Raw genomic sequence first — 226834 nt, 5'->3', positions numbered from 1 at the left:
TGACTGGCGTAAATTACAGACTTCTGACCACGTTTACTATATGTGCACCAAATGGTTTACCGACGGCGATGTTCACGCTTACTTTAGTCCTTACGACTCGCCGTACGATGCGTTTTTGTATTTCATGAACGCGCTTCGCGATGTTCGTTACCGGTTGTTTGAATATCGTAAACACGGAGGTTTTCATGGCTAGACCTATCGTACTTAGTAATGGTGAACTTCATGTCGGTATAAATAAATACGGGCTTGTTCACGATTTTTACTATCCGTATGTAGGCCTCGAAAACCATGCGGCTGGCAAATCGCTGCGGCATCATATTGGTGTTTGGGTAGATGGCCAGTTAAGCTGGCTCGACGACGATGAATGGACGTTCCAGTTCCGTTATCCGCACAATGCCCTTATCGGCCACACGATCGCCCGAAACGACCGCTTAGGCATACTGTTAGAGCTTGATGACGTGGTTGATTCGACAATCAGCGCCTTTTTACGTAATATCCATGTGGTTAACCTTCGAGCAAACGAGCGTGAGGTGCGGCTATTTATGCACCAGGCGTTTGTTATTGGTGATGCCAGAAGTAATACCGATACGGCGCAGTACTTGCCAGACAGCGATGCAATATTGCATTATCGTGGGCGCCGCGCATTTATTGTATCGGGAACCGTTGCCGGAAAACCCTTCGATCAATATACGGTCGGACTTTTTGGTATCGAAGGCCGCGAGGGTACGTACCGCGATGCCGACGACGGCGAGTTGAGTATGTGTGCTGTCGAACACGGCCGAGTTGATTCAACGCTGCGATTTAGAATGCTTATTGGAGCACATAGCTCGGAACGAGTTAATTACTGGATTGCCGCGGGAACGTCAACTCGTGAGGCATTGTTTATTCACAAGCAAATTCGTGAACAAGGGTTTGCAAAACACATTGAAGACACTGCAAATTGGTGGCATAAATGGCTCGAGCCGGCGCAGCATGTTGCAAACAAGATTGCCCCAGAATACCGTGAGAGTTTTCTAAAAAGCGTCATGATTATAAAGTCGCAGATCGATAAGCGCGGGGCTGTGATTGCAAGCACCGACACTACCATGCTCAATTACTCGCGCGATGCCTACGCCTACTGTTGGCCGCGCGACGGTGCATATGTACTGTGGCCGCTTATTCGCATGGGGTATTTCGATGAGCCATATCGCTTTTTCGAATTTTGTCGGCGCGGAATGCATCCAGGCGGGTTTCTTATGCATAAATATAGGGCTGATGGGGCGCTTGGTAGTAGTTGGCACCCCTATGTGCACGATGACGGCCATACTTCGCCGCCGATCCAGCAAGACGAAACAGCGCTCGTACTGTTTGTGTTTGCACAGTTCTATCACATGCATCCAGAGCCACGTTTACTAAATGAGTTCTATCACACTATGGTGGCTCCTATGGCAGATTTCTTGACAAATTATATCGAAAGCACCACTGGCTTGCCACGTGCCAGCTACGACTTATGGGAAGAGCGCTACCTTACAACAACCTACACGACTTCTGTTGTGTATGCCGCCCTTCTCGCGGCAGCTGACCTGGCAGAAATTGCAGCAGATTCAGACAAGGCGGTTATGTGGCGCTCGCGTGCCGATGATATTTTGCAAGCTGCCCACAAGCACCTTTACAATAGCGAGCGCAAAGCGTTCTATAAAGGGCTGTTGGTAAAAAACGGCACTATCGAACACGACGAAACGCTCGATATGTCGAGCATATTCGGATCGTTCATGTTTGGTTTGTTCCCCGTAGGAAGCGATGAGCTAAACGCGAGCATCGACACGATGATGCGCACTTTCGGGGTGAACGACGGCGCAATAGGTTTGCCTCGTTACGAAAACGACAATTATCGCCGTGTCAGTAACGATGTTACGGGTAACTGGTGGTTAATTTCATCATTATGGCTTGCCCAGTATTACCTCGAGACCGATAAAACCGACAAAGCACACGAAATCACTGCCTGGGTGCGGGACCACGCTACAAGTACGGGTATTCTGTCTGAGCAACTAAGTCCTATCGATAATTCGGCAGTGTCTGTGGCGCCCCTTACATGGAGTCATGCAGAATATATTGCGACACTCCTTGATACAATAACCGAGAAAACGGCAAATGGATAAGAGAGCACTCCTTAAACATGGGCGCTATATGATGAAGGCCTTTGTTCCGGCGAAGGTACTGCAATCGCGGCTTCATATGCGCGCGTTCATGCAATTTGCCGACAAATTTGGTCTGGTGTACTTTGGCTATGTCGACCAACGAAGTGACGATCACCGGCTTATCCGTGGCTTAACGCTTTCGGCAAATCATCGCGATAATCACTACTGTATCGGCGACTACGACGGCTACGATATTATGCTGGTTGAGCGTGTTGATACTCTAAAATTTCCAGGCAAGCCCGCAAAACAGCATGACTGGATAATTATGACGTTCGACCTCCATACCTCGCGCGATATTCCTCATACATTTCTTGGACTTCATACCTACAGTGAAACATTCTATGCACATCTGTTTACGAAGTTTTCTCACCTATCAAGAGCTCCTTTGGGAACATTCGGTGCGTACTCCTCGGCGTTTGTAAACAGATATGCAATTTATACCGAACCCGCGCATGCTCTTGAGATAGAGCGCCTACTGAGTCCGGAGATTACTTCTACGATTGCCAATGATTTCGGGAGCCTTACGGTAGAAATTACCGACGGCTGCCTGTATCTCTACGCAGAGCACCAGCGTCCTACGACGGCTTTTCTTGAGCGCATGCTCAAGCATGGTCTCTGGCTTTCTAAGGCTCTCGACGAACGAATCAAACAGATATAAAATTGACATTTAAACTATTTAGTGCTAAAATAGTACTATTAAGTCAATGAGGATTTGTGATGTTTGAATCTATTAAAGAAACCCTTGTCACCTGGAACAGTAAAAACGACGAGCGTGCCAAGTTGCAACAGGCATACTTGGCGATTGCTTTCGTTATGCTAATCATCGCTGGCATTATTGGTCTACTAAATCGTGACCTTGGCCAGAATCTACTGCTTGTCGCTATTATTAGCGCTGGCATGTTCCTTGTGAACGCTGTGGTATGGTCGCTTTTGCAATCTGCACTGTTTGCTCGTCTTTCGGTTCGCCGCGCTACAAACACGCGCAAGAAGTAATCGTACTTGGCATAAATACCTCTTTTTGGTACAATTAACCGAGGTACGCCGCGATAGCTCAGTTGGTAGAGCGCATCCATGGTAAGGATGAGGTCCTGGGTTCAAATCCCAGTCGTGGCTCCATTTTTAGTGTCCACCTCTAGTAATTATGATATTTTCATGCTAGAATAAATATAAGAGCAATAATAAATCTAAGTGAGTAAGTAATGGCAAAGAAGAATACAAAGCGCAAACTAGTTGGTCTTGTAAGCGAACTTACGGGTCACCGTAGTTACTACACCACCAAGAACGTGCAAAACACCACCGAAAAAATCCGTATCCGCAAGTACGATCCAATCGCACGCGTTCACGCGTTTTACGTTGAAACCAAAAAGAGCCTCGGCCGCAACGAAATCAAGCCTCGTAAGAGCTAATTAATCCTGCCACTTACTCTTCTCCCTGTCGATCCGACGGGGAGTTTTTTGTTGGTTTGTTTTGAAGGCATATATATTGCTGATACATCCCCATAAAGTAAAAAGCCTTGCGTCGTAAGACGAAGGCTTTTTACTATGGTACTGGGGGTAGGATTCGAACCTACGAAGGCGAATGCCGACAGATTTACAGTCTGTTGTGTTTGACCGCTTCACTACCCCAGCGCACGTGGAGCCGCTTTTCGGACTCGAACCGAAGACCTGCTGTTTACAAAACAGCTGCTCTAACCAACTGAGCTAAAGCGGCGTAAAATTGCGCGTGGTACAGATACAAGTGTACTGTAATTGATAAGTATTTTCAAGTAGTTTTAGAGCTACATAACCTTGCGTTGCGGGCGGGACATTCGAGGTTTTGGTGGTGCTTGCGGAATAAGCATTTTCGTTGCCTTAGCGCGAAGCTCTGCCGCTAGTTCTTGCTGATCATTACGATCGTAGGCGTCGGCAAGAATATTAAGTGTTTGTGGCGATTCATCTATCTCGACGGCACGCTCAAGTGATTCAATCATCTTTTTATTGCGGCCAAGCTTCTCTTGTACTTTTGCGTAGGCAACGTGTCGTGCGGCCAGGTCGCTTTCCATGGCCAGGGCTTGCTCAAAGGCGAGCGCCGCTTTTTCGTATTGCTTTGTTTCGTAGTAGATAAGTCCAACGTTATGAAGACTACTTGCGCTTGGCTCTAGGCTTTGGGCGATCTCGAAACATTCGATAGCATCTTTGAACGCCTGTTGTTTGGCATATAAAATACCGAGGCGATTGTAGGCGGTGGCGTTGCGCTCATCGACGCGCAAAATAGTAAGCAGGGCTTTTTCGGCGCGCAAATATTTTTTATCACGCAAAGATTCCTGCGCAACATCCCACAGCTGCTCTAGCTTATCGGATATTTTGAGTGGTAAATCTGTAGCAACTTCGGTGATGGTTTGCTGTCGCAATACGGCCCATGCGCCAAAAGCTGCAATCAGTAAGATTCCTAACATATACAAGTATTATACCACGAACCGGGCGAGCTGAAGCGCTATATTGTGGTTTGCACTGATACGTTCACGGGTCTCCAGTAGCTTATCGAGCTGTGTAATAAGCTGTTGCTGAGGCTTGGCGCTAATACTGCGGCGAAGAATCTGCAAGGTGCTGTCGATAAATTGAAGAGCCTCGGCCCTATCGGTGCGGTATTTTTGTACGATAACAAGACGACCGTATTTATCGGCTTGTAAAAACGTGCGGGCGTCGCCGATAATTCGGGCACGCTCTTTAAAATACTCGTCGTCGGCCACAAGGCGCGATATTTCCGCCGGTAAACCCTCGGCAATAAATGACAGCTGGGCTTTTCGTGTCGGATCGCTAATTCCAAGGCTGGTGATATGCTCGGCCGTTTGTGCTGGTGTTGCTGGTTGAATATGAGAATGCTGAACGCGCGAGCGAATCGTTTGCAATAATTTCTGGGGCGCATGCGCCGTAAGAATAAAATGAATATGTGCATTTGGCTCCTCGAGAAGCTTTAAAAATGCATTTTGGGCGCCGTGGCTCATGCGATCGGCGTTATCAATAACGATAACTTTGTCGGTGGTGTGCTTTGCTCGTGTTTGTTCGTAAAGACTGCGCACCATTTCGACGCGGATTGTGCCGTTTTCATCGGCGTTTTCTTTTATGTCCTGAGGGTGAAGCTCTCCAGCAAAACGTTTGCCCGCTAAATGCTTGGCGATAGCATAAAGCCCTACCCCCTTTTCGCCGCTAAGTAGCACTGCCTGGGGTAATTCTTGCGCCAGTTGATCGAGCTTTTTTTGCGACGATGGATGAACAATTAGGGTCATAGCGAGGTGTTAGGAAATTTGGCTTTGAACTCGGCAGGAAGCGGCGCGTCAAAAACCTTGCGGTCGCCTGAAGGAATGGTTACTTCAAGTTTGTAAGCGTGCAAATAAAGCCTGTCGGCTGGTTTGCCGTATACGCGGTCGCCAACAATCGGGTTGCCAATGTACGACATATGAACGCGCAGCTGGTGCGTGCGGCCAGTGACGGGTCGAAGTTCTACAAGACTCTCCGTGTCATTTGCATCGAGCACGGTATAGTTTGTGGTGGCAACTTTTCCCTTGGCGTCGACACGAAACGTGCTTGGCGCAGACGGATTACGACCAATTGGGAGTTCGATTTTTGCGGCGTCTTGCTTTAAGACGCCTTCGACAACTGCAATATATGTCTTTTTAGTCTTGCGATCGGCGAACTGTTTTTGCAGCATTGTTGCAGTTTCGGGGTTGCGTGCGCCAATCATGATTCCACTCGTGTCGCGATCCAACCGGTGAACGATGCCTGGGCGGTTTGTGTCGCTATTGTAGGTAGAATAACGACGGAAAAAATCAGCCACACTGAACTCTTCGTTCATTGCACCTTTTGAGTGCGTTAATACGCCGATAGGTTTGTTAATAACAATAACGTTTTCGTCGATATAAACAATCGGTAGTTCATGCTCACTATAATCTGCTGCGTCAGGTGTGTGAACGGCAATGTTGTCGGCATCGGTAGCAGCAAACTTTGGTGATGTCTGTACTTCGCCGTTCACACTTACATGGCCAGCTTTGATACGCTTTTGCCATGTGCTGCGCGAGATATCTGGGTAAAGCGACGATAGAATATTATCGAGTCGTTTTTTGTCTGATTTTACGGCAAACAGGTAGATTTCCTTGCCTTTGAACGGCAGACCGAATGTTGCGGTAGAATCGTGTGGGTTCTCTAGAATATCACCGATAACATCTTGCTTGTCGGTGCGAATTTGCTGAAGAATATATGCTTCGTCGTCTTCGGCGGTGTCGTCGAACAAAACGTAGAATTGACGCTTGTTGTAGCGAAACGAAATTAGCGTGTTTTTTTCGTGTGGGTTCGAAAACTTTACATGTTCGATATGACGCGGGACGTTATCTTCGTTTGCTAGTTCAAAGCGACGTAAAATCGCCAGAATATCCGAGCTTGAAACTTTAACCATAGTGTTTAGACCTCTTTCGGGCGCAAGCCGACGGCTTGTTGGGCGCGAAGAAGGGTTGCATTTGCGGTTGTTGTAAGTGTACGTTCCGATGCTTCAAGCTTTTGCAAAAGCTCGGCGTCGTTTATTGCTGCTAGACGGGTTTGGAACTCCGCTAGGAACGCTTCCATTTCGTTTGCGACGACCTTTTTAAAGTCGCCGTAGCGAGTTTGACCCTCGAACTCTGCAATAGTTTCGGTAAGCGGCTGGCCGCGCAGTAGCGACAAAATCTCTAGCAGGTTGCTAATGCCTGGCTGCTTTTCGCGGTCAAAATGAATCTCGGCTAAGTCATCTGTCGTTGCCGACATGATTTTTTTAGCAGCTTCGCTTGGTTCGTCACCCAAAAAGATAACGCCCTTGCCTGAATCGTCGCTTTTGCTCATTTTTTTGGTTGGCGTTACCAAATCTTTAATGCGAAGTCCCTGGTCTTTGCCAAAAAATGCGTGCTGCTCTTTTACGGGTTTTGGCACCGTAAAGATATCGCCAAAACGAGCGTTCATGCGCTCGCCAATATCGCGGGTGAATTCGACATGCTGGCTTTGATCGTCCCCTACTGGAACGTACTCGGCGTTGTAAAGCAGTATGTCGGCCGCCATAAGCACTGGGTAGTTGAATAAGCCAACGCTCGTACGATCTGCGCCAATCGAAGCGGACTTGTCTTTAAATTGGATCATGCGTCCCATCTCGCCGAATCCTGTAAAGCAATCCAAAATCCACGTTAGCTCGCTGTGGGCTGAAATGTAGCTTTGGCGGTACAGGTAGATGCTGTCGTTGTTTAGTGGCAGGCCGGCGGCAACGAATAGTCGCGCGTTGTGTAGGATTTGGTCGTATAGCTGCGCATGGTCAATCGGTGTTGTAAAACTATGCAAATCAGGAATAAACATGTTGATTTGATAATCGGCCGATTTTTGCTTGGCCATGTCGATCATTGGCAACATTGCGCCAAAATAGTTACCTATCGTGAGGTCGTTGTTGGCGCGAAGGCCGGTAAGAATAGTTGGTTTTGTCATAGCTATCCTTATTATACCTTACAAACGCGTACCTTGTACGCTTTAAAGCCCAGATAGTCTGTCTGTTTTTTATATGAGTTTTCGCCTACTAGTACGGGGTAAAAGCCGAGTGGACTGTACTCGAAGTTTTTGAGCGTTTTTGCTTGTTCGCTAGTGATTGATTTTTTGCGTAAAAGGTCGTCAATTTTGTATACTTTTTTGGGTAAATCGTGCGCTTTATTTTGTATAAAACGCAGCAGATCATCGCAAAGTTGCTCGAGTAAATCGGTCGTAATTTCGTTTCTATTTACTTCTACCGAAATGCTTTTGCTATGGACGCCGATAAGCGATGTTTTTACGATATCGTGGCTCATTTCTACAACCGTTTCGATAGAACTGGCGCGCATAAATCGCTGCAAATCGGGCGTGATGCCAGGGGCAATAAGGCATGGCACTTGCTTGCAGGTAGTGGTATGTAAATCAAGTACAAGGTCGAAATCTTGCTGCTGTATATAGCGCAAAATTGCCGTCGCTCTGCGCTCTTCGTAGGTTGTGTTTTTACCGTTATAGCTGCGATTCAAATCCGATTCTGTATAGCGCACATTTTGCCTGCGCGCCCGTAGATTGGCGTTTTTGTGCGTTATGTACGGCAAAAGTTCCGTGCGTTTATTTTTAATATGTGCGTACAGTTTTTCGCCCAGCAGTTCGTTGCCGTGTTGCGAGCCTAAAAGTAGAATTTTCATCGTTCACCTCCTGTTAAATCAACGCTTACCGCAAGCGCCGAGTTTTTATTGTCTAGCATAACGCAGCGCTCTTGCAGTATCTCGCCGTTGTACTGGCGCGTAGCAGGATCGAATGTTCCATAAAGGCCATCGGGCGCGTAGCGGTCTATGTGATAAAGGACTCCGTCGTGCACGGTGGCGTGCTGTAGGGTGGCCGCAATGCGTTCTGGATCGCTATGCCGTAGAACGTCGTCTACCATGCCAACATTACCCAGCACACGCAGTACCGATGGGTTTCGCGTGTAGGCGGTTAGGCGGTCGGGCGTGTGCTCGCGCACAAACTCGCCCACCAAATGCGTGCCGATTCCATGCTGCTGCACATTCGGATCCACAATAATCCCGGCTAGCTCAGCTGCACGTCCGCCAAAGTAATCGCCGGTACGCGGCGAATCCAACAAGCTCCTTATCCATGCGAACGACTTGTAAATAGTCGGCGCTTTCTAGGTGCGCCTGGGTGTCGGCGTAATTATGCTCGTCGGCCTCGCGGCCAAACCCGGCGGCCGTAAGTCGCGCGGCAGCCTCTATGTCTTGCTGCGATAGTTTGCGTGGTTTTTCGAAATTAAATGACATCGTAGTTCTCCTTATACTCGCACTGCGAGTGATTGCTTAATTTTTGCGAGGGTAATTGCGCCCTCTACTGCTGTTTCAAATGGCATAACTGGGTCGGTCGGGCTGACTGCACTGCTTGCTTCGGCGAATATTCCGGCGGGTGCTTTGCCCGTGCGTTCGGCGATTTCTATCGTGTGTTCCATGCACTCGATTTGCCCCTCGACTGATTTTCCAAACTTTCCGTTCGGATCGTGCGCTTGTTCGCCACCGTGCGCCCAGTCTACCAGCAAGCGTCCGTTCGTTGCCTCGTGGGCAAGCAAGTATTGCTCTTCCCATGCTTCGGGATTTGTGGCGTTTAATCCGCCGCGGAACAGTAGTATAGCCCTTGCGCCGACACCTCTGCGTAGTGTCTCTATCATCTCAACATCCGCTAAGGCTGGTGCTATATCGCCGTCAAGACCGTTCTTTACCGCTACAGGTAGCGTAGGGTCGTATAGCGCCAACGCTTCGGTGAGAGCAGGTTCTTCGTGGTTGCGGCCACCTTTCCAGGCGAGTGTTGTGTGATCGCCGTAGCGGCTAAGATGTCGCGGATCGGTGCCTATCTCAACCGCCATGTTCGCCGTGTCGTGCGAGCGTTCTACCATGATTCGGTATGCTAGTTCGGGGTCGGTCGTCTCGAGGCCATGCCAATCTTCTTTGCGAGTGCGTGGCTTCCATACGGGCGCACGGTAGAGTGCTAGCAGGTCAGGATTCTCGGCGCTTACCTGCGTGAGGCGCCGGGATTCGTGGGCAATAATCGCCTCGGCATTTGTCATGGCGCACGGGCCAATCACGGCAAGTAAACCTGTGCTGTACTCGCCTATTAGTCCGGCGGCGCGCATACGTTGTTGCAGTAGTAGTTCGTGGTGGTCGGGCGTGCGCGGGTGCCTGCGCGCTAACTCGTGAGTGGTTGGTTGTATAGGGGCTCGTTCAGCCATCGTATTGTTCCTTGTCGTTAAAATATTAAAAAACCGCCTTCTGGCGGTCTCTTCTATATTTTCTAGATTGTGTTAAAAAACACGGAACAAACCGCCAGAATTACTGTCGGTAAACCAATAGTTGCTGTTGAAATTGGTTTGAATGTTCATAGTGTTGTCACTATAGCATATCTTTTATGGTGTGGCGAGGCTTTTTTACTTCCTCTTCTAGCGCGTGGGTGATAGCCGGAATAAACGCGCCACGTATTTCGTGCGAGGCAATAACGCTTGAGACCGTAATATTTGAGTTGGCTTTGGCAAGGTATTTTAGGTTGCGCGCCACAACAACCGGGTCGAGCTTGCCGTAAATAATTTTTGTCGGTACTGAAAGCCCGGTGGCGTCTTGTAGCGACGTTTGGTTAATAATACTCGATTCTAACGCGTTCATGTAGGTATCGGCGTTGTCTTTACTGAGGTTAAACGAGGCGTTTACGAGCCCAAGTTTTACTGCCAGCATCGAAATCTGCACAAATTGCTCCGGGTACCTGCGCGCAGTGCGGTAAATATCGCGCAGGATTTTGTCGCTGCTTGGTAGTAATATACGCTTTGTCTCGTCTACCTTATAAAACGGCGGGCTGCACAAAATAAGTGAGCGTACGAGCAGCGGATATTTTTTGGCGATCTCTACGGCGATCAGCGACCCCAGCGAATGCCCTACTATGATAACTGGCCCATGAACGCGTAACTTTAAGAACGTCGCAATTACTGACCTTGCTTGCAACCGAGCATTATACACCGCCCAGGGCGGCCTATGCGAACTGCCAAAACCCAAAAGATCTACGGTAATAACCCGTAGATCGCTTGGTAGCCGCGACACGACATCGTTCCATGCCTCGCCACTGTTGCCTATGCCGTGAATAAATAATATGGTTGCGCGCGGTTTTTTAACGCGCTGGTCGACGCGCACGTTCAATGTGTACGGTATTTTTAGCCACCGATGAACCAGCTCGTCCCACATTATTTATTACTTTTCGTTGTTTTCGCCGCCAAAGAACTGGCCGGCAATATCCGCAGGATCTTGCGGAAGCTGCTCGGTAGCGCCCTGCACTTGGTCTTCGACCTGCGCTTTAGCGTCTTCGGCTGCCTGAGTAGCAGAGTCAACTGCGTCCTGGCCGAATCCGGTTAGTTCTGATGCTTGTCCTAGTAAATCGTCAAATAATCCCATATATCTATTGTAGCATCATTATCTAGGATCAAAAAAATGGCGCAAGATGTATAATGAAGCTAATGAAGACCGAGGCTTATTTGCAGCTTGCGAGGCTAGTCGCTATGCCGACTATTAGCGATGATACTAAAGCAAATGAAGCAGCTCTTGATTATATAGAGTCGTATCTTTCTACGCGAGGTATGTATTGCAGGAGAGATCGTTTCAATGGCCACGGCACCCTACTTGCATCTACTCGTAGCGATAACTTACAAAATCCTACTGTGCTACTAACGGCTCATGTCGATGTCGTAACTGGGAGTGATAAAGTGTTCCTACTCCGACGAAGGGGCGATAAGCTCTATGGTCGCGGTACTTATGATATGAAATTTTCGATCGCGGGATATCTTCAGTTGGTGGATGAGCTTCAAGAGGATCTGAGTAGCTATGATTTCGGCATTCTTATCACGACCGACGAAGAAATTGGAAGCGAGAGTTGTCTGCGACTCGTTGAGGCCGGACTGCGCCCAGGTGTTTGTATTATGCCCGACTCCACAGCTCCGGGTTGGGATATCGAAACCGTAGCAAAAGGGTTCTGGCGCTTTGACCTAACGGCTAAGGGAAAGGCGGCGCACGGTGCTAGGCCTTGGGAGGGCGACAGTGCGTCGTTTAAGTTAATCCATGCCCTGCATGAGCTAAAGACGCGTTTCGAAAATCATCACGAGGGGACTGATTCGCTCAATATCGGCAAGATTAACGGAGGTCACGGATATAACGTCGTGCCGTCCGAAATGACAGCTGCAGTGGAAATACGCTATTTAAATAAAGAAAACCTGAAGGCTCAGCGCGATATGATTGACGAGCTCTGTCGTAAATATGACCTTCATTTTGAAGAACAGTCACTCGGCTCTTCTGTCCTAACCGATCTTAATCATCCACTTGTTAAAAAGTACGTCGAAAGTGTTGAGGGGGTAACCAGTAAAAAGCCATTGCCGTTTATATCTTGCGCCGCCAGTGACGCTCCTCCATTTTACGATGCAGGCATCACCTGTATTCTTTCGTGTTGCGTGGGTGGTGGGCATCATGGCGAAGACGAATGGATCAGTCTCTCTAGCTTTTTGCAGTTCGTGCCTATTTTGCGCTCGTTTTTGGACTCCGTGGCGCGCAAGTGAGTATACTATGTGAGCGTGAAAAAACAAAAAACTCCCCGATAAGAGGAGTTGTTTTGTATCTTGTAGCAGATTAACGCTTTGAGTACTGTTCGCGCTTGCGAGCAGAACGAAGACCGTATTTCTTGCGTTCTTTTTCGCGTGGGTCGCGGCGTAGGAACTCGGCTTTTTTAAGCGTAGAGCGGAGGTCGGCGTGACCAACGGTCAATGCTTTGGCGATTGCAAGTTTGATTGCATCTACCTGGCCGGCAAGTCCACCACCCTTTACTTTTACAGTAACATCGAACTCTTTTTGCTTGTTAACGAGCGCAAGTGGATCGGTAACTTCGGCAAGAAGGGCTTTGTTTTCTGAAAGGTATTGAGCAGCTGGCTTGTCGTTGATCGTGACCGTACCCTTACCTGCGTACAAACGTGCGCGGGCGGTAGCGGCTTTACGACGACCAAGTCCGTAGAAGTATTTACCTTCAGCCATGATTATTTAACCTCAACTTTCTCTGGAGTTTGTGCGGTGTGCGTGTGATCGCTACCGGCAAAAACGCGCAGGCGGTTCATGCGTTCTGGAGACAGCTTGTTTTTAGGAAGCATACCCTTTACTGCCGCTTCGATGATTCGCTCTGGGAACTTTTCGCGTACTTCTGCAAGTGTCGCGTCTTTGATACCACCAGGGAAACCACTGTGACGGTAGTAAACTTTTCCAGTTTCTTTGTCGCCGGTTACAACAGCATCTTTAGCGTTGATAACTACTACGTAGTCGCCGCCATCGATGTGTGGTGTGTAGCTTGGCTTGTACTTACCAGTTAGGTAGGTAGCAATTTGGGTTGCAATACGGCCAAGTGGAGCTTCTGATGCGTCGATAAGAATCCATCGGCGTGAAACTTCGCTTGGTTTTTGCGAGTAAGTTTTTGCGTTGATAGACATTACGCTTTTACCTCCTCTTTAGGTGCGGCTTTTAGCTCGTCAACAAAACCAATCGTTGCCATCTGAGCGCCGTCACCAACACGTAGGCGTGTACGCTGTACACGAACGTGTCCGCTGTTGCGAGCAGTAAGCTGAGGTGCGATCTCGTCGACAAGTTTGAATGCAGCTGCCTGTGTAGACAATGCGGCAATAACTTGGCGGCGGTTGTGAAGGTCACCCTTTTTAGCCTTTGTAATAACTTTTTCTATGTAACGCACTAGCTCTTTGGCTTTTGGAAGCGTGGTCTCAATCTTGCCGTGTTCGACAAGGCTGGTAGCTAAGCCTTTAAGCAATGCGCGGCGCTGGTCGCGTTCGCGACCAAACTTGCGCCCTTTGTATCCGTGTCGATGCATTAGAGTTCAAGCTCCGCTAGTTTATCTTTAACTTCATCAAGCGCTTTGCTTCCAAAGCCCTTTAGTTCGCGCAAATCTTGTTCGCTAAGGGTCACGAGGTCGTGAACGGTGCGAATTTCGTTGTTGATAAGCGCGTTTGCAGTACGAGCAGTAAGACCAAGTTCTTCGATTGAAGTGTTGAGCTCACTGGTTTCGTCTTCTTGTGTCTGACCAAGTGCAGGTGCAGCTTCTACGGTTGTAGAACCAGCAAGTGCAGTGTATTGGTTAACAAGGATAGCAGCAGCTTCTTCGAATGCTTCACGTGGGCTGATTGAGCCGTCGGTTTCAACACTGATATCTAGCTTGTCGAGGTTGGTTTCTTGGCCAACACGGGTGCTTGCTACTTTGTAACGTACGCGGAGAACTGGGCTAAACACGGCGTCAAGAGCGATCATATCGCTGTGAAGACGGCTTTCGCTTGATTCTTCGATAGTACGGTAACCGCGGCCAGCTTCAACGACAATGTCCATAACGACAGACTTTTTAGGATCGTCGATAGTAGCAATTACTTGCTCTGGGTCGATAATCTCTACGTCGCCGCTAGCTTTAATGTCGCCTGCTGTAATAACGCCAGCGCCTTTTTTCTCGAGGCGAAGCTCGATAGGCTGGTCGCTGTGCACTTTAACGCGAATATTTTTGAGGTTCAACATGATGTCAACGACGTCTTCTTTAACGCCATCAACCGTGGTGAACTCGTGTGTTGCACCTTCGATGCGGAAAGCGACGATAGCGGCACCTTCGATACTCGAAAGGAGAACACGACGCAAGCTGTTACCAAGGGTGTTACCGTAGCCAGCGTGAAGCGGCTCGATAGAGAATGTTGCGCTGGTAGTGCTTGTCTCGTCAATATTTGCGAGTGCGGGGTTGTGAATTACTTTGGACATTACTATTTCTCCTTACCCTTTAACGTGAGTAGTACTCAACGATTAGCTGCTCATTAATGTCTGCTTCTGCTTCTTCACGCTTTGGAAGACCCGTAATCTCAATCTTTAGCTTCTTTACATCGCTTTTGAGCCATGAAAGTGGGCTTTGAACTGAGTTCTTAACAATGTCATCAATTTGTGCGAAGTATCCTGACTTAGTGCTTTTTTCGCGAACAGTAAGTACGTCACCAGCTTTAAGGCGGATTGACGGAATGTCGACGCGGCGGCCGTTTAGCATAAAGTGACCGTGACCAACGAGCTGACGGGCAGCGCGGCGGCTGGTTGCAAAACCTGCGCGGTAAACGGCGTTATCAAGACGTAGTTCAAGAAGTTGTAGAAGGTTTTCACCTGCTAGGCCTTCTCGGCGACGACTTGCTTCGCTCATAAGTCGAGCGAACTGCTTTTCAAGCAGACCGTATGTGCGACGAACCTTCTGCTTCTCACGAAGTTGGGTTGCGTAGAGGCTTTGTTTGCCCTGGCGTCCATGTGCGTGCTGACCTGGAATACCGGCTTTTTTAGCCATGATTTTGTGTGCTTTAGGGTGAAGCGCGTAACCTTCTCGGCGGCTTTGCTTCACAATAGGCGAAGTATCTCGTGCCATAGGTTAAGCCCTCCTAGCCTTACGTGGGCGAACACCACCATGTGGTACGCCTGTCACGTCTTTAATACTATCAACGGTAATTTCGTAATTACCCATTGCGCGGATCGCAGCGTCACGTCCAAGACCAACACCCTTGACGAATACGTCAACGCTGTTAAGGCCGTGAAGTGTCTTTACTGCTTCTGCAGCTTTCTCGGCAGCAATTTGCGCAGCGTATGCTGTGCCTTTTTTGCTTCCGCGGAAACCACAAGCGCCTGCGCTACTTGCTGCTAATTTGTTTCCCTTTTTGTCTGTGAACGTCACAATAGTATTGTTAAACGTTGCCTGAATGTGCAGCTGACCAGAAGGGACTGATCGGCGCTGCTTTTTACGAGTTGTCGTTTTAGCTTCTGCCATAATCTATCCTTTCTACGTCTTAGACGCGGCCTTCTTTTGCGTTCCGCCTACTGCAATAGCTTTACCCTTACGCGTTCGTGCGTTCGTTCGGGTACGCTGTCCATTAACGGGGAGTCCTGCTTTGTGTCGTAAACCACGATACGCATTGACGTCCTTCAAACGCTTAATATTATTTGTTACCAAGCGCTGTAGGTCGCCTTCTACGGTGTAATCGGTGTCGATTACTTCACGTAGTCGTTGTTCTTCAGCCTCGGTGAGATCTTTCACCCGAGTGGTCGGCTCAATTTTTGCCGCCGCAAGGATGGTCGATGCGAAGTGTGGACCGATGCCGTAAATGTACGTCAAAGCGATCTGCACTTGCTTTTCTGATGGGATAACTACCCCAGCAATTCGAGCCATGCTTAACCCTGCCTTTGCTTATTCTTAGGTTTTTTCTTGTTGATAACACGCAAGCGGCCTTTTCGGCGCACTAGCTGGTCATCTGGACTGATTTTCTTGACACTCGCACGAACCTTCATGAGGTCTTAAACTCCAGCTTTCCGTTAATTTAATATTTAAGCAGCGCGACCGTACGACTTTTGATTGTCGTCAGGCCTCTTTTGCTCGTCTCTCAGGCGGAAACTGATTCTTCCCTTCGTTAGATCGTAAGGGGTCAACTCAACTTCCACTTTATCGCCCGGTACAAGTCGAATATAGTGCTTGCGCATTTTACCCGAAATGTGAGCAATAATCCTATGGCCATTCTCAAGTTCGACGACAAATTGAGTATTAGGCAGTGCTTCCACTACCTTACCTTGCAACTTGATTACTTCCTTTTGACTTACCATAAATTACAGTTGTAGATTATACAGTAAAATATCTTCGCCCGCAAGCGTTTTTGAGAATATTCGCAGTGCTACCAACACGCGAAATAGTTTTGGTACTTTTATTGTAGCGCATTTCAAAATTAGGTCAACCGCTTGTCGCTGCGCCGGCTGCGAGTGACGGTTTCGACCCGTGTTTTTATAAACAAAGCGCTTACAGCAGCCCCTATGCGCCGTATATGATGTTTAATTTCTATTTATTCGTACGCTTTGCATGAAAAACGACACTTTGCTCCGGAAGTGTCGTTTTAAGTGTGGTTATTTTTACAGAGGATTATTTGTAATCGTCGTAGGTAACCATGAGTGCGCGCGAGTTGATTTGGCGGAGCGACTCAAGCCCTACCGACACAACAATGAGGAGTCCGGTACCGCCAATAGCTAGGTTGGCTGCGTTGATACCAAGCTGCGCAAAAATGTATTCGGCGCCAAATGGCATAACGGCAATAAGACCTAGGGTAATTGATCCGAAAAGGATAAGACGGTTGACGGTGCGTGAAAGATACTTTTCGGTTTGCTTGCCTGGGCGAACGCCTTCGATAAAGCCACCCTGCTTCTGAAGGTTTTCGGCAATCTCGCTGGCGTTGAATACGATACCTGTATAGAAATATGTAAACAAGATAACGAGAACAAAGTAGGCTGCCGGGTAGATAAGCGCACCTAAGGTATCGCCAGCAAATGCGCCAGGCTGCGGTGCTTGGAACCAAGCAATAAGGTTTGCTGCAAGTTCGGTGTAGGCCGGGTTGTTTGTAGCCTTTAGCACCTGCCCTACGAATGCAGGAAGCGATAGGAACGCAACGGCGAAGATAACGGGAATAACACCGGCTGCGATCAGCTTGACCGGAAGCATGCTCTTAACGCCGCCGTAGCTACTATTACCCTGAACGCGTTTTGCGTAGTTGATAGTGATAACGCGCTGCGCTTCGTTGATCTTTACAAGTAAGTAAAGTACCAAAAGCGAGACAACGGCAATACCTAGCGTTACCCAGAACGCCAGCGGATTTACCGGAACCGTAAACCATCCAAAGACATTAAGCATTCCAGCTGATGTATCGAGAAGCGACGTTCCAATTGTCGCAAGTGTTTGAGGCAACTGGCTAATGATACCGGCAAAGATAATAAGGCTAATACCGTTACCGACACCTTGCTCGGTAATAAGCTCACCAAGCCACATCAGTAGCAGCGCGCCGGCGGTCATAGCTGTAACGGCCACTGTCCATTCGATCATTGTTGGGTCGGCCATACCAGTGGTGTTGCCCGCCAGAACGGTTTGGCGAAGGATGTAAATGAAAGCGATCGACTGCACGATTGCCAGTGGTACAGATAGCATACGTGTCCATTGGTTAATCTTACGGCGACCCGACTCACCATCTTTGTGAAGTTCTTCAAGGCTTGGAATAGCCTTGGTAAGAAGCTGCGTGATAATAGAGGCCGTAATAAACGGACTCATACCCACCAGCACGATCGAGAATTGCGCAAGCGCACCACCCGAAAGGAGGTTTAAGAACCCACCAAAGTCGGTGCCACCAACAACGCTGTTGATAACTTCTTTAAGTTGTGTCGGTTCAGCCAAAGGCACTGGTATGTGCGCCAAAAGGCGGTAAGCAACGATCAAGCCAAGAACGATCAACAGACGCTTCTGCATGTCTTTGTTCTTGAATGATCGGAAAATAGTTTTCCAGTTCATGAATGTGTTCTACCCTCTCTATAAATGGTCATCACTGTTACTACTCCACGGAGTATACTTTACATAGTATACTCCGAAAAATGCAGCAGCGGGCTTATTTGTCTGCTTTTTCTGCTTCTTTGGCGCTTTTTTGCAAAGGCGTTGCGGTCTTTTTGAAAGTACCACCAGCCTTCACAATAGCTTCCTGGACGCTCTTGCTTGCAGCTTGAACGTGAAGGTTTACCTTTTCTGTAATTTCACCGCGAGCGATAACTTTTACAGTATGGAAAGGTGTTGCAATCAACCCAGCCTCGTAAAGAGATGTGTTGGTGACTGTTTTACCAGCAAATGCGTTAAGGTGATCGAGGTAAACAACCTGCGCTGGGCTCTTAAGGCTCTTGAACCCTCGGGCTTTTGGCACCGCCTGAACAAGTGCGCGCTGTCCACCCTGGAACATAACGCCAAGTTTCTTACCAGTACGTGAACCCTGACCTTTAGTACCACGACCAGCGGTTTTACCCTGACCTGCTGCGATACCACGGCCTACGCGTTTGCGGTTTTGTGTTGGCATAGTTTGGAGTTCGTTGTATTTCATTACTTGTCCTCCTTCTTAGCAGCTTTCTTTGCGGGAGCGTTTAACCACTCGTCGCGAGGCACAAGGCTCTTCAATGCGTCAATCGTTGCATAAGCAATGTTAACTTTGTTGGTTGAACCAAGTGACTTAGAAAGCATGTTGCGGATACCGGTAACACCGATAATCGAGCGAACAACACCGCCGGCAATAATACCGGTACCTGGAGCTGCTGGCTTGATAAGTACCTGTGCACCAGAGACTTTTATTTCAGCGTCGTGAGGGATTGTGTCGTTAAGAACAGGGATCGTAATCATGTTCTTTTTAGCAACCTCGGTAGCCTTAGCAATAGCAGCCTGAACGTCGGCACCCTTAGATACACCAACGCCAACCTTGTTTTTGCGGTCGCCCACAACAACAAGTGCCTTAAAGCGGAAACGTCGTCCACCCTTTACAACACGCGCAACGCGGTCGATGTTGATAACCAGTTCTTCGAACTGTTTTGGCTCAGCAGGTGCAGCGTCGCGGCGGTTGTTGTCGCGGCGTGGAGCACGTGGTGAGCGAGTTGTAGCAGTAGCTTGTTCAGCCATATTAGAACTCCAAACCTTCCTTGCGTGCAGCATCAGCGAGCGCTGCGAGACGACCAGCGTACTGGCGGCCGTTGCGATCAAACACTACTGCATTAATCTTTGCTTTTTTTGCCTTCTTAGCGATATCAGCGCCAACAAATGCAGCAAGCTCTGATGTAGAACCAGTTTGCTTTGTGCCAACAGTGGTGCTGGCAGCAAGCGTGTGCTGCTTTGTGTCGTCGATGATCTGTGCGCTAACGTGCTTGTTGCTGATAGTGACCGTAAGGCGAGGACGCTCGGCAGTACCAGTTACTTTGCTGCGTACGCGGTTTTTGCGTAGGCTCTTGTTAAGGAGTTTCTTAGCTAAGTCACTCATGATTACTTACCAGCCTTTCCTGCTTTTCGAAGGATCACTTCGTCGGCATATTTAATACCCTTACCCTTGTAAGGTTCAGGCTTCTTAAGCGCGCGGATTTCGGCAGCAACCTGGCCAACCTGCTGTTTGTCGATACCGTTGACCGTAATGGTCATTTTTTCGACAGTCAGGGTAACGCCAGTTGGAGCTTCGTATTTAACAGGGTGAGAAAAGCCAAGGCTCATCTCGATCGCCTGTCCGCCGCCGTTTACGCGGAAACCGACACCGTTTACTTCTAGTTTCTTTTCAAAGCCCTTAGTAACACCGACAACGGCGTTGTTAAGGAGCGCGCGCTGCAGACCGTGCTGAGCTTTCGCGATGCGCTCGTCGTCCTTGCGGGTAACGATTGCTTGTGTACCTTCGAGGGTAACAGTTACGTCGCTCAGGTGTGGAACAGTCAGTTCGCCTTTAGGCCCTTTGACTGAAATAACATCTGAATCAACCGTGATTGTCACACCTGCAGGTACGTCAATTGGTAGTTTTCCGATTCGACTCATGTCGTTCCTTAATCTTTCTTGTTCTTATTGATAATGACTGCCGCGACAACCGCGATGATTACCACCATGAGGACACCAAGCACGATTGCTATGATGACTCCGGTGTTATCACCCGATGCCGCAGTAGTAGTTGTATTTACTGCGTCCGTTGTTGTATCAGAAGTAGTACCACCCATGACTTCTAGTATACCTTAAGGAGCAATTCGCCGCCAAGGCGTTGCTTAGTAGCTTCGTGTCCAGTGATAACACCTTTGCTAGTGCTAATAAGCACGAGGCCGCGACCGCTTTTAACGCGTGGAATGTCGTTTGCACTTACGTACACGCGGCGTCCAGGCTTAGAAAGACGGCTGATCTCGTTGATGTTGCTGTTTTCGCCAGGCTTGTTGATTGTAATAACCAACGTGTCGCGTGGCTTGCCAGCCTCAACCTTTACAGATGTAAGGTATTTGTTCTTTACAAGTTGTTCGGCGACAACCTTCTTTAGCTTGCTTGATGGGACACGAACTTCGTTCTTGCCAACCATAGCCGCGTTTCGTATGCGGGTAAGAAGGTCGGCGATTGGGTCAGTTGATTGTAGTGACATTTTCTATTCCTTTCCTTCTTACCAACTACTTTTAGTGATGCCTGGGATTTCTCCCTTAGATGCTTTTTCGCGGAAGTTGATACGGTTTAGGCCGAATCGGCGCATGTAACCGCGTGGACGACCGTGAAGGAAGTCGCGGTTCTTCCAGCGAGTTGGGCTGCTGTTCTTAGGAAGAAGCTGAAGACCCTCGAGGTCGCCAAGTTCTTTAAGCTCAGCACGCTTTGCTGCAAATTTGAGGATCATTTTCTTACGCTTTTCGTCGCGCGCGATCATAGATTTCTTAGCCATTAGCGTTTGCCTCCTTCTTTCTCAAATGGTACGCCAAACTTTTCAAGTAGCGCACGGCTGTGAGCTGCGTCTTCGTTCTTGATGACAAATGTAATCTGAAGACCGTGAAGTACTTGTGTCTCTTCGAACGTTAGTTCAGGGAAGATAGACTGTTCAGTGATACCGAGGTTGTAGTTTCCGCCCTTGTCGAACTTAACCGATACGCCATGAAAGTCACGAACGCGAGGAAGTGCGATGTTAACGAGGCGGTCGAGGAACTCGTACATACGAGCTTCGCGAAGCGTAACGCTGATACCAACACGGTTCATGCCTGCGCGGATTTTGAACCCTGCGATAGACTTTTTAGCCATGCGGTCAACTGGCGCTTGGCCAGTTACCTTTGTTAGCGTGTTACGAACAATTTCGTAGTGACGCTTGTCGTCTTTGTTCTTGCCGATACCTACGCTTACCACAATTTTCTCGAGTTTTGGTACTTGGTGTACGTTACCGAGGTTCAATTCGGCTTGTAGTTCTTTGACAAATTGATCTTTGTACAAAGCTTTCAAGCGAGGAGCAGCGGCAGCAGTTGTTGAAGCTTTTGCCATTACTTGATCTCCTTATTCTTTGCTTGGCGGGCTAGGCGAACCTTAGTGCCGTCAGCGTTTTTAGTGTAGCCAATACGGCTAGTCTTGCTGGTCTTTTCGTCAACCACTAGGGCAACCTTGTGAATAGGCGTTGCGACATGAATGTCTTTGCTGCCACCACGTGGGTTAAGCTGAGATGGTTTAACGTGACGGTGCTTTGTACCAACACCCTCAACAAGGACAGCGTTCTTTTTAGAAAGAACACGAACTACCTTGCCAGTTGTTCCCTTTTTGTCACCCGAGATAATCTTAACAAGATCGTCTTTTTGAATACGTCGTGCCATTTTAGAGTACCTCCGGTGCTAGGCTGATGATCTTTGAGTAGCCCATGTCACGAAGTTCACGTGGCACAGGACCAAAGACACGGGTTGCCTTAGGGTTTTTGTCGTCGCCGATAATAACTGCGGCGTTGTCGTCGAAGCAGATAGTGCTGCCGTCTTTACGCTGAATTTGGTCGCGGGTACGAACAATAACAGCCTTAACGACAGATTTACGCTTTACGTTACCAGTTGGGTTCGCTGTCTTTACAGAGGCGACGATAACGTCACCAACGCGGGCGTAGCGGCGGCCCGTACCACCGAGAACGCGAATACAAAGGATTTCCTTTGCGCCCGAGTTGTCGGTTACTTTAAGACGAGTTTCTTGCTGGATCATATTACTTAACCTCAGCCTCGTCTTTTAGTTCGATTGAACCACGTGATTTTTCAAGAATGCGGTCGAGCGTAAATGCTTTGCGCTTTGAAACAGGACGTGTTTCGCGAATAACGACTTCGTCGCCTTTTTTCGCTTCATTGTTTTCATCGTGTGCAGCGTACTTGCGGTTCACAGTGTACTGCTTGCCATAAATAGGATGCGTTTCACGACTAGTTACAGTGACGGTGATGGTCTTGTTCGCGACGTCCGAAGTCACGATACCGGTCAATGTCTTGGCCATATTATTTACTCTCCTTTTCGGTTGCCAGCTCGGCTGCTCGGATGGCAGTGTGAAGGCGCGCGATTTCTTTCTTGGTACTTGTCAGTACACGTGGGTTGGCAAGTTCGCCAGCCGCGTGACCACGTCGTGCTTCAAGAAGATCAGCTTGCTTTGCAGCAAGTTCGACGTTTAGCTGTTCGATAGTTTTCACTTCGGTTGCAGCCTTTGTCGTCTTCTTGACGGTTGATTTCTTGTCAGCCATTAGCTTTGCTCCCTTACGATGAATTTGGTCTTAACAGGAAGTTTGTGTGCAGCAAGACGCATAGCCTCGCGTGCAACTGCTTCGTCAACACCCTTCATTTCAAACAGGATAGTTCCAGCCTTTACTTTAGCGACGAAGAACTCAGGGTTACCCTTACCGCTACCCATTTTCACATCTTGTGGCTTGCGCGTACGAGGTGTGTGAGGGAAGATACGGATCCAGATTTTACCACCACGTTTGATGTGGCGGGTCATTGCCTGACGAGATGCCTCGATCTGGCGTGACGTAATGTCGTTGTTGTCCTGTGACTGCAGGCCGTAATCACCAAAGGCAACGTAATTACCGCGGGTAGCAATACCCTCGTTCTTACCTTTGCGGACTTTTCGATATTTAGTTTTCTTAGGAAGTAGCATTATCGATCAATCCTTTCACCCTTGTAGATCCATACCTTTACACCAATGATTCCGGCTGGGGTCTGAGCGCGTGCGCTATGGAAATCGATATCAGCACGAAGCGTGTGAAGTGGCACTGAGCCTTCGATTACTTTTTCGCGACGAGCCATTTCAGCGTTGTTCAAACGACCAGCAACCTCGATACGAATACCTTTGGCGCCAGCGTTCATTGTGCTTTGGGCGGTCATTTTAGTAGCGCGGCGGAAGTTGATGCGGCGTTCTAGTTGGCGAGCGATATTCTCGGCAACAAGCTTGGCAGCAAGTTCTGGGCGCTTTACTTCTTCAATGTTGATACGAACTGGAAGGCTGGCAATCTTTTCGATCTGGGCCTTAAGTTCTGTAACGCCTGCACCACCACGACCAATCACAACACCAGCTTTTGCCGTGTGAATAGTAATAGTAATGAGGTTTGCCGAACGTTCAATCTCGATACGATTGATTGTTGGGCGTGATGCGAACTTACTTTCGATCAGTTCGCGGATTCGAATGTCTTCCGAAAGCCACTTGGCAAAATCTCTTTTGCCTGCAAACCAGCGTGAATCCCAGTTCTTGTGAACTTGCAGACGGAAGCTAATAGGGTTAACTTTTTGTCCCATTAGTTGGTCTCCTTCGCAGGTGTGTCAGTAGCTTTGGCAGCTGCTGGCTTCTTAGGTTTTTCGCCACCTGTTACCTCAACCAAGATATGGCTGCTCTTCTTTTCAAAAGGAAGTGCGCGGCCACGGCTTGCTGGCTTAAACCTTTTAAGGCGTGGGCCGGCAGTAACGCTAAGAGTTGTAATCTCTAGTGTTTTACCGTCGAGGTTATGGTTGTTGGTTGCGTTTGCAGCAGCACTGGCAATAGCTTTTTTAACAGGCATTGCAGCGCGCTTTGGAACGTGCTCAAGGATAACAAGCGCATCAGCGACGCTGCGGCCTCGTACAAGACCAGCAACAAGTGCGACTTTGCGAGGTGTCTGATCGACGCCCTTAGCATATGAACGAACTGTATATTGCTGTGCCATTACTTCTTATCCTTTCCACCGTGCTTGCGGAACTTGCGTGTTGGGCTAAACTCACCGAGTTTGTGTCCAACCATGTTTTCCGAGACAAGTACAGGAACGTGTACACGACCGTTGTGAACAGCGATCGTTCGGCCTACCATATCTGGGGTGATCGTGCTTGCACGAGCCCAAGTCTTGATGATGGTTCGGTCATCGGGAGTCAAGGCCGCCACTTTCTTGGCGAGCTTGAAATCGATGAATGGGCCTTTTTTGAGTGAACGACTCATAGACTACTTCTTCCTCTTTCCTTCATGGCGACTCTTTACAATTAACTTGCTGACGTCTTTGCGGCGGCGAGTACGGTAACCGAGTGTCAACTGACCCCATGGAGTCTTTGGCGTACGGCCCACACCGTGAGCACCACCGTCACCACCACCGTGTGGGTGATCGACAGCGTTCATGGCGATACCACGAACAGATGGGCGAATACCCTTACGACGGTTGCGACCAGCAGAACCGATCTTAACGTTTTGGTGCTGAACGTTGCCGACAACACCGATAGCTGCCGTTACTTCCAAACGGAAGCGGCGAACTTCGCCAGATGGCATACGCACCTGGGCGTAGTCACCTTCTTTAGCCATAAGCTGTGCTTTTACGCCAGCTGAACGTACCATCTGCGCACCCTTACCTGGGTAGATTTCGATTGCGTAGATTTGTGTACCTACAGGGATCTTGCTTAGTGGCATACGGTTTGAGCTTTCGATAGGAGCGTCTTCGCCACTAACGATAACTTTACCCTTTGTCATTTGCGTATCAGCAAGAATGTAGTGGTACAGACCGTGCTGATCTTTTACGCGGGCAATACGTGCTGAACGGTTTGGATCGTATTCGATCTCTTCAACCGTAACAGTAAGGCCTGGAGCAAGCTTGTGGTTAACAAGACGGTAGTGACGTTTTACACCGCCACCACGGTGACGAACGGTGATACGACCAGTGTTGTTACGACCTGCATTTTGCTTTTTGCTCTTGATAAGGCTTTTTAGCGGCTTGCGGGTAGTAATTTCACTGTAGTCCTCGGTAGTCATACCGCGGCGTGCAGGAGTAGTAGGATTGTAAGCTTTAATTGGCATTACTTCTTCTCCTCTTCTGCTGGCTGATCAAATACTTTGATACTGTCGCCAGTGGCAAGCGTCACGTAAGCTTTTTTAGAGTCTTTACGAGTCGTTGTACCTGGGTGACGGTTCTTGCCTTTGCTAAAGCGTACGGCTTTACCGCTTTGTACCAGAGTCTTGATTCCAGTTACTTTTACTTCAAATTGGGTTTCCACTGCGGCAACAATTTGTTTCTTGTTTGCGGTAAGTGGAACATTAAATACGTAAACATTGTTTTGCGACTGTGCGTAGGCCTTTTCAGTCGCGCGTGGGATAACGCTAATCATAGTAGTCATGTTACGCCTCCTCCTTCGCTAGCCAGTTCTTGATCGTTTCAACTGATTTAGTCGAAAGAACAATCTTGTCTGCGTTAAGGATGTAGTAGACGCTCAGGTACATGCTGCTGACAAGCAGGACGTTCTGAAGGTTTGCGGTTGCACGGATCAGCTCTGGAGTCTTAACGTCGACAACCATCAAAACCTTGCGGTCAAGCTTGTTGTCTTCGAGGAACTTCACAGTCTCGACAGTTTTACCAGCAGGCTTGAAGTCTTTTACGACGATCTTGCCAGCTTGTTCTGCCAATGTAAGTGCTTGGCGAAGAGCCACGCGCTTGCTGGTTGTGCTGATCTTTTTCGTGTAGTTTTCGTTGCCGCGAGGCCCGAATACGACACCACCACCACGCCAGATTGGGTTTCGGCTCGAACCAAATCGTGCGCGACCAGTACCCTTCTGTTTCCATGGCTTTTTACCACCACCGCGAACTTCGCCGCGCTGTTTTGTGGTTGCGCTTGCAAGACGGTTGTTCGCAAGGAACGAGTCGTAAGCAAGCTTTAGCAGTTCGTGGTTTGGAACCTCTACTGCAAATACTTCCTTCGGCAAAGCAGTCTTAGCTGCTGCTGGTTTAGTAGTCTCAGCCATTATGCCTTCCCTCCGATAATAATCAGACCCTTCTTAGGACCAGGAACTGCACCCTTTAGGCCGATAAGGTTGTTGCTAGCGTCAACGTAAGCAACCTCAAGGTTTTTTACGGTTACGCGGTCGGCACCCATTCGGCCGGCCATTCGCTTACCCTTAAAGACTTTCTGAGGATACATTGATCCGATAGAACCCGGCTTACGAACGTTTCCGTTACCACCGTGAGTCTTTTTGCTGGTATTAAAGTTGTGGCGTTTTACCGTACCGGCAAAACCCTTACCTTTACTTGTACCGGTTGCATCTACGATGTCACCCAAGTTAAAGGTTGTTACGTCGATCGTGCTTCCTACCGAGAGGCCTTCTGGTAGTTCTTCAACACGAAATTCCCGAATGTGTTTCGGGGTCACTTTGGCTGGACTTGTGTGTCCAGCAACGGCCTTGCTCAAGTTCTTACCCTCACCATATGCCACCTGGACTGCGTTGTAGCCGTCGATATCGACGGACTTGACTTGAGTCACAGTCACGGGGCCAGCTTGAATAAGCGTGACTGGAATAGCCGCGCCGCTCTCGCTGATGATTTGGGTCATACCAATTTTGGTACCGAGAAGTGCTTTCATTGCCCTCTTGCTCCCACTTAAAATTCTTGGTGGCTGGGGGTTTCTACCGAGGTAGACCTACCAATTCACCAAGAATGAGTTGTTATTACGTAATAAGTTACCTAGCTAATATAGCACACTTACCCCTAGGAGTCAATAATTTACCAGTGGTAAAACTGATGTTGTTAAACAAGGACTCCGGCCGGCACAAAGTAGCAGATTATCGTCACGACAATAAGAATCGCATACCAGATTTTACGGTCAAGTTGGATTTTTTCGAAGCGATTTACCAGAATAAGCCCGACAAGAAAACCAGCAGGAATAGCACTCAGCGGCATGCCGAGCCAGGTAATTGGGTATTGGAACTTTATCCAAAACGTTCCCAGCAGAACAAACACGACAAGCTTAAGAAAATACGTGCCGTCAGACTCGAATACTTTCTCGTATCCTCGGCGACTAACTGCCGCTGCTCTGTTTCGGGCATATGTTCGTGGTCTTTTTTGTTTTTGCTGAGCCATTACGAAAAAGTATACCAGAACCATAACCACAATTCCAGCTTGCGCTAATTTGCCCAGTCCGCCATAATACATAGTAATGACAATCATCTAAGGAGCTAGAAAATGGCAACGACCAAAAGTAAAGCGACAGTAAAAACGGCGAAAGCCGCACCAAAGAAGCAATCTAAAAAGACCGCTGCCATTCAGCCTTCATTCTTTACCTTTAAGTTCACCTACCAAACAGCCTACTGGCTTATTCTCTGTGCGCTGGTACTTGCGCTTGGTATATGGGTTATCGATCTTAACGTTAAGGTTCAAAAAATCTACGACCAAATCGACATGAACAACACCATACAGTACATGCAGCCGTACAAAAAATAGACCATACGCACTTCATGCTTATGTTTTTTGTGGTACTATAAAACACGGTCCAAACCCACTGATGATTGGAGCGTTCGCGTGCGTAGGAAATATATTCCTCTCATGCCTATCGACATAGCGCTGCTTGTCGGCGCTGTTACCTGCTTGCTTTTCGCTTACCCTGGATTTGGCTCGGCGACGCTGACCGCGATCGCCCTTGCTATCTGCGGGGTACTTTCGTTTACCGGAGTGTGCCTCTATGCCCGACAGTACGCCGTTCCCCACGAGAAAATGCGCGTGGCGATCTTGGCTGTGCGCAGCCGGGTGCAAGAGATGCTCGACGACGACCTGACCATGTTTACTCCCTACTCGTCCCCTCTTACCTCCTTGGTTCTTCTAAGGATGGAGGATGACTGGGCGGTCGTGGAGTATCATGACTGGGCGCCGCGTACCTCAAGGCACGTCGCGAAAAGGCGGTACCGAATCAACTCCGAGGGTGTCATGAAGCGTGGCATCAGGGGCAAGAATCTTCCCAGGCGCTACAGCACCTGGTGTCATCGGCCGCCTACTCTTCGTGAGTTCGAAGCACTCCTGCACGAACTGCAGCAGTGCTCACCGCGACGAGAAGTGAGCCGACGAACATGAGAAGGTATGGACTACAGCTCATACCCAAGAGCTCGATGACTGAGAACAGTCGGCCGCGGCTCGCCACAAGCGATGTCCGCGGCCATGTCCCTGTGTGATGATTACGTAATAAAAATACACCCTCTCGATTTGTGAAAGGGTGTATTTTGTATTCTGCAAAAACTACATGCGGATTTCTGCGTCAACACCAGCTGGAAGGCTGAGGTTTTGCAGGCTGTCGATAGTCTTTGGAGTTGCGTTCGTAATGTCGATAAGACGTTTGTGGATACGCATTTCGAACGTTTCACCACCTGTTTTGTAAACATGAGGTGACTTAACGACTGTCCAGCTACTACGGCGAGTAGGAAGTGGAACAGGGCCGGCAATACTTGCACCGGTACGGATAGCAGTATCGATAATTTGTTTTGCTGATTGGTCGATAACCTTGTGATCGTATGCCTTTAGGCGAATACGAATGCGTAGGCCAGCGTCTTTGACGGCTTTGGTTTCTGTCATAATGACTCCTTGTATGTGCAACACCGTAACCTTGAGCCGGGGTGGCTACCGGACAAGTTCTCGATGTAATTTAGTATTTCAGTTGTTTACTATATACGAAGCTGACCTCTTTGTAAAGATAAAGTAGCGGCTGCGGAATGTGCGCGCCTCGGCTATGTACGAATAAGAATGTGTGGCTTGGCGATATATACGACAGACTTTGCCTTTTTATTGTCGGTTTTTATTAGGTGCGTATGCTGATGCGCAACCGACCTGGTGGCGCTTTTTGCGCCACGTGCGTAAACATTAAACCCCTTCATCTCAAACTCTCCAGCGAGTGACATAAAATCCATCTTTTCTTGGTTTGTGAAATCCTCTATATGCTCAACATGGCGTTTTGGCACGATCATGAGATGCTCGACAACCCGCATTCCTTCAAAGATATCGTAGGACACACGGTTCGGAAGCAATATCATTGTGGTGGTTTCTCTTATAATTCTTGGCTTATTATCTTCGTCGCAAAGTGTACAGACAGGCTTAGTAGTGTCGCTGGCGTTTAGTGCCCTATACGACTTACGTGTTTTACGGTAGTGGTACACAGGATCTCCTTATTGATTATTATTCCCAACGAAAGAGACCCCGATAATTCGGGGTCTCTAACAGTAAGACTAGGCGCTTACTATTTGGTGATGCTTGTTACAACACCAGCACCAACGGTACGGCCACCTTCGCGGATAGCGAAGTTTAGACCTTGTTCCATGGCGATAGGAGCAAGCAACTTAACCTTGAAGGTTAGTGTGTCACCTGGCATAACCATCTCTTTGTCAGCTGGAAGTTCAACTTCACCAGTTACGTCTGTAGTACGGAAGTAGAACTGTGGCTTGTAGCCCTTGCTGAATGGAGTGTGACGGCCGCCCTCTTCCTTCTTAAGGATGTAGACTTCGGCGTCGAACTCTGTGTGTGGAGTGATCGAACCTGGCTTAGCAACAACCTGACCACGCTCGATTTGTTCGCGCTCGATACCACGGAGGAGAAGACCAGCGTTGTCACCAGCTTGACCCTGGTTTAGGTTCTTTTTAAATGCCTCAATACCAGTAACAACTGATTGCTGTGAAGCTTTCACACCAACAATTTCAACTGGGTCGTTGATCTTAACAACACCTTGCTCAATACGGCCGGTAGCAACTGTACCACGACCCTTGATTGAGAACACGTCTTCGATAGGCATAAGGAATGGCTTGTCGAGGTCGCGTGGTGGTTCTGGAACGTAGGTGTCAAGAGCTTCAACAAGCTGCATGATCGCATCTTCGTTTGCCGTGTCACCCTCAAGAGCCTTAGTAGCAGAACCCTTGATGATAGGAGCGTCTTCGTCGAAGCCGTTCTTTGCAAGAAGTTCGCGGATGTCCATTTCAACTAGTTCAACTAGTTCAGGATCAGCAAGGTCCATCTTGTTAAGGAAGACAACGATCTTAGGCACACCAACCTGCTTAGCAAGAAGAACGTGCTCGCGAGTTTGTGGAAGTGGACCATCGTTTGCAGCAACAACGAGGATAGCTCCGTCGATCTGTGCAGCACCGGTGATCATGTTCTTAACGTAGTCGGCGTGTCCTGGCATGTCTACGTGAGCGTAGTGACGGGTTGCTGACTCGTATTCCTGGTGTGAAGATGCAATGGTAATACCACGTGCGCGCTCTTCAGGTGCGTTGTCGATTTGTGCGTAGTCAACTTTTTTGTTGACGTCGCTTGGAAGACGCTTTGCAAGTACGGCAGTAATTGCAGCTGTCAAAGTTGTTTTACCGTGGTCAACGTGGCCCATAGTACCAACGTTAACGTGAGGCTTGGTTCGATCGAAATCTGCCATTTGGTTCTCCTGTTAATTATATATTCGCGTACAGTCCTTAACAGACTCCACGACGTATGCGGTTAATTATACAGGGTTTCAGGCGCTTCGTAAAGAGCTTTCATCGAGGCGATATGCGGAGTCGGCAAGCCGAGCAAGCGCTCTACTACGACGTGCCATGAGCGTGCGTCGCGTCGCGGGGCGAAGCTCGAGCGGCACAAGACTGTCTTCGCGGTCTAGCCCGGCAGCGTGAATGCCATAAACATGCACCTGCTTTTTATCGAGGCGAAGCCTTTTTTGCGGATTCTCCTCTGGCGGGGTTTCGGTATTGTGAAAAAAATCAGCAAGCTTTATAACAGTTGCGCCAGGCGTTCCATAGCGTACCAGGCGTTCGCTATGGAACGTATACGATGGAATTCGCTCGGTGTCATCTGCGATAAGGGGATTCGATACTTCTAGCGTATACCCCGCGACATTGGGTGTGCCAAGAATCGTAAGTGCCTTGACGGCCATTTCACGTTGGATATGTTCGTCGTCGGGCACGTCTTCGAACACAAGCTGTGCGAGTTCTTTTGCATGATCCTCAACCGTATCATGAACAGGCGCCGCCGCTACAACCTCAGGGTCGCGAACCCTAAACCTATCCAAAAGTTCAAGCGTCACGCGCGCCAAATGATGATTATATGGCTCGAATGTCCGGCGATCATTCTCGTGTAATTGAAAACCCAGCGCAATCATACGCTGGATTAATTCGTTGCCGATAAGCCCGGCCGAGCCCAAAGATTGAGCAAGTTGCATAGTGAGCCGCTCTTCGACCCCATGCCGAGACCCTAGCTCGAGGATAGTTTCAAAGTGTTCATTAAAATCTCGCACTTCTGCGTTTGCCATAATGTAGTTTAACACATACTAGGCGTAGCTGGGAATCTACCAAAGATCCTTCAGCTTTATATGGAGTATGCCCGCTAGTCCGTATTGAATAGCGAACTGTAAAACGCTAAAGCAGGCCAGGCCTCCCCCCACAATAAGCGCTATTGTATAGCTGACCGACTGTTGCTCCAGCAATCCCGAACCGGCCGCAAGCGCAACTGGTATAACAATCAAAACGAGTTTAATTAGTAGCATTACCTCTGCTTCGATCTTTGCACGAAATTTCTTGGAATCTTTTTTATGCTGCGCCTTAATGATTACCGGTGTCATGGTTTTAGCCGCCTGGTGAACGGCCTTATTGCTTGCTTTTGCGATACCTATCGGCATTTTAATTAGCACATATATCGTCACTATCACCATTACGACAATCGTAATAGCAAGAATAATCATCGAGACAGTGCTCGGAATCTCAAGTGCTGGCGCGGTCGAATGCTCAACGGGACTATCGGCAGTTGGGGCGACAAACAAGATAACCGATTGAACAACGCTAAAATAAAGAGCGACAACCCAGAACCACTGCAAAAAACAGAATAGATAGCCAAGCCCACCAAAAAAATTGGCAACAGCCGTCTTCTTAGAGCGGGGTTCTGTTTTTTGATCCATGCGATAAGGATACTAGATTAGATCCGCGCAGGCAAATGACTCAAAATAAAAATACGCCACTTGGTAGCGGCGTATTTTACTCGATAACGATAAACTATTTGCTTGATCGCTTTTCGATGATTTCCTGAGCAACGTTTGGTGGTACTTCTTCGTACTGCGCTAGTTCCATTGTGCTTGCGGCACGGCCCTGGCTCATAGAACGAATATCACCCGTGTAGCCAAACATGCTTGCAAGCGGCACGAATGCACGAACGAGCTTAGCACCACCTAGAAGGTCTTCCATAGCCTCGATACGGCCACGGCGGGCGTTAAGGTCGCCAATAACATCACCCATGAATTCCTCTGGGGTAGTTACTTCAACGCGCATAACTGGTTCAAGAAGGATTGGTTTCGCCTGCTTGATACCTTCGCGGGTTGCAAGGTGTCCAGCAAGTTTAAAGGCAAGTTCGCTCGAGTCCACATCGTGGTAGCTACCGTCGTAAAGCGTCGCCTTAACATCGACAACTGGGTAGCCGGCGATAACACCGCCGTCGAGCGTTTCACGAATACCCTGCTCAACAGGCTTGCGGTATTCCTGAGGGACAACACCACCCTTGATAGCGTCAAAGAATTCAAAGCCCTTGCCTGGCTCGTTCGGTTCAAAGCGAACCCAAACGTCACCGTACTGACCACGACCACCAGATTGCTTGGCGTGCTTACCCTGAACTTCAGAGGTACCCTTGATAGATTCACGGAAGGCTACCTGTGGCTCACCAATGTTCGCCTCTACCTTAAATTCGCGCTTCATGCGGTCGATAAGGATATCAAGGTGAAGCTCACCCATTCCCGACATGATTGTCTGGCCGGTTTCTTCGTCGGTGTGAACACGGAACGTAGGATCTTCCTCGGCAAGACGCTGCAATGCAATACCCATTTTTTCTTGGTCGGCCTTGGTTTTAGGCTCAACCGCAATCGACACAGGTGGTTCTGGGAAGTCGATAGATTCAAGCTGAATTGGGTGCGCAGGATCACAAATGGTTGCTCCGGTAAAGGTGTCCTTTAGGCCCACAACAGCGGCAATATCACCAGCACTGATTGAATCGATGTCTTCACGCTTGTCGGCGTGCATACGAACAATACGTCCAATACGCTCTTTGTTGCCAGTTGTCGTGTTAAGAACGTAACTACCAGCGGTAATTTTACCACTGTAAACACGAACGAAGATTAGCTTACCAACAAATGGGTCGGTAGCAATTTTAAAGGCAAGACCAGCCATTGGCTGCGAGGCATCTGGCTTGCGCTCAATCTGTTCGCCAGTCTTAGGGTTCTGACCCCAGATACCTTCAACATCAAGAGGAGATGGGAGGTAATCAGCAACAAGGTCAAGTACCTTCTCTACGATCACGCCACGGCCATCACCACCGGTGATAAGGTAAAAGTCACCAGCAAGAACTCGCTTACGAAGCGCTCGCTTAAGCTCTTCTTCGGTGATAGATTCTTCACCCTTTTCAAGGAATCGTTCGAATAGTTCGTCCTCAGCCTCAACAGCAGCTTCAACAAGCAGGCTACGAGCGTTTTTAGCCTTCTCAAGCATGTCAGCAGGAATTTCACCCTGAACAAGCGCTTTATCGGCGTAGTCGTTGTAGGTGTACGCCTTCATGTCAACAAGGTCAACAAGACCGTTGATATCTTTTTCGAATCCGATAGGAAGGTGGATAGGAAGCGCGTTCTTTGAAAGACGTGCGTGAATAGTGTCAAGAGATTTGTAGAAATCACCACCAGTTTGGTTGATTTTGTTGATAAAACAGATACGAGGCACGCCGTATTTGTTAGCTTGACGCCATACAGTTTCAGTCTGAGCTTCGACACCCATCTTGCCGTCGAACACCGTCACGGCACCGTCGAGTACGCGAAGAGAACGCTCAACTTCGGCTGTAAAGTCGATGTGGCCTGGGGTGTCGATAATGTTGATCGTGTGACCTTTCCAGAAACATGTCACAGCAGCAGAGGTGATGGTAATTCCACGCTCTTTCTCTTGTGCCATCCAGTCGGTAGTTGCGCTGTCGCCATCGGCGCCACGAACCTCACCAATTTTGTGGTTGATTCCGGTACGATACAAAATACCTTCAGTTGTCGTGGTTTTACCCGCGTCGATGTGGGCAATGATACCGATGTTACGAAAGTCCTTTAGCGGGACGGTTTGTTGAGCCATGGGGCGTTTTCTCTTCCTTTATCTTAAATAAATTTTGCCATAAAAAATAGCGCTTCTTGTCTATTCTACCAGAAATACGCACAGCTGTCACCCCTAATTGAGCGGCACCGTTGCTGCCTTACTTGCATATCTATTTAAAACGCTCGCTCTATCAACTGTGCTGGCGATCATTGACATACTATAGACTCGATGGTATCATGCGATCGTTATCGTTTCCTAGTGACTGGAGTGACATGGCTCTCGTGATGTTTTATGGAGAAGATGGAAAGCAAACGCGATTCATCGGAGTAACGGCCAAGCAGTGCGATGATGCGCTACTAAGCCTACTCACGCAGCAGCTCGTGGACACCGGCATCTGCACGTACGACCGCAGAGCCAAGGCTATGAGCGTAAATCGCGGCAAGACCTCGGACTTTCGCCGGAAAGAGACCGAGCTGATGAACGTTACAGCAGACGCCGGAGGAAGACGAGCGCAGATACTCGTCGCACTCCTACGTTGGGTACAGGGCAGGCAGCGGTAACAGCTGGGCGACGCTTTTTTCGACAAAGCGTCGCCCGCCCGCCCACGTTTCGTCTACTAATCAATTATTTATAGCTAACAAAAAAGACCTCCGCAAAGAGGTCTTTTTTGTACCTTGGGCGTTTAGCCGCGGGCGAAGTGAGCAAATGCACGGTTGGCTTCTGCCATTTTGTGCGTGTCTTCCTTCTTTTTGTAAGCTGCGCCAGCTTCGTTGTAGGCGTCGACGATCTCAAGCGCTAGGCGCTGAGCGTATGGCATACCACTACGGCTGCGAGCAGACTGTACCATCCAGCTAAATGCGTAGTGCAATTGGCGGTGTCCCTGTACTGGGAACGGAATCTGGTAGTTTGCACCCCCAACACGACGAGATTTAACCTCGAAGTTTGGTGAAACGTTCTTGAGTGCTCGTTCGAACACTGCAAGTGGATCTTCGCTATCAAGTTTTTTAGCAGCAAGCTCGAGTGCGTCGTAAACGGCACGCTCGGCAATAGACTTTTTACCATCTAGGATAGATTTGTTGATTAGGCGCTGTACGAGTACGCTCTGGTACTTACGGTCTGGCTTTAGCTCGCGCTGAAGCTTTTTGGTTACTTTACGAGGCATGACTACTTGTCCTCCTTCTTAGCACCGTACTTTGAACGGCCCTGTTTGCGCTTCGCAACACCCTGAAGGTCGAGCGCACCACGAACGATGTGGTAACGAACACCTGGAAGGTCTGGCACACGCCCACCGCGAACAAGCACAACAGCGTGTTCCTGTAGGTTGTGACCTTCACCGCCAATGTATGCCCATACTTCTTGGTTGTTAGTAAGACGAACACGAGCAACCTTACGGAGTGCTGAGTTAGGCTTTTTAGGTGTTTTAGTGGTGACCTTGATACAAACACCACGTTTAAGTGGGCCGTTTTGGTCGGCGTAGCGGGTTTTAAGCGCGTTGTGGATACGGCCGAGCGCAGGTGACTTTGACTTTTTCAGCGCAGTCTTGCGTGGCTTGCGTACCAATTGGTTAATCGTTGGCATGAAAACTCCTGTTATTCAAATATATAGGGTAAAGCTACCCTTTTTGTACGATTTGGATTCAGCATATCCGCGTCGTGTCATACTTTTTGGCGTCTACGAGGTGTGTACACATTCAATCACCAGGTAATCCAAAAAGAGGAAACTCACCTGCTAGTGTAACAGATGAGTCTTATAAGTTCAAGTGACAGACCCCGGCGGGAGCGCTCGGAGCGGAACGTCGAGGTTCCGTAAGCGCTTCCCTGCCGGGAGTCCCGTCGATCAGGCGGCGTACTTGTACGGGAGCTTGAGGTTGATGGTGCTGAGGAAGTTCTGCTTCGTGCCGTAGCCGGCGGGAAGCGTCACCGTTGCGTCGTCGCGAAGCTGACGCAGTGCGCGAACGACCTTGCCATCGCTCCAGCTCTTGCGGGCCTTCTCGCACTTGGCGAGCATGTCCTGGAGGAGCTCACGCTCCTCAGGGCTCAGTTCGATGAAGTCGAACGGGTTTTCCGTTGTGGTTGTGGATGCAGACATAGTACTCATCTCCGGGTTGTCGGCGGAACGTTGTTCATGTGCAGAGTATGCGTATGAACGTATCTTTCACTCTATACCCACATCATCTTTTTGTCAATAATACAAGAAAAGAGAAAAGCCCACCAAGAGGAGGCCAGAGGGTAAGAATGAGGGGGTCATTCTACCGAACTTTTCTCTCCCGTGGCGGGCGATTGTGTCTTCAGCGGCTGGCGGCCAGGAACTTCATGGCATCGCGCCACTCGGCGAGGGTGCAGTGCGGGTCGAAGATCATCTGATCGGCCTGCGACGAGGTACCGAACGGAACGGGACGCAGGGCGCGGCGGATGAGCTGGATCATGGAAATGTGTCCAATCGCTAGTACTGAAGGGTGCGTCCGTTTCTATTACAGACGGACGTTAGCGCAATATTAACACATAGAATAAATAATGTCAAGAGTGGGTTGTTCGATATGGGGCAATCCTGGACAGCCCCGGTCGCGAGACCAGAGGCTGCCCATCGTCAACTCGTCAGTAGTCGTAATCGGTGCGCGTACGCACGCAGTGACCAGGAACCTTCCGTGCAGATAAGCGAGGCGCTGCCGTAACGGTGACGGCCGCGACTCCGTACGAGATAGAGAAGTCCGTCCCCAGCAGCGGACATCCGCTGTAGCATGCCCGCGCATATGGATAGCTGTCCGCCGATGAGGCGAACGTGTATCCATTCGTCTGCCCCAGCTTGCACTGAGGCCTCTCGTCTGCAGTCATTACTTCCCCCTTGGGTCGAGTTGGACGCCTTTACTATACCACCTCCTTCGTACAATATAAAACACCCCACATTTCTGCAGGGTGTTTTATCGTTTTTAGGCAGTTTACTCTGCGAGTTGGATATCTTCGGCGATTTCGCTTTCGATGTCCTCTTCGTATTCGTTCGTCTCGGCGCCGGTTCCAACTGGAATCTTGCGTCCGATAATAACGTTTTCCTTTAGACCGTTAAGGCGATCTGCGCGTCCGCTTGTTGCGGCGTTGATCAGAACGCGGGTCGTGTCTTGGAATGATGCGGCTGATAGCCAGCTGTCGCTCCAGATAGACACCTTGGTAATACCAAGAAGGAGTTGCGTGTACTGCGCAGGTTCACGGCCTTCAGCAGCGGCAATAGCGTTTGCTTCAACGACAGCAGCCTTTGAAACAATATCACCCATAACGAACGCTGTATCACCTGGATCTTCAACCTGAACGCGGCTGAACATCTGGCGCACGATGATCTCGAGGTGCTTGTCGGCAACGTCTTGACCCTGTGCGGCGTAAATACGCAGAACTTCGTTAATAATGTATCGCTGTGCAGCTTCGGTACCCTTTAGGCGCATGAGGTCGTGAAGGTTGAGTGAACCAATCGTAAGACGGTCACCTGCTTCAACAGTGTCACCCGCACGAACAACAAGCTGGGTTGAGCCAGGGATTTCGTAGCGTACAGGGGCGCTTGCGTTTGCGGCAAGTACGAGCGTATCTTCGGCAACTTCTACGACACCATCGAATGGCGCAACAAGAGGCTTCGATTCGCTTTCACCAGTTGCAAGAACATCACCTACCTTGACATTGCTGCCAGCTTTTACAGTAACCGTGCGGCCTTCAAGCGCGATACGCTCAACATGACCAGCCTCTGGCGTTACCTGTACGGTGTACTTCTTGCCATCTTCCCAGACGTCGACAAGACCAGTAACTTCGGTCATGTGTGCCTGACCCTTAGGGCTTCGTGCTTCGAAGAGCTCTTCAACACGAGGAAGACCCTGGGTGATGTCTCCACCAGCTACACCACCGGCGTGGAAGGTACGAAGCGTTAGCTGTGTACCAGGCTCACCGACAGACTGTGCGGCGATAACACCAACAGGTTGCGCCTTAGCAACGAGACGGCCGGTTGCCATATCGATACCATAGCTCTTTTGTGGGATACCACGGAGGTTCTTGGTCGAAAGAACGCTTTGGATTTTAACACTCGTTACGCTTGAATCTGCTTCGATAGCGTCGGCGATCTCACGGGTAATGAGCTCGTCTTTGCCAACAAATCCAGGAACTTCTTCGGCGGTGTAACGTCCGTAAAGACGGTTGCCGAAGTCGATCATAGTAAGTGCAGATTCTGAACGGTCGATTGCAAAGCCTTCGTCGTCGTTTTCTTCGTCGGATACGGTGAACACATCTTGTGATACATCGACCAAACGGCGAGTTAGGTAACCAGAGTCAGCAGTCTTAAGCGCGGTGTCAATCAGACCCTTACGCGCACCACGGGTAGCCACGAATGACTCAAGTGATGAAAGACCCTGCTTGTAGCTAGAACGGATAGGAAGCTCAATCTCACGGTTCGCTGCGTCCACCATGATACCAACCATGGCGCTTGCAAGCTTAACGTTGCTAATATCACCACGCGCACCAGAGTTAACCATAACGCTAATGCTGGTGTCCATGTCCTTTAGCTTACTCTGCAAGAACTCGGTAACCTGACGGTCGATTGAACGCCATGAGGCAACAGTAAGATTGTAACGCTCGTCTTCGGTGATAAGACCTTGGTCGAACTGCTCAGAGATGAGCGCAGTCTTTGCGTCGCCTTCTGCTACGAATTCACTGATCTCGTCGAAGTGGAGGTAGTCGTCTTTACCTGTTGATACAGCGGCGATTGTTGCAAAGCGGAATGCAAGACCCTTCATGCGGTCAGCGGTCTTTGCTGTTTCTTCGGCACCGTAGGTGTTGAAGATCTTTGCAAGAACGCGCTTTAGCTGCTTCTTGTTCTGTACCGAGTTGTCGAATGGATAATCAGCTGGCAGAATTTCGTTGAAGAAAACGCGACCAAGTGTTGTTTCGCGGATTTTACCCTTTGCAAGAACACGAATTGGCGTTTGAAGCTGAAGCTTTTTAGCGTCGTAGGCCATTTCGGCTTCGTAGACAGAGCTGTAGGCTTTTACGTTTTCGGTCTGTGCGGCTGGCTTTTCGTAGGTTAGGTAGTAGTTACCAAGAACAACGTCCTGACCGATGTTAAGTACTGGCGCACCATCGGCTGGCTTCAAGAGGTTGTTAGTTGCGCTCATGAGTTCACGAGCTTCACGCTGAGCCTCTTTAGAAAGCGGAAGGTGGACAGCCATCTGGTCACCGTCGTAGTCGGCGTTAAATCCGTTGGCGACAAGTGGGTGCAGCTGAATCGCCTTACCTTCTACAAGTACTGGCTGGAAGGCCTGAATTGAAAGACGGTGGAGTGATGGTGCACGGTTCAAGAGAACGTACTTACCTTCGATAACTGCGTCAAGCGCGTCCCATACAAGCGTATCGCCAGCTTCGATCAAGCGAGTGGCACTACGGATGTTGTGAGCGTGCTCGCCACGGATCAACCAGCTAATAACGAATGGCTTGAACAGTTCGAGGGCCATCTGCTTAGGAAGACCACACTGGTGAATCTTAAGCTTAGGACCAACCACGATAACTGAACGACCAGAGTAGTCGACACGCTTACCAAGAAGGTTCTGGCGGAAACGACCCTGCTTACCCTTAAGCATATCGCTGATTGATTTAAGACGGCGACGGCCACCTGTTGCGTTAACGGCACGACCACCACGGGCTGCGCTGTTGTCGATCAATGCGTCAACAGCCTCTTGAAGCATGCGCATTTCGTTGCGGCGAATTACTTCTGGCGCATTGAGGTCGATAAGCTTTTTAAGACGGTTATTACGGTTGATAACGCGACGGTAGAGGTCGTTTAGGTCGCTTGTTGCAAAACGGCCACCAGTTAGCTGCACCATAGGGCGAAGATCCGGTGGAATCACAGGAAGTACCGTCCAGGTAAGGCTGCTTGGCTTAATACCAGCGGCGTGCATACCTTCTAGCACCTTAAGGCGCTTAAGAAGCTTCTTCTCACGCTGACCTTTGGCGCCGGCGACTTCTTCGCTAAGCTGGCCAATAAGCGTTGGGAGGTCGATTTCGTCGAGGAGCGCTTTCATAGCGGTTCCACCCATACCAACTTCAACCAATTCTTCGTATTCTTCTGGAAGGTTACGGTAGTCGGTTTCGTTGATAAGTGCACCCTTTACAAGACTTTCAAGCTGCGCTTTCTTAACAGTGTACATGTCGTTGAGTTCTTCAACTTCACGTGATTGTTGCTCGGCAAGTGCTTTTACGTCTGCACCGTCGGCTGAAGCTTCGCGTTCGTAGCGGATTTTAATCGCTGCGCGCCCTGCTTCGGTTTCGGCTTCTAGGTCGGCAAGCATTTGGTCGCGCTTTTCAGCATCGACATTCAGAACAACGTAAGTTGCAAAGTATGCAATGCGTTCGAGGTTACGAACCGTAATGCCAAGGAGCAAGCTCATAGCGCTAGGAGTGCCACGCATAAACCAGATGTGCGCTACAGGCGCAGCAAGCTGGATGTGTCCCATACGCTCACGTCGAACGATTGATTTAGTAACCAATTCGCCGTTCTTGTCGACAGCAGCTTCGCGTGAACGAACACCTTTTAGCTTGTTGTCATGAATGTTGACGTCTTTGGTTGGGCCGAAAATTCGCTCACAGAATAGTCCGTCGCGCTCTGGCTTTTGGGTACGGTAGTTAATCGTTTCAGGCTTGGTAACTTCACCGTAGCTCCACTTGAGGATATCCTCAGGGCTGGCAACTGCCAGACGAACTGCGTCAAAATCAGCGATACCGTTGTTGGCGATAACTCGACTCATCTTACGCCTCCTTCCTTTCTTCTAATTCATCAATATCTTGGATACTTATTCCATCTTCAAGGTCGCCAAGTTCGTCGGCTTCATCAAGAACAGTTTCTACATCGTCGTCATCGTCACCAAGGACAGATGCTGGAACGGTCTTTGCAGGGCCAGCGCTAGCAATCACTTGCTCGGCGTCGACTGCTGCATCTTCTGATTCATCAAGAAGATCAACGCGAAGACCAAGTCCCTGAAGCTCTTTCACGAGCACGTTGAATGACTCTGGAAGCTTAGGGCCAACAATAGGCTCGTCTTTAATGATAGACTCGTAGGCTTTTGCGCGTCCGTACACGTCGTCGGACTTGATTGTCAGCATTTCCTGAAGAGTTGTTGCGGCACCATATGCTTCAAGTGCCCAAACCTCCATCTCACCAAATCGCTGACCACCGTTTTGCGCCTTACCACCAAGTGGCTGCTGGGTAACCATAGTGTATGGGCCAGTCGAGCGGGCGTGAATCTTGTCACTTACCATGTGGTGAAGCTTAATGATATGCATAACACCAACGGTGGTACGCTCTTCAAATGGTTCACCGGTGCGGCCGTCGAATAGCTGGCTTTTACCGTCGCGGGCGTAGCCGGCTTTTTCAAGCTCGTCGCTGATTACTTCGTTTGGAACACCGTTAAATGGAGGTGTTGCAACCTTGTAGCCAAGTGCTCGTGCTGCCATACCAAGGTGTGTTTCAAATAGCTGACCAATGTTCATACGAGATGGCACACCGAGTGGGTTTAGTACCACATCAACAGGAGTACCGTCTTCCATGAAAGGCATGTCTTCTGGTGCAAGAATCTTTGCAACAACACCCTTGTTACCGTGACGACCAGCAAGCTTGTCACCAACGCTAATTTTGCGAAGTTGTGCAACGAAAATCTGGATTTGCATAAGCACACCAGCCTTAAGTTCATGGCCGTTCTCACGGCTAAAGATCTTAACGCCAACAACCTTACCACCACCAGCGTTGTTCATGCGCTGTGAAGTATCACGGACATCCTTGGCTTTTTCACCAAAGATAGCGCGAAGAAGACGTTCTTCAGAGCTGAGCTCTTGCTCACCCTTTGGCGTAATCTTACCAACAAGCACGTCACCAGCCTTAACCTCTGAACCAACTTGAACGATACCGTTTTCGTCGAGGTGACGAAGCGATTCTTCACTCACGTTTGGAATGTCGCGAGTAACGATCTCTGGACCCAGCTTGGTTTCACGAACTTCAACAGTGTAGTCCTTGATGTTGATGCTCGTTAGAGCGTCGTCTTGAACGATACGGTTCGAAAGTACGATCGCGTCGTCCATGTTGTAGCCACCCCAAGGCATGAAGGCAACCGTAAGGTCGCGGCCAAGTGCGATTTCACCGTCGGCAATAGAAGCACCTTCGATAAGAACGTCGCCAGCTTTTACCTTGTCACCACGCATAACGCGTGTTTTTTGGTTGATTGAACGGTCGTCGTTTGATTTAGCGAAGTGAATCAATTCGTAAATCTTTACACCGTCTTTGTATTTAACATGGATTTCATCGGCGTCTGCACGCACAACTTCACCATCGCCTTCAGCAAGAACCAATTGGCTGGTGTTTTTGGCAACTTCTGCCTCGATACCCGTACCAACCGTAGGTGCTTGTGGTGTCAAAAGAGGAACTGCTTGCTTCTGCATGTTCGTACCGGTCAATGATCGGTCAACACGGTTCTTCTCGATAAATGGAATGAGGCTGTCTGGTGGCCCAAGGATCTGCTTGTTAGCGGCGTCCATGTAGGTAACCTCGGAAACGTCAACCTGCTCAGGGTTGAGGTTGTTACGAGCACTTACACGCTCGGCAACAAATGAACCATCGGCGTTTAGCTTAGCACCGGCGTCGGCAATAACTTCGGTAAGTTCGTGCGCGGCGTCGAGGTACACGATTTCATCGGTAACTTTACCGTTTACTACCTTGCGGTAAGGAGTTTCGATAAAGCCGTACTCGTTAACGCGTGCGTAGGTTGCAAGGTTAAGAACAAGACCGATGTTCGCGCCTTCCGGCGTCTCAACGGAGCTGAGGCGGCCGTAGTGCGTTGGGTGGGCATCACGAACGTCAAAGCCTGCGCGCTCGCGTGAAAGTCCACCAGGACCCATAGAGCTGAGGCGGCGCTTGTGTGAAAGCTCTGAAAGTGGGTTAACCTCGTCCATAAGCTGCGAAAGCTGAGAACTGGCAAAGAACTCGCGAACAGCAGCCACGACTGGGCGGGCGTTAATAAGTTGACCAGGGGTAACAGCTTCGATGTCAGACATAGACATGCGATCCATAGCGTTACGTTGCATGCGGAGCATACCAACGCGGAACTGGCGGGCAACAAGTTCACCAACAAGCTTGACTCGGCGGTTTGAAAGCGCGTCGATGTCATCGGCAGCTTCTTGGGTGTTGTTAAGACGTACGATTTCGCGGATGATAGCGATAAGATCGCTCATCTGGAAAACGCGGTTTTCAGTAGTGTTTGGCACTTCAAGGCCAAGGCGCTGGTTAAGCTTGTAGCGTCCAACACGAGAGTAGTCAAAGCGCTTGAAATCAAAGAACATGCGCTCGATCATGCTGCGCGCGTTATCAACCGTCGCAAGATCGCCTGGTCGGAGGCGGCGGTAAACTTCGATCAATGCTTCGTTTGAACCACGAGCTGGATCTTTTTCGAGAGTGGCGTCGATGTATTTTACTTCACCAGTGTCAACATCAGCAAAAAGCGACTTAATTTCACTGGTTTTGTTGTGGCCAAGGGCACGGAGAAGTGTCGTTACAGGCAATTTGCGGCGACGGTCGATCTTTACGTAAATAGTACCGTTGCTTGCGGTCTCGAATTCGAGCCATGCACCACGGCCTGGAATAAGCTTTGCGCCGTAGTAGTTACGGGCAGCAGCTTTGTCGGCAGTAAAGAACACACCAGCAGAACGGATAAGCTGTGAAACAACAACACGCTCGGTACCGTTGATAACAAATGTTCCGCGGTCGGTCATCCATGGGTAGTCACCAAGGTAGATTTCTTGCTCTTTAACTTCGCCAGTTACCTTGTTTGTTAGCTCTACGGTCGCGTGAAGCGGCGCGTCGAACGTTAGGTTGTTTTCTTTGGCGTCTTGTTCACTCGTTTTAGGATCTTGGAATTCGTATCCTTTAAAACGCAATTCGAGTTTTTGACCGGTGTAATCCTCGATTGGGTTAAGTTCTGCAAATATTTCGCTCAAACCAGTCTCGACGAATTCACGCCAAGAATCTTTTTGGTGAGCGATGAGATTAGGTATCGGTAAAGCAGTGTCATCTTGGGTAAAGAAAACACGCTTAGCCGCATCAGGCTTGGTTTTTGCCACGCTTTTTGCTCCTCGCATAATTAAATTGTTTAGTGGTTAGATCGGCGCCGAAGATCCTACTTGTGATTGCTCGTCTGATGTTGCCACCTTCCAGAGAGCATAAATAACCACAACTACACTACTTCTTGATACGTATTGTGAGGCATGTTGTGCAAATCGTCAAGTATAAGCAGACGTTATTTATTCTATTTTTTCAGCAGACTGCCAATAAAGCTCGAAAATACTACGCATCGTTCGCGCAAACCCTTCGTTTACAATCTCTACGCCAACACGCTTTTCCCCGGTAAACTGATAAATTGCCACGGTGTTATTGTAAATAACCATAGGCGTCGCGACGGGAAGGCTTTCTTCTGGCACACGACGCGCCTCATAAAGCGCAAGAAACTCCTGGTTAGACGTGAAGTCCGGCAGTCTATTCGGCTCATTATAGATTTCACGAGTCCTATAGCCACGTTCCGCCGTTCGACATCTCATTTTTTCCGCCCAGTAATGATCCGCTACCATATCTTCGATCGTCGAGTTACCAAATACTAACAGGTCGCCCTTTGTTTGCAGTTCATGCCACTGCATTTGCCGTAACCCCTCGGGGCCCTCGTACGTTTGAATAGTAAATGGATTCTTAGGATCTTTAAAGTGTGAGCGAAGCGAAGGAATTATATCACTAAGGATATTCCGCTGATATCTCAGCTTTTCTTCTTGGACAACCAAACTAATCTCTAGCGCGTTCGGATCGTTCGCCACTAAAAATGTTCCTCGGTCATCTGTTCGACGCGACACAAGACCTCGTTTTTCAAGTTGTTCGATGAGTCGATAGACTTTAGTACGATTAACGCCCGTGGCTCGTGCAAGCTGCAGATGTGTGTTCGGCTTCTCAAGCAACTCAATATATAGTTTCGCCTCATCGTTTGAGATGTTAAGTTTTGCTAGCTGCTCTTGTAGACGTTGCTTGTTGTTCATTATGTTGAACAGTTTACCCTTCTTTGTAATAAAAGGCTACATTGTCTATTCACAAGGGAGATAGAATGAGCGAAAGTTGCAAACAACCCATTACAACAGACCAGGTGGATTGGAAATGGCAAAAGACCGAACTCGACCGCTACCGGTCGGGGAATTATCTAAGGCTTGCGCCCGAGGATATTTATGTCGGCAGCATTGCTATTGCCGCTCTCGCCGCTCATGCACGACACCAAGACCTCTTCGGCGCTTTGCCGCACGGAACACTAATCGCCGCAGGGGGAGTCCCCCGCGGTGCCGCTGTTATAGCACCGCTCATAAAAACGCCAGAACGAGGTGGATTTATTGATGTAAGCGACCGCGAAATAAGCACAACAGACCTAACCCGCGACACCATGAGTCGTCTTGCGCTCGGTGATCTTGGTATCTGGACGCCACACCAAAAAGACTACACTGCCGCTCACCCAGATTGGGATGGGTCGTTTCAACTCGCCGGCAGACTTGCCTCAGGGCATGTCCATACCGAGGACATGCGCGAACTCGCCAAGAATAGCCGCTACGCCATAGCCGTAGAGCACGGACCCGAGTCAGCGACCGAATCAAAAGACGAATACGAAGAGTTCATGCGCTTTATTTGCCGTGCGCTGCTACCAGGGGGCATCTTTTATATGGCGTACATGCGAGGCTCTCGGGGGTACGAAGTAGGCGGCGTTCCAAAACCAGCTATCCCTGTCGACGTCGACGGCGTAACCGACATTTTACATAACAACAATATGCATGTCCTTTTTAATGGCGGCACCGATCCATCAAATTCTATTCGTGAAGATGGCGATGAGCATACCTACAGCGGCCTTGGAGTCGCGGTTGCCGTAAAAAAGTAGTCTTTTTATTTCTGTACTTTTTCGATAACTTCGTCGATCAGACCATACTCGACAGCCTCTTTGGCGCTCATCCAAAAGTCGCGGTCAGCGTCTTTTTCGATCTTGGAGAGCTTCTGGCCAGTGTTTTTGGCCATTATCTCGTTGAGGTGCTTCTTTATAAAAATACTCTCGCGCAGTGTAATCTCTTGATCAGTTACCTTACCCTGCGTACCGCTAGAAGGCTGGTGAATCATGATACGGCTGTTTGGTAGTGCAAAGCGCTTACCCTTCGTGCCACTACTAAGGAGGAACGCACCCATGCTCGCCTGCAATCCAATGCCAATCGTCTGGACATCGGGGCTAATAAATTGAATAGTGTCGTAAATCGCCATGCCGTCGTATACGCTGCCGCCAGGGCTGTTTATATATAGCTTGATATCCTTTTTAGGATCATCGTAGGCAAGATGAAGCAGCTGCGCAACAACAATATTTGCCGTCTGCTCGTTGACATCCTCACCGAGAAAAATAATACGTTCGTTGAGAAGGCGGCTGTAGATGTCGAACGCACGCTCTCCATCGTGTGTTTTTTCGATAACCGTTGGTACAAGATAATTGCTTGGCTTGTTCATATTTTTAGTATACACAAAAACTAGCACTCAATACAATAGAGTGCTAGAAATTAATAAACAATAGTGTTGACTTAAATCACTCTCGATATTATTACAAAAAATAACAGCCCCTTTACGAGGCTGTTATTTTTATTGCCGATTAAACCTACTTGGTGTTGAGCTCTACAAGGCGATCAACCGTCTTCTCGGTAAGAAGGCGATTCGCGATATCGCGACGCGCCTCTGGCGTAGAGAACTGCTCTACCATACGAGGGTTGTTTGCGTATTGCTTTTTGTACAGTTCAACATGCTCATCGAGCTCTTTCTCGGTAGCCTGAATCTTTTCAACCTTACTTAGCTCTGCAAGAACTAGGCCAGCTTGGACGCGCTTTTCAGCTGCTTCTTTCACTTCGGTTTCAAGCCACTTTTCTTTGCTTTCGAAGCCTTTGTTATCGAGGTACTGATCGAGCGTCAAACCTTGGTACATAAGGTTTTGGGTCATATCACGCTCGATAGATTCGGCCTGATCTTTAGCAAGAACCTCTGGCACAGGCACCTTACTTACTTCAACAAGCTGCTTTACAAGATCATCTTTTAGCTTTTCGCCAGCTTCACGCTCTTTTTGCGCAGCAAGCTCGCGCTTGATATCGGCAGTTAGCTCTGCCACAGTCTTAAATGGGCCAGCCTTGGCAGCAAACTCATCGTTCACCTCTGGCATAACAACTTCTTTGATGCCCTTTAGGGTAGTCGTAAAGACCACTTTAGCGCCCTTAAGATCCGCAACGTGGTAGTCTTTAGGAAACTCCAACGGAAGGTCGAAGGTCTCGCCAATCTTTTTGCCGACAATCCCCTCTTCGAAGCCAGGAATAAATGATTTGCTTCCTAGCGTAAGGCTGTAATCAGTGCCAGTGCCACCATCAAAAGCAATGTCGTCTTTCTTGCCAACAAAATCAATAACAACTTCGTCACCGTCGCGGGCTGGGCGTTCTACTTCGACTTTTTCGGCAAAGCCAGCGCGCATACGCTCGATCACTTCGTCGACTTCTTTTGCAGTAACGGTCGCTTTTTTAGTAGTAGCCTTTAGTTTTTTGTAGTCACCAAGGGTCACTTTTGGTAGAATCTCTGCTTCGGCAGTAAACTCTAGTTCGCTTCCTGGAACATATTTTTTAATTTCAACAGCCGGGCGATCAAGCGCCTGAATGTTTTCGTTCATGTAGCTTTCGGCAACGGCTTTTGATAGCGCGTCTTCGAGTGTTTGCTGGCCAAGCATTTCAGGGTCGATATGCTTTACGGCGACGCTCGCAGGCACTTTGCCCTTGCGGAAGCCGGGCGCTTTTACTGTTTTAGCAAGTTTAGTAATAGCAACTTGTTCCGCTGCCTTTAGGTCGTCTTTGTCGAGACTGATAGTCAGCTCGACCTTTGTCTCTGATAGGTTTTTTACAGTGGTCTTCATACTCTGTCAGATTATAACAGATGTGAATGGAACTAAAAAGTCCGCACCAAGAGATGCGGAGATATATAATACTTGGGGTTACCCCCGCTGCTGCCAGCGGGGGACCCGACTTTCAGGTGATTGCGAGCCGTCAGACGACCTCGTCGTTGCGGTCGAAGGTGGCCATCGTGTACTTGGCGTTCTTGATGATGACCAGCTTGCGCCGGCCGCGTGCGAACGCCACGTTCTCGATGATGATGCGGTCAGGCGTCTCCTGCGCAGTGCGCAGCATGTCCACCGTGATCACACCTTCGAGCGCCAGCAACAGCGCCTGGAACCCGCCGACGCCGACGTAGTCGATCTTGCTCCCGTTGCCGTCGGCGATGTCGGCAGCGATGACCTTGTCGATGTCGCCCTTGATCGGGGCAGGCTTCACAGGCGCGATGCCCGGACCGCTGGGGCCCAGCGGAACCATCCATCGAGAACCGTTGACCCAGCCCGATGCGCCGAAGATCGTGAAGGTTTCACCCTCCACCGACCAGTTGACACCTGATACGATGCCATGGCCCATGCGCTTACTCCGTCCGTGAGTCGAGTGTGGCAGTTGCCACTTAAGAAATACTATATCATCCTATTGACTTTTTTCAATAGTTAATCAAAAAATTCATCGAGGTCGTCGAGGTGTGCACGACGGCGATCTTTTACACTACTTACGATTCGCTCGAAACTAAGTTTTTGCTCATCGCTAGATGCAGTATCCTTGAATGGATAGATTTCACTCTGAAGTTCGTCGTCGCCAACGAAAATAATAAATGGAATATCTTTTTTAACTGCCGTTTTTAGCTGCTTGTCGAGCTTGCGACCAGTAATATCGAGCTCTGCGTTAACACCTTCTGCACGTAAGTCGGCAGCAAGTTTTGAAGCACCTTTTAGAGCGTCACCTAACACAACTATATACACCTCTGTTGTAGAGGTAATCTTAGGAACAAGGTCGTGTACCTGCAAAAATAGTTCGGTCATAGTAAGACCTGGAGCCATACCAACGGCAGAGATAGGCTCGGCACCGAATAAACCAACGAGGCCATCGTAGCGACCACCACCAAATAATGACCGGTTGTTATCTTCGTGCGTGTCGAAGAACTCAAACACGGTGCCCGTATAGTAGTCGAGGCCGCGCATGAGGGTAATGTCAAAGATAGCGTTCTTAACACCAGCGTGCTCTAGCTGCGTAAAGAGTTCTTGCACCTCTTTTACGGCGCTACTTTCGCGAATAGATTCGGGCAGTTCCGCCATATTTTTAGCCGCTAACAGTGCCGAAATCTTTTTAAGGCCTTCCGGCGCCATTGCATCGCCAAAGATTTCAACTGCCTGATCACGAAAATCACCGTGTGCAATTTTGCTCTTTCGATCGAACAGCTTGATCATCAGCTGCGCCTGAACGGCATCGAGCCCTAGGTACTGCGCCATCATGTAGTCGATAACCTTGCGGTTATTCACCTTGATTTTAAACATGTCGTCGGTTGCGCCAAATGACTTTAGGAACTGTGAACCCATAGCAATAATTTCGGCCTCGGCAAGAACCGTATCGACACCAAAAATATCAACGTTCAGCTGCCAAAACTCTCGCTCGCGGCCACGCTGCGGGCGTTCGTAGCGCATAAAGTTTGCGATCGAGAACAACCTGGCGGGGTACGCCATTTCTTGGCGACGCGCAGCCACCATACGGCTAATACTAGGGGTCATTTCGGGGCGAATCGCCACCTGACGGTTGCCGCGATCCATAAACGTATAGGTTTGTTCACCGGCTAATTCCTGGCCAGACTTCGCCGCATAAACCTCTAGCGGCTCAAGGAGTGGTGCGCCGTATTCCTCGTACCCAAAACTTCGGGCTGTGCGTTTCCAGTTTGAGAAAATATAATTCTGGACGCGCTTATCGCTCGGGTAGTAATCTCGAGTGCCTTTGTAGGGTTGGGATGATAACGTACTCATAGGGGTTATTGTTGCATTTTTATCTTCAGATTGCAAGCTTATGCTCTTTTTCATGGGTTTTCCTCGTTAGGTTATTTTAGGGGCATAAAAAGCGCCGAAACGAGGTTCGGCGTCGTACTCTTTTTGCAATAAGAAATCTATCCGGCTCGTTTCGGCAACAAATGAGGTAGATGGATAGATTGAAGAATCATACGTGTAGTATATCAGCCTAGCTGGCCTCTGGCAAATCCGGCACGCGCAAGGGATACCTATGAATGTCCTTGGTGACAACACTGGGTTTCGACGCCTGAAGATGAATCCTTTCGTTCGGATCTGCTGCAAGCCGCGCGAACTCCTGGCTAACTTCGCGAACCCTTTGGGCGCTACGCGAAAGCCCCGACCGTGCAACCTCGAGGTAAAGCTGGTATGGTCCGACCGACGGTTCGAGCGATGGAATTTCATGAAGCGCGTTGGCCATCTGATTTAAAAGTGGCCGGTCGTGCGTCGGCACGTACAGTCGCCCCGATCCATCTTTGCCGCGCTGATAACTTAAGGGCCCGGCAAGATACAGCGCCCTATTGGCCAGTGGCCGCAGCTTCGCCTCGGTGCGCCGCATAGCGATGTCGTGCTGATGCCTATGAAACTCCCCCATGTCAACAATCCGATGAGCAGTTACGTAAAGAGCCGGATCGCCCGGCTCTTCCACAAGTTCATCTAATAGCTCCTTCGCCCGAGGTGACGGCGTAAGCTTTTCTCTGATACGGGTAACTGGCTGGATATTTACTCGCTCTTTCATGCCCTCATTATGCCTATGTTTAGTATTCTAAGCAAGCACGTGTTGCTGCATCCAGGCATACAGCACAATTCCCGATGCAACACCGACATTTACCGAGCGAGTGCTACCAAATTGCTCAATCATTACCATTTGCTCGGCTGCGTTTTGCATTTCCTTGCTGAGGCCAGGCCCTTCCCCACCAAAGACTAATACAGAATGTTTTGGCAGTACTGCTTGTGCAAGCGGAGTCGCACCCGAAAGATTATCGACTGCAATAATATGACGGTCGCCCATAGCCTGCATGAAATCATCAACCGTTGGGTGGTGGACAATATCGAGGTAGCGATCGGTGACCATTGCGCCGCGCCTGTTCCAGTGACGTCGCCCAATAATATGAACGGCCGCCACATTAAACGCATTGGCATTGCGCACGATCGTGCCAATATTCATGTCGTGTTGCCAGTTTTCAATAGCAATATGAAGATCTGAACGATGAGCGGCCAAATCAGCTTTAATCGCCTCTACTGTCCAGTAGCGGTATTTATCTTCGACATTACGCCGATCGCCACTTGCAAGAAGCTCTTTGTCGTATCGCGGATCGCTTGGCCATGGCTGTTCGTGGGGCCCAACGCCTACCTGAGGTTCATTCATATATACATCTTACCTGAAGTCGGCCTGATGTTGCCAATGTCGCGTGGGAGGTTTTCAGCCTTCGGTTTAAATCAATTTTCATAAGCCAAACAAAAACCGGCCAAAAGGCCGGACTTTGTTTTGGTACGCGAGAGAGGACTTGAACCTCCACGTCCCGAAGGACACTAGCACCTGAAGCTAGCGCGTCTACCATTCCGCCACTCGCGCGTGCTTTTGTTATAATACCCGCGCCTAGGCTGTTTTTCAAGGTTAACTATGTGGAACGTAGTCGGCGATCGACGCAATGTCGAAGTCTGATCGAAGCTGTGGAACAAGCTGGCGCACTTCGGCTTCTTGCTTGACGCCAGGGTTTAAAATGCCGTATGGGTCGAAAATACCCTTGATAGATTCAAACAACTCAATGATCTTCGGATCGAGTGCTTTGTAAGCAAACTTCGCTTTAAGACGCCCCTCGCCATCTTCGCCAATCATATGACCACCATGGTGATCAACGAGCGAGCCGTATTCGTCGAGAAGCTTAAATATCTTTTGCTTATCGCCCACCTTGTTCAAATGAAGTACCGGGCGAGCACACACAATACCATCGAGGGCGCGGTACTGCAACGGCAACGCGACATCCATTTTTTCAGCAAGCGCATGAACAGCAGCGCTAAAATCTTCGAATCGTTCGTTCGGAACAAACGCACCATCAACAATAGCTGGCGCCGAGGCATCTTTGGCGGCTGGCACATGCGAGAACGCCGTAACGCCGCGAACCGCCATAAGCTCGCTTACATCCTCGCCATCGGCAACCGCTACCGTTGCGTAGGCATTTAAAACTTTCTCGATCTTTTTAAGCTTTTTGTGGCGCGCACGTTCGTTGAAATCGTCGAACCCTACAACAACCACCGCGCTAGGCTCGGCTTCTAGGTCTTTATTAAAGCTATACGTACGCCCCTCGGCAGCAGCCATTTTAAACAGGTCGCCTTCGTAATATTCGAGGAAAGCCGGCTCAAGACGTCGCAGCTGATCAAGCGCATCGCGGGCCGCGTGGTCGTCATTAAACGCCGCAACCGCAATACCCGTGTGAATACTCATGAATTCACCCTTCATGATCATCTCGGATATAATACCGAGCGTCCCCTGACTGCCTGCAAAAAGAGGTGTAAGATCAAACGAACCATCCTTTTGCTTTACCCGAGCAACAGCCGCATATCCAACATTGTCACGAATTTCAGAGCCTAGATGCTCGTCTATGAGCTGTTTATTGTCCTCTATAAGATTGTCGAGATTACGGTAGATTTCGCCCTCGAATGTCCCCATGCCTTTGCGCTTGTTTAGTTCTTTTTTACTAATACGACCAGTTTGAAGAACATCACCTGTCGCAAGCACTACTTCTAGCTGATGTGTCCAATCGCCAACCGAACCGTACTTGCCCGACAAAGGTCCACTAGCATTGTTAGCGACAGCGCCACCGATAGTGCTATAGAGCGCCGAACTTGGAAGAGCGGGGATTCCGATACCTTGAAGCATAAGAGCTTCGTGAAGCGCACTTGCATTGACACCCGGCTGAACACGAACAAGTTTTTGTTTTGGATCGAGTTCAAAGATACGGTTCATGTGAGCAGGAAGAGAGATAATGATGCCTTTACCAATAGCACCACCGGTTTCATCGGCGCCATTACCACGAGCGGTAAGCGGAAGTGTGTGCCCTTTTTCGGCCAACTGCCACGCAAAACGAGCGACTTTACGAATATCATTTGTCGTGCGTGGGTAAATTACCATTTCAGGCATAACCTGAAGAACGCTACCGTCGCGGCTCATGGCTTTTAATATCGCAGGATTTGTTGTTACCTCACCCAGGATATGCTCTTGCAAATACGATGCAACCTTACTCATATTTTTTCCCTCTCACCCCTCGAAACTCATTTTCCTTTATGATACCACAAGCGGTATAATTTTACATGATTTTACGGCTTTATCTTATGACATTTATTTGGTATAGTGGGTAGGCACCAATATTTCGCGCGAGTGGTGGAATTGGTAGACACGCTAGCCTTAGGAGCTAGTGCCTTCGGGCGTGGAGGTTCAAGTCCTCTCTCGCGTACCATATAGAAAAGACAGATCGGCTGGTCTGTCTTTTCTATATGGTAGACCTCTATCTATTTACTCATCATAACCACTTTGCTACGCTAGTATACATAGGTAGGAGAGCTAGGTGGCACGGTTACCAGAGCCAGGAGCAGACGAAGGAACATGGGGGTCGGTTTTAAACGACTTTCTTCAGGTGTCCCTTGCCACCGACGGTACTGTCAAACCTGGCGCAGTCACACCCACGAGTATTGGCCTGGGCGATGTCGATAACACGAGCGACGTCGCCAAGCCGGTCTCGACCGCACAACAAACTGCACTCGATGCGCGTTTAGTTTGGATAGATGTCGTTGATCAAAACACCGCGCGCCCGGCTGGCGCCCAGCGTGCTTTGTGGATTGGTGGAACCGTTCAGCCTGTTAATATGGCCACGGGTGATATCTGGCTGAAAGAAGTGTAATGGCGATCATTCTTAACGGCACAAACCAAGGGGTAAACTGCGGACTCTCTAGCGCAATCCTTAGCGCCGCAGGGTCTGTGTTTATTTACTACGAGATCACCACCTCGCGCCTGACCGACGAAACCCACATTGGATTAGGCATGCGCCCCGACTCAACGCGAGCAGTCGAGACTGTAGGTATAGCGAGTGGCGAAGTATACCAGGTTTTAGTCCAAGGCGGCGGCACGCTTTCGTCGCAAGCTATCAGTAGTAATATAAAAAATTCGGTAATGCACAGAATATTCATAGCATGGTCACAAGAATCAGGGCGCCGATTCTGTTATATGGATGGAACGTTGCGGTCTGAGGCAGCTTTCGCCGTTCCCTCGCCCGACAACCCGCCAAGCGGCACAACAACCCTTGGCTATCGCTCGTGGACGGGCAGCGAACGCTGGCTTTTGGGTCAGTTGGCCAATGTTGCTGTATGGACAGGTAGTCATTTTGGAGATGCTACAGCCGAAAATACAGCCGCCACGTTACTAACAGCAGGCACGGCAGCTGTCGGCGATTACTCAGACTACGCCGCCTACTGGCCCCTTGACTACAATGCGCGAGACCTTGGGCCGAACAACCTTGACGGCACGCTGGTTGGTGCGCCAACTTTTACCGAGACCGAGCCACGCTGGTATAAAAGTGACGGAACACCCTTACGGCCTTTTCTAAAAACTAGCGGGGGACTAGCTGCTCTCGAGTAGTGACGGCCAATGCATTGCTATCCTGGAAGTATCGTGCTATAATCACAACATAACATGTCCTACGTTATGACTGCACCCCAAGAGAAATCTTGGGGCTGCTTTTTATATAGGACAAAAGGATAATAAAAAAGACCCTGACAGGTCTAACTTTCTCGGCGGTAGAGGGTGAGAAATGCGTTTCCATAACTACGATTGTCCACCACAACAACTCCTGGTTTGGTCGGTTCCTCACCCCTACCTGGGTGTGATAATACCATAAGACCCCCTACTTTTAATAGACCAAAAAGTTTCGAAACTGTGGAAAACTGCGGGTCGTGGTATGGCGGATCGGCAAAAATTATATCAAACTCATCTGCACCCGACGTATCAACCCAATTGCTTACCGTTGTCCGCACAATAGACGTCTGATTTTCGGCTCCAAGCGAGGTAATATTTTTTGCCAAGATTTTTTGAGCGATGCGATCTTTCTCAATAAAAACCGCCGCGCTAGCACCACGGCTTATTGCCTCTAGGCCGATTGCGCCAGTACCGGCGAATGCATCGAGCACCCGAGCGTTCTTGATCTCGCTTCCGATACTGTTAAAGATTGCATTACGAATGCGCTCACTCATAGGGTGAGTGCGCGAGTTATCTGGTGCTTCAATTTTGCGGCCGCCGTATGTTCCACTAATAATCCGGACATTCATTATTTTTTTGTCGCCTCGTACACCGCGCTAAACCAAGCAAGTGTTACCGCCTTTACTATCGTAGGCACCAAAACATCTTTGGTTTCACGCGCCAGTTGTCGTGTCCAGCCGGCCTTTGTAAACTCCTTGTACATACCCATCTCGGCAACCTGGTGGAGCATATCAAAGAATACAGGCTCGAACCCTTCGGTTTTTACGCGTTTGTAATCGGCATCGGTCGGTGCAGAGTCCTCTAAGCGTAGCGGTGCAATTGCGGTAGCTATCCCCAGTTCGAATGAAAGATGTGTCGTCATAACACCTTTTGCGCCCCAGAATTCCCAGTTATTACGTAGCTGGTGACGACGGTTTTTACCTGGCAAAAGTAGTTTGTCTTTTGTTGTAATGCGCGTCTCTAGGCCCTCACCGCCACGAAGCTCTTCTAGTTTTTCTTCCAGCGGGTAGTGATGAGCCGGCGTGAGGCCATCGACAATCGCATGCGCAAGCCAAGCAGCCTCAAACGCCGCACGCTCAACATTTTTATCTTTTAATGCAGTGCCCATGTTGTGAATATGGTCGTTGATCATGTCTACGATCGCACGGTCACTAGCGTCTTGCGGGTCTATATAATGCCACGGTTCGTCGCGGGCCGGACTTTTACGTTTTATGCCGTCAGGGCCGTTTAAGCCTTCGAAGTGAAGAATTTGATGTCTCGTAGGAAATGCCATGCGTTTTGGAAGACGTGACTGAATATGTCGGAATGCGACCCGGTCAATCTTTTGGTGCACGCCCATCATGCGCCCCGATTTTGTTCGAAATGTGGTTCCAGAATACATAAACGGCTTCGCCTTGAGACAAACCTATCGGTTTTTCTCATCTCGCGGTGCCACGGAATAAATCCGAAGGCTCCGGTTGCTCTTTTCCCTTAATTTAATGTGGTTAACCGCTGATATTGTTCTACTTGCGCGGCCAGTTGCTTATATTGTAGCAGATCATCGCCACTTTGCACGAACGCTTTAGCGGCTCGCTGCGCACGGGCAATAAGCTTCGTATCCGACAGCGTCGCAATCTGAAGATTAAGCGCCCCATGCTGCGCCCTTCCGTAGATCTCCCCTGGCCCCCTAAGCTTTAGATCGACCTCCGCTAGATAAAATCCATCGTTCGACTTTTCTACCTCTTTTAAGCGTTGGCTTGGCTTGCTACTATCCGATGTCACCAGATAACAATAGCTTTGATGCGACGATCTTCCTACGCGCCCGCGAAGCTGATGAAGCTGACTTAACCCAAAACGATCAGCATCTTCTATAATCATTGCCGTGGCATTTGGAACATCGACACCCACTTCTACAACCGTAGTGCTTACCAGGATATCGAGTTCACCGCTAGCAAATTTCGTCATGACAGCATCTTTTTCGTCTGGCTTCATTTTGCCATGAAGCAAACCAATCTTGCGATGTTTAAAAACAGAGTTTTGTAGCCGCACATATTCGGCATTCACGCTTTTTACCTCGTTATCTGGGTTTTCGTCAATCAAATTACAAATAACGTATGCCTGACGCCCCGAGGCGATTTCTTTATCGACAAGCTCATACAGCTGCGGGCGGCTGTTTGGCGACCAAATCTTTGTTTTAATAGGCTTTCGCCCTTTCGGCAGTTCATTTAGAATACTTACCTCCAACTCGCCGTAAACGGTGAGCGCAAGACTGCGCGGAATCGGGGTTGCTGTCATGGCAAGCAGATGCGGCATGTGCTTTGATTTACCAAGAAGCTCTTGACGCTGCTTTACGCCAAAACGGTGCTGTTCATCGATAACGACAAACCCAAGCTTATGAAAATGAACCGTACTTTGAATAAGTGCATGCGTACCCACAACCACATGAACACTTCCATTTGCAATTTGCTCGTATAACGTTTTACGTGCCGCGCCCTTTACGCTTCCTGTTAACAACCCGACCGTGACACCAAATGGCTCTAAAAGCTTACTAAGCGTTTCGGCATGCTGACTTGCCAGAATTTCAGTAGGCGCCATAAGAGCCGTCTGAAATCCAGCATGCGCGCTTGCACGGGCGGCCAGACCAGCAACGACTGTTTTGCCCGATCCAACGTCTCCTTGTAGTAACCTGTTCATCGGCGTTTTTCGTTCAAAATCTTGAATAATATCCCAGGCAGCTCTGCGCTGCGCCGCGGTAAGCTCGAATGGAAGTTGCTTTACAAAATCACCAACCACCGCCTGATCGAACGGAATGTGCCAACCTACCAATTTTGCATTCTCTTGCTTGTTGAGCTGACTTGCCAGCAACAGCTGAAACAGCTCCTCAAACGCTAAGCGCTCGCGGCCAGCAGCTACGTCGTCTGCCGACTTTGGAAAATGCATGCCTAGCACAGCGTCCGCGCGCGAAATGAGCTTTTCACCAGATAGTATCTGCTTTGGTAATGTCTCGGGCAGCATTGTAATTAATGGCCGTAACTCGGCAAGGATTTTTCGAACAAGCTGGCTTTTCAATCCCTTAATTGCGCGATAAACGGGTAGGAAACGGTCCGTTTGCACCGGCATTTCAGAAACTTTTTCAACGCTCGGATTAGTAAGCTGGTATTTATTGTAGTTAAACTCGAACTCACCCGAAAAAAAGAACTCGTCACCCGACTTTGCAAGTTGCGTTGCTCGGTACGGCTGATTAAACCACACAGCCTGCAACTTGCCACTGTCATCTAGCAGTGTCGCCTTGGTGATACGAAGCCCGCGCCGAACTGGGCGCGTTTCAATCTTTTCGCAGCGCGCTTTTATCGTGGCCTTGCCTGGGTGAACATCGGCAATCGCCACAACTTCCGAAAAGTCCTCGTGTTTTCGCGGAAGAAAATCGATAAGATCCCCAACCGTGCGTATCCCCGCCAGCGCAAACTGTTCGCCGGTTTTAGCACCGACGCCTTTTACTTTTTCTAGCGGGGACAAAAGATTCATTTTTAACCTAAAAGACGTCCTTCAAGTAGCTGCGCGAGCGTTTTAAGATGGGACTCAATCTGCTGCTTCTGCTCAAGAATAGCGTTCCTCTCGCCAGCAACCGCAGGCTCAAACCATTGGATATAGAACTTTAGCTTTGGCTCAGTGCCACTTGGTCGAATCGTTATGCGACGGCGGTAATCGTTATCGAACTCCAACACAATCACATTGCCTTTTTTGCAATCGATAGGAGTGACTTTGCCCGTTGCGATATCGCGCCGTTCAAGCGATTGATAATCGTGAAGCGCCGTTACGACATGATCACCAAGCTCCGAAAATGGATTTGCCCGCAACTCGCGCATAACCGTTTGCATTCTTTCAAAGCCGCTTGCACCATCGAAGTAAGAGTTCTCGAGACGCTCCACAAACAGCCCGTGCTGACCGTACAATTCGATCAAACGATCATAAAGTGTTTTACCTTGCGTTTTTAGTTCGGCAGCATACTCGGCCATAGGTAGTGCACCCGTGGCGCCGTCTTTATCTCTTGCGTACGTTCCCTTTAATAACCCGAAGCTCTCTTCACTACCCGTCACAAACACCTCGCCAGTACCTTCTTTTTGCAGGATAAGTTCACCGATATACTTGAAGCCAATGAGCATGTTCGTGTACATGTTCACTCCATAGTAGTCGCTGAGAGCCGTCAGCATATCCGTCGTGACTATTGTTTTCGCAAGGTAGTGCTTTGATGTCAGCTCTCCCTTTTCTTTTAGTTTTCGGAGCGCAAAGTCCGCCGCCAACACAGCCGACTGGTTGCCGCTAAGATATACAACTCCGTCGCCTTCACGAACCATAACGCCAATACGGTCAGCATCTGGATCGTTCGTAATCGCAATATCAGCCTTTTCAGCCAAGAGCTGCGCTACCGCCCGATCGTTTGCCGACTCATCCTCTGGATTTGGCTTACCGTTATCGATTGTAGGAAAATTGCCATCGGGAATCATTTGGTCTTCGACAACCGAAATCGAGGCAAAGCCAGCAGCACGTAATACCGGCAATACATTTGTTTGACCAGCTCCGTGAAGCGGCGAGTAAACAATGTCCACATTACGCTCTTTACCTTCAGCCTCGGCAGCAGCTGCAGCAATATATGCATCATCCACATCTTTGCCAATAATAACTATGCGTCCCTCAGCAACCGCTTGGTTAAAGTCGGCTGCATGGATCTCGGTAATTTCTTCGGCGACTTTTAGTACACCCACATCGTGTGGCGCTACTAACTGTCCGCCGTCAGACCAACAAACCTTAAAGCCATTGTCTTGTGGAGGATTATGGCTGGCGCTAATAACTATTCCGGCTGCGGCACCGAGGTGGCGCACTGCAAAGCTCAGTTCGGGGGTTGCCCTGAAGTTGTCAAACAGATATGTCTTGAAGCCGTTTGCCGCGCATACTTGTGCCGTAAAACGACTTAATTCGGGCGAGCTAAGACGGGTATCGCAGGCAATAACAATTCCTTTTTCAGGAGCTTTAGGGTCGTGCGAGCTCGCATATAAACAAAGCGCTTGGGCAGATTCGCCGATCGTCACGCGGTTGATTCTATTCGAGCCTATTCCCGTATGGCCGCGACGGCCGGCCGTACCAAATTCGATTACTTTGAAGAATGCGTCTTCTAGATCCTGCCACTTTTCGGCTTCGATCATCTCGACAAGTTCGTCGCGATATTCTGCATATTTTGATTCGTTAAGCCACGCGGTGATGTTTGATACAGCATCTGGTGAAAGATGCTCCTGTAAAGCATTGTGATAAGACATATGCCCTCCTTGTTAGGTTGGTGCGAGTCTTCATTATAGCAAATTTGCTATCGAACGAGAATAAAGGTGTTCTTGCCTTTTTTTACAAGTGCAGCACTACGAAGCGTGGCATCGTCTGATATTTTATCGCCATTTACAGATATAGCACCGCCCAAAATAAGACGCCTCGCTTCGCCATTGCTATTTGCGACACCGGCAAGAACAAGGCTTTCGACTATTGTTTTTCCTGCATCAATCGTTGGAATTTCCTCTGAAAGTGCATCAAGGTCGTCGCTCGTTAGATCGCTAAACTGTCGATCACCAAATAGCGCCTCTGTAACGCGCGCAACCGACTCGCAGCGGTCTTTACCATGCACGAGCGTGGTTACTTCGCGAGCCAGTACCTTTTGTGCAATGCGAGAGCCTGGATTTGCCTTATGGTCGGCCTCTAACGCTTCAACTTGCTCTTTTGTAAACAACGTGTAAATCTTGGCGTAGTCAATTGCACCCTCATCGTCGACATTCAACCAGAACTGGTAAAACTTGTAGACGCTTGTCTTTTTAGGATCGAGCCAAATTGCCCCGCCTTCGCTTTTACCGAACTTTACACCGGTTGCTTTATTGATAACAAGAGGAGTTGAGTAGACATGCGCTTCGACACCTTCCATGCGGCGGAGAAGGTCGACGCCTGTAATAGAGTTGCCCCATTGGTCGGCGCCACATACCTGTAGCGTAACGCCGTGTTCGCGGTACAAGTGAACAAAGTCGTAGCCCTGAATCAGTGAGTAGCTAAATTCGGCGTAACTGATGCCTGCGCCACTATCGCCAAGGCGTGACTGCACGAAATCGCGGCCAAGCATTTGACTCATCGGAACGTGTTTGCCAACGTTACGCAAAAAGTCGATGTAATTGATTTGCGAAAACCAGTCGTAGTTATCGACAATCGTAAAGTCTTTGCCACCAAAAGCCTGGCGGTACTGCGCTGCTATGCCCGCCTTGTTTTTTGCGATTTCATCGAGCGTCTTTAGGTTACGCTCGTCTTTTTTGCCGTCTGGATCACCGATCATTCCCGTTGCGCCACCCACCAGCAAAACCGCCTTGTGGCCATGGTCGATAAAGTGGCGAACCATCATAGCAGCCGCAAAATTACCAATAGTCATGCTGTCGGCGCTCGGATCGACACCCCAATAGAAAGAGATAGGCGCCTGGTCAAGTTCTGTCAAATCTTTGAATGTCGTTTGGTTTACAAACCCACGCCACTGCAGTTCCTCGGAAAGTTTCATCCGTATCTCCTATCTGTTATTTCTAGTGACAGTATAGCAGAAAAACACCCTTGCCTGCGCAAAAAGTGCTATAATGGACGGTAATACTGCTTATGGGAAGAATACGACGTGGCTACTAAACCAAATAAATCACGCAATATGAGCGTGTACTCGAATCTAGCGCACAAGCGCAAGACCAAAAAAGACGCAGAGGCTCGCAAAAAAGCCGAGTACTTGGCAAGTTTGCCAAAGCACCCGGTCAAGCGAACCCTCTACAGACTTCACCCTAAACGTTTTTGGGGGTACTGGTTTAGTAAAAAAGGTGCCATTATGGCGCTTAAAGTTCTTGGTGTTGCCGCGCTACTTGCAGTACTTAGTGTTGGCGCCCTTTTCGCATACTTCCGCAAAGACCTCGATACTATTCGCCCAGGCGAGCTCGCTAAACGTGTTCAGACTACCGTTACTAAATACGTCGACCGTAACGGTAAATTACTATGGGAAGACAAGGGTGATGGTGACTACAAGTTGGTTGTTGATGGCAAAGATATCAACACTTACATGAAACAGGCGACCGTCGCAATCGAAGACAAAGATTTTTACAAGCACGGAGGTATTAGCGTCTCCGGTCTTATCCGATCCTTCGTCAATAACTCTAGCGGTGGAAGCACCCAGGGTGGATCTACACTTACCCAGCAGCTTGTAAAACAGGTATTCTTTGCCGATGAAGCCCAAAAGCGCGGCCTCGACGGCGTTCCTCGAAAGGTAAAGGAAATGATTCTTGCTATCGAGGTTGAGCGTATGTACAACAAAGATCAGATTCTCGACCTTTACCTTAACGAATCGCCATATGGCGGTCGCCGTAACGGTGTCGAGTCTGGTGCTCAAACTTACTTTGGTAAATCATCAAAAAATCTTACATTGCCAGAGGCAGCTCTTCTTGCCGGTATTCCAAACCAGCCAGGGCTTTATGACCCTTACAATATAGCCGGCCACGAGGCACTTATCGTGCGCCAACACAAGGTGCTCGACGGTATGGTTGAGCTTGGCTACATCACTCAAGATGAGTCCGACCAAGCGAAAAAATACCCAATCCTCGACCACATTAAACCCGCCTCTGATCAATATAAAGATATTAAAGCACCTCACTTCGTACAAATGGTTCGCTCTCAGCTTGAAGAAGAGCTCGGTAAAGCAACTGTTGGGCGCGGTGGTCTCACTGTCAAAACAACGCTCGATATCCGTATTCAGAACCGCCTTGAAGAGTCCATGAAAGACATGTTCAAATCGTACGTTCCAGCATACGCAGGCTTCACCAACGGCGCCGCAACTGTCGAAGATACGCAGACCGGCCAGATCGTCGCTATGATGGGAAGCCGCGACTTCAACTACAAAGGCTTCGGGCAAGACAACGCCGCGACTGCCTATATTCAGCCAGGTTCAACCATTAAGCCGTTAGTTTACGCCCAGTTGTTCTCTAACCAAGGCCAAGGTAAAGCCAACTACGGTAGTGGTTCGATTCTTGCCGACGATAACTCTATGAGTAGTATTTACGGCGCACCACTTCGTAATGCAGATGGTGGCTACCGCGGTAATATCAACCTGCGTAAATCACTTGCACTGTCACGAAACGTTCCAGCCGTTAAGGCCATGTATATCTCTGGTGTCGATCCAACGCTGAACACTATTCGAGAGCTTGGCGATACCAACTACTGTACACAAGGTGCCGACGCCCAAGCTGGTCTTTCATCGGCCATCGGTGGTTGTGGAACGCGCCAGGTTGACCACGTTAACGCATTTGCATCTCTTGGTCGCATGGGAGTTTACAAGCCCGTCAGTACTGTTTTAGAAGTTAAGAACAGCCAAGGCGAAGTAATTAAAAAATACAAAGACGAGAGCAAGCAAGTCGTTGACCCACAGGTTGCCTATATCCTCAGCGATATCCTTAGCGACGACAACGCCCGTGCCGGACTTTATGGCCCTCACTTCTACGGATTGTATATTCCAGGCGTTAAAACAGCAACGAAGACCGGTACCTCCGACAAAGGCGGCCAGCCAAAAGATATCTGGACAATGAGCTACAGCCCGGCACTTACCATGGGCGTATGGCTTGGTAACCCAGATACTCGCGTTCTTACAAACGGTAACTCATCGCTTCCTGCAAAGATTGTTGGTGAAGTTATGGAGTATGCACACAAAGAAGTCTATGCAAAAGAAAAGAAATGGGACTCAGCAAACGGCGGTTCATGGTACACAATGCCGACTGGAATCCAAAAAATCGGTGGTGAGCTTTACCCTTCTTGGTATAACAAAAACCAAGGGAAAACAAACGCCAAGCTAACGTTTGACAAGGTCTCTAGAAAGAAAGCGACAAAGTGTACACCAGATGCCGCAAAGATCGAAGTTGATGTCGTTAAGTTTAAAGACCCTGTTACAAAGAAAGATATCTACATCTCGCCAGATGGTTACGATGCAAACAAGAGCGACGACAAGCATAAGTGTGACGATGTACAGCCAAGCGTGGGTACAATAACCGTCACGGGTAACAAGATCGACGTTAGTGTCGTAAAGGGTACCTTCAAGCTTAAACAAGTCGAGGTAAAGGTTGGCAGCACTATTGTTGCGACATTGCCGGCTTCATCGAGCGGAACATACTCAACAACGTACGAGTTTAAAGACGGCTCTTCGACCGTTAGCGCAACAGTCACAGATATCGCGTATTACACAGCCAACAACTCAATCACTCACGATGAAACTGTTAGCTCGACACCAAGCAATAACTCGAATGCAGTTAGCTGGAACAACGCTCGTCGATGGTGGCGATAGCAACCAACTAACGCACATAAAAAATACCCTCACTTCCGAGGGTATTTTTATAGTTAAAAGATATAGAGTTACTGCTTATTAACGAGATCAAGCAGCGAGGCCTCGCGGTCTGCTGATGTTCGCTGCTTTGCGCGGCCACCATTGCCGTTGCCTCGTGCCGACGTTTGAGGTTGAGACGGCTGGCGCTGCTGCTGTGATTGCTCGCGGCGAGGCTTCTGCTGCCTTTTCGACGCTACAAGGCGATGATCGTTCGTGTCGCTATGAAACACAACCGGAGCAGTCGCAGGTGCTTGAGTAGGCTCCTCTACGAACACCGGCTTAGCTACTGGCTTTTGCTCTCCACGATCCTGACGCTTGTCTTGCTTTTGACGCTGTGGCTGAACAGGCTTTTTACCTTGTGGCTTTACGGCTTGCTTTTGCTGATCTTGCTTGCGCTCTACTGGACGCGCAAACATCATCTTGCCCGCGGCCGTTTGTAGGCTACGGATAAATTCAATCTCAATCGTTTGACCAATATTCTTTGAGGCGTTTTCTACGACAACCATCGTGCCGTCGGTAAGGTATCCGACGCCCTGGTGTGAGTCCTGACCTTTTTGAACAAGCTCTAGTAACATTCGTTCACCTGGCAAATACGCCATTCGTAAACTTTGCGCAAGCTCGTTCACGTTTAACACAGTAATGCCTTCGACGACGGCCACCTTATTAAGGTTGTAATCGATCGTACACACTGCAGCGCCATGCTTCTTAGCAAGTGTCAGTAGGCGCTCATCGACACCTTCAGCGGCTTTACTGCCGTCTTGAAGGATCTCTACGTCCATATGCGGCATGTTTTGAAGCTCCGTTACAACATCGAGGCCGTAGCGAGCACGAGCGCGCTTGTCGTGGTCGGCGTTATCAGCAAGAAACTGTAGCTCCCCAATAACGCTTCGCGGAATAACAAGCGTGTCACCTATAAAGCCTGATTTCGCCACCGAAATGATACGACCGTCGATAAGTACCGAAGTGTCTACCAGAATAGGGCGAGTCTGTTTTTTAATAAGATTTTGTCTTGGCAGTTTTACCACCAAGTAGGTTACTTCCGCCAACAGCGCCAACACTGCGATAACGATAAATAATTGAATTGTTGTTTCCATGTTTTATTCTTTCTCTTACATTACTGTAAGTAGTCTATGAGCGCCTGGCGCAAATCGCCGACACCCTTTATAAATGAATTCTTTTGCGCTGATTTTGGCGCTATTGCCTGAGTAAATCCAAGCTTTTTTGCCTCGGCAACGCGCCGATCACCACTATGGACACTGCGGATTTCGCCACCAAGCCCAACCTCACCAAATACCACCAACTCATCGCCTAGGCGCTTGCCGGCAGCTGCACTCGCAATTGCCATACAAATAGCAAGATCCGCCGCAGGATCGTTGAGTTTCAGCCCACCAACAACATTGATATAGATATCTTTATCCGATAAATTCAGTTTCGTGCGTCGCTCTAGAACGGCGATCAAAAGGTTGAGTCGGTTGAGGTCGAACCCCGAGGCTGTACGTTTAGGATACCCGAAACTGGTAGGATTTACAAGTGCCTGTATCTCTACTAGCAGTGGGCGCGTGCCCTCTAGTGTTGCCATAACCACCGAGCCATCGGCGTTTTGGCGCTCTGCTAGTAGTGCCGCCGAAGGGTTTTCAACGACACGAAGCCCTTGTTCGTACATTTCAAAAATTGCCGCTTCATTAGTAGAGCCGTAACGGTTTTTTACCGCCCGCACTACCTTGAATCCACCGTAACGATCGCCCTCGAACTGCAACACAACGTCAACAAGGTGCTCAAGCACTTTTGGCCCAGCAATACTGCCCTCTTTTGTCACATGCCCCACCAATACCACAGCCGCCCCAGCTTCTTTAGCCGCACGAATAATCACGTTGCTGCTGTTTGTGATTTGACTCACCGTACCAGGCGCCGACGTAATTTCTTCAAGCGTGAGTGTTTGGATAGAGTCGATAATGACCAGTTTGTACGCACCCGAGCGAATCGTCGCCGCAATATCGTCGGCGCTGGTGCTCGCCACAAAATGGAGCTGTTCGCGCTTGTTAGCACCTAGACGCTCGGCCCGCAGCTTTACCTGGCTCGCAGATTCCTCACCGCTTGCATACAACACCGGTTGGGCTTTCCCTACTTCGCCCGCTACCTGCAGCAGCAAGGTACTTTTACCGATTCCCGGTTGTCCGGCCATAAGCAGCACGCCGCCCGGCAAGATTCCACCGCCAAGAACGATATCAAGATCTTCATACCCTGTCGTCATGCGCTTTACCGATTCTTCCGTAGAAATAGATTGCATCGTTTGTGGCGACAATACGCGACCGCTACTCGCACTTTTTGCCACCACAGATTTGCCGCCTGACACTACTTGTTCAACAAGCGAGTTCCACTCGCCACAGTTTTCGCATTTACCCGTCCATTTTGGATAGTTCGCACCACAGTTTTGACAGGTAAAGAGAGATTTTGATTTAGCCATTACACCTATTATAGACTAGGCGAGGGCGACAGGCTACTGTCGATACTGCGATTTAAAGCCTCGGACTGTGCAGCGATCTTCGCTAGCTCCGCCCGACGCGTATTATATAGCGCAACATCTTTGTTAATCGCCGTGCGACGAGCATCGAGGTCATCAGCTCTTGCCAGAAGAGAATTTCGAGCCGCGTTTACTTGCGCTTGTGTTGTAAACTCGCCATTATCGATTTTTTGCTTAAATTCATCAACGTCCTGGTTAAATGCGGCGATGTCTTTGTTGTATGTAAACGACGCAGCCTCAATTTTATCACCTAGCTCGGTAAGTTCCGAAGATAACTTGGTTGCTTTTGTTTGCAATTCGCTAAATATTTTCGCGTACCTTGTGTGGAGCGCTACAACTTTAGAACGATCAGTGAAGTACGTTTTGTAGTGCTGTTCAAGCGCCGGACTGATATCCGCAACCTCGGTAGCAATTATCGAGTGGAGTTCGTTATCACGCTCACCAGGTTCGGTTCGTGCGTAAAAATCCATTCTTTCCGAAAAATCAGCGTTCGCTTTAAGTTTTGCATACTCTTCTTCGATAAGCGCGTTTACCCGGCTTTTATCTTTGTCGTTCATGCGCACATAAGCAGCGTGTAACATCTCGTGCGCTGCCGTCACCTCGCGAATGCCATCGAGCGTGGCGTCATCTACGTCGTAAATGTAGATATACTGGCCATTGTAGCAGCCAAGAATTGCCGTGCTTTCCTCTTTACGGTCGCACTTTTCATTAAAGCTCGCTGCCGCTTCTAGTGATGGCTGACTTGCATAAAAGTAGAACTTTCCCGTATCATTCATGCTCGTTCGCTCGGCAAAAGATGCAATTTCAGGCGAGGGAGTATATTGCCAAACTGTCATTTGATCGACAAAATACTGCCTATTAACAAGAAGAACAATCGCAACAACAACACTAAGAATGGCCGCGCTTAGCCCAACAATGAACCCTCGTTCTGTTTTATGCTGCTTCATGCTTAACAGTTACTATTATAGCGCCTTTTTGTGCCGTTGCTTCAAGAACACTGCCTTTTTCGTACGCTCCCGAAAGAATGCCGTCGGCAATAACATGCTCAAGTTCATCTTGAATAGCGCGCCTAAGAGGCCGTGCGCCGAATTTTTCGTCGTAGCCTTTTGCAATCAAGAACTTTTTCGCAGCAGGTTTTACGACAAGATGAATACCTTTATGAATAAGCCTATCTTGTAGCTCTTCAATGAGATTATCGAAAATCTTGCTGACTTCTTTTCGTGTTAGCGCACGGAAAGTCACAATACTATCGAATCGGTTAATCAGCTCAGGGCGCATCATCTTCGATAGTGCATCCTTTGCGGCAGCCGCGTTTTCTTCGTGCGCTTCGTCGAGTTTCTTCTCGTCCGACTTACCCGCTGCATGAAAGCCAAGGCTCGACTCTTTCATCATGCGATCGGCGCCGAGGTTGCTCGTAAGGATAATGATCGCGTTCGTAAAGTCGACGCTTCGCCCCTTTGCGTCGGTCAGTTTTCCTTCTTCGAGTAACTGAAGTAGCAACTGGAATACCTCTGGGTGAGCCTTTTCGATCTCATCGAACAGCACAACACTGTATGGTTGACGGCGAATTTTATCAGTCAACTGGCCACCGTCTTCGTAGCCTATATAACCGGCCGGCGCACCCAATAGGCGGCTCGTGTTGTGTCGTTCACCAAACTCGCTCATGTCGATCTTGATAAGTGCGTCATCACTACCGAACACTTCGCGCGCCACTACCTTGGCAAGCTCAGTCTTACCGACACCAGTCGGGCCCATAAATACGAATGAACCAATTGGGCGCTTATTGCTAGCAACGCCACTTCGGCTGCGCCTAATAGCACGCGCAACCTTTTCGACAGCCTCTTTTTGCCCAATAATATAGCGACCAAGGTGTTTTTCGAGCGAGCGAAGCAACTTGGCTTCAGACTTTTGAACGCGCTTTACCGGAATACCTGTCATGGTCGAAATAGCATGCGCGATATCGTCGTCTTTTAATGTGATAGGCGTCTTTTTTTCCAGATCTATCTTTGCCTCATCGAGCTGTTTGGTGATTTGGCTGATACGGGTCTTGTAAAGCGCCGCTCGTTCGTAATCTTCACTTGCAACGGCATCTTCCATTTTTTCATTCAGGTTTTTCAACTGTTTTGTAAAATCACGAACACGACTTGGCTTATGCCCAGCCTTCACGCGCACCAAAGCGGCCGCTTCGTCTATAACATCGATCGCTTTGTCGGGCATAAACCGCTCACTCACGTAGCGGTCGGCCATATATACGGCATCTTCGAGTATTTCGTCGCTCATGGATACGCCGTGGTGTTTTTCGTAGTACGAACGGAGGCCTTTTAGAATAGCAATCGTATCCTTAAGGTTTGGCTCGCCCACGATAATTGACTGAAACCTGCGGTCGAGCGCCGCGTCTTTTTCGATATGCTTGCGGTATTCGTCGAATGTCGTCGCGCCAATCATGTGCAACTCACCACGAGCCAGCGCAGGCTTTAACATATTTGCGGCATCTAACGCACCCTCGGCAGCACCCGCGCCCACAAGCAAATGAAGCTCGTCGATAAATATAATAACGTTCTTTTGCTGGCGCAGCTCATCAACCACCTTCTTAAGACGCTCCTCAAACTCACCGCGGTACTTTGTGCCGGCAATCATAGCGGCAAGATCAAGCTGAATTACGCGCTTATCTAGCAGATGATCAGGTACGTCCTCGCGCGCAATACGCTGCGCCAGGCCTTCAACAATTGCGGTCTTGCCAACACCCGGCTCGCCAATAAGCACAGGGTTATTCTTGGTGCGACGACTAAGAATCGTCACCATACGCTCTTCTTCGCTATCACGCCCAATAACAGGGTCGAGGTTACCCGCTTTTGCGCGCGCAGTTAAATCAGTTCCAAAGGTCTCTAGCGCTCCGCCCTTTGTTTTTTGCTTTTTCGTTTGAGTTGACTGGGCGTCTTCCGACATATAGGCGTCGTTGTTCTGCCTGCCGAAAAAGTCTTCCAGATCACTGATAAGCTCACTAACATCAACATTCATGTCGCGCAAAAGTACCGTAGCACGAGCGTTTTTTTGCGTAAGAATACTATACAAAATATGCTCGGTGCCAAGGCTATCCTGATGAAACTCCTGAGCGATTTCCCAGCTCATTTTGAGGGTAAGCTTGGCGGTTTCCGAAAGACCTTTGGCGCCGGTGCTAACAATAAGCGTGCGCGGCGTAAGATTAAGCGCAAGTTCAGCCCTATCGAGCGTCACGCCGGCATCGGCAAGAACCTTAGCGCCCACAGATGAACCCTGCGCCAAAACGCCCAAAAGGAGGTGTTCGGTGCCGATATAAGCGCTGCCGTAGCCACGCGCAATAGCATCCGCGTGTTGCAAACTGATACGCGCGTTTTCGGTCAAATGTGATACAAATTCGGCGAATTCATCGGCCATAGTTTTATTATCAGTCCTCCCTAAACCTTGCGCAAGCGTTTTTAATTACTTTACGCTTTCACTATACTTAGTATATATAAAAATTAGCACTCACGTCAAGCGAGTGCTAATCTTTTTTTGAGCGGCCTAAAACTAGTCTTCGGTCGACTCTTCAACAGCGCTCATTAGGCTGTCTTCAATATTCTTGCGAGGCTTTGCTTCTGCTGGTTTTTCAGCAGGAACGGCCGTTTCAATATCAAGTTCGTAGCCAGTAAGACGGCTTGCAAGGCGAACGTTTTGGCCACCACGACCAATAGCGATAGACTGCTGGTCTTCAGCAACAAACACCTTTGCGCGCTTTGCGGCTTCGTCGATAACAACGCTTGAGACTTCGGCTGGGCTTAGTGCGTTACGGATAAACTGCTCTGACCCTTCGTCGAACGTAATGATGTCGATCTTTTCTTGATCGCCAATTTCGTTCATAACCGCCTGAACACGAGTTCCGTGTCCACCAACAAACGTGCCAACAGGGTCAACGCCAGGTACGTTGCTGCGAACAGCAAGCTTCGTGCGGCGACCAGCTTCGCGGGCAATTGCTTTGATTTCTACTGCGCCAGTTTCCATTTCGGGAACTTCTTGGCGGAATAGGTGCTCGACAAATGCTTCGTTGCCGCGAGAAAGGATAAGCTGAGGGCCGCGGTTATCGCGCTCGATATCTTTAATAAACACCTTGATACGTGAACCAATACTGTAAAACTCGCCCTGAATCTGTTCGCTCTGCGGAATAATACCGGTTGCTTTGCCAAGCTCAACACGAATAACACGTGGCTCAACACGCTGAACAGTACCGGTTACGATTGTGCCGATCTTGTCTTCGTATTCTTCAAGAACGACTTCACGCTCTGCTTCGCGAAGACGCTGCAACACGACCTGCTTTGCTGTTTGCGCAGCAACGCGACCAAATGATACAACTTCGTGCTTTTCCTCGATTGAATCACCGATTTCGGCGTCTGCTTTTACTTTGCGGGCATCTTCAAGACTAATCTCGACAGATTCGCTACCGACTTCTTCTACTACTTCGCGTGATACGAATACGTTCGCCGTACCGTCTACTGTGTTTAGCTCGGCACGAACTTCTTGGTCGCGCTCACCGTTGTCGCGGCGCCATGCAGCTGCAATAGCCTGTTCAATAACCGCCATGACCGTTTCTTCGGGGAGGTTTTTTTCCTCGGCAATCGTACGGACAGCGAGAGTAAGTTGTTTAACGTTGATATCTTCCATAAGTGAATTCCTTTCTTCTATGAAAAAATCCGACCTGCCGGCCGGAATGTACTGTCCATAGTATACAGCCAACGTAGCAGGCATGCAATAGCAAATATGCCGTCACCCACGCAAATTCGCGCAGGTGACGGCAAGTTGCCCATTCGTCGCTCACCGCGACACTTACCCCTGGGGGCGTGTGTCGGGAACGAGCTGGAGAGACGGCGGGTGGCGGTAGAACGGCGAAGGAACTTCGATGATCCGCATGGGGACCTCGGGTTCTTCGGGCGTGCGCCCACGTTGCCCCGTGAGCTGATAGTAGAGCGCAAGCAATGTCTGCAGCACAGCTACTCAACCTCAATCTCTAGAGAGCGCCAGTTATGGCGACAGTCGGATGGACTTCCTTTGTTTATTATACTCCTTATTTATTATTTGTCAATGTGCCTGTGCTTACCCGACACATACGGATTACCCTGTAGATAGTACCGCCATAGCGTCTCTTTTGCCTGACTGATCCCTACGCGCTTTGTCGTCACAATCTCTGCTTGCGGACGCTTTGGTTGTATAACAAGCCGAAACGGAGGTTCATGAAGATCATGGCCGTTCATTTTACGGTCGATACCAAGGGCCTGACACAATTTCGATGGACCGTTCGTTAACTCAATGCCATTTTTATAGGGTCTCTGCGCCGCCATAGCGTCCTCACCTTCGATTGGCTCTACCGCCCGAATAAGCACCGCTGCGCCGTAGCCCACCTCGCCCACCACTACATTGCAGCAATAGTGCATGCCATAGGTAAAATACACATACAAATGCCCGCTGGGACCAAACATTATCTCGGTGCGCGGCGTCTTACCTTTGTAACTGTGGCTTGCCGCATCGGTCTGATCGTACGCTTCGGTTTCAACGATTCTTACGCGCACTGTCTGGCCGTCTATTTCGCGGACAAGCTCGCAGCCAAGCAGTCGCTGGGCTACAACATCTACCGAATCATTAAGTATCGCGAACGGGTCTTGGCTACTTTTCATGCCACTTATCGTCGGCACCTTTTTCGTACTTCTTTTTTACAGCAGCCCAGGCTACTTTATGCGCTACCTCTTCGCGATCAGCATCACCTCTGCGCTCTTCGGGCTTGTCGTATTCATCGTAGGCACTGTTAAATGCCTCTTTGTAAATTCCCTGCGCGTGGTCGGGTAAAACGTTTCGCACGCTTTCGGGCAGCTCGCTTTTAGATTTGTATGGCATATATCCCTCCTACATTTAAAAGATTGATCCAATCGTTCCTCGCAGCGCGTTTTTCTCACGCTCCAGCTTATCCATCTCGCTTTTATGCTGCTTGTCGAGCTCGGCCTGCTGCCGCTCTATGTCTTGAGCGCGACGCTCAAGCTCTAATGCCTGCCGATCCTTCTCTGCCGCATCTCGCGCAAGGCGCTCAGCCTCATCGATCAGCTTATCCGCCTCGGAGCGAACAGCCCCGGCCTTATCTAGGTCGCTTAGAACATCGGGTCTAGCAAGATTCTCTGTCAATTTTTGTGCCTGTTTGCGCTTATCGTCGGCATTAATCTGCAGACGTTGCACTTCTTTTCTTGTGTCGTTTACATTCATAAATACCTCCCTATTACTATTTTACTCGTGTCTCTTCATCATCGCAAAACCGCCCTGTTGTTTGTTACTATAGAAAGATGAACAACGACACCCCATCAAAACTCGAAGGAACTAAGCTAGCTGATTTTACGCCAGTTGCGTCGGTACCGGAATTGCAGATCATTGACATCAAACAGGGCGACGGCGACGAAGTACAGCCACACGCCACAATAAACGCGCATTACACCGGCGCACTTTGCAAAGATGGAACGATTTTTCAAAGCTCGCACGATTTCGGCGATTCAATCACTTTTGGACTTGACCAAGTTATCGCCGGCTGGGGCGAAGGCGTTCCCGGTATGAAAGTTGGCGGCATTCGCAGGCTTGTTATCCCGGCCGCTAAAGCCTACGGATCAGTTCGTGCGGCAGCAAACATTCCGCCAAATTCCGATCTCGTATTCGATATCGAACTTGTTAAGATTGTTGGATAACTTTAAGATAGCTAAAACACCCCGCTTTTACGGCGGGGTGTTTTTGTAACTATGGCAAGTGATTGCCGCCGGTCACACCGATAACCTCGCCCGTTGTGTAGCTTGATTCCTGCGAAGCAAGAAACACAAATGCGGGCGCTACTTCGGCAGGCTGACCTGGTCGCCCTAGCGGTACGTTTTGGCCAAACTTTGTGAGTTTTTCTTGCGGCTGGCCGTAGCTTGGCTGAAGCGGCGTCCATATTGGACCAGGCGCAACTGCATTAACGCGGATACCTTTTGGCGCCACCTGCTTTGCGAGGCCGTGCGTAAAGGCAACGATCGCCGCCTTGGTAGAGGCGTAATCTAAAAGTCCTGGCGACGGCTGATACGCCTGAATAGACGTCGTATTTATAATCGTGCTACCCTTTGGCATATGCTGTAGCGCGCGCTTACTTAGCCAAAACATTGCAAATATATTCACCTCAAACGTCTTGCGAAGCTGCTCGGTGCTGAGGTCGGCAATGTCCTCGACATACACCTGCTTGCCCGCGTTGTTAACGAGTATATCGATTCCGCCCAGCTCATCTACCGTCGCCTTAATGAGCGTATCGCAAAACTCTTCCGAGCTAATGTCGCCTTCGCAGGTCGCTACTTTCACGCCCGCCTCTTCGCAGTAGCGCGCCGTCTCCTGCGCATCTTGCTCCTCAACCGGAAGGTAATTAAGCATAACATCGGCTCCTTCGCGCGCGTACGCTATTGCCACAGCTCGGCCTATGCCGGAATCTGCGCCGGTTATAAGCGCCCTACGACCTTTTAGCCGGTCAGACCCTCTATAGGTCATAACTCCGTGGTCGGCGAGCGGAATAAGTTTTGCATCGAGCCCCGGCTCGGGCTGCGACTGCTCGGGAATATCCAACACGGGGTATTGCTTTACGGGGTCTTGCATCTTGTATTGATCAGTATCATTCATTGCATATCTCCATTTAGGCTTTTACCTCTTACTTATTATAATACTTATGGTTTAGGCCACGCAAAGTTGCGGTAGATTTGCTATACTATACAGTACACAGTAATGGAGCTATTACCGACATGAAAAGGTAAGAATCTTTTTCAAAAAATAACCGTAAATCTAAATCGAAAAGGATACACCATGGCCAAAACCCAAGACAAACGCAGAGAAGTAAAAAAGAAAAAGAAAGACACCAAAGCGACCGTCTAACATACCGAATACCCCGCGTAGAGCGGGGTATTTTTATTCGCCTGTTTTGTGATCGTAGCGCCGGCCCACTGGCTTGGATTGCTGCGAGCCGCGCTCCCGAAGGTAAATCGAAAGAACAAGCAGCGCTCCCACCGCCAAAAATTCACTCTGCCAGTTTTGAAGCGACTCAAACCAAAACTGTGACGTACCCAAATAGCCAAACACGCTCATTGCTTCACCTCCATGAAGCACCGCTAGCTCGTTGTATGCCTGCGCACCGCCTACGGCATGAAGCGCAAACGACGCAATAAAAATACCAAACAGAGCGATTCCCAGCGAATGTGCGTATAAGCCATGCACGATAGCTTTTCCGCGTTTATGCCACGAGTCTGCCTCAATGATTGAGTACCGCGATGACGTGTCTTGCGACGCTTTGCCACGAAGCGGCTTGGAGTCGGTTGAGCCTTTCTGATATAAGAAGACCGTAAGGATCACAAGCGCCCACATTTGCAAAAACTCGCTCTCCCAGTTTTCAAATACGGCCTCAATGTACGAGCCACTGGTAATATATTCGACATAGCCTTGGGACGTTCGGCCATGTTCCGCGCGATCTTCGTTTTCCGAGCTCCATCCCGCCAGACTCATGCCAACAATAGATACGGCAAAAATAGCAAACATCGCGGTCGCAAGGCCATTATTTCTGAGAGAATTTTTCATGCCAGACACTCCTTTGTTACGCAGTTTATTTTATAACAAAAAAGCCGGCTGTAATGCCGGCTTTTTCCGCAACATACTACATTGCTGCGTGTTCGTCTTTGGAGTGCATGAATTTCATGCCTACAACAACGAGTGCCGCAAGCCCCACAAGTGCATATACCACACGCGATAGGGTCGATCCTTCGCCAAAGAGCGCATCAACCAAGTTGTAGTCGAAGAAGCCAACTAGTCCCCAGTTTAACGCCCCAATTACTACTAGTGCTAGAGCTGTTACATGGATTGCTTTCACGTCCCTGTCCTCCTTAATTTGTAGTTTTAGTATAGGCTGATTTTTAAGCGCATGCAATATACGCTATACCTACGCCGCCCAGAGGTGAACTGATGTTACATTTTACTAAAGCTCGCCCTCGCCAAGCTCGAGCCCTTTGATTTTTGGCATACTTGAGGCGCCAATATGACCCTGCATACTGCCAACAATATTTGCAGTACTTAGTAGTAGTTTTTGTGCCTGTTTGTCACGCTGCGCCCACAGCTTTTCGTACGCGACACGCTCTTTCGTTACCTGCGCAGTCATCTCTTGGTAGGTTTCTACCATACTTTCGATCTGCTGGCTAAACTCGTGGCTCGTGACAAACGTATACAAAGCCGCGGCGTTTTCGTCTTGGTTGGCCGCACGAACCTCTTGGCGTTTTATGTCGAGCAGGTTCTTACGAAGCAGCGTGGCAAGAATTATAGCCAGCTTTGGCTTTACTACCCACACGCCGTCAACATAGCCCATGTCGCTCTCTAGCTGCTTAGGCAACACCTCGCTAATAATTACAGGAATATTTGCTTTTGCACTACGCAGATCGCCCTTTAATTTAGGAATCCAGCTGTCTGTCCAGTTTTTCGTGCGCTTTATTTCCCACAAAATCACGCCACATTCTATGCCACTTTGGCTTTTTACCGTGTGGCTGATATCGGCGCCATTGACGCCTTTAGCTATCGGCGAGATTTCGTCGTCGCGGAAGTTCTGCGCCAGTGCTTCCTCTAAATCAAGCTCCAATATCTCACCCTGAAGCTGCTGACTACCTTGGGCGGCCTTACGCTGAGCATCGTCGAGTGCTTTTTGAAGATCGGTAATAGTCTTTTCTTTCGCCGCCAAGTTAAGGCGCTGCTTTTCGTCAGCTGTTTTTTGCACTTCGTCGCGAATTTTTGCCTCTTCTTCGGCCATTTTCTTTTTTGCCTCTAGTTCGGCGTTGTCGCGGGCTTTTTGGCTTGCCCGCAGCTCATCCATCAGCTTACTCAGGTCTTCGCGAAGTTTTTTGTTATCTTCTTTGGCGCTATCGGCGTCGTCTTGCAGGCGCTTTATCAACGCCTCTTGTTCCTGCGAGGCACGGCGCTGCTGGTTTTCGGCATCCTGAATAATCTTTTTCTTTTCTAGCTCTAGATCGGCTTCGGCCTGTTTGCGAAGTAGTTCCTTTTCACCCGCCAGTTGCTTGTTTGCCAGTTCGCTAGCCGCGGCACGCTCTTTGGCAATTGTCGCCTCTTGCTCGGCACGCATTTTCGCTACCTCTTCGTCGTGCTTGTGGCGTTCGGCCGCTAGCACCCGTGCTTCTATCTGGCCTTCTAGGGCTTTATCTATTTCAATCGTTTCGCCACATTTCGTGCAGGTAATCGTATTCATGTATGTCCGCCTATTCTTTATCTCCTTTTATTATACCTTTAAACAACAAAAAAGGCGGCCCGGGTAGGAGCCGCCATAGTGTTCGATTTTGTTTACAGACCTAAGCCAACGCCTACGCCGAGTGTTACTGCTACCGCTACTGTAAGACCTAATCCAAGTTGTGTCATTAGTTTCTCCTTCTTAGTTTACTGTCTACTTTTGTGGCGCGCCCACATATATAATTATACCAAGCTACCGCACACAATCACGCTCGTACAATAAAAATAGTATCGTATTTGACGCTTATGATAAAATGCCTTGTTCACATCGGTTACTGTTCGTGATTTTACAAACTGTGATACTTACAACGATCGTGATTCAGATCATTGACAACAAAAAACATCTTTTTATATCATAAAAGTACAGAAGCATTATGCTTCTCCTAAAGTATTAAGTAATTACTACGAAAGGAGTTAATGATGAGTAATCTTGTAAAGTTTGATCCATTTGCCGAGCTGAGCGCGTTGCAAAAGCAAGTTTTTGGCGACGATTGGATGACACCATTAAAGGGCGTGAATATTCCAACGACGGATGTCTATACGAACGATGACAACGAGCTGGTTGTCGAGGCGCACCTACCTCACTTCGTACAAGACGACGTGAATATAGAAGTAGATCACGGCACGCTTGTTATTCAGGCGGAAAAGCACGAAAAAGAGGAAGACAAGAAAAAGAAATATGTCGTGCGCGAAACCAGCAGTAGCTTTTACAGGCGCATACAGCTCCCCGAGCGCGCGAATGTCGATGAAATTGCAGCGCACCTAAATGACGGCGTCCTTAAGGTAACCATCCCCTTAACGCCACTTCCAAAGCCAAAGAAGATTGCCATTGAGAGCAAAAAGAAGTAAACATACAATCTAATCGAGAGGCTAACCCCTCTCGATTAGGTTTTAGTGACAAATAGGCGCATACTGATACCATGCAGCCATTTATGACTATCGATGAAATCACCGAAAAGCTACGGGAGCTTCAGGACGATCCTTCTATGACGACCAAAAGTATGTACAGCCCGAGCGCAACGGAATACCCCGATGGCCAACTACCTTTTGTCGAGATTCACCTGGCTTATCTTCGAAAAAACAAGCATGTTAACCCGGCGCAGTATATTTCTAATCTCGAAATAATCATTAAAAAGCGTTAACGATAGTCGTTTCGACGATCGTACTTGCGTTTATGACGAGGCTCCCAGCCTCGTCTTTGCTGTCCCGAGCGGTCGCCACCTTTTCGTGATGTTCCTAATTTCGCCATGAATGCATCGCCCAGATGTGTTTGCATTTTACCGAGCGATTCCAGTTCGGCCCGCTGCTGACGACTAAGCTCGCCCAGGGATATTGCGCCACCGGTAATAGTTCGGACTTGCTTTTGCAACTGCCTAAGTAATACTGCTGGTATTCGCCGGTTGTGACTCTTGCGAAGATTGCGTCTTTCGCGCTCTAACCTTTCGTATAGCCATGCGCCGTAAAGATCGGCAAACATACGCCGCGTTCGCGGATTTGAATCGGTGATCGGCACACCAGCACCCTCAACAGTTCGCCCATTAAACTTTACGACTTGACGCATCACCAATGCACCCTGGTCGTTATCGTAGTATATTTTGCCTGGCTTTGACGTAAATAAATGTGGAACAAGACCTTCTAGCCATGCTGGATTGACCGCAGTAACCCCCTGCACTAAATGAAGTGTCTCAAGGTCGCCCTTAGGTGTCGGGATCTGCAAATCAAACGGCGTGCCCGCAATCAACTTCGGGTGCGCTACCACAGTACCACTTGAAAGCTCGCGTTTTTGATTGTTCGAAAGATGAATCACCGTGCCGTCGGGCTCGACCGTCCATAGCTGGTCGATTTGCCCGGCGACAATACACTTAAGCAGCGGCTCGACCTCGTGACTTTCGATAGGTGTTAATTTACTGGGATCAAAGCCCAAATCCCTATCGAGCCGTTCCATCGTTTCTTGGGCCTTAATGACATTTTTGCCAATAATCCCCATGTCTTCAAACTGCTCTGGGTCTATAGTCGGAATCGCCAAATAAACATCGTACTGTGCCAAAAGATCAGACTTCGTTTGGCGAGTGAACGAACGCCAAGCAGTGTAGCGGGTGCTGCTTTTTACGATTCCACCCACCTCTTGGATGCTGATAATTGCAGCAAGTTTTGCCTGGACTTCCTGCGAATACATCTCGGCCTCTACAAGCATGCGCGCAAAGGCAGATTCCACCGGAAACCGCTCCATGCGCCGGCCTGTTGCCGTTACTTCACCCGATTGCGTAAGAGCGCCAAGCGCTACAAGCGTACGCTTGGCATTTTTAAGCGCGCGGTGGCTCGGAGCATGATAAAAGTCAAGAAGCTCGATATCAATCCCAACATTTGCAAGCCGAAGCGTCAGCCGATCGATATGCTTGCGCAGGATTTCGGGCGTGCCATACGGCGGCCTATCTTCAAAAGCAAGACATGGCATCGTATCGTACGGCGCTAAAATATACTCACCGTTTTTAGTTCGACCAGCACGACCAGCGCGCTGCAAACTATCAGCCTGCGATATCTGGGCAATAAATAGCCCTTCGACGCCGTTTTGCACCTCGCTGCGACGCTCCAGACCCGAATCTATTACCACGTCGATATCATCTATCGTAACGCTGGTCTGTGCAATATTTGTCGAGAGGATCACTTTACCCTTAGGATACGAGGCAAACGCCTGCTGCTGAGCAGACGCCTCTAGCTGGCTATGCAAAGGAATAACGGGGACACCCTTGGCAAGTGCCTTCTTTTTAATCGCCTCGCCTACATTCTCTATCTCGGCCTTACCTGGCAAAAATACCAACATATTGCTCGTTTTTGTGTCAAGAAGCTGCATAATCTCAGCTATCAGATCTTTTCCGCGACGTTTTACTACCTCGTAGCTGCGACCAGGCACCGCAATGATAGACGTCGTGCCAAAGTACGCACCCAAGTTTTCGGACTCTATCGTGGCACTCATTATTACCACTTTAAAACGTGGCTCTTCCTGACAACGCTTTTTCGCCCATGCCACCAACACCTCCATGTTTTCGTTCCATTCATGGATTTCGTCCAGGACAAGTACCTGCTTTTCACTCGTGCCACTGCCAGTAATCTCGCGCACAAGCTGAAGACCGTCGGTACAGTATAAAATCTGAGTATCAGGCCCATCATCGCGTTCATGCGCCGTTCGGTAGCCAATTAGTTCGTCCGAATCCACACCTGTACGCATAGCACGCTCTTCGCGGACGCGCCGCGACAGGTTGCGTGCCGCAAGAATACGCGGCTGCGTCACAATCACTTTACTATAACCGTGCTCGGCCAAATACTGCGGAACCTGCGTGCTTTTACCCGCACCGGTTTCAGCTGTAATTATAGTAACCTGATTTGCATCCACTGCCGACGTAATCGCCTCGTGATAATCAAAAATGGGCAGGTCGGCTGCAAAACCAAGTTCAGTGGCGTTCATATCTTCTATTGTATCGCAATCAGCTGTTCGGACTCGCCTTGACTTTTAGTAGATATGTTTTAATATGTTATATGAGATTGGACCTCGAACTAGGAGCGAAATGACCCGATTGCTACGTAAGATCGGCATAACGCCCGAGCGGTATAGGTACATGCTGATCGGCGCAGGCATGACGGGCGGCAACGCTCTCATCCTTGCACTATTCGTCAGCGTCATGGGAGTTGCTCCCGTGACCGCCAACTGGGCACGAACAATCGTATCGAACCAGATACAGTTCTGCCTCAACCGGTGGTGTATCGATCCCGCACAGCGCAAGCTGCCATTCTGGCCGCAGTGGCGCCGCCACCACGTCCTCAAGGCAGGCACCATGATCGCCAGCCAATGCCTGTTCTGGGTGCTGGTGGCAGCGTTGAGCGTCCCATACATGTGGGCGTATCTGATCTGCTGCATTACGATCGGCTTCTTGAATATGACCGGCACGTTCCGGTACGTGTTCAGGAGTCGGCCCAAGCCAAAATCGGCGTAAATGCCAACGAGGAGTCCTACTCGCCGTCCCCGCCGTTACGGCGGGGACCAGCACCTCAAAGTTACTTTGGCAAGCCTTGCGCAGGACATGCCACCAATACACGAACCATTGCATCTTTTTCTGCAGCCGTCACCCACAGGCTGTATTTCTTTTTTACGGCGATTTGCCGAGCCACGTACTGACAACGAAACGGTTTATTTGGTGGAAGCCACGTCGCCGCGTCGCCATCTGATTTTTGCATATTCGCCGCGCCCTCTACCGCCAAAAGTTCCAACGGGTCGTTTGCCAGCTCTTTACGACGCTCGTACGACAATTGCTGCGCACCTTTCTGCCACGCGTCGCTAAGTGCCACCACATGATCGATCTGCACCGATTGGCTAGATGTTTCGCCACGTGTGAACATAATTACCTTGCCAGTATATGGGTCGTTTAGTGTACCACTGACAACTTGGCATTTTTCATTCATCGCCACATTACTCAAATCTCGGCGCAAGATACTGTTTCGCGTGTCGCATCCGCCGCTGCTTGCCCAGCCATCACCAAACTGCGAGCGTTCGTAGCCGGTTTTTGGCGCTCTCCCCTTTACCTCTAGTGTATCTAGTGCCGTTTGCGCTTCGCTAGCTGCCTGATTTTCGGTTGCCTGCGGCGCCATGGGCTGTTGCAAATCGGGGTGCGTAAAAATAATAGCGCCGAGTCCAATCGTCGCTACAATCACCGCAACAAAGCGTCGGATACGGTAGGTGCGTTTCATAATACTAGTATACCTTTGTTACAATAGATTACATGCAAACTGTTTCTCGCCTTATTACCCAATTCGTCCCCGAACATTACCAACTCTCGCTAAACCACGACCGCATAGGCCGTACTTTTAGCGGCACGGTTTCTATTAACGGATCTTCGCCCGATTCTACTGGCGAGATTAAAGTTCACGCAAAAGATCTGACAATTGAATCCGTAACGGTCGATGGCAAGGAGGCTGATTTTAACCAGGGCGAGAACGATGAAATAAGTATCATTCACCCGGATATTCACGCAGGCCGCCATATTGTCGCCATTGGCTTTAGTGGCACTATAACTGATGGTATGCATGGTCTTTACCCTTGCTACTATGAACACGACGGTGTAAAAAAGGAGCTTTTGGCGACGCAATTTGAAAGCCACCATGCGCGCGAGGTTTTTCCATGTATCGATGAGCCTGAAGCAAAGGCAACGTTCGACGTAGCGCTTACGACAGAGCAAGATATTGTTGTACTTGGAAATATGCCTATCAAGCAACAGCAAATCGAGAACGACAAACTTGTCACGCATTTTGATACAACACCACGCATGAGCGTGTATCTTTTGGCGTGGGTAGCGGGCGAACTCCACAAAAAAACCGCCGTTACAAAGCAAGGTGTTGAGGTGAACGTATGGGCCACGCCAGCACAGCCTGCTAGCAGCCTTGATTTTGCACTCGACAGCGCCGTGGAAACTATCGATTTCTTTAACGAATATTTTGGCACACCTTACCCATTGCCAAAGTCTGACCATGTCGCGCTTCCAGATTTCAGCTCGGGAGCCATGGAAAACTGGGGACTTATCACCTACCGCGAGGTTGCCCTTTTGGTCGACCCCGAGACTACGAGCGTTAGCAGCAAGCACTACGTTGCGGGTGTTGTTGCACACGAGCTGAGTCACCAGTGGTTTGGCAATCTCGTCACAATGAAATGGTGGAATAATTTGTGGCTTAACGAAAGCTTCGCTAACCTTATGGAGCACCTTGCGCCCGACGCTCTCCATCCAGATTGGAGCGTATGGCTCGATTTTGTTACAACCGAATCTATTTATGCGCTTCGCCGCGATAGCCTTGAGGGCGTTCAACCCGTTCAAACAGAGGTTAATCACCCAGATGAAATCAGCACGCTGTTCGACGGTGCAATCGTGTACGCCAAGGGTGGCCGTCTTATGCGCATGCTTCAGCAATATATTGGCGATGAAGCCTTCCAAAAGGGCCTTGCGTCGTACTTTGCAAAGTACAAATACGGCAATACCACTGGCGATGACCTATGGAACGAATTAAGCGACGCCAGTGGCGAAAATATCGGAGATTTCATGAATACCTGGATATCGCAATCGGGATATCCTGTCGTCACGGTTTCACAAAACGGCGACATGCTAACACTCTCTCAGCAACAGTTCTTTGTGGGACCTCACGAACCCTCAAGCAAGCTGTGGCCGATTCCGCTCAAAGCGTCATCGACCGATGTCCCTCAGATGCTCACTACTAAAGAGATCACTGTTAAACATACATCGAGCGAACCCCTGCGTCTTAACGTTGGCAGTACCGCGCATTTTATTACCCAGTACGACGGCGATCTACTTTCGCAGCTCATTCAGCAGGTTGAAAACGGAGAGCTCGATGTCGTTGATCGGCTTCAGCTTCTTCACGAACAAACGCTCCTTGCACGGGGCGGCCTTGTTTCTACCGCGTCGCTTATTCCCTTGCTAGACGCTTACAAAAACGAAACGGCCGAGGCGGTGTGGGATATTATCTCGCTTGCAATCAACGAACTAAAGAAATTCGTTGAAACCGACAAAGACGCAGAGCGCAAGCTTCGCAGTTTGTCAGGAACCATAGCACGAAAACAATACAATCGCCTAGGCTGGGATGCTAAAGAAAACGAGTCAGAGACCGACACAAAAATGCGTGCGACAATTATTGGTATGATGATCTACAGCGAAGATGCCGATGTGCTTGCCACCGCAAAAGAGCTGTATGCCTCGAAGAGCCTCGAAGAGCTCGACGCCGAACTGCGCGCACTTATTGTTGGTACAGCCGTTCGCCACGGCGAAACAAGCGAGCTAGTCGACACGCTGATCGAGAAGTACGGCAAGACTCCATCACCCGATCTTCAACAAGATATTGCAAGCGGACTTACCTCAACTAAAAATGAGGTCACGATCAGCAAACTGCTTGATCTTATAAAACAAGGGACGATCGTACGCAGCCAAGACGCCACGCATTGGCTGGTGTGGCTTATGCGAAACCGCAGTGGACGCGCAATTGCATGGCAGTGGCTTCAGGATAACTGGAAATGGATTGAACAAACATTTAGTGGCGATAAGAGCTACGACGATTTTCCTCGTTACGCAGCTGGGTCGTTAATGACGCGAAACCAGCTAGAAGAATACAAGGCGTTCTTTAGCCCCATGATTGATGTTCCTGCTCTTACCCGTGTCATAACAATCGGCATAGGCGAGATTGAAGGCCGAGTACAGCTTATCGAGCGCGATGGCCCCGAGGTTCGAGAAGCCCTAGCCAAGCTCTAGAAAAGTCTTTAGCGTCGGAACGCGGCCGGCAACGTCGGCCGCAGCCAGTCGCATGTCTGTCGCACTCATGTTGTTTTTCGTTGCATAAAACTCGGCAGCAAATGCCATTTGTCGCTGCTTTTTAGCTGTAATTGCGGCAAGCCCTCCACCCTGATTGTCGGTTTTTCGATACTTTACCTCTGTAAAGTACACCGTATCACCAAGTCGCGAGACAATATCGATTTCACAGTACTTGGTTCGCCAATTACGCGCCAATATCACATGGCCTACACTTGCAAGATGTGCTTCAACGACTTTTTCAGCAGTATCGCCTATTTGCTTTGTCGTGCGAACACTGGGCGCAGGAGCAATCCGTGGAGTAGCTTGATATTGTTTAAGCGGTGCGTACGAAAGACGGTGAATCGGCGAAACGCCTTTTTCTTGTATTGCAGCGCGGTGGCTAGCCGTGCCATATCCTACATGACTGCCAAACTTGTATCCTGGAAACACCTTATCAATATGTTTCATGTAATTATCCCGCGCCACTTTAGCGACAATAGAAGCAGCCGATACGCTCGGCACCAGTAAATCCGCCTTGGCCATAAGCGTTACCCGCGGATCATCAACAAGCCGGATCGTGCCGTCGATAATAATCTCTTTGTAGTCGCCGCGTATATGCGCCAAGGCTCGCATTGCTGCTAATTTTAGCGCCGCGCTAAGTCCTATCTCGTCGATAGTCCGCGCACTCACCCAGCCAATTCCAATAGCAAGCGCTTTCTGTCGTATTTCGATATCAAGGCGCTCGCGCTGTTTTTTCGTTAGCTTTTTACTGTCTGTAAGGCCTTCAATAGAGGCGCCGCCCAAAAGTACCGCACCCACGGCCATAGGCCCAGCCCAGGCCCCTCGGCCAACCTCGTCTATCCCCACAATCATACATGTATCGTAGCACAAATTGACTCCCCATATGTACAGTGGTATTGTTTAATTAACCTTAACAACCTGCGAATACAGGGGGAGTCATGTCGAGTAGACGAACGTTCACGATGCCAGCGCGCCGCGAGGTATTGCAGCGCCTGGCTACAGTCAGCCCCAGTCAACATCACGCCCAGTATCTCCATTCCCAAGTTGCCAACTATTCATCGACGGACCTTACCGCCGAGGGCGTCGTCACCATGCTCACCTCTGAAATCGAAGCATACTGCACGAGATTCCAAAGCGGGGCGATGGCCGTAACACTGACGATGCTCGTGCCGGGCTATATCAAGGCACTGGTGCGCGACCAACGAGTGCAGAGCGAGGCGTTACGAATATTCGCGCAGGTAGATACTAAGGCGTAGCCCGCTGATCTGCGCACACTGTCGATTACGGCGATAGTGTCCGGCCCGGCGGGCACTATCATCTTATCTCTTACCATTGACACATGCACATAAATCATTTATTGTTCATTCGGTTAGTTACCTTTCTGCTTGGAGGCTTTGACATGTCAAATGTTAGACTGGTCGACACTCGACTCATGGAGCGTCGACTGAGAGGGATCGTGGGCTTCGACAAAACCCCACGAGAACTCCCCGGCCTTCTCCTCGAGGAGGCTGGCAAGACGATGACCGTCGAGGAATTCGCCGACATGCTGGTCCGCAAGATCAGCGAGCTGGATACGCCCGACGCGATGAAGCGCCTACTCTTCACCATGACCGACAACTTCACCGACGCCATGTTCGACGGAGAGGATGCTCGGAGCCACGCCAAGCTGGAGATTGCCGACCGCCTCGGCCGTATCTGACCAGCCCCTACCCCGCTACAGTCAGCGAGAACCTCATTTATGGTGAGATCTCGCTCATAGGAGCGGGGTTTCACCATATGACGACACAAAAAACACCCACTAAAAGCGGGTGTTTTTAAAGATAGCGAGAATTACTATTTTGCTTCGTCGGCAACTTCAGCTTTTGCTGGAGCTTCGGCAACTTTGTTGATGCCTTCGCGGTCGAAGTTTTTAGCGGTCAAGCGTGCGCTCTTGCCACTACGGTTACGAAGGAATGAAAGGAAATTACGGCGAACTTTCGATCGGCGAGTAACTTCGATTTTCTCAACAAGTGGGCTGTGAAGCAAGAAGCTTTTCTCTACACCAACACCGCTTGCAATTTTACGTACGGTAATACGTGACGTGTGTGACTGCTTGTTGTCGGTACGGATAACAACACCTTCAAAGATCTGAATACGCTCTTTGGTGCCTTCTTTAATTTTTTGGTGAACACGAACGGTGTCACCGCTACGAACGTCAACAACACCAGCTTTTTTCTGCTCGTCGTTAACTTTTTTGATAAGTTCAAAACTCATTATTCTCTCGCTTTACTATTTTATAGATACAATCAGTTGTTTACTATAGCATAGATGTCCGTCTTTTTAAAGGGTTTTAGCGTATTTTGCACTAACTTATCAGCACTTGCTATACTAAGCATATGAACTATGATGAACTCGCCCTTACCCTGCATAAATCCCACAAAGGCAAAATTACCACCACTTTGCGAGATACCGAAGACTTAACAAAAGAAAAGCTAAGCGCGTATTATACGCCGGGTGTCGCCGCCGTAAGTCGCGCCATTGCCGACGATCCATCACAACTACCCGTTTATACGTGGACGAACAACTTGGTTGCCGTTATTTCGGATGGCTCGGCCGTGCTTGGCCTAGGTAATATTGGCCCTAAAGGTTCGATGCCGGTCATGGAGGGAAAGGCACTCCTTTTCAAACACTTTGCCGGTATCGATAGTGTTCCTATCACCCTCGATGTCCACACACCCGACGAAATCGTTGCCACCGTTAAGGCAATCTCGAGCAGCTTTGGCGCTATTAACCTAGAGGACATTGCTGCACCGCAGTGCTTTGAGATCGAGGAGCGCTTAAAAGCCGAGCTTGATATCCCCGTATTTCACGATGACCAGCACGGCACTGCCATCGTAACGCTTGCGGGGCTTATAAACGCCATGAAAGTTACCGGCCGAGAACTTAAAGACGCTAAAATTGTTGTCGTAGGAGCCGGGGCGGCTGGCACGGCAATTATGAAGCTCCTTCACCTATATGCAAGCCCGCGAATATTCGCTGTAGATAGCAAGGGCGTTATTAGTAAAAACCGAACCGATCTTAACGACGAGAAGAAAGCTTTGCTTGAGTTTACGAACCTTTCTAGTATCGATGGGTCTCTTGAGGACATTATTCAAGGGGCAGATGTCTTTATTGGCGTATCAAAGCCCGGGCTTCTGACAACCGAAATGGTGAAGTCGATGGATAAAGACCCTATTGTTTTTGCCATGGCCAACCCTACGCCCGAAATCATGCCAGACGAGGCCAAGGTGGCAGGCGTTGCTATCATCGCCACAGGCCGAAGTGACTTTCCAAACCAGGTAAACAATGCGATCGCCTTTCCGGGTATATTCCGTGGTGCGCTTGATAACGGCGTTACAAAAATTACCGATCAACACAAGATTGCTGCCGCCGAGGTTATCGCAGGCCTTGTTGAAGCACCAGATTCAGAATGTATTATTCCATCGGTTTTCGACGACCGTCTTGTACCTGCAATCGCTAAAGTTATTGTTTAATTATTTTACTAATCGCTGCATTTGTGCCATGACATCTACTGGATACAGCGCAAATTCATCGTGCTGTCCGATAATATTCTCGAACACTTTAACTCCACGCTCTTTAGCCACCTCTATATGCGGATGAAGATGCGCGCCGGGAAACAACAGGTCGTGTTCCATAAAGCCTAGTGTGACCTTGCCGCCCGTCATTGTTACTTCTACCGCAAACCGCGCAACATCGAACGAAGCGACCTCCCGTATCATCATGCTATTGTAGCGTGGATGCAAGCCGTGCTCTAAAAGTAGTCGCGCATGGTAATCGATGAGTTTTCGTGGTCGTTCGTAAGATTCGCGGCCACTTAGTAATAATGCAAAAGTTTTCGGAAACGCACGGCCTATCAAAAGAAGAGGATGTGAAGGCATAGGAGGTGCAACAGCAACCAGTTCCATCGGTGCCGTATCTTTAAGCGCCAAAATACCCTCGGAATGCGTAATGACCAAACTTTCACGCGCAAGCTGGGCAACTCTGGCGCGCTGCGAGCATGCCATACTAAAAGACATCGCGATAACATTTAACTTAAACTGTGCCGAAAGCGCGGCAGCCACCGTCTCAACTGAATGTGAACTACTACCGATACCGCCGATATAGAGAATCTTCTCCATAGGGCAAGTATAGCAGATGCCTAAATTACTCGGTTAACTTCCTCGAGGGTGGTTTCGCCACGAAGCGCCGCGAGAACGCCCGCCTGAAGCAGCGTTACCATTCCACCGCGCGTTGCGGCCTCTTCGATAGCTTCGGTGTGAATATCGGCAACATCACCACGAAGGAATTTTTGAATATCCTCAGTAACGACCATTTGCTCCATAATAACGACACGACCTTTATAGCCAAACGGTACGTCATCGGTAGGCACTGGCCGCCATAACTTAAAGGTGTCGAGATCTGGCTTTTCGATATCGTCTGGCAAGCCTTTTAAAACATCGCGCACATACTTGCGGGTTGATTCGTCGGGCTCGTATTCTTCTTTTGTTTCGTCGTGGAGGCGGCGCACCAGACGCTGCGCGATAAGCAACCGGATAGCCGAACTAAAGATTGGATTAACCCCGATGAGATCGATCATACGGCTAAATGCGGCACTAGTGGAGTTAGCATGGAAGCTTGATAGCACCAGGTGGCCCGTAATAGAGGCCTGAATTGCCGTTCTAGCAGTATCTTGGTCACGGATCTCACCGATCATCACAACATCTGGGTCGAGACGTAGTACGCTACGCAGGCCATCGGCAAAGCTTTGACCGCCTGTTGTGTTAATTGGAATTTGCGAGATGCCGCTTAGTCCGTACTCGATAGGATCTTCAAGGGTGATAAGTTTACGATCCGGCGTATTAAGCGCGTTTAGGATACTGTAGAGGGTCGTCGACTTACCAGAACCAGTTGGACCAACCATCAGCACCATTCCGCGCGGGTGACTGATAATATTATTAATTTCTTCGCGCTGCTTGTCGGGAATACCCAAAAGATCAAGATTCAACAAGCTTTCATCGAAGTTAAACAAACGAAGCACCGCGTCTTGGCCATACATTGTTGGCACCGTTTCGACACGAATGTTCAATAAATGGGTTGCGCCGTCACGGGTAATCTCTTTTTGAATGTGACCAGATTGCGGCTCGACAGCAGCGGTAGATACGTTCGCACGCGACGCAAGCTCGCCCATTATAACGCGGTAACGATCTTTATCGAGATCGGCTACCGGGTGAAGCGCACCATCGACACGCATACGGATACGAATATACGTACGTTCGTTTTCGATATGGATATCGCTCGCGTTCAGCTTGTCGGCCTGTGTAATAAGATAATCGAAAACCTGGTCACTACTAACAGAGTTAAGGGTTTTACTGACTCCTGCAATCGTGTCACTGTCGCCTTCTTTAGCAATCTCGATATCTTGATAAATCGTTTTTTTCGGCGGATCAAACCGAGCCATAAACGCACGGAATCCGCTGTTACTTATTAGTAGGAACTGCGTGTTTTCACCGCGCGAATTGAAATCGGCTTCCATTTTGCGAATAAGGGATTGTGGCGTTTGGCTAGTAACGCCAAAACGAAACGGCTCAGTTCCTCCGCCTTTTGTCAGCGGAACAACATAGCCTTTGTACATTTCGTCGTTCTTAAGTATATCCGTAACAAGCGGAAGACTTGCTTCGACATCGCGCGTGTCGAGATACTGCAACCCCAAAATAGCAGCACGCTGCTGCGTTGCTTTTTCATCTTGTTCACGACGTTTTTCTTGTACCCTATCTTCGTCCATTGTTGCTATAGTAGCAGAAAACACTAGCATTTTATAGTGGTATAATCAGGTAATCATGCCAGAAATTATCGTTATCGCTCACAATATAAGGTCCACCCACAACGTTGGCGCAATTTTTCGCACAAGCGAAGGTTTTGGCGTAAAAAAGATAATTCTAAGCGGCTACACGCCCTATCCACGTCAAAATAACGACGCGCGATTACCTCATATTGCCGATAAACTGACACTTCAGATTCATAAAACAGCGCTAGACGCCGAGACCCTTGTTCCATTCGAATATCAAGAAGAGCCGGATATTATTTCACTAAAAAACCAGGGATACACGGTTGTCGGCCTCGAACAAGATGACCGGGCGACCCTTATTCAAAACTATACACCGCCGAGTAAGATCGTACTTCTTCTTGGGGAAGAGGTAGAGGGAATCACGCCAGAGCTTCGCGCCACTTGCGATGACCTCGTAGAAATACCCATGCGCGGTGAAAAAGAATCTTTCAATGTTAGCGTGGCTGCGGGTATTGCCCTGTACGCACTCTCTGTTAAGAACTAGCGATTATCAAAGTGAACAAACACAACGCCCGATGATTTGATATCCATCGTACTGTATTCACCTGTGCCACCAAAGTTATATTGACTCACGCGCACCCAGCCGCCGCCCAGTACTGCCTCTACCAACATGGCGTGTCCAATTGGCGCAAATCCAGGAGTTGCAGGCAAGATCGCTACAGCGCCAACAGATGGCGACCGGCTAACACTTGCGCCCATAAGATCTGGTGCGCTGTATGGCCAATCCTGAGCATTGCCGCGGCCCGAAAAGTTTGTAACGTATTTGCCGAAGCGATTGTATGCAGCCCATGCGGTATAGCTAACACATTCGCGGTTATACAAGCCCCATTGGTCCGCATAGCTATCCTGGGCGCCACATAGCGTGTACCCGCCGCCACCACATGGCATATTGCCACTAAAGTTACGGAACTGGAATGAACCAACCGAGCCCGAGTTGTACGCACCGCCATTTGTTAGTCGGGCAAGCGCCGCTTGCTGCTCGGCGGCTATAGCAGACATTTTCGCCTTACTATTGGCGATTTGCTTTTGATAAGCAGCTTCTTTGCCCTTCGTTTCTTTTAATAATTTCTGCTTTTCGGCTTCTTTGGCAATAAGTGATGCTCGCTGCGCTTTTTGCTGCGCAACAACCTTTTTAACCGCTTGCTGATCTTTTTCTAACTGGTCTTTAAGAGTCTTAATTGCATCAATTGTCTCTGCAAGACGCTCACTTACCGCCGAGCGATACTCGCTTTTATCCATATATTCACCGACGTTTTTGCTGCTCGCCAGCATTTCAAGTGGCGAAATACCGTCGTCGATATACAAATCTGCAACAATCTTACCAAGCGCATCTTTATTGTTTGCAAGCTTTATTTCATTCGCGGCAATATCTGCCGTTAACTTATTCAATTTTGTCTGAGAAAGCTCTAGCTGCGCTTGAATCGACTTTTTTTCGGCATTGAGAACGCCAATCATTTTTTGCAATGTATTCGCCTGTTTTTGCAAGGCGTTTGCACTCTGCTGGTATTGATCAACCTGATTCTGAATTGCCTGAATCTGATCATCATACTGATCGGCATACACCGCAGAATTAGTTATTTGAAGAGGCGCGGCAATCGCAACAACAGCAGCACAAACTCCAAGTAGTATTTTGGATATTTGCGGGCGCGTTTGTAATACAGTTTTAATAGTCACTGTATTTAACGCTAGCATAAGCGTGAATCGCATGCAACGAGTCACCCTTTAGGCGTTGTTTATTTTAGTACGACACAGTCTTCGCCAAGCGACTTAACCAACTCACCAATTAGCGTGTCACTACCATCGATTTTAAATGGCAGCTTAATTGCCGACTTCTTATCTGCCCCTAGCACAAGAATAATATCGATATTCCCAACAAATTCGCTACAGGTGCGTTTCAGTTGCAAAAGCGCGTCGTGATCATCTGGGTTTTTGATATGAACAAACAGCTTTTTTACAGGTGGCATGTCAACGATCGGCCGTGGTTTTTCAATAGGAGCCGGATCTTTTGGCATAGTGCTTGCTGGCGCGCTTACCTCGCCACCAGTTTTCTTTGCTTTAAATTCCGCAACGCGCATCGCTTTTACCTTAGAGCTCATTTTTGGCGCTTGCATCTTGCGGCCTGTCGATTCGTAATCCCTCAGCTCTTGGTCTGTCACCTCTACAATTTCATCAGCAATCATTTTCGCGTCGTCGCCCAAATTGCCATCGCGATCTCTTGCACTTATCTTGCCTGTCACACGTACTACGGCATCTTGAATAAGCTTCGCCCCAACTTGCTCGTAGAGATTAGGAAATACAATCACCTCACCTTCGCCAGTTTTATCCTCCAACCCTACAAATGCCATTTTTGTACCAGATTTCGTCACAATAGAACGAACAGTGCTTACTAACCCGCCAATCGTTGCCTTTTTACCATCAACATCCGGCGTCATGCGCATAAGAGGAATCGTTTGCTCTTCAAAATACGATCCGTACTTATCGAGCGGGTGCGCACTAATATACAGCCCCAGAAGTTCACGCTCCCACATAAGCTGCTCTTTTTCGGTAAATTTCGTTGGTGCGGTTTGCAGCGTCACTGTTGGCTGAATGTCCGTATTGGTACTCATGCCACCAAACAGGTCGGTCTGCCCACTCAGCGCTTCTTTTTGCACCTTGCTGGCAAAGGCCTGAATTGTTTCTAGGTTGAACAGCAAATCAGAGCGGTCGCCAAATGCATCGAATCCACCCGATTTAATAAGCGAATCCCAAGCCTTTTTATTGAACTTGCTCGTGCTGACTCGTTTTGCAAAATCTTCAATGCTTGCAAATTTTCCATCTTTACGCGCACGCAGAACTTCCTCTACGGCACCCACACCAACACCTTTAATTGCGGCCATGCCGAAGCGAATTTCGTTTTCGCCTGGCACAATAGCAAACTCCACAAAAGATTCGTTGACATCTGGCGAAAGCACTTTGATTCCCATATGCTTACACTCTGAAATTTCAATCGCAAGGCGGTCGATATCATCTTGGTCACTTGTCATCAGAGCTGCCATAAATGCATCTGGGTAGTGCGCCTTTAGATATGCTGTCCAGTACGATATAAGCCCGTAGCACGCGGCGTGAGACTTGTTAAAACAGTAGTTGGCGAACTCCTCTAGCTGATCCCAAAACTTTTCAGCAACCTCTTTTTTGGCGCCACCATGCGTTATCGCACCTTCAACGAAATCTACCTTAACTTTGCGCATCAGGTCGATTTTCTTTTTACCAACGGCCTTACGAAGCGTGTCGGCCTGACCACCGGTAAATCCGCACCATTCTTTCGAAATCTGCATGAACTGTTCTTGGTACACCAAAATTCCGTAGGTGCTTTTTAGTGAATTTTCCATTCCAGAGTGAAGATAACTAATTTCTTCCTGGCCGTGCTTTCGCTTAATGAAACTATCGATAAACTGCATAGGACCTGGGCGGTACAAGGCAACCATGGCAATGATATCTTCAAAAACAGTTGGCTTCAAATCACGCAAATAGCGCTTCATACCGGCAGATTCTAGCTGGAACACGCCCGTTGTATCGCCGCGCTGAAATAACTCGTATGTTAGGGTATCGTCGAGCGGAATCTTAGAAAGGTTAATCTCGTCTTTATACACCTTTTTAATAATTCGGAGCGCATTATTGATGATCGTAAGGTTAGAAAGGCCCAAAAAGTCCATTTTTAGAAGGCCAAGCTCCTCTACTTCGCCCATAGGAAACTGCGTCGAGACAACACCCTTTTGCGCCATTTCAAGCGGTAGGTACTTTACAAGATCATCGGGTGCAATCACCACGCCACAGGCATGCACGCCATGCGAGCGAATTGTTCCCTCTAGACGAACGGCATAATCAAACACTTGCTTAGCCGTTGGGTTGGTCTCGTATTCCTTTTTAAGATCGACGTCTTCTTTGATACTTACCTTCAATGGAATATGGCGCCCCTGGGCTGGCGGAGGAATCATCTTACTGAGGCGGTCAGCTTCGGCATACGGCACCTGCAAAACACGTGCTACGTCGCGCACAGCAGCACGCGCCGCCATCTTACCGAATGTTACGATATTTGATACGTGATCAGCGCCATACTTATCGGAGCAGTACTGAATCACCTCATCGCGCCGAGTATCTTGAATGTCTACATCGATATCCGGCATACTGATTCGATCCGGGTTCAAAAATCGCTCAAACAGCAGGCCATATTTTAAAGGGTCAAGATCGGTAATATTTAGTGCATACGCAATAATAGACCCTGCCGCCGAACCACGACCAGGACCAAAAATAATTCCTTGGTTTTTGCCCCAGTTAATAAAGTCCTGCACGATAAGGAAATACCCGTTGTACCCCATGTTATCCAAGACACCAAGCTCCATCTCAAGACGTTCACTCACCTCGGGTGTCAGAAGGGGTTTAATATCCTCTACCGACAGTTCATTGGCCTCGGCAGGCGTTTTGCCGGTGTAGCGTGCTGCCACACCACGATACACAAGCTTATCGAGAAATGTTTTCTCGGTCTCGCCTTCTGGCACCGGGAACTTTGGAATAAGAATCCCACCAAGCTCCAATGTCACACTACACCTATCGGCAATTCTTTTTGTATTTAAAACCGCTTCGGGGTTTGTCTTGCCCCAACGCTTAATAATCTCTTCGGGCTCCGTAAGGTGAAGCTCGAAATCTTTCAGGCTCATTCGCTTTTCGTCGGAAAGAAAGGCACCTGTCCCCACGCACAGCAATATTTCGTGTGCATCTTGATCTTCATGTGATAGATAGTGACCATCGCTCGTTACAACACAAGGGATTTCCAGCTCCTCAGAAAGTTTTTCGATATAATCGTTGATTTTAACCTGCACGTCCCACTGCGCTGGCGCGTCTGGATGTCCGTGATCTTGCAACTCCAGGTAATAGCGGTCGCCGAGGATAGATTTATACCAGATAGCGACTTCTTTTGCGCCCTCATAATCGTCGTTACGCAGCTTTTCACCGATTTCGCCACCAGCACACCCCGAAAGCATAATAATACCTTCGTTGTACTGTTCGATAAGTTCGTGATCGATACGCGGTTTGTAGTAAATACCCTCAAGGTTTGCCTTGGTAGAAAGCATCATCAGGTTTTTATACCCGATATCATTCATGGCAAGCAATGTTAGGTGGTAACGAGCCTTGTCTTTTTGCGGATCGCGATCGTGGCGTGTGCGAGCGGCGACGTATGTTTCCATACCAAGAATAGGTTTGATTTCAGCCGCAGTAGCAGACTTATAAAAATCTACCACCCCGGACATAGTGCCGTGGTCGGTAATAGCCACGGCCTCCATACCAAGCTCTTTTACGCGTGCTACAAGATCGGGTATTTTACTTAACCCGTCTAAAAGACTGTGATGCGTATGATTATGCAAATGAACATAATCAGATGATTTAAGCTGCAACCCTGTTGCCAGCTTTTCTTTCGTTTCTACCCCCATAGTTATATCTAGTATAGCAAGATTTTAATGTCTAGGGGGCGTTTTGTTTACAACGAGAGATTATTTTTTATCGCTTTGAATCGAATCTTGAACCTGCTGAATAGAATCGCCTATTCCTGGAATCTCAACAAAGAAGCTAAGGATCCATGCAAGCAGTGCAATCACCACCGTGCCACCCAGGATACTACCTAGACCAAAGAAAATTCCCCGTATAAAGTTCATCTTGTAAACTTCGACACGGTTACGATTAAAGTCATAGAAGAGATCTTCGATAAGCGCAAGCCGAGAGCCTCGTTCATTATCTGTCTTAAACTGATCGGCTGCTTTTTTAGCGATACTCTTTTTTGCCATAGGTTACTTCTTTTCTAGGCCGGAGCGCTCTTTGTAGTGCTCTACCTTTTCTTTAACTTCCTCAACGACAGATTCGCCGCGAGCTTTAGCCTTTTCCGCCTTTGCAGCCGCTTGCTCCTTTAATTCCGCCGCGCGGTCTTTGATATCTGCACGAGTTTCTTTACCGCTCTTTGGAGCAGAGAGTACTCCCGCAACAATTCCTGCCACTGCTCCGATAACTGCTCCGAGTGCAAATTTACCTTTAGACATACGGTTCTCCTATTTCTTATCTTTTTTCATAAACTTTTTAATAATCCCCATAACAAACATCGGCGAAATCGTTTTACCAAGTCCTGCAACGGCCGATTCCATATGCTCCGCTGTACGCTGCGCCGAGTTAGTGACGGATTTAATTTGCCGCGTTACTTTAATAAGTAGCGCTGTGAGCACAATCGCAAGCAAAAGGAAGATTGCTAAAAAGATCGACAGTAATATAACAAGAATTTGTGCCCAGTCCACTTCGTTCTCCTATCCGCCAGAAAAATCTGACTATTTTTTAATAAGTCGGCCAAGGTAGATCAACAACATCGCGCCGAATACTGCAACGATAAAGCTGTAAATATTGAACCCATTGACGCCGGTTCCACCGAGCATGTCGACAATTCCACCACCAACAAGCCCACCGACAACACCAAGAATAATGTTCTTAAATAGACCACCCTCTTCTTTCATGATCATATTAGCGACAAGCCCCGCAAGTCCACCCAATATAATCCATCCAATCCAACCCATATACTACCTCCTATTTAGAATGTTAGTACTTTCTATTGTACCGATCTTGGTGCTATTGCGCAAAATCACACTTATAAAATTATTTGAGCTTTGTTTTAATATGAGCCAAAAGATCAGCGCCCAGCTCTTCGTGCGCAAGCCCAAAATCAATCACAGTCTTTAGGTATTCAAGCTTGTCGCCAGTGTCGTAATAACTTCCATTTTGTACTTCGTACGCAAAATATTCATGACCTTCGTTAATCATTTTTTGCATAATTGGCTGGAATGTAAATTCACCAGTACCATCAAATTCCTGAAACGCTGGCTCCAAGTAGTCGAAGAACTGTCCATTCAAAAGATAACTACTGACCGACGCAAGATCCGAAGGCGCGTTCTCTTTGCCAGGCTTCTCAACGATACTCGATATCTTAATAAGACCATCTTCTACGGTTTCGCCCGCGGCGATTCCATAACGGTCGTATTCACTGTCTACAACCACCTTTTTACACGACAGAACAGCTCCGCCGTTGTTTTGCGTATGGACATTTATCATCTGCTGAAAGCGACTTGGAGACGCAACGATAAAATCATCTGCCCATGTATAAATAAACGATTCGTCTTTGCCAATAAGGTGTGCTGCGCTCATAAGCGGCGTCGCATTGCCGTATGGACCTTTTTGACGTACGTAAATAAAGTTCGCGAGGTTCGATAGGCGCTCAAGCTCATCGATATAGTGCTGTTTTTTAGGACCACCCGCGCGCAAGTTCGCTAAAAGATCCTGGTTTGGAACATCAAAGTGATCTTCAATCGCACGTTTGTTGCTGCTTCCAACGATAATAATATCCTTAATTCCAGCCTCAACCAGCTCCTCAACAACATACTGAATAATCGGCTTGTCGATAAGCGGTATCATTTCTTTTGGCATTGCCTTTGTTTGTGGCAAAAAACGCGTGCCAAAGCCCGCTGCTGCAATAATCGCTTTTGTTGGTTGTTTCATCTTATTCCTCCTTTATGCAATATTAAGAATGTACGGCATCATCGAAACTAATACGCGGGCAGCTATAGCCGCTCGCGTATTAGTTTTTGCGCCAGAGCAGGGTTTGCCTTGCCCTGGGATTTTTTCATAATTTGACCAACAAGGTAGCCGATCGCCTTGTCTTTTCCTTCGCGGATATCCGCAATAGACTGCGCGCTTGCTGGATCGGCCAGCACTTCGTCGACAATCGCTGCAATTGCAGACTCGTCACTTACCTGCAGTAGGTTCTTCGCCTCGGCAATTTCGCGAGGTGATTTGTCGCTTGCAAGCAGTTCGATAAATATCTCTTTAGCGGCTGTGCTGCTGAGCTCATTGGCTTCTACCATTTTTGCAAGTTCAATAAAGCCCTCGGGCGAAATGTCGCCAACAACTTCACCAATGCCCGTTTCTTCATCGCTGCGACCGCCAAGAGCGCTTGCAAACCAGTGCGCAACACGCTTCGCTACGCTATTGCCAGATTTTTCTTGAATGTACGTAACAACACTGGCGTATTCGCGGGTCGAAAGCAGTGAATCAACAACAGAGCGGTCTAATTCAAGCGTTGACCATTTATCGCGGTATTCCGGCGGAAGCATTGGAACGGTTGCCTGAATTTCGGCAATTTCTTCGTTACTTAGAACAATTGGTGGAATATCGGCGTCTGGCATATAACGGTAATCCTGAGCGTCCTCTTTTGAGCGCTGGCTGCTTGTCGTCTGCTTTGCATCATCCCATCCACGAGTCTCCTGAACAACACGCTCGCCCTTTTCAACCAACTCAACCTGACGATGAAATTCGTACTCGGCTGCTTTCTCGACACTCCTAAACGAGTTGAGGTTTTTTACCTCGGCCCGTTTGCCAAGCTCGGAGGCACCTTTTGGCGCAATAGAAATGTTAACGTCAAAACGCATGTTTCCATGGTATAAATCACCACGTGTTACACCAGCATACGTCATCAATCGATGAAGCTCAGCTGCGTAGGCCTTTGCCTCTTGTGGCGAGTGAATATCGGGCTCAGACACGATCTCGATAAGCGGCGTTCCGGCTCGGTTAAGGTCGACTAAACTGTAGTCGCCATAGTGTGTCAGCTTTCCTGCATCTTCTTCCATGTGCGCATGGTGAATACGAACACGCGTCGTACTACCATCTTCTAGTGGCGCATCGATAAACCCGGCAAGGATAATCGGGTGATACATCTGTGTTGTCTGGTATCCCTTTGGAAGATCAGGATAAAAATAGTGCTTGCGGTCAAAACGGCTAACATTGGCAATCTTGGCATTCAACGCTTTACCGGCTTTAATAGCCAAATCAACCGCCTTGCGGTTAAGAACCGGCAGCATGCCAGGCAAGCCATAGTCAATCGGGCTCACGACACTGTTTGGCGATTTGTCGCGGGCGTCGTTATCGGCACCGCTAAATAGTTTCGTGTCGGTTGCAAGCTGTACATGACATTCTATACCGATTGTCATATCGTATTTTTTTAGCATTTCTTCAGTAGCCATTAGATTGCTCCTATATCTTTCAAAGCCTGTTTGAACGCAGAAAGTGCACGGCGCGCTTCGTCGTAGTCAACGCGAACATCCGACTCGTGTGCAATTTGATTGCGTAGCTTGTGCGCTGTCCAGACTGCATTGGCATTGCTCCAGGTATCTTTTGCGGTTTTCATACGCGCACCCATGGTGTCGCCTTTTATGGCGCGGTCACGAAGTGCTTGGTCGAGCAACTTGTCGGCATTCATAACGCACAAGTGATACGATGAGACTTCGTCGCGCTTTAATTGAGTTTCGATCGCCAACCAACGCGAACGGTACTTATCAACATCGAGCGGTCCCGGGCCTTTTTTCGTAAACATAATAACAGCCGCAAGCATAACACCCACCACCAACACGCCTACCATAAATGCAAAAAGCGCAGTACTATCCATACTATTTACCCTCCAGCGAACGCGCAAGCGCAAATAGCGCCGCATCGCTACGGTGGTTGCCAATTAACTGCACGCCAACCGGAAGCCCCGCCTCGGTAGTGCCCGCAGGAACACTCATTGCTGGCAATCCCGCAAGACTAGCTGGCACGGTCATGATATCAGCAAGATACATCTGCACAGGATCGTCCGCGTTTTCGCCAATACCAAAGGCAGGTGTAGGAGTTACGGGGCAAATAAGCGCATCGTAGGTTTCGAACAGCTTATTATATTCATTAATCAGAATCGTGCGAGCTTTTTGCGCCTGCAGATAGTACGCGTCAAAAAATCCGCTTGAAAGCACATAGCTTCCAATCATAATACGACGCTTGTTTTCGGTCATAAACCCTTCATCGCGCGTTTTACCATATAGCTCAGCAAGAGTCTTCACTCCAGCGGCCCTATGGCCATAACGGATGCCATCGTATCGCGCAAGGTTACTGCTAACCTCTGCGGGAACAATAATATAGTACATTGCCAAAGCATACTTAGTAACAGGCATAGACACCTCTTCGACAACATGGCCCGCACCACGAAGTTTTTCAACGTAGTCGTTTACGCGAGCACGAACCTCTGGGTCAACATCATCGCTCATAGATTCCTGGATAAGACCGATCTTCTGGGCGGGCTTCGCATCTTCCATCGGCTGAAAAAAGTCAGGAAGCGTTGTCATATCACGCACATCGCGTCCGCTCATAACCTGCATTACCAGTTCTGCGTCGCTAATATCACGCGCAAAACAGCCGATCGTATCGGTGCTGCTCGCCATAGCCACAACCCCGTAACGGCTCACCGTACCGTAGGTAGGCTTTACACCCACGACACCGTTAAAGCTAGCCGGCTGACGGATAGATCCACCCGTGTCCGAACCCAAGGCAAAAGGAACGACATCAAGCGCCGTTACAACAGCAGATCCGCCGCTGCTTCCACCTGCAACCTTGGTCGTATCAATTGCGTTTTTAGTAACGCCAAAAGCCGAGTTCTCAGTACTACCGCCGTGAGCAAACGCATCAAGGTTAGACTTACCGATACAAATTGCACCGGCTTCCTCTAATTTTTCGACAGCCGTTGCCTGCAAGGGTGCGTCGAACGATTCGAGCATTTTACTCGCTGCTGTAGTCGGCGCACCAAACGCTAAAAAGTTGTCTTTTACGACAAATGGCACGCCAGCAAGAACGCCAACGTCGTCGCCCGCAGCAACGCGCGCATCTATGTCGTCGGCACGCTGCAATGCACGCTCTGCCGTAAGACTCAAAAGCGCGTGATATTCCTCGGCGGCACTAGCTCGTTCAAGTGCAGCCTCAACCTGGCGGCGCGCTGTCGTTTCTTTGTTTTTTATCTGAGTTGTAATTGTCTGAATATGGCTCATTTTATAGCACTTTCGGCACTTTAACTTGGTGATTTGTCGACTCGGTTGATAAATCAAGCAATTGCTCGCGATTTACTTGATCGTCGATCACGACATCGTCTCGCCATACGTTTTCAAGTGCTGTTACCTGGTATGTCGGCTCGATACCAGCAGTATCCAGCTCACCAAGCTGCTCAATATAGCCTAAAATAGCATCTATATCTTTTTGCAGGCCGTCGATCTGATCATCGCCGAGCTGCAAACTACTTAGCTGTGCAAGATGCTGCACATCGTCACGAGAAATTTGCGTCATATGTCTATTATAACCGATGAAAACATAAATTACACCGTTCTTACGCATAATATACAAACACCCCCATTGCTGCGGGTGTTTGTATTAAGCGATTATTCCCAGCGGAATACCCTAAAGGCGATAAAGTAAATGATAATCATCCACGCGCCAACCATGCCAAGCTGCGGTAGAATATCGATAAAATGCTTACCTTCTGTCGCAATAAGACGGATTCCGTCGATAATCGGAGTCAGCGGCAAAAATGCCGAAATATTCTGTAGCCAATCTGGCATAAGGAACCGAGGGAAGAACGTCCCGGAAAGGAACATCATAGGAAACACTATGATGTTAGAGAGCGGCGCCGCCTGGCGTTCATTGCGTGCCCAACCGCCAAGTGCCAATCCAATACCCAGGATTGTCGTAATACCAAGCACCAAGAATATAGCAAGCTCAAAGTAATTACCGACAACCTGCAACTTGAATACGCCGATTGCCACTGCAAACATAACAGCCAGCGAAATCAACCCAATCGCCGCCTGACCGATCATTGTCGCTAAGAAATATTGCCACACTTTAAGAGGCGTTGTACTAAGACGACGCAAAATTCCCATTTTCTTTAGTTCAGGAAATACGTTTACTGGCCCAAAAATTCCCATACCGATAATCGCAAAACCCAAGAGGCCGGCAAATGTATAATCAAATGCCGAAAGACTTCGCTCGTTTAGCTGTTCGGTTGTTACGCTAAATGGCGTTTCTGTTTTAATCAGCGATGAGTTGATCGCCTTGAACTGTGCGTCAAGAATACTCCCGAGCGCTTGTCCAGATTGCTCATTGTTCTGCGTATACACAACCTTTGCCTGGCCCGCAGGAGTTTGGGCGCCATCTTTTATCGCACCGAAGTCCTTTGGCAGTACGATTGCCGCATCTAGTTCAGAACGGCTCATTTTTTCGCGTGCACCCTCTAGGCTGGTGACATCTTTATCGATTTTAAGAACCTTGCTTTCCTCGGCTTGCTTTACGAAGTTTGTGGCAAACGTACTATTCGATTCGTTGATAAGCGCAACGTTAAACGACATATCCCCGCTGCCGCTATTTAGGCTGCCGAACACAAAAAGAAAGATCAACGGAAATCCAACAGTAAAGAACAGCGCCAATTTATCGCGGAAAAATCGCTTCGTATTGATTTTTACGAATATCGCAACAGTATATAGTGATTTGTTCATGTTACGCCTCCCTCAGCCCTTTTCCGGTCAAATCGATAAATACATCCTCTAAGTTCGCTTGTTCGACGAACTGTTTTTTCTTAAATCCACGGTCGAGCAATTGTTTAATAAGATTCTTTGGTGTATCAATCGCCACGATTTCGCCGTTGTCCATAACAGCGATCCGGTCACATAGAATCTCTGCCTCGTCCATGTAGTGCGTGGTCATAATCACGCTAATACCTTTGTCACGGACCTGTTTAATCAAGTCCCACAAGTGACGCCTAGCTTGCGGATCAAGCCCCGTTGTTGGCTCGTCTAAAAAGAATACTTTCGGACCGTGCACAAGCGCCGTCGTAATACTGAGGCGCTGCTTTTGTCCACCTGAAAGATCCTCAACATAGTTATTCGCCTTTTCAACCAAATCAACATCGCGCAAAAATTCCATAGGGTCAACACGCTCGCCGTATGCCGCGGCAAACATTTCTACAACTTCTACCAATTTAGTTTTATCTTGGAATGCTGGCGATTGTGGCTGCACGCCAATAAGGCGCTTTACCTTATCTGGGTTTTGGGTAACATCAATACCATCGATTATGACACGGCCATCATCGATAGGACGAAGCGTCTCCATCATCTCGAGTGTGGTCGTTTTACCGGCGCCGTTCGGACCTAAAATGCCGAATATCTCGCCTTTTTTAACTTCAAAACTAACACCGTTTACCGCCTGCTTGTCGCCGTAGCGCTTTTTCAGATTTTCTACTACTACCATTGCTTTCATATGCTCCTATTTTACACTAAAAATGCGCCGAAGCGACATGTATGATACGCTAGAATTATGAACTTACAAGTCGGCGTTAAAGCGCTTATCGAAAATAGTCAGAATAACTATCTATTCCTTCATCGATCAAAAGTTATCGATGGCCACGAAACCTCTATTTGGGATATTCCTGGCGGCCGAATAGAGCCAGAAGAGGATCTTATGAGCGCACTGACGCGCGAAATCCTTGAGGAAACAGGCATTGTTCTCACTGCCGCACCCACACTTATTGCCGCACAGGACATTTTTGCCGGCACCAAACTACACGTCGTGCGGCTTACGTACCTAGTCGACGGCGACGGCGAAGCAATACTTAGCGACGAACACACAGACGCCAAGTGGCTATCGCTCGAAGACGCCATGCAACTGAATCTCGATCCGTACATAAAAGAACTTATCGAAAATAAAATAACACCGGCGTAAACCGGTGCTATTTTATTTTACGTCGTATTAGCGACGGTCGATGAATGTGTGTGCACGGCCAGATGCCCCACCACGACCAGTACGGCCGATACGGTGGATGTAGTCTTCGTACGTTTGCGGCGTATCGAAGTTAATAACATGTGTCACATTTGGAATATCAAGACCACGAGCTGCAACGTCGGTTGCAACAAGCACGCGAACGCGCTCGTCTTTAAATTGCTTTAGTGCGCGCTGACGCTGCGACTGGTTTTTGTTACCATGAATCGCAGCAGATGGAATGCCACTGTTATCCAGGTGGTCGCTAAGGCGCTGAACACCAAACTTTGTCTCACCAAACACAAGAACTTTTTCGTATTCTTTGTTCTTTAGCATGTCGGTAAGAATTTCGAGTTTGTGCATTTTGTCGTTTGCTTCAATAACATCCTGCTCAACGTGTTCGGCCGTTTCAGATGTACGAACAGATACAGTCACAGGATCGGTAAGGAATGTATTAACAAGCGCAGAAATCTCTGGCGTGATCGTTGCGCTAAAGAACAGCGTTTGGCGCTCTTTTGGCATTTCGTTCACGATTTGACGAATGTCCGGCAAAAAGCCCATGTCGAGCATACGGTCGGCTTCGTCAAGAACAAGCGTTGTCATGTTGCTTAGGTTAAGCACACGGCGCTGCATAAGGTCTTTTAGACGACCCGGCGTACCAATAATAAAGTGCGGACGGCGCTTAATATCACGGATTTGGCGCTCGATATTAACACCACCAACGATAAGTGTTGAGTAGAGGTTAAGACCTTTGCTAAATTCACGGAACTGCTCGTCAATCTGCTGAGCAAGCTCGCGAGTTGGCGCAACAATAAGAACGCTTGGGCGAAGTGTAATGCCACTTTGGCGTTCGATAATTGGCAGCAAGAACGCGGCAGTTTTACCCGTACCAGTGTTTGCAAGCCCAATAACGTCGCGGCCTTCGATAATAGAAGGAATCGCTTGGTCCTGGATAGCGCTAGGCGTTACATAACCCTTGCTTGAAATGTTGTGGTGCAGCTGAGCGCCAAACGGAAAATCAGCAAACTTGTGCTTCGATTCGTAAATAACTTCGTCTGCCTTTGCGACAGCTTTGTTAATAAATTTTGATGGGTGGATGTACTTTTTAGAAGGACCACGGTTACCACCGCCGCGTCGGCCACCGCCACCGCTTCGATTACCGCCGCCAAAGCTTCCGCCTCGGGGACCTGAACTATTAGGACGCCCTGTGCGTCGTTGTTGAAATGCCATAAAGAATAACCCTTTCGTTATATTGTTAGTAGCAGTTGCTAGAGAACAGCGAGAGGATATTTCGGTGGTGGCGCTAGTTTCGTAGGGCGCTCATCTTTGAAAGAGGCTCGACATTCATCGAATGCAATGTTATCTACTGTAGCACAAGAGGGATAAAAATGCAAGCGTTCGATCATGCATTACCCCTGTTATATCGTACTATTTTATCGTTATTTCAGCTGATATGGCTCTATGATCAGAGCCTCCATCGGGATAAATCGTGTGATCTTTAACTTCGATCGTTGGCGAAACAAGGATATGGTCAATTTGCACCAACCGAATACTTGGCATAAAAGGTATTTCGCGCATTTTTGGCGTTGTTGTAGGCCGCTTTTTACTATCGACATCTCGTAGCCCCACCTCTGTCTCTAGGCGTTTCAAGATACTTCCAGTGGCCATATCCGTAAGCCGCGTTGCTATGTCCCGAATTCGCGCATGAGGCACACTACGAGCGATAAATCGCACAGCCCGCGACCCCAGCACTTTGGCGCGAGGCGTCGCCCACATCGCGTTAAAATCGCCCAACATTACTGTCGGCAGCTTTGCTTTTTTAATATACGGCACTATGTCATCAATCTGTTGGTTGCGAAGGGCTTCGCTGCGATCATCGAGATGAGTTGCCAAAAATAAAGCTGTTTTATTTGTAGCTGGGTCTTTAGCGGTAAATGTTAAAAGATTACGCGCGTTCGCCCATGTGCTTTTTTGAACATTTGAAATAGGAACGCGGCTAAGAACGCGTAAATACGGCATCTCGCCCATGTATTCCTGCGACCAATCACGATCGTCACTTCCATAGGCGATATCGTGCATCTCGTACCCCATAGCTCGTAACTGCGAGTCAACAGTGTCGGCGGTAGTTGTAAGATATGCCTCGGGAAGAACAATGATATCTGCGTCGAGTTTTGCGATCGATGCAACAATTCCAGCCGCTGATCCACGACCCGCCTTAACGTAGCCGCGCAATCTGCTTTCAACGTTCCACGACGCAATCTTCAGCGACACTACATCTTCTCTTTTATACTAACAATAAGATCACGAAGTTCGGCTGCTTTTTCGAACTCTAGGTTAGCGCTCGCAAGCTCCATTTGGCCGGATAGTTCTTTAATAAGCGACTTGTATTCGTCTTTTGGAATCTTTTTAAGGTCAAGTTTGGGAACCTTACCTTTATCTTTGTCCGGAATAAGCGCGCGCAATCCTTCGTCGATTTCTTTGGCAATGCTTGTTGGCGTAATACCGTGTTCGGCATTGTACGCCTCTTGAATACTGCGACGACGCGTCGTTTCGTCGATCGCCGCCTGCATAGAGCGCGTAATCTTATCTGCATACATAAGAACCTTGCCTTCTTGGTGGCGTGCAGCACGTCCAATCGTTTGCATAAGTGCGCTTTCACTACGCAAAAATCCTTCTTTGTCGGCGTCCATAATTGCAACAAGACTTACTTCGGGAAGATCCAAACCCTCGCGAAGAAGGTTGATACCCACCAGCACATCAAAGACACCCATGCGCAGGTCACGCAAAATATCACCGCGTTCAAGCGTGTCGACATCGCTATGGATATACGATGTTTTTATGCCAATCTCTAGGAGGTACGTTGATAGATCCTCGGCCATTCGCTTCGTCAGCGTTGTGACAAGTACTCGCTGGCCTTTGCTAATTCGATCGTTAATCTCGGCAATCAAATCATCAATCTGGCCCTCGGTTGGGCGAATAATAATTTCTGGATCAAGAAGTCCTGTTGGGCGGATTATCTGCTGGGCTGGCGGCGGCGTATGCGACAGTTCGTAGTCGCTTGGCGTTGCTGAAACGTAAATCGTTTGATTGATATGCTGGTCGAACTCCTCAAACTTGAGCGGTCGGTTATCCATAGCGCTTGGCAGCCTAAAGCCATGCTCTACCAGCACTTCTTTGCGGGCACGGTCGCCGTTGTACATACCACGAACCTGTGGCAAGCTTTGGTGACTTTCATCGACAAGAAGCAAAAAATCATCTGGGAAATAGTCGAGAAGCGTTGCTGGCTGCTGCCCAGGCTCGCGGTTAGTAAGATACCTCGAATAGTTCTCGATTCCCTTTACAAAACCTGTCTCTTCAAGCATCTCAAGATCGTATTTTGTGCGCTGTGTCAGGCGCTGCGCTTCTAGTAGCTTGTCGTGCTTTTCAAACCACTCAACGCGTTCCTCGAACTCTTTGCGTATACCCTCTATGGCATGCTCGAGCTTTTGCTTAGGCGTTACATAGTGACTGCTCGGGAAAATCTTGCAGCTATCGGGCTCGGCAAGAATTTCACCTGTCAGTGGATCGATTTGCGTAATGCGATCAACTTCATCGCCAAAAAACTCAATACGGTACGCAAGGTCGCTACCCGCAGGAAAAACATCAACAACATCGCCCTTTACACGGAATGTTCCACGGTGAAAATCTATATCATTGCGCTGGTACTGGATATCCGTAAGAAGCCGCACAAACTTATCTTGCTGTCGGCGCTCGCCTTTTGTAATAGTCAGTGACATTTCTGCGTAATCGTCTGGCGAACCGATACCGTAAATACAGCTGACACTGGCAACAATAATCGTATCGCGGCGCGTAATTAATGCCGTTGTTGCTGCATGGCGCAAGCGGTCAATCTCGTCGTTGATTTTACTGTCTTTTTCGATATAGGTGTCGCTACTGCTTATGTACGCTTCTGGCTGGTAGTAATCGAAATAACTTACAAAGTAGTGGACTTCGTTATTTGGAAAGAATGATTTAAATTCGCTATATAGCTGCGCAGCCAAAGTTTTGTTATGCGCAAGCACAAGCGTTGGCACTTGGCGATCCTGAATAATATTCGCCATGGTGAACGTTTTACCAGACCCAGTGACGCCCAAAAGCGTTTGCTCACGCTCGCCAGCATTAAGCCCGTCTATCAATTGTTTGATTGCGGTTGGCTGGTCGCCCGTTGGCTGATATTTCGTTTGTAGCTGAAAACGCTGATTCATCCCTACAAGTATACTACTTCTTGCGAGCCGACTCTATAATTGCCACGGCAGCTTTGTAATCGCCTGTTGCGATAAGATCTTTTACGGGCTGCATACTCTTTACTTTTGTCTCGTTTACAGCAAGTAGCAAGGGAAAGTCGATCGTCGCCGTGATTGCCGGTTGTGTGATTTTTGCCCCGCTTTTGATAACGTTCGATACTTCACCGACATGCTGCACCGTACAGTGAGATGTTCCAATAGATGTGTGCGTATCGCCACCGTCTGGCGTCAGGCCAATCTTGTATGTATAGCCACCGTCAGTTGCATCAGAGATCGATTCGACAAGGAAGAGCGTCGAGGGAGCCAAGTTTTTAACCGCCGTTTCGTGAACGTCGTAGTAGCTCAGTTTCAGCTCATCTGCCGTGTTGCAGGCGTCAGTTCTTGTGCGGTTTGAGATCTCTACCGTAACGCGAACGGTGCCGTCTTTATTTACAACGACAAGCTTATTGCCATCGAGTGAGCCGCTTTTTACCTTTTCGGAAGTTGCGGTCCATTCATTCGGGTGATCCAGTTCGTAAATACTGCTTGCATACGCCACCTGGGCGGTTTGTAGCACATCGGTATTTGAAGATGTGTCCTGTGGTTTAGTATCGGTGTCCTTTTTAGCGATAAAGTTTTGATAGAACACGACACCAAGCGTCGCCATAAGAGCAACAAACAATACTGCAATAATAATTGCGTGTGCGCTTCCTTTTTGAGATTCCTTTTTCATATTATCCTCTTCCCGCCCTTTTGTCGGTTACCTGACTGTCGGTGCCGTCATGAACAAAATCGGCATATTTCTTATCAAGTGCTTCGACCACTTTTTTCACTAGCCGATCAGGATCGGTATCAAAAATGACTTCCTTTGCGCCAGGTGCTTCGATATGTTGTAGCAGCGTTTTAGTATAGTCGGCAAGACCGCCACTACCAAGTAAGATGCCACATACCTTGCGGCTCTCTAGCGCGGTTGAAAGCTCGTGCAAGCTCCCCATGCGGCCGCCAACCGTAATAATGCCGTCGCTACTGCGAACCAAGTGAACATCACGCCCTACGTATTCCATGCCCGTAAAGTTTATGTAGTCAAACTCCTTGGTTGGCAAACGATAGGTCGAGACGTGCTCGCGAAACGATGTCGCCGGTGAAAATCCCACAGAAACACCCTTCGCATCAGGAACACTCATAAAGCCCATTGCCGCGTAGTGAGGTAACCCTACCGTTGCACCAGTGAGGAGTGTTTTTCCTTGCTCGGCGATTGCCCGTCCTAGCTCGTATGCTAGCTGATGCGACGTATGAACAGTGTCACCACTTGCCGCCCCCGAAACACAAATTTGGTATCTCATATAATTTTCCCATCTCCTTCCAGTAATTCAGGCGCAACCATGTCATTGTCGAGCTCTTGTAATATCTGCTGTTCAAGAACTGGGTAGCGCATGTAGCAGATAAAAATCTCGTTCCATAGACTTTCGCGGAAGTGATACACCAATCGATCCTCGTAAGATAATCCGTTAGCATAACTTAGCGCCATGTCGACAAAGTTCAATGTAACCGGTTTGTCGTCGAACAACAAACCAACATAATCGTTATCTTGCCAAAACTTCATTTCAGGATCGATCTGGTAAAGCAATTCTTCGGCACGGCGCCAATGAAGATCCTCGGGGTGAACATGCGGCTCAAACATTTCTTTGTGCGCTTCGTCTTTCAACTTGCCATAGTAACGCTGAATAACCCGCCAGTGCACGTAGCGACCAGCCATCTGACTGGCTGTTCCTGGGTCGGCAATAAGTGTATTAACTACCGTCTCTCCAAAGCCAGGGTGCTGCGCTTTAAGCTTAAAGAACGTCGAGTACAATTTTACCTCGTTAAGATAGTGAAGAAGAAGCGGCAGGGTTTTGAGCATGAGACCTTTTGAGTGGGTTTCGCGCAGTGGCACAACCACAATAACTCCCAGCTCTTTCGTGTGAGTAACGTTGTGAAGTTTCTTCTGCGTGAATTGCTCGGCGAGATCAACATATTTGTCGTGATCCATCGCCAAAATACGAATATTACGTTCCTCGTAATCGTCTGGTGTTACTGTCTTAAACAGCTCGTTAAAGTCGTTCAACCAATCAGCACCCTCCGAAAAACGAAGTGCAGTATATAGCTCGTCGAAATCCTCGCCCGCGAACATGTCATCGATCGAATGATAGCCGAGTCGCTCCATTAGCTTAACCGGCGGGTGAGCGCGCAGAAGTTCTTTTGCTTTGTCATGTTTAACAACAAACACCTTACGGTTGAAGTCTACTTTATCTGCAACATCAATCATAAGGGGAACAAGCTGCGCAACATCGCTGCTGTCGGTGGCGCCAATCAGCTTCGTAAGACGTTCGTTGTCCGTGTGGATTCGCGCCAGAAGTGCCTGATAGAATTCGCGCCCTGTAGTAATTGCGGGGTCTAAATTCAGAAGGCGCATGGCGTTGTGCGTTTTTTGCGTAATTTCACCAATAAGACGAGCGTCCGCGCCTAATCGCCCGCTTGCCTGTTCGAGCTGTCTTATCGCAACCGAAAAAACCGGCTCCTCGGCATCTAACAGGTCTCGTAGAAATTTCGCCATATCTGTTTTCCCCTACTTCTATCTGATAGCTAGTATATCACGCTTATGACTAAGGACTAAAACGGCTTTTCGTGAAGTGGCATTTCATGGAGTTTTGCTCCACGGTGCAGAATACCTGTTTTTGCACCAATTTTCGTTACGACAGATGTCGAGTTGGCACTTGCAAATATAATCGATTCTTTTAGTGATTTACCCCTAGACCACTGACTAAGGAATCCCGAGCTAAATGCGTCACCCGCACCAAGGCGGTCAACAACCTTTACATCTTCGTACATACCAGCGCGGATGATCGTTTTTGAATCGGTAGCAACGACACCGTTAGGACCGTCGGAAACAAGAACCACAGGGCAATAATGCGTCAGATGCCTCGCTAGCTCTTCGAGTGTTTCGCCAGCCACCAGCTCTTGAGCTTCTTCTTTGTTTAATGAAATAACTTCGATATCCTCAAGAAGCGGCTTTAGCTTGCGAGGCTCTTCGAGCTCTTTGCCCGAAGGGTTCATCATAATCTTAACGCCAGCTTTCTCGGCGCGCGTCACAATTTCTTCTATCAAATGCATGTCATTAACCGACGAAACATAGAGCCAGTCAGCCGAATCGATTGCCTGTAAGTCGAAGGCATTCCTAAACTTCTCGATAGAACTACCCATGTAATTAAGTACCGTTCGTTCGCCTGTTGGCGCTAAAAGAATCGTTGAATAGCTTGCCTTGTAGTGTGCATCTTGAACAACCGAGGAAGTATCAATATCCTCTTCGTCGAGTGTCGCAAGAATTGCCTGGCTTGAAATGTCGTTACCCAGCACCCACATATACTTACTGTGAAGCCCTTGCCTGGCAAATGTAGCCGCGGCATTTGTTGCATTCCCACCCGACGAAAAGTAAACGTCATCGACATGAAGTTTTTTGCCCAAAGGAAGTTGCTCGTACTCGACGCCTTTGTATTTGTAGGGTTGAAAATCTTTGCTACTGGTTAAAAAGACGTCTTGCGACGCCTTACCAATGGCGAGAATTGTTGGTTTTGTGCTCATATATCTGTCAGTATACCACTTGTGCTTATGCTTTTAAAAACACCGCCTATAGGATTGCTTTGCCGACGCTTCCGAAAGCATTGATTTTTTCTTCTACAACTTTTTGAACGGCTTCGTATACTTCGGGCATCAACTTTACTACGGCATATTCATCTGGATTATCTGCTAGCACTTTTTCGAGTGTTTTGCGGAAAGTGTAGCGCATATCGCTGTTGATATTAATTTTACTAACACCAATTTTTGCCGCCTCTTCAAAATAATTCAAGGGCGTGCCGCTTCCACCATGCAAGCTTATTTGGCAAGTAATTTCATTTCGAATTTCTTGCAAAAGCTCAAGATCAAGCTTTTTCGGCACAGGGTATAGCCCGTGGAGGTTTCCGATTTGAACAGCAATCGTATCAATCCCTGTTTTGTCGACAAAGTCTTTTGCCTCAGCTGGAGTCGTATTGTACTTCTTTACCTCTTCGTAATCGATTGTTTCTTTATGGACATTCGATGACCCCATGAAGTAGCGCTCTTCTGCCTCTACGAGCGCACCCGTGAATTTAGCGTACTCAACGACTTCCTTTGTCTTTTCGATAATCTCTTCAAGCGGCGCGTCGTGATTCGCCTGCGAGATATCAATATGGATAAACTCGAAACCTGCGTCGATTGCGCGTTTGCAGCTTTCGACACTAGGGCTATGATCGAGGTTGATATACATCTCGATTCCGTATTCGTCGCGGTAATTGTCAACAAGATCACGAATATTATCGAGGCCGATTGCATCTACTTCGCCTTGGCTTACCTCTACGAGTACTGGCGACTGCAACTTTTGCGCAGCCTTACATACGGCAATAAGCGTTTCTTGGTTGTCGATATTAAAGGCGCCGACCGCAAACCCTTGGCTGCGGCTACGCTGCATTAAATGTCGCGCTCGCACCGTCCGTTCTCTGATTTCTTTAATAGTTAAGCCCATCATTCCTCCTTTAGAAACCTTGGTGGTATTTTGGCGTATGGCCAACGAACTCTTTTACTTCTTTTGCAATAGTTGCGTGATCCAGACCGAAATGCTCCATTAATTGCTGCGGTTCGCCACTCTCGCCAAATCTATCTTTCATGCCAACGCGGTACAACGGGGTTGGAAGCTCTTCGCTCAGTAATTCTGCCACCGCACCACCAAAGCCGCCCTTGCGCTGCGCTTCCTCTGCCGTCAGCACGCGACCTGTTTTTCGCACACTCTTAAGTATCGTTTCGTCATCGAGTGGTTTAATCGTTGGAACATGCACCACCTCGGCACTAATGCCTTCGGCTTCCAGCATTTTAGCGGCTACCAAAAGTTCATAGGTCATTGCACCAGTTCCCAAAAGACTAATGTCGTTCCCCTCGCGTAGCACGTAAGCCTTACCAATCTCAAAAGGTGACTCGTCTGTGCTGAATATCGGCGTTTTCTCACGGGCCAAACGTAGATACGTTGGCTTACCGTTTTCTGCTAAAGCAATCGTTGCTTTTTCGGCCTCTACACTGTCGCCCGGGGCTATAACGACCATATTAGGCAGCACACGCATCAAAGCGATATCCTCGAGCATTTGGTGCGTGGCACCATCTGGACCAACGCTAATACCGGCATGCGAGCCAATAATCTTTACGGGCTGATCGTTAAGTGCAATAGTCGTGCGGATTTGCTCCCAGTTACGACCAGGACTAAATGCAGCATAGCTGCTTGTAAACGGTACTTTGCCTGCTCGTGCAAGACCGCTGGCAACCGTTACGAGGTTTTGTTCGGCAATACCAACCTGAATAAATCTTTCAGGAAAAGCCTCAACAAATGTTGACATTTTAGTGCTATCGGTAAGGTCGGCGCAAAGCGCCACAATGAGTGGATTTTTTTCGCCAGCAACCTTGAGGCCACGGCCAAAACCAACGCGAATCGGCTCTTTTTCAACATCTTCATCGAATATATTCGGACGCAAAGGATAGTTCATTATTCTATATCTCCCGAGGTAATTTTTCCGTCAAGCGTTCGGAGTTTTTTCATCGCCTCTTTTGCCTGCTCGTGGTTAGGCGGCACGCCATGCCATTTATAGTCGTACTCCATAAAATCAACACCTTTTCCTGGAATCGTGTGTGTAATAATAACGCTTGGTCGGTTCGTAATAGCACGCGCCATCCCCGCTGCATCTATGATACTTTCCATATTGTGGCCGTTGATTTCTTGAACGTGCCAGCCAAAACTCTCCCACTTCCCACGAAGATCTTCGAGTGGCATGATTTCATCGGTCGGACCATCAATCTGGATATTATTGCGGTCAACGAATACAATCAACTGAGACAATTTGTACTTGCCGGCGAACATAGCCGCTTCCCATATATTGCCTTCATCGAGCTCGCCATCGCCAGTAACAACATACACCCATCGGTGTTTCGCGTTATCGAGATACTGCAAACTATACGCGTACCCTGCCGCTTGCGATAAGCCGCTCCCTAAAGGACCGCTGGTGTTTTCGAGACCAGGTAGCTTTGTTCGCTCCGGATGCCCCTGAAGACGGCTCCCAAGTTTACGTAGCGTCTTTAGCTCCTTAACCGGAAAGTATCCACGCTCAGCCATAACAGCATACTGCACTGGAACAGTGTGGCCGTTACTCAAAAAGAACACATCGCGCTCGGACCACTCGGGCTTTTCGGGGTCGATATTCATAATATTGAAGTAAAGTGCCGTTACGAGATCCGCAAGATCAAGTGGCCCCGCACTGTGTCCACTACCCGCCGCCTCGAGCATTTGCACGATGTTTTCACGAACGATCATCGCCTTATGCTCTAGTTGTTTCATTGATAACTGTTCTACCACCCTAAATCACCCCATGTTTATTAATTTCGTTGACCAGTGTAGCATAAACATCTTGCGGATTCTGTGCGTGAGCTAACACTCCGCCAACATTTAATACGTCAATTCCGCCTTGCGACAAACTGTAAACATTCTCAACATTCACTCCACCGTCCCAGCCAATTTCCGCCGACGGGTTAATGCCTTTTATAAGGCGCACCTTCTCTAGTTGCATAAGGCTCGCCGTGCCGCCGTATTTTCCCAGCTCGCCGCTAAAGATCATAATATGGTCGGCTTCTTTTATTGCGTCGGCCACCGTTGCGGGAACGGTTGAACGAAGAAGCGCAAGCCCTGCTTTTATACCGAATTTCTTTACATGCTGCAAAACTGGAATAATATTTTCTTCAACCTCGGCATGAAAGATAATCATGTGCGGCTTAAGGCTGATAAGCGTTTCTAGGTGCTCGCTTGGGCGCGCCACCATAGCATGAATATCTACCGTCCACTCTTGTGGCCACCACACCTGGGCGGCACCAATTGTAAATGTAGGGGCAAATTCACCATCGCTAATATCGATATGAACACGCTCGGCAAAGCCATGAACATGCTCTACTTGTTCTTTATAGTTATCGGCAGATTCAGCCAAGATAGCAGGAGAAATAACACTCATAATTACAGCTCGTCAATTTGCATATTACGTCGTTTGTATCGGGGCGCCGAGGCGAAAGGCGTTGTTAGCCATGTATCAATAATGTCCTGCCACTCTTGTTCGTCTTTTTCAAGAATACGTGCTGGCAAACAGAGAACATTGCTGTCATTGTCGTTACGCGTCATTTTAGCTTCGTAGGCATCCCAAATCACGCTTGCGCGGATACCGCGAAAACGGTTGGCTGCCATACACATGCCTTGACCGCCACCACAAATAAGAATCGCCCGTGGATCTTTGTCTTCATCGCCAAGCACTTTCAATGCCGCCATTTGCGCAAACTCTGGAAAGTCATCGTCTGGCTTAAATTCCCTATCCCCAACATCTTCAACGTCGTGGCCGCGCTTTGCCAAGTAGGCAAACACCTGCTCTTTCATGGCAAAACCCTGATGATCCGCACCCAAGTATATCTTCATACTACAAGTATAAGCACTTTTGCCCTAAAACAAAAGCACCCCGGCCATTTCGCCAGGGCGCCTTGCACTGCTTATTTATGAATTGCGCGACCAGCGTCGGCAACAAGCTCAACCAGACGGTTGCTATAACCCCACTCGTTGTCGTACCAAGCCACTACCTTAACAAGGTTTCCACCAACAACGTTCGTAAGCGGAAGGTCAACGATTGCACTATGGCTATTGCCCTTAAAGTCGCTACTTACCAGCTCTTCTTCGGTGACCTCAAGAATACCCTGATAAAATGGCTGGTCGGCTGCTTTTTTAAACGCCGCGTTTACTTCTTCTACCGTAACATCACGTTTTGTCACAACGACAAAATCACTAAGACTTACGACAGGCGTCGGAACACGAAGACTAAGCCCCCCAAATATTCCTGCAACTGCTGGCAAAACCAACCCAGCTGCGGCACTGGCACCCGTACTTGTTGGTACAATATTTTCGGCAGCAGCACGCGCTCGGCGGAGGTCTTTATGTGGCGCGTCTTGCAGCTGCTGGTCGGCCGTGTAGCTATGCACCGTCGTCATCATGGCTTTTTCGATACCAAAATGGCTTTCAAGCACTGCCATTACTGGCGCAATACAGTTGGTCGTACAGCTTGCATTGCTAATAACATCGCTTGCGCCTTCTTGACCAATCGCATCCTCGTTAACACCAAGTACAATAGCATCCGATCCTTCACCCTTTGCAGGGGCGCTAATAACGACACGTTTCGCGCCCGCTTGGTCAATATGCATGCGCGCCTGTGCCGGTTCGGTAAATCTACCGGTACTCTCTATAACAACATCTACTGCCATACTTGCCCACGGCAGTTTTGCTGGATCTTTTTCGGCTAATACCGCAATATGCTCGCCATTAACGGTAATCCCTGTGTCATCGTAGCCAACATCATGCTGGTATGTTCCATACGACGAGTCGTGCTTTAAAAGATGCGCCAACGTTTTCGTGTCGGTAAGATCGTTTATTGCGACAATCTTGACGTCGCTTCGTTCATAGGCAATTTTAAAGGCGTTGCGCCCAATACGGCCGAACCCGTTAATCGCGATAGTAACCTGACTCATGAAAACCCCACTCCTTAAAAATAAATAGCTTAAGCACTTTGATTGTATTATATACCGGTTTGTAATCAGTTGTAAAACATATTCCTTTGTAAAGTGGTCGCCTACAAGGGTTGTTCTTTATTTTACAAGAGTAGATTATACTAGTACTACATGAAAAAGCGCGACCTACTAGCCCACGCCACTCCACACTACGACGAGAACGATCTTCTCGAGCTCGATCATGCTATCGACTTTGCAACTAAAGCACATGCAGGGCAAAAGCGTAAAAGTGGCGAACCGTATATTATTCACCCTCTTTCTGTTGCGGATACGCTGGTTGATTGGGGTATGGATATTGATACCGTGCTTGCCGGCGTACTTCACGATACCGTCGAAGACACCGACGCCACGCTAGAAACAATCGAGAATCTATTTGGTCGTGACGTCGCATTTTTGGTCGATGGTGTCACAAAGGTCTCGCAGGCCCGGGCTGGAATGCGCAATCTCGATAATTATCTTCCGCAGACAAAAGACAACCTGTCAAAGCTTCTGATTGCCGTTGGGCAGGACGTGCGCGTTATCATTATTAAACTAGCAGACCGTCTTCATAATCTTTCGACACTTCAATACATGCCGTCCGAAAAGCAAACCAAAATAGCACGCGAAAGCCTCGATGTATTCGCGCCAATGGCCGACCGCTTGGGAATGGGACGTGTGCGCATGCAAATCGAGGAGCTTGCCTATAGCTACCTCGATCCTGCAGAGTACCGACGCTTGCAAAATATCATGCGCAAGCGTCTTGGCAAAAGCACGCGAAAACTCGGGGCCGTTCGCTCCGAAGTAGAGGCCGAGCTGAAAAAGCAAAAAATTCAAGGCGAAGTTAACGGGCGGGTTAAAAGTATCTACAGTCTCCACAAAAAGCTCGCCAAAGTCGATGGCAATATCGATGATATCTACGATCTAATGGCGCTTCGGGTTATCGTTGACAATAAAGACGATTGCTACAAAGTGCTTGGCATTCTTCACGCGCTTTACCAGCCTATGATTGCGCGAATCAAGGATTACATTGCCGTTCCTAAACCCAACGGCTATCAAAGCCTCCATACTACAGTTATTACCCCAAGCAAGCAGATCGTAGAGTTTCAAATTCGCACCATTGCAATGCACGACTATGCCGAGCGGGGTCTTGCGGCAAGTTTTCATTATCATGAACAAAAATCATCAAAAGATTATGTTAAAAAACGAGAAACTTCCTCGAATCTACCGGCGCATCTTCAATGGATTACGCAGCTACAAGAAATCTCTGCTCGCCTGCGTTCTGGCGCCGAGATTTCGCGCGATCAGCTAAATATTGACCTATTCGGCAACCGCATTTTCGTTTACTCACCGAAGGGCGACATCTACAACCTTCCCGAAGGCGCATTGCCTCTCGATTTTGCATTTCTCGTGCACAGCGACATTGGTACCCACGCCTACAGCTTCCGTGTTAACGGCAATATCCATCCTTTCGATAAACCGCTGCAAAACGGCGACGTGGTCGAAGTTGTCACCCGCAAACTTTCATCACCAAAACAGGCGTGGCTCGATCTCGTAAAGACAGGGCACGCTCGCGAAAAGCTACGCTCACAACTTAAAAAACGTGACGTCATAGAAACACTCACAGGCGCTGCCAACATTATTCGTCAAAAAGCCCAGCGTCGAAAAAAATAACCCGCTACTATGCGGGTTATTTTTGCTTCAATCGGCTTCTACTGGTTGTTCCAGCGTTCGATAGATTCGTGAATAACGCTCTTTGCTTCTTCTACGTCACCCCAGCTTTGAACAGTTGTTGTCCCTGGTTTTTTAAGGTCTTTGTAGTGATTAAAGTGAAATTCGATCTGCTTGATAAGCTGCGCAGGCAAGTCGCTCAGCGAGTTAATCGCGTTGCCAGTATTACGGTCATCTGCAGGTACCGCTACAATCTTGTCGTCTACTTCGCCATCATCAGAAAACTTCATAACACCGATAACTTTCGCTTCCAAAAAGATGCCCGTTGGCAGCGGCTCGTTCGTAATAAGCAGAACGTCTAGCTCGTCGCCATCTTCGTCGAGCGTTTGTGGAATAAAGCCGTAGTTGGTTGGCTTTGCAAAAATCGCAGGCTCTACGCGGTCAAGCTGCATCACAGCAAGCTCGCGGTTCCATTCAATTTTATGAGAGCTGCCGGTCGGAATTTCAACAACAACGTTGATAACGCCGCCATCAACATCGCCAGGAGTTAGAATTTTATTAAAATCAGCCATATATGCCTCCGTTATTTAACTACTTCTATTGTAGCAAATTTGGTATAATGAGAGCAATTATGTTAATCATTGGACACCGTGGTGCGGGCGGCTTGGCCCCAGAAAACAGCCTCGAAGCGCTTCGGGCTGGCGTAGAGGCCGATGCTGATATTTTAGAGTTTGATGTTCGCCTCACCAAGGATAAAATCCCGGTATTAGTACATGACTTTCACACTCTTCGAACCCATCACGACACCTCAATCATTTCTCGCCATACACTAAGTGAGCTTTTAGAGCGCACACAAAAGCAGCCGATCGTTCCACTTGCCGACGTCTTAAATGAGTTTTTCGGCAAGATTCTTTTAAATATCGAAGTTAAGGGCCGCGGTACGGGCAAGGTTGTTGCCGAGCTAATTAAAGCCAACTACGCAAAGCGCGCCTCAGACTGGAATAATATTCTCTTCTCGTCGTTTCGCGGTAGCGAACTCAGCACCATCCGCGAGGTAAGCACCCACGCTAACCTTAGCCTGCTTCATAGCGAAAACCCATTTATTTTTATTGCGTATCACCGCAAATTACGGCTTTCGGCAGTAGGGTTCCACCGTCTGTATATCAACCGTCTTGCCGTTGAAATCGCAAAACGCGCTCGCCTGTTTACTTACGCCTATACCATCAACCGACCACATACTGCATTGCTTTTAACGCAGCAAGGTATCGACGGTATTGTTACTGATCGCCCTGATCGTATTTTAAGCGAAGTAAAAAAACACGCCGACTAAGCGGCGCGTTTTTGTTCATCTAGGTATTCGCGTATCGAAAGCGCGGCTGTCGCGCCCTCGCCAACAGCGCTGGCAACCTGCATTGTTGCCCCACTTCGAACATCACCACTGGCATAAATACCGGGTATATTCGTCGATAAGTGGCTGTCGGTTTTAATAAGCCCCTGCTCGTCACACTCGATACCGCTCCCCTCAAGAAACTGCGTATTTGGCTTTAAACCGACAAAGACAAACACACCGTCGGTTGCAAACGAGATTGGCTCGCCATTTTTGACAGCTTTTACTTCGGTAATTTTATTGTCCGTTGCAACGATCTCTTTCGTTTCCGTCTGCAAGTGAATTGTCACCTTGCCTTCATCGACGTATTTCTGCATGTCATGCTGCAGAATTTCGCTTGCTTTTACCGTGCTGCGTACGAGCAAATCAATATGCGACGCAAAGCGAGTAAGGAAGATCGCCTCTTGAAATCCAGAGTTGCCCCCGCCTACAACAACAAGTCGTTTGTCACGGTAGAAGGCTCCGTCGCATGTTGCACAGTAGTGAACGCCGCGGCCATAATACTCCTGCTCGCCAGGAACGCCAATCTTACTGTAGTCGCTTCCGGTTGCAATAAGCACTGTCTTTGCCTCTACCTCTTCACCGTCAACAACGACAATTTTAGTAGCGCCATTATCGCGGATCGAAGATACCTCACCGAATTCAATTTCGGCGCCAAAACGCTCGGCTTGCTTTTGCAGGCGATCTGCCAACTCAAGGCCAGGAACGCCATCTGGAAAACCAGGGTAGTTATCGACTTGATCGGTTATTGCCGCTAGGCCGCCAATAACGCCTTTTTCATACAGTACCGTGTCGATATCCTCTCGCGTCGTATAAACAGCGGCAGCAAGCGCACTTGGGCCAGCCCCGATCATAACAACGTCTCGTATTTTTCCGCTCATAGTATCCTTCTTTTTACTTTGTGTTAACAATCATAACAATAAACTTGATTGGCGTGTTTGGCGGGATATCATCGCCGCTTCCTGTTTCGCCGTATGCAAGATCCGATGGAATCGTAAGCTGACGCACGCCGCCGACTTTCATACCAATAACTCCGTCGGTCCACCCCTTGATAGGACTAAGGACACTGGTGTCAAATGGCGCCTTAAGCGACTCGCCTTCAAACGAACTGTCAAACGACTTACCACGAGGATTCCACCCAATATAGTAGGCTTCGTATTTTGTATCCTTAGTAATTACCGCTCCCGTACCCTTTTTCAGGTCTTTGGTAATAACATTATCGCCAACAGATTCTTTGTCGAATACTGCTGGTGAGTTTTTGTATGCCTTAAATGTAGCGTAATATTTGTCGGAAAGTTCCTTCGTACGCTTTTCTTCGGCTTCCATTTGTTTTTGGTATTCTTCGTAAAGCTTGTTTTGCGCTGCTTGGTCGGTTTGCGCGTTCTTAGACTGCAATACCATAACAGCAAACGATCCGAGCGTTCCAATCATCATCACGATAGCAATAATCCAAATACCGATACGCTGACTTTTCGGTGTGGCCATAAGTTTTTCTTTCCCTCACTATTTACTTGTTATAGTATATCAAATCGTCACATCTATTTCGAGGCTGAACTGTCGGGGCTAGATGGTGTAAAATAATCATCTTCCTTGATTGTCGTGGCATGCCACACGCCAAGCGCCTGGCCAATTGGCAAGATATCCGAATAGCCAACAAAATCTGCCGCACGACGTAGTAGCGACCCCAAACGTCCATACAAAAATATAAACTTCCACTCAAACGCCGCCCAGCCCTCACCAACGGGCACAACAACAGGAGGTTTTACTGCGTGATATTCTTTTGGCTTGCGTTTCTTTTGTTGGCGCAAGATATTTCGTGCAACAAAAATCGCATCATGCAGGGCAGTTTGCGCCAGTCCCGTGTACGGTGTTGCCGCGTTATCACCAATCACGTAAACATCTTTAGCAGCAAGCATGTGCTGGTTTACTTCTACGCGGCCATTGGGCGCAAGCTTAAAATGGTCACTATTTTCCTTGTAGAATGGGTGGTTCATAACACCCGATGTCCATATTACCGTATGACTTTTTATCGATTTATTGCCAATAAAAATCTCGTCGTCGTCTTCGGCCTTAACGGTCGTTCCCACAAGCACGTTCACCCCGAGCCTCTTTAGGCGCTCAGTAACTTTTTGGCTCGTCCTCTCGGACATGCGCGGCAGCACCCTAGGCGCCGCTTCAATCAACGTCACGCGCATAGCTCTGTCTTTTACGCCATATCTATGACAAAGTTGCTTCAAATAAGTGCCCAGCGCTCCAGCAAGCTCAACACCCGTAGGACCGGCCCCAATAACAACATAATGCTTATCGAGCGTATGATGTTCGGCAATATCAGTATAGATACGGTGTTTTAGGCGCTTAATTTCATCTGCTGATTTTATTCCATACGAATACGTGTCGAGCCCTTTTATGCCAAAGTACGTCGTTACAACACCCAGCGCCATAATACATTTATCGTAATCGTATATTTGCCCCGACTTGCCAGTGACATTTTTCTTAGCTGGGTCGATCGCCACGACCGTATCAATATGAACGTGAATATTCATTTTGCCAGCAAAAATCTCGCCTAGCGGCACCCACGATTCAAGATGGCTATAGCCTGTTGCTGCGCTATACAGCGCGGGATAATACTGAAAATCCGGTTTATCTGTTATGAGCGTTATTGTGTTTTTGCGATTTTTCGACAACTCTAAAGCCGCCTTAACGCCGCCAAACCCACCGCCAACAATTGTAATATTCATGTGGTATGGCTCCTTATTCTGACATTAGCTATAGTGACTGCTCGACGCGCGCGCAGCCAATTTACTGCGAGCCGCCATAATTGCAACTGTCACTATGCTCAAATAAATCACGCCTGAAATACATGCCTGAACCATATGCGCAGGTGCAGATACAACAAGATATATGCCGCTCGTAAGTGTTAGTGCGGCCGAAATGTACGCACCCCTAAGACTTCGCACAGAAGGTGAAATAAAAGCAAATGTCGCAAGGCCGATGCTCGCGAGAGCTATAACGATATGTGTTATAAGTATCATAATTGAAAGTATACCACTTATGGCAACCAGGCGTCCACAGAGATTAACCCGCAAAATACCAATAAGATCACTAGCGAGAAATGGAACATTCTCCTGGCCCACTCGTCGGCATGTTTTGCCTTAAGGCCCTGAAACGCAAGGCCAATCCAATACCCACCTAGCGCCGCCATAACGATAAGATACGTCGAACCAGCATAACCAAGAATAGCCAGTAGCAAACTTGCAACAACAAACATAACAGTGTACGCAATGATTTGATGCTTCGTACTCTCAACACCATTCATAACAGATATCACAGGAACGCCAGCTTTTTGGTATTCCTTTCGTCGATAAATCGCAATCGAATAAAATTCGGGCATTTGCCACAAAAACAAAATTGCAAAAACAATAAACGCACCGACATCGATCGCGCCAGTTGCAGCACAATATCCCGCTAAAATAGGCATCGCACCCGATATACTACCCACTAGCGTACCGTGAACAGAAAGTCGCTTCGAAAGCATGCCGTACAGCACCACATAATCAACAAACCCAATTACCCCAATTGCTACTACAAGCGGATTCGTATAGGCAATTAAAATCGCAAGCCCAAGTATGCCAAGTACGATTGAAAAAATAACCGCATTGCGGCCCGAGACTTCCCCACTAACAATCGCGCGCTTTTTTGTCCGTGCCATAACTTTATCGATATCCTGATCGAGGTAGTTATTGAGCACACACGCCGAGGCAATGACCAATGTTGACCCAACACAAAGCGCCAAGAAAAGCCACCACTCTATCACCCCTCGACTGGCAAGCAAGTATCCTGCGGCCGCTGTTATGGCATTACCATATAAAACTCCTGGCTTCGTAAGTGAATAATACGTTTTTATGGTAGACATTGCTAAAATCCTTTACTACTTTCTTTGAGCATATGTTCGTTCATCTGGTCGGGCGTCATCATGTTGTAGTTGAGGTTTTCCATAATCCACAACGAGCCAATAACGATGATAAGAAGAACGATCAACATAAAGTAGAACGATGCAACGTTCCATCGCGATTTCTTATCACGCCCGAGGTGCAAAAAGAACACTAACTGCACCATCAGCTGCACCGCGGCGAGCCCCATAATCACCCACGCTGCCATATTTCCCGAAAGAAGCTCCATGGTGACAATAAAATAGGCCAGTAGTGTCAAGGTAATAGCGGATAAAAATCCGATAACATACGGCATAACTGTCGCCGAGTGAAACTCTGTTTTTTGCATAGGCTGTTTCATTATAGTACCCCCATCAGATAGACAATCGTGAAGATAAATATCCAAATAACATCAAGGAAGTGCCAGAACAGACCGAAGAGACCCAGTCGCCGCACAACGCCATCGGTTAAGCCTCTGCGCTTTATTTGCCATACCAACACACCGATCCAAAGCAAGCCAATAGCAATATGAAGTCCGTGCGTTCCCACTAGCGTAAAGAATGCAGACAAGAACGCACTCGACCACCATCCATGACCTTCGGCCGCCAAAGTCGCGAACTCGCTAAGCTCCATGCCGAGGAATGCAGCACCTAAAAGAAATGTCGCTATCAAGCCACCGATAACATGACTCTTTCTTCCTACTCGAACGGCAAGCATTGTCAATCCGCACACAAAGCTACTCGTCAGTAACAACAAAGTTTCAACCAGCACAAACTGTAAATCGAATAGTTCGTGACTACCTGGCCCGCCAAATGTGCCACGCTGCAAAACAATATATGTCGCGAACAAACTTGCGAATAAAATGCAGTCCGTCATTAGGTATATCCAAAAACCTAACGACTTAATTTCTTGCTGAGCTTGGGATTCTGCTACCGCCTCAGATATCTTCATGTTTTTACTCATACCACCGCCTCTCGCTGGTTCATCGTATCCAGCCTTTTTAGTTCGGAAGCAGATAAAATGTAGTCCACCTCGTCATCAGACGAGCGAGCGATAACACAGATAATAACACCGACAATCCCTACAATCGCCAACCACCATATATGCCACACGATTCCAAAGCCAAAGATAAATGCCAGCATGCCAATAATAAACCCAAGCCCACTATTTTTAGGAAGCGTTATATCTTCGTATCGCCTCTTTTCGGGTTTTTTACCTTCAGCTAAGGCGCGCTTTGACTCCCAAAACTGATCCCTATCGTGCACTTGCGGAGTTATAGCATAGTTGTAAAATGGCGCTGGCGATGGCACCGACCACTCAAGAGTGCGCCCGTTCCATGGGTCGTTTCCGATACGATTCTTTTTACGCTGCCAAATACTTACTACTAATTGCAGCAGTTGCAGTGCGACACCAAGCGCAATAATCATAACGCCAAGGCCCGCAACAATAAACAGAATCTGCCAGCCACCATTGTCGTAATGATCGAGGCGCCTGGTTGCCCCCATAAGACCAAGCACATATAGCGGCAAAAACGCCACCATAAAGCCAACGATCCAGCAGTATACCGCATATTTTCCTAGCCGTTCGTTTAGCGTAAACCCAAATATCTTCGGGAACCAGTACGTCAGCCCGGCAAAGAATCCGAAAACCACTCCGCCAATAATCACATTATGAAAATGCGCAACCAAGAATAAACTGTTGTGAACCTGAAAATCAATCGCGGGCACAGCCATAAGTACACCACTTACTCCACCCAGCGTAAAGGTAATAACAAAGCCCAAGAACCACAGCATCGGCGTCTTAAACCGAATACGTCCACCATACATTGTAAACAGCCAGTTAAATACTTTCACGCCAGTAGGAATGGCGATCACCATTGTCATTATGCCAAAGAACGCGTTAACATTGGCACCCGCCCCCATGGTAAAGAAGTGGTGAAGCCACACAATAAACGACAGGAACATAATCGCAAATAGCGCACCAACCATAGTTTTATAGCCAAACAATTTCTTTTGTGAAAATGTCGCCACGATCTCCGAAAAGATACCAAAAGCTGGTAGCACCAAAATATAGACTTCTGGGTGACCCCATGCCCATATCAGGTTAATATACATCATTGGGTTGCCACCAAAGTCGGAGGTAAAGAAGTGCATTCCCATAAGCCTGTCTAGCGACAACATGCCAAGCGTTGCAGTAAGAATAGGAAACGCGAATATAATAAGGACCGTCGTTACCAAAACGCTCCACGCAAAAATCGGCATTTTCATAAGTGTCATGCCAGGTGCACGCTTTTTAAGAATTGTCACAAGAAAGTTAATTCCTGAAAGCAGGCTTCCCACTCCAGCAATCTGAAGTGCCCAAATCCAATAATCGACACCTACCCCTGGACTATATGCCAGCTCGGTAAGTGGAGGATATCCTAGCCATCCGCCACCCGAAAAACCACCGACAATAAGCGACATATTAACAAGAATCATTCCTGCGGCGAACAGCCAAAAACTTACCGAGTTAAGAAACGGAAACGCAACGTCGCGAGCGCCCAACATAAGAGGTAGCACAAGGTTAATAAGCCCAAACATCAGCCCCATCGCCACAAAGAAAATCATTATTGTGCCGTGTGCTGAAAATACCTGCTGAAACGTGTCGGAATCAATTATTCCATTCGCATCACCGCTGGCAAGCGCCTGCTGAGCACGCATCATCGCGGCGTCGGCAAGACCACGAAGCAACATAATAATCGCTACAATCGCGTACATAATCCCGATTTTTTTAGCGTCGAGCGTCGTTAACCATTCTTTCCATAGCCATGTCCAACGTTTAAAGTAGAAAAGTGCCGCCACAATAAGAAGCACGGCACCCACCATAGAAATAGCGCCACCTTGCGTAATAAGATCTTTCGGAAACGCGTCTAAACTAAACCTGCCAATAAACGCTTCCATTACATTCCCTCCATGTCCATGTGATTTGTGTGTATCATTTCAGAATTATCCGGTATATCATGCTGTTGATTTTCTTGTGGAGTGTCTTCAGTTGGGTGCGGATTACCAGCACCTGGCGTCATGTACTTCATAACAATCTTATCGTAAAGGCCACTATCACCCAACTTATAGTACAAGGGCGCAGAGATTGAATTCGGCTTCGCCAACACTTCATACGACGCGTAGGTTATATCGCTAGATGTCTGCTTGATATGATCAACCCAAAGATCAAAACCTTCGTGCGAAATTGATTCAGCCGAGAACTTCATGTCAGCAAAACCATCACCACTAATGTTAGCCGAGTAGCCCTCGTACTCGCCCTTTGCATTTGCTATAAGGTGTAGTTTGGTCGACATGCCGCTCATTGCATATACCTGACTGCCCAGGCTCGGAATCCAAAAAGAGTTCATTGGCGCATCCGATGTAAGCGTAAAGTTAACCGGTGTCTTTTCGGGAAATACCAGTTTATTCACGCTTGCGACGTCGTATTCAGGGTAAATAAATAGCCATTTCCACTGCAGAGCAACAACTTGCACCTCTACTGGCTTTTCGTTGCTTTGAATAGGTTTATAAGGGTCAAGTTCGTGACTTGTCTGCCATGTAATAACGCTAAGCACCGCAATAATAACACACGGAATCCCCCACCAAAGCATTTCTAGCCACTTATTACCCGCCCAGTCTGGGCGATATTTTGCTTTTTTATTGCCTTCGCGGTATTTCCACGAAAACAACGCAAGCATAGTAAATACAGGCACGACCACAACTAGGGCGAGTAGCACTGTGAATATCATAAGATTGCGCTGCTTGTCGGCAATCTCACCTTGTGGATTTAGGACGGCAACATTATAGTTCTGGAAAAAAAGAATCGAGGCGACAATACATGCGGTAATAATAAGTAGGACTGCCGCAATTTTTACTGTATTTCGCACACTGCTCCTTTCAAAGCATAAGCATATAGCTGATACCTCAATAATACACGGTTCGTCGCAGTAAATAAACTGTCAAATCGTCTACTAAACGACTTTTGCCCCTACTGCAGCGACAACCGTTGCGGCAATCTCATCGGTGACAGAGGTCACATCTTCACTCTTAAGCGTTCGATCATTCGCAGTCAATTTAATACGAATAGTAACATTCTTAGTCGCCGCGCCTTCTGCTTGATAGATATCAATCGGTGTAATTTCGCTCGCAAGATCAGTCTTTGCCAGCGCACCACGGACAGCATCAACCACCTGCTGGTAATGGATATCGTTGCTTACCTGGAAGCACATATCACGCTCAGAGCTAGGATACTTACTAAGGGGCTTGTAGGCACTTGTTAATTTTTGAATTGCCTCAAGCAGCGGCACTGAACCTATTTCGAAACCGGCTGAATACTCAGGAAGCTTGAAAGAGCGCGCGACCGACTTTTTGTATTCACCCACAATACCTATAAATGTATCGGTTTTGCGATCAGTTACCATTGCCGCGCGGCGATATTCAAACGGCGCCGTCACTGGATAGTTAGGGTCGGCATCTATCGGCGAATACATCAAATCAAGCCCTAGAGACTCACCTAAGTAAGCAAGCATTTTCTTTGCTTTATAGTATGCCGCACCAGATTCATTATTCTTGCTTGCGAGAGTCAGCGCAACCATATCGATTTCACCAGGAACTCCTTCGTCGGTCAGGCCGTGCTGCTTTGGGTGTACTTTGTTAATTTCGAATAATGCAAAACTATCAAATCCCTGCCGCACGTTACCATGCACAGCACTAAGAAGGCTCGGGGTTAAAGTTTGGCGATAGTATTGAAGATCGGGACTAATTGAGTTAGTAATTCGGTATGAGCCGTCGGCGTTCTGCCCTGCTTTTTCAAGCAAGTCACCATGAACAAAACTGTACGTTAGCACTTCATTTGCACCCGCGCGAACAAGCGCGCGGCGAATATCTGCCCGGACAATATCAAACTTGCTTGGGCGCACGGCCGTAAAGTCACGTTTTGGAAGTGTTGGCGTAATTGAATCAAATCCATTCAAACGGCCAATTTCCTCAATGATATCTTCTGCTATGTGAATATCCGAACGCCAGTACGGTGCAGTAAATACCATGGCACCATCTTCGTTCGTAACATCAAATTCTACGCGGCGCATCGTCTCGGCCGCTTCGTCGGCAGTAAGCTCGGTTCCAAGAACAGCGTTAATACGTTCAATAGAGATCGAGACTTTTACAGGATCGGCCTTGCCGGGGTAGCTTTCTACGATAGCACTAGCGAGCGTTGCATTGGCATGTTTGCCCATAAGCTCGATCGCCTGAATAAGAACGGGCGCCGTAAGTTCCGCTGGTTGGCCTTTTGTAAACCTTGTAATTGCTTCGCTAAAAATACCGTGTCGCATTTGCGTTGCGCGGAGATTATAAAGATTAAATGTCGCGCTTTCCAAAAAGATGTTCGTTGTTGAATCATCGATCTCGGTGTCGGCGCCACCCATTGCACCAGCTAACGCGACTGGCGTTTCGCCGTTGGCAATAACAATATCCGACTCGTCGAGTTCTATCGTGCGTCCGTCGAGCAGCTTCAATGTGTCACCTTTTCGTCCGCCACGAACATGAATATCAATTTTTCCGTCGTTTACAGCGGCAAGCTTGTCGTAATCAAAAGCGTGAAGCGGCTGCCCGGAAGCCAGCATAAGATAATTCGTAACATCAACAACAGCGCTAATTGGCCGCACGCCAACACGCGCAAGGTAGGTCTGAACCGCGAGCGGCGACTTTGCGCCACCATTTACATTTCGCAAAAGAACACCCTGATAGCGCTGAGAAACTTCTGGGTTATCGATTGTTACCTTCATTTCTGGGGCATCGTTAAAATCGCCAGCATAGGAAGAATCGCCAGCAAGCCATTGAGGTGTCGTAAACGCATTCCCTTGAATCGCAGCAATTTCGCGCGCAAACCCAACCACACCAAAAGCGTCTGGCCTGTGTGTCAGTGATTTGTTTTCAATATCTAAAAGATAGTCATTAAGTTCGTATACATCGGCAAACGGCGTCCCCGGCTTAACCTCTACATCTATCTCTAAAATCCCATCGTGCTCATCGAAAAGATCAAGTTCGCGTGCGCTCGCAATCATTCCGTTGCTCATAACGCCGCGCAGCTTGCGTGCGTCTAAAATAAATTGGTCATCACTACCATAAGTTTCGGGTACGATAGTTTTTGGCGGAAGCCATGCAACAAGCAAACCTTCGCGAACATTCGGAGCGCCACAAACAACCTGAACGTAGCCGTTTTCGTCGCGTTCAATATCTTGCACCACACCGCCATCATCGAGCTTTGTCACATTTAAATGATCACTGCCTTCTAGGGGCTTCGCTTCCACTACACGCGCAACAACCACGCCCGAATATTTCGCCCCAAGATCAACAACTTCCTCAATTTCAACAAGCCGTGCGCCAATGCGCGTTGCAAGCTCGTCAATCGAAAGTGAAATATCTGTATACTCTTTTAGCCAGTTAGTCGAAATAATCATGCGAATTTCCTCAAAAATTGTAGTTTAGCCGATTCAAAATGACGCAGGTCTTCAATGCCGTATTTCAACATAACCAGACGCTCGATACCGCCACCCCATGCAAATCCACGATATTTTTCTGGGTCAATATCAGCGGCGCGAAGTACGTTCGGGTGAATCATTCCGCACCCAAGCATTTCTAGCCATTCGCCCGGTTTTCCACCAAGAGCCGCTGGCTTTTCGATAGCAAACTCAAGGCCAGGCTCGACGAACGGAAAATACGCAGGCTGTGTTTTAATCTTTAGTTTTTGACCATAATATACTTCGAAAAAGCTTCGCAGCGTTCCAAGCATCTGACCAAGGTTGGCGTCGCTCGACACAAAAACACCCTCACACTGATAGAACGTATGTTCGTGCGTCGCATCGACATCTTCGTTGCGGAACACGCGGCCATAGCTTACCGCCGCAATCTGACCGCCGGCTTCTAGTTTTGCGCGGCCGTCTTTTAAAATACGATTCTGCATGGTGCTGGTATGCGCAGGTGGAATAAAGCCTTCTTCGGTTCGGAATGTATCGTAGCCATCGCGCGCTGGGTGATTTTCGGGAAAGTTAAGTGCACCAAACATATGGTGGTCGTCGTCGATTTGGCGAGATTCGATTGCCTCAAAACCCATACGTGTAAAAATATCGACAACGTTTTCAAGCTCTCGTGTTAGCGGGTGCTGCGAACCTTGTTCAGTTGGAAACAAGGCCAGTTCTGCACCGTTTATATCCCACGGCGCCGTTACATCGAGCGGCTCAATAGAAACGTCTTCGAGTTCCGTTTCGCGTATAATAACAGCAGCTTCAAGTGCGACTTTAAGATCGTTCACCGCCTTGCCAAACGCACCGCGCTCGTTTGGCGCAAGCGTAGGAATAACTCCGTAGAGTTTTTTAATTTCATCGCTCTTCAAAATTTCTCGCGGTTGGTCGGATGTGGTAATGCGCCCGAGTAACTCTGCGCGCAGTTGATCGATATTTTCCATAACTATCCTCTAGTATACGGTATATCCAAGGGAAAAATCGAGAGAAAAATTATTTAGTCGAAAGAACGATAAAAAATACCAGCGCGCCTACGGCAAAAAGCGCAATAACAATCCAAAGCCATGCCAGGCTAGTTGTCACTTTTGTGTCTTTTAAGTACGCAGAATCTGTAATACCGTCGGGCAATTCCTGATCCATCTCGGCACGCTTTTTTGCCTTTTCGCGGAGTTCGGCCGCCAGACGTTCTTGTAATTGTGATCGATTATCGTTTTGTTTAATAAATAATGCCATGTCCTTAGTATAGCACTCGTGTTTATTCTCAGAAATATATGGTATACTTACCCTATATTTCACTATAAGGAGGGAAATAATGGCTACCAAAAAAGCTGCTTCGGCCGCGAAAAAAAATGGTTCTAAAAAACCAGTCGCAGCGAAGCAAACGACAACAAAAGTAACAACAGTAAAAGCTGTTGAATCACGACCTGCAATGCAGGAGGCAGCAACCAGCAAGCGATCTGTCAGATTCAGCCTTAGCCGAACACCACTTGTTGCAGCATTGATTGCCGAATTTATCGGTACGTTCATTTTTGCCGCAACAATCGTCGCCGGACAAGGTCAGCCAATCCTGGTATTCTTCGCCCTCGTGGGTGTTGTACTCGCCGTTGGTGCAATCTCTGGTGCATATGTTAACCCAGCACTCGTGCTTGGTGCATGGATCACTCGCCGCATGAATGGCGTTCGTGCAATCGCCTACATCGTAGCCCAAGTACTTGGTGCGATGCTTGCGCTCGTTGTACTAAACGCATATGTCAACGCAGCTCCTGCAGCTTCGTCAACCGACATCTACAGCGGTGCAGCAGAACTCTTCAAGGTAGCGGCGCTTCCTGAGGGCAAAGAATGGTACGTATTCTTCGCAGAGTTCATTGGTGCGATGATCTTCGGATTTGCCGTCGCCGGTGCAACCCGCGAAAAGAAAGAACGCACAGCAGCAGCCTTCACAAGCGGACTTGGTGTATTCCTCGGTCTTATGATCGCTGGATCAGCAGCAGTATTCGTTGGCGCAAACGCTATCCTTAACCCTGCAGTTGCTATTTCACTACAGGCGCTCAGCTTCAACACATGGCCAATCATGGTATATGTCGTTGGTGCAAGCCTTGGTGCTATCGGTGGATTTATCCTTTACGATATGCTCCGCGGTGAAGAAAAAGCCTAATAGGTTTTACCAAAATAAAAAACCCGCTCTTGGTAGCGGGGTTTTATTTTTCTATTCGTCCCGTTGTGGTCTATCTAGTAATTGCGGCGCCACCGACGGATCGTTGCCAGCGATCTTTATAATATCTTTGTCGACTTTACCTAGCTCTTTGTGAGCGGCGTTGTAGTGATTCACCGTTGTACTTAGCGCAGTACCAAGCTTTTGCATATATTCTTCGAACTTTCCGATATGTAACCCAAGCTTACCAACACGTATTTGAATATCCTTCGCCTGCTCTTCAATCTGCAAGCTACGAAGCCCCTGTAAAACAGTCTGCAGATACGCCATAAAGCTCGTAGGGCTTACGATAATCACATGCTTATCACGGAATGCGTATTCAATAAGGTCACGTGAACTACCGCCTGTTCCGACATTATTAATAAGCAAATCGTAATACAAAGATTCGCTAGGAATAAACATAAATGCAAAGTCCATTGTATTTTCACTTGGGCGAATATACTTACTTGTTTCGTCAATCCGACCTTTAAGATCCATTTTGACTTTCATCATTAAGCGGTCGCGCTCCGTCTTGTCGGTCGCCTCAATCATGCGGTTATAGTTTTCAAGACTAAACTTGCTATCAACTGCAAGCACCTGCTTGCGCTCAAGAAAGATCGCCGCATCAACAATCTCGCCGTCGTTAAATTTATATTGCATCTGAAACTGACCCGGTGGCAGTACGTTTTCAAGAACAGACTGTAAATAGTATTCACCAAAAACACCGCGCTGCTTTGGATTTTGCAGCACATTTTGCAGCGTCTTCAGCTCATCGGCCACATCAACAACCCGGCGGTTCGTTTCGTCGAGTTTTGCAAGGCGCTGCGTTACATCTGCAACTAGTTTTGCACTTTCACTTAGTTGCTTTTGCATCGAGCCTTGCATAGCAAGATTTCCGCGATCGAGCTTATCGCCCATATTCTGCTGCAGCAGCGCGATACTTCGCGTTAGCTCGGTGACATCAGACTTCACCATCTCAACAGCACCTGCGTTTTTTAGCTCACCCAGACGTCGGTTCAACATAGCGATCACCAAGCCAAAGCCAACAATAATAACAATCAACACGATAAAAAGAAAGGTTTGTTCCATACCCCAAGTATAGCACTAGGAGTTGAATATAAAGCGCACTGCAGCAATGATAACCACAAGTATTATTAGAACAGCGATGAACGATCGAATACGTGCAACCCATGCAAAAAACGCATAAGAAATGGCATAAAGAAGTGCGATACTCAACCCTACCATATACCACTGCATACCCGCCGTTAGTGCAACAATACCCCAAAGTGCAACCAATGTCGCGAGCGCCACAAGAAGCGGTCTAAAGACGCGCAGACGCATAAGGCCGAACAACCCCAAGCCTGTTGCTAAAATCGCAGCCGATGCTTCAGCATAGCTACCAACAGAACAGCCGAGCGTCTGATCACCCTGACACATAATTGCCCTTAGGATATACGCGTCTAACACGAACGCCAAGCCCCACACCGCCAGACCTACAATTAGCCCTAATAGAAGTGTTTGAAGTAATTGACTTGTCGCCATAGGGACAAGTGCTGACTGATTTTCAACCTGATCGTTTTCCATAAACCCTCGCTTACTCGTTGTCGTAGTCTATTGTACAGAGTCTTTGCGTTTTTTGCGAGTGATTGGTGTAATATTTTTATCACGTTGAAGATACCAGACTACCCCTGTGCAAGCAACCAAAATACCCGCAATAACATCAAGCGGTGTATGAACAAGCGCTAAAACGCGGCCAATACACACAAGAACCGTAAGGGCGGCGAGAATTATTGTCAGTTTTTTACTTCTCGTCTCAAACCAAACCGCCAATGTTAAAAACGCCGTAAACAACGCATGATCAGATGGAAATCCTGGATTATCAAGATATGAAGCCCCTGGCATAACCCCAAGTATCTCGAACGGACGCTCGCCGCTTGGCTGATATATAGAACCCAGTAACTTAGCGATTAAATACGCTGTAAGTCCAGCCATAACAATTCGCACATATGCCTCAAACCGTTTGCCCCGAGGGACCATAAAAAGCAACGCAAACCCTGCAATTGCTATAATTGGAATAATTGCGCCATCAGCAAGAAGCTTTATGATTGTTTGCGCGGTCATACAGTCAGTATACAGGGCCTAGAGCAGCTGGCGCAACTAGCTAAGCCGCGAACTCCTCGCCATAACAAACCGCTCAATCCGACTGGCCGACCACCCGCGATTATGAAGTTCGTCTTTTAGTTTGCTGAATAGGGCGAATCTAAACGCGCGTACACTTGTAAATCCGCTCCGCCGCACTATTTCGTCAAACGGCATCTGTTTTTGCATACTTCGCAGAACATGAGACTTTATGCCCAACACTTCCGCGCGCAGCTCGCCCTTTCGGTCGTGACGCTGCAGCAAGCGATCAAACTGCGACTCTTGGCGGCGACTGCGTGGCATTCCCGTTATACCGGGAACCGCGGCAGCAACTGCCGTCACGAGCAACAGCGACGCAACGGTTTTGGTTGGTATTCTCATGGCAACCCCCTTATAAGCGGATTTTAGATACTTCGCTTATGCTTTTAGTATAGGTCGTGAAAATATGTGAAAAACTTGTTATTTATACAACGAATAGCAAGCCTGCTACGATTCACCTAAAATATTTCTTGTCAAAAAATCACCATATTTTGGATTCCGTATGGCAGCCTCGAGCTCGGCAGAAATGCTAAACTTAGCATTTGTCTTTGAACCGCTACTAAGATTCCCTACATACTCCCATTTATCGTCGATTGCTGCAAATAGTAAGCGAACATTTTTTTCGCCCGAGAGAAGAAGAACGCTCAAGGCCTTTTTTCCCTCACGCTGCTCGGAACGCGTCACCTGAGCAAATGTTGGCACTGTGGTCTTCTTTGCATAAAGGCCGGTAAGCTGCTCAACCATAGCGTATTCGTCATCGATCGCTACTTTTGTGGCACATGCCAAAAGATGAGACGCTTTTACACCTTTAGTAACGGCAGTACCCGAGCTGACAAGCTGACAGACAGACTCATTACTTTCGTAGGTCATAAAGAATGGACCGGTTCCATCCGACGCCTGTTGTTCTACCGATTCCTTGTAGCCACTGGCGCTCATGAAAACCGTCGTTTCATCACGAATTAGCTGCACGTCGTCTTTATTCGCCTCTTTGGCAGTAAATATAGCGACGTGGGGCGTTGCTGTCACGACACTATATGCCTTACCTTCTTTTTTATAAATAACAGAGCCCGTTGAACTTTCTGTCTTTTGTCGCTGATAGTCCGAGCTTAAGCCCTGGATCGTACCTACAGTACCAAATGCGCCAACAGCTTCCTGCGCATTTAATTGTTTTTTGTTCTCAACGACAGGGCCTTCCTCTCTGGGCGCCACTGACTTTAAAAGAGCAACCACGCCAATACCAATCGCAACAGCCAGGACTGCTACGGCAACAATAATTCCTATTGTCTTAAGGCTATTTTTAAACATAGACTTCAATCTTTCCATTACGGGCTCACTACAATAACTTTATATGTTTCCGAGGTGTACGATGACGTAGAATAGGTTGTCTGACATCTGAACTTACCCCAGTATTCTACGTTCTTGTTACTGCTAGATGCATTCTCCCAGGAATCATTGTAACCCCAAGGATGTGGACCCCATGTGCCACCAAGCCAGTCCCTACTTCTAAACGTTGCGTTTACACGGTTCGTTCCACTGGGGCACGATCCAGACCAGTTAACAATCGCGTAAACGTTCGACTGCATCGATGACGGAGTCACCCATGTCGGTGCGGTAGGTGTGGCAATTGGACGAACCGTTGTCGCAATATTGCTTAGCGCCGTCGTGTTGCTTCCAGAGGTCTGTCCAAAACAACGCGCCTGAGCTTGGAACCCATACTGGTATCCCTGCGAGGCAGCCTCGGTGCGAGTGAGTCCCGTCCCCCAAGAGCTCCAACTTGACCATGACCCCATAGTTGCCGTTGCCGTACTTCGGTAACGAATCTGATATTGTGGCGTCCCCGAGCTACAGGTTACGGTACCCGTTGTGCCCACAGCATTCGTACCCGACATTGCCGCCGAAACAACCGGAGCCGCAGGAGGCGCCTGAATAGATGTCGTTATATCGGCCGTATTCGACCATGCACCATCACCCACACCAGTAACCGCAAGAACCCGGAAGTAGTAAGTAGAGCCCGGTGTCAACCCAGACGGACTAGCGGTTAAGGTTGCGGTTGTCGTTTGTACCATGTTTTGCGTAAATGCAGCATCGGTTGCACGCTGATAACGGTAACTTACTGCGCTAGCAACAGCCGTCCAGCTCAAGCTTGCCCCAGTTTCACCGTTCGCCGTCGCAGTAAGTGTCGGTGCAGATGTTGCCGATATCTGAACCGTGTGCTGCGCCAGCACTTCTTTTATGACACCCGTACCTTCCTCTCGGTATTGAATTTTAAACGTCAAACAAGCAGCGCCCGTATTACATGTCGTGCTTCCATCGCCTACATAGGCAAAGGTATCTGGCCCGCTTCCGGCAGTAAGAGGCAGACAGGTTATCGAGCTCGTTGTTCCAGCCTCGCTTTTAGGGGCAATAAGATTAGATTGGCTAATTCCGCCCAAGATATCCCGGCTTACAACATCACCACTTTGCGTCATGGCACTACAGCTAGGATATTCGCCGTTTTTCGTGTAGTAGTGCTCTAATGCATCGGCGATAACCGACACCTTTGATGATCTTTCGGAGTTTCGCGTATCTGCCTGCACCCTAGAATACATAACAACAGAGATAGTTGAGAGGATGGCAAGAATCACGACAACGATCGTTACTTCAACAATAGTAAAGCCACTTTTGTTTTTAATCATATGTACCTTTACTCTACTATGATGGTTGTGCTTACGTCAACGAAAAATGCATACGTTTTAGCGTTGCTTCATAGCCCACTACGATAGCAATTGATCAATCAACGCCATGCGAACGAACAGACCATTACCCGCCTGTTCAAAATAAATCGCACGCGAATCGGTATCAATCTCAGGACTTATTTCATCTACCCGAGGAAGCGGATGCATAATAATTGCCGATTCTGGAAGATGCGACAAAGCAGCTTTATCTATGATAAAATTCAATCCCGCAAGCTTTTCAGGGTGCTCTAAACGCTCTTTTTGCAAACGCGTCCAGTACACGACATCGGCATCCTTAAATGCGGCGTTCATATCCGAGGTCTCGTTAAAAATAGTCTCCGTTTTTGTCAGCGCCATCTTAATATCATTACCTATTTGAAGTTCGGGAATAGAAACGTACGTAATTTTATTATTCTTATAGCGTGAAAGCAGCAGCGACAACGACCGCACCGTACGTCCATTCGCTAGATCGCCACCCATAACAATGCGAAGATTATCAAGCCGGCCAAATTTTCGATAAATCGTGTACGCATCGAGAAGAGCCTGAGTAGGGTGTTCGCCCTTGCCGTCGCCCGCATTTATAATTGGCGTTACACCTACCGAACCGGCCCGCGCAGCCGCACCTGTTTCGTGATGTCGCATCACAATACAGTCATACTGATATTCATCGAGGACACGGATTGTATCCTCAATCGTCTCACCCTTAGAGGCCGACGAAAACTCGCGCGCGTTTTCAGTGCTTACCACGCCCATACCCATTTTCGCCGCCGCCGTCTCAAAACTGAGCCGGGTTCGGGTAGATGGCTCGTAAAACAAGCTACACATCTGCTTTCCAGCATGAAGTTGCGCCAATTCGCGTCGTTGGTCGTTTGTTACATAAGTACGAAGTTCATCGGCGCGAGAGAATAGAGAAGCAAGCTGAGTCTGGTCGTATTGTTCGACTGTCAGTACATGCATATGCTTTTACTATAGCACGCCAAGTCATTACTTCAACAAAAACAATACGCCCACTAAAAAAATGGGCGTATTATGCGTTTTCTATACAAAAGAGCGATGCTTTATCATGACAAAGCACATAGTCGTGACGGCTTGTATAGTAGCCGTCGCAATAGATTTCTGTTTGACGTTTTGCACTACATGTACGTTTACGATTCGTGCGCCCGGCTATTTATAGGCCGATATGGGCTGGACAAACGCTTACGCCCACAGGCATAAGATACATAGTTTCTGTTCGTTTTTGTAGGTTACCCTAAAATAAAGAGAAAATCGATTGCTGTAATAAATATAGCACACTTTACTAATTTTGTCAATAGAGTATACTAAGGTGACATGAGCGCACGCTACACCCTATTTAAAATCAATGATTTCGCCGAGCGCTTTCATATTCCCAAACTGGTCGAACCTATCGAACGCCACTACAATATCAGCCCTACGCAAATGGCGCCAGTTATTGTCGTTCGCAACGGCGCGCCAGTGCTTGAACACATGAAATGGGGATTCGTTCCACAGGGTGCAAAAGACACCAATTCTGTGTTTCGCTATAAAACATACGACGCCAAATCTGAAGGTATTTTCTCAAAAAACATCTGGCGTGATGCTATTCGTGAAACCAGGTGTCTCGTTCCTGCGAATGGATTTTACGAATGGAAATCAACCGACGAAGGCAAACGTCCATTTTATATTACCGCCGATCAAGAACTCTTTTCGTTTGCCGGTATTTATAGTTCATGGACTGACCCAGCTGGCAAAGAATGGGGCACCTTCGCTATCGTTACTACCGAAGCAAACGATGAAATGTGTGCAATAAGCGACCGAATGCCCGTTATTTTACAGCCCGAAGAGGAGCATACGTGGCTTAACCCAACTGCAAGCGATATCAACACGCTTTACGATAGCATGCGCCCCTACGATAAACCTCTTCGTGCCCACCAAGTTGGATTTGAGGTGAATAATACCAAAGCCGACAATCCAAAGCTTATAGCTTCTATTTAGTTCAGAAACTCCGTCGGGGAGGCGCCAGATCACTCCGGCGCCTCCCCGACTCACAGAAGGACTTACTCGTTCCAGCCGGGTTCGACCTTGATCTTGCCGCTTGCGGCGCGTCGCAGTGTCACCTTGCGGTGATTCGACTGCAACAGGTCGTCGCCTTCAACCTCGACGACCCATCCGTGAACCCGATCGGATGCCATCTTCAGCAGCTCCAGGCGAATGCCATAGCGACTGCTCGTCCCGATTGATACCACTTGCAAGAGTGTGGAGCTGTTCGCCTTGCGACTCAAGTCTCCAACCTCCCACGTGGCATTGGTCGAGAAGCCGCTTTGCGTCAGCTCGGCAATCCGTGCCGCGCCCTCGCTGCGTATTCTATCGTTGGAACCAGCCATCATCAACTCCCGTGTCGTTCGCTCTCCACAATGTCGAGCGATTTTCCAAATATAAACAACCGCCCTTTAGACTGTCAAGCGATCGCCTCACATGGTATAGTACGAATATGCATTACATTGTAAGCAACTTTTTTGCCTTTACGAACCCCTCCTAGGCGGATTTGTTTGCATACACAAAATACAAACCCGCCAGCAGGCGGTTTTTTTAATAAGAAAAGGAATCATATGGCCCAATCTATCGAGCAACTCCGATCGACAATAGACAACATCGACCAACAAATCGTCGGGCTGCTCAACCAACGAGCCCAAACAGCAAAACAAATCGGCAGTACTAAAACCGATGGGGTTATTTACAAACCCGACCGCGAAAGAAGCGTCATAAATAACGCTCTTCAAACAAGTACCAAAGCACTGCCGGACTCTTCGGTCGAAACTATCTACCGCGAGATAATCGCCGCATGTCGCAACCTTCAGCAACCGCTAAAAGTCGCCTATCTTGGACCAGAAGGTACCTACAGCGAAGAGGCTGCTAGGCGGCACTGTGGGCAGACATCCGAATTCGTTTGGGCAAGCTCGATTGGCGAAGTACTGGTAATGGCAGAGAACGGCCAGGCCGATATTGCTGTTGTGCCTATTGAAAATTCGACTGAAGGGTCGGTCTCACATACGCTTGATTTACTCCAATCGACACCGCTTACTATTTGCGGTGAAGTAGCATCTCCTATTCATCACCAGCTACTTACCAATACACACGACATTAAGCACATCAAAGAAGTTATCGCCCATCCGCAGGCGCTTGCCCAGTGCAAAAAATGGCTCGACACACATCTCCCCAATGTCACAAGAACACCCGCAAGCAGTAATGCAGAGGCCGCCCGACAAGCGGCCGACTCTACGGAAGCCGCCGCTATTGCAGGTGAACGCGCCGCATCTATTTACAAGCTAGCAATACTTCATAAAAACATAGAGGACGAACCGAATAACACAACGCGCTTCTTAGTTTTGGGAAAAAACGAAACCTCAGCTACGGGAGACGACAAAACATCACTTATTTGCACGACACAGAACAAACCGGGCGCGTTATATAGGCTTTTGGAAATACTAGCCAATCAAAATATCAATATCGTTAAGCTCGAATCGCGGCCATCACGTCAAAATTTATGGGAATATTATTTCTATATAGACATAGACGGACACAAAGATGATGCGCCAATACAAAACGCCCTTGAAGCAATCAAAGATGTCACCACCTCGACAAAATTTCTTGGGTCATATCCAAAAGGAGCGCTACTATGATCTCACCAAAGCCCTACATAAAAACCCTTGCCCCCTATCAGCCCGGACTTCCAATAGAAGTCGTTGCGCGGAGCTATGGCCTACAGCCAGATGCCATTATTAAACTTAATTCAAACGAAAACCCCCACGGACCAAGCCCCGCTGCCGTAGAGGCAATGCGCCATGCCCTGCAAAACTCTCATCGCTACCCCGATACTTTTTCGCTCACTCGGCTCCTATCTGAACAATTAGGCGTTTCAGGCGACTCGCTGATACTTGGCAATGGCTCTAACGATATTATCGATCTTATCGCAAGAACATTTCTTGGTAATAACGACGAATCAATCGTGTCACAATACGCTTTCGCCATGTACGAGGTCGCTATTCAAACAGTGGGCGCCTCGAGCCACATTGTGCCGGCAAATAATTACGGCCATGATCTTGAGGCCATGAAAAATGCCCTCGCTGCCAAGACAAAAGTAGTATGGATAGCCAACCCCAATAACCCCACAGGGACATTCATTTCATATGCCGATCTAGAAAACTTTATTACGCAGGTTCCAAAAAATTGCATCATCGTTTTAGACGAAGCCTACTACGAATACCTCGAACCGAGTGAACGCCACAACACAGCGCTTTGGCCTGCAAAATATCCCAATGTCATTATTATTCGCACTTTCTCAAAGATACATGGAATTGCGGGACTGCGCGTGGGGTACGCTATTGCAGCACCTCATATTGCCGAGCTAATCAATCGCGTACGTCTTCCATTTACAAATAATCATCTTGCCGTTGTAGCCGCCTCGGCTGCCCTACTCGATCACAAGTTCATAGAAATGAGCCGAAAGACAAATGCAAACGAACGACGTAAAATCGAACAGCAGCTGACGCTTCACGGCATCGATTTCATTCCATCGAAAGGTAACTTTATTACACTGCGCATTTCGGATAGCGCCGTATACGATAGCCTTTTGCGCCAGGGAATTATCGTGCGCCCGCTTGATAATTATGGCTTGTCCGGCTGGATCCGTGTCAGTATTGGGCTGCCTCAAGAGAACGATTGCTTCATAAATACACTCATTCCGCTTGTCTCATCAGCAAAAAAGAAGTAGAGTATGGGTAAGATGAATACAACGATCAAAGAAACCGTCAAATCGTTTTTTGACGCTTACCCTTCCCGTCAGTTCAGTAAAGGCGAACTCGTTCTACGACCCGAGGAAAAATTAAAGGACATCATATACCTCGAAGAGGGACAAATCGTCGCTTACGATATTTCTGTTGGCGGCAATGATATTGTTGTGAATGCCTTTAAGTCTGGTGCTTTTTTTCCGCTTTCGCAGGCTATTAACGACACACCGAATCGTTACTTTTACGAGGCAGTAAATTCCGTTACCGTTCGTATTGCACCAGCAAAGGATGTCGTTGCGTTTCTTAAAGAAAACCCCGATGTCACCTTTGAGCTTTTGAGCCGCGTCTACCGTGGGACCGACGGACTACTCCGACGAACCGCTCACTTAATGGGCGGTAGTGCAAAAAGTCGCCTCATTTTCGAATTACTTAACGCCTCGGCACGATTCGGCGTTCCAGGGCCCGACAACAGCACATTTATTCCTCTTACCGAAAGCGACCTCGCAAAACGTTCAGGCTTATCGCGCGAAACGGTTAGTCGTACAATTCGTTCACTCAAGACTGCCGGTCTCGTTCAGCTACAGGCACGTGGTGTTGTTATATTCAGCCACGCCGATCTCGAAGCGACCCTAGGCTCAGACCTCTAGGTTTACCTTTAATCAAGTAACCTACTAAAAATCGATTCCTTGATTTGCAATAAACCCATCATCAAAATGATGCTTTTGTTTTTTCATTTCCGTTAAAATATCAACCCTACCTTTACTATCCATAGGAAAGTTTCGTCCCGTCAGGCAAAGACTTGTTTTTTCATGCTTAGCGTAGATGAGCTCTTTTAGATCATTGATCGATAGTAGGCCGTCGTGAACTGCATTGTTAATTTCGTCGCAAACAACCAAATCATAGTCGCCACTGCTCGCATATTCCAACGCAAGATTATACGTCTTGCGTGCAACAAGTTTATGCTCGTTTACACTCACATTTGCGGCGCTCATAGAGCCTGCATTGTAAAAACCTTTACCGCCTTTATGCGTCACTAGCTTGCCATCAAAAAGTGGGGCAATTTTTGTAAAAAACGCATCCTCACTTACCTGCCAGCTTTTAATAAATTGTATAAACGCCACCTTCGAGCCAGCGCCGAGGGCCCGGCATACTAAGCCGAGCCCTGCACTTGTTTTGCCTTTGCCATCGCCTGTATAAACAACCACGAGACTTTCTTTTTGCTTACCCTGCATATGTGCTACTGCATCTCGCAGACGCCGCCCGCACAACCAAGCTCCTTAGCGCCATTCGTTTGATCTTGCTGTTCGTAAATAACAAGTCGCGAAAAGTCGAGTTTGCCCAGCGCATTCGTTCGTTTCGTAAATTCCTCCTCGGTGATTTCTTCGTACGGTGCAAGTTGATAGACGTGATCGTTTCGAGGAAGAAACGATAGCCCGCCAACAATATCCCAGTTTTCGTACACAAAGTTTGCTACCGAAAGCCATTCGTTATCGCTTGCATAAATTGTCACCGATGGATTATGCTCGGTAAAATGCGTCTTTAAGCGCTTCCATTCTTCGAGCATCGTAAGGGCAGAGACATCCTTTGCAACAATCGCACCTTCTGGAGCTTTTACAGGAAATTCCAGAACCATTGTTGTGGCTGTTGATGTTGAGTAGCCAACCTCTGGAAAAATAGGCACACCTTGTTCCTGCGCTAACTTAAGTAGCGGGTCGTTGATACTTATTCGAACGCGGCGAATGTAATACTTGGCAAACCATGGGTGCATACCCGAACCAACACCAAGCAGCTGTCCGGAGTTTCCATGCGGCTTTACACAAGTGACGGCTGTCGATGGATTTTTGCCAAAACGCTTTGCATATTTTACGTTCGCTTCAACACAACTATCTCGCAGTATTTCAAGGTTTTTATCGTTACGGACAATCTCGTTGTCGTAATAGCCCGTCATCGAGACACCCAGAAGCTGTTCACGTTCACAGTTTTCATGCCACGATTTATCAAGGTAGCCAAAATCAGTCAAGGTTGCTTGGTATGTTCCTACAAGCGCAGCAAGTCGCATCTTCCGTGTAAGGTTTTTCATGTCGTCATCTGGGCGAACAACAATAGATGTAAGGTTGCAAAATTGTTTCGATTGCAAATAGATTTCGCCACACGGATTAACGCCAACCTGCGACTTACCCTCTAATTCTTTCCAGCGGCGTGCAGGAACCTGCTTGTCCAAATCGCCGCGGTTAAAGATGCCTCGTTCACCACTGCCAGACGTTACAAGTGCCGTCCACTCCTCTAAAAAGTCGCCAGCAGAAGGCTTTACCTCGTACACGGCAGAGTTATTTGCCATTGAACGCTGGCCTTCGGTTTGCCAGAATGCACCTTTTTTCGCGTCACGCATTGCAGAATCATCAAGCGACGATAGCGAGATAAGTGCCGAGCGTCGCACGCCACCCGCAACTACAATCAGCCCGATCTGACAGATAATATCGTGCAGATCGAGCGTCGATAGGCGACGACCTTGGCGTGATAGCATTTTAGCGCGAGTAAAGATCATGAGATCACGCAGCGGTGCGGGACCCGACGAGCGGCCACCCATTGTCATAAGTCTGTCGCCAGCGGGACGAACTTTAGAGTAATCGATAAATACATCATACCCCGAGGCCCAAGCATCACAGGCCTGAACATACGCCTCACACCAACCTTCTTTGCTGTCCTCTACGACAATCTTTTCGCGCTGCTTGCCCGTTTGCTTTTGAATTTGCGGAAACTTTTCAACGTTTTCTGGCTCTACCGCAAACCCACAGCCGGCGCCGCACATTGAAACATACATAATTTCAGACAAATCTTGCCAAGAAGTCGGTGCAATATATGCACAGTTGTAGGCGCAAACATTTGTCGCTTCACAAGCATCGCCCGCCGACCATAAAAGTCGCATAGAAGGACAAATCTCGCGGCTGATAATTGCCTGACGGACTTCACTATACTCTTTATCTGTCAGCTTATCACCAAGTTTTTTCTGCATATACGCCATAAACCTGTCGATCGCCTCAATCCAGGTTTCGCGCCTCCCAAGGTCATCGCGCCACCTCGCATAGAACTGGTAAAAAATAAATTCTTGGTACGACGACGAGAAATACGCGCCGCTCTCGGCGACCTTATCGCGAATCTCCTGCGAAATCGCCTGTTCCATTTGGCGTTTTTTCGCATGCTCTTCGCGGTACAATATAAATGCCTTTGCCGTCGCGACATAATCTGCCAGCATAAGTTGGCGCTCGACTTCATCTTGGATAGCCTCTACGTTTGGCAAAAAGCCCTTGTATTTTTTAGCAGCAAGCACAAGTTCGCTTGCAACCTTGTGCGCCAAAACTATCGCTTCGTCTCGCGTCCCTTCCTTGGTCTCTTGCAGTGCTTTGTCGACTGCTGTCACGATTTTGCCAAATGCAAACGGCACCACTCTTCCATCGCGCTTTTGCGTTTGCGGTAGATATTTCTTATATGTCTTTACCGCTGAAGTTTTATCAAAAGAGTCTTCAATAACTGACACATCGGTGCCACTAGCATCTTTTTTCATTACCCTTATCCCCCGTTTTGTTTTTATTACACACGCCTCTCCGGCAGTGAGGCGTATTATAGATAACCCAGAAACGGATTGGTGTGATGCTTGTCACTTATATTTGTAATTGGCATATACACCCCAAGAAACTAATGACTATATTACTACATTAGCGTGTTGTAAGAGTCTCGCTACGCTACTTCTAGCGTTTGATAAGTGTTCGAGCCCAGGCAATAGCACGATTCAGTTCATCGTCTTTCAAAGGACCTTCTTGGCCCGTGACAATAAACCCTTCGGGGTTTCCAATTAATGTGGCGCCCTTTAGTCGCAATATGTCCGCCATTTTTGGAGCAGCGTAGCCGATAATCCTCATTAACATCTTTAGGCCAAATCCGTGTTCTTTTTCGGCGTAGCGCGTATCAAACGAGGCAATACGCAGGTTCTTAACTCGGATATTCGGAATATCTCTCACATAATCAAGCATTGCACGAGTTGGCTGTCCACCTTGTGTTGGAGACCCTACAATAAGCAAATCTATGTCATCGAGCATATCCGCTTGCGCACTCTTAACCAGTGAGATAGTAGCAGCCCCTTGTTCATCGAGTGCCCGTTTAATAGCAAGCGCTACCATTTCCGTATTTCCGTATGCAGAATCGTATATAATTAATGATTTCATGTCATCACCATTTAAACAGATGTGCCGCTGATCATATGTGATTATTCGCACACAAGCGCCAGTTGACATATACTATACTTAAAGCAAAACCAGAATAAGGAGACTCCCATGAGCAACCCAGCACCAGATAAAGACGAAAAGAAAACTCACCACATCCAACCACCGGTCCGCAAGCTATACCGACGCCCTAAGACTGGCAAAATTGCCGGGGTATGTTCGGGACTCGCTGAATACTTTGCCGTCGATGTTACGCTTCTGCGCGTCGCCTTTATTATATTTACGTTTATCAGCGGCGGCTTTGGCATTCTTGTATATCTTGTCCTTGCAATCGTTATGCCGGTTCAGTCGGGCGAGCCAAACGAGATTTCTAATAACCTTCAAGAATTGGCGTCGGAAGCTAAAAGTGTCGAATCGACACATCGCATGCGAAACTACGCTGGAGTCGGCCTTATTTTGCTAGGAGTATGGCTCTTACTCGCCCAGATATTTCCAAACTGGATTGAGACGTACGGCGCAATCTTCTGGCCGATGATTCTTATTGCAATCGGAGCCGTTATCTTGCTACGGAGTGGTAAATAATGAAAACCAAAACACAAGATATTGCATTTGGGAGATACATCTGGGGACTTACACTTGTTACAATAGGCGTCTTAGCTCTTCTTCAGTACTACAATATTGTTGTCATCGACGGAGAAAGTGTCGCGCGTATGTGGCCGCTCCTTATCGTTTTCTCTGGAATATCATTACTTTCTGTCCGCAGCTGGTTATGGGGTTCGACAGTCATGCTACTAATTGTCACGCTTCTTGCAGGCGCAGTAGCAATCGCCACCGGCTATCTTCAGCCGCCAGCCGCCCAACAGTCGGCAAATAGCAGTGTTACTGTAGCAAAACCCGACACAGATGTTCACATGATCAACCTACTTATAAAAAATGCTGCAGGCAAACTAAAGATAGATTCAGACACCGAGGGGTCGCTGGTGCGTGCGGCTTACGGTGGCGAGCTTCGTCACAATGAGACATTAAAAGATGGAACACAAACAATCGACCTCGAAGCGACAAATAATACGAACTGGTGGCTTGGATCTTCAAATGACCTCAATGTCACCATGAACGAGACAATCGCGACTGACGTTACGCTATCTTCGGGTGCAGCAAATGTGGATGCAGATTTCTCGCGTGTTCCACTTCATGTCCTCACGATTAAATCTGGCGCCAGCTCGAACACGATTAAACTAGGACAAAAAACCAAAGCAACGACAATTCATCTCGACACCGGTGTAAGTTCGATTGAATTATTGATTCCACGCGGAGCAGGCATTCACAATACTGTTGAATCGGGCGTAAGTAACATCAGTATTCCCGATATGCACGAAATTAGCAAAGGTATATATGAAACAACCGGCTACGACCTAGCTGACCAAAAAATACGACTTGAAGGTAAAATAGGCATGGCAAACTTGAAGATTACTTACTACTAGTTTAGTTTTGTTCGTGACTTCGTCGACGTATTCCTATAAACAACAGCCCCGACAACACCACAAATACGAACCCACCAACTATCCATACCCACAGCGAATTATCGACTGTGGGTTTTTTGGTCTCATCCTGCGTCTGCGGCTGTTGCACGCCTGGCTCTTCGTTTTGATTAACCGGCTCTTCAGGAATAGCATCGGTAGGAGTCTCTTCAGGTCCTTCCACAGCGCCGCCTCCGGCTCCAGGCTGTCCTGTAGCACCGTCTTCGTTTCCGCTTCCACCATCTGGCGACGAAGGCACACCCGGCTCTTCTGGCGTTGGCGTTTCCGGCTCCTCATCGACTGGCGGTGTGTAGTTGCTGTATGTCGCCTCGTACTCTCCTGGTAGCGCATCAAATACAGCATACTCGATACCTTTGATCGTACTTATATCAAACGAGACGGTACTTGCACCTCGCAGCAACGTCGTTAGGCTGCCTCCGCCGTTTGACACGGGCAGCATCGTCCGGAGACCATTTGCGCCTTCGGCAGGCGACAGCGTAAAGCTAGTTCGCCCAACCGTCGCTGTCATGTCGCTGATTGTCGAGCTTTCACGACCCTCTTGCCACAACAGCGCTTGTTCAGCACTAATCATAGGTATGTTGTACGTTCGCGCTGCTGCTGCAAGCGTTTTATCAAACGTATTCGTCATATCGTAGTGCGTGCCAAAAATTCCGTAGTACCCAGCTGCCCCGACCGCATTTGCCAGTGTGGCATTGATATTTGTCGCTGTCGATGCCTGATCGTCGAAGTTCGTCACACCTTGGCGAACATCAAGCATACCGCCCGTTGCATCGGTAAATCGCATATTCATGGCCGACCCTGTTATAACCGTCGCGTTTGACCCAATCCATGATGCCGGGTAAGCGACGTAGTTAAGATCGTATCTAATTCCTAGTACATCATCAATTTTGATTTGACTGTCCCAATCGCCCCAAGCATAACAATGGAACCGGTGAGAAAGCTGGTCGGGTAAGCTTGTGTACTTAGCCCGCCATATTGCGAGATCTGCATTATATTGATTAAGTGTTGCCGCATACGAAAGGTTTGTACAGGCGCTGTCAACATGATCACCGATCTCGAATCCCAAATTATAGTACTGACCAGCACGTGTGTTTGTTAACGCAGAGCTTGCATAAATATAATGTGTCGCGCGAACACACTCCCAATCCATTTCGGAGCAATAAGTAGGGCTATCATTCAGCCAGTTATTCAAGATTTTTTCGGTGCCATTGGCATTACTTAACCCATGATCATCACCCGCCATTACCATCGCCGCTTTGTAGTCGTGTGGCAGATACCAAAAACGCGGCAATGGTTGCGCCTCTTTTGTGGCATCGATGATCGTGTTCGCCAGCAAACGCTGTTGTTCATCTGCCTGAGGAATGTGCATTTTGTTAAGATTAACCCAATCAGGCTGCACGTCTCCGGCTTTCGCTCCAAAAAACAGATCATTTGGCCGGCGCGGCGAGCTACTATCACGCTCTTGCCCCGCCCAAGCCTGATTGCCTTGGTGGAGAGCGATTACGGATTTCGCAAGATCGTAGGTAAATGCTGTCGCCGAGCCACCTTTTGTCCCTACTTGGCGGGTTGTTACAGCAGGATTAGTCGTACTTGTCGAAACATCACTGTAAAGTGTCGCCACCGCACGCGCGCCATTTAGGGTGTAGTTATCGGCCACACCCTTAAACTGTATCGTTTCATTAACAAGCCCTTCGCCAGGAGCCTGAGTTGTGTCGATCATAAGATATTGATTCGTCAATGTTCCCCCGGCAGAACTTATTCCAAGTAAGCTCGCAAGATCACTATCGGGGCGCATAGCCACAAGATCACCCCCGGCATTCACCCAAGTCGTAAAGACAGTAGCCTGAGCAGCGCTTAAAGACAGTTCAGACAATATAACAGCATTGTAGTTGGTAAGAACGGTTGGCGTGATATCATCGATATCTTTTACTTCAAATTCGTTTAAGCCTTCTGCTCGTAGGATTTCGGCATAGTAGGTGCTGTATGGATTTGCCGCAGATGTCACAACAAGAATCGGACCACCCGCACCCTGAGAGAGGGTTGGTGAAGCTGCGCTTCCAACGGTAAAGCTCCATTCATATTCCGATCCTAGTTCTACACCGTCGCCATCAGCAACAGATGCGGCAATTTTAGCCGTGTAACGTGCACCGGCAGAAAGAGGACTCGACGGGGTAAACAGCGCGCCTCCGGTTCGAGAGTCGTAGCTAGCGGCACCACTTACCTGCGTGCCGCTCGAATTAAATAATCGAAACGATGCATTTGTTACCGTTGCATTATCCAGAACCCTATTAAACTGGGCGGTGATTTCGGCGTCGGCAGCAATACCATAGGCTCCACTACTTGGCTGCGTCACTTCAACAGCTAGTGGATTAGTAATAGTTGACGTAGTCGAGAAAACGGCATCAATCCAGTAGTAGTTACCCGTGGTACTTCCCGTACCCGGATAGTTACCGCCACTGATATTAAATACACCGTTGCGATTTCCGCTCGACGTCGCCGCATTCTCGGCCGAGTCGTTTGCGAAAGCAGTCAGATATCCATTTTGGATATTCTGCCCTGTCAACGCGCCATTCGAAGAAACATAAGTACTCGAGGCTGTGTATGAAATTATATACAACTGATTTTTATAAACACGGAGAGGCGTTGAAAGTTTTGCCTCTTGCCAGCCATAATCAGACTGGTTGTCGAATGTCGCCGTGGCAAGACTCGTGCCAGTCGAGCTCCATACCCTCGCCGCATTCGTTGTGTCGTTACTTAGCAAGGGTTTAAAGTATCGCAGCGAGGTAATGTAGCCGTTGCTACTTGGCTTAATTTTCACCCCAAGCTCAACAGGGGCCGCCTCGCTGGCCGTAAGAACATTCGTCGGATTAACTTTATCCTTTAGCGAACACGGGCACGCATTCGTAGCGGCTGTGGTGAATGACCATGTATAGTCGGCTGCAAGCGGCAGGCCGGCGTTGTTTTTAAGAACATCCCCGGTTCCACCTTTTAATAAAATTGTATACTCGGTATTAACCTCAAAGCCTTCATCTGCCACAAACGATGCTGTTTTAGATGCGCCATCGTAACTAATAACACCCGGAACGGGATCACCCGAAGCATCTTCTACAATAAATTTATCACTGGTTAGCGTCGCAGTGTCCATACTTGTACTGAACGTTGCCGATATCGTCGTTCCTAATTGCTCATTTGTCGCGCCCGCCGTTGGAGTAACCGCCGTCACTTCCGGTTGCGCTGTCGCAAAGAAAATGACGTCTATCCAATAGTTCGCTGCATTAAACGAGCTAGCTGGAAAATCGCCACCATTACCTGCAAAAACTCCATTACCACCCGAACTGGCAGATGAAGGTGCTTTTAGCGGACCATTGATAATATCGGTCGTAAAATAACTACTGGTTGCGATATATCGCCCGTCGTTAAATGTCGTTGAAGCGACATACGTTGTACCCGCCGTTACAAAAACAGGCGTAGAAAATGTCGCTTCCTGCCAGCCAGACGCCGTCTCAGTGTAGGTTATCGATGCCAAAGGCGTTCCGTTCGCAGCCCAAAGCCTACCCGTGTGAACACCCGACATCGCCCCTTGCTTATAAAACTTTACGCCGCTAATATAGCCATCTTGATCGGGTATTACTTTCACGCCCAGCTCTAGGTCGGCGCCTTCGCTAAAGTTAGAAGCGCCCGTAGGAGTACCGAAAAGCGAACAAGCACAGTCAGCACTTACGTTTTCCAGCCATGTCATAGAGAGTGGGGTTATTGCAGCGATCAGAAAAGCAACACCCAAAAAGGCTTGTAGCCTCCACTTTCGCACCCTCATGCGCCTAAGTGGCCGTATGCTTCGATCACCCAACTTCATACTTGATCTAATTTTATGCTAAAACAGTGGCCACTACAATAGAAAAGCTCATGCTAAATTATTTCTTTTTTATATAATTGTGGTATAATACGAAATGTTATGAATTATATAGCCACACAGATTGAATCTTGCCGCGTCGCATCACACGACATGCTTAAGGGCGGCAATTCACACTGCGTGGCTTATCTTGTAATCTAAACTTCATTTGCGAAACGAGATAAGCCTCCGACTTCGGAGGTTTTTTCGTACAAACAATCGAATATCGGAGGCTTCTCTGGTTTCAGAAATACTGAAACCATAAAGAAAAGGAGAGGAACAATGGCATTTGGACCAGTCATGCGGCTCACCGTGCCGCAGACCGAGGGCAACGATATCGTTGTCGAGCTTGCGCCTTTGCAAAAAGACGCAATGGGCTCATTCGCTTCCACCGGAGGCATGCAAAGCTACCCTGTTGTCCGTTTTTTGGGCCGGCAGTCGGCACCCGTACTCGAGGATGAGCTGGAGTGGTACGACAGTGTCCGCGCGAACAAAGATTCGATGATCTGGGGAATCTGGATTATCGAGGACAATCAGCGCACGCTCATCGGCACGTCCGGCCTCAACGCAATCGAGCATGGACGCACCGGCATCAAGCAAGCGACAAGTGGTGTCCTTATCTTCGATAAGGAGTACTGGGGCAAAGGTATCGCCAGCTATATCCACAAGGCGAGGACATGGTTTGCGTTTCGCGAACTTGGAATCACCCGGATCAAATCCGCGGTCATTCAAGGAAACGTCGCTAGCCTGAAGGCGCTTCAAAAAAGCGGCTATACCCATGTCTACGTGGAGCGAAACACCTGCTACACGAACGGAGAGCTTCGCCACCAGGATAATCTTGAGTGCCTTAACCCGCTCGAGCCATTCTGGAGCAACTGGTGGGGGCAGGACACGCCTTCACAAGCAGCCGTAGCCGCCCGCGCCGTCACCCTAGAGGCGCTGCAATGGGCTGACGCAAACGTCACACTCCCCTAATCAATCGCCCGCCGGACATCCAGTTCGGCGGGCACATACATGTAGTACTTGAATTATTTTCGTTATCTTTTATAATAACACAGGCGCTACACCGGCGCCCATTCGCAGATGGGACAGTACCAGTGATATCTCCGCATCAAACCACGTACAAGGCGTTCACGGACGGGGTCACGAACGATGACCGCGCGGCCGTGGCAGCACTCGTTTCGCGGGACTTCCGCGCCGAACTCGGCAAGGGACCCTTACGATTCGAGGGTTTCTGGGAAGAGATCACACGGCAGCGGACGGCCTTCCCGGATCTGGGAAAGAACGTCAAGGTCGCCAAAGTCGCAGAGAAAGGCGACACGCTTCGTGTCTCCTATGACATGACTGTCACCTTCTCGGGACCACTCACCGACGGGTGGGGTATCTCATACCCGCCCACGGGCCAGACGGTCGTCATCCCCTCCGCTGACCTCGTCGAGTTCGACACGGACGGCAAGATCCGCAAGCTGACCGTGAGCAGCCAGGTGGAGATGGTGATCGGCCAGATGTTCTGATCGTCATGCGAAATGGCGCGCGGAGGGCTGCACACGCAGTTCTCCGCGCGCCCGACGAAACGATTTTATTTCTTTTTTAGCACTTTTCTTTTCCTGTGCGCATCGTGATTGGGCCGCGTCAAGTTTTCGGGGCGCAAAATTTTATCCAACTCCTCTTGAGTCATCAGCCCCATCTCTAAAATCACCTCAACAACGCCACTGTTCCGACGCGCCGCCTCTTTAGCGACAGCGCTTGTGTTTGCGTAGCCAATATGAGGGTTTAGTGCCGTAACAATACCTATCGAGTTCGCTACCGTTTGGCTTAATAGCTCATGATTTGCCGTAATCCCTTTTACGCAATTGACCGCCAGCGTAATATACCCTTGGCGCAAATAAATAAGACTGTTTAGTAGATTATGCGCAATAATAGGCTCGAATGCATTTAGCTGTAACTGCCCAGCCTCAGCCGCAAACGAAACGGTAACATCGTTGCCGATAACCTCGAAGGCAATTTGGTTCACTACTTCGGGAATAACCGGGTTCACCTTGCCCGGCATAATACTCGACCCCGCCTGAACAGCTGGCAAGTTAATCTCGCCAAAGCCTGCACGCGGCCCCGACGAAAGAAGGCGCAAATCGTTACATACCTTCGATATCTTCACTGCCATTCTTTTAAGCGTTCCCGAAAGCTCAACAAACGCGCCCATGTCCTGTGTCGATTCAATCAAATTCTCGGCTTTCGTAAAACTATAACCCGTCAGCTCTGACAGGATTTGACAAACAGTTCCCGCATATTCCGGGTGCGTATTAATACCCGTGCCGATTGCCGTTGCGCCCATATTTAACTCTTCAACGGCAAGCGCTGTTGTTTCCAGTCGCCTACGATCACTCGCGAGCATTGCCGCGTACGTACCAAACTCTTGTCCAAGCGTCATAGGCACCGCCTCTTGCAACTGCGTCCGCCCCATTTTTAGTATGCCGGCAAAATCAGTCGATTTTCGATCAAATTCGCTATGCAAAACATCAAGGGCTTCAACCAATTTATCTATTTCAAAACGCAACGCTACTTTTATAGAAGACGGATAAACATCGTTCGTGCTTTGGCTCATATTCACATGATCAAGCGGATGCAAATGCTTATAGTCGCCTTTTTTATATCCCAAAATCTCAAGCGCCCTATTAGCAATAACTTCATTCGCGTTCATGTTCATCGAGGTTCCCGCCCCGCCCTGGATCACATCGACAACAAAAAATTCGTGCAGTTTACCTTCACGAATTTCTTGACATGCTTTTACAATTGCTTCGGTGCGGATTCTATCCAGCAGCCCTAGGCGGTAGTTTGCGACAGCGCAGGCTTCTTTTATATAGGCAATCGCATCGATAAACCCAGGGTACATTTGCACAGAGGTGCCCGTTATCGGAAAGTTCTCGGTGGCGCGCAGGGTATGCACTCCATAATAGACGTTAGATGGTACTTTTCGGTCTCCAAGAAGATCGTGCTCGGTTCGAAAGTTAGATTCTATCATCTTTATATTATAGCAACTATGTCAATTACAGTGCCTATGTTTATTTTTCAAAAACACACCAAAGATGTATAGTAAAGCAATGACAAAGCTGATTATAGCGATAGACTGCGATGACGTTATTGTTGGAAGTGCGCCGTATATTTTACAGCATTACAACACAACGTACGGAACAAACCTCGATATTAGCGATTTTTACTCCGAAGACCTAACACTATGGGGTACGACAAGCCGCGCCGAAGCGATTAAGCGTGTCGATGATTACCTGATGACCGATGAATATCAGCAACTTCCGCCCTTTCGCGAGGCAATAGATGTCGCGCGCGAGCTCGCTAAACACTACGAGCTCCACGTCGTTACAGGGCGCGCAGATTTTCTCGCACCCGCCACCGAGGCAATGCTGGAACAGTATTTCCCTGATATTTTCACATCTGTCGAATACACAAATTTCTTTACAGAAACACCCCGTTCTAAGGCGACTGTCTGCCAGGATATCGGTGCAAGTATATTGATAGATGATCATCTTCACCACGCAAAAGTTGTGGCAGAATGTGGCGTTCGCGTTTTACTATTCGGCAACTATTCGTGGAATCAAGCCGATACACTTCCGGCAAATATTGAACGCGTGGAGAGTTGGACCGACATCAAGAAGCTTTTGATTAGCTAGCTTATTCTACAAGACCTTCTTTTATTACCTTGTCTACCTGAACGTCCGCCCCTTCGTTTTTGCTTTCAAGATAGCGCTTCGAAAGCTGGCGGTAATATTTAGTCGTCAGCGCAAGCAGTGTCGCGATCAGGCCAATAATTCCAGTAATTGTAAATACGAGTGCAATGCCCCTATCCGCACCGGTGCCAAACCAACCGCCTAGCATTGTTACCCCTGCGCCTGTTGTCATGAACGGAATAAAGATAAACTGCGCTATAGGGCCGATCATAAACGCAGTAAGCGGCGATGCCGACTGTTCAACACTTTGCGCAAACCCAAACACACGCCCCTGGCGTTCGTACGGCACAACTTTCTGCAAAATCGTTTGCTCCGACGCCTCGATATACGGCACAAGTAGCATATAAATATACATACCAACAACAAGCAGTAGTAGTGACGCCTGAATCGTAAATACACTACTAATTACCCACAAAATTACGTTTGCGAGTAGCAATGTCCTTACAGGATTCTTGCCAAGACCCACCTTAGCAATAACTAGTCCACCCACAATAAATCCGGTGCTAAGAAGCGCCCAAATGAATCCCCATACCTCAACCGAAACTAGCGAAAGACCGTAAGCGTCCATAAGCGCCATAAACACGCCGCCCAAAAAGTTGTTGAACGTCGAGAACAAAATAAGTGCCATGAGGCCTGGAACGCCACGAACGATTTTGTAGGTGCCCTTTAGGTCGATCTTTTTCGATGCCTCCGGTGCCCCCTCGACATGAACGATACCTTTTTCGGGAACCGGTATAAACCACAGGTGAATAATTGCAAGCACCTGAATCGCCGCCGCCAAAATAAGCACATAGAACATGCCACCCTGTGCAACCAACACACCACTTATTGCCGCTGTAACGAGGAACGATATACCCGACGCCGTCCCCACCAAACCGTTCGCTTTTGCGCGCCTATCCTCAGGAATAAGAATCGTCACAATCGTTGGAAGCGCAATAGTACGAATATTACCAGCAATAACACCAATAATAATTAGTGTCACAAACACCCAAAGCATAGGGTTTGCCGGGTCGGTAAAAGTTTCGTGCGGCACTGTTTGATAAATACCAAAACAAATTGCATAGAAGATAAATGACACGACTGTCGAGAGCAACATCATTGTTTTCTTTTTGTGGTGATCGACCAAACTACCGAACCAAATACCTGTAAACACCGTTGTCACAAGGTAAATACCCGAAATCATCGCCGTTGCGAACACCGAGCGAGTTTGCAAATAAATATAGAACGTGATCGCAAACCAGACGGTAAAATCGATAACCGAAACAAATAGCGTGTTAGCAAGTAGATTAAAGAACGTCTTCATGTACGGCGCATGTACAGAAAGATCTGGCGTTGAGTCATTAGTGTCCGATTTTTTCATATTTGTCTATTATATCTGTTTCTAATGTGTGAGCGCAAGCACACTTTGAGTGATTTTAGCGCGTTTTACCCCATAACATGCTATGATAAAGAGAATTATATTAACGATTGGATTAAATGTCATGGCAAAACACAAGAACTGGCACGGTGCGTCCCGCAAGCGTCTTCTGAAGAAAAAAGCAAAATCACAGAAAAAGCGCTAACCATCATCCCAGGTTCAATCCTGGGATTTTTTGATTTTCCTGTTAAGATAAAGGTACATCCACCATGAAACGACTTGCTCATTATTCACAATATTTTCTTCGCAATCCAAGTCTTATAAAAGAGCTTGTCGGCCACACCTCGATAAACTCTAAAGATATTGTTTATGATATCGGCGCGGGCAGCGGTACTATTTCGTCTGTTCTTGCCATGAGGTGCAAGAAAGTTATTGCCATAGAATTCGAGCCGCGAACCGCAGAAAAACTACGCCAGAACATGCAGCGCTACCCGAATGTCGATGTCCAGGAAGGTGATTTTCTTGCCATGCCGCTTCCAAAAACACCGTATAAAATATTTGCCAATATCCCTTTTCATCTTAGTTCACCAATCCTCCATAAAATTGCCGAGGCCGAGAATCCACCTGTCGCAACATACCTTATCGTTCAAAAACAATTCGCAAATAAACTGTTGCCAAACTCAGACCGCTTTACCGGACAGCTTGGCATGGCAATAGGGCCAGAATTTGCCGTTCGAATCCGAAGACCGCTTCAACGCACAGACTTTTGGCCGCATCCGAATGTCGATACCGTTCTTATCGAAATAATCCACCGAGACGAGCCTCTTATTCCTCGTAGTCAAATGCCGGCATACCGAAAATTCATCGTTGGTTGTTTTTCCGATCCAAAAATATTTGCCAAAACAGCAAAAAACTCTATTGGGCTTCCTGCGGATATTCGCCCGTCTCAAATGAAGCTAGCGCAATGGGTAAATCTTTTTAACGCTACGAATCTCATGAAAAAACATAAAAAATAATCGAATGTTTCTGCGCGTAGGCGGAAGCTACAATTTTACTGCAAATTCTCCATCATACCCAACAACTTTCTGGCGGTATTGCAGTTACGAATTGTCATCTTTTTATACATGGCAGTGCCCACGATTTTTGGTAGGCTACTTCGCGTAGCATTCTTCCTCTCGACACTCCACAGCAGTGCGCCCGCAACATACTTTACTTGTTCAAAATCTTTAAATGTCAGTTGTGTCATAATTTCAGGCGTATTAATTTCATCCCACAAAAAAAGTACGTCGCATTTCATTTCGTCGCTATTTTGCCATTCTTTCGGCAGTGCGCCCACAATAGTCTTCATTGTATCCAAGCTTTTTAGTAATACTCTTATATCAAGGCCAAATTCCTCTTTTATCACACGCTCCAAAAGATCCGCAAGTTTTGCGTAAGGTATGTCGGTGTCTTCGAAAATAATATTACCGCTATTTATGTAGGTAACAACCTTCTTTAGACCAACACGCTCAAATGCGGCCTTAAGCCGTTTCATATCTACCTTGTTATTACCACCAACGTTTATTCCCCGAAGAAGTGCCACATATATCATGCATTTAATAATATCAGATCCTACCGTGTGATCTTAGTCACAGTATCCTCGATCACAACGGCATATACTATATGTATACGTGACATAAACCCTCTTGATCTAGTCGTTACGGTCGCCTAACGCGCGCTACTCTATCGCCTCGGTCTATGCCCGCATAATCACCTAATTATAAAAGGAGGATACGCATGAATATGCTATCTGAATTATTGGCGGAGCAAAGCCTGCTTCTTCTATTCTTCGTGGCCACTATCGGTTATTTGGTCGGCAAAATACAGTTTAAAGGAATCCAGCTGGGAGTCGCAGCTATATTGTTTGTAGGTATCGCACTGAGCGCGCTCGATCCCCGCTACACCTTGCCTGCAGCATATGGGAGCCTAGGGCTGGTGATTTTCGTCTACTCGATTGGTATCGCTAGCGGTCCAAGTTTTTTCGCCTCGCTAAGAAACGGCGGAAAACGGAACAACGGCATTGTTATAGCAGCAATCGTCACCGGCCTCGCTATGATTCTTGCAACGTATTTTATTCTTCGACCCGACCCTGCAATTGCCGCTGGGCTTTTTACCGGGGCAATGACCAATACGCCTACCCTTGCGGGGCTCGTGCAAATGCTGTCCGACGGAAAGTTTAACGAAACAATAGCTACCTTGCCAGCAGTCGGCTACTCAATCGCCTACCCAATGGGCGTCCTTGGTCCTATCCTCGCCATTGCATTTTGGCAGCGACGATTCAAAATTAATTACAAAAAAGATGCCGAGCTTGTCACCGACAGTGTTGCTGTCGACAAGCATCTTCATAACCGCACTATCCGTATCACCAATAAAGAATACGTCGGGCAAACGCTCAAGGAGCTCTTGGCCGAGCAACATTGGCCTGTCGTATTTGGGCGCGCCAGGCGCGGGAGTGAAGAATGGCTCGCTGCTGCCGACAATCGCCCCTTGAAAACCGGCGACCTCCTTAACGTTATCGGCTCGCCAGAAGATGTCCTAGGTGTCGCCAAATCGCTGGGCGAAGTGTGCGACGAACACCTCGAGCTCGATCTTAGCCAGTACGACCGGCACCGAATTATCGTTTCCAGTAAACATATTGCCGGAAGAAAGATCCGTGAGCTTCGCCTGCCACAGCGTTTTGGCGCCATGATTACACGAGTCAAGCGAGGTGATGTTGATATGCTAGCTCACAAAAACCTTATTCTCGAATACGGTGACCGCGTTTGCGTTTTAGCACCCCTTAGTACAGTCCGCGATATCCGCAAATATCTTGGCGATTCCTATCGAGACACTAGTCGTATCAATGTTCTGGGAATCGGCATAGGTATCAGTCTTGGCCTGCTTTTAGGCAGCATCCCTATCGACTTGCCGGGTGGCGTTGTTTTCCACTTAGGTGATGCGGGCGGACCTCTTATTATTGGGCTTATTCTTGGATACGTACGCCGCAGTGGCCGTATCGTATGGGGCATTCCCTATACCGCAAACCTTACACTTCGCGAATTCGGCCTCGTGTTAATGCTTGCCAGCATCGGGACTCGTTCGGGGCAAACCTTTGTCGAAGCAATGAACGGTCCGGGCGGATTATGGCTCTTTATCGCCGGCGCCATCATCTCGCTCGTTATTCCTTTTATTCTTCTGCCTGTTTTGTATAAGAAATTCAAACTTCCCTTTGCGATTTCTGCAGGCATAATGGCGGCCGCACACACGCAACCCGCCGTACAGGCATATGCTGTACAGCAGGCTGGCAACGACTTACCAAATCACGGCTACGCGATAGTCTTTCCTACTGCGATCATCCTCAAGATAATCCTTGCGCAGGTTCTTTTAATATCCCTTTACTCGATAGGGTGATTATACGCCAAGAGCGCCGAGGCCGTGATACATCACGAAGGCTGGCCACACAATAGCCTTAAGAAGCGCGAGGATAAAACCCCAGAAGTCGGGCGACTGCTGGAAAAAGTAAATAACCGCGCCAATATACGCAACAAAAAACAAAAATCCGCTTGGACCATGCTGGTTGGTAATTTTTACTAAAGAACTGTCACCTTTTGTCATATCATCTCCTTATTTTCCTTCATCATACTGCTTTTGCTTATATTACACAAATCGCGATCACAAAAGTACCCCGCACCTATGTGGCGCGGGGTACTTGCGTTTATCCGCTAGATCGCTAGTTCTTGCCTTCAAAAGCAGCTGTCAGCGCCGCAATGTCAAACTTCTTCATCGACATAAACGCATCGGTAACACGGGCAACTTTCTCTGGATCTTCATCTGTCATCATGTCGCCAAGAACAGCAGGAGTAATCTGCCATGAAACACCGTACTTGTCTTTACACCAACCACACTGCTCGGCTTCGGGAACCGCCGAAAGTGCTTGCCAGTAGTGGTCGATCTCTTCCTGAGTGTCGCAATCAACAACAAACGATGTCGCCTCACTAAATTTAAAGATTGGCCCACCATCGAGCGCCATAAAGCGCTGGCCGTTTAGCTCAAACACGCCCGTTAGTACTTTGCCGCTCATTCCAGCCATCGGACCTTCAGTTACGCCTTCTGGATAGCGCTGAATCAGCTCGATCTTTGAGTTCGGAAAAACCGAAACATAGTAGTTCATCGCATCTTCGCAGTCTTTATCGAACCAAAGACAAGGGGTAATTTTTTGCAGTGACGCCATAATGACAATCTCCTTTTTATTTTGCTCAATTCGCCTTTTTAGTATAACAAACAAAAACTGCAATGACCGCGATCACACTTATGCTTGATGACGATACTTTAGCGCCTTATCTACTTTTTCGGTCATAACAAAATTGCCATATTCACTTAAAAACAGCTCGCCATACCCTGCGCCTAAATTTCGCTGTAAGCTCCAAAGTGCATCGGCAAGATCCAAATCAGCCGCGCCCACCGACATCTGGCCCAGGTCTATAAATCCGGCGCTACCGGGTTCTGTGCAAATAATATTAGGCATTGCCATATCGCCATGCAGCACCACGGTTCCAGGAGCGGCACTTGTTGTAAACAGTTTCGTTATATCAAGCGCATGAAACTCTTTTACCGCGCGGGCAAACTCGCGAACAATCGTCATAGTATCCCATTCGTCGACATACTCAGCAAGATTCTTTCCTGGAAGCGCGGTCATAAGCAGGTGATCTTTATCGCCCACCGTGCCAAAGCCAATTACTTTAGGCACACGAATATAAGAAAGTGTTCTTTGTAAATTATCCCTCTCCGACTTCAGATCCTTCGCTGTTTTTAGATAAAAACTACCCTCGGTCGCTTCAATCGCATAGACATCATCTTGATTCGAGAAATGATGCTTTTTAATCTTAAAATCTTCATCAACATAATTACGCAGCCATGCTCTTGTCGATACGTCGATAGTGTCCATGTCTTAATAGTAGCAAATAATTGTTATTTCAATCCCAATCCTATTGCCTCTTGTAGCATTGCACTACTCCAGTTAAGTGGCGTATGGGGAGATGGCACAAAAAACGAATCGCCTTTTTGCGTTTCATACGCGACATAGCATTCGGGCAGCTTGTACGCGGCAACTTTTTGGACGCGATAAGCACCGTTCGTGGCCAGAGCTGCATGCCATTGATTGTCGCCGGTCACCGTCGACAACGCTCTGTTTAAAAACCTTGCGCTTATCTGTTGATACCGCATTGCATTTTCTACATCTCCGCCCTGCTTCGCCACTACGGCGCGTCGTGCCGCCCAAGATGACACCTGACCAAGCGGATGAGTCCAAGCGGCACACCTACCCGCCGGGGTCAGAGCTCCACGAAGCTGCTGCTTTTTATCAAGATCAACTTCGCCGCCATTCGCCGCTTGCTGAACCTTTTGTTTAATAGATTTAATAGTCGCTTGCACTGTATTAGTATGAAAATTTACTCGCTGATAAGAATCGTCTTTGTAGCGAATCATGCCATTAGTCTCTTTGTCGATCAAGCCTTCTAGTTGATTCAAGATTATATCTTCAATCGCATCTATTTGCATTGGGCTGCCTCCGTTTGCCCGCATCGGCGTATTACTCCTCGCAAGCAGCTCCGCCACACCATATCGCAGTACATACACTAAGGCCGCATCGCTCTCGCGAAACTTAACAGAGGCTTTGTCATAATCCGGAGATTCATAGGGCAACCGGTTGCCTAACTCATTTAATCCCTGCTGAATCATACCGTCCAGAACAGTATCAAAATTATCCACCGAATCGACCGAATCGTCTTTCAAAAAATCAAGCTGCTTGTTTTTGCTTGCCTTTTTTATTTTGTACAATAAAGCAGTCTCTACAGCCATTACCGAGCTGCGTCGAGCTGTTACCTCCTCCCATGACCCTGAGCTTTCGTAGCAAGGAAACCCAACAGCCTTCAGCAGCGGCACAACCGAGCCAAGGAATTGCCTATGAGAATTAAGTAGCTCCTCGGGCGTCACAAAGCCTCGTTCGATCGCGTCGAGCGCAAGATAAGCAAGCATCTGCCACGAATCTTGCTTGTTTCGCCAGCCGTTCGGTCGCTTACCATCAAGATCATCAAAATACAGCGATATCTGTGGCCAATCCGCCTGACCAGCTTTACCGCCACGTATAATTACATCCTTAAAACGATCGAGCTGCGAAGTGGTCGACATTAAGTCTAGAGCGCTTATGAGCAGAGTTTTTCCTGCGACGCCTTCACGTTCGTAGCGAACTCGGTTGCTTAATGCTAGCTCCATGTATGCGCCCGCCACCTGAATTTGGTCTCGCAAATATACCATCGACGACATTTCGCCGTGGCTTGCATTCGTTTCGGTCGCCGCCACAAAGGCTACCTCGCGCATAGTATCGCCCACCTTTACCATGTGCCCTGTAACGATTGGGATAGTGAACGTCCCGTAGACGTTCAGTTGTCTCTCAAGCTTAGCGAGCGATTCGTGATCATACTTTTTACACGCCAGCGCGGCTAAATCACTACAATAAAACCGCAGCCCCGTCTCGCCAGAGTAATATTGCCGCGCCCCGTGATTTTTGGATTCAAGCTCGGCCAGTAGTGCAGTATCAAGCCTTGCGTTATTATCTAACGTAGGTTTATCTTTTTCAGTCGTTAGCGTCATGAATAGAGTCGTACGAGACTAAACGGCGTCTTCGGATTTCGTTAACGAGAAAAGCTTTGCAATACCCATGCCAATAAGCGCATATACGATAATCGCTACAAGGCTACTGATTTCAAAAACAGATTGTCCATAGGTTGGCGTGTAGTTAAACATTCCGTAAAATGGCATTGCAAATAGCCCACTTACCGCATAGACAAAATCAACAAAGGCCGATCCTTCGTTTGCCGCAAGTAAAAGCAAAACGATACGCAGTGCAAGCAGTGCAATAATAACGCCCACAACATAATACACAATACGGCGTGCCACAATTCCGGCATCTACCTTTGTCGCCGTCGTTACACTTTGGCGTCGAATGTTAGTGCTTCCCTGACGCTCGTTAGTATCTCGTACTTCAGTGGTCTGTTCGTCACGTTCTTCGTTCATGATAAATACCTCTTATGGTTGTAGCTATAGCATATCACAAATACCGTTCTTGAATGTCACATACTATTTGCGAACAACGGGCTGTCGTAATATTGTACGCAGTTTTTCAGGCGCGACTTTTCTAAAGTCGCTGAGATATATTTCGTGATGTTTCCCAGTCATTACACAGCCTTGTTCTGGAATAAACTCATTATGCATTTCATCGAGAATAGCCGACTCGTCATCGAACGATCCAATATGAAGCGTCTGCACGCAAGTAGCTTCGTTCAGGGTCTCAAACCTCACTTTAGCAATGCTTGCCGGAGGATTCTTATCGGTAACTTTTTTCATAGCCGCCGCAAACATCTCTTCGGTTATCCAATCTGGCTGCATAATCATAAGCGTAAAATCCCACTCAGATTTATCCCGCGCCGTCGTAAACTTTGTCATATCCTCAGCCCACCAAAGACCTTCGAGCGGCATAACAACATAATCTTTGCCAAGTTGCTGTTTACTGGCAAACTTCAGTTTATAGGCAACCGGATACAGCGCCTCGATCGCGTCTTTAAATTCTTTCGAGCTATTCGGATCACCATGCCCGTCTACCATAAGGTACTGTCGCTTCGGAATTTCAACAATGCGAAATTTATGATTTTGAGACTTGTAGCTGTCGAGCGTTTTTTTGAAATCAACTTTTTCCATAGTGACAGTATAACAAGTTGCAAACCCTGAAGTTCGGTAGGCAACGCTAACCTGCAATGGCTCCATAAAGTAAAAGCCCCTCTATGCGAGCGCGCGTGAGGGGCGACTGATCCACGAACTAGTTTTTACGAAACTTTTTCAGGCTTCACAAAATCAGGCTTTTCCTCGAGATTTGGCGTGCCTTCACCTTTGGTGATTAACTTGTACAAGCTGCCCTTTATATACTGATCCCACGCCGGCATACAAAACTGGTAGCATTCTACCTCAGGAACAAGCCCTTCGTGAGTAAAGGTAAGCTTGGTCTTGTCGCCATCTTTTGTAATAGCAAAGATAATCTTTGTTCCAACCCACTCTTCCGCATCCTTAATAAACGTCATGTTGCTCTCTGTAACGAGCCATACCATCTTTTCATTCGGAATAACTTCTACTAACTTCTGTACAGAACGGTGTACATCGGGAACTTCGAAAATAAATTCGTCGCCCTCTTTTTCGGTGCCACCAACAATACCCTGTCCCCACCATCCGCGAACGTTCGTTATGGCCTTAAACACTTCTTCGGGCGATTGGTCGACCACAAATGATGCTGTGTAATTATTCATTTTTTCTCCTGTTTTCAATAGTTAACATTGCAATAGTACACAGATCTGTTTACTTTTGCAAGTACTTTTGTTATAATAATCGCATGACCAACATTGGCAGCGAAAAACCGAAAGAGCGGATTGTCGGCACAGCCGCCCGGCTTTTTGCGCGATATGGTATTAACGCCGTAGGTGTCGATAGGATATGTCTCGAGGCAGAGGTATCAAAACGCACACTCTACAAATACTTTCCTTCAAAAGAAGCGTTGGTGTCGGCAGCCATAACAAACCTTGGTGAGTCGTGGTTTGAAGCTTGTACAAATACAAATCTGACCACTCCGGCAGAACGCATTACCCACGTCTTTAAAATGGTAGAGCCAATGGCGAAGGTAAAGGATTTCTATGGCTGCGTTCTTATGAACTCAAGTATCGAGCTTCGCGACTCTAACGAGCTGGCTGTATCCGCAGCGCGCGATTTCAAAGGTAGGCTTTACGCTTTCTTTCACGAACAAGCCGTAGCAATGAATGCCCACAAGCCCGATCAGCTAGCTCAGCAACTTATCCTCCTTTACGATGGAACGAGCGCATGGATTGTTATGCGACGAGAATTTCCAGCTTCTACCCTTCCCACGCTCTCTCTTTTGCTTAGGGCCGCACAAAACAAATAGATTCGGCTTGTCGCGGCAAAACGGTTGTGCTAAGCTTGCTGGTAATGCATAAAAACAAGGCGTCCAATGCTTAAGATAGCAACAGGCACCTTATTTTTTATTAACAACCCCTAGGGGTTGTTTTTTTATGCACTAATAACCAAATAACAGGAGGACACATGCAAGACAACTACAAGGGCGTCGAGGATATCATCGCGTTTAGCGAAATCGTTAATAAATTGCGACAGTTCTGCCTCGATAAAAACTTTATCGAAGTAAACACGCAGGACCGCCTTAGCATTCTCGCGGCCTGTGAAGACCCCGATACTGTCGCTACGTACGAATATGCCGGCGAAGTCTGGCCGTTACCACAAACAGGCCAGATGTGGCTCGAATACGAACTTCTTACCCGGCCGCAATTGGCCGGTGTTTTTTGTGTCAGCACCAGCTACCGAAACGAGCAAAATCCCGTTCCTGGTCGCCATAAGCTTATCTTTCCCATGTTCGAGTACGAACTAAAGGGCGGCATAAAAGATCTCGAGGCATTCAACACCGAACTCCTCGAATACCTAGGGTTTGGCGAATCCAGTTCTTTTACCTACAAAACCTACGACGAGCTTAAAGCGCATTATGAAACCGAGGAGCTTACCCACGCTCACGAAAACCGCATGGAAAAAGACTTCAGCCCCGTCGTTTTTTGCAGCGACTTTCCTACCTACACATCGCCATTCTGGAACATGAAAAAGAATGGCGATTCGCATGCGCATAAAATCGACGTTATTATGTACGGCGACGAAACCATAGGAAGTGCCGAGCGCAGCACCGACCCAATCGCAATGAAGGAAAGCTTCTATACGATTTCTAACGGTAAATACGCCGAAAAGCTATTCCAATTATTTGGAAAAGATCGAGTTGAACGCGAACTCAACGACTTTCTTAAACTCGATTTCTTTCCACGCTCAGGCGGTGGCATCGGCCTGACGCGCATGATTAATGCCGCAAAGAAAGGAGATGTCTTGAATACTTTAAACAACAATAACTAATAAACTTGAATAATCGGTAGGCGGCATTTCGCCTTCGTGGCAGAGGCTGAACCAGCCCTCTGCCACGCGGCTGCCACCTACCGGCGGCCATCACTCCTTGTCTGCGGCGGATCCGACGAGACGCCACCAGGGACTTCGACCGTCGGTCGGAGATGGGCGTCGCCGTCGGTAGTACCGAAGTTGGTCCTCACGTGAGGATTATTGACGGCGTACGGGTCGGGCGTACAGCCCGAGCTGTCACGCGGGATCGGCACCGTGTCGTCTGTCGACGAGTCCGGCACCCTATTTTTCCTTACCATAACTCTCAGCTCCGTCATGAGGGAGTGTGACTACATATACTATAACATATATCTATAAAAAGCGTTAACGAGGCATCAAACAGCCGCTCGCCCCGGTAGTACACCAGGTGCGAGCGGCCAGTTCGACCTTTCGGTAGGTTCGGGTTCAGTCCCGGTACCAGCCGCCGAACCACTCACCGTGGACATCGTCCAGGTTGGGCCGTGGCAGACTGTTGTCCAGCACGATCGCGCAGACCGCCCAGCCCAGCAGGGCCAGAACGATCAGCACCTTGAGCCACCAGAACCGCCGCGGCGAGTGAATCAGCGCGGGCAAAACAACAGCCCACAGCATGTAACTCATCACCGCCACGATCACGTAGTGGAACAGGTTAGTCGGACTCACGAACTGCGCCTGGGTGTAGGCGGCCTCTGGCACGTGGCGGTAGAGAGTGTTGCTGAGCTCGCCGTAGAAGACCGAGCCCGCGAACATCAGTCCGGACACCACGCACCACACCTGCCATTGCCAGCTGGCGTACCACCGCTGGCGACCCGAAGGCGCCATATGGTACATCGCCAGCCAGAAGGCAGACCCGATGGCGAAACTCAGAAAGAGGTCGCCCGGGAAAACACCCAGGTACTGCTTGAACGGGTTTGCCACGCGACCTTCAAGGCCGATAGCGATGAGCTCTGGAATGACCAGCATGATCAGTGCGGGCGCCCAGGGCGACCAACGCGAACTTGCCAGCATCCATCGCAGTCCCGGAACGATACCGAGCTTGCCCGGCGTCGAATCCATGAATACGTTCACCTCCGTAGGTCAAACGAGCAATGCAATACATTACTAATGTAATTATATAATATAATTGATTATGTCGCAATATTTCCATACTAGGGCCACCATTCAAGAATACAAATTTGAAAATATAACAATTATATACTACACTTCAAATGCCGATCCCAACCATTCAACCGAAGGAGATGGAGAAGCATGGTCAGCTCTGCTAAAAGCAGCCGAGTAACGTTCACCGGACGGCTCGTCGAGTGGAGTAGGTGGTTTTTTAGCCTCCTCGTAGAACCCCTCGCGATCGTTCTCGAACCTCACACCAACAGTAGGGTCGTGAGAAATATCCCAAACGCCATATCCGTTCTAAGGGCAATCCTGGGCGGGGCGGCGGCCTGGGGCATCTATCACGCAACAAGCAGCCCGGAGCGCTGGACATACATCGTCGTCATTCTACTGCTGGTTCTCAGCGATGGCATCGATGGCACGCTCGCTCGCCGACTCAAGGTGACATCGGTCTTCGGGGCAATCTTCGATCCGCTCAGCGACAAGCTGCTTATCGGAGGGCTCGTCTACGGGCTATGCCTCAAGTTCGACTCCCCCTTCTTCTGGAAGGCGGCCATTGTCTTAGCCAGCATCGAGCTGGCGAACATCATGGCCGGAGCCGTCAGTGGCGCGCTCGTAAACAGCCAGGGCACCTCCGAGAAAGCGGGCGCCAGCAATATCGGCAAAGTCAAGATGGGTGTCGAGTGTGCAGCGGTCTTCCTCGGATGGATACTCCTCCCCATGACGCCCGAAGGAGTGCTCGTATGTGGTTCTCTCGTGACATTCGCGATCCCACTGGCAATCGGCAGCCTGTACGGCTACCTCAGCAAGGCAGTCCGCGTAGCAATCTCGCTTGCCCGGCGAGACACTACCGACTGACTCCCTGCTATCCCACCCACGAAGCGAAAGGTGAAGAGTCGCCCTCGTGGGTGGCTTTTCATATCTTGTCGTACAAACCAAACCCAACAACCAAGCAACCTCAATAAAATACTTAAGGAAGTTGGCCACCTCTGGTATACTAACTGCATGGCTACAATGAAAGAGTTTCGCGAAGAGCGAATTAAAAAACTAGAAAAGCTGCATAGCATGGGCTACAATCCGTATCCCGCCAAAGCTAACCGAACCGTTATGGCCGATGCTATCTCGGCTAATTTTGATACCCTAAATGGAAAGTCCGAAACAGTCTTTGGGCGTATCAAGTCGATTCGAAAATTCGGTAAAATAGCTTTTATCGTTGTGCGAGATTTTTCTGGTTCAGTTCAACTCTTTTTACAGGCGCAAAATCTACAGCCCTCTAATAGCAGTAAGGGGTTCATCGGTATCGAGGATCTCAATCTGCTTGATACGGGCGACTTTATTGAGGCAACTGGCGAGGTTATCAAAACAAAGACCGGCGAGGTTTCACTTGCCCTATCCGAGCTCAAGCTTATTACAAAAACGCTCCGACCTATGCCGCTCGACCACGAAAGCTTTACCGACAAAGAAGAGCGACTTCGCCGCCGATATGTTGACATGAACGTTAATATCGACGTTCGCAACCGGTTTGTCCGCCGCTCTAAGTTTTGGCAAGCAACCCGTGACTTTTTAAACTCAAAAGACTTCATTGAGGTTAACAACAATGTCCTCGAAGTAACCGCCGGCGGCGCCGATGCAAATCCATTTGTCACTCATATGGACGCGCTTGGCCAGGATTTCTTCTTGAGGATCAGCCACGAACTACCCCTAAAGCGTCTGCTCGTTGCTGGGTTCGAAAAAGTATTCGAAATCGGGCCTCGTTTCCGCAACGAAAACTACAGCGACGAACACCTTCCCGAGCACAACGCCATGGAATGGTACTGGGCTTCTGCCGACTGGGAAATGGGCATGGAACTCACCGAAGAAATGATCCGCTATGTCTGTGATAAGACATGGGGCACGCGGCAGTTTACTCTTGCCGATGGCCAACAGGTGGATTTTGGCAAAGACGGCGAGCATTTTGAACGTATTAGCTTTGTAAAAATCCTAAAAGACCAATACGATATCGACGTTTTTGAATCCGAAATGCCAGAAATCCAGGCGAAACTAAAGGCCGAGAACTTAGAAGTTGAAAAGACCGATAATCGTATTCGCAGCCTTGATAAACTATGGAAAAAATACCGCAAAACAATCGCTGGTCCCGTTTTCCTTGTTGATATTCCTGTGTTTATGCAACCTTTGGCAAAAACAAACGCTAGCGACACGCGTCTCACCGAACAATTCAATCTTGTATTCGGTGGAAGCGAAATGTGTAAGGCATTCAGCGAGCTCAACGACCCAATCGATCAGCTAAACCGCTTTAAAGAGCAGCAAAAAATGCGCGACGCCGGCGATGACGAGGCGCAAATGCTTGATATCGATTTCGTAGAAGCACTCGAATATGGCATGCCACCAGCCTGTGGGCTTGGCTACAGCGAGCGAATTTTCTGGAGCCTAGAGGGTATTTCTGCGCGCGAAGGTATTCCTTTCCCTCAGCTAAAAAGCGAGGTCGACGAAACCACCAAAGATATCTACCCCGATATAAAGTTCAACTAAATAAAGAGGAAGCCCGCCGTTACAGCGGGCTTCCTCTTTCAAAAGAAGCAGTACCGAATCAGCGGGGAAATGATCGCAGAAGCTAGATCCCTAACCTACGCGCGGCCGAGATCGCTTCACTGCAGACCCGCCGGTCAGAGACCAGCGCCCTCACCATGTCGCCAGTCGACTCAGACAAAACCGTCTTCACGAACGGATGGCCGTCGGCATACGAGGTTATGGCATCAAACAGTAGTTGAGCCACCTCATTTGCGTCGACCTCCTCGCCGCCGTGATCGGCAATAAGAGGAAAGAAGTGCTTTTTCAGATGAGGATACCTGAGCTGCCGATCCAGACGACTGATAATTGTTGCGCGCGAGGGTAACGTAATCTTCGTAGGCACCAAAGCCTCCAAGATAGTTAGGACTTGCGACCATTTTTATTATAACAGCCACCATAAAGGCGTAAAATCTAGAGAATTGACATCGTCTTAAAAGCGAACTGCCCCGACTTCAGCCGGGGCAGTTGCTTGACGCGCATGTGCTTGATCAGATGACGATGTTCGTCCTGAACGTCCGGTAGACACAGGTCGGGTCGCCGAACGGGAAGTAGAGCGCGTAGTCGACGCGGCTCTCCAGGATCTCACGGACCACCTGCTGCAGGTGGGCGACGATGCCCTCCTCCGCCGTGGCGTCCTTGTCGAAGCAGACCTGGAGGCAGCGCTGCGTCACGCAGACACGGCGCGCTCCATCCACCTGCATGAGGCGGAACTTCAGCTTCTCCTTGATCGCGGTGGTCAGCTCCTCGCCGGCGTTGGCGTGGAGGTCGGTGTTGAACTCAACCTCCACGCAGTGCCAGGTACGAGTGGTGCTGGGACGCGGCCGGGGGATCGTCAGACGCGGGGTCTTCTTGCCCCGCAAGGGGAAGAAGATGTCCGCGGCGTTGTTGGCGATCTCGGCGACTGCCGCCTTCACGGCGCGCGTGAGTGCCGTCTTGCTGACGCGGTCCTGCAGGTAGGTGACCTCCAGGCCGTATCGAGCGATGTGGCAACCGACGACGCCGTCGATCTGCATGATCTTGCCGCGCAGCGGCAACACCGTGGCGTTGTGGGTCTTCTCGCTCCACGCACCGGTGTCCGGGTTGATGCCCGTGATGGCGGTGTTGAAGTCGCCCTTGAGTCGACGCTCGCTCACGATTACTCCTCGTCTCATCTCGAACCACTGCGGTTCAGCATATAATATGCTCTCGCGCGGACTTCTGATAAGCACGCACAAAAGATGAGATATCAATGCACGGATATGAACTGATATCTCACCTCTTATGCACATGTCAAGCAACTATCATTAGAAATGATTATTAAGCATTATATAACATTATTTGTCCTGAGTCAATTCTATAGGCAACTCCCCCGAGTTTACCCACGAAATTGGTCATACTTTGATTTAACGAAAGTGAAGAGCTGTCGCATAGCACCCTCATCATCATGCTCTAGCGCCATACTCATTAGTTCGGGAGCTATTTTACGAGCCAGGATGTTAACATCGCGACGCTTGTAGTTCTCCGTAAGCAAAGGTTCACTATCAGTAACCCTTGTTAACGGCATAAACACTTCGATAAAGATAGGTATGTGCGATGCAGCCTCTCTAGACCGAATACTATCATCGCCGTCTTTTGTGAACTCTATACTAGTATTTGACTTCAGGCTGTTTATAACAGTATCGTCGGTAGTTACTACCGATGCGCTATTTGCCCATCCAAGAAGTTCGTGAAGTTCGCCAAGCCAGTTATTATTCCTATCTCGAATTCCTGGCCAGCGCTCACCGATTGAAGCCAACTTTTCACCACCATTATTAACCCATACGGGGTATGGATGCTCTGCGGACGGTCGAGAGCGTGAGTTGTATGAGCTGTCCCTAAATAAATCTGCCATTTTTTGCAAATAGTTCGAGTTTGCATTGCTAATGAGCAAACCGGGATTTGGATTATCTACCCCACTAGCTTTACTTACGGTTTCACTGATAACCATAATGTGCAATAAAAGTGACCAAACCAGGTCTGATAGCCACATCTCTCTCGTAACACTTCCCACTCCCCATGTACGTTTTTGGTCTTGGTCAGCAAGTAGCGACTTCAGAGTACTATCAAATGACGTCTTCAGATCTTCCACGCTATTTTCGATATTTATTTCAGCATCAGTCAGCTTTCGCAAAAAGGTCGCCGCACTCGGACTATCTAGATTCAAAGAGTTCTTTATAGCCTCGTTTATGATTTTCTTGAAAATCGGCAGTAATATTACTACACCCGGCAGCACCCTAAGCTTTTCTACCATCCTTAGGACATCGACAACCTCACTGGGTCGTAACCGGTCTAAATCGTCCAGAACAATAATGACCGCTCTCGATTTAGCACGCAGCTTCTTGAATTTGTCTACAAGAGTATCAGTATTAAGTGGGTTCCTTGTTCCTCCAAAATTCCGAGATATAGATATTGGGCCAAGGCTGGCGGTGACACCAAGCGTCTTAGATGATGGCGTAGATTCCAAGATAAACTGGGCGATTTCGTTGTTTATATCTATTAGGTTTTCGTCTTTTAGCACTGCCGCAAAGTCATTTAGAAAAGTAGATATAGACTCATTAACACTACCAAAAGGCAATAGTGATCGATCAATAATTACAAAATGATCTGGCAAGTCCTTATCCAGCTCGTTTATGAGCGCCCAAGTTGCAGTACTCTTACCTGTACCCCATGCGCCATTTATCGCCACCACAAAACCACGTTTATCCAGTGAGTTCTTCTGCCCGCCGGTACTGAGATCGACGATGTTTGACTGAAAGTAAGCAAGCTCCTGCTTGAGATTTTCGCCATTTATGCCGTTAAGTGTCTTTTTCCTTAGCTCGTCGTACGATTCGCCATCAAAAGTATAAATGGCGTCAATACCCATCTAGAAGACAACTCCAATAAAAATTAGTATGCCGCCGATACTCGCGACCACTGGTATAAAACGAAAATCCTTGATAACTGGCCACCCTTGCTCGCACACAAGCCAAATTGATCGAAGCCCATTTAGTGCTAATAGCGCGGTTGCAAGTGCCAACCAATTGTGGGGCGACAAGAAATAAACGATCCAATTCTCAAAATTAGATCCCGCGTCTATCGATAAGTGTACTGGGTCATTTATGTACACGAATACGTTAGCTATAAGTAGCAGTAACCATAGTACGATCCATGCTGCCCTAACACGTTCTTTGAGGATGAGAGTTTTGGTATTGTTCATCAGCAACTTTCTCCCACCGTTTAGACATATTGTAGCATAGAAGTTAGAAAAGTGGCGGCATAGCTAAGTGAGGATGTGATGTCCATATTGATTCGAATTTTTCGTATTAAAAAAGACTACGATTCAATCTATAGTCTTTCTCATAATCTCTTGGCTGGGATGGAGGGATTCGAACCCCCGAATGCTGGAACCAGAACCCAGTGCCTTACCACTTGGCGACATCCCATTAGCTCGTACAGATTGTACCATTATTCGGTACTAAGCTCAAGAGTTGGCTCGCTGTTGGTGCGCCGTTCGCCAAGCTTCGATGCGCCGATAACGCCAAGACCCATTGCGATGAGCGCCACCGGATACACGTACAGAATCACAGCCGCGCCGGCACCTACGGCAGCAATACCTATAACGCCAGCGGCCGCGATAAGCGCCCACATAACGAGAGTTTCACTGCCAGGCTGTTTGTAGACCTTGCGCATTGTCAACGCCACTCCTACAGCCTCTACGGCAATAAGAAGAATAATCGTAAGATCGGCACTGCGGGTAAGATACCAAATTGTCAGCACAACACAAACGCTTAGCAGAACAATAACGTTTTTCTTATCAAATCCGCCTACGCCATATCTGTAAGAAAGCGCGCATATCGCTACCACGCCCAGCAGCTGTAACCCTATTAACCAAAGTGATTCAGCAGCGCCAACACTTAGCTGCGCAGCAAATAATGCAGCATACTCAAGCGTCCATATTAGCCACGACGCCCTATCCGGCTTCGTGCTACCCTTTAAAATATCCCTGATGTAAGGCGCATATCCAATAACCCCTATAGCACCAGCCAGCAAACCTAACATACCCACACCCCTTTTTGTTCATAGAAAACAGAGCCTCACACGCCGTTTGTGCGAAGCAACCCTCTATTTCTTAGCTTTAACAGTTTTTGCGTTATGTGCGCCAAACTGGCCACGAATTTCGAACAAGAAGTAAACGCCCACCGCAACGTAGAGTAAGCTCCAAATCAGGCTAAACAGATTGAGGTTAAACAGGAACGAAACACCATGAGCCACTACTTGTAAAAGCGCGACCATAAATAATAGCGTCCAGCCTTTCTTTTGCAGCGTACGCAGCGGCGTAATTGCGAGCCCCATAAGAACGAGTTCTAGCGCCCAAAAAGCGAGCGAAAAGATAACGGCAACCAGTGCGACACCGGCAACAGCCGCGCCAATAGCGCCACCATATCCAATAAATACCGCACCAGCAAAGAATGTCACGGATATAATACTAAAGATAGTCATAGCACCCAAAACAACACCGATAAGCGCCATCCACCATATATTTTGCGCAATCCACTTTGCTGCGTTTTCAGGCAGGTGAGGCACATCTTTATACCACGATGCCACCTTCGACTCTAATTTTCGTACACTATCCATAGCTCCCCCTTATTAATGTCTTCATCATACGCTGAATACTAGGGAGTAGCAACTATTTTTTCGTACGTGAGATAGGCCACATTCCCCAGCTTGCCCAAGCCGAAAGCACACCTAGGGCAACAATAAATAATACGCCCCACCAACCCACCGGCAACGGAACAGTTGCGCCAAGCAGCCCGCTGTTGCCAATAATATGTCCGCTAAGATTTTGCCACAACGTAATATAAAGCCACCACGCCACCGTTAGCCAACCAAACACCATGCTAATAACACGCATCGCGGGGCTTAGGCGCATTCCCAGCAAAAACGGCAGCGCAAACACTTCGTAAATAACAAGCAGCGCCGCAAGCACCATAGCAAAGCTCTCGCCGCCAGGTAGCCACATTGCAGCAAGAGTAGCTGGAAAGTCTTCGTAGCTATATAGTTGGGCAACGGCCATTATCATAAATATCGCGGCAAGCGCGACGCTCATCGTACGGACGTTTTCGGTTTTTGGTTTTACCGCTGGTGTTGAATCGACAAAAAAGCTCATGCCTGTAGTATACGCCAGACCGGGCATGATGGAAAATGTTGTATTTTCTTCATTTCGCTTGCGCTTTCTTAAAATATCGCGTATTGTACTAATCAGCGAAGGTTACAAAAACAAACATTACTCCAACAAAAAATATGTTGTGACTGCTCGCACTACGATAACCCACCACAACTAAAAACGTCCTGGTTTTGCCAGGGCGTTTTTGTGTGGCGTTCTTATTTTATTCTGCTTTAAACGAGTTCTGAGCGCGCCATTTTTCAATATTAGCATGATTGCCACTAAGCAAAACGTCAGGCACGACAAGCCCCCTAAAGTCCTCTGGGCGGGTGTATTGGGGGAACTCTAACGTTTCGCCGTCGCTAAAGCTTTCGATCTCGGCACTTTTCTCACCGCCAAGTACGCCAGGAATAAGTCGTACAATACTATCTATGATCGTCATGGCAGGTAACTCGCCACCAGTCAGCACGTAGTCACCCACGCTCACCTGCTCATCTACAAGCGTTACAATACGCTCATCGTACCCCTCGTAGCGGCCACAGATAAAAATAATACCCCGTTCGTCGTCTGCCCACTGCTGCGCCAAAGATTGTTTCCAGCGCTGACCGCGAGGCGTCATGAGCGCCACCTTGGCCGTTGGATCGTTCGCTTTTGCCTTTTCGACCGCAGCAAACAACGGCTCTGGTTTTAATAGCATGCCGTCGCCACCACCGTACGGTGTATCGTCTACTTGCTTGCGGGGGCCGATTCCAAAATCTCGCAGATTAATCAGTGTAAATTCAGCCGCGCCTTTATCTTGCGCCTTCCACATCATGGAATTGTTCAAAACACCTTCGAACATCTCGGGAAATAGGGTTATGACTTGGATTTTTTTCATTGCTATTAGTGTATCACCTCTGTAACAGATTGACAAGTTTAATAATTTAATGTATAGTATTCGTATCGACATTTGTCGTATACCGCGCACCACCCTAGGAGAAGTCATGCCGTCACCGGCAGTCATTCGAGAGATTCTGGCCGACCCGGCGTTTCACGCCAACCTGAACGCACGAGCGGCGGCCCTGAAGGAAGGTACTCGCCCCGAGGACCTTCAGCAGAACACCGACGCGGCGGCGATCGTGGCCCAAGCGGACGCCGCTGCTACCGCCCGAGACGAGAAGAAGGGATTCCTGGCCGAAACGCGAACCAAGCTGGCACTCAGCCGCCTGCTCGTGGCCTACGTGAACACCTACTTCCCCGACCTCTGATGCGCGCCCCGAGTGGACCATGGTCGCCCCGGCGAAACCACGGCCCGCTCGGGCATCACCAAAGCTATCTACCTTTGTATATGGTTTTGGCGATGCTATAATTTAGTAAAGATCCGGGGGTAAAATGGAATTTGATAAGGACAAACCTGTCAGCGACGAAGAGCGTCGTTTAGCAGAGGCAAAAAAAGTAACCGTGCAGCCAATTCATGCCAATATCACACCAGATGATATTTCGGATTCGGAAATTGCCGCCTCGCATATTAATGGGCAACCTATTGCCAACCCACCAAACGATATCGAGCAAGACACCCCGCCCGTTCGTCACTTAGATTCAACAGACAATCAAGCCGATCCAAAGACTAGAAAGCAAGCTCTTAGTCTTATTGCCGTTACGTTGGTAGTTGCAGGCCTAGCTATTGGCGCTAGCCTCTATTTCGTCCTGCGATAATTATCATTGAAATCACGAAACCCACCATTTTTCAGGTGGGTGACTTTCGTGACACATACAAGGCTCTCAACAAATATGTTTTGTTGCTCGCATAGAGCTTCATTTTTCTCGCAGTTCAAGAGTTGTTCTGAACTGTTTATGATTATATATCGAGATCATCGAGTTCTGCAAGCTCTTTTCGAGTGTTTCTTGCAAGATTCGATTCCTTATCCACAGGTTCATCTGTAGAGTTTTTCACAGGCTCGTCATCTGAGGCCTCAGATGAGATAGTATAGTTTTCACGCTCGTCGTCGTTATTGACGATTTTAAGATTGTACCTGGCGTCGTTTTTAGTACCAAGTGCTCGTAAAAGCGTCCGTAGGCTTTGCGCGGTCACACCCCGTTTTCCAATAACACGACCAAGGTCGTCTGGATTGACGGTAAGCGTTAATAGCACACCCTTTTCATCGATGAGTCTATCAACAACAACATCGTCTGGGTAACCTACGAGAGATTTTACGATATATTCTACAAATTGTTGGTCTATGGTCGACATCTTGCCCTCCGCTTTCCGTCTTCAGTCTACAACTAATATCGTACTTTCTATTGTATCACGAACAAAAAAGGGCTTGTCTATGCCTTTTTTCATTTTTATTCGCCTAAACACATAATTAATTTATGTACTTAGGTGAATCACAGAGTAGATCCACATGCCTAGCTGGCGGCGAGGTCGCAAACGCAACCTCGCCGCCAGGGGTCAATCAGGCGGACGGCCCGCCGATGCTCTGCCCGATCGCTTGGATCAGGTTGAGCTCCAGCAGGAAACGGTCGAACTTGTCTGCACGCCTGAGCGGACGCGGCATGGACTTCCGGACTTGTCCGGCATAACGCACCTTCAGCCACTCATCGCCGCCCTCGATCTGCTTGACGATCGAAGCGACGTACCTGCGCTCACGCCAGGCGTCGATCTTGCCGGCGATGCCGGGAAGAACGAAGCCGATGAGGCGCCTTCCTGCGATGTAGCAGGCGAGCGCCGCGACGATTGCAGCGAGGATGATGATCACGAACTGGTCTCCTAGATTGAACCTCGGATAGTGCTGTGAACTGAGTACCTTCTTCAGGCTACGCCGCGTTCCGGCGCAGATCGAAGCCCTCCTTCGTACGCACGTTGATCACGTCGATGATGCGGGCGTGCCGGTTGGCAGCCGCGATCTGGTCGAACTCGGCCGCCTCGGGGTGTCCCTGCATGGTGCCGTAGGTGTTCTCGTGCTCGGGACGCGGCAGCAGCTTGGGCGTCCGACGCTCGACGTACCGCTGGAGTTCCCAGCCGATGTAGTCGTTGCCGTCGAGGATGGCCTGAGCCGTCTTGCTGATGAAGCGCTGCTCACGCCACGCGTCGACCTTGTCGGCCGTCTGCGGCATGAAGTAGCCCACGAAGTACTTCGCGGCCTGCACCAGCGCGGCGGCCAGCCCGAGGGCGAGCGCGGCAAATACCAGGTACTTCACAATGCCTCCCGTTATCTCTACTCTGTGGATGTGCGCGAATCTACGCCCAAACTGTGGTTTGGGGTATTTCGTTGCTAAAATATTATACTAATTAAGTAAGCTTTTGTCAATTAAGGCGTGGCAAAAAATAACACCCTCTACGGATGTTATTTTACTTTGAAGCGCTTGTTAGGCTTCGGTTGTTTCTTCGGCTTCTGCAGGAGCTTCTTCTTTTGGCTGGTTCTTGCGAAGTTTTTCAGCGTTTCGGATAGTCTTCTGTTTGTCAGTCGCAGCTTCTTTTACCCAGCTTGGAAGCTTAACGCCAGCATCCTTGAGGAGCTTAACGATACGAGGTGATGGCTGAGCACCATTGTCGAGGTATTTTTGAGCAGCTTCTACTTGAATAGTTGCTTCTTTAGTGTGTGGGTTGTAACTACCAACATAGGCAACAACACGACCACTTGATGGGTGGCGCTGAGATTCCTGTACGGCTAGGCGGTACACAGGGTAGCCTTTACGGCCGATACGTTGCAAACGAATTGCGAGCATAAAAATTGAACTTCCTTTACTTCACTCTTAGACTTGTTTATAGTTCTTGGACAAGTTTACACTGTTTTAACACCTAAGTCAATCTTGAGAACGCTTTTCGTAGGCCTTTAGCGCCGCTCGTGCAGCCGCCTGCTGCGCAACCTGCTTACTTGGGCCGCTTCCTTGGCCCATAAGTCTATCTGCAACAAAGACGCCTAGGGTAAAGACCTTATCGTGATCTGGACCGATTTCCTCTAGAACTTTATACACGGGCGTATGGTTGTCGATACGCTGGGATACCTCTTGAAGGTGCGATTTCGGGTCGCGCCAGCTACCAGAGGCAATAATTTCATCGAGCTTCGACAGGATATGTTTCGTTATGAACGCTTCAGCGTCCGCATAGCCTCTCTCGAGGTAAATCGAGCCGATAACCGCTTCAAACGCGTTGGCTAAAATCTGCTGACGTGCGCGCTGGCTGCCGTTTTTTTCGCCTTTGCTCATGCGAATAAGCGATTCGTAACCAAGCTTATCACCAGCCTCGCCAATACTTTCGGTACGGACAAGCGACGCGCGCCAACTAGTTAAAATGCCTTCGGGTTCGCTAAAGTTCCGAAACAAGTAGTCGGTAACAACCAGCTCAAGAACAGCATCACCCAAAAACTCTAGGCGTTCATTGTGTTCGTTGACGCTCTTTTTGTGCTCGTTGACATAACTACGGTGCGTTAGTGCGGTAATAAAAAGATCGATGTTTTTATATTCAAAGCCCAGGTGCTCTAGTGCAAATTCCTGGTAGGGTGTTACTTGCATACCACTCATTATAGGTTCTCCTGGCGGATTCGTTTCATGGCGAGAAGCATCAGTTTGCCGATATCCTCGTATTCGATAACATCGAGCGCTTCATGGAACTTGAACCATCTGATGCCGTTCATCCACTCTTCTTTTTTAATTGCGTTCGTGTCGCCTTTTGCGCGCACGAGATAGATTTGCGTTGTCATAAGGACCAATCGGTCGACGCGTCGGTAGCGGAAATGGATTTTTCCTAACCACCCCAGCACTTCGGTATCATGCAGGCCTGCCTCTTCACCGATTTCGCGCTTCGCAGTTTGCTGGGCCGTTTCACCCTCTTCGATATGCCCTTTCGGAATTGTCCAGCGGTCTTTTGCATCTTGGATGAGGAGTATTTCTACTTCATTTTCTTTGTTGCGGCGAAATACAACGCCTCCGGCCGTTGGCTCGCGAACTATCTCTTGGATCGAGGCGCCCGGACGTCGAAAGTATTTTTTAAATCGTTCAAACTTTGGATTCTGCATTGTCTGAGTTCCCTTCGACAAGTGTGCGGTAAGCGGTGCCAAGGACACCGTTTACAAACTTGCTTGAGTTATCAGAACCAAACGCTTTGGCGAGCTCTACCGCCTCGTTGATCGCAACTTTCGGCGGAACAATCTTGGCAAGATGAAGTAGTTCATACAGACCAATACGCAGAATAGACCGGTCGATCCGGGCTATTTGCTCGATAGGCCAATCAGGCGCGATAGGCTGGATTTTTTCATCGAGATCGGGCTGCTCGGCAATAACGCCTTTTACTAAGCTGCTAACAAAATCTTTGTCTTCGATAGCCGATTCGTAACGCTCAAGATTGCGTCCTAGGATTTCATCGATATCCACCGAAGTATCTTCAGAGCCTGTACGAAATTCGTACTCGTAAAGGCTTTGCAGTGCGACGATTCGTCCAAGGTGGCGGTTTGAGGCCATAGGTTTGGTTCTTTCTTTTGACTAACGGTTTGTTTAAAGGTGCATTCTAACAGCGAATGCTATTTTTTAGCTGGTGCTTTTTTAGCAGCAGGCTTTGCAGCTTTCTTAGGGGCAGCGGTTTTTGCAGCCTTTGGTGCAACAGGGGTCGCAACATCTTTTTTGCCAGTTTCACGCTTTGTCGTGTGAACTTTAACCGGTGACTTGCCGTTAACGCGGCGAGCAAGGTTAAGCAAAAGATGGCTACGGCGTGTGCCGGTCTTGCGAGGGCTACTCTGTTTTTTTGGTTGTCCCATGTAAAAGATCTCCTTTATAGGTTGTGATAATAAAACTTAGAGATATTATAACGAAGTTATCGTTATTTCTCAAGAGCATATTTGACGTACGCCCCTTATGTGGTGCGATAGCGCCTACTTTATAACGATATTAACAAGCCGGCCCGGAACGTAAATAACCTTCACTGGCGATTTGCCACCCAGGAACTTCTGAACGTTTGGCTCATTTTGTGCGGCTTTTTTCACCTCATCTTCAGAGGCGCTAGTAGGTGCCTCTATCTTGCCACGAAGCTTACCGTTTACCTGAACGATAATCGTTTTCATGTCGCCAGCCTGAAGATAGGCGTCGTCCCACTTTGGCCATGTGTCGATATGAATGGTTGTTTCATAGCCCATTTGGTGCCACAGCTCTTCGGTAATATGCGGTGCGAACGGCGAAAGCACCTGAAGAAGGCTTTCGATCGCGAACTTCCAAGCGTCCGACTTGTTGATTGGGTGCGATTCTTTTAGCTTGTAATAACCATTTACCGCTTCCATCATCGTTGAAACTGCAGTATTGAATTTGTCGTTTTCGATATCGCTCGTTACTTTTTTAACCGTTTTGTGAGCAATAGAAAGAATTTGAGCTTCCGCCGCTGGATTCGTGCTTGATTCAGTCGAGTCGATATATTCCTGGGCAAGTGTCCAGACACGATTAAGGAACCTGTACGTACCCGGAACACCACGCGTATCCCATGGCGCTTCGATATCATATGGCGCAATAAACATTTCGTAAAGGCGCAGGCTGTCGGCACCGTAGCCGCTATCCATGATCTCTAGCGGGTCAATCACATTGCCTTTAGACTTACTCATTTTTAGACCGTCTGGCGCCATAATGTAGGCGTTATACATCATGCGGCTAAACGGCTCGGGGTGCGAAACAAGGCCGAGCTTGTGAAAGAATCGCATCCAAAAACGCGAGTACAGCAAGTGCGCAACCGCATGATCGGCGCCATTGTAGTAATCGACAGGACCCCAGTGAGCTTCGGTTTCTGGGTTCCAGGCCTGCGTATCGTTGAACGGATCCATGTAGCGAAGGAAATACCAGCTGCTACAAGCGTAGCCATCCATCGTGTCGGTCTCGCGTTTTGCGGGCTTATCACACACAGGGCAAGTAGTATTTACCCAATCGGTCACCCCGGCAAGCGCCGAAATATTGCCATCTTTCGGCTTGTAATCCTCGACATCTGGCAAAATAACCGGCAGCTGGTCATCTGGAACTGGCACGGCTCCGTGCTCGTCACAGTGGATGATAGGGATCGGTGCACCCCAATAACGCTGACGGCTAATAAGCCAGTCACGCATTTTGTAGACAACCTTTGAATTACCAAGCCCCTGCTCTTCTAGCCACGCAACAATCTCTTCGCGAACATCTTCGGATCGACGACCGGTAAAAATACCCGAGTTGATCATTTGACCTTCGCCGACGTGCAGCATTTTGCTTCCGCTAAACCAATCTTGAATGAATGGTAATTCCGTAACAGGTGCAAGCGTTCCGATATCTTTTTTATCAGTCCAAACCACCTCAAAAGATTCGTGTGCCTCTAGCTTTTGCTCGTCGCGTTCAAGATCTTTTAGCTCAAATTCCAAGATTGTCGAAATAATATTGCGGTTCACATCTTTGTGGGCAGCGTAAAAATTAGCGTTCACCTTGAGCGGCATCGTGCGCACATGGATAAGGTTCTTGTAGCCTGTTTCTTCGCGAATTTCGCGCATTGCGGCGTCAATCAATTCTTCGTCGTCTTCAACCCCACCCGTAATAAACGTGTGCCAGTCGTGCTTATTCCACTTTAGGGTCAGGTATTTATCTTCGGTAGGATGTTTTACAATACACTGCACCACTGTACGACGCGTGTCTTCCTTGTCTTCTTGCGGCGGATTTGCGGGATCGGTCACCGATGGGGCAATTACCTGAACAATAGGAATATTAAACTTTTCGGCAAACGCAAAGTCGCGTTCGTCGTGTGCAGGAACAGCCATAATTGCACCGGTTCCGTAGCCCACTAGTACGTAATCGGCAATCCAAATCGGCACTTTCTCACCATTTACCGGATTAATTGCATAGCTACCACTAAACACACCTGTCTTTTCGCGGGTATCATTCATGCGCTCGATTTCTGATTTGCGAGCCGCCTCTGCAATATATGCCTCAACCGCCTCTTTTGTGTCGTCGTTCACTAGTTTTTTCGCTAGCTCGTGTTCTGGGGCAAGCACCACAACAGTCGCACCAAATAGGGTGTCGGGGCGTGTTGTAAATACCGTAATCGCCTCGTCGCTACTATCAATCTTAAATTCGACTTCTGCACCTTGTGACTTGCCGATCCAGTTTTTCTGCATCGTCTTCACCATTTCGGTCCAATTCAAATCGTCGGTCGCTTCCAGCATTTCGTCGGCGTATTCGGTAATCTTAAAAAACCACTGTTTTAAGTTTCGCTTCACCACCTGATTGCCACAACGCCAACATCTGCCGCCCTCTACCTGTTCGTTTGCAAGCACTGTTTGGTCGGTTTCGCACCACCACTGCGGGCTTTCTTTTTGGTAGGCGAGGCCGTGTTCGTATAGCTGGTTAAAAATCCACTGAGTCCAGCGATAATACTGCGGGTCGGCAGTGCTGATCTCTTTCGACCAATCATAGCTATAGCCAAGTCGCTTTAGCTGCTTTTTAAAATGAACTTTCGCCTCGTCGTGCGCCTCGCGAGGTTTTTTACCCAGTTTAATTGCATAGTTTTCAACCGGTAGCCCAAAAGAGTCCCATCCAATAGGGTTATACGCATTAAAGCCCTGCTGCCTTTTGGCGCGGACTTTAATGTCGCTAAATTGGAACGTTCGCCCGTGTCCGATATGAATCCCGGCACCTGTAATACCTGGCAGCATACTCATGCCGAGATACTTGGGCTTTGAATGGTCGTCAAGATCTACCTTGTACGTGCCATCCTGCTCCCATTTTTCTTGCCATTTCTGTTCGATATCGGAGGGATTATAGCGCTTCATGTCCACTAGTATAGCAAACTTTTCACGCCCCTGTTAGCCATATGGTAGCTAATCTATAATTCAGAGATTTGCGACTGTGTCATGCCAGTCATAGAAGTTCCATACAATTGGTTCATAACAGCTTCTTGCATTTTTTGGAATTCGATCATAACATCGTTAATCGATTTTGTGTCGCGAGGAATATCAATACTTACCGTTTGATTAAAGACCGGCTCAACCACCATGGTTGACTTATTATCTGCTTCGTTCGACTTAACGCTGAGCTTGGTAATTTGGTGCGTCCACGTGTTCACCCAAAGTTCTGTCGTCGTGGTCACCTCTTCAGTTTTATCAAGCGAGGATAAGTCTTTTTCATCGATAACGATGCTTTTATCGCAGGCATTGAGATCTTTGTAGATTTGCGTATCTTTCAGACCAAGAATAAATGCCTTCAGCTTCGCATTATCACCCTTTAGTTCGTAGCCCTTACTGCCATTTTGCTCACCAAGATCTTTTACAATGGCGATAAAACGGTTCTTCTCATACAAGCGACCGATCTCAGCCGTCATCGCCTTATCTTGCTGAAACTTCGCCATGGCGTCCTGCGTACATTTTTGTGTCTCGCTAGTTTCTTGGCTTAGTGACTTTGTATCCTCGGCACTTATTTTGATCCATTTGTCGTTGATTTTACTTGCAAAGTCATTAATAGGTTGCGCTACCTCTGCGGATGCTCCCCCGCCCAATACACCATCGAGGAATGTTATCACTAGCTCGCTTGCGTTTGCGACTTTTACATACATATCGCCTTTAAATTCCACAACCGCCCCACCTTTTACAGCAACGTTCTTGCCGCCGCTTGTCATCGTAAAGTCAAGGTCGGCGCTCATAGCGGCTTCGTTCGCTTTGCCCATAACTATCAAGCGCATTTTAGACTCGTCGTTCGAATCAATGGTTGCGGTATATGTTGCGGTTTTTGCCTGCATTGCATTCAAAATACCATCAGTTACTACCTTATCGGGGTTCTGGTACCACAAAAAGTACGCAAGCGCCGTTCCCACACCCAGCAGTGCAACAACAACCGCAACAATAATCGCGATAAGTTTACCATTTTTCTTTTTTGGTGCAGGCGGAGGTGCCACGGGCGCATCCATAGAAGCAAACTGGGGTGTCGGTACAACAGAAGGCTCCCGCTCAACTTCTGGAACTACCGGTGTGGGCGGCGGAGTTACTGGTTGTATGGGTTTGTTGTTCTGATCGTCCATGTTAGCCTCCATAGCTATATAAATACTTATGGTTAGCTTAACATATTTTTAGGCAAATTTAGAGAAATACTCGTCTTTGATCTTCATCCATTTTGGCGATTGGCGAACAAGTTCAGGCTCTTCACTCATAACACAAAGTACCTTCACCGCTTCTTCGGCATAGATACCCCCTTGAGAACCCTTGGCAAGCACCGCCGCACCTTCCTCTAGGACACTATGCGCAAAAGAACCCGCATCGATTGCCGACTTAAAGCTTTTTACCTGGCAGCCGCGCGCACGTGCGGCGGGTGCAAGATATTTTTCAGCCTCATCGCCAATAGTAATTACCCACGACAGTACATTAGGGTCGCACATGTTTCCTAATTTTTCGTGCTCTGCCGAAGACGTAACGCCAAGTTCGTTCATACTCCCTAGAATCGCGATTCGCTGTGGCGCCTGAAGACTATAAAGTGCCTGTAGTGCCGAGCTGGCAGCAAGTGGGCTTGAATTATATGTGTCATCTATAATAATAGAGTTTTCAACACCTTTTAAGACATTCATTCGCCCTGGAACGGCCCGAATAAGCGCAAGCCCCGCGGCAATCTCTTGAGGCTCAAGCCCCATTTTCGCCGCAACGGCAACTGCCCCCATTGCGGGTCGCAGCGAATGTTCACCAACAACCTTGATCGTTGCCGGAATCGGCTGGTCAAAATCTGGCGCAATAACCGCCCCTACATATCCATTATCAACAGTAAAATCCTGTGTTTCAAAACGATATTCAGCCAGACCTGTCGTGCCATACGTATCGACATTTGGATTCGTCAGAAAACTTGCGAATCTACTTTCAATATCATCACGGTTAATAACGGCAATCTGCGAAAAATTCGCCGCCGCTAGCTCTTCTTGGGCAACAGCTTCAATACCCGTAAAGAACTCCATATGCTCGGGCGTTACTGCTGTCACTACCCCAATGTATGGTTTTAGATAGGCACCAAATTTAGCAATATCGCCAGGATGATCAGTTCCAATTTCGGCAATAATAACATCAACACCACTTGGTTGTTTTATACGCTCTCGTGCAGCGCTAAATATCGATAGCCAAGCGCCAATGCTTTTTACGCGGCCCGGATAATCGATACCAAGGATCGCCAGCGGCGCACTGAGATGCGTATTATGATTACCCTCGTGCAGTGCTACGCGGTATTTTTGCGAAAGTAGCGTTGCAATCGCGCGTTTTGTACTGGTTTTACCCACACTACCAGCAACAACAATCAGTTTTACTTCGGGGTGTTTTTTAAAATACTTAACAACGTATTTTTCGAGCTTCTTCTGGATATACTTCTTAAACATACTTATGTCTAATCATAAACGATTTTGAGAGGTATGGCAAAAGTGCGGCGGTTTATCTATTCATATAGCCAAAGCATCCACAAAAGCGGGCGCTCCTGGTAATAGATAATCGCCTGCTCTAGGCCACGCGCAGCCTCACCGGTTATTTTCTCACCCTTATCGGTTGTAAATTTAGGCTGCAACTCACCGCTCACTCGCTCTCTAGCAAAAAAGTAGTCTGTAACCCCCAGGCGATACGACCTACCCGGCGTCAATGATTTAGGTTTTGAACTCTCCCTTGCATCGCCCTTCTTTTCCCGAATTCGGCTTTTTGTAATAACCGCCCCTGTTTCTTTGTTTATACAATACCCACAATCCCTATCCATACAGCGAATAGCGTCTTGCGTTTCGTATGCATTTACCTTGCGTTTCGTCACGTCGTGACACGCAGGACATTTAACACCTTTTCGGATCGTAAAACCTTTAATCTTTATTTCAAGGCAGTGCAGTGCCTCTATGCGCTCCGCAGCCGACTGAACACGCTCTGGTCCATCGTCTATCTCTGATTTCTCTTCGCTTACTACCGTGTCGCACATAGTGACGGAGGTTGAATTTTGAAAAGCACTTTCAATCGACGCGGCTGCTCCGTCGCTGTCACCCGCCGCAACTCGTTCGTGCGCTTCATAATAGTGCCTTGCGGCTTCTTCACCAAAAGCAGCCTCGGCATATTCGGGATGGTCACTACAGATCTTGCGAAGGCTGGCAAGCAACATGCGGGAATATGCTTTATTTTCCTCGCTAAATGAAAGATTTTTAGCCGCGATAATATCGTACGTGTCACGCGCGAGCCGCTTTACCTCGGGCCCAATTTGCGCCTCACGTTTGATTGACGTGCGCAAAAGCTCGGTATAGCGATCTTTCGACGCCGCGCCCTCAATAGGTACTCCGCAAAAAACAGGAACACCCAGCCTCTCACTTGCAAACGTATCCAGCATTTCCGCAGCCGAAGCAACGCCTTCTCGGAATGATTGTTTTCGAAGTAGCACAGGCCGCGACAAAATAGCAACCTCGCCCAATTGGTCATCATCTGGCATGGCGCCCCATTCACGCAAAAGCCTATTTGCATCCTCAGTGTTGCTATTGTCTAAATATACCTGCTGCGTCTTGCGAACCCACTTACCTGTCACGGTTTGGTCAAAACTTAAAAAACGCACCATCAGCGTATTACCCTTGGTGTCTGGGCGCGATGGACTCACAGCCGCAAGGTAATAATCGTTCCGCAGCGTAGTGTTATGGTAATGCGCGGCAGCCATAAATTCCTCGGCAACCTCGGCCGCACAGACATCGGGCCGGCTTTTCGGTGCCGCCCGCAAAAATATCTCCCAGTGCCGCATAGCGCCAATTGTGGCCTCGCCCGATTCATTAAGGTCTGCCGTAATTTCCGAGATATGTCCGCCCTTTAATAAAGCCTCGGTGTAGGCCGTTCGGATATCGTTTTCGTGGTTCTGATACGCAGCCTCGGCCTCGGGCTGATTCATTTCGGCAAACGCCACCGCCATACGCGCACCGCCCAAAAGATCGGTCATAGGGTCGGCTTCCGACATCTTAGCTTCTGCGTTATTGCGCCGCTCGACCACCATTTCAGTCGCTCGGCGTCGCATTACCCCGTCGGGATCGAGCAACTCCTGAGCATCAATAACAGGACGGTATTCGTACATAACCGAATCTACCGCCTCACGCTGCTGCGCCAAAAAGTATTCGCCTTCTCGCAGGTCCGCCTCGACCGCTATTGTCATAGTATCCCCTTAGAACTTGTCTCTAGCATGAATCATACGCTACTGGTGGTGTTATATCTGTGATCTACGCACTAGACAGGTGTGATATAAGTCTCACGATAAGGGCTACTACCAGAGGTGGAGCCTTAAAAAATAGCATTTGTTCATGAATTTCCTTGACGCATTTCACTACTACGTGATACTATATAGCAGTAATAAGTAATACTACATAGTAAAGGAACCAGTTTGGATAATATAACCGAAATGCTAAAAGGAGTGCTTGAGGGCTGCGTACTCGAAGTTATCAGCCGCAAGCCAACCTATGGCTACGATATTACTCAACAGTTGCGAAAGCTCGGTTTTACCGATGTCGTTGAGGGAACCGTATATACGATCCTCGTACGACTCGAGAAAAACGGATTCGTAGATATTGAGAAAAAGCCGTCCGAAGTTGGCCCACCCCGAAAGTTCTACAGCCTTACCGAGGCTGGCCACAATGAGCTTGCGGTATTCTGGGAAAAATGGAAGTTCGTATCGTCAAAAATTAATGAATTGAAGGGATAACAAAATGGGAAAGATTATAAACACAATTATCGGCGACCTTGGCGAAAAGAAAAGGTACAACGCCCTAGAAAAACGCGCGAAAGCATTGCCGGCTGAATATGCCGATGCTTACCAAAGCATCAAGCACTACCTATGGAACACGTCGGGCATTCTTACCATCGACCCACTCGTTTCGCTTGTTGACATGCTCGAAGAAGCTGCCGCAGATAACAGGCGCGTCGTAGATATTACCGGCCCCGACGCTGCTGCATTTGCCGACGACTTGGTACGCGGCGAAAGCTCATACAAAGACCAGCAGCGCGAAAAGCTCAACAAAAAACTAAATAAAAACGGAAAATAACGATGGCAAATACAATCATTGCGGTCGATGGGTTGCAAAAATCATTTAAAGACACGAAGGTACTAAACGGTGTCAGCTTTACAATCGAGCGCGGCCAAATATTCGCGCTACTTGGTTCGAACGGCGCCGGCAAAACCACAACTATCAAAATCCTCTCTACCCTGCTACGCCAAGATGCAGGCACGGCGACTGTAAGTGACTACGATGTCTCTACTCAGCCAGATAAAGTACGCGAAGCAATTAGCCTAACAGGCCAGTTTGCGGCCGTCGATGAAATCCTGACAGGCCGCGAAAATATCATTCTCGTTGCCAAGTTGCGAAACGTCGCTAACCCTAGCAAGATCGCCAGCCAGCTCCTTGAGCAATTTGGTCTTAAGGATGCCGCCGATCGCCGCGCCGGTACATATTCGGGCGGAATGATGCGAAAGCTCGATATTGCCATGAGTCTTGTTGGTGATCCCGCTGTTATTTTTCTCGATGAACCTACCACCGGCCTCGACCCAGAAGCCCGCAAAGAAGTTTGGAAAACAATCAAATCACTTGCTTCTAGTGGCACGACTATTCTTTTAACCACGCAGTATCTAGAGGAAGCCGAGCATTTAGCCGACAGAATCGCAATCCTTCATGGCGGTAAAATCATCGCAAACGGCACGCTTGGCGAATTAAAAAAGCTACTGCCACCAGCCGAGAAACAATACATCGAAAAACAGCCCTCGCTTGAAGATATCTTCTTTGCGATAACCGGCAAAAAGGAGTCAAAATAATGAACGCCCTACGGCAAACCTCAGTACTATTCGGGCGAAGCATGCGCCATATTATGCGCAGCCCCGACACGATTATTACGGTCGCTATTATGCCGATCATGATGATGCTGTTATTTGTTTATGTTTTTGGTGGCGCAATTTCTACCGGCACCGAAAACTACGTTAACTACCTATTGCCTGGCATTCTACTTATTGCTGTTGCCTCGGGCGTTTCGTACACAGCATTTCGCATATTCACCGACATGCAAAAAGGAATCCTCAGCAGGTTTAATTCTATGCCAGTCAATCGCTCGTCGATTTTATGGGGTCACGTTCTGACATCGATTATTTCCAACGCCATTTCGATCGCGATCATATTTTTGGTCGCCCTCCTTATGGGATTTCGTTCGAGCGCCGGAATTATGGAATGGCTCGGCGTTGCCGGCATACTGTTTCTGTTTACCTTTGCGTTGACGTGGCTTGCGGTCATACCCGGCCTAAAGGCAAAAACGATCGATGGCGCCAGCGCATTCTCGTACCCGCTTATCTTTCTGCCTTTCATTAGCTCGGCATTCGTTCCTACCGACACAATGCCAACTGTCGTACGAGTATTTGCCGAAAACCAGCCGGTTACCTCTATTGTCGATGCCATACGGGCGCTACTAAACTCTGGCTCTGTCGGAAGCGAACTATGGATTGCACTTGCTTGGTGTCTGGCAATTACGATCGTCGCCTACTTTTTTGCAATGAAAACGTACAAACGACTAGCGTAAGGCAAGCCTTGTGCACAAATAAAATACCGCTTTATGGCGGTATTTTTTTATATTCACACGGCGAACTTTTGTATGATGCGTTCGACCGTTTTCCAGGTGCGCGTTGTTATCTGTTTGCCATATGCTTTCTCGGCCTTTGCCATAAAATCGGGCGTTTTGGCAGTCGAGGTATCGATAACGCTACATATTTCACGATCCGATACGCTCAAAATCGAAAAACCTCGCCCCTCTAGTGACTGGTGGCCTATAGGTGCCGCTTTTAAAAACGTCACGTTCAGCGATGTCTTTAGGCTGTGTTCGTATCCCGCAAACGGATTTGTCGCCACAAGCTCTTGCAGCTCAGTCAAGCTCCGCACAATTGTCGTGCTAGTAAAGCCCAGCTTTTCTGGCAGTGCATGTTCAATTATCGATTCGAGTTTCGTAGCATCTTTTTCATTCGCCTCGAACAGCACATTGCCACTTGAAATCACTGTCTTTACACCAGTAAAACCAAGATCCTCAAACAAGCCTCGCAGTTTTTCGTTGCGCATATTAGGATTCATAGGGGCTATCCCCCTCAGTAACGCAACGTACTTAGCCATTTTTTCTTTCTAGTAGGCCACGCTTTTTTACGATGTTTTTATAGTCCCACTGAATAGCAATCGACTTCTTCAGGTAGCGTTTTAAGGCGCTCTCATCAATATCGCCAGCCTGTACATAACGAACTTCAGCAGCTTTAAAACTTCCTTCGGGGGCAAGACCTGGCTCATCAAACGATTGGCCGCTCCAAAAAAGAAGTCGCACATCGCCCTTAAGTTTGCTATAGCCGACAATCGGATTGCCATCTAAAAACCAAACAGGGTGACCATGCCAAACCTTACTTTCTGACTTTGGTAAGTTACTGCTGATTATTTCGTGCAGCTTGTCGCAAATACGCTTATCTTCGCTGGCCTGCTTATCGTGATACGCCTGAATATCTTTGTTCATATGTTTACTATAACATCAGGAGATCCTATCAACCACTGAACTAGAATCCAGTAATCGCCCTCTCCCTAGGTGAAGAACACAGAAACCCCATGCCACATCCCAGAGATTCATGATAATAGAAATTGTCAGACTCGATAGCTATATAATGCTTTGACTTGTCAACCTCCTCAGGAGAGAATGAACGCTCAGAGAATGTAACAAGTTCACGATCTAACAAGATAGGACCCCTTGTGGTGAATGAATTCTGCGTTGGTTTTGGAACTCGACAATTGTATTGTGCCTGTTGCGCAGAGTCAACCTGCCAATTTAAGTATGAGAGCGAGCTGTCAGAGCCCTGCTCATACACTACGTCGCAGGCTTTCTTATTCAGAGCATCATAGGGCGTTCCCGAAATCCGTCCCTTTTTTAGTTTTTCATCTACATCGCGCCGGTCAAGTAGCGTACTGAATAAATCAACATAACGGATATAACAATCCTGATACCAATTGCTAGCTACCCAGCCCTGGTCTGAATGCGTAACATAACATACGTCAAGCTTCGAAGAGTAGTCAGGAGTTGATGATGATAGTACGCCAGCTTTTACAAGGGCAGAAATCTGCAAACCGCGTGATTCATCAAACAACATTTCACTTTCATTCTTAGATTTAAGAACTTTCGCTTTAATATTGGAGTCGTGAATCGCATTGTTGATAAATGCCACACAAATAATGGCCGCGACCAAAGCCACCGCGGCGGCAACAGACTTACGAGTGATCAATTGATTCTTGCCTTTTCTCTTTTTAGTCATACTGCCGTAACTATATCAGAATTCACAGGATTCAACCTACCACCCCAACTTAAACTAATCGTCTCAGCCTTCGACCAGAACCTCAAATCCGCCATATGCCATTTTGCTCATTTCAAAAGGTGACACGAAGTCACTACCGTCGCTATATGCTTCGTCCATCTCTTCCATCACCTTTTTGTTTACTTCGTCGCGGTGTTCCCTAGATTCAAAAACGATAAACGAGAACCATACGTCATCACTATCTTGCGAACCAGTCATTTCGATAAAAGAACGTGATTTATCTGGACCCATCTCTTGCGGCTTCAGATCCTCACTTTTGCATTCAAAATACTGGAGCGCGCCGTGCTTCATCCACGAATCTCGCCCCTCTTCTGCCATTTTTCGATATTCTTCCGTTTTGTCCTTTGGGACAACCAATACAAAACCATCAACATATTTAGACATTTCAAATCCTTTCAAGCATTAGTACTATTCACTACTAAGTTTAGCATTATGCGTAAATTTATAAACTTGGCAGGTACTTCAAATAGATTCCGACGGCTTTCAAATGCTACACTTAATCTATGAGCGAAATACTTGATATAGTAAACGACAATGATGAAATCATAGGACAGGCCGAACGCGACGAAGTTCATCGCGTAGGGCTCGTTTGCCGCCTTGTATACGTATGTTTTTATACGGCAGATGGGAAAGTGATTCTTCAAAAGCGAAGTGACACGAAAAAGAATGACCCAGGCAAATTAACGACGACGGTGAGCGGCCATGTTGCAAGTGGCCAAGACTACCTAGAGACGGCGGTCAGAGAAACCGTTGAAGAATCTGGCGTAAAAATTGGAGCAGGCGATTTAACAAGTTTAGGTGTCGTAAGAGCAGACTACGTGCAAGGGACGTACCTAAGTAACGCTATGCGAGGACTATTTGCTTATAAATTCGAGGGTAACTCCGCCGATCTTACGGTTGAAGATGGTGATGGGGCAGGCTTTACCGTACTATCCATCGAAGAGCTGGAGCGACAGCTAGACTCTAGTCCCGAAAAGTTCGCTACAGTCCTAACAGACAAAGTTGGAAGAGATTTGATTCAAGGAATTAAAAAGTTACTCGACAATTAGTTTTTCACTAACTAACAAGTTCACTAGAGGGTTTACCCTAAAAGTTACATCCGTTTACCGGCGAGAGATTTTTTGAATCATTGACGCTATTAAGCCCAAAAAGGCACCGTAAACAAAATTAAAGCTTGTGGTCGCAATCAGGCCAGCGGTTAACAGCACAGCAACACTCGCCTTTTCATCGCCCAGATCAGGCGCTAACAGCTGAATAAGTACAGCCATTGCAATAGATAGAACAGCATACACAACACCACTCATCGCCAATACAACCATCGGCTTCTTAACCTTCAAGTGAATAATGACACCAATCCAAATTATCGCTATCGCTACAGTAATAAGCACGGTAGCTATCGGCGGAACGCTGTAGCCAAATATATCTCCAAATATTTTAATAATAGGCCTAATTAGCGCAAACGATCCCAGTATTAAAATAAGCCGCCAAGGAAGTTGGGTGGATTTTTGTTTTACAGTCATAGGGTTAGTATAACAAAAAAGACCTTCCAGTGACTGAAAAGTCTTCTATGGTGCGGGTACAGGGACTCTAACCCTGGACCTCATCCTTGGCAAGGATGCGCTCTAACAGCTGAGCTACACCCGCATGTGTAACTTACCTGAATGATTATACATAATAACCCCCGCTATGACAAGGGATTCTTGCTGTTCATGAAATCTTCGACAAGGGTTACGAATGCCTTTTTATCTTCGTCGGGCAAGAAGAAGTACGGGATCATAACCTCGCTTAGCCCGGGGCGGACAAATGTCATGGGCTGATCGCGCCTATGCAGTGGCTCGATAATACAAACATCTTCGGGTTTTGTGCCATGATACGACATGTCCGATGCAATGGTTGACCATAGCTGATCTTTACCTATGACCCCATTTGCACGCGCAACAGCTTGTTCTTTGATACAGCGCGAGGCATGGCTAGCAGCGCATAGTTGAATCACCTTTTCGACACCCTGCTCACGAAACATCTTTGCGCCCATTTCTAGCTCGGCCTTGGTATTTTTGATTTCGGGCATGACAACGATATTTTCGATACTCTGTTTTAGTGCCGCGACTTTGGCATCACCTGCTTTTTCTAGCAAAGGTTTTAGCGATGGAAATTCCCACAAACGGTCGAAATGATCGATAAGATATTGCTTTGAATAAGCGCCTTCGTCGAGTCCGTCGCGGTACGATGGTCCGCGGCCAATAAGAATACTTACCACCTCTTCACCCTCGCTAAGGGACAATAAAATCTTGGCAAGCATGCCGTGGTCACCCAATTTATCTTCGGCAGGCAAGCCAAACACTAGATCTTCCCAGGCAATCGTTTCTAAATGCCGGCAGTGCAGCAATATCCCTACTTTTGTCATCATATCCCCTCTCTATTAGCAAATGTCGGTCGTTCTGAGAGATCCTCCGGAACAATCATACTCGGTCATATTATACACAGAAGCATAGGCAATAACACTACCGCGTGCGCTGTAAAATTAACCTAGATACTACGCCTTAAGAATATCTGGCCTCGCATCGCCAAATCTCACAACCGGCAAATTGTATACCATATCACTCGGCGCAAGACCTGTTTTAGGGTATTCAGCCCGATAGGCTGTCATGATATCGCCAAATGCCGCGTCGCTCCAATCAAACCCTAGCTGGCCCGCCGCTGCTTTTACTACTTCTTCGCTAGCAGCTTCTATCTCTATAAATGGATCGATCCATGGCCATTCATCTATAACAACCTCGGCGTCGCCAAGCAGCCATATTTCACGGCGAGCCTCTTGGATGCTTTTGGCCTTGATATCGATAGCATCCATAAATTCGATCGCCGCTTCGTAGTCGCTTACTGAAAATTCGATTTCTTTTGCCCCAGTAAGCGACATTTCATCGTACTGCTTGTAGGTCATAGTAATACGGTGGCCTTCGTCGCGAATACGCACAAAGCCGTTCTTTTTGTTCATGGCAGCATTATCGAATACGACGCGTCGCATTACCTGCATAGGTTGTTTACATGTCGCACCGGCTTTTTCTAAGCGCCCGCGGATATCAGTTGGATCCACGTGGAGGAACTTGGCTTCGATTTCTGATTTCATACTACTAGTATACCCGACCTAACTGCAGACATCACTACGATCACCCCTTTAGTCGCGCTACAATATAGTCATATTCTTGGCGAAATAAATGAATATCACTACTCCCAAGGCTCTCAATGATAATTGGATGCTCTGTCGCCACGGCATCGATAATCTTATCTTGCCCCGTTGTACAGAGTGTCGTATGAGGCAAGGCTTCGTCCCTGAAGCCGCTAACGTGATAATGGCCTGGGTCGCCAAGCAGTTCGTAAAAATCAGACATGCGCGAAAGACTCGAATCATTCGTATACACATGATTAATATCAAACGTCCAGCGAGTCATAGGATATTCGCTTTTTATCTGTTGCATATCTTCTACCGATCCACCGAACGGCTTAAAGCGATCCATGTTTTCGAACGACGCGAGATCGCCAAAATGATCAGCTACCCATCCCCAGCTCTTCATCGTATGCGGGTGAATCGTGATAGCCATCGCATTGATCTTACCCATCAGTCCCTCGTAGTAAGCGAGGTCATCTTTATTTTCCACCGAAGAATGAATATCTGAGGAATGGATATAGCGATACTTAAATACCTTGATTAGATCCACTAGCTCCGGATCGTCGAGTATATCATGATGCGGGGTATGCAGTTCTATGGCACTACAACCAGCAGTTAACATATCGCGCAGAAGCGAAGCATAAAACTGCGTTGTATGTACTTTGGAATAAATAACAGAAAAGCCAATTGGGTTCACCTATGTATCGTAGCATTATTGCTTTCCGGCGTACAATTGGAGCAGGTCTTATTCAACACGTAAACAAAAACTCAGAAAATAAATTCTGAGTTTTTGCATTCGTTGGATAATCTTGGTGGCTCCTCCCAGACTTGAACTGGGGACACAAGGCTCTTCAGGCCTCTGCTCTACCAACTGAGCTAAAGAGCCACGGCAGCATATAAGCTGTAGTTATTCTACTAGAATTATACAGTTTTCACAAGGTTACGAGCAAAGAATCTGTAAGTTGCGGCCGATTTGCGGCAAATGCCGCCTCGATGAGTCGTTCGATGAGCTGCGAATACGAAATGCCCTGCTGACGCCAAAGCTTTGGGTACATGCTGATATTTGTAAATCCGGGAAGCGTATTCAGCTCGTTAACGTATGCCTTGCCATCTTCCGTAAGAAAGAAGTCGACACGGGCAAGCCCACGGCAGCCAAGTGCTGCGTAAACTTTACCCGCCAAGGTGCGCAACCGCTCGGAATCAGCCTCGCTAATAGCCGCAGGAATAACCACCTGCGACGTACTGTTGGCAGCGTATTTGGCATCATAGCTATAAAAGTCATCGCCCGGCGTTACCTCGCCCACGCCACTCACTTGGTGATTCGGTGGATTACCGAGTACCGAAACTTCTAGTTCTCGGCCAACTATGCCACGCTCGATCAGTACAACGTCGTCGTGTTCATGTGCAAGGCGTAGGGCGTCAGTAAGTTCCTCTTCACTACGCACCTTGCTAACGCCTACCGAACTACCGGCGCGTGCAGGCTTAACAAACATCGGGCTGCCTAGCCGGCCGCTAAGCGACGAAAAATCAGGAAGTGGCGTACCACGCCGATGCACCTCGTAGGGCGCCACCAAAACATCTTGGGTCATAAGAATTTCTTTTGTCGCGACTTTATCCATGCAAATCGCGCTGGCGGTCATGTCGCACCCCACCATAGGAACATGCAGCAATTGCGCAAGGCCTTGCACGCTGCCATCTTCGCCGTTTTTTCCATGAAGAATCGGCAGAATAACATCTGGCTTAATCACCTTGTTGCCGGGAAAAGTAACAAAACTTCCCGTACCAAGCACCGGCGCGAATTGTGGTGTACCGTGCGTATCGATTTCGGTACTGAACTTATCGAGCAGCCACCATTTGCCATGCCTATCAATAAACCCTAGAAGGACATTGTATTTAACATCATCTATTGCCGCGTAAACATTGCGTGCCGAAGACACCGAGACATTATGCTCCGACGATTCGCCACCGAAGAGTAACAGTACAGTCGTGCGTTCCATGCGGTAATTATACCACATTCTAAAGATCGACCCTAGTGGACAAAAACCTATAATTGTGATATAATGAAAATAACCTTTACCCGACCGAAGGCGATGGAATCATGGCCCGATCACGCAAAGGAGTACGCAGGTTCGTAACAGGCAGCGAGGCGGCCCGCCTCATCGTTCTGTCGGAACCCACGAAAAAGCAGGCTTCTAAAAAGGCCACGACGCCCCCGAAAGACAAGCCGGCGTCCAAGCCAGTGAAGCCCGCGGCAGACCGCGAGAAGACCTGCCCCACGTGTCACCTTCTCACACACACCCGCCTCGGACACTGTCTTCACTGCAGTGCCCCGCTTACCCCCTGAAAGGAAACCATCGTCGCTTTTATAGCGGCTCGAGAGTCTCCCTTCGGGGGGATTTCTCTTGGTAGCGTATAATAAAAGGTATGGAACGCAAGCCACTCGCCGAACGTATGCGGCCGCAAACCCTTGAAGATGTGATCGGACAATCGCATCTCCTTGCAGATGGCGAAATTTTGCGCCAAATCGTGCGTAAAAAGCAGCCGGTTAGCCTTATTTTATGGGGGCCGCCTGGCAGTGGCAAAACAACGCTTGCCCGAATTATCGCAAACGAGGTTGATGCCGAGTTTATTGAACTTTCGGCCGTCACCAGCGGTAAAAAAGACGTTGAAAAAGTAATTGTGCATGCCCGCCAAAACTGGAATTTGCAAATTCGCACAATCCTATTTGTCGATGAGATTCACCGGTTTAACAAGGCCCAGCAAGACGCGTTTTTGCCGCATGTTGAATCGGGTCTTATTACCCTCATTGGCGCTACCACTGAAAACCCGAGTTTTGAAATCATCAGCCCGCTGCTCTCGCGGAGCCGCGTATTGGTGCTTCAGCCACTTTCTAAAGACGAGATTATTACAATTCTTAAGCGGTCACTAAAAGAACTAAAAGCAACAAAAAAAGTAACACCAAAGGCGCTCGATTATTTAGCGGAGCTCTCCAGCGGCGACGCACGAGTGGCATTAGGCAACCTAGAGCTTGCGCTTTCGATGAACGAAAAGGTAACGCCCGAAATCGTAAAAGTTGCTGCCCAAAAGCGCGTGCCCGGCTACGATAAAAAGGGTGACATGCACTACAACGTTATTAGTGCTTTTATAAAAAGCATGCGCGGCAGCGACGTCGATGCCACCCTTTACTACCTGGCGCGAATGATCGACGCCGGTGAAGATCCAAAGTTTATCGCCCGTCGTATGATTATTTTTGCGTCGGAAGATATTGGCCTCGCTGGCAATGGCGCGCTAGGCCTTGCACTGAATGCTTTTCAGGCGGTAGAGCGCGTTGGCATGCCCGAGAGCAACTACATATTGTTTCATGTGGCCGCAGCACTGGCCAAGGCCGCTAAATCGCGCCAGTCCACCGACGCCATGGGGCGCGCTAAAACGCTTGCCGCACAGTATCCAGACTCGCCCGTGCCTATCCACTTGCGAAACGCCCCGACCAAACTCATGAAAGATTTAGGATACAACAAAGATTACAAATGGGAAGCCGGGTTTAAGCACGGCAAGGGGTTTTTACCCGACGAAATTGCCGACAAAAAGATCTTTTAAATACTGCAATCGATAATGATTCCCTGATGCGCCTGAAGCGTCATAGGGCCATCGATTGTTTGCGCCTGCATGGCATGAGTACTGTACAAAACCAGCCCGAAAATATCACCGTTATACGCAACTGGCTCGGCCGACATATTAAGCAGCACAAACAGCGCACCCTTTGTATCTTCGCGAAAAAACCCGTACAGCTGATCGTTTGATCCCATCCACTCTTCGTAGGTGCCAAAGCGAAGCACCGAAAGCCGGCGGAGCTTTAAAAGAGCATGGTACATGCGAAGGAACGAACCAGAATCGCCAAACTCCGTCTCGACATTCGTGAGCGAATAATTATTCGCCACCGGCAGCCATGGCTCGCCGCTCGTAAAGCCCGCATGTGGCTGTGCCGACCACTGCATTGGGGTTCGCTCGGGGTCTCGGCCAAGCCCTAGGCCTGGGGTCTGCTTTTCGAAGGGGTCATGAACGTATTCCGGCGCGATAGGTACGTTTTCCATGCCAATTTCGTCGCCGTAGTAAATAACGGGTGTGCCTGGCAGCGTTAGTTGAAGCATGCCGATAAGTTTTGCCTGTGGCCGCCCTATCCGGCTTACAAGGCGGGGGTTGTCGTGGTTTCCAAAACAGTAAAATGGGCGCTCTTCGCTACCGATATACGTTTGAAACTTATTAACAAAGCTTCTAAAATGCTTGGCGCTGTAGGGCGTACCGAATCCTTCAAAGTTAAACGGTGCGGCCACACGCGGATTAACGGCATAAAAATGCGAATACTGGCTTTTTAGATCGATCCATGGGTCGGGATAGTCCTCGAAGAGAATGATTCTATCGTCGTATTCTTCAATGACATTGCTCATCTCTTTTAGATATGCAAAGAGGTTTTCGCCATACCGGCTATATTTTTGACGCTGGGTAAAGTAAGGGTCGTCGCCTTCGGCAAAATCGGCATTAAGTGGATTGTTTTGGTATGCCGGGTCTTTTGATATCCAACGCACAGCATCGGCGCGAATACCATCGACACCCATATCAAGCCAAAATCGCAGCACGTCGCACATCGTCGCACGAACCTCTGGGTTATCCCAGTTAAGATCGGGTTGTTTTGCCAAAAAGCTGTGCAAATAATACTGGCCGCTTGCCGTATCATACTCCCACGCCGAACCACCAAAAACGCTTAACCAGTTATTTGGCGGCGAGCCATCTGCCTTGGGGTCGCGCCAGATATACCAATCGCGCTTAGCACTAGCGCGCGAGGTCTTTGATTCCTGAAACCATTCATGCTCATCTGACGTGTGGTTGGGAACGAAATCAATCATCACCTTTATATCACGGGCATGCGCCTCGCTAAGAAGCCGTTTAAAATCATCGAGCGTTCCAAACATAGGATCGACGTTTTTGTAATCGGCAACGTCGTAGCCAAAATCCGCCATAGGCGACGGGTAAAACGGCGACAGCCAAATTGCATCGATACCAAGCGTTGCGTTGCCACTTTTTATGTAATCAAGCTTTTCGATAATACCGGGCAAATCACCCGTGCCATCGCCATTTGAGTCTTTAAAACTTCGCGGATAGATCTGATAAATGCCGTTTACATGCTGCCATCGTTTCATATATTCTGCTTTGTGTTTTATACTGATTATAGTATTTAGTGTAGCATAGTTGCTACATGTGTATTTCTCTGGTCTGATGTTGCTAATACGTCGCGTGTGGTATAATAGAATGTATCTAATGAGGGTATCAACATTATGAAAATTGCAATGATGGTACGCGCGTACCTTGTATCCCCTGTGTCCAAAGATATCGCCTATTCACCAACCGGTGTTGCCGTGGCGATCGCAGAAGGATTAGCGAAGCGCGGCCACGAAGTAACATTTTTTGGACCCGAGGGAACACACCTCGCGACCAACGTTGAAACATGTAATATACGTCCGCTTGCGACCAGCGCAAGTGAACTGTTCGATCTCGTCAGTACTACCGATTTATTCCGCGACTATCTTCCCAGCCTTTACGACCAGTACATGGTGAAATCTATGTTCGAACGGGCCCGAGCTGGCGAATTTGACGTATTGTTCTTTCACCACCCGGAATCAGCCGCACCTTTTGCAAGGCTTTTTCCTGACGTACCGGTTGTTTACACCGTTCACGATTATCTAGACTCCACAAGACGTCAAGTATTCGAGATGCATAGTTCGCCAAACCAACATTATGTCTCTATCTCGAACAGCCAACGCCGCGATGCACCAGACTTCAACTACGCCGCAACGGTTTACAACGGTATCGATATCGAGAAGTTTGTTTTTCATGATAGTCACGAAGATTATTTGATGTTTGCAGGCCGAATTATTCCCGAAAAGGGTCTTCGCGAGGCGGTTCAAGTAGCCCTACAAACCGGCAAGCGACTTATTATTACCGGTAGCACGCTGCCGACATCGCAGTGGTATTTCGATGAATACGTAAAGCCGTATCTAAGTGATAAGATTTTGTACCTCGGAATGATCGACCATGCGCAAATGGTGAAGTACTATCAAAAAGCGCTGGCACTTCTTGTGCCAATTCAGTGGGAAGAGCCATTTGGCCTTACGATGGCCGAAGCAAACGCCTGCGGCACCCCCGTTATTGCATTTCGTCGAGGTTCTGTGCCAGAGGTTGTCGACGACGGTAAGACCGGATTTATCGTCGACAATACATCGGCAATGATTGAAGCTGTGGGCAAACTGAGCAAAATCAACCGCAAGGATTGTCGAAAACATGTCGAAGAGCGATTCACGCTTGATCACATGATAAACGGCTACGAAAAAGTGCTGCGCAGTATCGTAACACCACCAAAGCCAAAGACCGATACGAAAAAGATCATCCGAAGCTTAAAGTTGCTTTCCGACAAGCTTCTTATTAACTCGCCAAAGTAGTTGACGACCGGTTTATCGACGACGACAAGTTTGTTTGCTTACTTGTCGTCTTCTGCTAGTAGTGCCGCAAGAACGCCATTCGTCCAGCCGAACCCATCTTGAAGCGGATATTCGCCGCCACCACCAACGCTGCCGGGGTTAAGAACATCGTATTTCTCGACCATCTTTGCTTTGTTTTTAAAGACTTTAAGATTGGTTTTGATCCAGCGCTGTTTAATTTCATCAGCCAACTCGTGCAGACCGTAATTACGAAGCCCTTCAATCGCCATCCACTGAAGCGGCGCCCAGCCATTTGGTGAATCCCATTGCTGGCCAGTATCTTCTAGGGTCGTTACAAGGCCACCGTCTTTCAAGAAATCTTTTTCTAGCCGCGCAGCCACTGCCTCGGCCTGTTTTGTAGTGGCAATTTTTGCATACAGCGGAAACACACCGGCGAGCGTTAGGTGGCCGGTTGCCTTTTGCTTGTGGAAGTTATAATCAACAAAGAACCCTTCTTCGTCGCTCCAGCAGTATTCCTGCATGCCGCGCACTCGCCTGTCTGCTGCACCCTGAAACTTGCTGGCAAGTAGCGGCTGACGCAAAATACGGTACGTTTCAGCGATCATTTCTTCAAGAAGATACATAAGGCTGTTGAGGTCGACCGGAATAATGTCGGCCGTGTGAATAGTGCTTATGTCGTTAACGTCTTCAAACCAACGCGAACTAAAGTCCCAGCCAGATTCGGCCCCGGCACGGAGATGAAGATATAGGCGGTCGGGTTCGCGATCTGGCGCACCCACAACCGTTTCCATGTCTTCACGAAGAGATTCCGGTCGTGGTGTCGTTTTATTGTCGTAGTAGCGGTTAAGAAGTATTCCGTTGCTCATTTCGGCAACACGCGCATATGCCCGGTGCTCGTAACTATCGAGCTTGCGACGCCCTTTCATCCAAAAGCGATATTCAAGCAGCATATACGGTAAATACTCAACATATGTTCGCGTTCGGCCCTTGTGCTCGCCCAGTAGTTTTACCATCTGCGAAAAGAACGGCGGCTGGCTTCGGCTTAAAAAGTAAGTACGGTTAGCCGTAGGAATAAACCCGAACTTGCGCATCATGTAGGCGTAGTTTTTCATCATGCCCTCTACCATATCCCAGCGGTTATCGGCGGCGAGGCCTAGCATGATAAAATAGCTATCCCAGTAAAATTGCTCACTAAAACGACCGCCCGGCACAATATAGGCATACGGAAGCGCAATCAGCGAGCCGCGATCCCGACGATTCTTGCGCTCTAAGACATGCCAAAGCTCGGCAATATGCTGGCGCGGCGACATGGCGGTATCGGTGTGATATGCAGTATTGTAGTGGCCAAATTCGTAAAAATGACGCGATACGAAATCGCGCAGATCGAAGTTTGGGTCTCCCTTTGCAATAAGGTATTCCTGCTGAATTTGCTTCATGCGGCGGCGCGGAATAAGATCGACGAATGTTTTACCGTCGCCGTACACCTTGCGGTTTTGAACATCGGCGAACAACTCACCCAACGCTTCGTCGGGGCTTTTAGACGTTGGCGTAAAGCCGCCTGTGGTCAGTACGAACGTCGATTTTAATTTGTTTTCGCCAGGTATTTTCATAGTCGTTTTCTGCTAATGGTTATAGATTTTAGTATAAGGGGTATAGCATACACTTACAACCCACCCAAGATTTACGTATAGTAACAAACGCAACAAAATAACACCGCCCCGTGGTAGCGAGGCAGGTGTTATTTGAAAATCTTGTTATTGCTTGGCAGCGCGCTTGCGTTGGTTTGGATCGAGGAAACGCTTGCGAAGTCGAAGTGACTTAGGCGTTACCTCAAGTAGCTCGTCGTCTTCGATAAAGTCGATACACTGTTCAAGGCTAAGATCGGTGAATGGTGTTAGCTGAACCGTACCATCGCTTGAAGATGTACGCATGTTCGTTAGCTGTTTACCGCGGCAAACGTTAACATCCAAATCGTCACCACGAGTGTTCTGACCAACAATCATACCTTGGTAGACTGTTGTGCCTGGGCCTACGAACAGGATTCCGCGTGATTCGGCGTTATCTAGTGCGTACGCTGTTGTCGAACCGGCTTCTGTCGCAATAAGCGCGCCGCTGCGAGTTTTTTGCAAGCGAGCACCGAGTGGCTGGTAGCCGTGTGGAAGGCTGTTCATAATAACCGTTCCCTTGGTTGCCGTAAGAAGAAGGTTGCGAAGACCGATCATTGCACGAGTTGGCAAGATATAAGTTGTTCGTGATGTTCCGCTGCTGGTCTGCTCTTGCTTAACCATAGCAGCACGGCGCGTTCCTAGCTCTTGGCTAACCGCGCCGAGGAATTCTGGTGACACTTCAACCAAAAGCTCTTCAACGGGCTCTTTCGTCACGCCGTCTTCTTCGATTGTCACCACCTGCGGGCGGCCAACTTCGAATTCGTAACCTTCACGGCGAAGTGTCTCAATAAGTACTGAAAGGTGAAGCTCACCACGACCACTTACCGTAAAGCCAATACCATCCTCGGCAACACGAAGACTCACATTTGTTTCGAGTTCTTTTTTAAGACGGTCACCGATTTGACGACTTGTATTGAATTCGCCTTCTTTACCCTTTAGCGGGCTGGTGTTCGGCCCAAGGTACATGCTAAGCGTTGGAGCTTCAACGTCGATAACAGGAAGTGCCTCTGGTGTCTCTTTATCGGCAATCGTTTCACCAATATGTGCGTCACCTACACCAGTAAGCGCAACAATATCACCGGCAATCGCCATATCAACTTCTTCGCGGTTAAGACCACGGTAGCCAAAAATCTTGTCGATCTTGCCATTTACAATAGCGCCATCACGCTTGATAAGTGCAACTTGCTGGTTTTTACGAGCACTACCGCGTGAAATACGGCCAATTGCGTATTTACCAAGGAATGAATCGTACTGAAGCGCAGTAACGAGTAACTGCAGTGGCTTGTCGGCGTCCACCTGTGGTGCAGGGATATCATTCACGATCGCATCAAAAATAGGAGTAAGATCGGCGTGTTCCGATGGGTTTTCAGGAACGTTCGTCCAGGCTTTACCGTCGCGACCAATAGCGTAATAAACCGGGTAATGCAGCTGACTGTCGTCGATAGCGAGTTCCAAAAATAGGTCTGAGACTTCATCGATAACTTCGTCGATACGGCGCGAAGGCTTGTCGATTTTGTTAACGATAACCACAGGTTTAAGACCAAGCTCAAGGGCCTTTGAAAGCACAAACTTGGTTTGTGGCATAGGACCTTCTTGGGCATCGACAACCAAAAGTACACCGTCGGCCATGTTAAGCGTACGCTCAACCTCGCCAGAAAAGTCGGCGTGACCAGGGGTGTCAATAATATTAATTTTGTAATCACCGTGGTAAATAGAGGTTTGTTTGGCGGTAATAGTAATACCACGTTCGTGCTCTTGGTCACCGCTGTCCATAATAAGCGCTTGGCTCATTTCGGCCTGGTTATCACGAAAGGTGTTACTTTGCTTTAAAAGCCCATCCACCATGGTAGTCTTACCGTGGTCGACATGGGCGATGATGGCGATATTGCGAATGTGTTTTTGGTCTATCATAAAAAATAAATGCCATTAAAGGCACTCCCTTGTTATCTATTTATAGCATAAATTATCATAAAAATAAACTCTTACGCATAAGATACATCTAAAATCACTGTACAATCTAGTAAAATGATGGTAAAATAGCGCTACGAGATTGGTCATCGAGCGGAAGGAAGCACAAAAGTGAATACCTTATCCATTCTCGCAGCACCGCCCCACCTCTTCGAACCCGTCGAGGTGGACCCGTGGATGATTCAGTTCGGCCTCGCGCTGGTCGGAGTCATCCTGCTGGACATGTGGGCCGACAAGATCCCCGGCGTCAAGGGGATCAACCGCCTACCCCAGATCCTGGTTCTGGTCACGACGGCGGCTGCAGTTTCAACACTGCAGGACACCAAGCTGATCGGGAGCCTGTCTGACAGGCTCGGCGAACTCGCCAACGAACTCGGAACTGGCCTGAGCGTGACCTGGAACATCTCGGGTGTCGTCATTACTCTCGCCCTGGCCATCGGCCTGGGTCTGAAGTACATGAAGTCCGAGAAGCTGTTCTGGGACGGCCTCATCTTCGGACTGGCCATGACGGTCATGGCGACCCTGGTTCCGTGGGTGGGCGACGCGCTGGAGATCTGGAGATACTCCGTCCTGACGGGTATCAACAACGTCTTCGCGATCGTCGTCGGCTGGCTCTTCGAGCGCACCATCTCGTAACAGTCGGCCCAGCTGCGCCCGGATCCTCGGGTGTGGCTGGGCCGAAGAGCCACCTAAATAATTACTTTGCGCCCTAGGGCGTCTTTTTTATATTCAAATTGCTGCGTGCCGCGGCGTCATACATAGCGATGACGCCGCGGCGTGCAAACATCAGGTCAGCGCCGCCAAGGGCGGCGACTCTTCTTGGGCTGACCGCCGTCAAGAATCTCTGCCCTTCGGGCCTCGAACGTCTCCTCGTAGGTCTTGTCGTACACCTGCTTGAGGCTTCTCTGGTGACCCAGGGCGCCCGCGACAGCAATTGCCAGTTGACGGTCCATGAGCTGTCGGCCATGCTGGCGACGGCCTTCACGCGCTTCTTCATCGCGCGCGAATAGCTCGCCAAGAGACCGCATCTCACGCACCGCCTGCTCGATCACCGAGCCACGTTGCGCCTTGTGAACGTAGATACGATCGGTAATTCCTTCACGATCCGACACGACCGGAACCAGAATCATCCAGTTTGACTCACGAATCTCGTGAATCTCATCTGATGCAGAGTAGTTGCAGAATGCTCGTGCGAGAACCAACATGCTGTCCTCGAACGAGCCCGACATCTCCTTAGGGCCGAACATGCGGTGGATTCTACCGCCCGACAGTCGCTTGCGCGACACACTCCCACCCCAGTGCAACTCGACACTGGCGTTGATGCGGTCGACACTCCCTTCTCTTAGGACGTTCGCGTGGAAGTCCTGGAGGTCACGCAGGGTCATCAACCATGCCGCGACCACCTGAACATTCGGAGGAGCCGATTTGTGCGGCAGGTGCTCCAGCGCCCACTGCGCCGTCGCCTCCCTGGCCGCTCGTCTCGCCTCGCCCGCAATACGGCGACGCTGCAACTCAGTGAGCGTCAGCTCAACCTCCTCGGTCGTCTGGTCTTGGCCATCTTTGTCACTCTTGCCTCGTAACATTGCGCCACTCCTCGTTGCCGTCTGATGGTTGCGATCTTATTTAAAACTCGTTTTACCCATAAGTCAACTTTAAAAACAAAAAAGCTGACACTATGGCCAGCTTTTTGCCGTATTAAAATAACACCAATAATTGCTTGGTGGAGCATATCGGATTCGAACCGATGACCTCTTCCATGCCATGGAAGCGCGCTAGCCAACTGCGCCAATGCCCCGTATGTAACGTTATTATAACAAATGTACAGATTTTCGTACGCCTGGTGCGATGCGGAGTTCCCGATTGGAACCTCCATGCATCGCACCAGGCGAGTGAACAGAGAACTCAGGAGGTGATCAGGCGTCGGACGCCTGCTCCTCTCCCTCCGGGGCATTGCGCCGACGGCGACCCACCTTGTCGGTGATGGCCTTGACACGGTCGCGACCGGTAGAGGCGGCCGAGGCCAGCACGTGACGGTTGCGCGCCGCTGCGTAGCCGGCGACCAGCGCTGCCACGATGCCGAGACTCAACAGTTTCTTGTTCATCACACACTCCAGCTACTTGAACGGACGTGATCGCTAGTTATTATACCATCAAAATATTAAATCGTGTGACCAGGATCACACTTCTTACGCTAAAACTATCAGAGGAAGATACCCGTAGTCATTCCCAACAGTCGTAAGGTCTAGCGAGGCCGGCCATGATGGCATCGATCCAAAGTAGAACGCCCTACGGTGATTCGGGCGATTGTACCCTCCTCGAAACGCCCCGCCAAGAGCTGGAGGAGGCGTAGGACCAACCGTTGCATACATAGCATACGGCGGCGAGCTTGCACTATTGACTGCAATTCCTACATTCACAAATCGATCCACGCTCTGCGCCGGAACGACACTCGGTAGCGTCTTCAATATCCAGCCTTCGTTCGTCCAAAGCGTATCATCCGAGACTGTCTGCGCTACAAACATTCCCGCATCATCATAGATCGCAAAAGAATTTTCGCCTGAACCGCTCATGACAGCGGCCGTATTAAGAAGCGCGCCTACTACCGATATAGCAGCTCCAGCAGGCACGAATACGCGTGTCATATTAGATCCTAGCGTTGATATAGCGTCGAACGCTTCGATATTTCCAGATGCCGCCACAAACCCATACGCTGAAAGAGGATAAATCGACTGAGACGGAGCCGGCGGAGAAGGTGCCCATATCATGCCGGTTGCAGATGCCGAGCTAGAGGTTAGAATATCTCCATCACCCCCAACCGGCAACCGGACTGGCGTTTCACTCGCCGTACCAACAATCAAGTCACCCTTGGCGGCAACAAGAGATGTCGACATTTTTTCCGACAGTGATCCGGTAGACTTTAGCGACCCATCTGCGGCATGTTCGACACTCAAAAAATCATTGAGAATTTCGCCCCAGTCACCATCGTCACTTCCCGGTATCGGTAGTCGCGCCATACAGCCTAAGCATAGCGTACAACATGCTTGCGGTTCAAGTGGTTAAAAAATTCACCCCTTTGCGAGGTGAATCTTCCGCTGCTACGCGCCCACCCGGGGCACGGTTTGTTTTAAAACTGTTTGTTTTTACGCAAGGGGGTGCCCCCTATGCGTACCAGCTTAGGATTTATTATGCGCGCAGCTAAATGAAATTACAAGCTTATGCTAGTAGTTTCTGTAGAAACATGCTTAAATAATATATGTTCAGAAGCATACGCGAAACGAGTGTTTCCCCTTCAGGGATACTCTTTCTAAAAAAGTTCGCCGCATGGTCGATCTGACGTTACAAGTAACAAGAAAAGAGTATCCATTTTATGGCACAGCAAAATCTTTTTATCGGTAGCCTAGCTTACGCTACTAACGATGATGGTTTGAAGGCGCACTTTGCGCAAATTGGTCCCGTTGCTAGCGCACGTGTTATCACTGATCGTGATAGCGGTCGTAGCAAGGGCTTTGGTTTCGTTGAATACGAAAACGAAGCAGACAACCAAAAAGCTGTAGATCAACTCGACGGTAAAGAGCTTGACGGCCGCGCTATTAGCGTTGGTCTAGCTCGTCCAAAAGAAGACCGACCTCGTCGTGACTTCGGTGGAAACGACCGTGGTGGTGATCGCGGTGGCAACGGTGGCGGTTCATTCCGTCAGCGTAGCTGGTAGTTTTAACTACACACATAAAATACTCCGCCTTCAACAGCGGAGTATTTTATTTGGCTGAATCTTCTGGCTTGTAATAGTTTGGCAAGACAACCGTGGTAAGAATAATCGCCCAGATAACGGCAAAGCCACACATGATAGATGGAATGCCGGCGATAGTAGATGAGTCAATCACATTTGCAATAGTCGTTGGAACGATAAACGCAAGATAGCCAATAGCAAGTGCTTGCAAGGCCTGACGCTTATTAGCAGCGACCGTTTTACCCGCCTTCCATGCGTACCCTACGCCCACCATAAGCCAGCCGTAGTAGTACATAGAATAAAGTGCCGTCGCCCAAGGCGCGATCGTAAAGATAACGTAGTTACCAAGGCACGCCTGGCTTTGCATGCCGTGGCCAACAAACAAGAATATGAACGCAAATACTGCGGCGCTAGCATAGGCAGCCCCTACTAAAACTGGGCGTTTTTCACCCGCAAGCTTTGTCGCTAAATGAAATCCAAGAGGTGGCAGCAGCGTAATTGCAACGTAACCTATCCGCGCCCACATAAGACTATCCATACCCCATGCCCCTTCACACACGTTATATTCGGCTAGCTGGAACGCTGCGAGCCCAACTAAAATCATAACCGCGAGTCGTGGAATCGGCGCTACCTTGTATTTAAATAGCACGTATATTGCACAAATAATCTCAATAAAAAACGTCGCGATCATAATAGGCGGCGAAAAGCAGTAGAGTTTGTCGGTCTTAAGATAGCGCATAATGTTCCCCTACTATATCAAATTGAGCGCAAAAAATCACGAAGCTCAGCTATTGGCTTTATCGTTTGATATGTTTTATCTTTTTGTTCCAAGATAAGTTCGGCGCGCGTCTTCCCTTCGTACCCTTCTGGACAAAAGATCTTATCCCATCCAAAGCCGCCTTCGCCTTGGGGCTGCTGGCTGATAGTTCCGTTTAGACCGCCACGCATCAGCTTTAGCGTAACACCGTCGTAATAGCCAAAAACGCATTCTGCACGTGCGCGGCGGTCATCGAAAGAATCGAGCATACGACAAAGCTTTTCGAGCCCATTGTCAGCCTCCACAAAAAACTTAACAAACGGACCGGGCAGTCCACCAAGCGCCATAAAGCTAAGTGAAACATCCTCAACAAGCACCGGCTTTTTGACAATATCGTATGCCTGTTTTACTTTATGTGTCACGATTTCATCGAGCGAAAGCGATTGTATTTCGTCGAGATTTACCTTGGTGTGTTCAATTGGAAAATCCAGCAAACGTGCAAGGTGATCGGCCTTATCTTGGTTGCCGGTGATAAACACGACACTCATACTTCTACAGCCTTAAAGCGCGGAATTATCTCGCCGTTTACCTCGACATTACTTGTAAACATAGCATACGGTCGAAGCCATATATCAGGCTGGCCAGAGTGCTCGTAAAGTGGAGCATACACCACAAAATATTCGTTCGCTTCGGTGTGCCGCCCAATCCCCAAAACCTGGTAGCGTTTTCCCTTGTAGTGTTCGTACGTGCCTAGCGGCAGCGTTGGCATGTCGGCAAATTCGTTCATACCCTTATTGTACCCTATCTGTTAGCCAAGAAGCGCTATAAGCTCTTGCTCGTTGATAATCTTCGTACCGTAATCTTGGGCTTTTTTTAGCTTACTCGCGCCGACTTTGCCACCAGCTACTAGATAGGTTGTATCTTTTGCCACGCTTGTTTGGAATCCACCACCAAGCGCGCGAATCTTATCAGCAGCATCGTCCCGGCTCATGGTTTCAAGCGTACCCGTAACAACAAAATTCATTCCCGCCAACTTGCCGCTGGCCTTTTTAAAGTGAGGTTCAACACCTAGTTGAGCGAACTTTTCTATGAGGGTTTCATTATCGGGATCGGCAAACCACGCGACGATGCTTTCGGCAACAACCGTACCTACGCCATCGAGATCAAGTAATTTTTCGATTCTCGCTGTTTGAAGTTTTTCAATCGAACCAAATGCGTTCGCCAAGTCAACCGCCGTCTGCGCGCCAACATGACGTATTCCTAAGCCATAAATAAACTTTGCAAGGGGCGGCTGCTTTTTATCGGCAATCGCCTGAACCAACTTGCTTGCCGATATTTCTGCAAATCGATCAAGCTCAAGGAGCTGTTGTTTTGTTAGCGTATAGATATCCGCAAGATCAGTCACAAGTCCGGCGTCAACCAACGCTACAACATTTTTCTCGCCAAGCGTGTCGATATCTAGCGCGCCCTTGCTAGCAAAATGCTGGAGCGCACGCTTAAGCAGCAACGGACCCGAGGCACCCTTAACGCGGTAGACAGCCTCTCCCTCTGGGCGCTCAAATTCGAGTTCGGGATATTGCTCGGAAAGCATTTTCTCGTAGTTAACTGGCTTTGCGCTTTTTGGTCGCAGCTCGGTAACAACGCTTTTTACCTGTGGGATAATATCGCCCGCTTTAAAAATAATCACTGTGTCCCCAACGCGAACATCGAGCCGCGCAATTTCGTCGGCGTTATGAAGGCTTGCGTGCTGCACGGTTGTGCCTGCCACAACCACTGGATCAAAAACTGCAACAGGCGTTGCCGCCCCAGTACGACCAATACTGATAACGATATCTTTTACGATAGTTGTCGCTTGTTCGGCCGCGTATTTGTAGGCAACGGCCGCACGGGGCTGCTTACCAACAACACCAAGTTCGGCATACTGGGCGCGATCGTTTACTTTTATCACCAAACCATCGGTGTTAAATGGCAAGTCGTTTCGTTTTTTATCCCATTCGTCGACAAATCGCATCACATCACCAAGATTCGTAAAAATGCTTGCCTGCATATTCCGATTAAGTCCAAGGGCAGTAATTGCCTCGTAAGCATACATATTTGTCGGCACATCGGTCGGATCATTCCGTAGCAAGTCGTACGCCCTAAAATGAAGTGGCCGCTCTGCCACAAGGCGCGGGTCAAGCTGGCGGATTGTTCCCGCTGCAAGGTTGCGTGGGTTCGCAAATGCCGGCTCGCCAATTTTTGCGCGCTTTTCGTTGAGTGCGGCGAAGTCCTTTTTTAACATGACAATCTCGCCGCGGATTTCGGTGCGACCTACTGTAAACTTGGCAAATTCTGGCGACTCACGAAGGCGCAGCGGAACGTTTTTTATGGTTCGTACATTTGCCGTAACATCCTCGCCAATAAAACTATCGCCACGAGTAACCGCCTGTACCAGCACACCGTCTTGATAAATAAGCGCACAGGCAAGGCCGTCCATTTTAATATCTGCAAAATACTCGTGCGTTCGGCCAGGTAGTAGTTTATCCATACGCACCACCCATGCTTCAACATCTGCCCTGTCGAACACATCGTTTAAACTAAGCATTCGGCTGGAATGCTCTACCTTTTTAAATCCACCTAGTAGTTCGTTTCCGACGCGCTGCGTCATGCTGTCTGGAGTGATAAGTTCGGGGTGTTTGGCTTCTATTTTTTTCAACTCGCCAAACAAGCTATCGTACACGGCGTCGTCGACCGTTGGCTGGTCGAGTACATGATATTCATAGCTATATTTTGCGAGCAAATCGCGAAGTTCTTTTACACGTTTTTCAGGCTGGAGCTGCATCGTCGTCGACAACCTTTCGGTACAAAATATAAACATAGCTCGCCACCCAAACCACCGTAAGCGTGCTCATGACAAGCAGCGCGACAGGCACAACTGGCAGCCACTCAATAGCTGGCAGCATTCCTTTTATCCAGGTATCGAGCAAAATAATTGGCACCATAATAACTAGCCACAACACCGCAACAATCAGCGCAACCCACAACAGTCGCAGTAATATACGAATGCGACGCCCAACAACCAAATCACCCGCTGTTTTGATTGCTTGAAACGGATACATCCCCGGCAGGGTTACGATAATAAGCGCAAAGAAGGTGCTCGTTATCCAGTAAAGCGAAAGCGTGCCTAAAAGTAGTGCGACGCTCCAAAATAACATCGCTTCAATACCTCCGTTTAGTAACCCTGTTGCTGACGCGGAAGTATAGCCAACAATTGCAAGCGCCACAGGTAATAGCTGCACCAAAAGAAGGAGGCCTACAAGAAACGTCGGAAGTATGGGTGCACCAGCATTGTATAAACCGTCTCGTAGCTTTGGTTTTTTACCAGCGAAAGTGGCGCGCAGCAGCCAAACAGTTGTCAGCCAAGTAAATAGCAGCAAAAGCCCTGCGTATACCCGTTGTGCTTCGGTCATTGAACCGCTAAGTGTTCCGGTAATACCCGAAAAGAGCAGAAGCCCCGCTTGCCCAACATTGCTTAAATCACCAGCGAAGATATCATCTCCTGTTGTACGTAAAATCTCGCTCATTTGCGTATAGGCATCTTGCGAAGCCATACCCACTAGCAAAACGGTTAAAACCCCGTATGAAACAACCAATAGTGATATAAAAAGTTTGTGCCGCCACAATACAACACGAACATTGTTTGTGAGCGCCCAATATCCCGGGAGCCGCAGTGGGCGCACGTAATCGCGGCGCCTTGTAGGGCGGAAGCTTCGGTGAGGGCGACGTGCCAACAATGATTTTACTCGGCGACTAACAGCAGCAACAGGGCGCATTACTACTGCACGAAGCTTTTGTTTATTGCTTTGCTTTTTAGCGACCGCAGTTTTTGGCAAACTTTTTTTAACCGCTGGTTTTTTCTTTGCTACGGCCATAAAAACTCCAAACTAAAATTTATCCGCGTTATTTCGTAATCGTGCAATACGCTCTTCGAGTGGCGGATGCGTACTGAACAGTTTGTTGAAAAACCCTGTTTTTAGGGGGTTATTCAAAAATAGATGGGCAGTCGAGGTGTGCTGTTTTTGCATTGGTCGGCCGTATTGTTGCAACTTTTCAAGCGCACTCGCAAGCCCTTCGCTGTCGCGGGTCGCAAGCACCCCACTGGCATCGGCTAGGTATTCGCGCTGACGGCTAATTGCCATTTGCACAAGCAGTGCGATAATCGGTGCAATAACAATAAGAATAATCCCAACAACCAGTACGACGGGGTTTACATTTTCGCGACGATCACTAAAAAAGAACATACGAAGTGCAATGTCTGAAAGGATACCAATAGCGCTCACAAGGCCAAAGGCAATCATACTAACACGAATATCGTAGTTGCGGACATGGCTAATCTCGTGCGCCATTACCGCCTCGAGCTCACGATCGCTCATGACTTCCATGATACCTGTTGTTGCCGCAACGATTGCATGCTTTGGATCGCGACCTGTCGCAAACGCGTTCGGCGCTGGATCATCGATAACATACACCTTTGGCATCGGCATTCCCGTGGCAATCGTAAGATTCTCCACGATCCGGTAAAGACGTGGGTTGTCGCGTTTTTCAATCTCGTGCGCACCCGACATTGCCACGGCCAACTTGCTTGCTAGAAAATACTGAATAAGTGCGTATACCAGTGCAACACCAATCACCCAAAAGGCGATTGATTGATCGGCATACATATAACTAACAAGCCATCCGATAGCCCCAACAATGCCAACAAACACGGCCATGATAATGACCGTGTTACGTTTGTTGGCAGCAATTGCTTTATACATAACGTTCTAAAACAACTCCTAGAACTGTACGTCGACTGGCTTCTCGACAGACGCCATGTCTTCTACTTCAAAGAATTCGCGCTGGTGGAAACCAAGCATGCCCGCAAAAATGTTGTTCGGGAAAACTTGAATCTTAGTATTAAGATCGCGAACACCACCGTTGTAAAAGCGGCGTGAAGCCTGGATTTTATCTTCGGTATCAACAAGTTCTTGCTGAAGCTGAAGGAAGTTTTGGTTCGCTTTTAGGTCTGGGTATGCCTCGGCGACCGCAAAGAGACTCTTAAGAGCGCCTTCAAATTGGTTTTCAGCAGCGGCAGTTTCTTTAACACCCTTTCCTTGGGCGTTAAGCGCATTTGCGCGCGCCTCGGTAACCTTTTCAAATACACCAGACTCATGCGCAGCGTAACCCTTAACACTGTTAACAAGGTTTGGAATAAGGTCGAGACGACGCTTTAGTTGAACGGTAATGTCGCTCCATGCTTCATCAACACGGATTTTGAGTTTTACCAGCCCGTTATATGTGACCCACAAGAACAGCCCCAAGACGACAACAATCGCCAGAATGATCCATACTGCTTCCATTTTCTTATATTCCCCTTATATTTCGTAGTTCTATTGTGCCTTCATTATACCATTTTTCGTAAAAAACCTCTAGAATCCTGCATCACAATTTAGTAATAAAATCGACAAACTCCGCCTGGGTATCTAGCCTATGGGACGCAGCCGTGTCACCCTCACCAATCTTTAGCGAATAGGCATCTGATGGCAAAATACTAAACAGCGCTTCGTCTGTCGTATCGTCGCCTACTGCCAAAATAAAATCATAATCACCCTTTAGCCAATACAGCGAGGCCGTGCCCTTATCGACACCAGCCGGCACCACCTCCACAACCTTTTTGCCGTGCATTATCCGCAGCCTTTCTGTATTCGCAACAGGTGTCAGCAATCTGATAAGCTCTTCGACTTGCAGCTCTGGATTCGCCGCCTTACGATAGTGAAACGCAAGGCCGGCGTGCTTTTCCTCTACGAACGAGCCTGGCAGTTCACTTTCTATACCCTCCATTATTTCAGTAACTGACTGTTTCCAGTCGGTTTTAACCTCAAGCGCCTCTTTCCACTCACCGCCCTGTTCTTTGCGCCATAGGCCATGCTCGGCCGCAAATGCAACCGGATATTGCCCTAACCATTCCTCAAGGGTTGCACGCGGCCGGCCACTTACAATAACACAGGTATTGCGCGTATCAGCCGTTAGCTTTTCAAGCATTGCGTGTGTCTGATCGGTTGGCGCAGCCTCTTCGGGGGTTGGCATAATCGGCGCCAGCACTCCGTCGTAATCAAGCAATAATAGTCGGCGATTTGATCGCCTATACGCATCTGTAATGGCGGTGATTTTCATACTTTTTAGTATAAGTCATGCTAGAGTAGAAGCATATGGTCTCACGGCTTATTGTCGCGTCCAACAGGCTTCCCGTTAGCGTCGTAGAAACGAGCGATGGGCTTTCTCTTTCTCGTAGTAACGGCGGGCTTGCTACGGCACTTGCGTCACTTTTTCAGCAAGACACTTCACTTTGGGTGGGATGGACTGGTCTTCGCCGGCATATTACCGACAAAGAATTAGCGTCACTAAACATACCCCCTTTCCTACAGCCGATCAACCTCACCGACGAAGAGATTACTCTTTATTACGATATGTTCGCAAACGGCATTTTGTGGCCAGTAGCACACGGGCTCGCCGCAACAACACCGTTCACAGAGGAGCAGTGGAGCGCCGTACAGCAAGTTACCAAACACTTTGCCGACACCATCGAACGTATCTTGCAGCCAAGTGATCGCATCTGGATTCACGATTATCACCTTATTTTACTTCCCGCAGAACTTGCGAGGCGCGGCATTAAAAACAAGATTGGCTTTTTTCTCCATACTCCGCTTCCTACCGCTGTTGATTTTCAAAAACTGCCCCATGCCGCCGAGCTGCTTTCTAGTCTGCTTTCGGTAGATATTTTGGGGATGCAGGTTTCTCGCGACGTTACTCGTCTTCATAAAATTCAACAAACCATGGGAATCAAAAAAAGTCGTGCCGACATAAAAGCATTTCCTATCGGCATTGATTTTGACAGCTTTGATTCGCTTAACGATTCTAAGGACGCCTTGGCACTAACCTCGTCTATTAAAAAACAGGTCAAAGACAAAACGATCATTCTGTCGATGTCCCGGCTTGACTACACAAAGGGAGTTCGCAACCAATTACATGCGTTCGAAGCGCTTATTGCGGAGTATCCAGAACGCGAATCCCTGCTGTACCGCCTAAATGTCGCGCCCTCACGAGAATCAGTGCTCGAGTATCGTTCCCTTAAGAACGAGATCGAAGCGCTCGTGCAGAAAATAAATAAAAAGTACGGCACAAAAACCTGGCAGCCGATTGACTATACCTACGAAAACATGGGGCTTGAGGAGCTGGCCGCATGGTACCGTGCATCGGACATCCATTTTAACGTTCCTGTTGCCGACGGCATGAATCTTATCGCCAAAGAATACGTAGCCGCTCGCCGGGATCCTGGCGTGTTGATTATCAGCGACACCATGGGCGCCGCCGAACAGTTGCAAGATGCCATTATTATTCCGCCCGAAGATGTCGCAGCAGCTCATGCCGCTCTGTTAGCAGCAATAAAAATGCCTGCCCACGAAAAAGCAGTCCGATGGAAAAAACTGCGCCATAATGTAAAAACCCACCACGTCACCAAATGGGCAAATGATTTTATAAAAGCACTAGAAAAGTAAAAAAACAGACCGTTACAATCTGTTTTTTTACTGGTGCGCAGAGCGGGACTTGAACCCGCACGACCGTAAGGCCAAGAGATTTTAAGTCTCTCGTGTCTACCAAATTCCACCATCCGCGCATTTGGTATGGAGGCACGTATGGGAGTCGAACCCATTTAAAAGGTTTTGCAGACCTCCACGTAACCGTTCCGTCAACGCGCCGTCTCTGACATTATAGCAAAATTTATCCGATATACTCTAACATCTGTAAATAAAAACCGCCGAAGCAATGCTGTCGGCGGTTTTTTCGTGCGCTCAATTACTATCGAACGTTCAACTGAGCATTCGTAAGTTCGCGCTTCGACTGGATAAATCGGTACGCAAGGTAGCTTACAATACCAAGAGCAAAGACGCTCACAAGCATATCCTCGCCGGCACCAGTTTTAGGTAGTTCGGCAGGCATTGCAACAGGAGTTGCAGGAGTTTTTGGCTTTGTCACAACCACAGGCACCTCGGGAGTTTTAGGCTCCTCGGGAACAGTGACGGTCACTACGGCAGGGTTACAGCCTTTTTGTGGGCTGTCGTTAACAGTACTATCACCCGTAAAACAAGCTGTATTGGTAATTGAACCGTCGGTTTTGCTCGTTACCTTAACAAGATACTCTTTAGTGACCTTTTGGCCTGGCTTTATAAGACCGATGTTTTCGGTAATCGTGCGCTGGGCAGGATTACTGATAAGCTCAATACCCGCAGGAAGCGTATCGGTCATAACAGTCTTTGCCATGTCGTTATAGCCTTTGCTGTCGGGTGCGCCATCATTACGGATTTCAATCACGTACTTTAAGGTGTCCCCTGGTTTTGCCGCAACAGCCTGAGCTGCCGTGTCGGCCTCGCTAAGAACACTACTAGATGTAACATTCTGAACTTTTTTGGTAATAACACCCTTTGGATGCCAAGCAAATGCTGTCGTTGCAAATGTTGCCATTACAACAACGCCTATGATAGCTGCACTAAGAACTAGTTTCGTTGTAGTCATAAATTCCTCCGTATAACTCTCTGTCGGCCCTCTCACAAGCCTTCATTGATACTACATATTATACTATCACAATATTGCGCTTATGTCAATATCTGCTGAAAGTAAACTTAAAAAGACGCCGTTACGCGCCTTTGGTAGTTACTACTTCAACTAAACGATAGTACCGTTTATTGCATTATCGGCAACCAACGAACCCGTTCCCGACATATCCGTAAAGCCGAACGAAGGCGTCCCTGAACCCGACTGTCGCAGCACGTTATGCTTGACGATATTTATGCCCGTACCACCCGAGCCATCTTCGCGGATCAAACTGTGAGTTCTGCCTGCCGTGCCAGATGTCTCGAGGATATTTCCTGTCACGACACACTCTGTAACGGCAAATTCTAGGCGAATTCCAGAATATGTTCCCGCGCTCGCTGCTTGATCGGCCACAGATGTAAACATATTGTCATTGATAATATGCGCTGAAGACGAAGCGACAAAGACGTTCGTTCCGCTGACACCATCGAACGAACAATTTACCACCTTCGATCTTTGACCGTCGCGCAGTTCAATACCGCCCATATCATTGCGCCCACCCACAAATACACTTGCGTGATAGGTGTTGAGACCACTCATATCTCGTACTGCATACGTAGGCGAGCCAGTACCGCCCAAAAATTGAAATTCGGAACGAACATAGTTTTCGTCGTTGCTCGTGACAAGCATTCCCCGGCCAATCCCAGGAGACGCAATCGTTGCATCGAATAGACACGAAGTTACTTTGTTATGATGGCCAAATGCAGCATCTGGAAAGGCAGCCAGCCACAGCCCAGCATCGTAGCAATTTAGAAAATGAATGAAGTGAAATTCCGATTGCACGGCGCCGCGGGCATGAATCCCCCCGCCGGCCGTTTGGTTGGTTGAGTTACCATCTATTGTAAAGTTTGCAAAAAGTCCACGAACACCATCGCCTCCCGGCGTAAAAATCATAGCCCAGTCGTTTGTTCCGTCGGCGATTTTTAGCACGCTCGACCACCCTTGGCCGACAAGTTGTGGATTTGTCGCCGTAACGCTAATAGGCTCGTTAAGCGTAAATGTGCCTGGCGATAACACAACGGGGCCATTATTTATGGCAGTCGTTAGCGCTGCGGCATCATCTGTACCATCGAGTTGCACACCCGCGGCAAGCTTCCAGCTAGCTGGTGCGTCATCGGCAATAATAAGTGTTGGATTTGCCGTTGCTGGCTTGCCTGTTAGGTCGCTGTACGCGCCAGAAGTCGCAACGGGCGCAAGCGAAGCTAGCGTTGTTTCATTCGCCGCAGTAAACACCTTGTTCGTCGAACCATCAACCAGCTTATCGGCAGATATCCCCGATTTAAGCGAGCCGTCAGAGGCATGCGCCACACTCAGATATTCGTTCAGGATATCGCCCCAAACGTCACTATCGGAACCAGGTTGTGGAAGTCGAGCCATGGTCGTATTGTCTTTCGTTGCTGCGGTTATGCTTTTCTCTATTATCGACAATTGATGGTTTTTTGTAAAGGAATGTGTGAGACAAATCATGGCAAATGTCAGCCCACCATCTTTCACAAATCCCTTATCCTCGCTATACTGATCTCACATGGCAGTATCTATTTACTACAAGAATAAATTTTGGAGCGCTGGAAATTCGCTCGGTTACTTAATCATAACGACGACGGCAGGGCATATTGCCGATGCCCGTCTTAAAAAATTGCTTCAAGAAATTGATGAGAACAATCTTGGAAATCTATCTTTAGACGATTTAGATGAGCGCGAGATGATTCTAGTGCGAGATACTATCTTACACAAAACGATTCCCACCATCAAAGGAATGGAATCGGTTGCATCAGACGAAGTAGATGCCCTGCTCGATGATCTTGCTGACAATCTTACAGAGACTTAGACCGTTTATTTTGTGATAATTACTTGATTTACCACAAACGTATCGACGCCAGATTTCACTATATCATTGCTATTACCTAGTTTTTCGGTGTAAGCAACGACCTTAAAGCTCTCGGTGGGAATACCGGCATCGGCAAGTATTTTTTCAAGGCGCTCGATCGTGTAGCGGGTCTTAAGACGGCCATCCTCATTAAATACACCTTCTTCTTGTTCGGTGGCGGTAGTTGCTAAAAATTCCATTTCGACCGCATCATCAGGCGATTTAAGCGTAAGGTATGTCTTCCCGTTTTTACGCAGAATCCTGTATATTTCTGCAAACAAGCGAGCGAGTACTTCAGACTCAAAGTAATGCAACGCCAAACGAGAATACACGACATCGAATGTGTCATCGTCTAGCGGTAATTTGCCGTAACTAAAGTCACACTGAACCGTCTTCAGCTTATCAGCTACGCCAAGCTCGCTCGCTCGGACAAATGCTTTTTCTAATGGCTCATCGGCGATGTCAACAAGAACAACATCATGCCCTTTCTCGATAAAATAAATACTATCTGTACCCGTTCCGCCTCCCAGATCGCATACTTTTGCTGCTTTAGGGAAGTCCTGCTCTTTTTCGGCAGCATAAAGTGAATGGCCTTTATCATCAGGTATGCGCGCGCTATTCTTATTCCAGAAGTTCTGTAAATCAATCATAAATACTATGATACACCATCGGTGCATCACCTCCGTAGAACTCTTCAAAATAAAAATACTCCGATTATGGAGCATTTTTCTGTGTATAATTCTATCGTGGTGCGCGAAAGAGGACTTGAACCTCCACGTCCCGAAGGACACCAGCCCCTCAAGCTGACGCGTCTACCAATTCCGCCATTCGCGCATAAGGGTGTTTAACCTCGATAATTATAACGAAGTTACGGTGTTTTGTAAACCGATTTCTGGTTAACGCTCCAATCGAGAACATTCGAGAAGCGATCGTATGCTGAAATAAGCTTATTGGAAACATCAACCGATTTAACATGCTTATTAACAACATATTCAGAAACCGGCTGGTATAGCCCAACTGCAGGAACATCATTTACCCATTGGCGAACAAAAGATTTGTATTTTGCCGCACGAAGAGCTGGTTCGGTGCGCGACCTTGCGCTTGCAAGCGCCGCGTCTGATATGCTGTTGGCATAGTTAGAGAAGTTGTAGCCTCTCATGCCAATTTGCGAAGAGTGCCAGTACGCATAAACATCTGGGTCTGCGCCAATAAACAGTTCGTACAAGAGTACGTCGTAGTTACGAGCCTGCAAGACATTTTGCACAAAATTAGTCGATGGATCGGCAGTATCAACGATATTTGTTGTTACAGCAACGCCAATTTTTCGCCACTGACCAGTAACTGCCTCGAGCGCCTTTTCGTATTGAGCATTCTTTGTTGTTGCGACGGTTAGCTGCAATTTTTGCGCGCCTTTCGTACGCACGCCATCTTTCAGCACCCAGCCGCGTTTTTCAAGTAGCGCCGCGGCTTGATCAGCATTTGGGGTCGGCACCGTCGCAAGCCCCACTCCGCTAACCTGGCTTTCGAGTACTGGCAAATCTAGTTTTCCAACGGGAGTTGTCAGTGCGTCGCGAACGGTCTTTGTGTCGGTCGCTAAGCGTAGCGCTTCGCGTACAGTCTTGTCCTTGAGAACAAGGGAATCCATATTAAACATAGCGTAAACGCCGCTATTAATCGCCTGCGCCGTAATATCGTAATTGTGCGTATCTATTTGCGACGAGTTTACGCCAGTCAGATCTGCTGCTGCCGACACCTCACCTGTCTTTAGGGCGCGGAAAATATCATCTTGACTAGTATAAGCATGGACTTCAAACCTACTGAGCATAGGCGTTCCGCCATAATAGTTTTCGCTTGCGGCAAGGTGGGCGATTTTATGATTGGATGTACTTTGCAGTAGTCGCAAGCTAAACGGACCACTTCCGATAGGATCTTGGCTATAGGTATTCTCGCGTACCGCACCAGGGTCGACCGTTTCAAGAATATGACGTGGCAACACGGCAAACGTTAACGCGTTCGGGAATGCTGCGTACACTGCCGGTAGCTTAAACTGAACGGTCATATCATCAAGCGCCTTAACAGTCACATCTTGCCAGTTAACGCGAAGTGCCGAACGGGTCTCGGGGTTCTTTATGAGGTTAACAGTAAACGCAACATCACCCGCGGTAAGGCGAGTACCGTCTGTCCATTTTGCGTCTGAGCGAATTTTTAGCGTGTAGATTGTTTTGGTTTTATCAACCTGCATGTTTTCAGCAAGATCACCGTGTAGATATCCTGTGGAATCGTAATTATACAGCGACGAAAAGAGGAGTCTGCTTGCCACAATCTCGGAGCTAGAAGACGCATAAAGCGGATTGAGCGTTTCAATCGGCCCAAGCGACGCCTCGGCATAGGTACCACCCCTGGCAGCAGCTACGGTTTGATAGCTTTGCTGAAACCAAAAATACTGCGCGCCAACGGCCACAATCATAACGCCAACAAGAAGCAGCCAGCTAATGATATGCCGACGAACGGATCGAATGTTATCGAGACGAGTAACGATAAATTTGTGCGCGTGCCGCGTCGTTGCGCCTTCGGCTTTTTTGACACGCCGAGACAGCTTTTTTTTATCAAAACTTAGCTCACGAAACTGCTGCCATCCACGTTTTTCGTCTGCCACACTGCCCCCTTATTTTAAAGATTAAATGCTGGTAAAAGAAGGCCGACAAGGATAGAAAGAATGAAGATAACTGCAAGAACAATCGTTGCTTCGAACAAGTTTTTGTCGAGCCCACGGCGTGTTGTGTAAAGTTCCCCCGAGCTACCAAAGCCAGCACCAAGGCTCGCGCCACGCTGCTGAAGTAAAATCGCAAGTATCATCAAAATAGATGATCCTACGGTAATTGTTTGTAAAATGCTGTCAATATTCATTAGTGTCGTCCCTCCTGTTGGCGCTCGTATTGAAGTTCTAGCGCGCTGCTTACTATATAGTTTACCAAACTTAGAACGATTCCCGTAAGAACAGAGTTCCAGAATGTCATATGAAGCCCTGGTGCCAGCATGAGCGACACATACACCATAAAGCCGTTAACGATGATAGTAAATAGACCAAGGGTGAGCAAGATTGCCGGAAGTGACAAAATAATAACAATAGGGCGAAGTATCGTGTTTATAACCGAGAATATCAACCCGGCGAGCAAGAAAACCCAAACGCCCGTTGCAAGTTCGCTATCGCTGTAACCCGTACCAAAGATACGCACAGCAATCCATAACCCTATCGAGTTTAATATCCAACGAAGGACAAACACAAAAAATTGTTTTTTCATACGTTACCTCTACTATAGCGATAATTTATAGTTCTGTCGAGAGACGACCGCTTAAATTCGTGTTTCCTGTAGTCGTAATAAGGATATCGTCTTCAATACGCACCCCAATACCTTCTTCGGGTATATAAACCCCAGGTTCAACAGTAAGCACCATGTTCGGTTGAAAAAAGCGGGGACCTCCAAGACTATCATGAGGATCAATCCCCAAGCCATGACTGATTGCATGTGGAAAATACTTTCGATAGTTTTTTTCATCTTTGGCATCTTTCATAAGACCAAGACTCATTAGGACATTCGTCATGATTTCATCGACATCGCGCTGGTACTGCTCTACGGAATAGTCTGGCTTCAAAAGGCTGATAATTTCTGCATGAGCGGCACTAACAGCCGAATGAACATCCTGCTGGCGCTTTGAGATCTCACCAAGCGCATAGGTACGTGAGACATCCGCTGCATAACCCTGTCTGCGCGCCCCGATATCCAGTAGTAATAAGTCCCGTTTTTTAAGCTTTGCGGAGTTTTTAATATAATGCAACGTGCAAGCATTTTTTCCAGAGGCAACGATAGGATCGTAAGCGTGACCTACGGCACCGTTCTTTCGAAAATGGTAAGAAAACTCCGCTTCTACATCGTATTCGTAGCCCATTTCGGGGAGCTTTTCTTTAACAATTTCGAAAGCATCGACCGTCAGATTTACTACTTTTTTAATAAGCGTTATTTCAATGGGCTGCTTTATTGCCCGAAGTTGCGACAATTCTTTTCGACAGTCCTGCACAGAACTAAATGTCCTATTCAAAAGATCGTGGATTTTTTTAGGCGCCGGGTTTTGAACAAAGTCAAAATACTCAGCATAAGGCGGCTCCCCAAGAGTGTATACGACACTATGCTTTTTGGCTAAATCTCGAAGAAGCACTATTGCCTTGTCGTGCGTAATAACCTCGCTAACGCCACTTACTTTAAGTGCGTCGTCGGGCGACAGGCTACCATCGAAAATCTCCGAAGAATTGCTTCGGTACGGAGCAACCGCCCAGGATTTTCCGCGCGTGCCGTCTATAATTAGCTGCCAATCCGGAGATTCTATACCAGTAAGCCACCAAAAGTTAGATTCTTGCTCGAACATGTAGGCAAAGTCGTTCGCCCGCTGCATGCTCGCATACGCCGATAGCACCACTACCCCGCCATTAAGTTTTGCAACAAGCTGTTCGCGGTTGGCGGTAAAAAAATCCTTCATATCTATCACCATGATACATCGTAATCGGGCACGGCGTCTATTTTACGACAACCCAGTAATTCATACCGTAATTTGTTCCCCACTTTTGACTTGTAGGATTAAACCAGGCAATACTATTTGTGTCACAAAGTGCGTCAACTTCGGCATCTTTTCGCGGTTCGCCCTCAAGATGCGCCATAACATAGACGATCGGTTGCCCGTTCTTTGTGCAGGATGCTTTCATATATGCCGTTGTCGGGGTAGTAAGGTACGTACCACAAATACCCCCCGTGTCTGATCGACACCCTGTCGGATCAAGAATATCGTCTTCTGTCTTCAAAAGACCAGCCTCTTGCAAACATTTTGGAATAGATTTTGGATACCAGCCGCCACTATTGTCGTTATTGAGGTTTAGCCAACCGCTACCATCACCCAAAAAACCACAACCACTGCCAGGACCGACATGATTATTTTTTTGCAGTGCATAGCCGTTAAGCGCCG

At 48.3% G+C, this 226834-nt stretch carries 247 protein-coding genes and 12 tRNA genes (2 of these 259 running past the window's edge); 55 read left to right on the top strand and 204 right to left on the bottom strand.

Going from position 1 to position 226834, the window contains the following annotated elements:
- From HZB75_02800 to rpmG, 6 genes are all read left to right on the top strand, one after another.
- Nucleotides 1-193, top strand: the 3' end of a protein-coding gene (locus tag HZB75_02800; protein ID QQG50442.1) for a glycoside hydrolase family 57 protein. It extends 1037 nt beyond the left edge of the window; 193 of the gene's 1230 nt are visible here — the last part of the coding sequence; the start codon falls outside the window, past its left edge; its stop codon occupies nt 191-193.
- A complete protein-coding gene (locus HZB75_02795; GenBank protein QQG50441.1) occupies nt 186-2138 on the top strand; it encodes a glycoside hydrolase family 15 protein in 1953 nt (650 codons plus the stop codon). The genes HZB75_02800 and HZB75_02795 overlap by 8 nt, the downstream gene beginning before the upstream one ends.
- Before the next feature lie 28 nt (nt 2139-2166).
- Nucleotides 2167-2835: a hypothetical protein gene (locus tag HZB75_02790; GenBank protein ID QQG50440.1), complete on the top strand. Its 669-nt coding sequence runs from the start codon at nt 2167-2169 to the stop codon at nt 2833-2835.
- A 59-nt stretch (nt 2836-2894) separates the two neighbouring features.
- The gene (locus tag HZB75_02785; GenBank protein QQG50439.1) at nt 2895-3170 is read left to right on the top strand and encodes a hypothetical protein; all 276 of its coding nucleotides are present in this window, start codon (nt 2895-2897) and stop codon (nt 3168-3170) included.
- 47 nt (nt 3171-3217) lie between these two features.
- Nucleotides 3218-3293: transfer RNA gene (locus tag HZB75_02780), tRNA-Thr, on the top strand.
- Between the two features lie 83 nt (nt 3294-3376).
- On the top strand, nt 3377-3583 hold the full coding sequence (gene rpmG, locus HZB75_02775; protein ID QQG50438.1) for a 50S ribosomal protein L33: 207 nt from the start codon (nt 3377-3379) through the stop codon (nt 3581-3583).
- 136 nt (nt 3584-3719) lie between these two features.
- Here the strand turns inward: rpmG and HZB75_02770 are convergent.
- The 12 genes from HZB75_02770 to HZB75_02715 form a co-directional block, all read right to left on the bottom strand.
- Nucleotides 3720-3805 (bottom strand) — tRNA-Tyr (locus HZB75_02770).
- A 5-nt stretch (nt 3806-3810) separates the two neighbouring features.
- A tRNA-Thr gene (locus tag HZB75_02765) sits at nt 3811-3887 on the bottom strand.
- Nucleotides 3888-3954: 67 nt separating this feature from the next.
- Nucleotides 3955-4611 carry a tetratricopeptide repeat protein gene (locus HZB75_02760; protein ID QQG50437.1) on the bottom strand — a complete coding sequence of 219 codons (657 nt, stop codon included), beginning with the start codon at nt 4609-4611 and terminating at the stop codon, nt 3955-3957.
- A 9-nt stretch (nt 4612-4620) separates the two neighbouring features.
- Nucleotides 4621-5442 carry an AAA family ATPase gene (locus HZB75_02755; protein QQG50436.1) on the bottom strand — a complete coding sequence of 274 codons (822 nt, stop codon included), beginning with the start codon at nt 5440-5442 and terminating at the stop codon, nt 4621-4623.
- Nucleotides 5439-6605 carry an RluA family pseudouridine synthase gene (locus tag HZB75_02750; protein QQG50435.1) on the bottom strand — a complete coding sequence of 389 codons (1167 nt, stop codon included), beginning with the start codon at nt 6603-6605 and terminating at the stop codon, nt 5439-5441. The genes HZB75_02755 and HZB75_02750 overlap by 4 nt, the downstream gene beginning before the upstream one ends.
- Nucleotides 6606-6610: 5 nt before the next feature.
- Complete coding sequence (gene trpS / locus HZB75_02745) at nt 6611-7651, bottom strand: tryptophan--tRNA ligase (GenBank protein QQG50434.1); 1041 nt, start codon at nt 7649-7651, stop codon at nt 6611-6613.
- Nucleotides 7652-7662: 11 nt separating this feature from the next.
- Nucleotides 7663-8373: a succinylglutamate desuccinylase/aspartoacylase family protein gene (locus tag HZB75_02740; GenBank protein ID QQG50433.1), complete on the bottom strand. Its 711-nt coding sequence runs from the start codon at nt 8371-8373 to the stop codon at nt 7663-7665.
- Entirely contained in the window at nt 8370-8810 is a 441-nt protein-coding gene (locus tag HZB75_02735; protein QQG50432.1) for a hypothetical protein, read from the bottom strand. The genes HZB75_02740 and HZB75_02735 overlap by 4 nt, the downstream gene beginning before the upstream one ends.
- Nucleotides 8761-8982: a hypothetical protein gene (locus tag HZB75_02730; protein QQG50431.1), complete on the bottom strand. Its 222-nt coding sequence runs from the start codon at nt 8980-8982 to the stop codon at nt 8761-8763. The genes HZB75_02735 and HZB75_02730 overlap by 50 nt, the downstream gene beginning before the upstream one ends.
- 11 nt (nt 8983-8993) lie before the next feature.
- Complete coding sequence (locus HZB75_02725) at nt 8994-9938, bottom strand: hypothetical protein (GenBank protein QQG50430.1); 945 nt, start codon at nt 9936-9938, stop codon at nt 8994-8996.
- A gap of 160 nt (nt 9939-10098) precedes the next feature.
- Nucleotides 10099-10935, bottom strand: a complete 837-nt coding sequence (locus HZB75_02720; GenBank protein ID QQG50429.1) for an alpha/beta fold hydrolase — start codon at nt 10933-10935, stop codon at nt 10099-10101.
- Nucleotides 10936-10941: 6 nt separating this feature from the next.
- The gene (locus HZB75_02715; GenBank protein QQG50428.1) at nt 10942-11142 is read right to left on the bottom strand and encodes a hypothetical protein; all 201 of its coding nucleotides are present in this window, start codon (nt 11140-11142) and stop codon (nt 10942-10944) included.
- 62 nt (nt 11143-11204) lie between these two features.
- On the opposite strand from HZB75_02715, the gene HZB75_02710 reads away from it, so the two are divergent.
- Entirely contained in the window at nt 11205-12293 is a 1089-nt protein-coding gene (locus tag HZB75_02710; GenBank protein ID QQG50427.1) for a M20 family metallopeptidase, read from the top strand.
- A 70-nt stretch (nt 12294-12363) separates the two neighbouring features.
- On the opposite strand, the gene rpsI is transcribed toward HZB75_02710, so the two are convergent.
- The 31 genes from rpsI to HZB75_02555 all read right to left on the bottom strand — a co-directional run bounded on the left by rpsI (nt 12364) and on the right by HZB75_02555 (nt 27417).
- Nucleotides 12364-12762 carry a 30S ribosomal protein S9 gene (rpsI, locus tag HZB75_02705; protein ID QQG50426.1) on the bottom strand — a complete coding sequence of 133 codons (399 nt, stop codon included), beginning with the start codon at nt 12760-12762 and terminating at the stop codon, nt 12364-12366.
- Between the two features lie 2 nt (nt 12763-12764).
- Nucleotides 12765-13208: a 50S ribosomal protein L13 gene (rplM, locus tag HZB75_02700; GenBank protein ID QQG50425.1), complete on the bottom strand. Its 444-nt coding sequence runs from the start codon at nt 13206-13208 to the stop codon at nt 12765-12767.
- Complete coding sequence (gene rplQ / locus HZB75_02695; GenBank protein ID QQG50424.1) at nt 13208-13600, bottom strand: 50S ribosomal protein L17; 393 nt, start codon at nt 13598-13600, stop codon at nt 13208-13210. Before rplQ ends, rplM begins: the two co-directional genes overlap by 1 nt.
- On the bottom strand, nt 13600-14523 hold the full coding sequence (locus tag HZB75_02690; protein ID QQG50423.1) for a DNA-directed RNA polymerase subunit alpha: 924 nt from the start codon (nt 14521-14523) through the stop codon (nt 13600-13602). The genes rplQ and HZB75_02690 overlap by 1 nt, the downstream gene beginning before the upstream one ends.
- A gap of 19 nt (nt 14524-14542) precedes the next feature.
- Complete coding sequence (gene rpsD / locus HZB75_02685) at nt 14543-15163, bottom strand: 30S ribosomal protein S4 (GenBank protein QQG50422.1); 621 nt, start codon at nt 15161-15163, stop codon at nt 14543-14545.
- 3 nt (nt 15164-15166) lie between these two features.
- Nucleotides 15167-15559 (bottom strand): 30S ribosomal protein S11, encoded by a 393-nt coding sequence (gene rpsK, locus HZB75_02680; GenBank protein ID QQG50421.1) that lies wholly within the window; start codon nt 15557-15559, stop codon nt 15167-15169.
- A gap of 12 nt (nt 15560-15571) precedes the next feature.
- Nucleotides 15572-15958 (bottom strand): 30S ribosomal protein S13, encoded by a 387-nt coding sequence (rpsM, locus tag HZB75_02675; protein QQG50420.1) that lies wholly within the window; start codon nt 15956-15958, stop codon nt 15572-15574.
- Nucleotides 15959-15960: 2 nt separating this feature from the next.
- Nucleotides 15961-16077, bottom strand: coding sequence for a 50S ribosomal protein L36 (gene rpmJ, locus HZB75_02670; protein QQG50419.1), 117 nt, complete (start codon nt 16075-16077; stop codon nt 15961-15963).
- Between the two features lie 36 nt (nt 16078-16113).
- Nucleotides 16114-16386, bottom strand: a complete 273-nt coding sequence (gene infA, locus HZB75_02665; GenBank protein QQG50418.1) for a translation initiation factor IF-1 — start codon at nt 16384-16386, stop codon at nt 16114-16116.
- Nucleotides 16387-16696: 310 nt separating this feature from the next.
- Nucleotides 16697-18106: a preprotein translocase subunit SecY gene (gene secY, locus HZB75_02660; protein ID QQG50417.1), complete on the bottom strand. Its 1410-nt coding sequence runs from the start codon at nt 18104-18106 to the stop codon at nt 16697-16699.
- Nucleotides 18107-18200: 94 nt separating this feature from the next.
- Nucleotides 18201-18680 (bottom strand): 50S ribosomal protein L15, encoded by a 480-nt coding sequence (rplO, locus tag HZB75_02655; protein QQG50416.1) that lies wholly within the window; start codon nt 18678-18680, stop codon nt 18201-18203.
- On the bottom strand, nt 18680-19246 hold the full coding sequence (gene rpsE, locus HZB75_02650) for a 30S ribosomal protein S5 (GenBank protein ID QQG50415.1): 567 nt from the start codon (nt 19244-19246) through the stop codon (nt 18680-18682). The genes rplO and rpsE overlap by 1 nt, the downstream gene beginning before the upstream one ends.
- A gap of 1 nt (nt 19247) precedes the next feature.
- Nucleotides 19248-19601: a 50S ribosomal protein L18 gene (locus HZB75_02645; GenBank protein ID QQG50414.1), complete on the bottom strand. Its 354-nt coding sequence runs from the start codon at nt 19599-19601 to the stop codon at nt 19248-19250.
- 2 nt (nt 19602-19603) lie between these two features.
- Nucleotides 19604-20137 carry a 50S ribosomal protein L6 gene (gene rplF, locus HZB75_02640; GenBank protein QQG50413.1) on the bottom strand — a complete coding sequence of 178 codons (534 nt, stop codon included), beginning with the start codon at nt 20135-20137 and terminating at the stop codon, nt 19604-19606.
- Between the two features lie 8 nt (nt 20138-20145).
- Complete coding sequence (locus tag HZB75_02635; protein QQG50412.1) at nt 20146-20313, bottom strand: hypothetical protein; 168 nt, start codon at nt 20311-20313, stop codon at nt 20146-20148.
- Between the two features lie 5 nt (nt 20314-20318).
- Nucleotides 20319-20720, bottom strand: coding sequence for a 30S ribosomal protein S8 (gene rpsH, locus HZB75_02630; GenBank protein ID QQG50411.1), 402 nt, complete (start codon nt 20718-20720; stop codon nt 20319-20321).
- Nucleotides 20721-20738: 18 nt separating this feature from the next.
- Entirely contained in the window at nt 20739-21008 is a 270-nt protein-coding gene (rpsN, locus tag HZB75_02625; protein QQG50410.1) for a 30S ribosomal protein S14, read from the bottom strand.
- Complete coding sequence (gene rplE, locus HZB75_02620; protein QQG50409.1) at nt 21008-21592, bottom strand: 50S ribosomal protein L5; 585 nt, start codon at nt 21590-21592, stop codon at nt 21008-21010. Before rplE ends, rpsN begins: the two co-directional genes overlap by 1 nt.
- Entirely contained in the window at nt 21592-21915 is a 324-nt protein-coding gene (gene rplX / locus HZB75_02615) for a 50S ribosomal protein L24 (protein QQG50408.1), read from the bottom strand. Before rplX ends, rplE begins: the two co-directional genes overlap by 1 nt.
- Nucleotide 21916: 1 nt before the next feature.
- Nucleotides 21917-22285, bottom strand: coding sequence for a 50S ribosomal protein L14 (gene rplN, locus HZB75_02610; protein QQG50407.1), 369 nt, complete (start codon nt 22283-22285; stop codon nt 21917-21919).
- 1 nt (nt 22286) lies between these two features.
- Nucleotides 22287-22565, bottom strand: coding sequence for a 30S ribosomal protein S17 (gene rpsQ, locus HZB75_02605; GenBank protein ID QQG50406.1), 279 nt, complete (start codon nt 22563-22565; stop codon nt 22287-22289).
- Nucleotide 22566: 1 nt separating this feature from the next.
- Complete coding sequence (gene rpmC, locus HZB75_02600) at nt 22567-22806, bottom strand: 50S ribosomal protein L29 (GenBank protein ID QQG50405.1); 240 nt, start codon at nt 22804-22806, stop codon at nt 22567-22569.
- Nucleotides 22806-23219: a 50S ribosomal protein L16 gene (gene rplP / locus HZB75_02595; GenBank protein ID QQG50404.1), complete on the bottom strand. Its 414-nt coding sequence runs from the start codon at nt 23217-23219 to the stop codon at nt 22806-22808. Before rplP ends, rpmC begins: the two co-directional genes overlap by 1 nt.
- A complete protein-coding gene (gene rpsC, locus HZB75_02590) occupies nt 23219-23854 on the bottom strand; it encodes a 30S ribosomal protein S3 (GenBank protein QQG50403.1) in 636 nt (211 codons plus the stop codon). The genes rplP and rpsC overlap by 1 nt, the downstream gene beginning before the upstream one ends.
- Nucleotides 23854-24258, bottom strand: a complete 405-nt coding sequence (rplV, locus tag HZB75_02585) for a 50S ribosomal protein L22 (protein QQG50402.1) — start codon at nt 24256-24258, stop codon at nt 23854-23856. The genes rpsC and rplV overlap by 1 nt, the downstream gene beginning before the upstream one ends.
- Nucleotides 24258-24524 (bottom strand): 30S ribosomal protein S19, encoded by a 267-nt coding sequence (gene rpsS, locus HZB75_02580; protein ID QQG50401.1) that lies wholly within the window; start codon nt 24522-24524, stop codon nt 24258-24260. The genes rplV and rpsS overlap by 1 nt, the downstream gene beginning before the upstream one ends.
- Before the next feature lie 3 nt (nt 24525-24527).
- Nucleotides 24528-25367 carry a 50S ribosomal protein L2 gene (gene rplB, locus HZB75_02575; protein ID QQG50400.1) on the bottom strand — a complete coding sequence of 280 codons (840 nt, stop codon included), beginning with the start codon at nt 25365-25367 and terminating at the stop codon, nt 24528-24530.
- On the bottom strand, nt 25367-25675 hold the full coding sequence (locus tag HZB75_02570) for a 50S ribosomal protein L23 (GenBank protein ID QQG51358.1): 309 nt from the start codon (nt 25673-25675) through the stop codon (nt 25367-25369). Before HZB75_02570 ends, rplB begins: the two co-directional genes overlap by 1 nt.
- A 10-nt stretch (nt 25676-25685) precedes the next feature.
- Nucleotides 25686-26306 carry a 50S ribosomal protein L4 gene (rplD, locus tag HZB75_02565; GenBank protein QQG50399.1) on the bottom strand — a complete coding sequence of 207 codons (621 nt, stop codon included), beginning with the start codon at nt 26304-26306 and terminating at the stop codon, nt 25686-25688.
- Nucleotides 26306-26920 carry a 50S ribosomal protein L3 gene (gene rplC, locus HZB75_02560; protein ID QQG50398.1) on the bottom strand — a complete coding sequence of 205 codons (615 nt, stop codon included), beginning with the start codon at nt 26918-26920 and terminating at the stop codon, nt 26306-26308. Before rplC ends, rplD begins: the two co-directional genes overlap by 1 nt.
- A gap of 164 nt (nt 26921-27084) precedes the next feature.
- Nucleotides 27085-27417, bottom strand: a complete 333-nt coding sequence (locus HZB75_02555) for a hypothetical protein (protein QQG50397.1) — start codon at nt 27415-27417, stop codon at nt 27085-27087.
- 102 nt (nt 27418-27519) lie between these two features.
- Between HZB75_02555 and HZB75_02550 the strand changes: the two genes are divergently transcribed.
- A complete protein-coding gene (locus HZB75_02550; GenBank protein QQG50396.1) occupies nt 27520-27777 on the top strand; it encodes a hypothetical protein in 258 nt (85 codons plus the stop codon).
- Between the two features lie 786 nt (nt 27778-28563).
- Here HZB75_02550 and rpsJ read toward each other — a convergent pair.
- The 6 genes from rpsJ to fusA all read right to left on the bottom strand — a co-directional run bounded on the left by rpsJ (nt 28564) and on the right by fusA (nt 34436).
- Complete coding sequence (gene rpsJ, locus HZB75_02545; GenBank protein QQG50395.1) at nt 28564-28896, bottom strand: 30S ribosomal protein S10; 333 nt, start codon at nt 28894-28896, stop codon at nt 28564-28566.
- A 152-nt stretch (nt 28897-29048) separates the two neighbouring features.
- A complete protein-coding gene (locus tag HZB75_02540) occupies nt 29049-29474 on the bottom strand; it encodes an HIT domain-containing protein (protein ID QQG50394.1) in 426 nt (141 codons plus the stop codon).
- Between the two features lie 80 nt (nt 29475-29554).
- A complete protein-coding gene (tuf, locus tag HZB75_02535; protein ID QQG50393.1) occupies nt 29555-30736 on the bottom strand; it encodes an elongation factor Tu in 1182 nt (393 codons plus the stop codon).
- Between the two features lie 78 nt (nt 30737-30814).
- Nucleotides 30815-31603 (bottom strand): hypothetical protein, encoded by a 789-nt coding sequence (locus HZB75_02530; protein ID QQG50392.1) that lies wholly within the window; start codon nt 31601-31603, stop codon nt 30815-30817.
- Between the two features lie 36 nt (nt 31604-31639).
- Nucleotides 31640-32245 (bottom strand): hypothetical protein, encoded by a 606-nt coding sequence (locus HZB75_02525; GenBank protein ID QQG50391.1) that lies wholly within the window; start codon nt 32243-32245, stop codon nt 31640-31642.
- A gap of 94 nt (nt 32246-32339) precedes the next feature.
- Nucleotides 32340-34436, bottom strand: a complete 2097-nt coding sequence (fusA, locus tag HZB75_02520; GenBank protein ID QQG50390.1) for an elongation factor G — start codon at nt 34434-34436, stop codon at nt 32340-32342.
- A gap of 197 nt (nt 34437-34633) precedes the next feature.
- Between fusA and HZB75_02515 the strand changes: the two genes are divergently transcribed.
- On the top strand, nt 34634-34957 hold the full coding sequence (locus tag HZB75_02515; protein ID QQG50389.1) for a hypothetical protein: 324 nt from the start codon (nt 34634-34636) through the stop codon (nt 34955-34957).
- Between the two features lie 122 nt (nt 34958-35079).
- On the opposite strand, the gene rpsG is transcribed toward HZB75_02515, so the two are convergent.
- The 7 genes from rpsG to HZB75_02480 all read right to left on the bottom strand — a co-directional run bounded on the left by rpsG (nt 35080) and on the right by HZB75_02480 (nt 45478).
- The gene (gene rpsG / locus HZB75_02510; protein QQG50388.1) at nt 35080-35559 is read right to left on the bottom strand and encodes a 30S ribosomal protein S7; all 480 of its coding nucleotides are present in this window, start codon (nt 35557-35559) and stop codon (nt 35080-35082) included.
- A 2-nt stretch (nt 35560-35561) separates the two neighbouring features.
- Entirely contained in the window at nt 35562-35975 is a 414-nt protein-coding gene (gene rpsL / locus HZB75_02505; protein QQG50387.1) for a 30S ribosomal protein S12, read from the bottom strand.
- Between the two features lie 258 nt (nt 35976-36233).
- A complete protein-coding gene (locus HZB75_02500) occupies nt 36234-36485 on the bottom strand; it encodes a hypothetical protein (protein ID QQG50386.1) in 252 nt (83 codons plus the stop codon).
- Nucleotides 36486-36684: 199 nt separating this feature from the next.
- A complete protein-coding gene (locus HZB75_02495) occupies nt 36685-36822 on the bottom strand; it encodes a hypothetical protein (protein ID QQG50385.1) in 138 nt (45 codons plus the stop codon).
- A 510-nt stretch (nt 36823-37332) separates the two neighbouring features.
- Entirely contained in the window at nt 37333-41163 is a 3831-nt protein-coding gene (gene rpoC, locus HZB75_02490; protein ID QQG51351.1) for a DNA-directed RNA polymerase subunit beta', read from the bottom strand.
- A 1-nt stretch (nt 41164) separates the two neighbouring features.
- Nucleotides 41165-44521, bottom strand: a complete 3357-nt coding sequence (locus tag HZB75_02485; GenBank protein ID QQG51350.1) for a DNA-directed RNA polymerase subunit beta — start codon at nt 44519-44521, stop codon at nt 41165-41167.
- A gap of 180 nt (nt 44522-44701) precedes the next feature.
- Complete coding sequence (locus tag HZB75_02480) at nt 44702-45478, bottom strand: helix-turn-helix domain-containing protein (GenBank protein QQG51349.1); 777 nt, start codon at nt 45476-45478, stop codon at nt 44702-44704.
- 65 nt (nt 45479-45543) lie between these two features.
- Here HZB75_02480 and HZB75_02475 point away from each other — a divergent pair, with 65 nt between their 5' ends.
- Entirely contained in the window at nt 45544-46356 is an 813-nt protein-coding gene (locus HZB75_02475) for a hypothetical protein (GenBank protein QQG51348.1), read from the top strand.
- 5 nt (nt 46357-46361) lie between these two features.
- Here HZB75_02475 and HZB75_02470 read toward each other — a convergent pair whose 3' ends face one another.
- The 8 genes from HZB75_02470 to HZB75_02435 form a co-directional block, all read right to left on the bottom strand.
- Nucleotides 46362-46964 (bottom strand): ATP-dependent Clp protease proteolytic subunit, encoded by a 603-nt coding sequence (locus tag HZB75_02470; protein ID QQG51347.1) that lies wholly within the window; start codon nt 46962-46964, stop codon nt 46362-46364.
- A gap of 145 nt (nt 46965-47109) precedes the next feature.
- Nucleotides 47110-48396 carry a trigger factor gene (tig, locus tag HZB75_02465; protein QQG51346.1) on the bottom strand — a complete coding sequence of 429 codons (1287 nt, stop codon included), beginning with the start codon at nt 48394-48396 and terminating at the stop codon, nt 47110-47112.
- Nucleotides 48397-48526: 130 nt separating this feature from the next.
- Entirely contained in the window at nt 48527-48946 is a 420-nt protein-coding gene (locus HZB75_02460) for a hypothetical protein (protein QQG51345.1), read from the bottom strand.
- A gap of 80 nt (nt 48947-49026) precedes the next feature.
- Nucleotides 49027-50418, bottom strand: coding sequence for a histidine--tRNA ligase (locus HZB75_02455; GenBank protein QQG51344.1), 1392 nt, complete (start codon nt 50416-50418; stop codon nt 49027-49029).
- A 154-nt stretch (nt 50419-50572) separates the two neighbouring features.
- A complete protein-coding gene (locus tag HZB75_02450; GenBank protein QQG51343.1) occupies nt 50573-51139 on the bottom strand; it encodes a hypothetical protein in 567 nt (188 codons plus the stop codon).
- A 27-nt stretch (nt 51140-51166) separates the two neighbouring features.
- Nucleotides 51167-51769 carry a TrmH family RNA methyltransferase gene (locus tag HZB75_02445; GenBank protein QQG51342.1) on the bottom strand — a complete coding sequence of 201 codons (603 nt, stop codon included), beginning with the start codon at nt 51767-51769 and terminating at the stop codon, nt 51167-51169.
- A 121-nt stretch (nt 51770-51890) separates the two neighbouring features.
- Nucleotides 51891-51976, bottom strand: a tRNA-Leu gene (locus tag HZB75_02440).
- 42 nt (nt 51977-52018) lie between these two features.
- Nucleotides 52019-53647: an FAD-binding oxidoreductase gene (locus tag HZB75_02435; GenBank protein QQG51341.1), complete on the bottom strand. Its 1629-nt coding sequence runs from the start codon at nt 53645-53647 to the stop codon at nt 52019-52021.
- Nucleotides 53648-53773: 126 nt separating this feature from the next.
- Here HZB75_02435 and HZB75_02430 point away from each other — a divergent pair.
- The 3 genes from HZB75_02430 to HZB75_02420 all read left to right on the top strand — a co-directional run bounded on the left by HZB75_02430 (nt 53774) and on the right by HZB75_02420 (nt 55033).
- Nucleotides 53774-53858, top strand: a tRNA-Leu gene (locus HZB75_02430).
- 108 nt (nt 53859-53966) lie between these two features.
- The gene (locus tag HZB75_02425) at nt 53967-54299 is read left to right on the top strand and encodes a hypothetical protein (GenBank protein QQG51340.1); all 333 of its coding nucleotides are present in this window, start codon (nt 53967-53969) and stop codon (nt 54297-54299) included.
- Entirely contained in the window at nt 54299-55033 is a 735-nt protein-coding gene (locus tag HZB75_02420) for a hypothetical protein (GenBank protein ID QQG51339.1), read from the top strand. The genes HZB75_02425 and HZB75_02420 overlap by 1 nt, the downstream gene beginning before the upstream one ends.
- Nucleotides 55034-55176: 143 nt before the next feature.
- Here the strand turns inward: HZB75_02420 and rsmD are convergent, their stop codons facing one another.
- The 5 genes from rsmD to HZB75_02395 form a co-directional block, all read right to left on the bottom strand.
- A complete protein-coding gene (rsmD, locus tag HZB75_02415; GenBank protein ID QQG51338.1) occupies nt 55177-55719 on the bottom strand; it encodes a 16S rRNA (guanine(966)-N(2))-methyltransferase RsmD in 543 nt (180 codons plus the stop codon).
- Nucleotides 55719-56531 (bottom strand): hypothetical protein, encoded by an 813-nt coding sequence (locus tag HZB75_02410; protein QQG51337.1) that lies wholly within the window; start codon nt 56529-56531, stop codon nt 55719-55721. Before HZB75_02410 ends, rsmD begins: the two co-directional genes overlap by 1 nt.
- 89 nt (nt 56532-56620) lie before the next feature.
- Nucleotides 56621-58654 carry an ATP-dependent DNA helicase RecG gene (recG, locus tag HZB75_02405; protein ID QQG51336.1) on the bottom strand — a complete coding sequence of 678 codons (2034 nt, stop codon included), beginning with the start codon at nt 58652-58654 and terminating at the stop codon, nt 56621-56623.
- A gap of 2 nt (nt 58655-58656) precedes the next feature.
- Nucleotides 58657-60441, bottom strand: coding sequence for a phospho-sugar mutase (locus tag HZB75_02400; protein ID QQG51335.1), 1785 nt, complete (start codon nt 60439-60441; stop codon nt 58657-58659).
- Between the two features lie 47 nt (nt 60442-60488).
- Nucleotides 60489-61703: a tyrosine--tRNA ligase gene (locus HZB75_02395; GenBank protein QQG51334.1), complete on the bottom strand. Its 1215-nt coding sequence runs from the start codon at nt 61701-61703 to the stop codon at nt 60489-60491.
- 108 nt (nt 61704-61811) lie between these two features.
- On the opposite strand from HZB75_02395, the gene HZB75_02390 reads away from it, so the two are divergent.
- Nucleotides 61812-64505 carry a penicillin-binding protein gene (locus HZB75_02390; GenBank protein QQG51333.1) on the top strand — a complete coding sequence of 898 codons (2694 nt, stop codon included), beginning with the start codon at nt 61812-61814 and terminating at the stop codon, nt 64503-64505.
- Between the two features lie 68 nt (nt 64506-64573).
- On the opposite strand, the gene HZB75_02385 is transcribed toward HZB75_02390, so the two are convergent.
- From HZB75_02385 to HZB75_02350, 8 genes are all read right to left on the bottom strand, one after another.
- Nucleotides 64574-65638: a hypothetical protein gene (locus tag HZB75_02385; protein ID QQG51332.1), complete on the bottom strand. Its 1065-nt coding sequence runs from the start codon at nt 65636-65638 to the stop codon at nt 64574-64576.
- 20 nt (nt 65639-65658) lie between these two features.
- The gene (radA, locus tag HZB75_02380) at nt 65659-67008 is read right to left on the bottom strand and encodes a DNA repair protein RadA (GenBank protein QQG51331.1); all 1350 of its coding nucleotides are present in this window, start codon (nt 67006-67008) and stop codon (nt 65659-65661) included.
- Between the two features lie 8 nt (nt 67009-67016).
- Complete coding sequence (locus tag HZB75_02375; protein ID QQG51330.1) at nt 67017-68012, bottom strand: hypothetical protein; 996 nt, start codon at nt 68010-68012, stop codon at nt 67017-67019.
- Nucleotides 67999-70479, bottom strand: coding sequence for an ATP-dependent Clp protease ATP-binding subunit (locus HZB75_02370; protein QQG51329.1), 2481 nt, complete (start codon nt 70477-70479; stop codon nt 67999-68001). Before HZB75_02370 ends, HZB75_02375 begins: the two co-directional genes overlap by 14 nt.
- A gap of 132 nt (nt 70480-70611) precedes the next feature.
- Complete coding sequence (gene nusA / locus HZB75_02365) at nt 70612-71739, bottom strand: transcription termination/antitermination protein NusA (GenBank protein ID QQG51328.1); 1128 nt, start codon at nt 71737-71739, stop codon at nt 70612-70614.
- 407 nt (nt 71740-72146) lie between these two features.
- Complete coding sequence (locus HZB75_02360) at nt 72147-72746, bottom strand: DNA-3-methyladenine glycosylase (GenBank protein ID QQG51327.1); 600 nt, start codon at nt 72744-72746, stop codon at nt 72147-72149.
- Nucleotides 72736-72963 carry a putative cation transport regulator ChaB gene (chaB, locus tag HZB75_02355; protein QQG51326.1) on the bottom strand — a complete coding sequence of 76 codons (228 nt, stop codon included), beginning with the start codon at nt 72961-72963 and terminating at the stop codon, nt 72736-72738. Before chaB ends, HZB75_02360 begins: the two co-directional genes overlap by 11 nt.
- A gap of 15 nt (nt 72964-72978) precedes the next feature.
- Entirely contained in the window at nt 72979-73323 is a 345-nt protein-coding gene (locus tag HZB75_02350; protein ID QQG51325.1) for a hypothetical protein, read from the bottom strand.
- A gap of 77 nt (nt 73324-73400) precedes the next feature.
- Here HZB75_02350 and HZB75_02345 point away from each other — a divergent pair, with 77 nt between their 5' ends.
- Nucleotides 73401-73793 (top strand): FKBP-type peptidyl-prolyl cis-trans isomerase, encoded by a 393-nt coding sequence (locus HZB75_02345; protein ID QQG51324.1) that lies wholly within the window; start codon nt 73401-73403, stop codon nt 73791-73793.
- Nucleotides 73794-73842: 49 nt separating this feature from the next.
- Here the strand turns inward: HZB75_02345 and HZB75_02340 are convergent, their stop codons facing one another.
- The 4 genes from HZB75_02340 to HZB75_02325 all read right to left on the bottom strand — a co-directional run bounded on the left by HZB75_02340 (nt 73843) and on the right by HZB75_02325 (nt 77353).
- The gene (locus HZB75_02340) at nt 73843-74742 is read right to left on the bottom strand and encodes an SDR family oxidoreductase (GenBank protein QQG51323.1); all 900 of its coding nucleotides are present in this window, start codon (nt 74740-74742) and stop codon (nt 73843-73845) included.
- Between the two features lie 282 nt (nt 74743-75024).
- Entirely contained in the window at nt 75025-75687 is a 663-nt protein-coding gene (locus HZB75_02335; protein ID QQG51322.1) for a hypothetical protein, read from the bottom strand.
- A gap of 76 nt (nt 75688-75763) precedes the next feature.
- On the bottom strand, nt 75764-75976 hold the full coding sequence (locus HZB75_02330) for a DUF378 domain-containing protein (GenBank protein QQG51321.1): 213 nt from the start codon (nt 75974-75976) through the stop codon (nt 75764-75766).
- Nucleotides 75977-76081: 105 nt separating this feature from the next.
- Nucleotides 76082-77353, bottom strand: a complete 1272-nt coding sequence (locus HZB75_02325) for a DUF2130 domain-containing protein (protein QQG51320.1) — start codon at nt 77351-77353, stop codon at nt 76082-76084.
- A gap of 455 nt (nt 77354-77808) precedes the next feature.
- Here HZB75_02325 and HZB75_02320 point away from each other — a divergent pair, with 455 nt between their 5' ends.
- Nucleotides 77809-78240 carry an Hsp20/alpha crystallin family protein gene (locus tag HZB75_02320; protein ID QQG51319.1) on the top strand — a complete coding sequence of 144 codons (432 nt, stop codon included), beginning with the start codon at nt 77809-77811 and terminating at the stop codon, nt 78238-78240.
- A 71-nt stretch (nt 78241-78311) separates the two neighbouring features.
- A complete protein-coding gene (locus HZB75_02315) occupies nt 78312-78533 on the top strand; it encodes a hypothetical protein (GenBank protein QQG51318.1) in 222 nt (73 codons plus the stop codon).
- Here HZB75_02315 and HZB75_02310 read toward each other — a convergent pair.
- Nucleotides 78530-80854 carry an ATP-dependent RNA helicase gene (locus HZB75_02310; GenBank protein QQG51317.1) on the bottom strand — a complete coding sequence of 775 codons (2325 nt, stop codon included), beginning with the start codon at nt 80852-80854 and terminating at the stop codon, nt 78530-78532. The two genes, HZB75_02315 and HZB75_02310, sit on opposite strands and share 4 nt — an antisense overlap.
- 100 nt (nt 80855-80954) lie before the next feature.
- Here HZB75_02310 and HZB75_02305 point away from each other — a divergent pair, with 100 nt between their 5' ends.
- Nucleotides 80955-81380, top strand: coding sequence for a GtrA family protein (locus HZB75_02305; GenBank protein QQG51316.1), 426 nt, complete (start codon nt 80955-80957; stop codon nt 81378-81380).
- A 61-nt stretch (nt 81381-81441) separates the two neighbouring features.
- On the opposite strand, the gene HZB75_02300 is transcribed toward HZB75_02305, so the two are convergent.
- Complete coding sequence (locus HZB75_02300) at nt 81442-82131, bottom strand: HNH endonuclease (GenBank protein ID QQG51315.1); 690 nt, start codon at nt 82129-82131, stop codon at nt 81442-81444.
- 32 nt (nt 82132-82163) lie between these two features.
- On the opposite strand from HZB75_02300, the gene HZB75_02295 reads away from it, so the two are divergent.
- Nucleotides 82164-84689: a M1 family metallopeptidase gene (locus HZB75_02295; protein ID QQG51314.1), complete on the top strand. Its 2526-nt coding sequence runs from the start codon at nt 82164-82166 to the stop codon at nt 84687-84689.
- Here HZB75_02295 and HZB75_02290 read toward each other — a convergent pair.
- Nucleotides 84675-85601 (bottom strand): ribonuclease HII, encoded by a 927-nt coding sequence (locus HZB75_02290; protein QQG51313.1) that lies wholly within the window; start codon nt 85599-85601, stop codon nt 84675-84677. The genes HZB75_02295 and HZB75_02290 overlap by 15 nt on opposite strands.
- Nucleotides 85602-85687: 86 nt before the next feature.
- Between HZB75_02290 and HZB75_02285 the strand changes: the two genes are divergently transcribed.
- Nucleotides 85688-86005, top strand: a complete 318-nt coding sequence (locus tag HZB75_02285; GenBank protein ID QQG51312.1) for a hypothetical protein — start codon at nt 85688-85690, stop codon at nt 86003-86005.
- 176 nt (nt 86006-86181) lie between these two features.
- Complete coding sequence (locus HZB75_02280) at nt 86182-86448, top strand: hypothetical protein (GenBank protein QQG51311.1); 267 nt, start codon at nt 86182-86184, stop codon at nt 86446-86448.
- A gap of 134 nt (nt 86449-86582) precedes the next feature.
- Here HZB75_02280 and rplS read toward each other — a convergent pair whose 3' ends face one another.
- On the bottom strand, nt 86583-87002 hold the full coding sequence (rplS, locus tag HZB75_02275; GenBank protein ID QQG51310.1) for a 50S ribosomal protein L19: 420 nt from the start codon (nt 87000-87002) through the stop codon (nt 86583-86585).
- A gap of 122 nt (nt 87003-87124) precedes the next feature.
- Between rplS and HZB75_02270 the strand changes: the two genes are divergently transcribed.
- Entirely contained in the window at nt 87125-88261 is a 1137-nt protein-coding gene (locus tag HZB75_02270; GenBank protein QQG51309.1) for an NADP-dependent malic enzyme, read from the top strand.
- Here HZB75_02270 and HZB75_02265 read toward each other — a convergent pair whose 3' ends face one another.
- A complete protein-coding gene (locus HZB75_02265; protein QQG51308.1) occupies nt 88262-88906 on the bottom strand; it encodes a hypothetical protein in 645 nt (214 codons plus the stop codon). It lies immediately after the preceding gene.
- 20 nt (nt 88907-88926) lie between these two features.
- Entirely contained in the window at nt 88927-90579 is a 1653-nt protein-coding gene (locus HZB75_02260) for a type II/IV secretion system protein (protein QQG51307.1), read from the bottom strand.
- A 25-nt stretch (nt 90580-90604) separates the two neighbouring features.
- On the opposite strand from HZB75_02260, the gene HZB75_02255 reads away from it, so the two are divergent.
- Nucleotides 90605-91096 (top strand): TrmH family RNA methyltransferase, encoded by a 492-nt coding sequence (locus tag HZB75_02255; protein ID QQG51306.1) that lies wholly within the window; start codon nt 90605-90607, stop codon nt 91094-91096.
- Here HZB75_02255 and HZB75_02250 read toward each other — a convergent pair.
- From HZB75_02250 to HZB75_02190, 13 genes are all read right to left on the bottom strand, one after another.
- The gene (locus tag HZB75_02250; GenBank protein QQG51305.1) at nt 91093-92319 is read right to left on the bottom strand and encodes a CHAP domain-containing protein; all 1227 of its coding nucleotides are present in this window, start codon (nt 92317-92319) and stop codon (nt 91093-91095) included. The two genes, HZB75_02255 and HZB75_02250, sit on opposite strands and share 4 nt — an antisense overlap.
- Before the next feature lie 26 nt (nt 92320-92345).
- On the bottom strand, nt 92346-96077 hold the full coding sequence (locus HZB75_02245) for a DNA polymerase III subunit alpha (protein QQG51304.1): 3732 nt from the start codon (nt 96075-96077) through the stop codon (nt 92346-92348).
- 60 nt (nt 96078-96137) lie between these two features.
- Nucleotides 96138-96428, bottom strand: a complete 291-nt coding sequence (locus HZB75_02240; protein ID QQG51303.1) for a hypothetical protein — start codon at nt 96426-96428, stop codon at nt 96138-96140.
- Nucleotides 96429-96431: 3 nt separating this feature from the next.
- Nucleotides 96432-96677, bottom strand: coding sequence for a YtxH domain-containing protein (locus tag HZB75_02235; protein QQG51302.1), 246 nt, complete (start codon nt 96675-96677; stop codon nt 96432-96434).
- 9 nt (nt 96678-96686) lie between these two features.
- Complete coding sequence (locus HZB75_02230) at nt 96687-96926, bottom strand: hypothetical protein (GenBank protein ID QQG51301.1); 240 nt, start codon at nt 96924-96926, stop codon at nt 96687-96689.
- A gap of 30 nt (nt 96927-96956) precedes the next feature.
- Entirely contained in the window at nt 96957-97199 is a 243-nt protein-coding gene (locus tag HZB75_02225) for a GlsB/YeaQ/YmgE family stress response membrane protein (protein QQG51300.1), read from the bottom strand.
- A 79-nt stretch (nt 97200-97278) separates the two neighbouring features.
- Complete coding sequence (locus tag HZB75_02220) at nt 97279-98175, bottom strand: NTP transferase domain-containing protein (GenBank protein QQG51299.1); 897 nt, start codon at nt 98173-98175, stop codon at nt 97279-97281.
- 62 nt (nt 98176-98237) lie between these two features.
- The gene (gene gatB / locus HZB75_02215; protein QQG51357.1) at nt 98238-99680 is read right to left on the bottom strand and encodes an Asp-tRNA(Asn)/Glu-tRNA(Gln) amidotransferase subunit GatB; all 1443 of its coding nucleotides are present in this window, start codon (nt 99678-99680) and stop codon (nt 98238-98240) included.
- 14 nt (nt 99681-99694) lie between these two features.
- Nucleotides 99695-100117 (bottom strand): hypothetical protein, encoded by a 423-nt coding sequence (locus HZB75_02210; protein ID QQG51298.1) that lies wholly within the window; start codon nt 100115-100117, stop codon nt 99695-99697.
- A 1-nt stretch (nt 100118) separates the two neighbouring features.
- The gene (gene gatA, locus HZB75_02205; GenBank protein QQG51297.1) at nt 100119-101522 is read right to left on the bottom strand and encodes an Asp-tRNA(Asn)/Glu-tRNA(Gln) amidotransferase subunit GatA; all 1404 of its coding nucleotides are present in this window, start codon (nt 101520-101522) and stop codon (nt 100119-100121) included.
- A 1-nt stretch (nt 101523) separates the two neighbouring features.
- Nucleotides 101524-101814: an Asp-tRNA(Asn)/Glu-tRNA(Gln) amidotransferase subunit GatC gene (gene gatC, locus HZB75_02200; GenBank protein QQG51296.1), complete on the bottom strand. Its 291-nt coding sequence runs from the start codon at nt 101812-101814 to the stop codon at nt 101524-101526.
- 92 nt (nt 101815-101906) lie between these two features.
- On the bottom strand, nt 101907-103016 hold the full coding sequence (locus HZB75_02195; protein ID QQG51295.1) for an ABC transporter permease: 1110 nt from the start codon (nt 103014-103016) through the stop codon (nt 101907-101909).
- Between the two features lies 1 nt (nt 103017).
- Nucleotides 103018-103776: an ABC transporter ATP-binding protein gene (locus tag HZB75_02190; protein ID QQG51294.1), complete on the bottom strand. Its 759-nt coding sequence runs from the start codon at nt 103774-103776 to the stop codon at nt 103018-103020.
- A gap of 57 nt (nt 103777-103833) precedes the next feature.
- Here HZB75_02190 and HZB75_02185 point away from each other — a divergent pair, with 57 nt between their 5' ends.
- Nucleotides 103834-104238: an NUDIX hydrolase gene (locus tag HZB75_02185; GenBank protein ID QQG51293.1), complete on the top strand. Its 405-nt coding sequence runs from the start codon at nt 103834-103836 to the stop codon at nt 104236-104238.
- A 27-nt stretch (nt 104239-104265) separates the two neighbouring features.
- Here the strand turns inward: HZB75_02185 and HZB75_02180 are convergent, their stop codons facing one another.
- The 13 genes from HZB75_02180 to gap form a co-directional block, all read right to left on the bottom strand.
- Entirely contained in the window at nt 104266-105504 is a 1239-nt protein-coding gene (locus tag HZB75_02180; protein QQG51292.1) for a DEAD/DEAH box helicase, read from the bottom strand.
- A 198-nt stretch (nt 105505-105702) separates the two neighbouring features.
- Nucleotides 105703-106545 (bottom strand): endonuclease/exonuclease/phosphatase family protein, encoded by an 843-nt coding sequence (locus HZB75_02175; GenBank protein ID QQG51291.1) that lies wholly within the window; start codon nt 106543-106545, stop codon nt 105703-105705.
- Entirely contained in the window at nt 106545-108518 is a 1974-nt protein-coding gene (gene uvrB / locus HZB75_02170) for an excinuclease ABC subunit UvrB (GenBank protein ID QQG51290.1), read from the bottom strand. The genes HZB75_02175 and uvrB overlap by 1 nt, the downstream gene beginning before the upstream one ends.
- 13 nt (nt 108519-108531) lie before the next feature.
- Nucleotides 108532-109269, bottom strand: a complete 738-nt coding sequence (locus tag HZB75_02165) for a hypothetical protein (GenBank protein QQG51289.1) — start codon at nt 109267-109269, stop codon at nt 108532-108534.
- Nucleotide 109270: 1 nt separating this feature from the next.
- Nucleotides 109271-109879, bottom strand: a complete 609-nt coding sequence (locus HZB75_02160) for a hypothetical protein (GenBank protein ID QQG51288.1) — start codon at nt 109877-109879, stop codon at nt 109271-109273.
- Nucleotides 109876-111129, bottom strand: coding sequence for a hypothetical protein (locus HZB75_02155; protein ID QQG51287.1), 1254 nt, complete (start codon nt 111127-111129; stop codon nt 109876-109878). Before HZB75_02155 ends, HZB75_02160 begins: the two co-directional genes overlap by 4 nt.
- Nucleotides 111130-111185: 56 nt before the next feature.
- Nucleotides 111186-112154: a carbohydrate kinase family protein gene (locus tag HZB75_02150; GenBank protein QQG51286.1), complete on the bottom strand. Its 969-nt coding sequence runs from the start codon at nt 112152-112154 to the stop codon at nt 111186-111188.
- 46 nt (nt 112155-112200) lie between these two features.
- Nucleotides 112201-113112: a class II fructose-bisphosphate aldolase gene (locus tag HZB75_02145; GenBank protein ID QQG51285.1), complete on the bottom strand. Its 912-nt coding sequence runs from the start codon at nt 113110-113112 to the stop codon at nt 112201-112203.
- Nucleotides 113113-113122: 10 nt separating this feature from the next.
- Complete coding sequence (locus tag HZB75_02140) at nt 113123-114118, bottom strand: transketolase family protein (protein QQG51284.1); 996 nt, start codon at nt 114116-114118, stop codon at nt 113123-113125.
- A complete protein-coding gene (locus tag HZB75_02135) occupies nt 114118-114981 on the bottom strand; it encodes a transketolase (protein QQG51283.1) in 864 nt (287 codons plus the stop codon). The genes HZB75_02140 and HZB75_02135 overlap by 1 nt, the downstream gene beginning before the upstream one ends.
- A 1-nt stretch (nt 114982) precedes the next feature.
- On the bottom strand, nt 114983-115627 hold the full coding sequence (locus HZB75_02130; protein QQG51282.1) for a hypothetical protein: 645 nt from the start codon (nt 115625-115627) through the stop codon (nt 114983-114985).
- A gap of 2 nt (nt 115628-115629) precedes the next feature.
- Nucleotides 115630-116079 carry an RpiB/LacA/LacB family sugar-phosphate isomerase gene (locus tag HZB75_02125; protein ID QQG51281.1) on the bottom strand — a complete coding sequence of 150 codons (450 nt, stop codon included), beginning with the start codon at nt 116077-116079 and terminating at the stop codon, nt 115630-115632.
- A 71-nt stretch (nt 116080-116150) separates the two neighbouring features.
- Nucleotides 116151-117176, bottom strand: a complete 1026-nt coding sequence (gap, locus tag HZB75_02120; GenBank protein QQG51280.1) for a type I glyceraldehyde-3-phosphate dehydrogenase — start codon at nt 117174-117176, stop codon at nt 116151-116153.
- A gap of 150 nt (nt 117177-117326) precedes the next feature.
- Between gap and HZB75_02115 the strand changes: the two genes are divergently transcribed.
- Nucleotides 117327-118865 (top strand): bifunctional (p)ppGpp synthetase/guanosine-3',5'-bis(diphosphate) 3'-pyrophosphohydrolase, encoded by a 1539-nt coding sequence (locus HZB75_02115; protein ID QQG51279.1) that lies wholly within the window; start codon nt 117327-117329, stop codon nt 118863-118865.
- A 38-nt stretch (nt 118866-118903) separates the two neighbouring features.
- Here HZB75_02115 and HZB75_02110 read toward each other — a convergent pair whose 3' ends face one another.
- Nucleotides 118904-119434 carry an inorganic diphosphatase gene (locus HZB75_02110; protein ID QQG51278.1) on the bottom strand — a complete coding sequence of 177 codons (531 nt, stop codon included), beginning with the start codon at nt 119432-119434 and terminating at the stop codon, nt 118904-118906.
- 59 nt (nt 119435-119493) lie between these two features.
- On the opposite strand from HZB75_02110, the gene HZB75_02105 reads away from it, so the two are divergent.
- Nucleotides 119494-120192, top strand: a complete 699-nt coding sequence (locus HZB75_02105; GenBank protein ID QQG51277.1) for a glycerophosphodiester phosphodiesterase — start codon at nt 119494-119496, stop codon at nt 120190-120192.
- Here the strand turns inward: HZB75_02105 and HZB75_02100 are convergent.
- The 12 genes from HZB75_02100 to HZB75_02045 all read right to left on the bottom strand — a co-directional run bounded on the left by HZB75_02100 (nt 120189) and on the right by HZB75_02045 (nt 131949).
- Nucleotides 120189-121130, bottom strand: coding sequence for an FAD-dependent oxidoreductase (locus HZB75_02100; GenBank protein QQG51276.1), 942 nt, complete (start codon nt 121128-121130; stop codon nt 120189-120191). The genes HZB75_02105 and HZB75_02100 overlap by 4 nt on opposite strands.
- A 13-nt stretch (nt 121131-121143) precedes the next feature.
- A complete protein-coding gene (locus HZB75_02095; protein ID QQG51275.1) occupies nt 121144-121734 on the bottom strand; it encodes an FKBP-type peptidyl-prolyl cis-trans isomerase in 591 nt (196 codons plus the stop codon).
- A 53-nt stretch (nt 121735-121787) separates the two neighbouring features.
- Nucleotides 121788-122987, bottom strand: a complete 1200-nt coding sequence (locus HZB75_02090; GenBank protein ID QQG51274.1) for an FAD-dependent oxidoreductase — start codon at nt 122985-122987, stop codon at nt 121788-121790.
- Nucleotides 122988-123011: 24 nt separating this feature from the next.
- Nucleotides 123012-123281, bottom strand: a complete 270-nt coding sequence (locus HZB75_02085) for a hypothetical protein (GenBank protein QQG51273.1) — start codon at nt 123279-123281, stop codon at nt 123012-123014.
- Between the two features lie 17 nt (nt 123282-123298).
- Complete coding sequence (cyoE, locus tag HZB75_02080) at nt 123299-124162, bottom strand: protoheme IX farnesyltransferase (protein QQG51272.1); 864 nt, start codon at nt 124160-124162, stop codon at nt 123299-123301.
- A 2-nt stretch (nt 124163-124164) separates the two neighbouring features.
- Nucleotides 124165-124527: a cytochrome o ubiquinol oxidase subunit IV gene (cyoD, locus tag HZB75_02075; GenBank protein QQG51271.1), complete on the bottom strand. Its 363-nt coding sequence runs from the start codon at nt 124525-124527 to the stop codon at nt 124165-124167.
- An 11-nt stretch (nt 124528-124538) separates the two neighbouring features.
- Complete coding sequence (gene cyoC, locus HZB75_02070; GenBank protein QQG51270.1) at nt 124539-125141, bottom strand: cytochrome o ubiquinol oxidase subunit III; 603 nt, start codon at nt 125139-125141, stop codon at nt 124539-124541.
- Nucleotides 125138-127117: a cytochrome o ubiquinol oxidase subunit I gene (gene cyoB, locus HZB75_02065; protein ID QQG51269.1), complete on the bottom strand. Its 1980-nt coding sequence runs from the start codon at nt 127115-127117 to the stop codon at nt 125138-125140. Before cyoB ends, cyoC begins: the two co-directional genes overlap by 4 nt.
- Nucleotides 127117-128085 carry a ubiquinol oxidase subunit II gene (gene cyoA / locus HZB75_02060; protein QQG51268.1) on the bottom strand — a complete coding sequence of 323 codons (969 nt, stop codon included), beginning with the start codon at nt 128083-128085 and terminating at the stop codon, nt 127117-127119. The genes cyoB and cyoA overlap by 1 nt, the downstream gene beginning before the upstream one ends.
- Before the next feature lie 84 nt (nt 128086-128169).
- Nucleotides 128170-130656: a phenylalanine--tRNA ligase subunit beta gene (pheT, locus tag HZB75_02055; protein ID QQG51267.1), complete on the bottom strand. Its 2487-nt coding sequence runs from the start codon at nt 130654-130656 to the stop codon at nt 128170-128172.
- Nucleotides 130653-131660, bottom strand: coding sequence for a phenylalanine--tRNA ligase subunit alpha (gene pheS / locus HZB75_02050; GenBank protein QQG51266.1), 1008 nt, complete (start codon nt 131658-131660; stop codon nt 130653-130655). Before pheS ends, pheT begins: the two co-directional genes overlap by 4 nt.
- 49 nt (nt 131661-131709) lie before the next feature.
- Nucleotides 131710-131949, bottom strand: a complete 240-nt coding sequence (locus HZB75_02045) for a hypothetical protein (protein QQG51265.1) — start codon at nt 131947-131949, stop codon at nt 131710-131712.
- Nucleotides 131950-132028: 79 nt separating this feature from the next.
- Here HZB75_02045 and HZB75_02040 point away from each other — a divergent pair, with 79 nt between their 5' ends.
- Nucleotides 132029-132871, top strand: coding sequence for an aquaporin (locus HZB75_02040; GenBank protein ID QQG51264.1), 843 nt, complete (start codon nt 132029-132031; stop codon nt 132869-132871).
- Nucleotides 132872-132922: 51 nt separating this feature from the next.
- Here HZB75_02040 and HZB75_02035 read toward each other — a convergent pair whose 3' ends face one another.
- The 7 genes from HZB75_02035 to pyrB form a co-directional block, all read right to left on the bottom strand.
- Entirely contained in the window at nt 132923-133996 is a 1074-nt protein-coding gene (locus HZB75_02035; protein QQG51263.1) for a DNA recombination protein RmuC, read from the bottom strand.
- A 15-nt stretch (nt 133997-134011) separates the two neighbouring features.
- Nucleotides 134012-134491, bottom strand: coding sequence for a hypothetical protein (locus HZB75_02030; protein QQG51262.1), 480 nt, complete (start codon nt 134489-134491; stop codon nt 134012-134014).
- 27 nt (nt 134492-134518) lie between these two features.
- Complete coding sequence (locus tag HZB75_02025) at nt 134519-135028, bottom strand: phosphatase PAP2 family protein (GenBank protein QQG51261.1); 510 nt, start codon at nt 135026-135028, stop codon at nt 134519-134521.
- A gap of 36 nt (nt 135029-135064) precedes the next feature.
- On the bottom strand, nt 135065-135427 hold the full coding sequence (locus tag HZB75_02020; GenBank protein ID QQG51260.1) for a hypothetical protein: 363 nt from the start codon (nt 135425-135427) through the stop codon (nt 135065-135067).
- 105 nt (nt 135428-135532) lie between these two features.
- Nucleotides 135533-136408 (bottom strand): hypothetical protein, encoded by an 876-nt coding sequence (locus tag HZB75_02015; GenBank protein ID QQG51259.1) that lies wholly within the window; start codon nt 136406-136408, stop codon nt 135533-135535.
- Nucleotides 136408-137760 (bottom strand): fibronectin type III domain-containing protein, encoded by a 1353-nt coding sequence (locus HZB75_02010; GenBank protein QQG51258.1) that lies wholly within the window; start codon nt 137758-137760, stop codon nt 136408-136410. The genes HZB75_02015 and HZB75_02010 overlap by 1 nt, the downstream gene beginning before the upstream one ends.
- Before the next feature lie 78 nt (nt 137761-137838).
- Nucleotides 137839-138756, bottom strand: coding sequence for an aspartate carbamoyltransferase (pyrB, locus tag HZB75_02005; GenBank protein QQG51257.1), 918 nt, complete (start codon nt 138754-138756; stop codon nt 137839-137841).
- Between the two features lie 372 nt (nt 138757-139128).
- On the opposite strand from pyrB, the gene HZB75_02000 reads away from it, so the two are divergent.
- From HZB75_02000 to HZB75_01985, 4 genes are all read left to right on the top strand, one after another.
- Nucleotides 139129-139791 (top strand): SOS response-associated peptidase, encoded by a 663-nt coding sequence (locus HZB75_02000; GenBank protein ID QQG51256.1) that lies wholly within the window; start codon nt 139129-139131, stop codon nt 139789-139791.
- Between the two features lie 614 nt (nt 139792-140405).
- Complete coding sequence (gene pheA, locus HZB75_01995) at nt 140406-141476, top strand: prephenate dehydratase (protein QQG51255.1); 1071 nt, start codon at nt 140406-140408, stop codon at nt 141474-141476.
- Nucleotides 141473-142567: a histidinol-phosphate transaminase gene (locus tag HZB75_01990; GenBank protein ID QQG51254.1), complete on the top strand. Its 1095-nt coding sequence runs from the start codon at nt 141473-141475 to the stop codon at nt 142565-142567. The genes pheA and HZB75_01990 overlap by 4 nt, the downstream gene beginning before the upstream one ends.
- Nucleotides 142568-142579: 12 nt before the next feature.
- A complete protein-coding gene (locus HZB75_01985; protein ID QQG51253.1) occupies nt 142580-143230 on the top strand; it encodes a Crp/Fnr family transcriptional regulator in 651 nt (216 codons plus the stop codon).
- A 24-nt stretch (nt 143231-143254) separates the two neighbouring features.
- On the opposite strand, the gene HZB75_01980 is transcribed toward HZB75_01985, so the two are convergent.
- The 3 genes from HZB75_01980 to HZB75_01970 form a co-directional block, all read right to left on the bottom strand.
- Nucleotides 143255-143815: a cob(I)yrinic acid a,c-diamide adenosyltransferase gene (locus tag HZB75_01980; protein QQG51252.1), complete on the bottom strand. Its 561-nt coding sequence runs from the start codon at nt 143813-143815 to the stop codon at nt 143255-143257.
- A 5-nt stretch (nt 143816-143820) separates the two neighbouring features.
- Entirely contained in the window at nt 143821-146145 is a 2325-nt protein-coding gene (locus HZB75_01975) for a ribonucleoside-triphosphate reductase (protein QQG51251.1), read from the bottom strand.
- Between the two features lie 184 nt (nt 146146-146329).
- The gene (locus tag HZB75_01970) at nt 146330-146803 is read right to left on the bottom strand and encodes a flavodoxin domain-containing protein (protein ID QQG51250.1); all 474 of its coding nucleotides are present in this window, start codon (nt 146801-146803) and stop codon (nt 146330-146332) included.
- Between the two features lie 108 nt (nt 146804-146911).
- On the opposite strand from HZB75_01970, the gene HZB75_01965 reads away from it, so the two are divergent.
- Together HZB75_01965 and HZB75_01960 are read left to right on the top strand one after the other, a co-directional pair.
- The gene (locus HZB75_01965) at nt 146912-147382 is read left to right on the top strand and encodes a PspC domain-containing protein (GenBank protein ID QQG51249.1); all 471 of its coding nucleotides are present in this window, start codon (nt 146912-146914) and stop codon (nt 147380-147382) included.
- A complete protein-coding gene (locus tag HZB75_01960) occupies nt 147382-148281 on the top strand; it encodes a hypothetical protein (GenBank protein QQG51248.1) in 900 nt (299 codons plus the stop codon). Before HZB75_01965 ends, HZB75_01960 begins: the two co-directional genes overlap by 1 nt.
- 1 nt (nt 148282) lies before the next feature.
- Here HZB75_01960 and HZB75_01955 read toward each other — a convergent pair whose 3' ends face one another.
- Complete coding sequence (locus HZB75_01955; protein ID QQG51247.1) at nt 148283-152191, bottom strand: DUF4082 domain-containing protein; 3909 nt, start codon at nt 152189-152191, stop codon at nt 148283-148285.
- A gap of 318 nt (nt 152192-152509) precedes the next feature.
- On the opposite strand from HZB75_01955, the gene HZB75_01950 reads away from it, so the two are divergent.
- Nucleotides 152510-153202, top strand: coding sequence for a GNAT family N-acetyltransferase (locus tag HZB75_01950; GenBank protein ID QQG51246.1), 693 nt, complete (start codon nt 152510-152512; stop codon nt 153200-153202).
- 122 nt (nt 153203-153324) lie between these two features.
- Complete coding sequence (locus HZB75_01945) at nt 153325-153741, top strand: nuclear transport factor 2 family protein (GenBank protein ID QQG51245.1); 417 nt, start codon at nt 153325-153327, stop codon at nt 153739-153741.
- A 65-nt stretch (nt 153742-153806) separates the two neighbouring features.
- Here HZB75_01945 and aspA read toward each other — a convergent pair whose 3' ends face one another.
- Nucleotides 153807-155246 carry an aspartate ammonia-lyase gene (gene aspA / locus HZB75_01940; protein ID QQG51244.1) on the bottom strand — a complete coding sequence of 480 codons (1440 nt, stop codon included), beginning with the start codon at nt 155244-155246 and terminating at the stop codon, nt 153807-153809.
- Nucleotides 155247-155325: 79 nt separating this feature from the next.
- Between aspA and HZB75_01935 the strand changes: the two genes are divergently transcribed.
- The gene (locus tag HZB75_01935; protein ID QQG51243.1) at nt 155326-155910 is read left to right on the top strand and encodes a hypothetical protein; all 585 of its coding nucleotides are present in this window, start codon (nt 155326-155328) and stop codon (nt 155908-155910) included.
- Between the two features lies 1 nt (nt 155911).
- On the opposite strand, the gene HZB75_01930 is transcribed toward HZB75_01935, so the two are convergent.
- Entirely contained in the window at nt 155912-157270 is a 1359-nt protein-coding gene (locus HZB75_01930) for an MFS transporter (protein QQG51356.1), read from the bottom strand.
- Between the two features lie 323 nt (nt 157271-157593).
- Between HZB75_01930 and HZB75_01925 the strand changes: the two genes are divergently transcribed.
- A complete protein-coding gene (locus HZB75_01925; GenBank protein ID QQG51242.1) occupies nt 157594-158340 on the top strand; it encodes a methyltransferase domain-containing protein in 747 nt (248 codons plus the stop codon).
- Between the two features lie 35 nt (nt 158341-158375).
- On the opposite strand, the gene HZB75_01920 is transcribed toward HZB75_01925, so the two are convergent.
- Complete coding sequence (locus HZB75_01920) at nt 158376-158915, bottom strand: DUF1697 domain-containing protein (protein QQG51241.1); 540 nt, start codon at nt 158913-158915, stop codon at nt 158376-158378.
- A 185-nt stretch (nt 158916-159100) separates the two neighbouring features.
- Between HZB75_01920 and HZB75_01915 the strand changes: the two genes are divergently transcribed.
- Nucleotides 159101-160753, top strand: a complete 1653-nt coding sequence (locus HZB75_01915; protein QQG51240.1) for a transporter — start codon at nt 159101-159103, stop codon at nt 160751-160753.
- Here HZB75_01915 and HZB75_01910 read toward each other — a convergent pair whose 3' ends face one another.
- The 7 genes from HZB75_01910 to HZB75_01880 form a co-directional block, all read right to left on the bottom strand.
- On the bottom strand, nt 160754-160957 hold the full coding sequence (locus HZB75_01910) for a hypothetical protein (GenBank protein ID QQG51239.1): 204 nt from the start codon (nt 160955-160957) through the stop codon (nt 160754-160756).
- A 115-nt stretch (nt 160958-161072) separates the two neighbouring features.
- Nucleotides 161073-161573, bottom strand: a complete 501-nt coding sequence (locus HZB75_01905) for a VOC family protein (protein ID QQG51238.1) — start codon at nt 161571-161573, stop codon at nt 161073-161075.
- 78 nt (nt 161574-161651) lie between these two features.
- Nucleotides 161652-162287, bottom strand: a complete 636-nt coding sequence (locus HZB75_01900) for a phosphotransferase (GenBank protein ID QQG51237.1) — start codon at nt 162285-162287, stop codon at nt 161652-161654.
- 23 nt (nt 162288-162310) lie between these two features.
- On the bottom strand, nt 162311-163990 hold the full coding sequence (locus tag HZB75_01895) for a hypothetical protein (GenBank protein ID QQG51236.1): 1680 nt from the start codon (nt 163988-163990) through the stop codon (nt 162311-162313).
- A gap of 18 nt (nt 163991-164008) precedes the next feature.
- Complete coding sequence (locus HZB75_01890) at nt 164009-164299, bottom strand: YggT family protein (GenBank protein QQG51355.1); 291 nt, start codon at nt 164297-164299, stop codon at nt 164009-164011.
- 177 nt (nt 164300-164476) lie between these two features.
- On the bottom strand, nt 164477-165094 hold the full coding sequence (locus HZB75_01885; protein QQG51235.1) for a GyrI-like domain-containing protein: 618 nt from the start codon (nt 165092-165094) through the stop codon (nt 164477-164479).
- 125 nt (nt 165095-165219) lie between these two features.
- Entirely contained in the window at nt 165220-165693 is a 474-nt protein-coding gene (locus HZB75_01880) for an SRPBCC domain-containing protein (GenBank protein ID QQG51234.1), read from the bottom strand.
- An 83-nt stretch (nt 165694-165776) separates the two neighbouring features.
- Here HZB75_01880 and HZB75_01875 point away from each other — a divergent pair, with 83 nt between their 5' ends.
- Together HZB75_01875 and HZB75_01870 are read left to right on the top strand one after the other, a co-directional pair.
- Nucleotides 165777-166340 (top strand): TetR/AcrR family transcriptional regulator, encoded by a 564-nt coding sequence (locus HZB75_01875; protein QQG51233.1) that lies wholly within the window; start codon nt 165777-165779, stop codon nt 166338-166340.
- Between the two features lie 158 nt (nt 166341-166498).
- Entirely contained in the window at nt 166499-167362 is an 864-nt protein-coding gene (locus HZB75_01870; GenBank protein QQG51232.1) for a transposase, read from the top strand.
- 444 nt (nt 167363-167806) lie between these two features.
- Here HZB75_01870 and HZB75_01865 read toward each other — a convergent pair whose 3' ends face one another.
- Nucleotides 167807-168436 (bottom strand): hypothetical protein, encoded by a 630-nt coding sequence (locus HZB75_01865; protein QQG51231.1) that lies wholly within the window; start codon nt 168434-168436, stop codon nt 167807-167809.
- A gap of 192 nt (nt 168437-168628) precedes the next feature.
- Between HZB75_01865 and HZB75_01860 the strand changes: the two genes are divergently transcribed.
- Nucleotides 168629-169345, top strand: a complete 717-nt coding sequence (locus tag HZB75_01860) for a CDP-alcohol phosphatidyltransferase family protein (GenBank protein QQG51230.1) — start codon at nt 168629-168631, stop codon at nt 169343-169345.
- A gap of 147 nt (nt 169346-169492) precedes the next feature.
- Nucleotides 169493-171016, top strand: a complete 1524-nt coding sequence (locus HZB75_01855; GenBank protein ID QQG51229.1) for a lysine--tRNA ligase — start codon at nt 169493-169495, stop codon at nt 171014-171016.
- Between the two features lie 527 nt (nt 171017-171543).
- Here the strand turns inward: HZB75_01855 and HZB75_01850 are convergent.
- The 7 genes from HZB75_01850 to trmD all read right to left on the bottom strand — a co-directional run bounded on the left by HZB75_01850 (nt 171544) and on the right by trmD (nt 177093).
- Entirely contained in the window at nt 171544-172188 is a 645-nt protein-coding gene (locus tag HZB75_01850; GenBank protein ID QQG51228.1) for a hypothetical protein, read from the bottom strand.
- A 221-nt stretch (nt 172189-172409) separates the two neighbouring features.
- Nucleotides 172410-173936, bottom strand: a complete 1527-nt coding sequence (locus HZB75_01845) for a hypothetical protein (protein QQG51227.1) — start codon at nt 173934-173936, stop codon at nt 172410-172412.
- A 484-nt stretch (nt 173937-174420) separates the two neighbouring features.
- A tRNA-Gln gene (locus HZB75_01840) sits at nt 174421-174495 on the bottom strand.
- A gap of 22 nt (nt 174496-174517) precedes the next feature.
- Nucleotides 174518-175111, bottom strand: a complete 594-nt coding sequence (locus HZB75_01835; protein ID QQG51226.1) for a hypothetical protein — start codon at nt 175109-175111, stop codon at nt 174518-174520.
- Between the two features lie 63 nt (nt 175112-175174).
- Nucleotides 175175-175687: a hypothetical protein gene (locus HZB75_01830; protein QQG51225.1), complete on the bottom strand. Its 513-nt coding sequence runs from the start codon at nt 175685-175687 to the stop codon at nt 175175-175177.
- A 52-nt stretch (nt 175688-175739) separates the two neighbouring features.
- A complete protein-coding gene (locus HZB75_01825) occupies nt 175740-176219 on the bottom strand; it encodes a hypothetical protein (GenBank protein QQG51224.1) in 480 nt (159 codons plus the stop codon).
- Nucleotides 176220-176439: 220 nt separating this feature from the next.
- A complete protein-coding gene (gene trmD, locus HZB75_01820; protein ID QQG51223.1) occupies nt 176440-177093 on the bottom strand; it encodes a tRNA (guanosine(37)-N1)-methyltransferase TrmD in 654 nt (217 codons plus the stop codon).
- Nucleotides 177094-177199: 106 nt separating this feature from the next.
- Here trmD and HZB75_01815 point away from each other — a divergent pair, with 106 nt between their 5' ends.
- Nucleotides 177200-177463 carry a hypothetical protein gene (locus tag HZB75_01815; protein QQG51222.1) on the top strand — a complete coding sequence of 88 codons (264 nt, stop codon included), beginning with the start codon at nt 177200-177202 and terminating at the stop codon, nt 177461-177463.
- Between the two features lie 124 nt (nt 177464-177587).
- Nucleotides 177588-177911 carry a hypothetical protein gene (locus HZB75_01810; protein QQG51221.1) on the top strand — a complete coding sequence of 108 codons (324 nt, stop codon included), beginning with the start codon at nt 177588-177590 and terminating at the stop codon, nt 177909-177911.
- 142 nt (nt 177912-178053) lie between these two features.
- Here the strand turns inward: HZB75_01810 and HZB75_01805 are convergent, their stop codons facing one another.
- The 12 genes from HZB75_01805 to HZB75_01750 form a co-directional block, all read right to left on the bottom strand.
- On the bottom strand, nt 178054-178446 hold the full coding sequence (locus tag HZB75_01805) for a KH domain-containing protein (GenBank protein ID QQG51220.1): 393 nt from the start codon (nt 178444-178446) through the stop codon (nt 178054-178056).
- 205 nt (nt 178447-178651) lie between these two features.
- On the bottom strand, nt 178652-178954 hold the full coding sequence (locus HZB75_01800; protein QQG51219.1) for a hypothetical protein: 303 nt from the start codon (nt 178952-178954) through the stop codon (nt 178652-178654).
- A 58-nt stretch (nt 178955-179012) separates the two neighbouring features.
- On the bottom strand, nt 179013-179396 hold the full coding sequence (locus HZB75_01795; protein ID QQG51218.1) for a hypothetical protein: 384 nt from the start codon (nt 179394-179396) through the stop codon (nt 179013-179015).
- Nucleotides 179397-179564: 168 nt separating this feature from the next.
- Complete coding sequence (gene rpsP / locus HZB75_01790) at nt 179565-179924, bottom strand: 30S ribosomal protein S16 (GenBank protein QQG51217.1); 360 nt, start codon at nt 179922-179924, stop codon at nt 179565-179567.
- A gap of 78 nt (nt 179925-180002) precedes the next feature.
- Nucleotides 180003-180710, bottom strand: a complete 708-nt coding sequence (rnc, locus tag HZB75_01785; protein ID QQG51216.1) for a ribonuclease III — start codon at nt 180708-180710, stop codon at nt 180003-180005.
- Nucleotides 180711-180718: 8 nt separating this feature from the next.
- Nucleotides 180719-181213, bottom strand: coding sequence for an NUDIX domain-containing protein (locus HZB75_01780; protein QQG51215.1), 495 nt, complete (start codon nt 181211-181213; stop codon nt 180719-180721).
- On the bottom strand, nt 181194-181655 hold the full coding sequence (gene nusB, locus HZB75_01775; protein QQG51214.1) for a transcription antitermination factor NusB: 462 nt from the start codon (nt 181653-181655) through the stop codon (nt 181194-181196). The genes HZB75_01780 and nusB overlap by 20 nt, the downstream gene beginning before the upstream one ends.
- A 59-nt stretch (nt 181656-181714) precedes the next feature.
- Nucleotides 181715-181948 (bottom strand): hypothetical protein, encoded by a 234-nt coding sequence (locus HZB75_01770; protein QQG51213.1) that lies wholly within the window; start codon nt 181946-181948, stop codon nt 181715-181717.
- A 114-nt stretch (nt 181949-182062) separates the two neighbouring features.
- Nucleotides 182063-184957: a class I tRNA ligase family protein gene (locus HZB75_01765; GenBank protein QQG51212.1), complete on the bottom strand. Its 2895-nt coding sequence runs from the start codon at nt 184955-184957 to the stop codon at nt 182063-182065.
- A gap of 53 nt (nt 184958-185010) precedes the next feature.
- Nucleotides 185011-186198: a hypothetical protein gene (locus tag HZB75_01760; GenBank protein ID QQG51211.1), complete on the bottom strand. Its 1188-nt coding sequence runs from the start codon at nt 186196-186198 to the stop codon at nt 185011-185013.
- Nucleotides 186199-186246: 48 nt separating this feature from the next.
- Complete coding sequence (locus tag HZB75_01755; GenBank protein ID QQG51210.1) at nt 186247-187527, bottom strand: UDP-N-acetylmuramoyl-tripeptide--D-alanyl-D-alanine ligase; 1281 nt, start codon at nt 187525-187527, stop codon at nt 186247-186249.
- A 56-nt stretch (nt 187528-187583) separates the two neighbouring features.
- Nucleotides 187584-189302 (bottom strand): hypothetical protein, encoded by a 1719-nt coding sequence (locus tag HZB75_01750; GenBank protein QQG51209.1) that lies wholly within the window; start codon nt 189300-189302, stop codon nt 187584-187586.
- A gap of 225 nt (nt 189303-189527) precedes the next feature.
- Between HZB75_01750 and HZB75_01745 the strand changes: the two genes are divergently transcribed.
- From HZB75_01745 to HZB75_01730, 4 genes are read left to right on the top strand one after another with little or no spacing between them, the layout of a single operon-like run.
- Nucleotides 189528-189845, top strand: coding sequence for a PadR family transcriptional regulator (locus HZB75_01745; GenBank protein QQG51208.1), 318 nt, complete (start codon nt 189528-189530; stop codon nt 189843-189845).
- 4 nt (nt 189846-189849) lie between these two features.
- The gene (locus HZB75_01740; GenBank protein QQG51207.1) at nt 189850-190185 is read left to right on the top strand and encodes a DUF1048 domain-containing protein; all 336 of its coding nucleotides are present in this window, start codon (nt 189850-189852) and stop codon (nt 190183-190185) included.
- Between the two features lie 2 nt (nt 190186-190187).
- Nucleotides 190188-190949, top strand: coding sequence for an ATP-binding cassette domain-containing protein (locus HZB75_01735; GenBank protein QQG51206.1), 762 nt, complete (start codon nt 190188-190190; stop codon nt 190947-190949).
- Nucleotides 190949-191701 (top strand): ABC transporter permease, encoded by a 753-nt coding sequence (locus HZB75_01730; protein QQG51205.1) that lies wholly within the window; start codon nt 190949-190951, stop codon nt 191699-191701. Before HZB75_01735 ends, HZB75_01730 begins: the two co-directional genes overlap by 1 nt.
- 53 nt (nt 191702-191754) lie before the next feature.
- Here HZB75_01730 and HZB75_01725 read toward each other — a convergent pair whose 3' ends face one another.
- From HZB75_01725 to HZB75_01710, 4 genes are all read right to left on the bottom strand, one after another.
- Nucleotides 191755-192243, bottom strand: coding sequence for a DUF1697 domain-containing protein (locus HZB75_01725; GenBank protein ID QQG51204.1), 489 nt, complete (start codon nt 192241-192243; stop codon nt 191755-191757).
- A 31-nt stretch (nt 192244-192274) separates the two neighbouring features.
- Complete coding sequence (locus tag HZB75_01720) at nt 192275-192667, bottom strand: DUF1801 domain-containing protein (GenBank protein ID QQG51203.1); 393 nt, start codon at nt 192665-192667, stop codon at nt 192275-192277.
- Nucleotides 192668-192707: 40 nt separating this feature from the next.
- On the bottom strand, nt 192708-193454 hold the full coding sequence (locus HZB75_01715; protein ID QQG51202.1) for a hypothetical protein: 747 nt from the start codon (nt 193452-193454) through the stop codon (nt 192708-192710).
- Between the two features lie 63 nt (nt 193455-193517).
- Nucleotides 193518-193898, bottom strand: a complete 381-nt coding sequence (locus HZB75_01710) for a DUF1428 domain-containing protein (GenBank protein QQG51201.1) — start codon at nt 193896-193898, stop codon at nt 193518-193520.
- A gap of 119 nt (nt 193899-194017) precedes the next feature.
- On the opposite strand from HZB75_01710, the gene HZB75_01705 reads away from it, so the two are divergent.
- The gene (locus tag HZB75_01705) at nt 194018-194563 is read left to right on the top strand and encodes an NUDIX domain-containing protein (protein ID QQG51200.1); all 546 of its coding nucleotides are present in this window, start codon (nt 194018-194020) and stop codon (nt 194561-194563) included.
- Between the two features lie 54 nt (nt 194564-194617).
- On the opposite strand, the gene HZB75_01700 is transcribed toward HZB75_01705, so the two are convergent.
- The 7 genes from HZB75_01700 to HZB75_01670 all read right to left on the bottom strand — a co-directional run bounded on the left by HZB75_01700 (nt 194618) and on the right by HZB75_01670 (nt 198674).
- Entirely contained in the window at nt 194618-195034 is a 417-nt protein-coding gene (locus HZB75_01700) for a hypothetical protein (GenBank protein ID QQG51199.1), read from the bottom strand.
- Between the two features lie 48 nt (nt 195035-195082).
- Nucleotides 195083-195158, bottom strand: a tRNA-Gly gene (locus HZB75_01695).
- Between the two features lie 40 nt (nt 195159-195198).
- Nucleotides 195199-195921 (bottom strand): hypothetical protein, encoded by a 723-nt coding sequence (locus HZB75_01690; GenBank protein ID QQG51198.1) that lies wholly within the window; start codon nt 195919-195921, stop codon nt 195199-195201.
- 126 nt (nt 195922-196047) lie between these two features.
- On the bottom strand, nt 196048-196638 hold the full coding sequence (locus HZB75_01685; protein QQG51197.1) for a class IV adenylate cyclase: 591 nt from the start codon (nt 196636-196638) through the stop codon (nt 196048-196050).
- Nucleotides 196639-196678: 40 nt separating this feature from the next.
- Nucleotides 196679-197227 carry a hypothetical protein gene (locus tag HZB75_01680; GenBank protein QQG51196.1) on the bottom strand — a complete coding sequence of 183 codons (549 nt, stop codon included), beginning with the start codon at nt 197225-197227 and terminating at the stop codon, nt 196679-196681.
- 260 nt (nt 197228-197487) lie between these two features.
- A tRNA-Phe gene (locus HZB75_01675) sits at nt 197488-197563 on the bottom strand.
- A 46-nt stretch (nt 197564-197609) separates the two neighbouring features.
- Nucleotides 197610-198674, bottom strand: a complete 1065-nt coding sequence (locus HZB75_01670) for a D-alanine--D-alanine ligase (protein ID QQG51195.1) — start codon at nt 198672-198674, stop codon at nt 197610-197612.
- A gap of 427 nt (nt 198675-199101) precedes the next feature.
- Here HZB75_01670 and HZB75_01665 point away from each other — a divergent pair, with 427 nt between their 5' ends.
- On the top strand, nt 199102-200274 hold the full coding sequence (locus HZB75_01665) for a replication-associated recombination protein A (protein QQG51194.1): 1173 nt from the start codon (nt 199102-199104) through the stop codon (nt 200272-200274).
- Here HZB75_01665 and HZB75_01660 read toward each other — a convergent pair.
- Nucleotides 200271-201872 carry an alpha-amylase gene (locus HZB75_01660; GenBank protein ID QQG51193.1) on the bottom strand — a complete coding sequence of 534 codons (1602 nt, stop codon included), beginning with the start codon at nt 201870-201872 and terminating at the stop codon, nt 200271-200273. The two genes, HZB75_01665 and HZB75_01660, sit on opposite strands and share 4 nt — an antisense overlap.
- Before the next feature lie 135 nt (nt 201873-202007).
- On the opposite strand from HZB75_01660, the gene HZB75_01655 reads away from it, so the two are divergent.
- Nucleotides 202008-203168 carry a glycosyltransferase family 4 protein gene (locus HZB75_01655; protein ID QQG51192.1) on the top strand — a complete coding sequence of 387 codons (1161 nt, stop codon included), beginning with the start codon at nt 202008-202010 and terminating at the stop codon, nt 203166-203168.
- Nucleotides 203169-203206: 38 nt separating this feature from the next.
- On the opposite strand, the gene treF is transcribed toward HZB75_01655, so the two are convergent.
- Both treF and typA read right to left on the bottom strand, forming a co-directional pair.
- Nucleotides 203207-204778: an alpha,alpha-trehalase TreF gene (treF, locus tag HZB75_01650; GenBank protein ID QQG51191.1), complete on the bottom strand. Its 1572-nt coding sequence runs from the start codon at nt 204776-204778 to the stop codon at nt 203207-203209.
- A gap of 144 nt (nt 204779-204922) precedes the next feature.
- Entirely contained in the window at nt 204923-206746 is a 1824-nt protein-coding gene (gene typA / locus HZB75_01645; protein ID QQG51190.1) for a translational GTPase TypA, read from the bottom strand.
- A 168-nt stretch (nt 206747-206914) separates the two neighbouring features.
- On the opposite strand from typA, the gene HZB75_01640 reads away from it, so the two are divergent.
- Complete coding sequence (locus tag HZB75_01640) at nt 206915-207439, top strand: hypothetical protein (GenBank protein ID QQG51189.1); 525 nt, start codon at nt 206915-206917, stop codon at nt 207437-207439.
- A 155-nt stretch (nt 207440-207594) separates the two neighbouring features.
- Here the strand turns inward: HZB75_01640 and HZB75_01635 are convergent, their stop codons facing one another.
- From HZB75_01635 to HZB75_01620, 4 genes are all read right to left on the bottom strand, one after another.
- On the bottom strand, nt 207595-208008 hold the full coding sequence (locus HZB75_01635) for a hypothetical protein (protein QQG51188.1): 414 nt from the start codon (nt 208006-208008) through the stop codon (nt 207595-207597).
- 513 nt (nt 208009-208521) lie between these two features.
- Nucleotides 208522-208598 (bottom strand) — tRNA-Ala (locus tag HZB75_01630).
- Between the two features lie 118 nt (nt 208599-208716).
- A complete protein-coding gene (locus HZB75_01625; GenBank protein ID QQG51187.1) occupies nt 208717-208905 on the bottom strand; it encodes a hypothetical protein in 189 nt (62 codons plus the stop codon).
- 84 nt (nt 208906-208989) lie between these two features.
- Nucleotides 208990-209817, bottom strand: coding sequence for a hypothetical protein (locus HZB75_01620; GenBank protein QQG51186.1), 828 nt, complete (start codon nt 209815-209817; stop codon nt 208990-208992).
- A gap of 353 nt (nt 209818-210170) precedes the next feature.
- Between HZB75_01620 and HZB75_01615 the strand changes: the two genes are divergently transcribed.
- Nucleotides 210171-210512: an RNA-binding protein gene (locus HZB75_01615; GenBank protein QQG51185.1), complete on the top strand. Its 342-nt coding sequence runs from the start codon at nt 210171-210173 to the stop codon at nt 210510-210512.
- Between the two features lie 46 nt (nt 210513-210558).
- Here HZB75_01615 and HZB75_01610 read toward each other — a convergent pair whose 3' ends face one another.
- The 8 genes from HZB75_01610 to otsB all read right to left on the bottom strand — a co-directional run bounded on the left by HZB75_01610 (nt 210559) and on the right by otsB (nt 217479).
- Complete coding sequence (locus HZB75_01610) at nt 210559-211269, bottom strand: hypothetical protein (protein QQG51184.1); 711 nt, start codon at nt 211267-211269, stop codon at nt 210559-210561.
- Between the two features lie 17 nt (nt 211270-211286).
- Nucleotides 211287-211835: a non-canonical purine NTP pyrophosphatase gene (locus HZB75_01605; protein QQG51183.1), complete on the bottom strand. Its 549-nt coding sequence runs from the start codon at nt 211833-211835 to the stop codon at nt 211287-211289.
- Nucleotides 211832-212074 (bottom strand): DUF1653 domain-containing protein, encoded by a 243-nt coding sequence (locus HZB75_01600; protein QQG51182.1) that lies wholly within the window; start codon nt 212072-212074, stop codon nt 211832-211834. Before HZB75_01600 ends, HZB75_01605 begins: the two co-directional genes overlap by 4 nt.
- Nucleotides 212075-212095: 21 nt before the next feature.
- The gene (ligA, locus tag HZB75_01595) at nt 212096-214108 is read right to left on the bottom strand and encodes an NAD-dependent DNA ligase LigA (GenBank protein ID QQG51181.1); all 2013 of its coding nucleotides are present in this window, start codon (nt 214106-214108) and stop codon (nt 212096-212098) included.
- Nucleotides 214092-215198: a hypothetical protein gene (locus HZB75_01590; GenBank protein ID QQG51180.1), complete on the bottom strand. Its 1107-nt coding sequence runs from the start codon at nt 215196-215198 to the stop codon at nt 214092-214094. The genes ligA and HZB75_01590 overlap by 17 nt, the downstream gene beginning before the upstream one ends.
- A gap of 12 nt (nt 215199-215210) precedes the next feature.
- Complete coding sequence (locus tag HZB75_01585) at nt 215211-216083, bottom strand: M48 family metalloprotease (protein QQG51179.1); 873 nt, start codon at nt 216081-216083, stop codon at nt 215211-215213.
- Nucleotides 216084-216101: 18 nt separating this feature from the next.
- On the bottom strand, nt 216102-216665 hold the full coding sequence (locus HZB75_01580; GenBank protein QQG51178.1) for a LemA family protein: 564 nt from the start codon (nt 216663-216665) through the stop codon (nt 216102-216104).
- An 82-nt stretch (nt 216666-216747) separates the two neighbouring features.
- Nucleotides 216748-217479: a trehalose-phosphatase gene (gene otsB, locus HZB75_01575; protein ID QQG51177.1), complete on the bottom strand. Its 732-nt coding sequence runs from the start codon at nt 217477-217479 to the stop codon at nt 216748-216750.
- Between the two features lie 35 nt (nt 217480-217514).
- Here otsB and HZB75_01570 point away from each other — a divergent pair, with 35 nt between their 5' ends.
- Nucleotides 217515-218861 (top strand): trehalose-6-phosphate synthase, encoded by a 1347-nt coding sequence (locus tag HZB75_01570; protein ID QQG51176.1) that lies wholly within the window; start codon nt 217515-217517, stop codon nt 218859-218861.
- A gap of 31 nt (nt 218862-218892) precedes the next feature.
- On the opposite strand, the gene HZB75_01565 is transcribed toward HZB75_01570, so the two are convergent.
- From HZB75_01565 to HZB75_01550, 4 genes are all read right to left on the bottom strand, one after another.
- Nucleotides 218893-218980, bottom strand: a tRNA-Leu gene (locus HZB75_01565).
- A gap of 8 nt (nt 218981-218988) precedes the next feature.
- A tRNA-Cys gene (locus HZB75_01560) sits at nt 218989-219062 on the bottom strand.
- A gap of 100 nt (nt 219063-219162) precedes the next feature.
- A complete protein-coding gene (locus HZB75_01555) occupies nt 219163-219876 on the bottom strand; it encodes a DUF11 domain-containing protein (protein QQG51175.1) in 714 nt (237 codons plus the stop codon).
- 150 nt (nt 219877-220026) lie between these two features.
- Nucleotides 220027-221448: a hypothetical protein gene (locus tag HZB75_01550; protein ID QQG51174.1), complete on the bottom strand. Its 1422-nt coding sequence runs from the start codon at nt 221446-221448 to the stop codon at nt 220027-220029.
- Nucleotides 221449-221479: 31 nt separating this feature from the next.
- Here HZB75_01550 and HZB75_01545 point away from each other — a divergent pair, with 31 nt between their 5' ends.
- Complete coding sequence (locus tag HZB75_01545) at nt 221480-221782, top strand: hypothetical protein (GenBank protein ID QQG51173.1); 303 nt, start codon at nt 221480-221482, stop codon at nt 221780-221782.
- 5 nt (nt 221783-221787) lie between these two features.
- Here HZB75_01545 and HZB75_01540 read toward each other — a convergent pair whose 3' ends face one another.
- The 7 genes from HZB75_01540 to HZB75_01510 form a co-directional block, all read right to left on the bottom strand.
- Nucleotides 221788-222471, bottom strand: coding sequence for a class I SAM-dependent methyltransferase (locus tag HZB75_01540; GenBank protein ID QQG51172.1), 684 nt, complete (start codon nt 222469-222471; stop codon nt 221788-221790).
- 97 nt (nt 222472-222568) lie between these two features.
- A tRNA-Leu gene (locus HZB75_01535) sits at nt 222569-222655 on the bottom strand.
- Between the two features lie 34 nt (nt 222656-222689).
- Nucleotides 222690-224477, bottom strand: a complete 1788-nt coding sequence (locus tag HZB75_01530) for a peptide ABC transporter substrate-binding protein (GenBank protein ID QQG51171.1) — start codon at nt 224475-224477, stop codon at nt 222690-222692.
- Between the two features lie 14 nt (nt 224478-224491).
- The gene (gene secG / locus HZB75_01525; protein QQG51170.1) at nt 224492-224728 is read right to left on the bottom strand and encodes a preprotein translocase subunit SecG; all 237 of its coding nucleotides are present in this window, start codon (nt 224726-224728) and stop codon (nt 224492-224494) included.
- The gene (locus tag HZB75_01520; GenBank protein ID QQG51169.1) at nt 224728-225123 is read right to left on the bottom strand and encodes a phage holin family protein; all 396 of its coding nucleotides are present in this window, start codon (nt 225121-225123) and stop codon (nt 224728-224730) included. Before HZB75_01520 ends, secG begins: the two co-directional genes overlap by 1 nt.
- A 25-nt stretch (nt 225124-225148) precedes the next feature.
- Entirely contained in the window at nt 225149-226354 is a 1206-nt protein-coding gene (locus HZB75_01515; GenBank protein QQG51168.1) for an aminopeptidase P N-terminal domain-containing protein, read from the bottom strand.
- Nucleotides 226355-226391: 37 nt separating this feature from the next.
- Nucleotides 226392-226834 carry the 3' portion of a prepilin-type N-terminal cleavage/methylation domain-containing protein gene (locus tag HZB75_01510; protein QQG51167.1) on the bottom strand. It continues 172 nt past the right edge of the window, so the window shows 443 of its 615 coding nt (coding positions 173-615); the start codon falls outside the window, past its right edge; its stop codon occupies nt 226392-226394.

The sequence above is a fragment of the Candidatus Saccharibacteria bacterium genome (assembly GCA_016432585.1).
Classification (GTDB): Bacteria; Patescibacteriota; Saccharimonadia; order Saccharimonadales; family Saccharimonadaceae.
Note: the sequence above shows the minus strand (reverse complement) of the source record. Positions and strands in the feature narration are given on the sequence as shown.

Excerpts from the sequence above, each read along its gene's own strand:
- HZB75_02795 (QQG50441.1), top strand. The coding sequence starts at position 186 with ATGGCTAGACCTATCGTACTTAGTAATGGTGAACTTCATGTCGGTATA.
- HZB75_02790 (QQG50440.1), top strand. The coding sequence starts at position 2,167 with ATGATGAAGGCCTTTGTTCCGGCGAAGGTACTGCAATCGCGGCTTCAT.
- HZB75_02785 (QQG50439.1), top strand. The coding sequence starts at position 2,895 with ATGTTTGAATCTATTAAAGAAACCCTTGTCACCTGGAACAGTAAAAAC.
- rpmG (QQG50438.1), top strand. The coding sequence starts at position 3,377 with ATGGCAAAGAAGAATACAAAGCGCAAACTAGTTGGTCTTGTAAGCGAA.
- HZB75_02760 (QQG50437.1), bottom strand. The coding sequence starts at position 4,611 with ATGTTAGGAATCTTACTGATTGCAGCTTTTGGCGCATGGGCCGTATTG.
- HZB75_02755 (QQG50436.1), bottom strand. The coding sequence starts at position 5,442 with ATGACCCTAATTGTTCATCCATCGTCGCAAAAAAAGCTCGATCAACTG.
- HZB75_02750 (QQG50435.1), bottom strand. The coding sequence starts at position 6,605 with ATGGTTAAAGTTTCAAGCTCGGATATTCTGGCGATTTTACGTCGCTTT.
- trpS (QQG50434.1), bottom strand. The coding sequence starts at position 7,651 with ATGACAAAACCAACTATTCTTACCGGCCTTCGCGCCAACAACGACCTC.
- HZB75_02740 (QQG50433.1), bottom strand. The coding sequence starts at position 8,373 with ATGAAAATTCTACTTTTAGGCTCGCAACACGGCAACGAACTGCTGGGC.
- HZB75_02730 (QQG50431.1), bottom strand. The coding sequence starts at position 8,982 with ATGTCATTTAATTTCGAAAAACCACGCAAACTATCGCAGCAAGACATA.
- HZB75_02725 (QQG50430.1), bottom strand. The coding sequence starts at position 9,938 with ATGGCTGAACGAGCCCCTATACAACCAACCACTCACGAGTTAGCGCGC.
- HZB75_02720 (QQG50429.1), bottom strand. The coding sequence starts at position 10,935 with ATGTGGGACGAGCTGGTTCATCGGTGGCTAAAAATACCGTACACATTG.
- HZB75_02715 (QQG50428.1), bottom strand. The coding sequence starts at position 11,142 with ATGGGATTATTTGACGATTTACTAGGACAAGCATCAGAACTAACCGGA.
- HZB75_02710 (QQG50427.1), top strand. The coding sequence starts at position 11,205 with ATGAAGACCGAGGCTTATTTGCAGCTTGCGAGGCTAGTCGCTATGCCG.
- rpsI (QQG50426.1), bottom strand. The coding sequence starts at position 12,762 with ATGGCTGAAGGTAAATACTTCTACGGACTTGGTCGTCGTAAAGCCGCT.
- rplM (QQG50425.1), bottom strand. The coding sequence starts at position 13,208 with ATGTCTATCAACGCAAAAACTTACTCGCAAAAACCAAGCGAAGTTTCA.
- rplQ (QQG50424.1), bottom strand. The coding sequence starts at position 13,600 with ATGCATCGACACGGATACAAAGGGCGCAAGTTTGGTCGCGAACGCGAC.
- HZB75_02690 (QQG50423.1), bottom strand. The coding sequence starts at position 14,523 with ATGTCCAAAGTAATTCACAACCCCGCACTCGCAAATATTGACGAGACA.
- rpsD (QQG50422.1), bottom strand. The coding sequence starts at position 15,163 with ATGGCACGAGATACTTCGCCTATTGTGAAGCAAAGCCGCCGAGAAGGT.
- rpsK (QQG50421.1), bottom strand. The coding sequence starts at position 15,559 with ATGGCAGAAGCTAAAACGACAACTCGTAAAAAGCAGCGCCGATCAGTC.
- rpsM (QQG50420.1), bottom strand. The coding sequence starts at position 15,958 with ATGGCTCGAATTGCTGGGGTAGTTATCCCATCAGAAAAGCAAGTGCAG.
- rpmJ (QQG50419.1), bottom strand. The coding sequence starts at position 16,077 with ATGAAGGTTCGTGCGAGTGTCAAGAAAATCAGTCCAGATGACCAGCTA.
- infA (QQG50418.1), bottom strand. The coding sequence starts at position 16,386 with ATGGTAAGTCAAAAGGAAGTAATCAAGTTGCAAGGTAAGGTAGTGGAA.
- secY (QQG50417.1), bottom strand. The coding sequence starts at position 18,106 with ATGAACTGGAAAACTATTTTCCGATCATTCAAGAACAAAGACATGCAG.
- rplO (QQG50416.1), bottom strand. The coding sequence starts at position 18,680 with ATGAAATACAACGAACTCCAAACTATGCCAACACAAAACCGCAAACGC.
- rpsE (QQG50415.1), bottom strand. The coding sequence starts at position 19,246 with ATGGCTGAACAAGCTACTGCTACAACTCGCTCACCACGTGCTCCACGC.
- HZB75_02645 (QQG50414.1), bottom strand. The coding sequence starts at position 19,601 with ATGAGTGACTTAGCTAAGAAACTCCTTAACAAGAGCCTACGCAAAAAC.
- rplF (QQG50413.1), bottom strand. The coding sequence starts at position 20,137 with ATGAGTCGAATCGGAAAACTACCAATTGACGTACCTGCAGGTGTGACA.
- HZB75_02635 (QQG50412.1), bottom strand. The coding sequence starts at position 20,313 with ATGGGTGGTACTACTTCTGATACAACAACGGACGCAGTAAATACAACT.
- rpsH (QQG50411.1), bottom strand. The coding sequence starts at position 20,720 with ATGTCACTACAATCAACTGACCCAATCGCCGACCTTCTTACCCGCATA.
- rpsN (QQG50410.1), bottom strand. The coding sequence starts at position 21,008 with ATGGCTAAGAAATCTATGATCGCGCGCGACGAAAAGCGTAAGAAAATG.
- rplE (QQG50409.1), bottom strand. The coding sequence starts at position 21,592 with ATGGCAAAAGCTTCAACAACTGCTGCCGCTGCTCCTCGCTTGAAAGCT.
- rplX (QQG50408.1), bottom strand. The coding sequence starts at position 21,915 with ATGGCACGACGTATTCAAAAAGACGATCTTGTTAAGATTATCTCGGGT.
- rplN (QQG50407.1), bottom strand. The coding sequence starts at position 22,285 with ATGATCCAGCAAGAAACTCGTCTTAAAGTAACCGACAACTCGGGCGCA.
- rpsQ (QQG50406.1), bottom strand. The coding sequence starts at position 22,565 with ATGGCCAAGACATTGACCGGTATCGTGACTTCGGACGTCGCGAACAAG.
- rpmC (QQG50405.1), bottom strand. The coding sequence starts at position 22,806 with ATGGCTGACAAGAAATCAACCGTCAAGAAGACGACAAAGGCTGCAACC.
- rplP (QQG50404.1), bottom strand. The coding sequence starts at position 23,219 with ATGCTACTTCCTAAGAAAACTAAATATCGAAAAGTCCGCAAAGGTAAG.
- rpsC (QQG50403.1), bottom strand. The coding sequence starts at position 23,854 with ATGGGACAAAAAGTTAACCCTATTAGCTTCCGTCTGCAAGTTCACAAG.
- rplV (QQG50402.1), bottom strand. The coding sequence starts at position 24,258 with ATGGCACAGCAATATACAGTTCGTTCATATGCTAAGGGCGTCGATCAG.
- rpsS (QQG50401.1), bottom strand. The coding sequence starts at position 24,524 with ATGAGTCGTTCACTCAAAAAAGGCCCATTCATCGATTTCAAGCTCGCC.
- rplB (QQG50400.1), bottom strand. The coding sequence starts at position 25,367 with ATGCCAATTAAAGCTTACAATCCTACTACTCCTGCACGCCGCGGTATG.
- HZB75_02570 (QQG51358.1), bottom strand. The coding sequence starts at position 25,675 with ATGATTAGCGTTATCCCACGCGCGACTGAAAAGGCCTACGCACAGTCG.
- rplD (QQG50399.1), bottom strand. The coding sequence starts at position 26,306 with ATGGCTGAGACTACTAAACCAGCAGCAGCTAAGACTGCTTTGCCGAAG.
- rplC (QQG50398.1), bottom strand. The coding sequence starts at position 26,920 with ATGAAAGCACTTCTCGGTACCAAAATTGGTATGACCCAAATCATCAGC.
- HZB75_02555 (QQG50397.1), bottom strand. The coding sequence starts at position 27,417 with ATGGCTCAGCAAAAACAAAAAAGACCACGAACATATGCCCGAAACAGA.
- HZB75_02550 (QQG50396.1), top strand. The coding sequence starts at position 27,520 with ATGGCAACGACCAAAAGTAAAGCGACAGTAAAAACGGCGAAAGCCGCA.
- rpsJ (QQG50395.1), bottom strand. The coding sequence starts at position 28,896 with ATGACAGAAACCAAAGCCGTCAAAGACGCTGGCCTACGCATTCGTATT.
- tuf (QQG50393.1), bottom strand. The coding sequence starts at position 30,736 with ATGGCAGATTTCGATCGAACCAAGCCTCACGTTAACGTTGGTACTATG.
- HZB75_02530 (QQG50392.1), bottom strand. The coding sequence starts at position 31,603 with ATGGCAAACGCAGAAGTGCGAGATTTTAATGAACACTTTGAAACTATC.
- HZB75_02525 (QQG50391.1), bottom strand. The coding sequence starts at position 32,245 with ATGGATCAAAAAACAGAACCCCGCTCTAAGAAGACGGCTGTTGCCAAT.
- fusA (QQG50390.1), bottom strand. The coding sequence starts at position 34,436 with ATGGCTCAACAAACCGTCCCGCTAAAGGACTTTCGTAACATCGGTATC.
- HZB75_02515 (QQG50389.1), top strand. The coding sequence starts at position 34,634 with ATGCGATCGTTATCGTTTCCTAGTGACTGGAGTGACATGGCTCTCGTG.
- rpsG (QQG50388.1), bottom strand. The coding sequence starts at position 35,559 with ATGCCTCGTAAAGTAACCAAAAAGCTTCAGCGCGAGCTAAAGCCAGAC.
- rpsL (QQG50387.1), bottom strand. The coding sequence starts at position 35,975 with ATGCCAACGATTAACCAATTGGTACGCAAGCCACGCAAGACTGCGCTG.
- HZB75_02500 (QQG50386.1), bottom strand. The coding sequence starts at position 36,485 with ATGTCTGCATCCACAACCACAACGGAAAACCCGTTCGACTTCATCGAA.
- HZB75_02495 (QQG50385.1), bottom strand. The coding sequence starts at position 36,822 with ATGATCCAGCTCATCCGCCGCGCCCTGCGTCCCGTTCCGTTCGGTACC.
- rpoC (QQG51351.1), bottom strand. The coding sequence starts at position 41,163 with ATGAGTCGAGTTATCGCCAACAACGGTATCGCTGATTTTGACGCAGTT.
- HZB75_02480 (QQG51349.1), bottom strand. The coding sequence starts at position 45,478 with ATGAACAACAAGCAACGTCTACAAGAGCAGCTAGCAAAACTTAACATC.
- HZB75_02475 (QQG51348.1), top strand. The coding sequence starts at position 45,544 with ATGAGCGAAAGTTGCAAACAACCCATTACAACAGACCAGGTGGATTGG.
- HZB75_02470 (QQG51347.1), bottom strand. The coding sequence starts at position 46,964 with ATGAACAAGCCAAGCAATTATCTTGTACCAACGGTTATCGAAAAAACA.
- tig (QQG51346.1), bottom strand. The coding sequence starts at position 48,396 with ATGAAGACCACTGTAAAAAACCTATCAGAGACAAAGGTCGAGCTGACT.
- HZB75_02460 (QQG51345.1), bottom strand. The coding sequence starts at position 48,946 with ATGGGCCATGGCATCGTATCAGGTGTCAACTGGTCGGTGGAGGGTGAA.
- HZB75_02455 (QQG51344.1), bottom strand. The coding sequence starts at position 50,418 with ATGAAAAAGAGCATAAGCTTGCAATCTGAAGATAAAAATGCAACAATA.
- HZB75_02450 (QQG51343.1), bottom strand. The coding sequence starts at position 51,139 with ATGAAAGAGCGAGTAAATATCCAGCCAGTTACCCGTATCAGAGAAAAG.
- HZB75_02445 (QQG51342.1), bottom strand. The coding sequence starts at position 51,769 with ATGAATGAACCTCAGGTAGGCGTTGGGCCCCACGAACAGCCATGGCCA.
- HZB75_02435 (QQG51341.1), bottom strand. The coding sequence starts at position 53,647 with ATGAGTAAGGTTGCATCGTATTTGCAAGAGCATATCCTGGGTGAGGTA.
- HZB75_02420 (QQG51339.1), top strand. The coding sequence starts at position 54,299 with ATGGCGATCATTCTTAACGGCACAAACCAAGGGGTAAACTGCGGACTC.
- rsmD (QQG51338.1), bottom strand. The coding sequence starts at position 55,719 with ATGAATGTCCGGATTATTAGTGGAACATACGGCGGCCGCAAAATTGAA.
- HZB75_02410 (QQG51337.1), bottom strand. The coding sequence starts at position 56,531 with ATGTATTCTGGAACCACATTTCGAACAAAATCGGGGCGCATGATGGGC.
- recG (QQG51336.1), bottom strand. The coding sequence starts at position 58,654 with ATGAATCTTTTGTCCCCGCTAGAAAAAGTAAAAGGCGTCGGTGCTAAA.
- HZB75_02400 (QQG51335.1), bottom strand. The coding sequence starts at position 60,441 with ATGTCTTATCACAATGCTTTACAGGAGCATCTTTCACCAGATGCTGTA.
- HZB75_02395 (QQG51334.1), bottom strand. The coding sequence starts at position 61,703 with ATGAAACTTTCCGAGGAACTGCAGTGGCGTGGGTTTGTAAACCAAACG.
- HZB75_02385 (QQG51332.1), bottom strand. The coding sequence starts at position 65,638 with ATGGAAACAACAATTCAATTATTTATCGTTATCGCAGTGTTGGCGCTG.
- radA (QQG51331.1), bottom strand. The coding sequence starts at position 67,008 with ATGGCTAAATCAAAATCTCTCTTTACCTGTCAAAACTGTGGTGCGAAC.
- HZB75_02375 (QQG51330.1), bottom strand. The coding sequence starts at position 68,012 with ATGAAGCAGCATAAAACAGAACGAGGGTTCATTGTTGGGCTAAGCGCG.
- HZB75_02370 (QQG51329.1), bottom strand. The coding sequence starts at position 70,479 with ATGGCCGATGAATTCGCCGAATTTGTATCACATTTGACCGAAAACGCG.
- nusA (QQG51328.1), bottom strand. The coding sequence starts at position 71,739 with ATGGAAGATATCAACGTTAAACAACTTACTCTCGCTGTCCGTACGATT.
- HZB75_02360 (QQG51327.1), bottom strand. The coding sequence starts at position 72,746 with ATGAAAAGTAGCCAAGACCCGTTCGCGATACTTAATGATTCGGTAGAT.
- chaB (QQG51326.1), bottom strand. The coding sequence starts at position 72,963 with ATGCCATACAAATCTAAAAGCGAGCTGCCCGAAAGCGTGCGAAACGTT.
- HZB75_02350 (QQG51325.1), bottom strand. The coding sequence starts at position 73,323 with ATGAATGTAAACGACACAAGAAAAGAAGTGCAACGTCTGCAGATTAAT.
- HZB75_02345 (QQG51324.1), top strand. The coding sequence starts at position 73,401 with ATGAACAACGACACCCCATCAAAACTCGAAGGAACTAAGCTAGCTGAT.
- HZB75_02340 (QQG51323.1), bottom strand. The coding sequence starts at position 74,742 with ATGAATGATACTGATCAATACAAGATGCAAGACCCCGTAAAGCAATAC.
- HZB75_02335 (QQG51322.1), bottom strand. The coding sequence starts at position 75,687 with ATGAAAAATTCTCTCAGAAATAATGGCCTTGCGACCGCGATGTTTGCT.
- HZB75_02325 (QQG51320.1), bottom strand. The coding sequence starts at position 77,353 with ATGAATACGATTACCTGCACGAAATGTGGCGAAACGATTGAAATAGAT.
- HZB75_02320 (QQG51319.1), top strand. The coding sequence starts at position 77,809 with ATGATGAGTAATCTTGTAAAGTTTGATCCATTTGCCGAGCTGAGCGCG.
- HZB75_02315 (QQG51318.1), top strand. The coding sequence starts at position 78,312 with ATGCAGCCATTTATGACTATCGATGAAATCACCGAAAAGCTACGGGAG.
- HZB75_02310 (QQG51317.1), bottom strand. The coding sequence starts at position 80,854 with ATGAACGCCACTGAACTTGGTTTTGCAGCCGACCTGCCCATTTTTGAT.
- HZB75_02305 (QQG51316.1), top strand. The coding sequence starts at position 80,955 with ATGACCCGATTGCTACGTAAGATCGGCATAACGCCCGAGCGGTATAGG.
- HZB75_02300 (QQG51315.1), bottom strand. The coding sequence starts at position 82,131 with ATGAAACGCACCTACCGTATCCGACGCTTTGTTGCGGTGATTGTAGCG.
- HZB75_02295 (QQG51314.1), top strand. The coding sequence starts at position 82,164 with ATGCAAACTGTTTCTCGCCTTATTACCCAATTCGTCCCCGAACATTAC.
- HZB75_02290 (QQG51313.1), bottom strand. The coding sequence starts at position 85,601 with ATGATTGTGGGGATAGACGAGGTTGGCCGAGGGGCCTGGGCTGGGCCT.
- HZB75_02285 (QQG51312.1), top strand. The coding sequence starts at position 85,688 with ATGTCGAGTAGACGAACGTTCACGATGCCAGCGCGCCGCGAGGTATTG.
- HZB75_02280 (QQG51311.1), top strand. The coding sequence starts at position 86,182 with ATGGAGCGTCGACTGAGAGGGATCGTGGGCTTCGACAAAACCCCACGA.
- rplS (QQG51310.1), bottom strand. The coding sequence starts at position 87,002 with ATGAGTTTTGAACTTATCAAAAAAGTTAACGACGAGCAGAAAAAAGCT.
- HZB75_02270 (QQG51309.1), top strand. The coding sequence starts at position 87,125 with ATGAACTATGATGAACTCGCCCTTACCCTGCATAAATCCCACAAAGGC.
- HZB75_02265 (QQG51308.1), bottom strand. The coding sequence starts at position 88,906 with ATGGAGAAGATTCTCTATATCGGCGGTATCGGTAGTAGTTCACATTCA.
- HZB75_02260 (QQG51307.1), bottom strand. The coding sequence starts at position 90,579 with ATGCTAGTGTTTTCTGCTACTATAGCAACAATGGACGAAGATAGGGTA.
- HZB75_02255 (QQG51306.1), top strand. The coding sequence starts at position 90,605 with ATGCCAGAAATTATCGTTATCGCTCACAATATAAGGTCCACCCACAAC.
- HZB75_02250 (QQG51305.1), bottom strand. The coding sequence starts at position 92,319 with ATGCGATTCACGCTTATGCTAGCGTTAAATACAGTGACTATTAAAACT.
- HZB75_02245 (QQG51304.1), bottom strand. The coding sequence starts at position 96,077 with ATGGGGGTAGAAACGAAAGAAAAGCTGGCAACAGGGTTGCAGCTTAAA.
- HZB75_02240 (QQG51303.1), bottom strand. The coding sequence starts at position 96,428 with ATGGCAAAAAAGAGTATCGCTAAAAAAGCAGCCGATCAGTTTAAGACA.
- HZB75_02235 (QQG51302.1), bottom strand. The coding sequence starts at position 96,677 with ATGTCTAAAGGTAAATTTGCACTCGGAGCAGTTATCGGAGCAGTGGCA.
- HZB75_02225 (QQG51300.1), bottom strand. The coding sequence starts at position 97,199 with ATGGGTTGGATTGGATGGATTATATTGGGTGGACTTGCGGGGCTTGTC.
- HZB75_02220 (QQG51299.1), bottom strand. The coding sequence starts at position 98,175 with ATGAAACAACCAACAAAAGCGATTATTGCAGCAGCGGGCTTTGGCACG.
- gatB (QQG51357.1), bottom strand. The coding sequence starts at position 99,680 with ATGCTAAAAAAATACGATATGACAATCGGTATAGAATGTCATGTACAG.
- HZB75_02210 (QQG51298.1), bottom strand. The coding sequence starts at position 100,117 with ATGGATAGTACTGCGCTTTTTGCATTTATGGTAGGCGTGTTGGTGGTG.
- gatA (QQG51297.1), bottom strand. The coding sequence starts at position 101,522 with ATGAGCCATATTCAGACAATTACAACTCAGATAAAAAACAAAGAAACG.
- gatC (QQG51296.1), bottom strand. The coding sequence starts at position 101,814 with ATGACGCAAATTTCTCGTGACGATGTGCAGCATCTTGCACAGCTAAGT.
- HZB75_02195 (QQG51295.1), bottom strand. The coding sequence starts at position 103,016 with ATGAACAAATCACTATATACTGTTGCGATATTCGTAAAAATCAATACG.
- HZB75_02190 (QQG51294.1), bottom strand. The coding sequence starts at position 103,776 with ATGAAAGCAATGGTAGTAGTAGAAAATCTGAAAAAGCGCTACGGCGAC.
- HZB75_02185 (QQG51293.1), top strand. The coding sequence starts at position 103,834 with ATGAACTTACAAGTCGGCGTTAAAGCGCTTATCGAAAATAGTCAGAAT.
- HZB75_02180 (QQG51292.1), bottom strand. The coding sequence starts at position 105,504 with ATGGCATTTCAACAACGACGCACAGGGCGTCCTAATAGTTCAGGTCCC.
- uvrB (QQG51290.1), bottom strand. The coding sequence starts at position 108,518 with ATGAATCAGCGTTTTCAGCTACAAACGAAATATCAGCCAACGGGCGAC.
- HZB75_02165 (QQG51289.1), bottom strand. The coding sequence starts at position 109,269 with ATGAAAAAGGAATCTCAAAAAGGAAGCGCACACGCAATTATTATTGCA.
- HZB75_02160 (QQG51288.1), bottom strand. The coding sequence starts at position 109,879 with ATGAGATACCAAATTTGTGTTTCGGGGGCGGCAAGTGGTGACACTGTT.
- HZB75_02155 (QQG51287.1), bottom strand. The coding sequence starts at position 111,129 with ATGGCGAAATTTCTACGAGACCTGTTAGATGCCGAGGAGCCGGTTTTT.
- HZB75_02150 (QQG51286.1), bottom strand. The coding sequence starts at position 112,154 with ATGAGCACAAAACCAACAATTCTCGCCATTGGTAAGGCGTCGCAAGAC.
- HZB75_02145 (QQG51285.1), bottom strand. The coding sequence starts at position 113,112 with ATGGGCTTAACTATTAAAGAAATCAGAGAACGGACGGTGCGAGCGCGA.
- HZB75_02140 (QQG51284.1), bottom strand. The coding sequence starts at position 114,118 with ATGAACTATCCTTTGCGTCCGAATATATTCGATGAAGATGTTGAAAAA.
- HZB75_02130 (QQG51282.1), bottom strand. The coding sequence starts at position 115,627 with ATGAGTGTTATTTCTCCTGCTATCTTGGCTGAATCTGCCGATAACTAT.
- HZB75_02125 (QQG51281.1), bottom strand. The coding sequence starts at position 116,079 with ATGAAGATATACTTGGGTGCGGATCATCAGGGTTTTGCCATGAAAGAG.
- gap (QQG51280.1), bottom strand. The coding sequence starts at position 117,176 with ATGAGTCAGGTTACTATCGCGATTAACGGGTTCGGCCGTATTGGGCGC.
- HZB75_02115 (QQG51279.1), top strand. The coding sequence starts at position 117,327 with ATGAAAAAGCGCGACCTACTAGCCCACGCCACTCCACACTACGACGAG.
- HZB75_02110 (QQG51278.1), bottom strand. The coding sequence starts at position 119,434 with ATGGCTGATTTTAATAAAATTCTAACTCCTGGCGATGTTGATGGCGGC.
- HZB75_02105 (QQG51277.1), top strand. The coding sequence starts at position 119,494 with ATGTTAATCATTGGACACCGTGGTGCGGGCGGCTTGGCCCCAGAAAAC.
- HZB75_02100 (QQG51276.1), bottom strand. The coding sequence starts at position 121,130 with ATGAGCGGAAAAATACGAGACGTTGTTATGATCGGGGCTGGCCCAAGT.
- HZB75_02095 (QQG51275.1), bottom strand. The coding sequence starts at position 121,734 with ATGGCCACACCGAAAAGTCAGCGTATCGGTATTTGGATTATTGCTATC.
- HZB75_02090 (QQG51274.1), bottom strand. The coding sequence starts at position 122,987 with ATGAATATTACAATTGTTGGCGGTGGGTTTGGCGGCGTTAAGGCGGCT.
- HZB75_02085 (QQG51273.1), bottom strand. The coding sequence starts at position 123,281 with ATGATACTTATAACACATATCGTTATAGCTCTCGCGAGCATCGGCCTT.
- cyoE (QQG51272.1), bottom strand. The coding sequence starts at position 124,162 with ATGTCTACCATAAAAACGTATTATTCACTTACGAAGCCAGGAGTTTTA.
- cyoD (QQG51271.1), bottom strand. The coding sequence starts at position 124,527 with ATGCAAAAAACAGAGTTTCACTCGGCGACAGTTATGCCGTATGTTATC.
- cyoC (QQG51270.1), bottom strand. The coding sequence starts at position 125,141 with ATGAGTAAAAACATGAAGATATCTGAGGCGGTAGCAGAATCCCAAGCT.
- cyoB (QQG51269.1), bottom strand. The coding sequence starts at position 127,117 with ATGGAAGCGTTTATTGGCAGGTTTAGTTTAGACGCGTTTCCGAAAGAT.
- pheT (QQG51267.1), bottom strand. The coding sequence starts at position 130,656 with ATGATTATTTCGACTAACTGGCTAAAAGAGTATACAGATATTTCACTT.
- pheS (QQG51266.1), bottom strand. The coding sequence starts at position 131,660 with ATGGAAAATATCGATCAACTGCGCGCAGAGTTACTCGGGCGCATTACC.
- HZB75_02045 (QQG51265.1), bottom strand. The coding sequence starts at position 131,949 with ATGGCATTATTTATTAAACAAAACGATAATCGATCACAATTACAAGAA.
- HZB75_02040 (QQG51264.1), top strand. The coding sequence starts at position 132,029 with ATGGCTACCAAAAAAGCTGCTTCGGCCGCGAAAAAAAATGGTTCTAAA.
- HZB75_02035 (QQG51263.1), bottom strand. The coding sequence starts at position 133,996 with ATGGAACAAACCTTTCTTTTTATCGTGTTGATTGTTATTATTGTTGGC.
- HZB75_02030 (QQG51262.1), bottom strand. The coding sequence starts at position 134,491 with ATGGAAAACGATCAGGTTGAAAATCAGTCAGCACTTGTCCCTATGGCG.
- HZB75_02025 (QQG51261.1), bottom strand. The coding sequence starts at position 135,028 with ATGACCGCGCAAACAATCATAAAGCTTCTTGCTGATGGCGCAATTATT.
- HZB75_02020 (QQG51260.1), bottom strand. The coding sequence starts at position 135,427 with ATGAGAATACCAACCAAAACCGTTGCGTCGCTGTTGCTCGTGACGGCA.
- HZB75_02015 (QQG51259.1), bottom strand. The coding sequence starts at position 136,408 with ATGGAAAGATTGAAGTCTATGTTTAAAAATAGCCTTAAGACAATAGGA.
- HZB75_02010 (QQG51258.1), bottom strand. The coding sequence starts at position 137,760 with ATGATTAAAAACAAAAGTGGCTTTACTATTGTTGAAGTAACGATCGTT.
- pyrB (QQG51257.1), bottom strand. The coding sequence starts at position 138,756 with ATGCATGTACTGACAGTCGAACAATACGACCAGACTCAGCTTGCTTCT.
- HZB75_02000 (QQG51256.1), top strand. The coding sequence starts at position 139,129 with ATGAGCGCACGCTACACCCTATTTAAAATCAATGATTTCGCCGAGCGC.
- pheA (QQG51255.1), top strand. The coding sequence starts at position 140,406 with ATGGCCCAATCTATCGAGCAACTCCGATCGACAATAGACAACATCGAC.
- HZB75_01990 (QQG51254.1), top strand. The coding sequence starts at position 141,473 with ATGATCTCACCAAAGCCCTACATAAAAACCCTTGCCCCCTATCAGCCC.
- HZB75_01985 (QQG51253.1), top strand. The coding sequence starts at position 142,580 with ATGAATACAACGATCAAAGAAACCGTCAAATCGTTTTTTGACGCTTAC.
- HZB75_01980 (QQG51252.1), bottom strand. The coding sequence starts at position 143,815 with ATGCAGGGTAAGCAAAAAGAAAGTCTCGTGGTTGTTTATACAGGCGAT.
- HZB75_01975 (QQG51251.1), bottom strand. The coding sequence starts at position 146,145 with ATGAAAAAAGATGCTAGTGGCACCGATGTGTCAGTTATTGAAGACTCT.
- HZB75_01970 (QQG51250.1), bottom strand. The coding sequence starts at position 146,803 with ATGAAATCATTAATTATATACGATTCTGCATACGGAAATACGGAAATG.
- HZB75_01965 (QQG51249.1), top strand. The coding sequence starts at position 146,912 with ATGAGCAACCCAGCACCAGATAAAGACGAAAAGAAAACTCACCACATC.
- HZB75_01960 (QQG51248.1), top strand. The coding sequence starts at position 147,382 with ATGAAAACCAAAACACAAGATATTGCATTTGGGAGATACATCTGGGGA.
- HZB75_01955 (QQG51247.1), bottom strand. The coding sequence starts at position 152,191 with ATGAAGTTGGGTGATCGAAGCATACGGCCACTTAGGCGCATGAGGGTG.
- HZB75_01950 (QQG51246.1), top strand. The coding sequence starts at position 152,510 with ATGGCATTTGGACCAGTCATGCGGCTCACCGTGCCGCAGACCGAGGGC.
- aspA (QQG51244.1), bottom strand. The coding sequence starts at position 155,246 with ATGATAGAATCTAACTTTCGAACCGAGCACGATCTTCTTGGAGACCGA.
- HZB75_01935 (QQG51243.1), top strand. The coding sequence starts at position 155,326 with ATGACAAAGCTGATTATAGCGATAGACTGCGATGACGTTATTGTTGGA.
- HZB75_01930 (QQG51356.1), bottom strand. The coding sequence starts at position 157,270 with ATGAAGACGTTCTTTAATCTACTTGCTAACACGCTATTTGTTTCGGTT.
- HZB75_01925 (QQG51242.1), top strand. The coding sequence starts at position 157,594 with ATGAAACGACTTGCTCATTATTCACAATATTTTCTTCGCAATCCAAGT.
- HZB75_01920 (QQG51241.1), bottom strand. The coding sequence starts at position 158,915 with ATGATATATGTGGCACTTCTTCGGGGAATAAACGTTGGTGGTAATAAC.
- HZB75_01915 (QQG51240.1), top strand. The coding sequence starts at position 159,101 with ATGAATATGCTATCTGAATTATTGGCGGAGCAAAGCCTGCTTCTTCTA.
- HZB75_01910 (QQG51239.1), bottom strand. The coding sequence starts at position 160,957 with ATGACAAAAGGTGACAGTTCTTTAGTAAAAATTACCAACCAGCATGGT.
- HZB75_01905 (QQG51238.1), bottom strand. The coding sequence starts at position 161,573 with ATGGCGTCACTGCAAAAAATTACCCCTTGTCTTTGGTTCGATAAAGAC.
- HZB75_01900 (QQG51237.1), bottom strand. The coding sequence starts at position 162,287 with ATGGACACTATCGACGTATCGACAAGAGCATGGCTGCGTAATTATGTT.
- HZB75_01895 (QQG51236.1), bottom strand. The coding sequence starts at position 163,990 with ATGACGCTAACGACTGAAAAAGATAAACCTACGTTAGATAATAACGCA.
- HZB75_01885 (QQG51235.1), bottom strand. The coding sequence starts at position 165,094 with ATGGAAAAAGTTGATTTCAAAAAAACGCTCGACAGCTACAAGTCTCAA.
- HZB75_01880 (QQG51234.1), bottom strand. The coding sequence starts at position 165,693 with ATGAATAATTACACAGCATCATTTGTGGTCGACCAATCGCCCGAAGAA.
- HZB75_01875 (QQG51233.1), top strand. The coding sequence starts at position 165,777 with ATGACCAACATTGGCAGCGAAAAACCGAAAGAGCGGATTGTCGGCACA.
- HZB75_01870 (QQG51232.1), top strand. The coding sequence starts at position 166,499 with ATGCAAGACAACTACAAGGGCGTCGAGGATATCATCGCGTTTAGCGAA.
- HZB75_01865 (QQG51231.1), bottom strand. The coding sequence starts at position 168,436 with ATGGATTCGACGCCGGGCAAGCTCGGTATCGTTCCGGGACTGCGATGG.
- HZB75_01860 (QQG51230.1), top strand. The coding sequence starts at position 168,629 with ATGGTCAGCTCTGCTAAAAGCAGCCGAGTAACGTTCACCGGACGGCTC.
- HZB75_01855 (QQG51229.1), top strand. The coding sequence starts at position 169,493 with ATGGCTACAATGAAAGAGTTTCGCGAAGAGCGAATTAAAAAACTAGAA.
- HZB75_01845 (QQG51227.1), bottom strand. The coding sequence starts at position 173,936 with ATGGGTATTGACGCCATTTATACTTTTGATGGCGAATCGTACGACGAG.
- HZB75_01835 (QQG51226.1), bottom strand. The coding sequence starts at position 175,111 with ATGTTAGGTTTGCTGGCTGGTGCTATAGGGGTTATTGGATATGCGCCT.
- HZB75_01830 (QQG51225.1), bottom strand. The coding sequence starts at position 175,687 with ATGGATAGTGTACGAAAATTAGAGTCGAAGGTGGCATCGTGGTATAAA.
- HZB75_01825 (QQG51224.1), bottom strand. The coding sequence starts at position 176,219 with ATGAGCTTTTTTGTCGATTCAACACCAGCGGTAAAACCAAAAACCGAA.
- trmD (QQG51223.1), bottom strand. The coding sequence starts at position 177,093 with ATGAAAAAAATCCAAGTCATAACCCTATTTCCCGAGATGTTCGAAGGT.
- HZB75_01815 (QQG51222.1), top strand. The coding sequence starts at position 177,200 with ATGCCGTCACCGGCAGTCATTCGAGAGATTCTGGCCGACCCGGCGTTT.
- HZB75_01810 (QQG51221.1), top strand. The coding sequence starts at position 177,588 with ATGGAATTTGATAAGGACAAACCTGTCAGCGACGAAGAGCGTCGTTTA.
- HZB75_01805 (QQG51220.1), bottom strand. The coding sequence starts at position 178,446 with ATGTCGACCATAGACCAACAATTTGTAGAATATATCGTAAAATCTCTC.
- rpsP (QQG51217.1), bottom strand. The coding sequence starts at position 179,924 with ATGCTCGCAATTCGTTTGCAACGTATCGGCCGTAAAGGCTACCCTGTG.
- rnc (QQG51216.1), bottom strand. The coding sequence starts at position 180,710 with ATGCAAGTAACACCCTACCAGGAATTTGCACTAGAGCACCTGGGCTTT.
- HZB75_01780 (QQG51215.1), bottom strand. The coding sequence starts at position 181,213 with ATGCAGAATCCAAAGTTTGAACGATTTAAAAAATACTTTCGACGTCCG.
- nusB (QQG51214.1), bottom strand. The coding sequence starts at position 181,655 with ATGGCCTCAAACCGCCACCTTGGACGAATCGTCGCACTGCAAAGCCTT.
- HZB75_01770 (QQG51213.1), bottom strand. The coding sequence starts at position 181,948 with ATGGGACAACCAAAAAAACAGAGTAGCCCTCGCAAGACCGGCACACGC.
- HZB75_01765 (QQG51212.1), bottom strand. The coding sequence starts at position 184,957 with ATGAAGCGCTATAATCCCTCCGATATCGAACAGAAATGGCAAGAAAAA.
- HZB75_01760 (QQG51211.1), bottom strand. The coding sequence starts at position 186,198 with ATGGACGATCAGAACAACAAACCCATACAACCAGTAACTCCGCCGCCC.
- HZB75_01755 (QQG51210.1), bottom strand. The coding sequence starts at position 187,527 with ATGTTTAAGAAGTATATCCAGAAGAAGCTCGAAAAATACGTTGTTAAG.
- HZB75_01750 (QQG51209.1), bottom strand. The coding sequence starts at position 189,302 with ATGACAATAGCGGTCGAGGCGGACCTGCGAGAAGGCGAATACTTTTTG.
- HZB75_01740 (QQG51207.1), top strand. The coding sequence starts at position 189,850 with ATGGGAAAGATTATAAACACAATTATCGGCGACCTTGGCGAAAAGAAA.
- HZB75_01735 (QQG51206.1), top strand. The coding sequence starts at position 190,188 with ATGGCAAATACAATCATTGCGGTCGATGGGTTGCAAAAATCATTTAAA.
- HZB75_01730 (QQG51205.1), top strand. The coding sequence starts at position 190,949 with ATGAACGCCCTACGGCAAACCTCAGTACTATTCGGGCGAAGCATGCGC.
- HZB75_01725 (QQG51204.1), bottom strand. The coding sequence starts at position 192,243 with ATGAATCCTAATATGCGCAACGAAAAACTGCGAGGCTTGTTTGAGGAT.
- HZB75_01720 (QQG51203.1), bottom strand. The coding sequence starts at position 192,667 with ATGAACAAAGATATTCAGGCGTATCACGATAAGCAGGCCAGCGAAGAT.
- HZB75_01715 (QQG51202.1), bottom strand. The coding sequence starts at position 193,454 with ATGACTAAAAAGAGAAAAGGCAAGAATCAATTGATCACTCGTAAGTCT.
- HZB75_01710 (QQG51201.1), bottom strand. The coding sequence starts at position 193,898 with ATGTCTAAATATGTTGATGGTTTTGTATTGGTTGTCCCAAAGGACAAA.
- HZB75_01705 (QQG51200.1), top strand. The coding sequence starts at position 194,018 with ATGAGCGAAATACTTGATATAGTAAACGACAATGATGAAATCATAGGA.
- HZB75_01700 (QQG51199.1), bottom strand. The coding sequence starts at position 195,034 with ATGACTGTAAAACAAAAATCCACCCAACTTCCTTGGCGGCTTATTTTA.
- HZB75_01690 (QQG51198.1), bottom strand. The coding sequence starts at position 195,921 with ATGATGACAAAAGTAGGGATATTGCTGCACTGCCGGCATTTAGAAACG.
- HZB75_01685 (QQG51197.1), bottom strand. The coding sequence starts at position 196,638 with ATGAAATCAGAAATCGAAGCCAAGTTCCTCCACGTGGATCCAACTGAT.
- HZB75_01670 (QQG51195.1), bottom strand. The coding sequence starts at position 198,674 with ATGGAACGCACGACTGTACTGTTACTCTTCGGTGGCGAATCGTCGGAG.
- HZB75_01665 (QQG51194.1), top strand. The coding sequence starts at position 199,102 with ATGGAACGCAAGCCACTCGCCGAACGTATGCGGCCGCAAACCCTTGAA.
- HZB75_01660 (QQG51193.1), bottom strand. The coding sequence starts at position 201,872 with ATGAAACGATGGCAGCATGTAAACGGCATTTATCAGATCTATCCGCGA.
- HZB75_01655 (QQG51192.1), top strand. The coding sequence starts at position 202,008 with ATGAAAATTGCAATGATGGTACGCGCGTACCTTGTATCCCCTGTGTCC.
- treF (QQG51191.1), bottom strand. The coding sequence starts at position 204,778 with ATGAAAATACCTGGCGAAAACAAATTAAAATCGACGTTCGTACTGACC.
- typA (QQG51190.1), bottom strand. The coding sequence starts at position 206,746 with ATGATAGACCAAAAACACATTCGCAATATCGCCATCATCGCCCATGTC.
- HZB75_01635 (QQG51188.1), bottom strand. The coding sequence starts at position 208,008 with ATGTTGGTTCTCGCACGAGCATTCTGCAACTACTCTGCATCAGATGAG.
- HZB75_01625 (QQG51187.1), bottom strand. The coding sequence starts at position 208,905 with ATGAACAAGAAACTGTTGAGTCTCGGCATCGTGGCAGCGCTGGTCGCC.
- HZB75_01620 (QQG51186.1), bottom strand. The coding sequence starts at position 209,817 with ATGGCGCGACTACCGATACCGGGAAGTGACGATGGTGACTGGGGCGAA.
- HZB75_01615 (QQG51185.1), top strand. The coding sequence starts at position 210,171 with ATGGCACAGCAAAATCTTTTTATCGGTAGCCTAGCTTACGCTACTAAC.
- HZB75_01610 (QQG51184.1), bottom strand. The coding sequence starts at position 211,269 with ATGCGCTATCTTAAGACCGACAAACTCTACTGCTTTTCGCCGCCTATT.
- HZB75_01605 (QQG51183.1), bottom strand. The coding sequence starts at position 211,835 with ATGAGTGTCGTGTTTATCACCGGCAACCAAGATAAGGCCGATCACCTT.
- HZB75_01600 (QQG51182.1), bottom strand. The coding sequence starts at position 212,074 with ATGAACGAATTTGCCGACATGCCAACGCTGCCGCTAGGCACGTACGAA.
- ligA (QQG51181.1), bottom strand. The coding sequence starts at position 214,108 with ATGCAGCTCCAGCCTGAAAAACGTGTAAAAGAACTTCGCGATTTGCTC.
- HZB75_01590 (QQG51180.1), bottom strand. The coding sequence starts at position 215,198 with ATGGCCGTAGCAAAGAAAAAACCAGCGGTTAAAAAAAGTTTGCCAAAA.
- HZB75_01585 (QQG51179.1), bottom strand. The coding sequence starts at position 216,083 with ATGTATAAAGCAATTGCTGCCAACAAACGTAACACGGTCATTATCATG.
- HZB75_01580 (QQG51178.1), bottom strand. The coding sequence starts at position 216,665 with ATGGAAGCAGTATGGATCATTCTGGCGATTGTTGTCGTCTTGGGGCTG.
- otsB (QQG51177.1), bottom strand. The coding sequence starts at position 217,479 with ATGAAAATCACCGCCATTACAGATGCGTATAGGCGATCAAATCGCCGA.
- HZB75_01570 (QQG51176.1), top strand. The coding sequence starts at position 217,515 with ATGGTCTCACGGCTTATTGTCGCGTCCAACAGGCTTCCCGTTAGCGTC.
- HZB75_01555 (QQG51175.1), bottom strand. The coding sequence starts at position 219,876 with ATGACTACAACGAAACTAGTTCTTAGTGCAGCTATCATAGGCGTTGTT.
- HZB75_01545 (QQG51173.1), top strand. The coding sequence starts at position 221,480 with ATGGCAGTATCTATTTACTACAAGAATAAATTTTGGAGCGCTGGAAAT.
- HZB75_01540 (QQG51172.1), bottom strand. The coding sequence starts at position 222,471 with ATGATTGATTTACAGAACTTCTGGAATAAGAATAGCGCGCGCATACCT.
- secG (QQG51170.1), bottom strand. The coding sequence starts at position 224,728 with ATGAATATTGACAGCATTTTACAAACAATTACCGTAGGATCATCTATT.
- HZB75_01520 (QQG51169.1), bottom strand. The coding sequence starts at position 225,123 with ATGAAAAAACAATTTTTTGTGTTTGTCCTTCGTTGGATATTAAACTCG.
- HZB75_01515 (QQG51168.1), bottom strand. The coding sequence starts at position 226,354 with ATGAAGGATTTTTTTACCGCCAACCGCGAACAGCTTGTTGCAAAACTT.